A 172,647-nucleotide genomic window follows, 5' to 3' on the forward strand; every position below is an offset into this window, starting at 1 on the left:
TTGAATGGCTTGGAACGCCCATGAGGACCGGCACGCAGCAGAAATTTAAAGTACTGATCGAGGCCGAAAAGATGTGGCTCGGCGTTGCCGTTAGTAATCGCCACCAGCGGCCATTTTTCGGCGAGTTTCGCTAATGTGTCGTGCGTTTCTTGCGGCACGTCGATTTGGCTGCGCCAGTGGGCAAAATTTGCCATCGAAGCCTCCGCGCCAGCGGCAGCTTCTTGCACTGACAAGCCCACATCTAACATGGCTTGTTCAACGGCACGACGACGCCATTCGGTGACATCGTGGTAAATATCGGGTTCTGCGAGGCGCAACGCATGGCGAATGCGCAAAAAATCGGGGCGTTGCAGGCGGTTGAGTTTCGGATGGTAATTCTGCACAAAACTCATTGATTCGCGTTCGGTGCGCGTAATCACTTCGCGGTTGTCGTACAGGGTGTCGTCAAGATCGAAAGTGAGCGCGGCAATAGTCCCTAATGGGCGATAAAAATGCATTACGATTTCCCTCGTTTAGCGCGTGGATGCGCAGCATCATACACTGAGGCTAAGTGTTGGAAGTCGAGATGGGTATAGATTTGCGTCGTCGAAAGGTTGGCGTGGCCGAGTAATTCCTGCACACCGCGCAAATCCCCGCTGGACTCCAGCATATGCGTGGCAAATGAATGACGCAGTTTATGAGGGTGCACATGGCTGTTCAGCCCCTGTTTTATCCCCCACTCGCCAAAACGCTTTTGAACGTTACGCGTCGAGATACGCTTCCCCTGTTTTGAGAGAAACAGGGCGTCGTCGTCCGGGCCAAAAAGCTCGCGCAAGTCCAGCCAATGCTCAACCCAGAGGACTGCAGATTTCCCCACCGGCACGCGGCGTTCTTTGCTACCTTTACCCATCACCCAGACTTCACCGGTCGTCAGGTCGATGTGGCGACAATCCATATTAACCAGTTCGGAAAGACGCAGCCCCGCACCGTACATCACTTCCAGCATCGCGCGATCACGCACGGCGAGTGGATCATTGATATCGATATCCAACAGGCGATTAACGTCATCAACGTCGATATTTTTCGGCAGGTGGCGACCAGCTTTTGGGGTGGTGATACCTTTTGCGGGATTCGCTTTGAGTTCGCCCTGGCTGACACACCAGTCGAAGAAACTACGGAGCGCGGAAAGACGTAATGCCAGGCTTGATGGCCCAAGACCCGCCTTGCGGCTGCGAACCGTGATTGAACGAACTGATGCAGCGTCACACTGCTGCCAGGTCGCCATTTTCATCTCGCCCGCCAGGTCGATTATTGCGCTCAACTGACGGCCATAATTGAGTAACGTCAGCGGGCTTAACTGGCGCTCAACTTTCAGGTAGCGCAGGAAGCCATCTACCGAAGATTGCAGCGGGGAGGTCGTCATACGCGTTCGACCCAACGCTCCAGAAGATCGGGCAGCATCAGCGCCAGCTCGTGCAGTAATTGCGTGCCTTGCCCTTCCTGGTAATGTTGCGGGTCGCGGCTACTGAATACCAGCACACCTAAATCGGCATCATTTCCCATCAAAGAAACGGCTACTGAACCAATCGCTTTAGCTTGCGGTAAAACGACAAGCAATTCAGGCCCGTTGAGCGGCCCCAAATAATGTTGCCTGTCACCCAGACGTTGAATGCGCAACGGCTCGAAAGCCTGTCGATTCAATGCCAGATGGGTAAAATCTGAAGGTGCGCCAATACGCCAGCGATCGGCAAAAAGACGCACATTCGCGCCAGCAAGGCCCATTTCACGCGCCCAACGATGCAGGCGGTTTAGCATTTCCTGCAAACTGGTGGCTGAAGCCAGGCGGCCTTGCAGCTTCAATAATCGATAGAACAGCCCTTCGTTGGCACTCGCCTGCTCCATCAGCAGAGACATGTTTTCTTCAAGAAAATTGATGTGGTTACGGCTACGCGCCATATGCCATTCAACCAACGACACCGTACCGCGCACCGGGTGTGGCACCTGCATCTGTTCTACATGCTGGGCATTTCTAATAAAGAAATCGGGGTGGCGTAGCAGATACTCCGCCACCATACGGTCATCCAGTTCCAGTACGGCTTCTTGCTGTTCCTCGGCGTTCTTCATAGATGTATAAATCCATCATAGACATGGGCCGCCGGGCCGGTCATAAACAACGGCGTTCCCGGCCCTTTCCAGGCGATATCAAGGCGGCCGCCCGGTAGCTCAACGCGAACCTGCTCCGCCAGTATTCCCTGCAAGATGCCTACGGCAACTGCGCCACAAGCGCCACTGCCACAAGCTTGAGTTTCTCCGGCTCCACGCTCAAAAACGCGCAGACGGATGTGTTCTTTGGTCATGACCTGCATAAAGCCGATATTCGCGCGCTCAGGGAAACGCTCATGGTTTTCCATGACTGGACCCAGCGTTTCCACCGCGGCCGTAGTCACGTCATCAACCTGAATCACGCAATGAGGGTTACCCATCGACACGACGCCACACATAATGGTTTGTTCAGCGGCACGCATAATATAGGTCTTTTCCGCTTTGTTTGCGCGGAACGGCACGGCAGATGGCTCGAAATTCGGCTCACCCATATTCACGCACACCAGCTCATCTTCCGTTACGCTGAGCACCATGCGGCCATTGGCTGTGCTGACGCGGATATCACGTTTGTTGGTCAGTCCCTTCAGGCGCACAAAGCGGGCAAAACAGCGTGCGCCGTTGCCACATTGTGAAACTTCGCTGCCATCAGCATTGAAAATACGGTAATGGAAGTCGAGGTCAGGATCGTATGGTGGTTCAACCACCAGCAATTGATCAAAACCCACACCCAGATGCCTGTCGGCCAGGCGGCGGATAAGTTCAGGTGAGAAATAAACGTTTTGAGTCACCGCGTCGACGACCATAAAGTCATTGCCAAGGCCATGCATCTTCGAAAACTGCATCTTCTGCTCCATATACGCGGCTACTTATTAATAATTTGCTAGTAGACAACCTGAGTCGGTGCGTTATCAGTACCACGATTATTACGATCAGGCGTGGTTGATTGCGGCTGTGGCTTAGGAGTGACCTGAGATGTAGGCTTGGTTTTACCGTCAGCAGGCGGGAAATACAGAGGCCCTTTAAGGCCGCAACCAGAAAGGCTAAAAAGTGCCAGCATGAGAGCTAATGGGCAGAAAATTTTCTTCATTATTGAGATGCCTGTAATCCAATATTCTGCCTTCTATCATCGCAGGTGATCCCCGAAAAGCAATACTCTTTTCTATCCACGACTATTGGTATACTGCTCTTAAGACGAACAATTAGGAAAAAGACATGAACGACAGTGAATTTCATCGCTTAGCTGACGGCCTGTGGTCAACAATCGAAGAACGCCTGGATGACTGGGATGGTGATAGCGATATTGACTGCGAAATTAATGGTGGTGTACTGACCCTTAGTTTTGAGAACCGCAGCAAGATTATTATCAATCGCCAGGAGCCTCTCCATCAGGTATGGCTGGCCACCAAAAGTGGCGGTTACCATTTTAACCTGAAAGACGACAAGTGGGTTTGCGACCGCAGCGGCGTAGAGTTCTGGGCATTACTGGAAGAAGCTTGCACACAGCAAGCGGGTGAACCGGTTAGCTTTAGCTAGCTGTTGCTGTACTGCTGAAGTAGCGGCGCATTGCTATCATCATGATTAGTTGGCGTCGCTGCTGTAATAGTCTGGGTGCGGAACGGAATTACCTGTGAGCGCCCATCCACTTTCACAATTTGGTAGAACTGCGGCAAGTTGAAGTTAATGAAGCTTGAACCGTAGGTGAAACGGTCGTGCGACGACGAGTAGAAACGGCTGACATCACGCACTAAATCTTCTTTGCTGCCTTCACAGTGGTGGTACACCTCTGCGCGGTTGGTCTCATCAAGAATATAGATATTGAAACCGTGGTCTTCACTCGCTTCTTCAAAGAAGAACTGAATGATCCCTTCACTGGCAAAACCATCTACCACCGGCGGCAACTGAACCTGCTGGTTAGTTTCAACCTGCACCGACAAACCATGCAGTTTGTTATGCGAAATCGCCCCGTAGAACTCGACCGCATTTTCCAGTTTTTGCACTGAAACGCTCAGGCGTTCGAAGAACAGCCCCCACGTCTGACCAGAAATACGCAGCGCTTTAAAGCGACCAGGTTCCTGGCGCGTGCTCGACAAGCGGAAGTCGATACATTCAGAAACCAGTTGCTGAACGCGTGTACGGATAAGACCACGCAGATGCTGACTGTAACAGAACACTTCAACGCTATCAGGCGGTGCAGCATCCTGGTGCATTTTGCCCAGAATGGTTTTCAGCGCCTCAATCATCGATTGTTCGCCGTTGAAATGCAGGGTACGCACTTCATTCCAGGAGTTGCGATAAAGCAGATCAACGCTTCCCACCAGACACTGCTGTTGCTGCCCGAAACTGAATACATCCAGCTTACGGAAATCGAAATGAACGACCTGATTGCGGAATGCAGCAGTCGGGTCATATTCAAGGTTAACGATGATAGCCAGATGGCGAATTTCACATGGGCTATACAACGCTTTCGCGGTTGGCGCAGGCAAACGCAGCGGGAAGTGGTGCGAAACGTCAGCCACCATCTCCTGCAATTTCGGCAAATCACAAATCCCGTTGCCCTTAATAAACAGGCGGGTGCGCGAGGTCAGCAGGCCGTTGAAGTAGGCCCATGCCACCAGCTTATTAAGATAACGGTTATATTCCAGCGGTTGATGGCTGACAATAGATTCCATGTTTGGCGCACGGTTGTAGAGATACCAGCCTGAACGGTTGGCACGGCCCGGCGGCACATGAATGAAGGTCAGATTGGGTTCTGATAAATCAGGGGAAATCTGCGGATTAACCAGCGTGACTTTGCCCGGCAACGCTTCAAATGCGGCATACAATTTACGGGTCAACACACCGATATCTTGCGGGCTTGCACTGACGCTCAAGTTGTTACGGCGGGCGAAGCGAATCAGGTTGCGATAGCTTTGCATCATCGCATCAAGCAGTTCGTTGTGCGCATCGCGAACCTGGTCGATTTTCCAGTTAGCGCGGTTATCAAGCATCGCCAGACGTGGCTCGTCCCAACCCCAGTCTTTGACCAGTTGGCTTAAGACTTCACGACGCCAGCCTACACAGGCACGCTCACGAGAAAGTTTTTCGCACACTTTCAGATAGAAGCAGCGGCGTACTAAATCCAGACGCGCAGTGTCTTCGATCTGCGTGAGGTAGTGAGTCACACGCTCCAGCATCATGCAGTACGGATCAAGCCCAAAGGAGACTATCTCGCCATCATGCAGGCGCTGCTTAATGTCTTTTGCTAGCAAGCGAGTATTCGGATATTCCCAAGAATAGGCTTCCAACAGCAGCGTTTTGAGCACCGCCTTATAAGGCGAATCAATACTCTTATAGAGCTGCCATAGGCTGGCGCCAAAATACTCTTCTGCCGACAAGGTGCTTAAACCACCGAGATCCAACCATTCGTTTGGCGTGAGCACACCCTGCGAGTAGAGGCTCATTACGTAATCGTCGTAATGATCTTCTTCGTCGCCCGGAACCATACTCCACAGAATACGTTTACCGGCCAGGCGCACTGCGGTGCGGTAGAATTCGTCGAGCAACAAGATGTGTTGTGTTGAACCACAGTCTTCGCCGCCCAGACTGCCACTTTCGTTGTGACGGAAGCGGTTTTCGTCAATCAGGAAGAAGCTGACTTCAACACCTAAAGAGGCGGCCCAGCTTTCCAGCACACTGCATTTACGTTGCAGCAACTGGCGCTCGTCATTATCGAGCCATGACTGGTGACAAACCCAAATATCCAGGTCGGATGAACAACTCTGCCCAACGGACGATGTGCTGCCCATGGTATAGAGGCCCGTGATAGGCAATTCACCGGATTCTGTTGTCTGCGGCGGCATGCCGCGCATCAATTCGAGTTCGTTGAGATAGTGGCGTTGGGTTTCATCAGGCGTGTAGATGCAAATGCCATGTGGGACGTTACCCTCAAGGTAACCTGGCATCAGCGGGTGATGATAATGTAACAATGTTGGCAGAAGACTGTAGACCTGTTGAAAAGCAGGGCCCATTGCCGCAAGTGCGCGATCTACACGCAGTTGGTTGATGGCATCCAGTCTCTGTTTAAGAGTCTCAATATAGAGGTACAAGACATATCGCCTGATGGTTTCAGTATTACGAAAAAACCCGTTTCCCGGTTGTTGCCTCTATTATAAACGACAAGGCAAAGAATTGCTGGAAACGTGATCAATTTAACACCTTGCTGGTTGACCGTAAAGAAAGATGCGCTACGCGCCAACTTCCGCTCCGCCTACCGGCTTTATCTTCCATAATACGAAATATGTCCCTCTTTTCCGCAAACCCGTTGAAACTGACAGCCTTCCTTGAAGAGTGGTAGGATGGTCAGGGACGATAATTACGGTAACTAGCAATGTTAGACAATGTATTAAGAATTGCCACTCGCCAAAGTCCATTAGCACTCTGGCAAGCACATTATGTCAAACAACGCCTGGAAGCGTGCCATCCCCAGCTCACGGTTGAACTGGTGCCTATGGTAACGCGTGGCGACATCATTCTTGATACACCACTGGCGAAAGTTGGTGGCAAGGGATTGTTTGTCAAAGAGTTAGAACTTGCACTTCTTGAAGGCCGCGCAGATATCGCCGTGCATTCCATGAAAGATGTGCCAGTAGAATTTCCTGAAGGCTTAGGGTTGGTGACAATTTGCGAACGTGATGATCCGCGTGACGCTTTTGTTTCCAATCATTTCGCCGGTCTTGATGATTTGCCTGCAGGCAGCGTAGTAGGCACTTCGAGCCTCCGCCGTCAGTGTCAGATTGCTGAGCGCCGCCCGGACCTGGTCATTCGCTCATTGCGCGGTAACGTTGGCACCCGGTTGGGTAAACTCGACAATGGTGATTACGACGCGATTATTCTTGCGGTCGCCGGGCTAAACCGTCTTGGTTTGCAATCACGTATTCGCTACGCATTACCCGCAGAAGTGTCATTGCCCGCTGTAGGTCAGGGTGCGGTGGGAATCGAATGCCGTCTTGATGACAAGCACACTCAAGCGCTGCTTGCTTCACTGAACCATGAAGAAACTGCAATTCGCGTCCGTGCTGAACGCGCCATGAACATGCGCCTTGAGGGCGGATGCCAGGTGCCAATTGGCAGTTATGCTGAATTGAAAGAAGGTGAGTTATGGCTGCGCGCATTAGTGGGCGCACCTGACGGCTCGATTCTGGTTCGTGGTGAACGCCGTGGCAAACCGCAAGATGCCGAAGAAATGGGCGTTTCCCTTGCGGAAGAACTTCTCGATAAAGGGGCGCGCGAAATTCTGGCCGCCGTTTATGACGGAGATGCTCCGGCATGACGATACTTGTCACCCGCCCTTCCCCCGCTGGGGACGAGTTAGTGAGCAGACTGCGCGCACTGGGGCAGGTGGCGTATAGCTTCCCACTGATTGAGTTTTCCCCCGGCCGGCAACTGGACAAACTGCCTGGCATGCTGGCGAGCCTGAACGAAGGCGACCTGGTGTTCGTATTATCGCAGCACGTCATAAATTATGCCCACCCGCAATTACGCCAAAATGGCATCTCCTGGCCTTCACATCTTGCCTGGTTTGCCATTGGGCGTACGACTGCCTTAGCGTTTCACACAGTTAGCCATTTGCCGATTCGTTATCCGCAAGACAGGGAAACAACAGAAGTCTTGCTACAATTACCTGAATTACAGAATGTTGCCGGAAAACGGGCACTCATTTTGCGCGGGAACGGCGGGCGCGAACTTTTAGGTGAAAAATTGACGGAACGCGGTGCAGAAGTGACATTCTGCGAATGCTACCAAAGAAGTGCCAGAATTTATGACGGAACAGAAGAAGCCTTCCGCTGGCGCGACCGTGGGGTTTCAACGCTGGTCGTGACAAGCGGTGAAATGCTACAACAACTTTATGCGCTCATTCCGGAATGGTATCGAAAAAACTGGTTACTACACTGCCGGCTGTTAGTTGTCAGTGAGCGTTTGGCAGACCTTGCCCGGGATTTGGGCTGGCAAGATATTCGGGTTGCCGATAACGCAGACAATGACGCGCTGCTTCGCGCGTTACAATAAATCAACCCCCAAAATAATTCGAGTTGCACCAAGGCAGCTTGAAGAATGGAGGGTATACAATATGGGACGCCACAATGACGGAACAACATAATACCTCCGCCATGGTTGAAGAAACCAAACCGGCGGTGGAAAGCACGCCACTTCCAGAACAACCACCGCAAAAAAATCGTAGTGGGATTGCCGGAATTGCGCTGGGTGCTATCGCCATTGCTATTGCACTTGCGTTAGGTGGCGGTCTTTACAGTTATGGTAAGCATCAGGCAGCGGCGCAAAATGCCAACACTGATGCCCTGGCAACGCAGCTCACCGCTTTACAAAAGCAACAAGAACAGCAGCAAGCTTCTCTGGAAACTACCATCAAGCAGCAGGCAACTGCACTCCAGGAGTCGGATCGCCAGCAGGCAAATCTGGCGCGTGAGCTTGATGAAGTGCAGCAGAAAGTGGCCACTATTTCCGGTAGCGATGCAAAAACCTGGTTGTTAGCACAATCCGACTTCCTGGTGAAACTGGCCGGGCGGAAATTGTGGAGCGATCAGGATGTCACCACAGCGGCTGCACTGTTGAAAAGTGCCGATGCCAGCCTCGCAGATATGAACGATCCAAGCTTGCTAACCGTTCGCCGTGCGCTAACGGACGATATTTCTGCATTATCAGCAATTACTCAGGTCGACTACGACGGGATTATTCTCAAGCTCAATCAGCTTTCTAATCAGGTCGATAATCTACGTCTTGCGGATAACAATAGTGACGATACGCCGATGGATTCCGACGGTAGCGAGCTTTCCAGCACGGTGGCGGAATGGCGTGAAAATCTCACTAAAAGCTGGCACAACTTTATGGATAGTTTCATTACTATTCGCCGCCGCGATGAAACCGCAGTTCCTCTGTTAGCGCCAAACCAGGATGTTTATCTGCGTGAGAACATCCGTTCACGCTTGCTGGTTGCGGCACAAGCGGTTCCTCGCCACCAGGATGAAACGTATAAGCAGTCGCTGGAGAATGTTTCCACATGGGTTCGTGCTTATTACGACACCAACGACAGCGTGACAAAATCCTTCCTTGATGAACTGGACTCTCTCAGCCAGCAAAGTATCAACATGGATGTGCCGCAGACGCTGGAAAGCCAGCCTCTACTGGAAAAGCTGATGCAGACTCGGGTGCGTAATTTGCTTGCCCAACCTGCCGCGAGCGCAACTGCTCCCGCTGAACAACCTGCCGCGCCTGAACAAGCGCCTGCGCCAACTCAAGGAGAATAAGCATGATTAAAGTCTTATTGCTCTTTCTGTTGTTGATCGCCGGGATCGTGCTTGGGCCAATGCTGGCCGGACATCAGGGTTATGTGCTGATCCAAACTGATACTTACAACGTTGAAACCAGCGTCACTGGTCTGGTGATCATTTTGATCCTGACCATGGTCGTGTTATTTGCCATCGAATGGATCCTGCGCCGTGTTTTCCGTACCGGGGCTCGTACCCGTGGTTGGTTTGTTGGGCGTAAAAGCAGTCGAGCGCGCAAGCAAACTAAAGCGGCGCTGCTGAAATTAGCAGAGGGTGACTATCAGCAAGTTGAGAAGCTGATGCTGAAAAATGCCGATCATGCCGAACAGCCAGTCGTGAACTATTTACTGGCAGCAGAAGCCGCACAACAGCGTGGCGATGAAATTCGTGCCAATCAGCATCTGGAACGCGCAGCCGAACTGGCAGATAACGACCAACTGCCGGTTGAGATTACCCGTGTGCGTCTGCAATTGACTCGCAATGAAAACCACGCGGCACGTCATGGTGTAGATAAGCTGCTGGAGATTTCTCCGCGCCACCCTGAAGTGCTGCGTCTTGCGGAAATGGCATATGTCCGCACCGGAGCATGGGGATCACTGCTCGACATTTTGCCCGCCATGGACAAAGTCCAGATTGGCGATGAAGCCCACCGCCTTGCGCTTCAACAGCAGGCCTGGATTGGCCTGATGGATCAAGCGATGGCGGAACAAGGTAACGATGGGCTGAAAGCCTGGTGGAAAAATCAAAGCCGTAAGACGCGTCATGAAACCGTGCTACAGGTCGCGATGGCGGAGCATCTTATTGAGTGTGACGATCATGATGCGGCACAGGAAATCATTCTTGATGGCCTGAAACGTCAGTACGACGAGCGTTTGATATTATTGATGCCACGTCTGAAATCAGGCAACCCGGAACAGCTCGAAAAAGCCCTGCGCCAGCAGATCAAGACACAAGGCGATCGTCCATTGCTTAATAGCACACTCGGTCAGTTACTGATGAAACACGGCGAATGGCAACAAGCGAGCGATGCTTTCCGTGAAGCACTCAAACAGCGTCCTGATGCCTTTGATTATGCATGGTTGGCTGATTGCCTGGATCGTCTGCATAACCCAGAAGAGGCGGCCTTGATGCGCCGTGATGGCCTGCTATTAACCCTGCAAAACAACCCCAATTCATAACACCCCAAGGGCGATAACTGTCGCCCTTACCCATTTCCTTCACGCAAAAAAAACACCTGCCAATTGGCAGGTGTCAAAACAGGTCTTTAAGACAACTAAGTGGTGCTTCACTCAACGTTATGTCCATGGTGTTGGATGAGGTCTGAAAGACGACATCTGTCGGTGGACGATAAGCACCGTAATCGGCTCTGCGTCATTCCTGGGTTTATGAAGCCTAAGCAAACATAAGAAGTGGAATGAGCATCTACATGTATATTATTGCACGATGCATGCCAGGTTTGAATTCGTAATTACCCTTAACCTGAAATCATTTTATATTCATGATGTTATCTCAGAAGACATGTGCACCACATTGGCTATTCCAGCCCTTTCAAAAATCGACAAGAGCGTCTCCTTTTGGAGACACTTAAACCGGGAATTATCGTTATTCATTTATATCAATAAGTTAAGAGTCACCAAACGGCGACAATAAATATCATGATGTCGTGATTTAGAGACTGGGGATTGGGATACGCGGTTGTATGATGCGGATTTTCCTGGTGAGCCAGGCACAGCACCATCCTTTCCTACAAACCCATAAACTGCAGACGTAAAAAAGCCCAACCTTGCCGGTTAGGCTTTCTTGAAATTGGTCGGCGAGAGAGGATTATTCCCCTACGGGCCGTTACTAAAGCAACGTTTTCTCGCTTCGCTCGGCTCAAACCTCCTGCGGAGATTCTCATCCTCTTCAAACTACAGATGCAAAAAAGCCAACCCGAAGGTTGGCTTTTTCTAAATTTGGTCGGCGAGAGAGGATTCGAACCTCCGACCCACTGGTCCCAAACCAGTTGCGCTACCAAGCTGCGCTACTCGCCGAAATACTGCATTCACTTCTTACTGCTTTCAACTTAGAGATGGTGCGAAGAGAGGGACTTGAACCCTCACGTCCGTAAGAACACTAACACCTGAAGCTAGCGCGTCTACCAATTCCGCCACCTTCGCAATATCACTAAATTAAATGGGGTGGCTAATGGGACTCGAACCCACGACAACTGGAATCACAATCCAGGGCTCTACCAACTGAGCTATAGCCACCACTGTAAATCTTTTCGCGCGGACTATCTTCTTGCGAAGAGTACCGCCGCAGCTCTGGCCCCATTCAATCAATGGTGCGCCCGACAGGATTCGAACCTGAGACCTCTGCCTCCGGAGGGCAGCGCTCTATCCAGCTGAGCTACGGGCGCATAGCGCCGTTGCGGGGTCGGATATTACGGCCTTCATGCTCACCTGTCTAGTGCTTATTTAAATAAAATGCGCATTTGGTTATGCTTTGCACATTCTGATGATTATCCAGCCAAATTTGGCCGTAAAACTCACTTTAACGCAATACCGGACGGCGTTTTATAGGCGGCCGGTGTAGTGCCAGGCCAGATAACGCAGCAACTTTATTTGGCGTGTAATGCGGCTCGGTTGCGACAATAAGCGATACAACCACTCAAGGCCCAGGTTTTGCCAGACTTTTGGAGCGCGTTTCACGTGCCCGGTAAAGACATCGTACGTCCCACCCACGCCCATATACAGAGCATCAGGGTAAACCTTGCGGCAATCGCGCATAAAGAGCTCCTGCCGCGGCGATCCCATCGCTACAGTGACAATAGCGGCACCGCTTTCCCGAATACGCTCAAACAAAGCCTGCTGCTGCTCGGCCTTGAAGTATCCATCCTGGCTACCAACAATATTAACGTTCCACTGTTTACGCAGTTTGGCTTCGGTTTGCGCCAATATTTCAGGTTTTCCACCGATCAGGAAAACAGGAGAACCTTCTCCGCCTGCACGCTGCATTAATGCTTCCCAGAGGTCGGCTCCCGGAACGCGAGAGACAACGGCACCTGGAAATTTTTTGCGAATCGAGCGCACCACGCTAATACCGTCAGCGTATTTGTATTCTGCGTTATCGATTAACACTCGCACTTGCTGGTCACGTTCTGCGGAGAGGATTTTCTCCGCATTAATCGCTACCAGCGTACCGCTACGCAGCGAGCCCCCTGCGTAGAGATAATCCAATGCATGCTGCATATCGCGCCAACCCAGTAGGCTCAAGCCACGAATCGTATAAGAAGGGGCTGTCGTGAGTTCTGTCATGATATTCCCTGCGATACATTTTGAGAGCCAGAAACAACTTGCGGTGAACGGCGTAGGCGTTGATGTATCAGCCCTGCACTATCAAATAGCCAGTAAAGCAGCTTCGCAAACAGCAAACAGACACCAAAGATAACCATGAAAAACACCACGCGGGAGACAAAAGAGTCCAATCCCTCACGCGCCAATACAATCATGTTAAAAATCGCCCCAAAGCAGAAACTATGCAAAATGGCGGCTTTGTACTTGTTGGTTTCAAGATTACCCAGGTCATACAACCAGTCGAACCATTTAATAATCAGCCCGACTACAACTGCACCTAATGGGATAAACCACACGCCACCCATAACCACCAGTGAACCAATTAACGTTGGTGAAATTGCCAGGCCAGAGTGGTTGTTAAGAACTTCCCAAGTAAAGTAGTTCGCACTGTTCAGGACAATCCCCGGACGGCCAGGCCATAACCAGGTCGGAATAAAGACATAGAAATCACGCACAATGGGCGCCAGCCCCTGGAACTCAATTTTGTCGTAATTCTGCAGCAGTAATCCCAAATTTTCCCACGGTGAAAAGGTATCGCGAGTCAGGTACAAGAAGGTGTAAAACGCCTCCTCTCCGTTGACGTTAAGCCCATAACGCTTCAATGCCAGCCAGAACATACCTACGATGCCAAATACACCCGCAGCCGCCAGCATCCACAGCGAGATCCAGCCGCGAATAATACCGATGAACAAAAAGATGGCGAACGCGATGATAATATTGGCTCGAGTCCCACCAACAATCATGTAAGTCAGCAGACCAAACGCCACAGTGCTCACCAGGAAAAACATCCAGGCTCGACCATCTTGCTTAAGAAAATAGACCACCAGCATCGCAGGGATGAAAAAGTAGAAGAAACGTTTTAACGCCACACCCGATACTTCGCTGGAGAAGATCTGACTATATGAGTGCAACTTAAACAGTAAGAAACCGTTATGCATAAAGAAGATGCTAACACTTACCAGCGCCACCACCATCAGCATTACCCACGCCAGATGAGTTTCAACACGGTTCATAGTAAACAACTGACGCCGAACCTCTGTAGTTCGTTTCTCCTGCAGCCGTGTTTTGTAGGCGACATAGTAAATACCGTAGAAGCAGACGGCAGCGAGTTGCGCTTGCAGTAGCACATCTGCCGGTACAACCGAGACCCCGAAACGAAACACCAGCGTACAGGTGAAGGGAAAACCAAAGAAAAATGTCAGCAGAAATAGTAATGAGAAGAACACATTAAAATTGAAACGCACCCGGCGGAATTCCTGGTACGTTAAAATACCAATGAACATCACTGATAAAAACCAGACCGCAAATAAACCGCCAAACTCTAGCAAACTCATGCGGCTTCTCCTGATGCTACGTCCAGCGCCCGCTTCCAGCCGTCGATATAATTAGGGTTAAAGAAAGCAATCTGTTGCTTATCTAGTAAGCGTAGTTGACGCTGCGCTTCGCGAACGATCTGCTCGTTTAGCGTATCGCCGGCAAAAAGCACGGGAATATGCTGTTCAGTCATATCCTGCCAGAACGGATTTTTACGGCTCAGCACGCAAGGAATACCCGCCTGAATCAGCAAGCAAAGTGTGCCAATACCTTGCTGGCGGTCAAAAATGAAATAGCCCAGCGAACACTGGCGCAAAAGAGCCAGATAATCATCAAAGGCCATACTTTCCTTCAGGATATGGAGGTTTTCTTCACTAAATAGCGCACGTCCAGCCTGCTCAACTTCATTGATATAAGCGTCGTTGTTAGTTGGATAGCCCATCGGTACTACCACGCGTACCGAGTCACCAAATTGTGCATGAATCGCTTTTAATGCTGCAATATGTTGGTTGCTATGATCGCCGGAGTTACCTACCAGAAACGTCATTTTTCCAACTTTTTCTTCAGTGTTGGCAAGGGTATTTAGAGAGGGGTCCATACGCGTCGGAAAGTAAATTAACTCACCTGGAACCTTTGGGTGGCGCTCATGGAAATAATTCAGGTCACCTCGTGTAGCGAATACTCTCCCCACTTGCCCTTGCGCAATGCGCCGCAACAAATAAAACGCCCGAAACTTGAAGCTTTTTGAGGCCTCGTAAAGGTCAGCGCCCCAAATGTGCCAGTTCATCTGAGCCGGTTTCAAGCCGCCAGTTAGCAACGCAATCCACAGTGAGCTATTAAACTGGCCGTGGAAGAAAAAGCGTTGTTGGCGATTGGCACGAGCTGCTGCTACAACGGCCTGCGCCAATGCTTTTTTCGTTGGATAGAGTGTCACGGCAAGCGTCGGAAAAGAGGACAATATTGAGTCGTCCTTCGAAACCACCATAAACTGGCGCGCATGCGGATTTGAGGCAGCCAGAGCATCATTGAAGAAGCGCAGCACCGTTTGGTTATGATGCGGGATATCCGATCCCAAAATGTGAATCAGTGTTGTCATGCTCGTCTACGATAAATGAGGAAAACGCTGCAACAGAGCGTGAAATAAATAATATACGTTGCCATATAAGCCTGAGCAGCCCCTAAAGCACCGTGCGCAGGTATAAGCCAATGTGAAAAACCAGTCAACAACGCAAACTGGCTGATTTCAGTCAAAACATAGAAGCGTAGCGATGCTTTCGCTATCACCAGATAACCAAACACATATGAGCCGACTTTCAGTACATCTCCTACCAACTGCCAGGCGAAGAGATCGCGCATCGCAATAAATTTATGCGAGAAAAGCAGCCAGATGGCGAAGTCGCGCAACAGCCAGACGGTGAAACTTGCCAGAGCAACCGCGGGCAAAACGAACTTCAGGGAGCGAACAATCTCACGGCTGATGTCATGTTTGCTGGTTAAGCGCGAAAGCGTTGGCAAAAGATAAACGCTAAACGAGGCGGTGATGAATTGCAGATAAGCATCGGAAATGCTGCTCACCCCTTGCCAAATACCGACATCATCCCAGCTGTAGTGGGCCGCCAGCAAATTTCGCATCATCACGTAAGCCACCGGCAGTGTCACCGACGTGATTAGCGCCATGATGGTGAATTTGCCAAGGCTGCTGGCATACACTTTATCCCAATGCGGTTTCAGATAACTAAGCGGCACATGTTCGCGGCGAACCAGCATAATCCCCGCAGGAATGAGCACCAGTGCAGGCACTAACGCCAGGCCCAACAACGCGCCCTGATAGCCGCCGAGGCGATAGCAGAGGTAATAGGCAATGACGCCAATGATACTGCCGCCAATCAGTGCCAGCGCATTACCGGCAGCATCACGAAACCCTTTCATAATGGCTAAAGACAAGTTCGCCCAGGCGATGCCCATCTGCACTAACGCCACCAGGCGTACTAACCCTTGGTAATTTTCATGCCCGAACAGGCCCAGACTGATTGGCTTCGCGGCGACAACAAAGATGATCGCCAATAGCGTTGAGAAGCCCAATACCATGGCCGATGAAGTACCGATGACTTTGCGTAACTGCTCGGGCTGATCGTGATACTGCGCGACGTATTTGGTCACGCCGTTGAAGATTCCCGCCCCGGCAAGCACGCCTAATACGGTAACCATCTGACGGAAGTTTCCCGCCTGCCCGACTCCGCTCGGCCCATATGCCACCGCAAGCAACTTCACCACCAGCAAACCGGCAGCAATTTTTACCAGCGTGGACCCGGCGGTCCACACTGAGGCTTTAGCAAGCGACATATCAGGAGAAGAAGCTTAACAACGTATTAATGACAGTACGTTGGTTCGCAGGAGATAAGTTATAGAACAGCGGCAAGCGCAGCAGGCGCTCACTTTCTTGAGTAGTGAAACGATCTTCACCATGGAAGTAACCAAACTTCTCACCGGCTGGGCAGCCATGCAGTGGGATGTAGTGGAACACAGCCAGAATTTCCGCCTCTTTCAAATACGCAATCAGAGCGCTGCGATCTTCGATATCACGTAGTTTGATATAAAACATATGCGCATTCTGCACGCAGTCTTTTGGAACAGACGGCAGTTCGATACGCCCGGCTTTTGCCAACGGAGCCAGGGCATCATGATAGGTATGCCACAGCTTCAGACGCTGCTGGTTAATCTTTTCTGCCGCTTCCAGTTGCGCCCAAAGATAAGCAGCCTGGAGATCGGCCATCAAGTAACTTGAACCAATATCACGCCAGGTATATTTGTCCACCTGGCCACGGAAGAACTGGCTACGGTTAGTGCCCTTCTCACGAATGATTTCTGCACGCTCAATCAACGATGGGTCGTTAATCAGTGTCGCGCCACCTTCACCACCTGCCGTGTAGTTTTTGGTTTCATGAAAGCTGAAGCAACCGATATGACCAATTGAACCCAGTGCGCGGCCTTTGTAGGTCGACATCACGCCCTGTGCGGCATCTTCTACCACAAACAGATTATGTTTGTCCGCAATCGCCATGATGGTGTCCATTTCGCAGGCTACACCAGCGTAATGAACGGGCACAATCACGCGAGTCTTCTCAGTAATTGCCGCTTCAATTAGCTTTTCATCAATATTCATGGTGTCCGGGCGCACATCGACAAAGACGATTTTCGCACCACGCAACACAAAAGCATTGGCAGTAGAAACAAAGGTATAACTCGGCATAATCACTTCATCGCCGGGTTCAATATTCAACAGTAACGCGGCCATTTCCAGCGATGCAGTACAGGAAGGGGTGAGCAGTACTTTTTTGCTGCCGAAGCGATGCTCCATCCATTGCTGGCAACGACGCGTGAAGCCGCCGTCACCACAGAGTTTGCCACTGCCCATTGCAGCCTGCATGTATTCGATTTCCGTGCCTACAACTGGCGGAGCATTAAATGGAATCATTTTTTCACCTGTATAACCAGAAGGCGGTGCTTTCTATAGTGGCACCGCTTTGAATATAACGTCGTAAAGCTGCGGTATTGCTGGTTTGTGTTGCCACGCGGAGTGTTTGTAGCCCCCGCAGTTGACACCAAAAACGCGCGGCGTCCATGAGCTGAGCACCAACGCCTCGTCCCGCCAGTAAGCCAATACGCGCTTCACGTTCATTAAGTTGGCGCATGCTCACAAAGCCTTGTATCGCCCCTGCGTCTTTTAACAACAGACACTCGTGATCAAAACTACCTAGCACCGCATTCTCAACCCATTGGGCGTAAAAACGGCCGCTGTCAGCAGGTTGATACCAAGGTGCACGAAACCGACTTTGTGTGAAAATTCTAGCGGCTAAATCCCGCAATACAGGAATGTCAGCGCTTGTGGCTAACTCGACAGAAAGTGCTGCATTTTGTATGCCAGGCTGTAGAGCAAGATCAACTTCCCCTTCAACCAGCTGAAAACCAAGCTGCTGCAAACCATCAAGCCAATCGGTCCGCTGAGCAGGGATTTTCGCCTGCACGCGGGAATACGCATCAAGGCTTTGCGGGGTAAGCAAGGAGGCTGCATCGTCAAAACGAACGATAGCGCTGTTCACCGCAAAGAACTGATTCTCCCAGTTAAGAGATTCAATTCTTGCGTGAACAGGAATAGAGCAAGTCTTCATTGGCTTCACCAACCTTGGGCAGAACCTAGCGCCAGACCCCTTTGGTATCAACAATCCAGCTTTGCTGAATTTGCGAACCAGGAATGGCTTTGAAGGCATGGTGATCAACCAGCATCACCAACACATCAGCCTGTTGAAGAGCATCATCAATAGAAGCTAATTCACAACTACCGACCAATTTTTTCGGCAACTGGTGAATGTTTGGCTCAACAGCCAGCGTTTTACCATTATGCCAGGTGCTGAGAAGCTCAGCGATTTCCATAGCCGGGCTTTCACGCAGGTCATCAATATTCGGTTTAAACGCAAGGCCAAAGCAGGCAATGGTAATTTCACTGGCACGCTTGCCGGTTTCAGCAAGGCAATCAGCGACAGCAGCTTTCACCTGGTTTACTACCCAGTGTGGTTTACCATCATTAACTTCACGCGCCGTACGAATCAGCTGTGCCTGTTCAGGGTTTTGAGCAACGATGAACCACGGATCTACCGCGATACAATGCCCACCCACGCCCGGTCCTGGCTGCAAAATATTGACTCGCGGATGGCGATTAGCCAGACGAATCAACTCCCAGACGTTGATCTCTTGATCGGCACAAATCAGGGATAGCTCATTTGCGAAGGCAATATTCACATCGCGGAAGCTATTTTCCGTCAGCTTGCACATTTCAGCAGTGCGGGAATTCGTCACCACGCACTCGCCTTCAAGGAAGATTTTGTAGAGTTCGCTGGCACGAGCAGAGCAAACTGGCGTCATACCACCAATAACACGATCGTTTTTGATAAGCTCAACCATCACCTGACCCGGCAGTACGCGTTCCGGGCAGTAGGCGACATTAATATCTGCCGCTTCACCAGCCTGCTGTGGGAATGTCAGGTCAGGGCGAAGCTCTGCTAACCAACCCGCCATTTGCTCGGTAGAACCGACTGGCGAGGTGGACTCCAGAATCACCAGCGCACCTTTCTTAAGTACCGGAGCGATGGATTCCGCCGCTGCTTTGACAAAAACCATGTCGGGTTGGTGATCGCCTTTGAAGGGCGTTGGTACTGCAATTAAATAAGCATCTGCTTCAACTGGTTGGGTACTAGCGCGCAAGAACCCACCTTCCACCGCCGCTTTAACCACCTTATCCAGATCTGGCTCAACAATGTGAATTGCACCACGATTAATGGTGTCTACCGCATGCTGGTTGATATCAATACCGACGACATTTTGCTGTTTAGACGCAAATGCTGCCGCGGTTGGCAATCCGATATAACCCAGACCAATCACAGAGATGGTTGCAAAACTCATTGTTGTGTCACCTGATTTTTCTTCAATGCAGCCAAAATTTGCTCACAAGCCTTGCCATCACCATAAGGATTATGAGCACGACTCATAACTTGATATTCATCTTCGTCTTTCAACAAGCGCGTAACCTGGCGAACAATTTCTTGTGTATCCGTACCGACCAAACGAACGGTGCCTGCATCAACCGCTTCCGGGCGCTCTGTCGTATCACGCATCACCAGCACGGGTTTACCCAGTGATGGTGCTTCTTCCTGGATGCCACCAGAGTCGGTAAGAATCAGGTATGCATGATTCATCAAATAGACAAACGGTAAGTATTCTTGCGGGTCAATCAGCACCACATTTTTGACATCCCCCAGAATGCGCGTCACAGGTTCGCTGACATTCGGGTTCAGGTGCACAGGATAAACAATCTGGACATCACTGTTTTCTTTGGCAATCTGCGCCAGTGCATGGCAAATCCGCTCAAAGCCATTACCAAAACTTTCACGGCGGTGGCCAGTGACCAAAATCAGCTTTTTGCTGCTATCCAGAAACGGATAACACTGCGCCAGAGAGCTATGCAAAGCATCATCCGCAAGTACACGATCGCGAACAGAAATCAGCGCATCAATCACAGTGTTACCGGTGACGAATATCTTATTGTCACTGATATTTTCGCGTAATAAGTTTTGTCGAGAATTCTCGGTTGGGGCGAAGTGATACAGAGCCAAGTGCCCGGTCAGAGTTCTGTTTGCCTCTTCCGGCCACGGAGAATACAGATCACCAGTGCGCAAACCTGCTTCAACATGTCCTACAGGAATCCGCTGATAAAATGCGGCAAGACTAGTGGCAACTGTAGTCGTAGTATCACCATGAACCAGAACAACATCAGGCTTGAATGACTCAAGTATCGGCTTCAATCCTTCGAGAATGCGGCAGGTAATTTCCGTAAGCCCCTGCCCCGGTTTCATGATGTTTAAATCATAATCCGTCTCGATAGAAAATAAATTCAGCACCTGATCCAACATCTCGCGATGCTGCGCGGTCACGCATACTCTTGCGTCAAAAAACGCGTCTTTTGCCAACGCATCAACCAGAGGAGCCATTTTAATAGCTTCCGGGCGCGTGCCAAAAACAGTTAACACTTTCACAGCAATTCTCTTTTGTTAAAAAAGGTGAAGGCCGTCCATCGAGCCTTCACCGGGTAAGGGCGTTACAAATATTTTGGACGGCGGGCTAATGCCACACCCGCGCCAATCAGGGCCCCAACCATACCCCACATAATCATCAAGAATGCCCGGCGTGGACTATCACGCTTCACAGGTTCCTCAGGGGTACGTAAATAGCGATATGTCTGGAAACGCGCGTCAAGCGTTGGCCCCACGTTCAAAGTCGCCAGCATGGCTCGATTCTGGTCGTAGTCGATGCTGTAACTCGGACCGACAGCTTGCAGGCTTTCAAGACGAGCTTGCAGCATAGGGCGTCCTAACATGAACATTTCAGAATCAGGTAACTCGTCGGCGGGAACTTCTGTTTCACTCTTTGCAATATTTTGCTGCTGCGCAATCTTCAGCGCTTGTTCCACACTGTGCACTTTGCGGTCAAAAATTGACTGAGCCACTGCTTCCTGACGCTTAACTTGCGCTTTCATCTGAATTGTACGAGCAGCCCAGGCGCCCGTTAGTTCTTCGTTAAGATGACTCGCAGCACGCTGGCTGGCAAAAGCGACGTACTGCCGCAGCAAGTTATTCGCATCAGCAGCTGTTTCTGCAATTAGTTTCACGCTATCGCTGATATTGCGTGTGGCATCGCCAGCTGAAAATTGAATATTATCAATTAGTTCATCTAGCAATGCGGCATCAATTTTACTGTTGCCAACCTGACGCTGTTTGTAATAGTCGGTCTGTAGCCAAAAGTCACGACGAGTATCATATGCAGATAATTGCATGATGAACTCTTTATAGGCTTCATCCATCACCGAAGGCTGATCGACGGAAACCATATTAGCTTTAGTATCAAGATTACGTAGGAATTGCTGTTGCGAATAATACCCACCCATCATGTTAACTGTCGGGCGATCGGTTATCGCATTAGCACTCCACTCCTGCTTGGCAAAGAAGGTGTAGATGAATGCAATGGCCGCAAATAACACTGCCAGACCAACAATCCACAGCTTTCCTTGCCACAGTGTCCGGAATAAACCACGAATGTCCAACTCGTTGTCCACCATTCCCGGATTACTTCCTGGCACGTTTTGTTTCATCACTTCCCCGACTACTTTTAGAATTAAGAAATACTGCTGGTATTTCTACGTTGCCGACGCTTATGACGTCTTATAAAACGAGCAACTTTCCAGGCTCGTTTGATACAGTAATCATAGAGAACAAATGCAAGCAAGAATAATGCCAACATCACCCACTCTGGAATGGAGTGTATGTATTCAGCCGCAACACCAATTGACGCCAGAAGAGCTGCCGCTGCGGTGATCAGCACAAATGCCTGTCGAGAAGTAAAGCCGGCGCGCATAATCAAGTGGTGAATATGCTGGCGATCTGGGGAGAATGGGCTCATACCTTTGCGTAGCCGGCGATACATGATGGCAATCATATCCATCAATGGAATGGCAATAATCCATAATGCGGTGACAGGGCTAATAGGATGGGTTTGACCCTGCGTAGTTTCAAGCAAGATCCAGATGACGGTAAAACCAATAAGAGTACTCCCCGCATCACCCATAAAAACTTTATAGCGACGACCCAGTATCCCAAGGTTTAAAAGAATATAAGGCAGAATGGCGGCAATCATTGCGAAGCACCACATGGCCAGGCTCAATTGCCCATCGAAATAAAGGATAATCCCCATTGCCGCAAAGGAGACGCAAGAAAGTCCCCCCAGTAGACCGTCAATACCATCAACCATGTTGAAAGCATTTATTGCGGCCCAAACTGCAAACAAGGTTAAGAAATAACCAAAGGGGCCAAGAACCATTTCCCAGGAGCCAAAAATATACCCGAGACTGAGCAGGTACAATTTTCCGACCACCATCATCACAATACCGATTAAAGCTTGAATCGAAGCCCTAATTTTTACACTGATATCAAAACGGTCATCCAGTGCACCGACAAACACCAGCACACCAGCACACATCAAATAAAGCCATGCATGTGGGATATAGTAATTAGCGATAAGGAAAGTAAAGCAGATCCCGGCGTAGACAGAGATACCCCCGACTAAAGGAATCAGCCCTTGGTGGCGTTTACGGAAATTGGGTTTGTCTACCAGACCGATTTTTTTCGCCGCTTTGCGAGCAAAAAAAGAAAAATGGTGGTGAATAAAAAAATACAAACCAGGTCAGTTCCAGCGGTGATTAAATTCACAGTGCAAGCTCTCTGCAAAATAAAAGGTCAAGGACAACTTCTTTGAAGTCTACCCCGTCCAATGGTTATATACATCTAATCCTTGAACAGACTGATTATTATTCGAACAACACCTTTCAAGCATTGCTGTAAATAACATGATGGCATTCCTTGCCACAGTTAGTGCTTAACCGTGATCATTACAGCTATATCGTATATACCAGAAATGAAAAACGCCACGTCTAAGCGTGGCGTTCCCCGAGTTTTTGTTACTTACGAGCGCTTCATCATATCGAAGAAGTCTTCATTGGTTTTCGTCATCGCTAACTTATTGATGAGGAATTCCATTGCATCAATCTCACCCATTGGGTGGATGATTTTACGCAGGATCCACATTTTCTGCAGTTCTTCCTGGGTAGTAAGCAACTCTTCTTTACGTGTACCTGAACGATTGTAGTCAATAGCAGGGAACACACGCTTCTCAGCGATTTTACGCGCCAGATGCAGTTCCATGTTGCCGGTACCTTTAAATTCTTCGTAGATCACTTCATCCATTTTAGAACCGGTATCAACCAACGCTGTAGCGATGATAGTCAGACTACCACCCTCTTCTACGTTACGTGCAGCACCGAAGAAGCGTTTTGGACGATGCAGTGCGTTAGCATCCACACCACCAGTCAATACTTTACCTGATGCAGGTACAACGGTGTTGTACGCACGGGCCAGACGAGTGATGGAGTCGAGAAGAATGATAACGTCCTTCTTATGCTCAACCAGACGCTTCGCCTTCTCGATAACCATCTCGGCAACCTGAACGTGGCGGGATGCTGGCTCATCAAAGGTAGAAGCAACAACTTCACCTTTAACCAGACGTTGCATCTCAGTCACTTCTTCCGGACGTTCGTCGATAAGCAGAACCATCAACACACAATCTGGGTGGTTGTAAGCAATGCTGGTCGCGATGTTTTGCAGCAGCATAGTTTTACCGGCTTTCGGCGGAGCCACAATCAGGCCACGCTGACCGCGACCGATTGGCGATGCCAGATCCAGTACACGTGCAGTTAAGTCTTCGGTAGAACCGTTACCACGTTCCATGCGTAAACGAGAGTTAGCATGCAGCGGGGTTAAGTTTTCAAACAGGATTTTGTTACGCGCGTTTTCCGGCTTGTCATAGTTGACTTCGTTAACTTTCAGCAGTGCAAAGTAACGCTCACCTTCTTTCGGCGGGCGAATCTTACCGGAGATGGTATCCCCTGTGCGGAGGTTGAAACGGCGGATTTGGCTGGGAGAAACGTAGATATCATCAGGACCGGCGAGGTAGGAGCTGTCTGCAGAGCGGAGGAAACCAAATCCGTCCTGCAATATCTCCAGTACACCGTCACCAAAGATATCTTCACCACTCTTAGCATGTTGCTTCAGGATGGAGAAAATAATGTCCTGCTTGCGCATACGGGCTTGGTTTTCCAGCCCCATATTTTCGCCGAGAGTAATCAGCTCAGAAACCGGCGTATTCTTTAATTCGGTAAGATTCATAATGGTGGGTTCTTAAACTCGGGGTAAATCTCGAACATGTATCGTGAATGGTATGGCAGGATCATCCATGCCTGTTTAATGGCCACCACCACATGTCTTATCGCTGCCTGGTCATAGGAAAAACGCAGAACTGAAACGACACGACGGAATGGGTGATACGCCCGAAATCGATTATGCGACCGTATGTTCACTGTAAAACAGCGTCTTAGTGAAGGGAAACTGGAAGCATTGGGTATTACAAAGATTCAAACTACAAGACAAGTTCTAAATGCAGTAAAAGTAACTTAGCATGACTGACGCCGGGCGTCCAGCAGCTCACAAAAAATTGCGAACTACGCACGCACCGGCTGAGATTCCATTATGCCAGATTAGCGTCGAGGAACTCTTTTAACTGGCCTTTGGACAGCGCGCCAACTTTGGTCGCAGCCACTTCACCGTTCTTGAACAGCAACAGAGTTGGGATACCACGGATACCATATTTTGGTGCAGTGCCCGGGTTCTGATCGATATTCAGTTTAGCAACGGTCAGATTGCCCTGATATTCATCAGCGATTTCATCAAGAATCGGGGCGATCATCTTGCATGGACCACACCACTCTGCCCAGAAATCAACCAGGATCAGCCCATCAGCTTTTAGCACGTCCGTGTCGAAACTGTCGTCAGTCAGGTGAATAATTTTATCGCTCATGTTCTACTCCGCAGGATTATGTCTACCTTGTTGGTGTAGCATTAACCAACTTAAGGTTGACTTTATTTCACCGGATACGCTTTCGTAAAGCAATAGTTAGCTGATATTCTACCACACTATGAGCAAAACACATTTGACCGAACAGAAGTTTTCCGACTTCGCACTGCACCCTAAGGTGATTGAAGCCCTTGAAAATAAAGGGTTCCATAACTGCACCCCTATTCAGGCACTGGCACTACCGCTGACACTGGCGAATCGTGACGTTGCAGGGCAGGCGCAAACCGGTACTGGCAAAACGATGGCGTTTTTAACGTCAACGTTCCATTATTTACTCTCTCACCCGGTTCCAGAGAATCGCCAGGTGAACCAGCCGCGTGCCTTAATTATGGCGCCGACTCGTGAACTGGCAGTCCAAATTCACTCTGATGCAGAGCCACTAGCACAATCGACCGGCCTTAAACTCGGCCTGGCGTACGGTGGCGACGGCTACGATAAACAGCTTAAAGTGCTGGAAAGCGGTGTTGATATTCTTATCGGCACAACTGGTCGTTTGATTGATTATGCCAAGCAAAACCACATTAACTTAGGCGCAATTCAGGTTGTGGTGCTGGATGAAGCCGATCGCATGTACGATCTGGGCTTTATTAAAGATATTCGCTGGTTGTTCCGCCGTATGCCGCCAGTTACTCAACGCCTGAACATGCTGTTCTCTGCCACACTCTCTTACCGTGTGCGTGAACTGGCATTCGAGCAAATGAACAACGCGGAATACGTGGAAGTCGAGCCGGAGCAAAAAACGGGTCACCGCATCCAGGAAGAACTGTTCTACCCTTCAAACGAAGAGAAAATGCGTTTGCTGCAGACTCTCATCGAAGAAGAGTGGCCAGATCGCGCAATCATCTTTGCTAACACGAAACACCGTTGTGAAGATATCTGGGGTCACCTTGCAGCAGACGGCCACCGCGTTGGTCTGTTAACCGGCGATGTTGCTCAGAAAAAACGCCTGCGCATCCTCGAGGAATTCACCCGTGGCGATCTGGATATTCTGGTTGCAACCGATGTTGCCGCTCGCGGTCTGCATATCCCGTTAGTAACTCACGTTTTCAACTACGATCTTCCTGATGACTGCGAAGATTACGTTCACCGTATTGGCCGTACCGGTCGTGCTGGCGAAAGTGGTCATTCCATTAGTCTTGCGTGTGAAGACTATGCGTTGAACCTGTCTGCAATTGAGACTTACATTGGTCACTCAATTCCAGTCAGCAAGTACAAAACTGAAGCTCTGTTAAGCGAACTTCCTCCACCGAAGCGTCTGACTCGCGCCCGTCCGGGTAACGGTCCTCGCCGTAATGGTGGTGCTCCTCGTGGTAATCGCCGTCGCACAGGTTAAAAATTTATGCTCAGCTCCACCTCGCTGTATGCTGCAATAGATTTAGGCTCTAATAGCTTTCATATGTTGGTTGTACGTGAGGTGGCAGGGAGCATACAAACCCTTGCCAGGATTAAGCGAAAAGTACGCCTTGCTGCTGGTTTAAGCAGCGATAATACGCTTTCACGTGAAGCAATGGAGCGCGGGTGGCAATGCCTGCGCTTATTCGCTGAACGTCTTCAAGATATTCCTCAAAACCAAATTCGTGTTGTCGCAACCGCGACACTCCGTCTTGCCACCAATGCCAGCGAATTCATCCAGCAGGCTGAAAAAATCCTTGGCTGTCCGGTGCAAATTATCCATGGTGAAGAAGAAGCACGCCTGATTTATCAGGGTGTTGCCCATACAACAGGCGGTGCCGATCAACGCTTAGTGGTTGATATCGGTGGTGCTAGTACAGAACTGGTTACCGGCTCGGGGGCGCAAACCACCGCACTCTTTAGCTTATCAATGGGTTGTGTGACCTGGCTTGAGCGTTTTTTTAGTGACCGAAATCTTGCCAAAGAAAACTTCGATGCTGCCGAAAGTGCTGCAAAAGAAGTTCTCAGGCCGATTTGCGACCGGTTAAAACATCACGGTTGGAAAGTGTGTGTCGGTGCGTCAGGTACCGTGCAAGCACTGCAAGAAATCATGATGGCGCAAGGAATGGATGAGCGCATTACGCTTGCAAAACTCCAGCAGTTGAAGCAACGCGCGATTCAATGCGGGCGTCTTGAAGAATTAGAGATTGAAGGTTTAACGCTAGAAAGAGCCTTGGTATTCCCAAGCGGCCTCGCCATTTTGATTGCGATATTCGAAGAGTTATCAATTGACTGTATGACGCTCGCTGGCGGAGCTTTGCGTGAAGGACTGGTTTACGGAATGCTGCATCTGACTGTTAATCAAGAGATCAGAAGCCGTACCGTACGTAATATCCAGCGTCGCTTTATGGTGGATACCGGCCAGGCAGAACGCGTTCAACAATTAGCATTAGCCTTCACCACACAGTTAAGAGATGCATGGAGCCTAACGCCTCTCAGCATAGAAATGCTCAGCAGCGCGGCGTTACTTCATGAAGTTGGACTGAGTGTCGATTTCAAACAGGCGCCGCAACATGCTGCCTACCTGGTGAAGAACCTCGATCTTCCGGGATATACGCCAGCGCAGAAAAAGCTGCTGGCAACGCTAATGTTGAACCAGACAAACCCAGTCGATCTCTCTTCTCTCCACCAGCAAAACGCCGTACCACCTCGTATTGCGGAACATCTCTGTCGCTTGTTACGCCTGGCTATTATCTTCGCCAGCCGCCGTCGGGACGATATCTTGCCGGAAATTGCGCTAAACGTTGAAGGTGAAACCTTAAATCTCGAGCTTCCAGAAAAGTGGCTGGAATGCCACCCTCTAGGTGCTGAACTGCTTGCACAAGAAAGCCTGTGGCAAAGTTATGTCCATTGGCATTTAATAATTAAATAACTCAGCTTTTACGCGCTTTTGCCAGCATTTCACGGATGTTGGCGACATTACTCTGCCCCTTTGTCATCCGTTCTTCCGCAGAAACTACTTTGCGTTCCGTCTCCCACTGCAAATCATCTTGTGGCAATTCCAGCAAGAAACGACTCGGTTCCGGGCGGATCAATTCACCATACTGACGTCGCTCTTTGCAAAGCGTGAAGGTTAGCTCTTTCTGCGCACGAGTAATCCCCACGTAAGCCAGGCGGCGCTCTTCATCGATATTATCTTCGTCGATACTGCTCTGATGCGGCAAAATACCCTCTTCCATCCCGACTAAAAATACGTACGGGAACTCCAACCCTTTCGAGGCATGAAGGGTCATCAATTGCACCTGATCTGTATCTTCATCACTCTCGCCGCGTTCCATCATATCGCGCAGCGTAAAGCGGGTGACAACTTGGGTAAGCGTCATCGGCTCATCAATTTCTGAACCCTCCAGCATTTCCGTCATCCAGCTAAAAAGCAGGTTAACGTTCTTCATACGCATTTCGGCAGCTTTCTGACTGGGGGATGTTTCATACAACCAGCTTTCGTAGTCGATGCCGTGAATCAAATCACGTACCGCTGCGATAGGTTCGCGCTCAGCAAGTGTTGCTACATCGCGTAACCAATGAGTAAAACGCTGTAACGACTCCAGGCCACGACCATTTAGCGTTTGGCTTAAACCCATATCAAAACTTGCGCCAAATAAACCTTTATTACGCTGCGTTGCCCAGGTACCGAGTTTTTGCATCGTAACCGGGCCAATTTCACGTTTCGGTGTATTCACAATCCGCATAAATGCACTGTCATCATCTGGGTTGGTCAGCACACGCAGATAAGCCAGTAAATCTTTGATTTCAGGACGTGAAAAGAACGACGCACCACCAGAAATACGATAAGGAATGCGGTTTTGCATCAGCATTTTTTCAAACACGCGCGACTGGTGATTCCCACGATAGAGAATGGCGTAATCTTTGTAGTTGGTCTTATTGATGAAGTGATGGGCAATGAGCTCGCCAGTAACGCGCTCAGCTTCATGATCTTCACTGTTCGCGGTCAGCACTTTTAATTCGGTACCGTAACCCAGCTCCGAAAACAGCCGCTTTTCGAACACGTGAGGGTTATTGGCGATCAAAATGTTTGCCGCTTTCAGAATGCGCCCGGAAGAACGGTAATTCTGCTCAAGCTTAATGACCTGAAGCGCCGGGAAATCCTTGCTTAGCAAAACAAGGTTTTGCGGCCGTGCGCCACGCCAGGAGTAAATCGACTGGTCGTCATCGCCCACTACGGTAAACCTTGCTCGCGCGCCCACCAGCAGCTTCACCAGTTCGTACTGGCTGGTGTTGGTGTCCTGGTATTCATCCACAAGCAAATAGCGGATGCGGTTTTGCCAACGCTCGCGTACTTCTTCATTGCGCTGTAAAAGCAGCGTTGGCAGCAAAATCAGATCGTCAAAATCCAGTACGTTGCATGATTTCAGATGCGTATCGTAAAGCTCATAACAGTGGGCAAAAATTCGGTCGCGTTCTCCTTTCGCCTGCGCCGCGGCCTGCGACGGGGTCATCAGATCGTTTTTCCAGTTCGAGATCGTCGAGATCAACTGTTGCAATAACGTTTTATCGTCTTCGAGCAAACCTTCAGTCAGTTCTTTTAGCAACGCTGTCTGGTCAGTGTCATCAAACAACGAAAAGTTAGACTTCATGCCGAGAGCGGCAAACTCACGTTTGATTATCTCAAGCCCTAACGTGTGGAACGTTGAGATCAGCAGACCGCGTGATTCTTTGCGCCCAAGCGTTTGCGCCACACGTTCTTTCATCTCACGCGCCGCTTTGTTGGTAAAGGTCACGGCGGCTATATGGCGAGCCTGATAACCGCATTCGCGGATCAGATACGCCATTTTATTGGTGATAACACGCGTTTTGCCGGAACCAGCGCCCGCCAGGACCAGGCAAGGTCCTGTGACAAATTCGACGGCTTGTTGTTGGCCAGGGTTTAAACGCATAAAGGTCACTCAATGAAGTCAGGATAAAAACGAAGGTATCCCCGCAGTAACTGGAGGTACGAAGGGGAAAAACAGCGTGGTAGTATAGCGAGCGTAATCAATTTCACTCAAGGCACTATCATGGCAAAAACCGCGGCAGCATTGCATATCCTTGTTAAGGAAGAAAAACTGGCTCAGGAAATTTTGGCGCAGCTTCAAGCTGGCGGCGACTTTGAGAAACTGGCTAAAAAGCATTCCACCTGCCCATCAGGCAAAAAAGGTGGTCACTTAGGTGAATTCCGTCAGGGCCAGATGGTTCCGGCGTTCGATAAAGTGGTGTTTTCCTGCCCGCTGCTGGAGCCATATGGCCCGCTGCACACGCAGTTCGGATACCACATCATCAAAGTGTTATACCGCAACTAAAAAAAGCCCGGTAGCGTTAAGCTTACCGGGCCTGTATCAATGCTATACCGCTATGGATTTCGATTTGCAGCAAGGCGGCAAGCGAGTACTGCCCCGGGAGCATAGACAACTATGTGACTGGGGTGTACGAGCGCCGCCAACACAGCGGCGAATCGAAAGACGACGGGGTATTAACCTGCTACTGCAATACGCTTCATATCTTTCATGTAGCCACGCAGTTTCTTGCCAACGATTTCGATTTCGTGGTTACGAATCGCTTCGTTAACATCACGCAGTTGCGCGTTATCAACCGCACCGGCTGGGATTTCTTTACCCAGATCGCCTGCCTGCAGTGTTGTCATAAACTCTTTCAGCAATGGAACTGCTGCGTAAGAGAACAGGTAGTTGCCGTATTCAGCCGTGTCAGAGATAACCACGTTCATTTCGTACAGGCGCTTACGAGCGATGGTGTTCGCAATCAGCGGCAGCTCGTGCAGAGATTCGTAGTAAGCTGATTCTTCGATGATGCCCGCATCAACCATGGTTTCGAACGCCAGCTCAACGCCCGCTTTCACCATTGCGATCATCAGAACGCCTTTATCGAAGTATTCCTGCTCAGAAATCTTACCGTCAAACTGCGCCGCGGTTTCGAAGGCAGTTTTGCCGGTCTCTTCACGCCAGGTCAGCAGGTTCTTATCGTCATTTGCCCAGTCAGCCATCATGCCGGAAGAGAATTCGCCGGAGATGATGTCGTCCATGTGTTTCTGGAACAATGGAGCCATGATGGTTTTCAGTTGTTCAGACAACGCATAAGCACGCACTTTCGCCGGGTTGGACAAACGGTCCATCATCAGCGTGATGCCGCCTTGTTTCAGCGCTTCGGTGATGGTTTCCCAGCCGAACTGAATCAGTTTTTCTGCATATGTAGGGTCAGTGCCTTCTTCCACCAGCTTGTCGAAGCACAGCAGAGAACCGGCCTGCAGCATGCCACACAGAATAGTTTGTTCGCCCATCAGGTCAGATTTAACTTCTGCCACGAAGGAAGACTCCAGAACGCCCGCACGGTGGCCGCCAGTTGCCGCAGCCCAGGCTTTAGCGATGGCCATGCCTTCGCCTTTTGGATCGTTTTCCGGGTGAACCGCAATCAAAGTCGGTACACCGAAACCACGTTTGTATTCTTCACGAACTTCAGTACCCGGGCATTTTGGCGCAACCATCACCACGGTGATGTCCTTACGGATTTGCTCGCCAACTTCAACCACGTTGAAACCGTGGGAGTAACCCAATGCTGCACCGTCTTTCATCATCGGCTGAACAGCCTTAACAACCGCAGAGTGCTGTTTGTCTGGCGTCAGGTTAACAACCAGATCCGCTTGTGGGATCAGTTCTTCGTAAGTGCCAACTTTAAAACCGTTTTCTGTCGCTTTACGCCATGAAGCGCGTTTTTCAGCAATAGCTTCAGCACGCAGAGCATAAGCAACATCCAGACCAGAGTCGCGCATGTTCAGACCCTGGTTCAAGCCTTGTGCGCCACAACCGACGATGACGACTTTTTTGCCTTTGAGGTAGCTTGCTTCATCGGCGAATTCATCACGCCCCATGAAACGACATTTACCCAGTTGCGCCAACTGCTGACGCAGGTTCAAAGTATTGAAATAGTTAGCCATCGTGGTGGTACTCCATAATTGTTATGTTGTGCTTTGTAAGGTTCGCCAGCCGTGTCTTGCTTGCGATAATGAACTCACTATATGACAGGAAATGCGTTGCTGAAATTGATATATTAACAACGTGACGTTGCAATTTATGCAACGTAGAAACAAGGGCTGATGACCATGGATTTACGCGACCTGAAAATATTTATCCACCTTGCTGAAAGTCGCCATTTCGGCAGGAGCGCACGCGCGATGCATGTCAGCCCGTCGACGCTTTCGCGCCAGATCCAGCGCCTCGAAGAGGATTTAGGTCAACCCTTGTTTTTACGCGATAACCGCACCGTTACGCTAACTGAAGCCGGTGAACAGCTTAAACAGTTCGCGCAGCACACGCTTTTGCAGTATCAGCAGATGCGCCACACTATCGGCCAGGAAGGGCCATCACTGACCGGCGAACTGCATCTGTTTTGCTCAGTTACCGCCGCCTACAGCCATTTACCCCCGATTCTCGACAGATTCCGTGCGGAACATCCCAATGTGGAGATCAAACTGACCACTGGCGATGCCGCCGATGCGGTAGAGAAAGTGGATTCCGACGAAGCCGATCTTGCCATTGCCGGTAAGCCGGAGACATTGCCACCAGGCGTCGCATTCTCGATTCTGGATAACTTATCCGTGGCACTTATCGCCCCAGCGCTACCGTGTCCGGTGCGGGCGCAGGTGAACCAGCCAGATCCCGACTGGGCAAAAGTGCCGTTTATTTTGCCGGATCAAGGCCCGGTGCGCCGCCGTATTGAGCTATGGTTCCGCCGCCAGAAAATCAGCAATCCGTCGATTTATGCCACCGTCGGCGGCCATGAGGCGATGGTCTCTATGGTAGCGCTGGGATGCGGCGTGGCGCTGCTGCCGGAAATCGTGCTGGAAAATAGTCCCGAGCCGGTGCGTAACCGCGTGATGATCCTTGAACGTAGCGATGAGAAAACACCGTTTGAACTGGGTGTTTGCGTGCAGAAAAAGCGGCTGCATGAACCGTTGGTGGATGCCTTCTGGAAGATTGTTCTGGAGCGCAAAATCGCCGAATAGTGTTAACGAATTCAGCCCCCAGTCATGCCCCTGGTTCGGGAGATTAATTGGTATCAAAGGTGCCAGGTGTAAACGGGCTCCGCAGGTAAAATCGTCACTAAAGAAACAGGACCTTACGAGAGGGAGTGACGATGCAAAAACCCAAAAAGATCTTCAATAACACCGATAATATTCGTAGCGAAATCATGGAAGGGCTGGTGTACGCGGGGCGCGGTAAGATCCACGCCCTGCCGGAGTATTGCGCGGTTTATCGTACGCTAGCGCAAAACGGCCAGAGCGTTATCGTCAGCGGCGGTGGCAGCGGCCATGAACCGACGCTTGCCGGGTTCGTCGGCGAAGGCGGCATCGATGCCTGCGCGCTGGGCGAAGTCTTCACCTCCCCCTCTCCCGACCAAATCATTGAAGCCAGCCGTGCCGTTCATCAGGGCAACGGCGTGATGTTCCTCTACGGCAACTACTCCGGCGATGGCATGAACTTTGATATCGCTGCTGAAATCCTTGCTGAAGAAGGGATCGAGTGCCGCACCGTGCGCTCCACGGATGATATTGCCTCGGCACCGCCGGAAAGAATGTCCGACCGCCGCGGCGTGGGCGGGCTAGCGTTTTTGTACAAGCTGACTGGCGCCGCAGCCCAGTTTGAGCACTACGCCCTGCCAGAGTTGGAAGCGCTGGCAAAAAAAGCCAACCATAACACCCGCACCATTGGCGTCGCGCTCAGCGGTTGCGCGCTGCCGCAGGCCGATGCCTTTAACTTCACGCTGGCCGATAACGAAATCGAGCTGGGCATTGGCATCCACGGTGAACCAGGGCTGTGTCGTATTCCGATGCCACAGAGCGATGAGCTGGTCGAGATGATGATTGAACGCCTGTGCAACGACCTGCCTTTCGCGAAGGGCGACAGCGTGTGCGTGTGCGTCAACAACCTCGGTGCACTAAGCAACACCGAACTAATGGTGGTCACCCGTAAAGTCGGCATGGCGCTGACGGCGCGGGGAATCAAAACCTACGACGTGCAGGTTGGCCATTTCTGTACCTCGCTGGAAATGTCCGGTTTTTCCCTGAGCATGCTGCGGCTGGACGACGAAATGCAGCGACTGTATGACCACCCAATCCGCACCCTCGGCTGGAGAAACTAAGATGAACACCACACAATTTATCGCCTGCCTGCGGTACGTCTCTGAGGGGATGATCGCCTGTGAACCACGACTGACCGTGCTCGATCAGGTCATTGGCGATGGCGACCACGGTATCGGCATTAAACGCGGCTTTATCGCGCTTAACGCACTGCTCGCCGCACCAGAATTTACCGCCACTGATATTGGTGACGCTCTGCTGCAAAGCGGTACTCGCCTGATGACCAGCATGGGCGGCGCGTCCGGGGCCATTTTCGGTACCCTTTTCCGCGCTGGGGGTAAAGGCCTGACTGGGCGCACTGAGCTGGATGCTGCCACCCTAGCCGAGTGGTTGGCGATCGGCATGAAGGCCATCCACCAGCGCGGTGGCGCCGAGCCGGGGGATAAAACGATGGTCGATGCGTTGGCCGTCGCCGCCGAATGCGCCAAAGCGGACGTAGCGCTAGCGCTGCCGGAAGCGCTTACCCACTGCGCGCAGGCGGCAATGGCAGGCGCAGAGGGCACCAGCGCGATGGTTGCGCGCTTTGGGCGCGCCAAAAATCTGGGTGAGCGGACCATTGGCCACTGCGACCCAGGCGCGGTGTCGATGGCGTTGATCCTGCAGTTTATGGCGGAATTTGCCCATCAGAACTAACCTGCAATAGCGCTCAACGTCCACAGGGGCCATGTTTACGCATGGCCCTTTTCTGGCCTGCGGTCCGGCGTCTGACGGCTATAATCAGTGGTAGATTCAGTATTGGCGCTCCTTTTCTGTATAATGTTGCGATCCATTGTAGTGGGGGGATTGTTAACCATGTCGTTAAACAAGCCAGAACAGACGGTGTCTTTGCGTACTTGACAGCGAAAATACAAACTCAATTAGCCATCATTATGATAATCAAACCAAAAATTCGTGGATTCATCTGTACAACGACCCATCCGACTGGCTGTAAAGTCAATGTGGAAAAACAGATCGAGTACGTTAAGCAAAACGGCAAAATCGAGAACGGTCCTTCCCGCGTGCTGGTGATCGGTGCTTCCACCGGTTACGGCCTTGCTTCCAGAATTTCCGCCGCCTTTGGCAGCGGTGCCGCCACTATCGGCGTATTTTTCGAAAAACCAGGCACGGACACCAAGCCAGGTTCCGCAGGCTGGTATAACTCTGCCGCCTTCGACGAAGCGGCCAAGCGTGAAGGTCTGTATTCCAAAGCATCAACGGCGACGCGTTCTCTGACGAATGCCGCGATGAAGTGATCAAACTCATCAAAGAAGACCTGGGTCAGATTGATCTGGTGGTTTACTCACTGGCTTCCCCAGTGCGTAAAATGCCGAAAACCGGTGAAGTCGTCCGTTCTGCGTTGAAGCCAATCGGCGAGGTTTACACCTCTAAAGCGATTGATACCAACAAAGATCAGATCATGACCGCCAGCATTGAGCCGGCAACCGAAGAAGAAGTTCAGAATACCGTTACCGTTATGGGCGGCGAAGACTGGGAACTGTGGATGGGCGCGCTGAGCGAAGCTGGCGTGCTGACTGAAGGCGTGAAAACCGTGGCCTACTCCTACATCGGTACCGACCTGACCTGGCCAATCTACTGGCACGGTGCGCTGGGTAAAGCGAAAGAAGACCTCGACCGTGCGGCGGTTGAACTGCGCAACCAACTGGCTCCGCTGAACGGTTCTGCCAACGTTGCGGTACTGAAGTCCGTCATCACCCAAGCGTCTTCCGCTATTCCAGTGATGCCACTGTACATCTCTATGGTCTTCAAGCTGATGAAAGCACAGGGGATTCACGAAGGTTGTAGCGAGCAGATCAACCGTCTGATAACTACCAGCCTGTACGGCGACAAAGTGGCGCTTGATGACAACCAGCGTATCCGTATGGATGACTGGGAACTGCGTGAAGACATTCAGCAGGCATGCCGCGACCTATGGCCGCTGATCACCACTGAAAACCTGGCGCAAGAAACCGACTATGCAGGCTACAAGCAGGAATTCCTGAACCTGTTCGGTTTTGGCCTCGACGGTGTGGACTACGACGCTGACGTGAACACCGAAGTTGAATTCGACGTGATCACGTTGTAATTTTTTGATGCTGCCGTAAAAAGGGTTCATGCTTACGCATGAACCCTTTTTTATTCGGCCTGAGATGCCTGGCTAATCGAAACCAAAGCCTTCAGCGAACAGCACCTTCAACTTCGCCATCGCCTCCTGCTCGTCGCTGCCGCTGCAGATGATCTCAAGCGATCCTCGGCCTTTGATCCCGGCCCCCAGGATACTCATGATGCTTTTTCCCTTGATGGTTTTGCCATCGTAGATCATCTCGATCCGCGACTGGTACTGCGCGCACGCCTTTGCCAGTACGCCCGCCGGGCGGGCATGAATACCGTGCAGGTTGCTGATTTTCAACACTTCTTTCAACATAATTGCGGTTCCTTACTTACTGCCCGTTTGCCGGGTACATAGCCTGAACGACGTTAAAATAGCCCTGAATCAGAAGCTGGGCGACCATCGCGCCTGGGTCGAAGAACGCACGGGATCGCTCGCCGTGGATAGCCGCACGCCCGTGCTTTGCCACCATCGTGGTGGTCTGCTGCGCACCCTGCTGTGCCGCTAACAACGCTTCCCGCGCCACGTTCAGCGGGTCGCCCTGACCACGCAGCACCACCAGCGCCGGAGCCATCCCATCAAGAAAGGTTTTTTCGCCCGGCTGCGCTTTGCCGCGCTGCTGTACGCCATCAAACCAGGACTGGAAAAAGTCGCCCACGTCCGGCAGCGTCATCGTCTCTCGCCCCTTAAAGACTTTTCCCGCCTGCATCAGGCCGGAAGCCATCAGCGTACCCATCGTTGAGGGCACTGCCGAGGCCATGGCTTTACCCGCCAGATAGAAAAACCGTCCCAGATCTGGTTCATCGCTATGCTGCGCATAGTCCGACGCCGCGGCAAAACCATCACTCATGGTGAGACCCAGATCGCCGTCGCCCACCACGCTGTCCAGTTCAGTCAGTACCGTTTTGTTGCCCTGCATCACCCGCGCCCACTCGGCAAAGAGCGGGCGTAAGCTCTCGCTGTTTAACGTCATAGCGCCTCCTTAGGCGGGAAACTGCCGAAACATCGGCGTGTCGGCCTGCGCGTTCAGCAGTGCCTTAAGCTCATCGTCTACCGGCATCAAGCTGATGGACATGCCGGTCATCTCCATCGCCGTGGCGAATTCCCCCACCCATACGCGGAAGACGCGGATGTTGCTCTGCGCCAGAATCTGGTGCACGTGGCGATACATCAGGTACAGCTCTTCCAGCGGCGTCGCACCGAGGCCGTTAATCAGCACCGCCACTTCATCGCCATGCTGGCAGGGAGAGTCGGCAATCAGCCAGGACATCATCTCTTCAGCAATATTTTCAGCTCTCAGCTGCGGCCCGCGGCGGATACCGCTTTCGCCATGGATACCCATGCCGATTTCCATCTCGTTGTCGCCAATATGGAATCCCGGCTTACCGATACGCGGCACGATGCACGGCGACAGCGCCACGCCCAGTGTCCGCACGCGTTCCCCGGCCTTCTGCGCGATACGCTGGACGGTGTCGAGGTCATCCATCCTGCCGGCCGATGCGCCAGCACATTTGTAGACGAAGAAAATCCCCGCCACGCCGCGTCGTGTGGTGGCACCGCCACCCGGCACGGAACCGGCAGAATCATCGGCGGCAACGACCGTGCAGGTCCGAATGTTGCTCTCCATGTCGGCCATTTCCGCCGCCATGTCAAAATTGAAGATATCGCCGTTGTAGTTGCCGTACAGGTACAGCACACCCGCACCGCTGTCTACCGCCTGCGTGACGGCCAGAATTTGCTCCGGCGACGGTGACTGGAACACATCGCCAATGGCGCAGCCGTCCAGCATGCCCTGCCCAACGTAACCGAGGAACAGCGGCAGGTGCCCGGAGCCGCCGCCGGTGACAATCCCCACCTTACCGGGCACCGGGCGCGCCGTGGCAAGGCAGTGCAGATCCTCATTCACAAAGCGGAACTCATCGGGGTGCGCCAGATAGATACCTTCCAGCATCTCTGGGATAAAATCCTCCGCCTGATTCAGAAATTTTTTCATGCGTTCTCTCCATGAATATCCCGCCCGAACGGGCGGGCGCGTCAATTAGCGGGCAAATTTGATCTGTGACGGGTAGGCCCAGCGCTGCAGCTCTTCCGGCGCAAAGGATTCAGGCTCCTTACCGCCGTTAATCACCAGCGCGTGGTAGTAAATCTGCGCCATCTCCTCCAGGTAAGCGGATTTCAGCACCGCTTCATACGGGTCTTTATCCACGCCGATTGCGCCATGTTTTTCCATCAGGATGGCATCGGCACGCTTGATAGGTTCGATCACGCTATCGGAAAGCGCCCGGGTGCCGGGGCGGCCATACGGCGCGATCGGGATCACCCCATCCTTGAGATTGAGAATGGCGCACTCGTACACCACCGCCGGGATGGGTTTATTCAGCACGGCAAAGGAGGTCGCGTAGAGAGAGTGCGTGTGGGAAATCGCGAACACGTCGGGACGCGCTTTATAAATCTCGATATGCATCAGGCATTCGCTGGTTGGGCGCAATCCCGCTTCGCTTTCAATCACGTTGGCTTCAACGTCCATCACCACGATCTCGCGCGGCGTTAAATGCATTTTGTCGATAGTGGTTGGGGTCACCAGAATAAGCCCCGTCTCTTTATCCCGTACGCTGGAATTACCCGCTTTATGTTTACAGAGTCCCCATTGCTGAGCGGTTCTGGCCATTTCAACGACGTGTTTTTTCTGAATTTCTAACATAATATTTATCCTGTATACGGTTATAGAGGCGAGCGATGTCGCGACAATGATTGCCGGGAAATAACGTTGCAGTTTTTAAGCTGCAATGGCGTTTAATTAATAATTACGAATGACGGGCAAATTCATTTATCAGTGCATATTCATCCTGTGCGCGGCGAATAACATTGCCGCCATCATAGAATTCGAGAAATTCATTTAATTGCGCGAGCGCCTTAAGATGCTTTTGCGGATTACTCGTTGCCAGGACGATAATAATATCGGCCTGCATATAACCGGCGAAATCAATCTTAGAGGGCAGGCGTAATAACGTCATCCCCGTTTCCAGCGCGCCATCATCGACACCCGCGTGGGCGATAATTACGCCGTCAGCCAGCATGATATAGGGCTGCTCATCGGCGATTTTATTTAGCATAATTTGCAGGTAGCGCGGTTCAATCACCCCATTTTCCAGCAGCGATGCTGAAGCTTCGGTAATCGCCTGCTGCCAGTCACCGGGCAGCGAAGTAGCAAACTGAACGTGTTCGCGCTGCAGTAAGTCCGTTAGCGATGGCGTCGGCGGGTCAATGCTACCCGCCGCTCTCGCGGCGCTGTTCTCATCATAGATGTAGCTGGCGAGCGCGCGCTGTAGCCCTTTGTGATCGATGATATTGCCGAAGCGTTCGAAGATAAGCAGCAACTGCTCAATCTGAATGATGTTCGGATCTACGCCCTGTAGCGCGCTGATCACATGATTACGGAACGCGCTTTTATGAATGCTGCTGATGGACGGATTCACCACAAACACCATCTTGCTGGTGTTCAGGTGCGTGGTCGAAAAGACCACGTCGTAGTGCCCGGTATAGCGTTCAAACTCGCGCCGTGACATCACTTCAGTAAAGTGCAGCTCCGGGAAAAGCACCTGCAACGTCAGGAACAGATAGGTAGAAATCGTGGCGCTGTTTTCGCACACCACCACCGCCGTTTTCTGTAGTTTAATCTGATGGATAACCCCTTCACGGGTCAGCCAACCGCCAAAGAGCACCGTCAAAAACGCCATCTCTTCATCGGGGATTTCGCAGTGCAGCACCGTCTCGAACGGCACGGCCGCACGGCGAACCATCTCGTGCAGATGGCTGAACTCTTTCACCACCAGATCGTAAACGCTGCTGGTATTGGTCAGATGATAGCGAATACGGTAATAGGCCGGCTTCCAGTGCTGATAGATTTTTTCAATCAGCTCATTTTTCTCTTTGATAGTGACGCAGCTTATTTTCTCAAAGTTGTCGACTACCGCCACCACGCTTTCAAGCAGCAGCGTATCCAGGTGGAAATATTTATCGGCAATACTTTGAATATTGGAACTTTGGATCAGTGCCGTCAGGAAAACCAGTTCATTTTCACTATTGATATTGATTTTACTGATAACGCTCTGCATCAGGGTAAATTCTCTGCTGCTAATAATATCGGCGTAGCTACTCGGAATATTGACCAGACCTTTCCCTGAATCAATACGGTGCAGGACAAAGCAGATAAAATAAATAAGCTCCTGAAGCTGACGGTCGGTAAACTGAATTTTAAAACGCTTTTCAATTTCGCTAAAAACGTTGCCGACCTTTTCCAGATAGTCACTCATCACGTTGTTGTAGTGGGCGAGGATATTTTTTGCGACCGGAATTTCCAGCACCCGACGTAAACAGTTAAGCAGCAGGTAGCGTTTTTCCAGCTCCTCACCAAGAATATGGTAGCCGTTGCTCCGGTCGTAGCTTATCTCTAGCCCGTGCTCGATAACCTCAGCTCGTACCTTTTTCAGGTCATTGACAATCGTATTCTGGCTAACGCTCAGCGAAGAGTAGAGATGCAGCAATGACAGTCGTTCACTGCGGGTCAGCAACATAAAGATAATCATCTGCCCACGTTCTTCTTCCGAGTAGAGATAGCGATGCTCGGTTTCAGAGGTCTGATTCTGGCGAAAATGCTCAATCACATGGCGCGGGATATGCAGCTTCCCAGTTTTCAGGCGGTTGATCCGGTCGAAGTGGTTCGACTCCAGGTAGTCATTCACCTTTTTCAGCGTATAGCTCAGCTGTTTGCGCGTCAGGCAAAACTGCTCTTCAAGCTTCGTCCCCGTAATGCCGGAATCGTTCACAATGGCATCCAGCACTGCAACCACGCGTTTATCCATAGCCATGCCGACTCTCCTGCAATGTAAAGCCTGGCGGCGGCGCCTGCCGCCAGACACGAACATGAAACCCAGAATTACGCCTGCTGAACCTTTTCCTGCTGCTCGGCTTCCTGCTGTGCCAGATTGCTTTCACGACGCAGTTCGCGGGAGTAGAAGAAGTAGCCGCAGCCCCACCACAGCGCGAAGATCAGCGGGATAAAGTTGCCTTCCAGGAATTTGAACAGGAAAGAGAAGGCATAGGTGAAGACAGGCGCATCAATCGAGCTGTTCGAAATCAGCTGCCCTGCCGGGATGGTGATCGCTTTAGTGGCCAGACCGAGGTCGGTAATCATTGGCGCAAACTGAGTGCCAACGAACAGGAAAAACGGTACGCCAATAATGCTCAGGATAACCATGCGCAGCGTGTTACCGCGCGTCACCAGATAGGCCGGAACAATCAGCGCAATATTAATGATGCCAGCAAACGGCAGGATCTTATTTCCCGGCAGAATCAGCGCCCACAGCAGGGTGAACGGGATGGCAACGATAATGGCAAACCAGATCTCGCTTGCACCGCCCATAAACGGCCAGTCGATACCCACGAACAGCTTACGACCGGAGAATTTCTTATTCATATAGTCGCTGATGGCCTCAGAGATCGGCGACAGCGCCTGCATGAAGAGCTTTGAAATCATCGGGAACAGCACCAGCGCCGTTGAGGCCTGCACACCCAGCATCAGCGTTTTCGCAACGCTGTAGCCCGCAATCACCCCAAACAGGATCCCCAGAATAAAACCAATGATGTGGTTTTCAGCAAAGACCCCGACTTTAGCGCGCAGCGCGCTGGCATCCATCGGCTTATTGCAGACCGGAATTTTGCGCAGCAGCAGATCGAACGGGTAATAGATGGCACCAAAGAAAACCATACGGTGCGTACAGGTCACCCCCGGGATCCCCGTGAGCCTCTCGATACGATGCTGGTGAATATCCCCCGCGTTCAGTTCCATAATGATCTGGAAAGCGGCAACGAGGAACGCAAGTACCAGACTCCAGACCGGGCCAAACAATGGGGTGGTGACGCTCACCACGATAAACGCGGTAAAGATTTTCCCCCACACGTTCCAGAGGTCGGCGTTGAAGGTATTGGTCTTGTTCAGCATCAACATCACAATGTTTACGCCAACCTGAAGCGGGAACATGGCGAACGCATAAGGCCAGGCCCAGGAGATATTCGCCATCGTCGTCCAGCCGCCGTCGACGATACTTAGCTCAAGGCCAGTACGGTTCATCATGGTCTGCGCGGCAACACCGATGGCATCAACCATAAAGCCAATCAGCATGCTCATCCCAACGAAGGCGACGCCCAGCGTGATGGCCGCCGAGGCCGCATCGCGGAATTTCATCCGCACCACCAGCCCGGCTAATAGCATAATAAAGGGCACAAAAACCGGCGCGCCTAAATTCAGAATATAATTTATGACTACACCAAGAAAGTCCATAGCACTTCTCCACTAAAATAATTATACGGATTAAAGAGCTACAACTTATTTGCAGGCATCAATAACTTTTTGTAATTCCTGCTCCATTCCCATGCCGGTCAGAAAGGCAATCCCATTAATTACCGGGATAGGATATTGCTTATCAACTTTGGTAATGGCGATATAAGCCGCGCTGTCTTTTATATGGCTATCAAGCGATTTCAGATCGATGACTTCAACTTTGATATGCGACTGCTGACGTTCATTCAATAAGCGGGTCACTTTACTGGCAACAGTTTGTGAGGTAGCAACGCCGCTTCCACATGCAACAATGACTTTTTTCATCTTATATATCCTTATCTAATTGCAGTCTTGATGTGAGGGTACAGAGAAAGGTTTCTACATCGTCTATTTCGCGTAGGGCCTGGACAACCTCTTCATCCGCAAGGCAGTCCATGAGCTTTTGCAGCGCGGTTAGGTGGCTGCCGTGGTCAATAAAACCAAGTAAAACAATAAAATGAACGTAAAGCGTGTTGTCATCATTACCCATTTCCTGCCAGGCAATGGGGGTAGACAGCCGCGTAACGGAGATAAAGGGGCGAATAACGTGCTGAGGATCGGTATGAGGAAGCGCGATGGCCACCGGCAGCGTTGGCAGCGCGGTAGGGTACGCCTTTTCACGGGCGATGATGGCGTCAAGAAAAGAGTCCCGGACGTAGCCTTGCTCTTTAAGCAGCAAAAATATCGAAGAAAAAAGTCAGTGGAATTATTATAATGTTTATCCAGAAATGTGAGCTGAGGTGTAAAATATTCACATCCTTGCGCACTTTCATTCGGGGCATCAATTATATCCGCTCTCATCCGAATATCCTCTCTAACCGCTAAGAATTAACTAGAGATAATGTTAATTCAGGAGCAGCAAGCGGGCGACAAATATTGCCCCCAAAAGATGTACTCAGGCTGGCGCAATGCGGTGAGCATTTTATTATTAATTACGTCACATTTTTATCTTTGAGATTCGTTGACAGAGAAATAATTCGGCGGATTATGAAAAATAAAGCGGAAAAAGGAAAGCGGGAGATAACCCAGACAGGTTATCTCCCGCTTTAAGCGGCACTAACCCGCGAGGAAAAAGCGGAACGCGGGGTTATTTGTCTCGTTATGACAATCGTAGCCCAGCTCATTGAGTCGGGTTTCAAAATCCGGCTCATTGTCGCCCAGTTCGAACGCCGCCAGTACGCGGCCATAATCTGTACCGTGGCTGCGGTAATGGAACAGTGAAATATTCCAGTGCGTGCCGAGCGTTTGCAGGAATTTCAGCAAAGCACCCGGTGATTCTGGGAATTCAAAACTGTACAGCCGCTCAAGCAGTGGTTTAGACGGACGCCCGCCCACCATGTAACGCACGTGCAGTTTCGCCATTTCGTCATCAGACAAATCGACTACACCGTAACCACCTTCGTTAAGTAGCTCGATGATTTCGCGGCGTTCTTCCAAACCACGAGTCAAACGGACACCGACGAAGATGCAGGCTTCCGCCGAGCTGGAATAACGGTAATTAAACTCAGTGACCGAACGCCCACCGAGTACCTGGCAAAATTTCAGGAAGCTGCCTTGCTGCTCAGGAATGGTGACCGCCAGCAGTGCTTCACGTTGTTCGCCCAGTTCGCAGCGCTCAGAAACGTAGCGCAGGCCATGGAAGTTAACGTTCGCACCAGAAAGAACATGTGCAAGGCGCTCACCACGAATCTGGTGCTGCTGGATATATTTTTTCATCCCCGCAAGCGCCAGAGCGCCAGACGGTTCAGCGACCGCGCGAACATCTTCGAATAAATCTTTCATCGCAGCACAGATAGCATCGCTATCAACCGTGATGATGTCGTCGAGATATTCCTGACACAAACGGAATGTTTCATCGCCGATACGCTTAACCGCAACACCTTCAGCAAACAAACCGACGCGCGCCAAATCAACCGGCTTGCCCGCATCGAGTGCCGCTTTCAAACAGGCAGAATCTTCCGCTTCAACGGCGATCACTTTGATTTGCGGCATCAGCTGTTTGATAAGCACCGCCACACCCGCTGCCAGACCACCGCCACCGACCGGAACAAAAATGCGGTCGATATGCGCATCTTGCTGCAGCAGTTCCAGCGCCAGCGTGCCCTGCCCGGCAATGACTGCCGGGTGGTCGAACGGAGGCACATAGGTGAACCCCTGTTGCTGCGAAAGCTCTATTGCACGCCCTTTCGCCTCATCAAAGTTCGCGCCGTACAGCAATACTTCGCCACCAAACGCGCGGACCGCATCCACTTTGATATCCGCCGTAGTCACGGGCATGACAATCAGAGACTTGATGCCTAAACGCGTTGAAGAAAGCGCAACACCTTGAGCGTGGTTTCCCGCAGAAGCGGTAATCACACCACTGGCTTTTTGTTCGCTGTTCAGCCCGGCAATCATCGCGTATGCGCCACGCAGTTTGAAACTGTGCACGGGCTGGCGGTCTTCACGTTTTACCAGAATGACGTTATCCAGACGTGACGACAGTTTTTCCATCTTCTGCAATGGGGTCACTTGCGCGACTTCGTAAACCGGAGCACGCAGAACGGCTCTCAGATATTCCGCCCCACAAGGGGCGTCAGGTAGTGGTTGTGACTCGGCCATCATTAGCCTCCAAGCTTACTTTTATCGCGCACCGCGCCCTTATCGGCACTGGTGGCAAGCATTGCGTAAGCGCGCAGAGCGAAGGAGACCTGCCGTTCACGCGCACGTGGCGTCCAGGCTTTGTCACCGCGAGCTTCTTGCGCTTCACGACGAGCGGCCATTTCCTGATCGCTCAGTTGCAGTTGGATCCCACGGTTCGGGATATCAATCGCAATCATGTCGCCATCTTCAATCAGCGCGATATTGCCACCGCTTGCTGCTTCCGGAGAAACGTGGCCGATAGAAAGACCGGAAGTACCGCCGGAGAAGCGCCCATCGGTAACCAGGGCACACGCTTTGCCCAGACCCATAGATTTCAGGAAGGTTGTTGGGTAAAGCATTTCTTGCATGCCCGGCCCGCCTTTTGGCCCTTCGTAACGAATAACAACAACGTCGCCCGCTACCACTTTGCCACCAAGGATTGCCTCAACCGCATCATCCTGGCTTTCATAAACTTTTGCAGGCCCGCGGAACACCAGGCTTTCATCGTCTACGCCAGCCGTTTTCACGATACAGCCGTTTTCGGCGAAGTTACCGTACAGAACAGCCAAACCACCTTCCTGGCTGTATGCATGTTCCTTCGAGCGGATACAACCGTTTTGACGGTCAACATCCAGAGAATCCCAGCGGCAAGATTGTGAGAATGCTTTCGTGGTACGAATACCGGCCGGGCCTGCGGAGAACATGCTTTTCACGCTTTCGTCTTTGGTCAGCATGACATCGTACTGTTCCAGCGTTTGCGTCAGGTTCAGACCCAGAACGTTTTTCACATTACGATGCAGCAAGCCACCTCGATCCAGCTCGCCCAAAATACCGATTACGCCACCCGCACGGTGCACATCTTCCATATGGTATTTCTGGGTACTCGGTGCGACTTTACACAGCTGTGGGACTTTACGAGACAACTGGTCGATATCGGTCATGGTGAAATCGAGTTCTGCTTCCTGAGCTGCAGCGAGTAAGTGCAGAACTGTGTTTGTTGAACCGCCCATCGCAACATCCAGCGTCATGGCGTTCTCAAACGCTTCTTTGCTGGCGATGCTACGTGGCAGAGCACTTTCGTCATCCTGCTCGTAATAACGTTTGGTCAAGGCGACGATGCGTTTACCGGCATTCAGGAACAGCTCTTTGCGATCTGAGTGCGTTGCCAGCAGAGAACCGTTACCCGGCTGGGATAAGCCCAGCGCTTCGGTCAGACAGTTCATGGAGTTCGCGGTGAACATACCGGAGCAGGAGCCGCAGGTCGGGCAGGCTGAACGTTCTACCTGCTCGCTTTGCTCGTCACTCACTTTCGGGTCAGCGCCCTGAATCATCGCATCAACCAGGTCGAGTTTGATGATTTGGTCTGAGAGTTTGGTTTTCCCGGCTTCCATCGGGCCGCCGGAAACAAAAATAACCGGAATGTTCAGGCGCAAAGAGGCCATCAACATCCCTGGGGTGATTTTGTCGCAGTTGGAGATACAAACCATCGCGTCGGCGCAGTGCGCGTTCACCATGTATTCAACGGAGTCAGCGATAAGCTCGCGTGACGGCAGAGAATAAAGCATGCCGCCGTGGCCCATGGCGATACCATCATCCACCGCGATGGTGTTGAACTCTTTCGCCACACCGCCAGATGCTTCGATTTGTTCGGCAACCAGTTTACCCAAATCGCGCAGGTGAACGTGGCCTGGCACGAACTGAGTAAAGGAGTTAACTACCGCAATAATTGGCTTGCCGAAATCATCATCGGTCATCCCGGTTGCGCGCCACAATGCGCGGGCACCCGCCATATTACGGCCATGGGTGGTAGTGGCTGAACGGTACTTAGGCATGCTTATTTACTCCAGTCTGTCTGTCGAGGGGACGGTCATCACCATCCACCTGGTTATTTTTTTACTTAGGGTTGACCTGATCTAACCAGCCCCATTTGTCTTCGGTTTCGCCAGTGAACAGGCCAAAGAATGCCTGTTGAATGCGTTTAGTGATCGGGCCACAACGACCTTCACCTACCTGAATGCGGTCTACGCTACGGACTGGCGTAATTTCAGCGGCGGTACCCGACATAAATACTTCGTCCGCCAGGTAGAGTGATTCGCGAGACAACACTTGCTCACGCACTTCGATACCCAAGTCTTTAGCCAGAGTGATAATGGCATCACGGGTAATGCCCGGCAGCGCGGAAGAGGTGAACGGAGGGGTAAACAGAATGCCATCTTTCACTTCAAACAGGTTTTCGCCCGCACCTTCTGACAAGTAACCGTTCACATCCAGCGCGATACCTTCCTGATAACCGTGGCGGCGCGCTTCGCTGCCAACCAGCAAGGAAGAAAGGTAGTTACCACCGGCTTTCGCTGCTGTTGGAATGGTGTTTGGTGCCACACGGTTCCATGAGGAAACCATTGCGTCGATCCCTTGATCCAGCGCTTCTGCGCCGAGGTATGCACCCCATGGGAAGGCTGCGATGATCACATCAGTGGTGTAACCGTCTGGCGGGTTAACGCCCATACCGACGTCACCCACAAACACCAGCGGGCGGATATATGCGCTGGTCAGGTTATTTTTACGGATAACAGAACGGCAAGCTTCCATCAGCTCATCAACACTTTGTGATACAGGGAAACGATAGATTTTTGCTGAATCACGCAAACGCTGCATGTGTTCACGATGGCGGAACACCACTGGACCAATGTGAGATTCATAGCAACGGATACCTTCAAAGACCGATGTGCCGTAATGCAGCGCATGGGACATTACATGGACCTTTGCTTCGCCCCACGGCGTCATCTCACCATTGAACCAGATGTAATCAGCTTTCTTCGTCGTCATTGTTCTCTTCCTTCTGCGCTCAGGCGCGGATTTGTTGTGTTGTTTGTTGCTGGATTTCGACGCGACCAACGTCCACCAGTTTGCTTAATTGACTAAACAGTAATTCGACTGGGCGCAGACTGGCAACGGTCAATTCAATATTAATATCGTCAGTATTCCCCAGCGTGACCATGTTCATAGAACACACCTGAAAACCGCGATGGCGCACGACGCGTAACACGCGCTCCAGCGTTTCTGGACGAAAACGGGCCGTTACTGCGAGCTGATGTTGCATCATGATAATTTCTCCAGCATTTGTGAGTTACTGGCACCTGGTGGCACCAACGGCCAGACGTTTTCGTACTCATCTATCGAGACGTGAAGCATGTATGGGCCATCGCTATTGAGCATCGTGTCGATGGCGGCTTCTACCTGGTCTTTACGAGTGATGTGTTGGCCTGGGATACCGAAGGCACTGGCCAGCATGAGGAAATCGGGGTTATCGGAGAGGTTGGTTTCGCTATAACGTTCTGAGAAAAACATCTGCTGCCACTGGCGTACCATTCCTAAACGTTGGTTATCCAGTAAAACGATTTTGAGCGGTAGCTGTTTTCGTTTTACGGTGCCCAGCTCCTGAACGTTCATCATGAAGGAGCCGTCACCCGAGATACAGATAACCGTATCGTTCGGCCGGGCTACCTGTGCGCCTACAGCTGCGGGCAGACCAAAGCCCATCGTTCCCAGGCCACTGGAAGTGATAAAATTTTCCGGGCGGGTAAATGACATATGCTGGGCTGTCCACATCTGGTGCTGGCCGACATCGGTAGTCACAACACATTCCTGCGGCTTACGGTCAGAGATTTGTTTCAGCAATAACGGGGCAAAAATGGCTTCACCGGGATGATCATAGCGCCATGGGTTTGCTGCCCGTAAAGTGGCAACTTCTTGCTGCCATTCAACGATATCCAGCGGTTGTTGCAGCGCCTGTAATAATTGGGCTAAATCCCCCTGCAACCCAACATGGGCCTGACGCAATTTACCCAGCTCTGCCGGGTCGATATCCATATGAATCACTTTCGCGTGGGGGGCAAAGGTATTCAGCTTGCCGGTAACACGGTCGTCAAAACGTGCGCCAACGGCAATCAGCAAGTCGCACTCTTGCACCGCAAGGTTAGCCGCTTTTGTGCCGTGCATTCCCAACATGCCGGTATAAAACGGGTTTTCTGCCGGAACCGCGCCCAAGCCTTTCAGCGTGACAGTAGAAGGCATATTGGTGACAGCGATAAACTCACGCAATGCCGGAACCGCCTGAGCCATGCCCACTCCGCCACCGACATACAACATCGGTTTGCGGGCATTCGCTATCATTTCGCGTGCCTGTTGCAGCTCGGCGTGCGGCATTTCAAAATCATCTTCAACAGTCGATAACCACGGCTCCAGATCGCCTTGTGCTAATTGAATATCCTTAGGGATATCCACCAACACGGGACCCGGACGGCCAGAGTTTGCAATTTCAAAGGCTTCTGCAAGGACGCGAGGTAAATCATCGAATGATTCAACAAGGAAACTGTGCTTGGTACATGCGAGGGACAAACCTAAAACATCCACTTCCTGAAATGCGTCAGTGCCAATCAGCGGAGCGGCTACCTGGCCTGTGATTGCAACAACGGGAACGGAATCTAACAGCGCATCGGCAAGGCCTGTTATCAAGTTGGTTGCGCCCGGCCCGGAAGTCGCGATGCAAACGCCTGTTTTTCCTGTAGAACGAGCATAACCAATGGCTGCCATTGCTGCGCCTTGCTCATGGCGGCAGAGCAAATGTTCGACCCCTCCGTCATACAGTGCATCGTAGACTGGCATGATTGCGCCGCCCGGATAGCCGAAAACTGTCTCTACACCCTGCGCTCGCAACGCATGTACCACCCACTGTGCACCATTCATAGTTAGTTCCCCGTCGCATTATCGGAGAAACAGCATTTTATTCTGTAACGCATCATCTGTTTCTCTCCGAGTTTCTTTGCCCAACAAAAAACCCCCGGACCTTTCGGTGCGGGGGTTCTTTTCGATTCAGGCTTGATTTTTAAGCCTTTCTTTCTCCAAGTGCAGCCCCGCACGGTGGGATAATAATCACCACCACGCTAATCACGACCAGGCTAATCACTCGTAGAAGGGCTTTCATGTTTGTTTATTCTGTCTACTTGTTCGAAGTAATACCTACAGAGTTATCACAGAGTCAGTTAAAAGCACAAGAATTTTTTATATTGAAACAGAGGCTGAAAAAATTGGCTGGCAGAAAAACTATTTGTTTTCAGCAAATAACGAGATAGTGAAAATATTTCATATAGAGCGATTTCTTATCTCTATTGCCAAAAACTCTTCCAGAAATAAATCTTTTGCGAAGTTCATCGCAGCATTATTTTCAAAAAAGAAATCTCACCCGAAAGTCTGGAAGGCATTACGAAGAACATTATTTCACCTCTTTATGCACTATTAGCAAGCTGACAGGATAAAAGTTCACCCAAGAGGAAAGAGCGATGTCACTGGCAGTTGTTAATACAAGGGCAGCATTAGGCATTGCAGCCCCATTGGTCACCGTAGAGGTTCATATCAGCCAAGGGTTACCAGGTTTAACCCTTGTGGGTTTACCAGAAACCACTGTCCGTGAAGCTCGGGACAGAGTACGAAGTGCCATCATCAACAGTGGCTATACTTTCCCGGCCCGGAAAATCACGATAAATCTCGCGCCGGCAGATCTTCCTAAGGAAGGCGGCAGGTATGACCTACCTATTGCTCTCGCATTGTTGGCAGCGTCTGAGCAGCTCTCTATTGATAAGTTAAGTGAATATGAGTTCGTTGGTGAACTCGCGCTTACTGGGGCTCTACGAGGCGTCCCTGGCGCAATTTCATCTGCTATGGAGGCTTTAAAATCAGGGAAGAAAATAATCGTTGCCGATGAAAACTCCGCTGAACTTAGTTTGATAACACAAGCTGGCTGCCTTATTGCAAACCACCTCACTGAAGTCTGCGCATTCCTTGAAGGCAGAGCCGAATTATCAGCTCCAGAAAAACGACAGCAGCAACACATTGAATATCGGCAAGACCTTAATGAAATTTTTGGTCAGTCTCAGGGGAAGCGAGCACTAGAGATCACCGCGGCTGGTGGGCATAACCTATTACTCATTGGCCCCCCAGGAACGGGTAAAACCATGCTGGTCAGCCGCCTGAATACTTTACTCCCCCCTTTAAGCGACGGTGAAGCACTGGAGAGTGCAGCCATTCTAAGCCTGGTCAATCCACATTCTTTACAGCAACAGTGGCGCCAGCGCCCATTCAGAGCGCCTCATCATAGCGCTTCACTGAGTGCAATGGTTGGTGGAGGTTCAATTCCAAGACCCGGTGAAATTTCTCTGGCACATAACGGTGTGTTATTTCTCGATGAACTCCCGGAATTTGAACGCCGTGTGCTTGACGCATTACGCGAGCCTATAGAATCAGGGGAAATTCATATTTCCCGTACCCGTGCAAAAATTAGCTACCCTGCCAATTTTCAACTTCTGGCAGCTATGAACCCAAGTCCAACAGGTCACTATCAAGGTAAGCATAATCGCTGCACACCCGAACAAACGCTGCGCTACCTTAGCCGCCTTTCAGGGCCTTTTCTTGATAGATTTGATTTATCCACAGAGATCCCACTTCCGCCACCGGGAATGCTAAGTAATCCCGGTGTAAGCAGCGAAAGTAGCGCAGACGTAAGAGCAAGAGTCATCGCTACACAACAGCGACAGTATGATAGACAGCAAAAGTTAAATTCGAGACTGGATAATCATGAAATCAGAAAACATTGTGCCATTGAGCACAATGATGCCATGTGGCTTGAAGAGACATTGGCGAAGTTGGGGTTGTCGGTGCGTGCATGGCATCGATTATTAAAAGTTGCACGAACAATTGCAGATATTCAGGAACACAAACAGATACAGAGGGAACATCTTCTAGAAGCATTGAGCTATCGGGCGATTGACCGATTACTCATTCACCTACAACAGTTAACAGGATAAAAAATGGGGCTTTCGCCCCATTTTTATTAATCATCACTGTCGGTATAGTCTTCAACCGCATCCGCCTGCGGCTTGCCACCGGAGAGGGTATGGAAACGTTTAGGACGCTTAATTCGCGTCATATACTTGCTCCACACACGTTCCGCATCTGTCACCGGCTCACGTTGACCACGGCATACAGCTACAAACAGAACTTCCTCTTCAGTACCAGGCTCACGCTTGCCAAGATCCAGCTCATTGAACGCATAACCATGGCGCTCTAATAACTGGGCTTCTTTGATGGTGAAATCACCATGGCGAGCGAACCCACGCGGATAATGTTTATTATCGAAAAACCGATTAGTCGTCGTAAAGCTTTCCGCCATCCTGCACGCTCCTAATTCTCTTGGTCGAGCTATTTATGGCGCGGAGTATTAGTTACGCTTGACAGAGCGTCAAACAAAACATTTAAATCATAACGACAAATTTTTTTGGGAGAGAGTTGTGGATACTGAATTATTAAAAACGTTTCTTGAAGTGAGCCGAACGCGGCATTTTGGGCGGGCTGCAGAGGCTCTTTATCTAACGCAATCAGCAGTTAGCTTCAGAATTCGTCAATTAGAGAATCAACTCGGCGTGAATCTTTTTACTCGTCATCGTAATAATATTCGCCTGACGACAGCAGGTGAGCGTTTGTTGCCTTATGCAGAAAACCTCATGAATACCTGGCTCGCTGCCAAAAAAGAAGTTTCCAACACATCTCAGCACAATGAGCTAACGATTGGTGCTAGTTCCTCACTTTGGGAATGCATGCTTTCTGAATGGCTTGTTGCACTGTATCAACAGCACAAAGGTCTTCAATTTGAAGCCCGTATTTCCCAACGCCAGTCGCTAGTTAAACAATTGCATGAACGTCAGCTTGATCTGCTGATCACGACAGAATCGCCAAAGATGGACGAATTTTCATGCCAGTTATTAGGGCATTTTAACCTGGCACTATTTTCTTCTTCACAACAAAGCTCAAAAACAGGGTTAACGTATTTACGTCTGGAGTGGGGTCCTGATTTTCAACAGCATGAAGCGGGCCTTATCAACAATGATAGCATTCCAGTTCTAACGACTAGCTCAGCACAAATAGCCTATAAATTGTTGGCACCACTCAATGGTTGTTCATTTTTACCCATCGAATGGGCCAAAGAATGCGAAGGAATTTACCAGGTACCCGATACAAATATACTTTCGCGCCCTTTGTATGCAATCTGGCTACAAAATAGCGATAAACAAAGCACAATCAAAGAGTTATTAAAGACACCACTTATGGCGCAGTAATGCGCTTTTATAGATTTGAGGGATAATTTGAGGAATTTTAGGCAAAAAAATCCTTTGCCGAAGCAAAGGATCATTATATGGCAGGGGCGGAGAGACTCGAACTCGCGACACCCGGTTTTGGAGACCGGTGCTCTACCAACTGAGCTACGCCCCTAAATAACGCTTATTATTAAGCCCGCTGATTAAGCAGGCATAATTTTTTTATAAGTGGCGGAACGGACGGGACTCGAACCCGCGACCCCCTGCGTGACAGGCAGGTATTCTAACCGACTGAACTACCGCTCCACCGAATTTCTTTCTTATTACCACCAGATGTCACATTCTGGCTTTTACTGCTTTGAATTTAGAGCCTGGCAGTTCCCTACTCTCGCATGGGGAGACCCCACACTACCATCGGCGCTACGGCGTTTCACTTCTGAGTTCGGCATGGGGTCAGGTGGGACCACCGCGCTAGTGCCGCCAGGCATATTCTGTTTCATCAACCGTCATGCTTTCACATAACCATCGACTTAAAATCTCGGTTCAAGCTGAAAATCAAATGCTTAGTCTCTCAACCAAAACACCTTCGGTGTTGTAAGGTTAAGCCTCACGGATCATTAGTACTGGTTAGCTCAACGTATCGCTACGCTTACACACCCAGCCTATCAACGTCGTAGTCTTCAACGTTCCTTCAGGGGAATCAAGTTCCCAGGGAGAATTCATCTCGGGGCAAGTTTCGCGCTTAGATGCTTTCAGCGCTTATCTTTTCCGCATTTAGCTACCGGGCAATGCCATTGGCATGACAACCCGAACACCAGTGATGCGTCCACTCCGGTCCTCTCGTACTAGGAGCAGCCCCCCTCAATTCTCCAGCGCCCACGGCAGATAGGGACCGAACTGTCTCACGACGTTCTAAACCCAGCTCGCGTACCACTTTAAATGGCGAACAGCCATACCCTTGGGACCTACTTCAGCCCCAGGATGTGATGAGCCGACATCGAGGTGCCAAACACCGCCGTCGATATGAACTCTTGGGCGGTATCAGCCTGTTATCCCCGGAGTACCTTTTATCCGTTGAGCGATGGCCCTTCCATTCAGAACCACCGGATCACTAAGACCTGCTTTCGCACCTGCTCGAGCCGTCACTCTCGCAGTCAAGCTAGCTTATGCCTTTGCACTAACCTCACGATGTCCGACCGTGATTAGCTAACCTTCGTGCTCCTCCGTTACGCTTTAGGAGGAGACCGCCCCAGTCAAACTACCCACCAGACACTGTCCGCAACCCGGATTACGGGTCTACGTTAGAACACCAGCCATTAAAGGGTGGTATTTCAAGGTTGGCTCCACAAGAACTGGCGTCCTCGCTTCAAAGCCTCCCACCTATCCTACACATCAAGGACCAGTGTTCAGTGTCAAGCTATAGTAAAGGTTCACGGGGTCTTTCCGTCTTGCCGCGGGTACACTGCATCTTCACAGCGATTTCAATTTCACTGAGTCTCGGGTGGAGACAGCCTGGCCATCATTACGCCATTCGTGCAGGTCGGAACTTACCCGACAAGGAATTTCGCTACCTTAGGACCGTTATAGTTACGGCCGCCGTTTACCGGGGCTTCGATCAAGAGCTTCAGCTTGCGCTTAACCCCATCAATTAACCTTCCGGCACCGGGCAGGCGTCACACCGTATACGTCCACTTTCGTGTTTGCACAGTGCTGTGTTTTTAATAAACAGTTGCAGCCAGCTGGTATCTTCGACTGCCTTCAGCTCCATCCGCGAGGGACTTCACCTACCGACAGCGTGCCTTCTCCCGAAGTTACGGCACCATTTTGCCTAGTTCCTTCACCCGAGTTCTCTCAAGCGCCTTGGTATTCTCTACCTGACCACCTGTGTCGGTTTGGGGTACGATTTGATGTGACCTGATGCTTAGAGGCTTTTCCTGGAAGTGCGGCATTTGTTACTTCAGCACCGTAGTGCCTCGTCATCACACCTCAGCGTTAGATAAGAGTCCGGATTTACCTAAACTCTCCGCCTACATGCTTAAACCGGGACAACCGTCGCCCGGCTAACATAGCCCTCTCCGTCCCCCCTTCGCAGTCACACCGAGTACAGGAATATTAACCTGTTTCCCATCGACTACGCCTTTCGGCCTCGCCTTAGGGGTCGACTCACCCTGCCCCGATTAACGTTGGACAGGAACCCTTGGTCTTCCGGCGAGCGGGTTTTTCACCCGCTTTATCGTTACTTATGTCAGCATTCGCACTTCTGATACCTCCACCTACCCTCACAGGTAAGCTTCGACGGCTTACAGAACGCTCCCCTACCCAACAACGCATAAGCGTCGCTGCCGCAGCTTCGGTGCATGGTTTAGCCCCGTTACATCTTCCGCGCAGGCCGACTCGACCAGTGAGCTATTACGCTTTCTTTAAATGATGGCTGCTTCTAAGCCAACATCCTGGCTGTCTGTGCCTTCCCACATCGTTTCCCACTTAACCATGACTTTGGGACCTTAGCTGGCGGTCTGGGTTGTTTCCCTCTTCACGACGGACGTTAGCACCCGCCGTGTGTCTCCCGTGATAACATTCTTCGGTATTCGTAGTTTGCATCGGGTTGGTAAGCCGGGATGGCCCCCTAGCCGAAACAGTGCTCTACCCCCGAAGATGAGTTCACGAGGCGCTACCTAAATAGCTTTCGGGGAGAACCAGCTATCTCCCGGTTTGATTGGCCTTTCACCCCCAGCCACAAGTCATCCGCTAATTTTTCAACATTAGTCGGTTCGGTCCTCCAGTTAGTGTTACCCAACCTTCAACCTGCCCATGGCTAGATCACCGGGTTTCGGGTCTATACCCTGCAACTTAACGCCCAGTTAAGACTCGGTTTCCCTGCGGCTCCCCTATACGGTTAACCTTGCTACAGAATATAAGTCGCTGACCCATTATACAAAAGGTACGCAGTCACCCCATAAAAGAGGCTCCCACTGCTTGTACGTACACGGTTTCAGGTTCTGTTTCACTCCCCTCGCCGGGGTTCTTTTCGCCTTTCCCTCACGGTACTTGTTCGCTATCGGTCAGTCAGGAGTATTTAGCCTTGGAGGATGGTCCCCCCATATTCAGACAGGATACCACGTGTCCCGCCCTACTCTTCGAGTTCACAGCAAGTGCATTTTTGTGTACGGGAGTATCACCCTGTACCCTGCGACTTTCCAGACGCTTCCACTAATGCACAAACTGATTCAGACTCTGGGCTGTTCCCCGTTCGCTCGCCGCTACTGGGGGAATCTCGGTTGATTTCTTTTCCTCGAGGTACTTAGATGTTTCAGTTCCCTCGGTTCGCTTCGTTAAGCTATGTATTCACTTAACGATAGTGCAACGAATTGCACTGGGTTTCCCCATTCGGAAATCGTCGGTTATAACGGTTCATATCACCTTACCGACGCTTATCGCAGATTAGCACGTCCTTCATCGCCTCTGACTGCCAGGGCATCCACCGTGTACGCTTAGTCGCTTAACCTCACAACCCGAAGATGTCTCGTAAGACACACTCGTATGTTGTGAAAATTTGAGAGACTCGAACACACTTCTATTCCTTTCTTATTACGGAGAAAGGAAACAGTGTGTCGTTTCAATTTTCAGCTTGTTCCGGATTTTTAAAGAGCAAATACTTCTCAGCACACTGTTAAACAGTACACTTAGAAGTATTGGGTGAGCATGAAATGATGGTGGAGCTAAGCGGGATCGAACCGCTGACCTCCTGCGTGCAAGGCAGGCGCTCTCCCAGCTGAGCTATAGCCCCATCGATTTCGTAAAACCTTTGATTTACCGTGAATTCTTCACTGTTCAAGGCGCGACTACACGACGCATAGTTAACTATGCGAGCTGGAGTTGCAACGCAGAACAGGGGAGAATTTGGTAGGCCTGAGTGGACTTGAACCACCGACCTCACCCTTATCAGGGGTGCGCTCTAACCACCTGAGCTACAAGCCTATAAGGTTTTACTGCTCGTTTTCTATCAGACAATCTGTGTGAGCACTACGCGGGTTTGTATCTTTTAGGTAAGGAGGTGATCCAACCGCAGGTTCCCCTACGGTTACCTTGTTACGACTTCACCCCAGTCATGAATCACAAAGTGGTAAGCGCCCTCCCGAAGGTTAAGCTACCTACTTCTTTTGCAACCCACTCCCATGGTGTGACGGGCGGTGTGTACAAGGCCCGGGAACGTATTCACCGTAGCATTCTGATCTACGATTACTAGCGATTCCGACTTCACGGAGTCGAGTTGCAGACTCCGATCCGGACTACGACGCACTTTATGAGGTCCGCTTGCTCTCGCGAGGTCGCTTCTCTTTGTATGCGCCATTGTAGCACGTGTGTAGCCCTACTCGTAAGGGCCATGATGACTTGACGTCATCCCCACCTTCCTCCAGTTTATCACTGGCAGTCTCCTTTGAGTTCCCGGCCGAACCGCTGGCAACAAAGGATAAGGGTTGCGCTCGTTGCGGGACTTAACCCAACATTTCACAACACGAGCTGACGACAGCCATGCAGCACCTGTCTCACAGTTCCCGAAGGCACTAAGGCATCTCTGCCGAATTCTGTGGATGTCAAGAGTAGGTAAGGTTCTTCGCGTTGCATCGAATTAAACCACATGCTCCACCGCTTGTGCGGGCCCCCGTCAATTCATTTGAGTTTTAACCTTGCGGCCGTACTCCCCAGGCGGTCGACTTAACGCGTTAGCTCCGGAAGCCACTCCTCAAGGGAACAACCTCCAAGTCGACATCGTTTACGGCGTGGACTACCAGGGTATCTAATCCTGTTTGCTCCCCACGCTTTCGCACCTGAGCGTCAGTCTTTGTCCAGGGGGCCGCCTTCGCCACCGGTATTCCTCCAGATCTCTACGCATTTCACCGCTACACCTGGAATTCTACCCCCTCTACAAGACTCTAGCTTGCCAGTTTCGAATGCAGTTCCCAGGTTGAGCCCGGGGATTTCACATCCGACTTGACAAACCGCCTGCGTGCGCTTTACGCCCAGTAATTCCGATTAACGCTTGCACCCTCCGTATTACCGCGGCTGCTGGCACGGAGTTAGCCGGTGCTTCTTCTGCGAGTAACGTCAATCACTGTGGTTATTAACCACAATGCCTTCCTCCTCGCTGAAAGTACTTTACAACCCGAAGGCCTTCTTCATACACGCGGCATGGCTGCATCAGGCTTGCGCCCATTGTGCAATATTCCCCACTGCTGCCTCCCGTAGGAGTCTGGACCGTGTCTCAGTTCCAGTGTGGCTGGTCATCCTCTCAGACCAGCTAGGGATCGTCGCCTAGGTGAGCCATTACCTCACCTACTAGCTAATCCCATCTGGGCACATCTGATGGCAAGAGGCCCGAAGGTCCCCCTCTTTGGTCCGAAGACGTTATGCGGTATTAGCTACCGTTTCCAGTAGTTATCCCCCTCCATCAGGCAGTTTCCCAGACATTACTCACCCGTCCGCCGCTCGTCACCCAGGAGCAAGCTCCCTGTGCTACCGCTCGACTTGCATGTGTTAGGCCTGCCGCCAGCGTTCAATCTGAGCCATGATCAAACTCTTCAATTAAAAGCTTGATTTGCTTCAACTCGTGAAGCGGTGCTCAAAAATTAACTTTCGTAATAATTCAACTAAATGAATTACTGCTTGGTCACTCTTCAAGACTTGATATTTTTTTGTACCCGAAGGTACTTGAGATATCAATCCTGCGAGTGCCCACACAGATTGTCTGATAAATTGTTAAAGAGCAGTGAGTTGCGTGCTTTCGCTTGCTAACTCGAGGATGCGTATATTACGCCTTCCTCTTTCAGAGTCAAGCGTTTATTTTCGCTTTTCGTCTGGCTGACAAGCCGGTTTGTAAGCCGTTGTGCCGTGTCAGTGGAGGCGCAGTATAGGGATTTTCTGGAAGCTGACAACCCCTATTTTCAATTTTTATTTCAACCGTCGATTTTTTATTCGAAATCGCTACAAACAGCCAGTTTTTCAAGCCTTGGGAAGCCATAACGCTGCAAAACGGGTGCTAATTGTGCAATCTCAGGCGTAAGCCCCATACAGAACGCAATGTTCTCATCAGAAGATAATGCTTTCGGAGATTCATGCTCTAAAAGCCATACGGTACGGCGAGCAATCGCAGCACCTGAATCAATCAGCCTGGTGCCTTCCGGCAGGACTTGCAGTAACTCTTCTTCTAATAGAGGGAAATGAGTGCAGCCTAATACAACTGTATCAGGTGGCTCTTTCATTCTTAGCCATGGACGAAGGATCTTACGCAGTTCTTCAAGGTCGACAGCGTACCCGTGTAATTTGGCCTCTGCTAACTCCACCAGCTCTGCCGAACCGAGCATTTCGATTTTGCATTCTGACGCAAAGCGCGCAACCAGCTCGTGAGTATAAGGACGGCGAACCGTACCGCGCGTTGCAAGCAAACCGACAACACCGTTAGTCGTCAGACGCGCAGCAGGTTTAATAGCAGGGACAACGCCGGCGACGGGGAAAGCGAATTTTTCACGTAGCGCAGGAAGCGAAACGGTACTCGCCGTATTACAGGCGATGATGGCGAGCGCGAGTGGGTAACGTTCCTGAACCGCAGTAACAATTTCAACTACGCGCTCAACAATGAACTCTTCGCTTTTCTCACCGTAGGGAAATGCCACGTTATCGAAGGCATATATATAGTGCAGGTCAGGCAAAAGCTGCCGGACTTCGTCATACACAGAAAGCCCACCGACACCGGAATCGAAAACCAGTACGGTGGGACGTGTATTAGAAGGTATAGCTGCCAGTGAGGTAGTATTCCCGTCCTGGGGTTTGATAGCCATAAACCGTCTCGTAATCTTTATCGAACAGGTTGGCAATTCTACCACGAACGGTTAGCTGTGAGGTGACAGGATATGATGCGGAAACATCAACAGTGCTGTAACTCGGCAAAACCTGCTGAGTCGGGCTGTACGAAGAAGTATTGTTGTCGTAGCGTTTGCCGTAGTACTGCCACGCAACATCCATATCGACATTAAACATACTCCAGTCGAGCTGATACTTCGCCTGACGTTTGGCGCGACGAGCCAACACCTCATCAGTCTGGTCATCACGCGGGTCCATATACTGAAGCGTCACTTTATGGGTAAAGATGCCGGTATCAACGCTGCCCGTCCATTCCAGCCCTTTGATGGTCGCGGACTTGATGTTGTCGTAATTCCCTTCGAAAGATCCCGGGGCAGAATAGTAGGTAATGAGGTTTTCTATCTGGTAATGATAAGCCGACAAGCGCCAATCTACTGGCCCTGTCAATCCTTCAAGTCCGGCTTCCCATTGTTTAGACTCTTCTGGCTTCAGGTTTGGATTTGAGTCGATACCAAAACGTGTCGAACCAAACTGCTGCCCAAGCGATGGCGCGAGGAACCCGGTACCATAAGAGACCGTCGCACGATAACCTTCAACAAATTCCCAGCCAGCGGCCGTCTGCCATGTGCCGTGCCAGCCAAATTGTTCGTCATTATCTTCACGACCAGAGGCTTCCAGCGTCACATCACCAAACTGCTGCTGACCGCTGAGGTAAGCACCCGTGTTATCGCGCTTATAGGTATCAGACATCGCAGTGTCTGAAGACGTCAAGCGCTGCTGCTGCCAATCAACGCCTGCACTGACTGAGCCATTTCCTACAACAAAGTTATTACCCCACTGAATGTTACGCTGGGTCATATTATCGAGAGTGGTACCGTCGTTATAGCGGCCATTCACGCTGCTATAGTTGTAGTCTTTTACTTTTTGATAGCTAGCCAACAACTGGGAAGAGTAAAGGCCAGAATGGAAGCGCATGCCCGCATCGAATGTCTGGTTGTAAAGTTGCTCTTCATCGCCACCACCGGCATACCCATACGACCCCTGGTCGTAATCAGTATTGTTGGTATAACCGTAACCACGGAAGAAACCATCAAACTCGTCACTGAACTTATGCTCAAGCCCACCCCAGAAAGATTTGCTGCGATAGCCATCACGATCGCTATCGCCGCTATAAGGTGAGTCCGGCAAGACGTTGAAGCCTTTGGTCGTTTCATACGAACCAGCCACCGTCGCCACGGTGTCGCCAAAGCGATGACGCAAAGTACCGTCGTATTGCTGATAGCCGTTCGAGCCTACACCCGCATTGATTTGCGATTTATCTTCATCGGTTTGCGTGATGATATTCACCACACCGCCAATTGCGCCCGATCCATAAACAGCTGAGCGAGGGCCGCGAATGTATTCGACGCGTTGCACCAATGAAAGGGGGATTTGATTGATATCAGCAGTGTTAGAGATTCCTGGACGAGCGATAGGAATACCATCTACCAGCACTAACACATGGCTTGCATTGGTTCCGCGAATAAACATAGAAGAACCTTGCCCAATACCGCCGTACTGCGCGATATCCACGCCAGGCAAACGACGCATCACATCGTTAAGCGATTTTGCCTGCCATTGGTCAATGTCTTCCCGGGTAACAACATCGGTTGGAGCCAGAACAGTATTGACGGGTTGCTGAAAACGATTTGCCGTCACCACCAGGTTTTCTTCAGAATTGCTGTCTTGCGCCCAGCCAGAAAAAGCCGTTACGGACAACGCCGTAAGCAGCGAAAGTTTTTTTAACTTCATTTATATAAGCATCCGCTTTTAAATCAAGGATGCCGCAGACATAACCGATAGCACGCGATAGTTATGACAAATTGCGACGTATACCGGCAGGTCTTCGGGCTTGGATGTGTTTTATTTACGGATGATGACTTCCCACTTTTCCCGTCATACTTCAAGATGCAGATGCGTTGGCTGCGCCCGTGCACCCCAGTCGCATAGTTAGGCTATGCTCCTGCGGACTTACGGTCTGGCCGCCTTCCTGCATCTCGAATTATTTGGGGTACATATAAGCAGTGTCTGCACATGGCATTCATCCCACTATTCCTTACCGCTGCGCGTCAGCCCCAGAATTGCACTGGGTTCCCTTTTAACTCATGTAAAAAGGCCGGAAACGCTATGCTACGATTTTGTTAATAAGCTTGTCTATAAGCATCAAAATGCAACAGCGCTGGACATCACGAGCCTAATCCCTACAATCGCCGCGTAGTTTGACTTTATTAACAGGTAGCCGCTTATGACTCCAGAACATCTCCCGATAGAACTTTACGACGCGCAACTGGCCGAAAAAGTCGCCCGATTGCAAAGCATGATGGCCCCTTTTGCAGCTCCCGCGCCGGAGGTGTTCCGTTCGCCAGTCAGCCATTACCGGATGCGCGCTGAATTCCGCATCTGGCACGATGAAGACGACCTGTACCACATCATGTTTGACCAGGAAACTAAGCAACGTATTCGGGTCAATAGTTTCCCGGCAGCAAGTGAACTTATCAACGCACTAATGCCAGCAATGCTCGATGGTGTGCGCGATATTCCCGCCCTGCGTTTTAAGCTTTTCCAGATTGATTATCTGACTACCATGAGCAATCAGGCTGTGGTTTCGTTGCTTTATCATCGCAAGTTGGGTGAAGAGTGGCAGCAACACGCTGAAGCATTGCGCGATAATCTGCGTGCTCAGGGTTTCAACGTTCATTTAATTGGACGCGCGACCAAAACCAAGATCGAACTGGATCAGGATTTTATTGATGAGCGTTTAACCGTTGCCGGTAAAGAGATGATTTATCGCCAGGTTGAGAACAGCTTCACTCAGCCAAACGCGGCAATGAATATTCATATGCTGGAATGGGCACTGGATGCAACTCAGGGTTCCAGGGGCGACCTGCTGGAATTGTACTGTGGTAACGGTAACTTCTCTCTGGCGCTAGCACGTAACTTTAACCGTGTACTGGCGACTGAAATCGCCAAGCCATCTGTCGCTTCCGCGCAATACAACATTGCAGCGAATGAAATCGACAACGTGCAGATTATCCGCATGTCAGCAGAAGAGTTTACTCAGGCGATGAATGGTGTGCGTGAATTCAGGCGTCTGGAAGGGATCGACTTGAAAAGCTATCAGTGCGAAACCATTTTCGTCGATCCACCGCGCAGCGGTCTGGATGCAGACACGGTGAGGATGGTGCAGGCATACCCACGTATTCTCTATATTTCCTGCAACCCGCAGACCCTATGCGAGAATCTGGAAGTATTAAGCGAAACCCATAATGTTTCGCGCCTGGCGCTCTTCGACCAGTTCCCGTATACGCATCATATGGAATGCGGCGTGTGGCTGACACGCAAATAGCAAAACGGACGCCTCGGCGTCCGTTATTATTTCTGGCTAAGAATACTATTCAGTTACCTGCGCTTTACGGGCACGAACTTTGAAACCAATCCAGAACAGCAATGCAACTGAAAGCACCGCAGGCAAGAAGTTAGAACCAATCACCGGATACTCAGCCCGCACAACTGCGCTATATAACAAGACACCTAGCACAAAGCACGCCGCAGCAATACTTGGCAGGCCAACTGGCATCGTGCGGTTCAGGTAGCGTTGATGCAAACAGTACACCGTCAGCACCAGCGTGATCATCGGGAAAATGGAAAACGGCACAACCGAGCTAAATAACGCGGCAAACGTTCCGTTAATTGCCAGGCCTGCAATAAACGCCAGCCCGAGCGTACCTCTGTCTTGTAACTGTTTCATTGCTCTTCCTTTACTCACTCTTCAGATATTTGAGCTAATGCCACTTTTTCTTGCTCCCGGCGATACCAGTAGTACGCACCTTTTGAAATCATGCGCAGCTGGAGTACCAGGCGCTCTTCAAGCTGACGACGCTGATCGGCATCAACGTCCAGCGCTTCGGCACCAGCACTAAAGACAATCGTAACCATCGCTTCTGCCTGCGCTTCAGTAAAACTACGCGGCATGCGATTTTCGAGTTCAAGATAGTCAGCAAGTTCCGCAATAAAGTGCTGAATTTCACGGGCGACAGCGGCACGAAATGCGGCAGATGTTCCAGAACGCTCACGTAACAACAAACGAAATGCGTTGGGATTATTACCGATAAATTCCATAAATGTTGAGACAGAAGTACGAATTACGCTCCCGCCTTTGGCAATTCGCTGGCGAGCCTGGCGCATTAACTGGCGCAGCATCAGGCCGCTTTCATCAACCATCGTTAAACCCAGTTCGTCAACATCACGAAAGTGGCGATAAAACGATGTTGGCGCTATACCAGCCTCACGGGCGACTTCGCGCAAACTCAGGCTGGCAAAACTTCGTTCAGCACTTAACTGGCTAAACGCGGCTTCGACCAGAGAACGCCTGGTTCTTTCTTTTTGTTGCGCTCTTACACCCATCATATTGCCTGAATCTCTTAATCGAACTCGCACTATACCAGAGAATAACTTAACTGGTTTTATACAGGATTGTGAATGATTGTTTACGCGAGCCGCTTCGCGTAACGCAGCAAAAAGCACAAGGATAATTGGGTTATCCCGCTGTTGATGTTACCATTGTGTTGCTTTTATGTATAAGAACAGGTAAGCCTTACCATGTCACACACCTACGATTATGACGCAATAGTAATTGGTTCCGGTCCTGGCGGCGAAGGTGCCGCAATGGGGCTGGTGAAACTCGGAGCAAGGGTAGCCGTTGTTGAGCGCTACCATAACGTGGGTGGCGGTTGCACTCACTGGGGAACCATCCCCTCAAAAGCGCTGCGCCACGCAGTCAGCCGCATTATCGAATTTAACCAAAACCCTTTATACAGCGACCACACACATCTCCTCCGTTCATCCTTCGCCGATATTCTTAATCACGCTGATAGCGTCATTAACCAACAAACTCGCATGCGCCAGAGCTTTTATGAGCGTAATCGCTGCGAGATGTTGCAGGGCGACGCACGCTTTGTAGATGCACATACTATCTCGCTGGAATGTCACGATGGCTCGGTGGAGATGATCACCGCCGAGAAGTTCATTATTGCTTGCGGCTCGCGCCCTTATCGTCCGCCAGAAGTCGATTTCAGCCATCCGCGGGTGTACGACAGCGATTCCATTCTTAACCTCCACCATGAACCACGCCACGTCATTATTTATGGTGCAGGGGTGATTGGTTGCGAGTATGCGTCGATCTTCCGTGGCATGAACGTCAAGGTTGATTTGATTAATACCCGCGATCGCCTGTTGGCGTTTCTCGATCAGGAGATGTCCGACTCGCTCTCTTACCACTTCTGGAATAGCGGCGTCGTTATTCGCCACAACGAAGAGTTTGAGAATATCGAAGGCGTGGAAGATGGCGTCATTGTGTCGTTAAAGTCTGGCAAAAAAGTGAAAGCTGACTGCCTGCTTTATGCGAACGGGCGCACGGGTAATACCGATTCGCTGTCACTGGAAAATGTTGGGCTGGAAGCAGATGGCCGTGGTCTGTTGAAGGTCAACAGCATGTACCAGACTGCACAACCGCATATTTATGCCGTTGGCGATGTGATTGGTTACCCGAGCCTGGCATCTGCGGCTTACGATCAGGGCAGAATCGCGGCCCAAGCTCTGGTTAAAGGCGAAGCAACGGCGCATCTGATTGAAGATATTCCGACAGGTATTTATACCATTCCGGAAATCAGCTCCGTCGGGAAAACCGAGCAGCAGTTAACGTCGATGAAAGTGCCGTATGAAGTGGGCCGGGCGCAGTTCAAGCACCTTGCGCGCGCGCAAATCGTTGGCATGAACGTAGGCACGCTAAAAATTCTCTTCCATCGTGAGACGAAAGAGATTTTAGGGATCCACTGCTTTGGTGAGCGTGCGGCCGAAATTATTCACATCGGCCAGGCAATTATGGAGCAGAAAGGGGGTGGTAACACGATTGAGTACTTTGTTAACACCACCTTTAACTACCCGACCATGGCGGAAGCCTATCGAGTAGCGGCTTTAAACGGCTTGAACCGCTTGTTTTAACTCTGGCTCAAAATGGCCATCCATGTGCGTGCGGATGGCCTCAGCGAGTTGCTCATAGCGACCACGCAGTGGAGAACCCGGACGATAAACCAGACCGATAGTACGACGCGGCTCTGGTTTATAACATGGCAGGTAAACCACACCGTCCCGGCAGCGCTCGTTTGGAACTGCCAGCGCAGGTAACAATGTTATCCCACTTCCGGCTGCCACCATGTTACGCAGCGTTTCAAGGCTGGTTGCACGGAAATGCGTGTCTTCTTCCGCTCCCGCTTGAAAACAGAAACCTAATGCCTGATCGCGCAGGCAGTGCCCGTCTTCCAACATCAACAGCTTTTCACCTGCAAGATCCGATAATGGAACGCGATCACGGTCCGCCCACGGGTGGTCCTGGTAAATCGCCAGCATCATTGGCTCATCAAACAGCGGCACTTCAATAAAGGCTTCACTCTCTTTCACCAAAGCGAGAATCGCACAGTCGAGTTTTCCGCTATCAAGCTGCGCTAACAACTGATGGGTCTGCGCCTCGTGCAGGTACATTTCTAGTTTCGGGAAAGTTTTATGCAGCATCGGGATAATCTGCGGCAGCAGATAAGGCCCAACGGTTGGGATCAAACCGATGTGCAGCGGCCCGGACATTGCCTCGCCCTGCTGACTCGCCATCTCTTTAAGGACTTTTACTTCACGCAGCACAGTGCGAGCCTGGTCCACCAGCAACAAACCCGCCTGAGTGAACAACACTTTACGGCTAGTGCGTTCAAGCAACATCACGCCGAGTTCATCTTCAAGTTTACGAATCTGACCGCTAAGCGTTGGCTGACTGACATGGCAGGCATCCGCTGCCCGACGAAAGTGACGATGCTCAGCCAGCGCCACCAGGTATTCTAGATCACGAATATTCATTCTCTATCCTCCGTCGCCATGATAGCCCATGGCGATAGAAATCATAGCAACGAACGATTATCCCTATCAACCATTGATAATGAATAATAGTCATCAACAGCACAAACCATCCATGACCCGGTTGTGCCGTAGGGGGAAACCCCTTGTTCTCCGAACAAAAACTGAAGCCAACGTGAATTATTTAGCGGACATTATGTCCGCTCTTTTTTTATAAGCTAAAAACAAAAAAGCCCGGCACAAGGCCTGGCTCATTTTATGTGGCAAAGCTTCTACACCAGACGTTGCTTCGCGTCCGCAATCGCTCGCGCTACCTGCTGAGGAGACACGCCGCCTTTGGCTGCACGTTTATCCAGGCAAGACTGCAAAGAGAGGATCGGGTAAACATCATCACCGATTGTGGCACTGAATTTCTGCAAATCAGCAAGCGGCAATGCTTCCAGCGCTTTACCCTGGCGAATCGCTTCGACTACCGCTTCACCCACAATATGGTGCGCTTCACGGAACGGTACGCCTTTCGCTACCAGGTAATCAGCCAGTTCAGTTGCGTTGGCATAACCCTGCTCGGCAGCTTCTTTGCAGCGCGGGCGTTTAACCTGAATACCATCCAGCACCAGCACGGACATATGCAAACAATCCATCCAGGTATCGAGCGCGTCGAACAGACCTTCTTTGTCTTCCTGCATATCTTTGTTATACGCCAGCGGCAGTCCTTTCAGGGTCATCATCATGCCCGTCAATGCCCCCTGCACACGGCCACATTTACCACGGATAAGCTCCAGCGCATCCGGGTTCTTCTTTTGTGGCATCAGGGAAGAGCCAGAGGTCACGCGGTCAGACAGCTCAACAAACCCGGCTTCACCGGTGTTGAAGAAAATCAGATCTTCTGCGAAACGGGACAGATGAACCATGCCAATAGAGGCATCAGAAAGCAGTTCCAGCACGTGGTCACGATCGGAGACGCTATCCAGGCTGTTGCGCGTTGCGGATGCAAAACCTAACCAGCCCGCCAGTTGCTCGCGGTCGATTTCATAGGCTGTACCGGCCAGTGCGCCGCTGCCCAGCGGGCTAACGTCGAGGCGCTCAAGGGTACTTTGCAAACGGCTTTCATCACGCGCCAGCATTTCAACATAAGCCAGGCACCAGTGAGCAAACGTCACCGGCTGCGCACGTTGCAGGTGCGTGTAACCCGGCATCACTGCATCCTGGTTATTTTCAGCGGTTTCAACCAGCGCATGTTGCAGTTGGCGAGTCGCACCCAACAATTCACTGATTTGCATTTTGCACCACAGTTTAAGATCGGTAGCAACCTGGTCATTACGGCTACGGCCAGTGTGGAGTTTTTTACCCAACGCACCGACTTTGTCAATGAGTTTGCCTTCCACCCAGCTGTGAATATCTTCCGCATCGCTCTCAAGGATCGCCTGCGGATTGGCATGCACTTCTTCCAGCAGGAAATTCAATGCCTGCTCAAGTTCGACCTGCTCAGCAACAGTCAGAACACCCACGGTAACCAGCGCTTTGGACCAGGCGACAGAACCCACAATGTCTTGCTCCGCCAGTCGGTAATCAAAGCGTAATGAGTCATTGAACGATTTGAACCGCTGATCTGCTGCCTGAGTAAAACGTCCACCCCAAAGTGCCATAGTGATGCTCCATTGATTAAATGATTCGACTACCGTCAGGCGTTATCGTCGAAGGCAGTTTGGACACGGCCAGCGCGCAGGAACCGGAGCGTACATGAAGTACGTGAGGATTATGCGCTTCGCTTACCCCTTCGGGGCCGACCTTTGGTCGTTCAAAACACAGAGTGTTTTGTCCAAGCACTGCCCGGGTTCAAAATGACAAGTAAGATAGCCTGATTACTTCTTAAGTTCGTTTAAAGCACGAATACGTGATGACAAAGAGAACAGACGGATAAAGCCGCCCGCGTGGCTGTGGTCATACACTTCGTCTTCGCCGAACGTTGCGAACTCTTCGCTATAAAGGCTGTTCGGAGATTTTTTCTGCTTCGCAGTGACATGGCCTTTATACAGCTCAATAATCACTTCACCGTTCACTTCTTCTGCCAGCGATTCCGCTGATGCCTGCAGCGATTTACGCAGTGGTGCGAACCAACGGCCGTCATAAACTACGTAGGACATTTCCAGGCCCAGTTGTTCACGCCATTTGAAGCTATCGCGATCCAGAACCAGTTGCTCAACGCCACGCAGTGCAGCCATCATAATGGTGCCCCCTGGAGTTTCGTAGCAGCCACGGGATTTAATCCCTACCAGACGGTTTTCGACGATATCAATACGACCGATGCCGTGCTTAGAACCAATCTTGTTCAACGTTTCCAGGCACTGGAACGGCGTCATCGCTTCGCCGTTAACGGCAACGACTTTGCCTTTCTTAACCGTAACGGTAACTTCTTCAGCCTGATCTGGTGCTTCTTTAGGATCAACAGTCCAGACCCAGCAATCTTTGTTCGGTGCATTCCACGGGCTTTCCAGCACGCCGCCTTCGGTAGAGATGTGCCATGCGTTTTCGTCACGGCTGTAGATTTTCTCAAGAGAAGCGGTAGTCGGGATGTCACGCTCTTTCAGGTAATCAAGCAGTGCTTCACGGGAACGCAGGTTCCACTCACGCCATGGCGCAACCACTTTCAGATGTGGTGCCAGTGCCGCCCATGCGGATTCGAAACGTACCTGGTCGTTACCTTTACCGGTCGCACCGTGGCACAGCGCATCTGCGCCCACTTTATTTGCCACATCAACCAGCGCTTTAGCGATAAGCGGACGCGCCATAGAAGTACCCAGCAAATAGGTGCCTTCGTACAGTGCGCCGGTCTGCAATACCGGATAAACGTAATCACTGATGAACTCTTCACGCGCATCGACGACGTAGCACTCAGTTGCACCGGAGCGCAGTGCTTTTTGCTCAACGCCTTTCAGGTCTTCACGGTCCTGGCCGATATCCACCACACATGCGACCACTTCACAGCCGCCGTAGTTTTCCTTCAGCCATGGAATAATGGCTGAAGTATCAAGGCCGCCAGAGTATGCGAGAACGATTTTTTTGATGCCGTGATTTTGCATTGTCTTATCCTTCAAAAACTTATTTTAAAATTAAGCTAAGATCCGGGTGCCAATGGCTACACCGTTAAATAATGATGGTAACTGCTCCGCGTGACGCCAGGATGCGATATCCACCGGGCGACCCAGCGTGCGTGCTGCATCCAGCGCCGCGTTAACTTTCACTATCATGCCGTCGGTAATAATGCCCTGAGCGATTAACTGCTCAGCTTTCGCCGCCGTCATTTCTGCAATACGTTGCCCTTTGCCATCCAGAATGCCGCTGACATCTGACAGCAGAATCAAATCCGCACCAAGCGTTGCGGCCAAAGCGGTCGCCGCCTGGTCAGCATTCACGTTCATCAACTCACCTTCAGCAGTGACGCCAATAGAGCTGACAATCGGCAGGAAACCAGAATCTAAAAGCGTGGTAATCAGCTTAGCCGAACCCGGTTTTGCAAGCCCTACATGGCCCAGTTCTTCATCCAGTTTTGTGACCGTCACACTGTCGCCATCACCGAGACAAAGACCCACACCATTGATGCCATGCTTTTTCGCCCACGCCAACAAGGTTTTATTCGCCGTCCCAGCAAGCGCACCAGTAATGATGTCAATCTGGTCAGCAGGCGTGACACGCAGGCCGTTTTTCTTTGTCACTGGCAACGAGAGCTTTTTCATCAACTCGTCCACCAGGCAACCGCCACCGTGCACAATCACCAACGGACGTTGGTGGGATTCGCGATAGTTCACCAGCGCCGTAAATAGGCGCTCGAGCGCTTCTTCGCTATCGAGCAGTACGCCGCCTAATTTGATAATTAATGGATTCATCATGTCACCCGGCATCAATTAAATAAGAGACTGCGTTTCGGCAAAGCCAAAACGAATATTCAGGCATTGCACAGCCTGAGCTGATGCGCCTTTCAGAAGATTGTCTTCCGTGGCGACGACAATCAGATGCTCACCCTGCACCGCAAAACCGATATCGCAGAATGGCAGCCCAACCACATTTTTCAGTGCCGGCACACCTTTGTCATACAGGCGCACTAACGGTTTATTCTGGTACGCCTGATTAAAAACATCGGCGATTTGTTGCTGCGTCACACCGGCGTTCAGACGGCAGGTGATGGTTTCCAGAATCCCACGCGGGAAATTGCCCAGGTGAGGTGTGAAAATCACCGGAGTACCAAGATGCGTCGAAATTTCTGGATGATGGCGATGGTTAAAAATGCCATACGGTTGCAGGCTCACTTCGCAGAAGCTGTTGGAAATCGCGGCCTTACGCCCTGCACCACTGACCCCGCTGGTTGCGTTAATCACTGGCCATTGCGTCAAATCCAGCAACCCGGCATCAATCAGCGGTTTTAACGCCAGTTGCGCCGCCGTCGGGTAGCAACCTGGGACTGAGATCAAACTGGTTTCTTTCAGTTTGTCGCTCTGCCATTCAGCAAGCCCATACACCGCCTGCTCCAGTAGTTCCGGATGTTGATGGGTAAAACCGTAATAGCGTTGATAGAACTCAGCATCGTTAACGCGGAATGCACCAGAAAGGTCGATAACAACACAGCCTTTTGCCAGGAATTGTGGCGCCAGATCGTGACTCACTTCGTGGGCCGTGGCGAGGAACACCACATCGACGCCGTCAGTAAATTCGCTGATATCCGACATCGCCTGTAACGGCATGTCGACAATACCTTTTAATTGCGGATGCAATTCAGATATCAATTTTCCTGCGTCATTACTTTGCGCTGAAACCGTCAAAGCGGTTATGTTCATATGAGGATGGCGATTCAAATAGTTCACAAGCTCTGCGCCTGCATAACCGCTGGCACCAACAATCAGCGTATTCAACATCTCGGCTGTACACCTTCTTAGGTTGTGTCTGCTAAAGGTGTCAGCTGGTAAGCCATCACCCAACGTGCAATTACGTGGTTAAATCCACCGGAACCTGGGGTTCCCTTACGGCAGTTAATATTGTATTTTTATTCAATATAAATGCATGATTATGTATACCAACCCGAGCTAAGGCCTGTCAACAGTGAAGATGAAATTACCTCCTTTTATCGAGATTTACCGCGCGTTGATCGCGACTCCTTCCATCAGCGCCACCGACAGCGCGTTGGATCAGAGCAATGAGTCTTTAATCAATTTATTGGCTGGATGGTTCCGCGACCTGGGCTTCAATGTTGAAGTACAATCGGTTCCTGGTACGCGCAATAAATTCAATATGCTGGCGAGTACCGGAAACGGTGCCGGTGGCTTACTGCTGGCAGGGCATACCGATACGGTGCCGTTTGATGATGGCCGCTGGACACGCGACCCGTTCACGCTGACTGAGCACGAAAACAAGCTGTACGGTCTCGGCACTGCCGACATGAAAGGCTTCTTTGCCTTTATTCTTGATTCATTGCGCGATGTGGATGTGACGCAGCTTAAAAAGCCACTCTATATTCTGGCGACAGCTGATGAAGAAACGACGATGACGGGCGCTCGCTATTTCTCTGAGACCACCCATATTCGCCCGGACTGCGCAATCATTGGCGAACCGACGCCATTGCAGCCCGTCCGTGCGCATAAAGGCCATATCTCTAATGCGATTCGGATTCTTGGCCAGTCCGGTCACTCCAGCGATCCTGCTCGCGGTGTGAATGCAATCGAACTGATGCACGATGCTATCGGCCACATCATGTCGCTGAAGAACACCCTGAAAGAGCGTTATCACCATGATGCCTTCACCGTGCCGTATCCAACGCTAAACCTCGGTCATATCAGCGGTGGCGATGCCGCCAACCGTATTTGTGCTTGTTGTGAATTGCATATGGATATTCGCCCGCTGCCGGGTCTTACGTTAAACGACCTGAACGGTTTGCTTAACGAAGCACTGGAGCCGGTTAGCCAGAAATGGCCTGGCCGCCTGACGATTTCTGAGCTTCACCCGCCGATTCCGGGCTATGAATGCGCCAAAGACCACCAGTTAGTACAAGTCGTTGAGAAACTGCTGGGTGCGCAAACCGAAGTCGTGAACTACTGCACCGAAGCGCCATTTATTCAGACGCTTTGCCCAACGCTGGTTCTTGGCCCGGGTTCTATCAACCAGGCGCATCAGCCAGACGAATACATCGAAACGCGGTTTATTGAGCCAACGCGCAAACTTATTACCCAGGTTATTCATCATTTTTGTTGGCATTAAAAATAGCGATTCAGGGGGTTTTGCCCCCTTTTTACGCTGCTTTTTAGCGGATCCTCATAAGAAACGCTTATCCACGAAGTTAGTAATTAAATTTCATGAATTAGCGCAATTTATTCGTTTGCTGAAACGATTTCGTAGCAATTGACGAATGAGGACTTACGTGGCTTTATAAAGACGGTGTTGAACCTTCACGGGTGAAATTAAATTACATATCAGATTGGATAGGGTGTCTGGGGTCATATGAACGAACAGTATTCCGCTTTGCGAAGTAATGTCAGTATGCTCGGCAAGTTGCTCGGGGATACCATCAAGGATGCGTTAGGTGAAAACATTCTTGACCGCGTAGAAACAATCCGCAAATTGTCAAAGTCTTCACGGGCTGGCAATGAGGCAAACCGCCAGGAGCTGCTAACCACGTTACAGAACCTGTCTAACGATGAACTACTCCCTGTAGCCCGTGCATTCAGCCAATTCTTGAATCTGGCCAACACCGCCGAGCAATATCACAGCATTTCAGCCAATGGCGAAGCCGCCAGCAATCCCGAAGTTATCGCTAAGACACTCCAAAAATTAAAAAATCAGCCGGACCTTAGTGAAGCTGCCATTCGTGATGCTGTTGAGTCTTTGTCACTGGAATTAGTTCTGACCGCACACCCAACCGAAATCACCCGTCGCACCCTGATTCACAAACTGGTTGAAGTAAATAGCTGCCTCAAGCAACTCGACCACAGCGACATCGCCGATTACGAACGTAACCAGATTATGCGCCGTCTGCGCCAACTGGTCGCTCAGGCATGGCACACCGATGAAATCCGTAAGCACCGCCCTTCCCCTGTAGATGAAGCAAAATGGGGCTTTGCGGTAGTAGAAAACAGCCTGTGGGAAGGAGTTCCAAACTACCTGCGTGAGCTGAACGAGCAACTCGAAGACAACCTGAATTACAAACTGCCTGTCGATTTTGTTCCGGTACGTTTCACTTCATGGATGGGCGGCGACCGCGACGGCAACCCGAACGTGACTGCTGATATTACCCGTCACGTTCTGCTGCTAAGCCGCTGGAAAGCAACCGACCTGTTCTTGCGCGATATTCAGGTACTGATTTCCGAACTCTCGATGGTGGAATGCACGCCAGAGCTGAGTGAACTGGCCGGCCCAGACGCTGCACAAGAACCGTATCGCTGCATCATGAAAGGCATTCGTCAGCAATTACTGGCGACACAAGCCTGGCTGGAAGCTCGCCTGAAAGGCCAGCGCCTGCCAAAACCTGAAGGTTTGTTAACCCAAAACGAACAGCTTTGGGATCCGCTCTACGCGTGTTACCAGTCGCTGCAAGCGTGCGGAATGGGCATTATAGCCAACGGTCAGTTGCTTGATACCCTGCGCCGCGTGAAAAGCTTCGGCGTGCCATTAGTGCGCATTGATGTGCGCCAGGAAAGTACTCGTCATACCGAAGCACTCGGCGAAATGACGCGTTACCTGGGCATTGGCGATTACGAAAGCTGGTCTGAAGCCGACAAACAAGCATTCCTTATCCGCGAACTGAATTCCAAGCGCCCTCTGCTGCCACGCCAGTGGGAGCCGAGCGATGACACCCGCGAAGTGCTGGAAACCTGCAAAGTGGTTGCCGAAGCACCGCGTGGTTCTATCGCCGCGTATGTTATCTCCATGGCGAAAACACCTTCTGACGTGCTGGCCGTTCATCTGCTACTCAAAGAAGCTGGCTGCACCTTCGCTCTGCCGGTTGCGCCGCTTTTTGAAACCCTCGATGACCTGAACAACGCCGACGACGCCATGACTCAGTTGCTGAATATCGACTGGTACCGCGGCTTTATTCAGGGCAAACAGATGGTCATGATTGGCTATTCTGACTCTGCGAAAGATGCAGGCGTGATGGCGGCATCCTGGGCGCAATACCAGGCTCAGGACGCACTGATCAAAACCTGCGAGAAAGCCGGAATCACCCTGACGCTGTTCCACGGACGTGGTGGTTCTATCGGCCGTGGCGGTGCGCCTGCGCACGCAGCTCTGCTTTCTCAACCGCCGGGCAGCCTGAAAGGCGGCCTGCGTGTGACTGAACAAGGCGAGATGATTCGCTTTAAATACGGTCTGCCAGAAATCACTATCAGCAGCCTGTCGCTCTACACCAGTGCGATTCTCGAAGCCAACCTTCTTCCACCGCCAGAGCCGAAGAAAGAGTGGAAACATATCATGGAGGATCTGTCTGTAACCTCGTGTGATATGTATCGTGGATATATCCGCGAAAATGAAGACTTCGTGCCGTACTTCCGTTCGGCAACGCCTGAGCTTGAACTGGGTAAACTGCCGCTGGGCTCACGCCCTGCGAAGCGTAAACCTAACGGTGGCGTTGAGTCTCTGCGTGCTATCCCATGGATCTTCGCCTGGACGCAAAACCGCCTGATGTTGCCAGCCTGGCTGGGTGCCGGTGCTGCGCTACAAAAAGTGGTCGAAGATGGCAAACAAGACGTGCTGGAAACCATGTGCCGCGACTGGCCATTCTTCTCGACTCGCCTTGGCATGCTGGAAATGGTGTTTGCAAAAGCTGACCTGTGGCTTGCGGAATATTACGATCAGCGCCTGGTGAAACCAGAGCTGTGGGCACTTGGTAAACAACTGCGCGACCAACTGGAAGCCGACATCAAAGTGGTACTGGATATCGCCAACGATTCGCACCTGATGGCTGACCTGCCATGGATTGCCGAGTCCATCCAGCTGCGTAACATCTACACCGACCCATTGAACGTATTGCAGGCTGAATTGCTGCATCGCTCACGTCAGTTGGAAGATAAAGGTGAAGAGCCAAATGCGCAGGTAGAACAAGCATTGATGGTGACGATTGCAGGTGTTGCAGCAGGTATGCGTAACACTGGTTAAGCCTCATAAAAAAATCCCCGCATCAGCGGGGATTTTTACGTCAGATACCGCCTTACTTCAGGTCAAAGCGATCCAGATTCATCACTTTCACCCATGCCGCAACGAAGTCTTTCACAAACTTCTCTTTAGCGTCACCGCAGGCATAAACTTCCGCCAGTGCACGCAGCACAGAGTTGGAACCGAAGACCAGATCAGCGCGTGTCGCTGTCTGCTTCACTTCGCCGGTTTGACGGCAACGGCCTTCAAACAGTTCTGAAGAGTCATCAGTCGCCTTCCATTCCGTGCCCATATCCAACAGATTGATAAAGAAATCGTTACTGAGCACACCTAAACGCTCGGTGAATACGCCATGCTTGCCGCCATCAAAGTTCGCACCCAGCACACGCATACCACCAACCAAAACGGTGAGTTCAGGTGCAGTCAGCGTAAGTTGCTGTGCTTTATCAATCAGCAGGGATTCTGTTGTCGCCGCATCCACACGAGCACGGTAGTTACGGAACCCATCGGCTGTAGGCTCCATAAGGTTGAACATCTCGATATCTGTCTGATCCTGGCTGGCATCCACACGCCCAGGAATAAACGGCACGCGAACGCTGATACCAGCCGCTTCCGCCGCCTGTTCAACACCCACAACACCCGCCAGCACGATGATATCGGCCAGTGACGCTTTACCAGACGCTTTCTGAATTGCTTCTAACGCAGGCAATGCACGCGCCGCTAAAGCATTCACATCCCAGTTGCGCTGAGGTGCCAGTGCCAGGCGTGCGCCATTGGCTCCGCCACGTTTATCGCCGCCACGGAAAGTCGACGCCGACGCCCAGGCTACAGAAATCAATTCACTGACAGAAAGGCCAGAATGGGCAATTTCTGCTTTCAGGTGATCGATATCAGCAGGCGTTGGGCTGAATGTCGCTTTCGGCAACGGGTCCTGCCAAATCAGTTCTTCTTTTGGCACTTCCGGGCCGATGTAACGCGCAATTGGCCCCATATCGCGGTGGGTCAATTTGAACCATGCACGGGCAAAAGCTTCATTGAAAGCTTGTGGATCATTGAGGAAGCGACGGGAAATTTTTTCGAATTCCGGATCGAAACGCAGCGTCAGGTCGGTGACCAACATTGTCGGTTTACGTTTTTTCGATGGATCAAACGGATCAGGAATAATTTCAGGCGCATCGGCCGCTTCAAACTGAATTGCACCAGCAGGGCTACGTGTCTGGACCCATTCGAATTTGAACAAGTTCTCGAAGAAGTAGTTACTCCACTGGGTTGGTGTTTGTGACCAGACAACTTCCAGGCCAGATGTAATTGCATCTGCACCGGCACCACTGCCGTAGCTGCTCGTCCAACCTAAGCCTTGCGCTTCAATCGGTGCAGCTTCCGGGTCAACACCCACATGGGTTGCTTCTGCTGCACCGTGAGTTTTGCCCAACGTATGACCGCCAGCGATAAGCGCTACAGTCTCTTCGTCGTTCATCCCCATATTGCCGAAAGTAGCACGAATGGCAGCAGCGGCAGAGAGTGGTTCACCGCTGGCGTTTGGCCCTTCGGGGTTAACATAAATCAGCCCCATCTCGGTCGCGGCTAATGGGCGTTTAGCAAGTGCCTCCGGGTCGCGATGTTCCAACCAGGCTTTTTCATTACCCCAGTTCACATCCAGATCTGGCTCCCAAACATCTTCACGCCCGGCACCAAAACCAAAGGTGCGGAAGCCGGAGTTTTCCAGCGCGACGTTCCCCGCCAGTATAAACAGGTCGGCCCAGGATATTTTCTGGCCATATTTCTGTTTGATAGGCCACAGCAGGCGGCGAGCTTTATCAAGGCTTACGTTATCTGGCCAGGAGTTAAGTGGAGCAAAGCGTTGCTGACCACGACCTGCGCCACCACGTCCGTCCAGGGAGCGGTAAGTGCCGGCACCATGCCAGGCCATACGAATAAATAGCCCGGCATAGCTGCCCCAATCGGCAGGCCACCACGGCTGGGAATCAGTTAGTAATGCTTTTAGGTCGCCTTTCAGCGCGGAATAATCGAGTTTGCTGAATTCTTTGCGGTAATCAAAATCTTCGCCGAAGGGGTTAGAGCGGTTTGAGTGCTGATTGAGGAGATCAACACGGAGTTGTTTCGGCCACCAGTCCCGCGTGCTTGTTCCGGCTCCTGCACTCACATCATGACTGCCCTGATGAAACGGGCACTTCCCTGCTGACAACGTATTATGATCGTTTTCGTTTGTGCTCATCTTCCTGCTCCCTTCATTATTTTAATACCAGGATATACAGCTCTGCAGATAAGTTATAGATGAAAAAAACTACAGATTTGATAGTTATTTCCTGCTGGCTAATGAGCAACATAGCAAAAGTCTTTCGAAGAAACGTCGACAGCAACATAAACTTTCAAAACTTAACATTACAAATGAAATGGGTATTGTGAGGGGGAGTGGATCCAGAGGGCAAAGTCATGGCCCTTGCGGGCCATTATCAGAATTAAACTGCCGGGCGAACACCCAGAGTGTGGCAAATCGCATAGCTCATTTCGGCACGGTTAAGCGTGTAGAAATGGAAGTCTTTCACACCTTCACGGCTGAGGATTTTCACCATATCCATCGCAATATTGGCGCCGACCATTTTGCGAGTTTCTGCATCGTTATCCAGCCCTTCAAACATTTGTGCCATCCAGTGCGGAACACGCACGTTGGTCATGGTCGCAAACTTATGCGCCTGTTTGTAGTTACTCACTGGCAAAATGCCTGGCACGATTTCGACATCGATACCCGCAGCGGCGCAACGGTCACGGAAGCGCAGGTAACTTTCCACATCGAAGAAGAACTGTGTGATTGCACGGTTTGCACCAGCGTCAATCTTGCGCTTCAGGTTAATCAAATCAGCCTGTGCACTTTTCGCTTCCGGGTGAACTTCCGGGTAAGCCGCAACGGAAATATCAAAGTCACCGACATCTTTAAGCAGCGTGACCAAGTCAGAAGCATACATATCTGGCTTGCCACCACCGGGAGGTAAATCACCGCGCAGGGCGACGATATGACGGATACCGCTATTCCAGTAATCCTGCGCAATAGTACGCAACTCGTCGGGAGAGGCATCAATACAAGTCAGATGCGGTGCAGCTTCCAGACCTGTACGGTCTTTAATACCTTTGATGATGCTATGGGTACGGTCACGCTCACCGGAGTTTGCGCCGTAAGTTACGGAGACAAATTTAGGTTTCAGGCTACTCAGTCGATCAATTGAGCTCCACAGGGTCTGTTCCATTTCACTGGTGCGCGGCGGGAAAAACTCAAAGGAAACGTTAATTTGCCCGGCGACTTCGGCCAGACTCTGATTTAGTGCTTCCCGCTGGTTGGCGTGAAAAAAGCTCATACCCTTACCTCATTAATCGCATTTTATTATGTGATGTTGTGTTTTTTTGCTATCCAGACGTTTAGACGTCCAGATAGCAAGATGAAGGAAAAGCATGATTCCGTCAACTGAAAATTCAACACAAGAAATGAGGAATTCTCACCCAAATTGAATTTTCCTCATGTTCGATTGAAAAGAATAAAAAAAGGCCAGCAATCGCTGGCCTCAGTATTTTTGTGTTTCAGCGAGTTATAGCAATTGCGCCAGACGATTGAGATCCGACTGAATAGCGCCAGCTGTTACGTCACGACCAGCACCTGGCCCACGAATAACCAGCGGGTTATCGCGATACCAACGGCTTTCGATAGCAAACACGTTGTCGCACGGTAGCAGCGAAGCCAGTGGATGCTCAGTGCGCACAGCTTCCACACCGACACGCGCTTTACCATTCGCATCGAAACGCGCGACATAACGCAGAACCAATCCCATTTCCTGAGCCGCTTCAAAACGCTGAAGCATTTGGTCATTCAACTCATCACCATTTTCAAAGAAATGGTCAATTGAGCCAGTCTCACTGCCGTTTGTAACCAGCGACTCAACACGAACCTGATCCGGCTCGATGTCGTAACCTGCTTCGCGAGCCAGGATCACTAGCTTGCGCATCACGTCTTTCCCGGAGAGATCGACGCGTGGATCGGGTTCTGTTAGCCCTTGCTGCCAGGCCTGGTCCACCAGCTCGGTAAATGGCACCGTGCCATCGAATTGCAGGAACAGCCATGAAAGCGTACCGGAGAAAATACCGCTGATAGCCAGAATGAAGTCGCCGCTTTCGCGTAAATCACGAACGGTATGGTTTACCGGCAAACCAGCGCCCACGGTGGCGTTATACAGCCAGTGGCGGCCCGTCTTGGTAAAAGCGTTACGAATTTCACGGTACTTCTGGCTATTACTGGCGCCCGCAAGTTTATTGGCGCTGATAACGTGGAAACCGTGGCTGGCAAAATCGAGGTATTGATCGGCCAGTTGTTCACTCGCAGTCACATCCAGAACCACCAAATCATCATAGGGATGCGCACGCATCCATTGGAATAGTGATTCTTCATCCTGTTCTACCGCTTCGTCGTTGAAGAAAGCGAGAGCACGGCTGGCATCCAGACCTTCATAATTCAGCAAGCTGCGGCTGCTATCTACTACACCTGAAAGCACGAATTCAAAACCGGTTCGTGCAGAGATGGTTTCTTGCTCGCGGGCAAACAGCTCCAGCCAGCGTGAACCAATGTTCCCTTTGCCGAACAGAACCAGACCAATACGTTTTTCAGCACGGAACAGTGACTTATGCAGACCCTTAATGAGGTTTTCTGTTGGGCCAACACGTAGTACCGCAACCAGGCTAATACCATCTTCGGACTGCCAGATAAACTCAACAGGCTGATCTTTCAATTGCTGCCAGAAACGATGGCTGTGAAGTGGGTTACGGCAAACGCCCGCACCAACCATTGCCACCAGAGCTAAGCCTTCACGCAGACGTAATTCGCCCGGAAGAGCTGCTTCCTGAAGAGTTTGTAGTGCGCTGCCAGCAACTTCTGAGGTGTAGCAAAGCTGAAGCAGGTTACGGTCAGGATGAACGCCAATCGACAACGGGCGAATCTGAGCGCGGTTTAGCAGGGTATCTAGTTCTTTGTGCGCCAGCTTGAAATCTTGCTGTGGAGCAACCTGAAGTTCGATCAGGCAAACATCATCGTGGCTGGTAACGATTCGCGCACCAGTACCAGAAGCCAACACTCGTTCGATACGAGTTGACCCTTGTTCTGGTGAATAGCTACAACGCAGTTGCAGATCGATATCGCTACCAGAAACAGGCTGCAAAGTACGAGCGTGCAGCACTGGGGCGGCAAGACGGGCCAGTTCACTGGCTTCATCCAGACGCAGCAGCGGCAGCAAGCAAGCATCTTTCACTTTACGCGGGTCAGCACTGTAAACCCCGGCAACGTCACTCCAGATGGTCACACGGGAAACCCCAGCCAGTGCACCAATTTGAGTTGCGGAATAGTCAGAACCGTTACGGCCCAGCAGAACCGTTTCGCCCGCGTCGTTACGGCAGATAAAACCGGTAACCACGAGGCGTTTGTTCGGATGCTGCGCCATAAGCTCTTGTAGCAGCGGCCAGGATAAACCTTCATTAACTTGTGGCTGAGCTGCACGCTCTGCACGCATAAATTCGCGTGCATCCAACCATGCAGCCGGGTGACCTAACTGATTCAGCACCGCAGACATGAGGCGTGCAGACCAAATTTCACCATGGCCTACAACTTCGGAATACACTGCGTCGGTCATTTTGCCATCCAGCAAACCCGCCAGACGCTCAAGATCGTGAATAAATTGACCGATTAAAGTATCAGCAACATCAGGTGCAACAAGGCCACTAATCAGCTCGCTCTGATAACGGCGCAGTGCTTGCTGAACCTGATGGGCAGAAAGGCGATCGCTTTGGCTTAATTTTAACCAGTTAATCAACTGATTAGTGGTACTACCCGCTGCGGAAACAACCATCATGTCGCCAGGTTTTGAATACTCGGCCATGATCCCCGCAACGCGTAGATAGCACTTCACATCTGCCAGACTACTGCCACCAAATTTATGCAGCTGACGACCCGACGCCCCTGCTGGTGCTGAAACACTCATGCTTACCCCTCGGCTGCAACCCGGAACGCATTTTCCAGGTCAGCAATTAAATCTTCGCTATCTTCAATGCCAGTCGAAATACGCAACAAGGTTTCAGAGATCCCCGCTGCAGCACGCGCTTCTGGCGCCATGCCCGCGTGGGTCATCGTCGCCGCGTGTGAAATCAAACTTTCTACTCCACCCAGCGATTCCGCCAGCGTGAAGAGAGTCAGGCTACTCAGGAATCGACGCAGCGTTTGCTCGTCGCCGTTAAATTCAAAACTTAGCATCGCGCCAAAACCTTTTTGCTGACGAGCAGCAATTTCATGGCCCTGGTTTTCAGGCAGCGAAGGATGATACAGCTTTTTCACCAGCGGTTGAGTTTGCAGGAAATCAACAATCGCCTGCGCGTTGCGTTGCGCCACTTCCATACGTGGTGAAAGCGTGCGCAAACCGCGCAATAGCAAATAACTATCGAAAGCACCGCCAGTCACGCCAATGTTATTTGCCCACCAGGCAAGCTCAGTGACAGTTTCGGCATCTTTCGCAATCACTACGCCCGCAACAACATCTGAGTGACCATTCAAATATTTGGTACATGAGTGCAGAACCAAATCCGCACCCAATGCCAATGGGTTTTGCAAAGCCGGGCTCAAGAAGGTGTTATCCACCACACTGATTGCCCCAACTTCACGCGCGGCGGCGCAGATTTTCGCAATATCTACCACTCGTAACAAGGGATTACTTGGGCTTTCGACCAGCACGAGTTTTGGTTTTTCGTTAAGTGCCGCAGTTAAAGCCGCTTCATCTCCTTGATCGACAAACAAAACGCGATAGGCGCCGCGTTTTGCCAGGCTATCAAACAAACGGTAGCTGCCACCGTAACAGTCATGCGGAGCCACTAACAGGTCGCCAGGCTTAAGGTAAACGGTGGTTACCAGATGGATTGCCGACATACCGGTATTCGTCAGCACAGCGCCAGCTCCGCCTTCCAGCTCTGCCAGTGCGCGCTGAACAACATCACGCGTAGGATTGCCACGACGCGAATAGTCATGCGCGCGCGGTTCGTTAAACCCGGTGAAATTATAAGTACTGGAGAGATGGATTGGCGGTACAACGCAGCCGTATTGCTCGTCATCGTTCAAACCGCTACGTACTGCGATAGTTGCCTGTTTGCGCGTCATGGCTCTCGAATCCTTGCTGGTCGAATAAAGGTCAGGCACCAGAGTAAACACTGCCGAGTTAGACGTCAATACATCTGGACATCTAAACTTCTTTGCGTATAGATTGAGCAAACACGCAATAGCCGTTAAAATTATACGCTTTAGGGTGATAGCGTCGCAGACCGCGAATCAATAAACGCTTACACTACGACCAGATAATCGCTTCTGCCGCGCATATTACCGGTGGAAGCCTAAATACATTGATTAAGAGGATTAAGTATCTCATGGCTGAATGGAGCGGCGAATATATCAGCCCTTACGCTGAGCACGGGAAGAAGAGTGAGCAAGTAAAGAAAATTACGGTGTCCATTCCTCTGAAGGTGTTAAAAATCCTCACCGATGAGCGTACCCGTCGCCAGGTGAATAACCTGCGTCACGCAACAAACAGTGAGCTCCTGTGCGAAGCATTCCTGCATGCGTTTACCGGCCAACCACTGCCAAATGATGCAGATCTGCGCAAAGAGCGTAGTGATGAGATTCCTGAAGCGGCGAAGGTGATTATGCGCGAGTTAGGGATTGATCCAGAGACGTGGGAATACTAGCTCTAACCGTTATCCTTCAAGTTGCTGCGGCGTTGGCTGCACTCAATCGCCCCAGTCACTTACTAGTGTAAGCTCCTGGGGACTCTTTCATTTGCCGCCTTGCAGAAACTCGAATGCTAGCGGTTATAAGAAAGTGACAGATACAAAAAAGGCGCCGTTAGGCGCCTTTTTCTTACTACCGTCGGCGAAAAATTACTTCTTCGCGCCTGGAACGCTGAAACGCTTGTTGAAGCGGTCAACGCGGCCACCGGTAGCAACATCACGCTGCTTGCCAGTGTAGAACGGGTGGCATTCGCCACATACGTCCAGGTTCAGATCATGACCCACGGTAGAGCGAATCTTGATAACATTACCGCATGAGCAGTTTGCAGTAACTTCTGCGTAGTTCGGGTGAATATTCTTTTTCATGGAAAACCTCTGTATAAGGCCGCGTCGCTCTTCCAGCCCTAACGCCAGACACCACGCGAAGTTGATAAATTAGGTTTTTTGATACCAAAAACTGCGCATCAAAGGCGGCGAATCATACAGAACCCCGCCAGCGTATGCAAACTGATCCGCATTTTCTGGAGTACACAGTGTACACTATCTCGTCATTTTTATCAGTTCGGAAATATTGATGCCTGTCGCCCACGTCGCTTTGCCGGTTCCCCTTGCCCGTACTTTTGACTACTTCGTTCCTGAGGGAATGCAGGTGGAGTCAGGCTGTCGCGTCATGGTGCCGTTTGGTAAACGCCAGGCTGTCGGGATTGTCGTCACTGTTAGCGAGCACAGCGAATTGCCGATTAATGAGCTAAAGCCAGTTGCTGAAGTTCTGGATGGCGCTTCGTTGTTTCCTGTGTCTCTGTGGCGCGTTCTGCTGTGGGCGGCTGAGTATTACCACCATCCGCTTGGCGATGTCCTCTTCCACGCCCTACCAGGTTTGCTTCGCGAAGGAAAACCCGCGCACCATGCGCCGTTGTGGTACTGGTTCGCTACAGAAGAAGGCAAAGCTGTAGACCTCAATAGCCTGAAGCGCGCACCGAAGCAGCAACAAGCATTGGCGGCGGTACGGCAAAATATCATCTGGCGTCACCAGGTGAGCGAAATGGAAATCAGCGAGCCTGGATTACAAGCGCTGCGGGCCAAAGGTTTATGTGACCTGAAAAGTGCCGCCCCTGCGGCGACGGACTGGCGCGATAGCTATTCCGTTGAAGGCGAGCGCTTACGGCTGAACACCGAGCAGGCTACTGCTATCGGCGCTATCCACAGTTCTGCCGACCATTTTGCGGTCTGGTTACTTGCGGGTATTACCGGATCAGGCAAAACGGAAGTGTATCTTAGCGTGTTGGAAAACGTGCTGGCACAAGGCAAACAAGCGCTAGTTCTGGTCCCTGAAATTGGCCTGACGCCACAAACCATTGCCCGTTTCCGTGAGCGTTTTAACGCTCCGGTCGAAGTGCTGCACTCCGGGCTTAATGACAGTGAGCGTCTTGCTGTGTGGTTAAAAGCTCGTAGCGGCGAAGCAGCGATTGTGATTGGCACCCGCTCGTCCCTGTTCACACCGTTTTGCCGACTTGGCGTCATTGTTATAGATGAAGAGCACGACAGCTCTTACAAACAGCATGAAGGCTGGCGTTATCACGCTCGTGATTTAGCCGTGTACCGTGCACATGCGGAAGATATTCCCATCATCCTCGGCTCAGCGACCCCCGCCCTTGAAACATTGCACAACGTTCAATTGGGAAAATATCGCCAGTTACGCCTGACAAAACGCGCCGGTAATGCGCGCCCGGCAACACAGCAAGTGGTGGACTTAAAAGGCCAGCCACTGAAATCCGGCCTGGCGCCTGCGCTTATCAAAAAAATTGGCCAGCATCTTAAAGCTGACAACCAGGTGATCCTGTTTCTTAACCGCCGCGGGTTTGCTCCCGCTCTGCTGTGCCATGAATGCGGCTGGATAGCGGAGTGCCCGCGCTGCGATCACTACTACACCTATCATCAGGGCCAGCGTCATTTACGTTGCCACCATTGCGACAGCCAAAGAGCTATTCCTCAGCAATGCCCACATTGTGGCTCCACCAATCTGGTTCCTGTCGGTATGGGAACGGAACAGCTCGAACATAGCCTGACACCGGAATTCCCGGGCGTGCCGATTTCGCGTATTGACCGCGACACCACCAGCCGTAAAGGTGCGCTTGAGCAGCAACTGGCGGAAGTCCATCGCGGCGGTGCTCGTATTCTGATTGGTACGCAGATGCTCGCGAAAGGCCACCACTTCCCGGATGTGACTCTGGTAGCTTTACTCGATGTCGATGGCGCACTGTTTTCGGCTGACTTCCGCGCAGCGGAGCGTTTTGCACAACTTTATGTCCAGGTGTCTGGCCGCGCCGGACGCGCCGGTAAGCAAGGCGAAGTCATGCTGCAAACTCACCATCCTGAGCATCCTTTATTACAAACGCTTCTCTCCAAAGGTTATGACGACTTCGCAAACCAGGCACTGAAAGAGCGCCAGGCGGTATTCTTGCCGCCGTTTACCAGCCACATCATGTTCCGCGCAGAAGACCAAAATAACCATCAGGCGCCGCTCTTCTTGCAGCAGTTACGAAACCTGCTTGAGTCCAGCCCTTTACGAGATGATCAGCTCTGGGTTATGGGTCCGGTGCCATGCTTGCAACCCAAACGCGGTGGGCGTTTCCGTTGGCAAATTCTGCTGCAACACCCTTCGCGCGCGCGTCTGCAACGCCTGGTCAGTCATTCGTTGAAGCTGGTCAATACTTTACCGGAATCACGCAAAGTGAAGTGGACGCTGGATGTTGATCCAATAGACGGCTAGCACAAAGCCCTGTGGTTATGCGAAGCGGATCGAAAATTTCAACAACCATCACACTTTTAATGAAATAACTGTAACCAACGAACATCAATTTCTGCTAAGAATGTGGACATGGTCAGACACCACGGACGTTGTCAGCACCTGTACAGTGCACGCGAGGAGAAGAAGTTGAAGCCGAAGAATCAGGTTGCCAATGCAACCATGAAAGATGTTGCTGTTCAGGCGAAAGTCTCAACTGCAACGGTGTCCAGGGCATTAATGAACCCGGACAAAGTATCGCAGAGCACTCGTAATCGTGTGGAACAAGCGGCAATAGCCGTAGGTTATTTACCCCACTCCCTGGGGCGAAATCTAAAGCGTAATGAATCACGCACCATTCTGGTTATTGTCCCGGATATCTGCGACCCCTTCTTTAGCGAAATCATCCGCGGTATCGAAGTGACGGCTGCCGAACAGGGCTACCTGGTGCTGATTGGCGATTGCGCCCACCAAAATCAGCAGGAAAAAACCTTCATTAATCTGATTATCACCAAGCAGATTGATGGCATGCTGCTGCTCGGCTCACGCCTTCCCTTTGATGCCAGCATTGAAGAACAACGCAATTTACCGCCGATGGTAATGGCAAACGAATTTGCTCCTGAGCTGGAACTGCCTACGGTTCATATTGATAACCTTACGGCCGCATTTAATGCTGTTTATTATTTACAGCAGCTCGGCCATCAAAAAATTGCCTGTATTGCAGGCCCAGAAGAGATGCCGCTTTGCCACTATCGCTTGCAGGGGTATATCCAGGCATTGCGTCGTACGGGTGCAGTAATTGATCCGCACTACATTGCGCGTGGTAACTTTACCTATGAAGCCGGTGCCGCTGCATTGTCGCAGCTGCTGGCGCTGCCAAACCCGCCGACTGCGGTGTTCTGCCATAGCGATGTGATGGCGCTGGGCGCACTGTCTCAGGCCAAGCGAAATGGCTTACGCGTGCCGGAAGACTTATCGATTATGGGCTTTGATGACATCGCACTTTCACAGTTCTGTGACCCACCGCTCACCACCGTAGCTCAACCCCGTTTTGATATCGGGAGGGAAGCTATGCTGTTGTTATTGGATCAACTTAACGGGCACACCGTGAGTAGTGGTTCGCGTTTGCTGGACTGTGAACTCATTGAACGAGGCTCCACCAGCGCACCTGGCAGTAGAAAATGACCCGCTTTAGGACACTGGATTCTGGTCAAAGGGATATCCATTAAGTAACATGGCGGGCTGATAAACGAATAAAATATAGCGAATCAATAGTGGCACAACGAGATTATGTACGCCGCGGGCAATCGGCAGGTACGCGGCGTAAGAAAAGTAACACCCGCAGTAAGCAACGCAGCCTACCATCTGTCTCGCCGACAATGGTCGCAATTGCGGCCGCCGTTCTGGTGACCTTTATTGGTGCTCTCTACTTCATTACTCATCATAAAAAAGATGAAAGCGAAACCCTGCCTGGCCATAAAGTCACAGGAAATGGTCTGCCACCTAAACCGGAAGAGCGCTGGCGTTATATCAAAGAACTGGAAAATCGCCAGACGGGTGTGCGTGCCCCAACCGAACCATCTGCCGGTGGTGAAGTGCAGAATAAAGATCAGCTCACCAGCGAACAGCGCCAGTTACTGGAGCAGATGCAGGCCGATATGCGCCAGCAACCTACTCAGTTGAACGAAGTGCCGTGGAATGAGCAGACGCCGGAACAGCGTCAGAGCACCTTGCAGCGCCAAAAAATTATTCAGCAGCAGCAAGCCCAACAGCAACAATTCAATACTCAATCTGTTACGGCACAACCGCGGCCTGTTCAGCAATCACAGCCTGTAGCACAGCAGCCACGCCCGGTGCAGCAGCAACAACGCACCACGGCATCTCAGCAGCCGTATCAAGATTTGCTGCAAACACCGCCGCATACTCAACAGCGTGCAGCGGCGCAAACCGCTCAACCAGCAGCGCCGATTACCCGTGAAGAAGTGGTCAAACAGGCTCCGGCACCTCAGGACAAGCCGAAAGATGAGAAACGCTGGATGGTACAGTGTGGCTCCTTCAAGGGTGCCGAACAGGCAGAAACTGTCCGTGCGCAGCTTGCTTTCGAAGGTTTTGATTCACGCATTACCACCAACAATGGCTGGAACCGCGTCGTCATTGGCCCAATCAAGGGCAAAGAGAAAGCTGACGGTACAATTAGCCAGTTGAAGATGGCAGGCCACTCTAACTGTATTCGTCTTGGTGCTGGGGGTTGAAACCCCCAAAATCCCCCCATCTATAATTGCATTCAACCCCAAACACATTTTGGGGATCATATTTCTACCCTAAATAATTCGGGTTGAAGGAAGGCGGCAAAAGAAGGAGTCCCGATGAGCTTACTCAAGTAAGTGATTCGGGTGACTGAAAGCAGCCAACGCAACTGCAACTTGAATTATGACGGGTATAGCTGATGCAATAAGGGGTCTGCTCGTGACAACAATAGTAAGTGTGCGCCGTAACGGCCATGTCGTAATCGGTGGTGATGGTCAGGCCACGCTCGGCAATACTGTAATGAAAGGCAACGTTAAAAAAGTACGTCGTTTGTATAACGACAAAGTGATTGCCGGTTTTGCTGGCGGCACTGCGGATGCCTTTACCCTATTCGAACTGTTTGAGCGCAAGCTAGAAATGCACCAGGGCCACCTGGTGAAAGCTGCGGTTGAACTGGCAAAAGACTGGCGTACCGATCGCATGCTGCGCAAGCTCGAAGCGTTGCTTGCCGTCGCCGATGAAAATTCATCTCTTATCATCACCGGTAATGGTGATGTGATTCAGCCAGAAGATGATCTGATTGCAATTGGTTCAGGTGGCCCGTATGCGCAGGCAGCGGCACGTGCACTTCTTGATAACACCGAACTGGGTGCTCGTGACATCGTAGAGAAATCGCTGGGGATTGCCGGTGATATCTGTATCTACACCAACCATTTCCATACTATTGAAGAATTAGCGTCTAAGGCGTAAGGAATCCCCATGTCTGAAATGACTCCACGCGAAATTGTCAGCGAACTGAATAAACACATCATTGGCCAGGACAATGCCAAGCGTTCCGTGGCGATTGCGCTGCGCAACCGCTGGCGCCGTATGCAGCTTAATGAAGAGCTGCGCCATGAAGTTACGCCAAAAAACATTCTGATGATCGGCCCAACCGGTGTCGGTAAAACCGAAATCGCCCGTCGTCTGGCAAAACTTGCCAACGCACCGTTCATCAAAGTCGAAGCCACCAAATTCACCGAAGTGGGTTATGTTGGTAAAGAAGTTGATTCTATCATCCGCGATCTGACCGATTCTGCGATGAAAATGGTTCGCCTGCAATCCATCGAGAAAAACCGCTACCGCGCCGAAGAAATGGCCGAAGAGCGCATTCTTGATGTGCTGATCCCACCAGCTAAGAACAACTGGGGCCAAAACGAAACGGCACCTGAGCCATCTACCGCGCGCCAGTCTTTCCGTAAGAAATTGCGTGAAGGCCAGTTAGACGATAAAGAAATTGAGATCGATCTGGCTGCAGCACCGATGGGCGTTGAAATCATGGCTCCTCCTGGCATGGAAGAAATGACTAGCCAGTTGCAGTCAATGTTCCAGAACCTGGGCGGTCAGAAGCAAAAACCACGCAAGCTGAAAATCAAAGAGGCGATGAAACTTCTGATTGAAGAAGAAGCCGCGAAACTTGTGAACCCGGAAGAACTGAAGCAAGACGCCATTGATGCCGTCGAGCAACACGGTATCGTGTTTATCGATGAGATCGACAAGATCTGTAAGCGTGGTGGCAACAGCTCCGGCCCGGACGTTTCCCGTGAAGGCGTTCAGCGCGACTTACTGCCACTGGTCGAAGGCTGCACCGTTTCGACTAAACACGGAATGGTCAAAACTGACCACATCCTGTTTATCGCATCTGGCGCATTCCAGGTAGCAAGTCCGTCAGACCTGATCCCAGAATTGCAGGGTCGTCTGCCAATTCGTGTGGAATTGCAGGCACTGACTGTTGAAGATTTCGAGCGCATTCTGACTGAGCCGAACGCGTCTATCACCGTGCAGTACAAAGCATTGTTGGGCACCGAAGGCGTGAATATCGACTTCACCGAAGACGGTATTCGCCGCATTGCTCAGGCTGCATGGCAAGTGAACGAGTCCACCGAAAACATTGGTGCGCGTCGTCTGCACACTGTTCTGGAACGCCTGGTTGAAGACATCTCTTACGATGCCAGCGAGATGAACGGCCAGTCCATCCTGATTGATGGCGAATATGTCAGTAAACATCTGGATGAGTTGGTAGCAGATGAAGACTTGAGCCGTTTTATCCTATAATCGCGCTCAACGTATTTTCTTCATTTGAAATGGAGGGCTTATGCCCTCCATTTTTTTATATCTAACAGAGAGAACTATGAGCGAATCGCACTCTGTAAGCACGACTCAAGCCTGGCTTGAAAGCTTGCGCCCACGCACATTACCACTGGCATTTGCCTCTATCGTCTGTGGATCCGCGTTGGCTTTCTGGCAAGGCGTGTTCAACCCCACAATTGCATTGCTGGCACTGCTGACTGCCGGGTTACTGCAAATCCTCTCAAACCTGGCGAATGACTACGGTGATGCGGTAAAAGGGAGCGACAAAGAAGACAGAATCGGGCCATTGCGCGGAATGCAAAAAGGCGTGATTACCCAGGCGCAGATGAAAAAAGCGCTGATTATCACAGTGGTATTAATCTGTGTTTCTGGTCTGGCGCTGGTCGCGGTTGCTTGTCGTTCGCTGGCAGATTTTCTCGGTTTCCTGGTGCTGGGTTTACTGGCCATTATCGCGGCTATTACCTACACCGTCGGAACTCGTCCGTATGGTTACATGGGACTTGGGGACATTTCAGTACTGGTCTTCTTTGGTTGGTTAAGTGTGGCTGGTACCTGGTATCTTCAGGCTCATGCTCTCGCCCCGTTAGTGTTTTTACCCGCGACAGCTTGCGGATTACTGGCAACAGCTGTGCTGAACATCAATAACTTGCGTGATATCGACAGCGACCGTGAGAACGGTAAAAACACACTGGCTGTGCGCCTGGGCCCAGTACTTGCCCGTCGCTATCATGCCTGCCTGCTAATGGGTGCGCTGGCGTGCCTTGCGGTATTTAACCTGGTGTGGTTGCAAAGCCTCTGGGGATGGCTGTTTGTGCTTGCAGCACCGTTACTGATTAAGCAGGCGCGTTTTGTGTTACGCGAGAAGGAACCTGTTGCGATGCGCCCAATGCTTGAACGGACAGTAAAAGCCGCATTGCTTGCTAACGTATTGTTTGCGGTAGGAGTTGTGCTCAGCACGGTGTCGCTTTAGCTGACAAATATCAATTAACAATTGATGATTTTGCCAACAGTTGAGATTAAGCGATATACTGACAACTCATGCAGCAACAGAACCTTAATCCTATGAAATATGATACTTCCGAGCTTTGCGACATCTACCAGGAAGATGTCAACGTCGTTGAACCGCTGTTTTCCAACTTCGGTGGGCGGTCGTCCTTTGGCGGGCAAATCATCACAGTGAAATGTTTCGAGGACAACGGATTGTTGTATGATCTGCTCGAACAAAATGGCCGTGGCCGAGTGCTGGTCATCGATGGTGGCGGCTCTGTTCGCCGTGCTTTGATTGACGCAGAACTTGCCCGTCTGGCGACTCAAAATGAGTGGGAAGGCATCGTGGTATACGGTGCAGTACGCCAGGTAGATGACCTGGAAGAACTGGATATTGGTATTCAGGCAATTGCCGCTATTCCGGTAGGTTCAGCAGGCGTTGGCGTTGGTGAAAGTGATGTGCGCGTTAACTTTGGCGGCGTGACATTCTTCTCCGGCGACCATCTGTATGCGGATAACACCGGCATTATCCTTTCCGAAGATCCCCTCGATATTGAATAACCCAATCGAATAACAAAACGGGCGCCCTAAGGCGCCCGTTCTTTTTCTGGTCGAATAAATCGATACCCTAAATAATTCAAGTTGCAGGACAAAAGGCTTCAGACTTTTGAACAGCGCTTGCGCTGGCCCCACCGGGGCGAGGCTCAGCCGAGTAATGCGGCAATTGAGTGAATCCCCAGGAGCTTACTAAAGTAAGTGACTGGGGTGAACGAAAACAGCCAACGCCCCTGCTGCTTGAAGTATGACGGGTATTAGACTTCTTCCATCTTACCCAGCAGCGCATGCAGACGATCCTGCCAAACGTGCTGCTGTTCTTTCAGAGAATTATTTTCGCGCACTAATTCTTCATGGTTGCTCTGAGACTGCTGAACTTGCTGAGACAAATTGTTGTTGGTCTCTTTCAGCTCTTCAATTTCCATTTGCAGCAGGGTAATGGTATCAATCGCCTGCTGTACTTTTGCTTCCAGTTTCTCAAACACTTCAAATGACATTTCTGAACCTCTTCTGAATTGCAAGGCGTTGATGGATGTCTATACCCGTTAGCATTCGAGTTGCAGGTAGGCGGCCAGGGAGCTTATCCCGATGAGCTTACTTCAGTAAGTGATTCGGGTAACTGAGCGCAGCCAACGCCCCTGCAGCTTGAAGGATGATGGGTATAAATCCCCGTTCCGGATATTCCCCGAAGACACCTTATGAATATATGCGCTCCACGCAGCGTGTCTCGATTGTAAGTAGCGTAAGTAGCCGTGTCCAGCGAGTTCAAGCGCTCTTTGCATAACATAACGTTTTTCAGCATATGCCGAATGACCATGAGCGCTAAAATCACTATTTGTTAACGCATTGATTACTTCCATGAGCGTTTGCGTTGTCTTTTCTGGGTGATAATGCGCACACTTCAGCGCGAAATCGCTCATTTTTATGACGAACAACACAAATTTAAAGTTCGATATTTCTCGTTTATGTTCGTTAACGATAAATTAACACTATGCCTACATGGCACCTGCGCGGCAGGGAAGCCCGAACAAACAATAATCATTAATTTTGCCTTCAGGACCCTACTATGAGTCAGTCAGCTCCATCAACCTTGAAAGGTCAGTGCATCGCCGAGTTCATGGGTACCGCGTTGTTGATTTTCTTTGGTGTCGGATGTGTCGCCGCCTTAAAAGTCGCGGGCGCAAGCTTCGGGCAGTGGGAAATCAGTATCATCTGGGGTTTGGGAGTAGCTATGGCTATCTACCTGACTGCAGGAGTTTCCGGTGCACATCTTAACCCGGCGGTGACTATCGCACTTTGCCTGTTCGCATGCTTCGATAAACGCAAAGTGGTGCCGTTTATTCTTTCGCAAGTTGCAGGTGCGTTCTGTGCCGCAGCTTTGGTCTATGGCCTGTATTACAATTTATTCCTCGATTACGAGCAGACGCACCACATGGTACGCGGCAGTGTGGAAAGCCTGGATTTGGCAGGTATCTTCTCAACCTACCCTAACCCACACATCAATCTTGTGCAGGCGTTTGCCGTAGAGATGGTGATCACAGCCATTCTGATGGGCGTTATTCTGGCGCTGACTGACGATGGCAACGGCATCCCGCGTGGCCCGTTAGCACCATTGCTGATTGGCTTACTGATTGCGGTAATCGGTGCCTCAATGGGTCCGTTGACCGGATTTGCGATGAATCCAGCACGTGACTTTGGCCCGAAACTTTTCGCCTGGTTAGCTGGCTGGGGCGATGTCGCCTTCACCGGTGGCCGCGATATTCCTTACTTCCTGGTGCCTGTATTTGGCCCGATTGTAGGCGCGGCTCTAGGTGCGTTTGGTTACCGTAAACTGATTGGCCACCATTTACCTTGTGATGTTTGTGTTGAAGATGAAGAAAAATCCAGCACATCCACACAACAAAATGCTTCTTTGTAAGACTGACTGCAGGACAAAATTATGACCCACGAAAAAAAATATATTGTCGCACTCGATCAGGGCACAACCAGCTCCCGCGCCGTCGTCCTGGATCATGATGCCAACGTTGTTAGCGTGTCACAGCGCGAGTTTCAGCAAATCTATCCAAAAGCTGGATGGGTAGAGCACGACCCAATGGAGATTTGGGCAACACAAAGCTCCACGCTTGTAGAAGTGCTGGCTAAAGCGGACATCAACTCCGACCAAATCGCCGCAATAGGTATCACTAACCAGCGTGAAACCGCGATTGTCTGGGAAAAAGAGACCGGCAAACCAATTTATAACGCCATCGTCTGGCAGTGCCGTCGTACCGCAGAGATCTGCGAGCAGCTCAAACGCGACGGCCTGGAAGAGTACATCAAATCAGCAACCGGGCTGGTTGTTGACCCGTATTTCTCCGGCACCAAAGTGAAGTGGATTCTTGATCACGTTGAAGGTTCCCGCGAACGCGCGCGCCGTGGCGAATTGCTGTTTGGTACGGTCGATACCTGGCTTATCTGGAAAATGACTCAAGGGCGCGTGCACGTTACTGACTACACCAACGCCTCCCGAACCATGTTGTTTAACATCCACGATCTCACCTGGGATGACCGCATGCTCGAAGCGCTGGATATCCCACGCGAGATGCTGCCAGAAGTGCGTAAATCCTCCGAAGTTTACGGCCAGACCAACATCGGTGGTAAAGGCGGTACGCGTATTCCTATCGCCGGGATCGCCGGTGACCAGCAGGCGGCACTCTTCGGCCAGCTGTGCGTGAAGGAAGGGATGGCGAAAAACACCTACGGCACCGGCTGCTTTATGCTGATGAACACCGGAACTCAGGCGGTTAAATCGACTCACGGTTTGTTGACGACGATTGCTTGCGGCCCACGCGGTGAAGTGAACTATGCGCTGGAAGGCGCAGTATTCATGGGCGGCGCGTCTATCCAGTGGCTACGCGATGAGATGAAACTGATTAGCGACGCGACTGATTCCGAGTACTTTGCAACGAAAGTCAAAGACACCAACGGCGTATATGTCGTCCCTGCGTTTACCGGTCTGGGCGCTCCTTACTGGGACCCGTATGCCCGTGGCGCTATCTTCGGTCTGACTCGTGGCGTCAATGCAAACCATATTATCCGCGCAACACTTGAGTCCATCGCTTATCAGACGCGTGACGTACTGGAAGCGATGCAGGCTGATGCTGATATTCGCCTGCACGCTCTGCGTGTGGACGGTGGTGCGGTGGCGAACAACTTCCTGATGCAATTCCAGGCCGACATTTTAGGTACACGCGTTGAGCGCCCTGAAGTGCGTGAAGTCACGGCGTTAGGTGCTGCTTATCTTGCAGGCCTGGCCGTTGGTTTCTGGCAGAACCTGGATGAAGTCAGCGAGAAAGCGGTTATCGAAAAAGAGTTCCGCCCGGGTATCGAAACCACCGAACGTAACGTCCGTTATGCTGGCTGGAAAAAAGCAGTTAAGCGTGCGCTGGCGTGGGAAGACCACGACGAAAGTTAAGTTCTGACACCACCAACCTACTCTCTCCCTATTCCGGGGAGAGAGTAGAGGTGAGTGAGTTCTGAATCCACAGCAACACTCCGCCTTCCCCGACGATTCCTCACCTGTGCTAAAATGCGTCGCAATTAAGCTTCTTAAAATGAGTGTGCGATGAGACGAGAACTGGCGATTGAATTTTCCCGCGTAACTGAAGCCGCAGCACTGGCTGGTTATAAATGGTTGGGCCGTGGCGATAAAAATACGGCGGATGGCGCAGCCGTTCACGCCATGCGTATCATGCTTAATCAGGTCAATATTGATGGCCAGATTGTGATTGGTGAAGGAGAAATCGACGAAGCGCCGATGCTCTACATTGGCGAAAAAGTCGGGACCGGCCAGGGTGATGCAGTAGATATCGCGGTTGACCCGATTGAAGGCACACGGATGACCGCCATGGGTCAGGCCAACGCGCTGGCGGTGCTGGCTGTGGGTGACAAAGGTAGTTTCCTCAACGCCCCAGACATGTACATGGAAAAACTGATTGTTGGCCCTGGCGCTAAAGGCATTATCGACCTCAATCTGCCGCTGGCTGAAAACCTCTATAACATCGCCGTTGCGCTCAACAAGCCATTGAGCGAACTCACCGTAACTATTCTCGCCAAACCGCGCCACGACGCCACCATTGCCGAACTGCAAAAGCTTGGCGTGCGCGTTTTCGCCATTCCTGATGGTGATGTTGCGGCATCCATTCTGACCTGTATGCCTGATAGCGAAGTCGATGTGATGTACGGTATCGGCGGCGCACCTGAGGGCGTGATTTCTGCAGCAGTTATTCGCGCATTGGATGGCGACATGCAAGGCCGCTTGTTAGCTCGTCACCACGTCAAAGGCGATAGCGAAGAAAACCGTGTGATGGGTGAGAAAGAACTTGAGCGCTGCAAAGCGATGGGCATTGAAGCGGGTGTAGTATTGAAACTCGATGATATGGCGCGTAACGACAACGTGATTTTCTCCGCGACCGGTATCACCAAAGGTGATTTGCTGGATGGCATTACCCGTAAAGGGAATATGGCGACCACTGAAACATTGCTGATCCGTGGTAAATCGCGCACCATTCGCCGTATCAAATCTATTCACTATCTCGACCGCAAAGATCCAGACGTACAAACGCATATTCTGTAAGACTGCCGTTTGTCTGAATGAGCTTTCCAGCTTTAACCGGCTGGAAATCTCACAGTTTTCTGGTGAAGATAGGACAATAGACACAGAGGGGAATGAACATCATGGCGGAATGGGTCAAAGGTAAAGTCATCCAGATTGAAAACTGGACGGACGCTCTATTTAGTCTCACTGTGCATGCACCTGTCGCCCCTTTCACTGCCGGGCAATTCACCAAGCTTGGGATGGAAATTGACGGTGAACGCGTGCAGCGCGCCTATTCCTACGTCAATGCGCCGAACGATCCTAATCTTGAATTTTATCTAGTCACCGTGCCTGAGGGCAAACTCAGCCCACGCCTGCATGCTCTGCAACCCGGCGATGAAATTATGCTGGTGAGCGAAGCCGCGGGGTTCTTTGTACTGGATGAAGTCCCGGATTGCCAGACGTTATGGATGCTGGCGACAGGCACAGCATTAGGCCCCTATCTTTCGATTTTGCAGGAAGGCAAAGACCTGGATCGTTTCGAGAATATCGTTTTGCTTCATGCCGTGCGTTATGCGCAGGATTTGAGTTATTTGCCATTGATGCAAAAACTCCAGCAGCAATACGAAGGGAAATTACGGATTCAGACAGTGGTGAGCCGGGAATCAATTCCGGGTTCATTGACCGGACGCGTGCCCGCACTTATCGAGAGCGGTGAACTGGAAGCGGCTGTAGGTCTGCCGATGAATACCGAAACTAGCCATGTGATGTTGTGCGGCAACCCGCAGATGGTACGTGACACGCAGCAGTTACTGAAAGATACCCGGCAGATGACCAAACATTTGCGCCGCCGACCGGGCCATATGACAGCTGAACACTACTGGTAGTGTTAGCGGTACTTCACTTCGCTTGTATCTTTACCAAAGCGATTCTCGCCCTGGGTGCCAACAAATGCACCCAGGTCCATAATGACCATCACCAGAATCAAGGTTGGGATAAAACGCCCAAGTCCCCACTGCGCTAATGTGCCGAATGTTTCCCAATTTCCGGCAAGCAACAGCCAGGCCGGAATAAACAGTAGCGCCCACCAGCCTTTCTTATTGCGATCGTGCAGACGCTTCACAATCACAGCGGCAGTCGGAATCAAAGAACCCGATAAGAAGAAACCGGCGGTGGAATAAGGCATAATTTCAGCACCCGCTAGGGTGAAGAGAATGATCAGCGCGATTAACCAAACGCCAATCCAAATCCAGAAGTCACGGCGTCCAATACGTCCGTTAAAAGAGAACAGCCATTGCTGTATGGTCATGGTAAGGTCCATTTTATTGTTTAGCGCCGTAGTGTACCCTGGCTATGCCGGGTTTTGACAAGCCAACGGAATGCCGATTTAATCGGGAAGCAGAATTCACAGGAGAATTTGTCAATGAGACATCTGTTTGCAGCTCTGGCTTTACTGATGCTACCCGCTGCGGTGGTGTGGGCCGACCCGCCTTCAGACTCCACCTCCCCACTGCAAGCCGCTCCATATTTACTGGCCGGTGCACCAACATTTGATATGAACATTACGCAGTTTCGGGAAAAATTCACCGCGGAAAACCCGTCTTTGCCGATAAATGAATTTCGCGCTATCGACTCCAGCGCCGATGAAGTAAATCTGATGCGCGCTGCCAGCAAAATAAACGAAAATCTCTACGCTTCCACAGCGCTTGAACGCGGTACGTTGAAAATAAAGTCGATGCAGATAACGTGGTTGCCGATTCAGGGCCCAGAGCAAAAAGCGGCGCGCTCGAAAGCGTCTGAATACATGTCAGCGCTGATTCGCACCTTTACCCCGTCGCTTTCAAAACCGCAAAGCGTGGCAAAACTCACCAAATTACTTAGCGATGGAAAGAACAAACGTTATTACGCACAAACCGATGGCGCTATTCGCTATGTTGTTGCGGATAACGGTGAAAAGGGACTTACCTTCGCAGTTGAACCGATTAAGCTGACGCTATCTGAAACGCTTAACACCAATTAATATACCCGTTAGCATTCAAGTTGCAGATAGGCGGCAAGGGAGCTTACGTCGATAAGCTTACTTTAGTAAGTGATTCAGGTAAGTGAGTGCAGCCACCAACACCCCTGTGGCTTGAAGGATGATGGGTATATATGACGAAAAGCAAAGCCTTTAGGCGGTTGAGTCTCTATACTGTTTCACAGACCATGCTGCCCTGAGCGGCAGCGATTCTTTTATTAGTTTGACCTTGTGGAGAATTAAGATGCGACATCCTTTGGTGATGGGTAACTGGAAACTGAACGGCAGCAAGCACATGGTACACGAGCTGATTGCTGGCTTACGCAAAGAACTGGCTGGCGTTGCTGGCTGTGGCGTTGCTATCGCTCCTCCAACAATGTACCTGGATCTGGCTAAACACGCCGCTTCTGGCAGCCACATCATTCTTGGTGCTCAGAACGTTGACCTGAACCTGTCTGGCGCATTCACTGGCGAAGTTTCCGCAGAAATGCTGAAAGATGTTGGTGCTAAATACATCATCATCGGTCACTCAGAGCGTCGTACATACCACGCAGAGTCTGACGAACTGATCGCTAAAAAATTCGCTATCCTGAAAGAAGTTGGCCTGATCCCAGTACTGTGCATCGGTGAAACTGAAGCAGAAAACGAAGCTGGCAAAACTGAAGAAGTTTGCGCACGTCAAATCGACGCAGTTCTGAAAACTCAGGGTGCTGCGGCATTCGAAGGCGTTGTAATCGCTTACGAACCAGTATGGGCAATCGGTACTGGCAAATCTGCAACTCCTGCTCAGGCTCAGGCAGTTCACAAATTCATTCGTGACCACATTGCTAAAGCTGATGCGAAAGTTGCTGAGCAAGTGATCATCCAGTACGGCGGTTCCGTAAACGACAAAAATGCTGCAGAGCTGTTTGCTCAGCCTGACATCGACGGTGCCCTGGTTGGCGGCGCATCTCTGAAAGCTGACGCATTCGCAGTTATCGTTAAAGCTGCTGCAAAAGCGAAACAAGCGTAAGTATTCTCGCTTGAAAATATTAAGGCTCTGCTCCGGCAGGGCCTTTTTTATTTCAATATTCCGCAATCGTGATCTTGTAGCTGTTCGGCAGAAGCCAGATTCAGACGCAGTAAATTCCGCTCCGTCGCCAACGCTATCCATTCCCCACCTGGCAATTTCGCCATCGCCAGACTGTAACGGCCCATATGCTTGCGAGCTTGTGAAACCTGAGATGCCAACATAATAAACGGACCACGTTGTGAAAATTCAGCCGCGCTGACTTTTCTGGCGATGTATGCGTTTCCAGCCAGCGCCACCGGGAGTTCCTGCCATTCGGTGTTCAACGTATTCGCATATTGATCCAATTGCCCACGCACATCCTCCCGCAAGCAAGAAATATGGATGTGTAATTGATTCTGGGTACGCCCGGAGGTGGAGTTAATGGTAAGGGAAATGGCGTTATCAGGAACTTGAGTTCCCCGACGCTCGCTCATCACATTGCGTTCTTGCCAGGCAAGCCAGAAGAAGTTAGCGGTTTTTGGCTGCAATAAATCGGGGCTTTCCATGCCTTTCATTTTTACCGTCGGCATTAGCAGATATTGAAGTGGCCCGTTGATATCTTTCAGCAATACGAAACCCGATTGCAAATCCACTTTGGCGCAAGGCGCCGGGTTATGGTTGTCGCGTTGATTAGGAACACACTGCTGGCTGACGATACGCCACAAAGCATCCGGGTGATGCAGATATTGCCGGAGACTAAACCCACATACTGCGACAACAGCTAACAAAAGGATAAAGAGAATTATCGTACGACGGCGCAGCAGCATACAAAACCTCAGACACAGTGAGAGGGCTGTTCAGCGTAACGCATACTCTGGGATCTCAAAAGCAAAACGGCCCCTTTCGGGGCCGTTGTAAAACCTAACGCTGACTAATCTGGTCGAAGGTCCCGCCGTTGGCGAAGTGCTCTTTCTGGGCTTTCGCCCAACCGCCAAACTCTTCATCAATGGTGAACAATTTAAGTTTAGGGAAGACGTTTTCATACTTCTTCGCCACTTCAGCATTGCGTGGGCGATAGTAGTTTTTCGCTACAATTTCCTGACCTTGCGGGGAATAAAGGTATTTCAGGTACTCTTCAGCCACTTTCTGAGTGCCTTTCTTCTCTGTCACTTTATCTACGACTGAAACAGTAGGCTCAGCAAGAATCGACTCGCTCGGCGTGACGATTTCAAACTTGTCTTTACCCAACTCGTTGGTCGCCAGGAACGCTTCGTTTTCCCAGGCAATCAGCACGTCGCCGATACCACGCTCAACAAAAGTACTGGTTGAACCGCGAGCACCTGAATCCAGCACTTCAACGTTCTTATACAGCGCTTTCACGAAATCCTGCGCTTTAGCTTGATCGTTGTTGTTGTGATGCAGGGCGTAACCCCACGCTGCCAGATAATTCCAGCGCGCACCGCCTGAGCTTTTCGGGTTCGGGGTAATAACTGAAACGCCCGGTTTAATCAGATCGTTCCAGTCATGAATTTGTTTCGGGTTACCTTTGCGTACCAGGAAAACGATGGTTGAAGTGTAAGGCGCGGAGTTGTCTGGCAGACGTTTAATCCAGTTTTTATCGATACGACCGCGTTCAGCGATGGCATCCACGTCGTAGGCCAGAGCCAAAGTCACCACGTCAGCTTCGATACCGTTGATAACGGATGTCGCTTGTTTGCCTGAGCCGCCGTGAGACTGGCGAACCACCACGTTATCACCGGTTTGTTGTTTCCAGTGAGCACTGAACGCCTTGTTATACTCGTCATAAAGTTCGCGAGTGGGATCGTATGAGACGTTAAGTAACTGAATATCTTTTGCCAGTACGCTGGTTGACGCCAACAGTAATGTAAGTCCAACTCCCCACTTATTCATTGTTCGCTCTCTTTAATCAGATTTGATGAAAGCAGCGTGCCAGAAATTTAACCATTCATTAAAGAATAAAAAAAGATTGGCTATAACTATTGGGCATATAACAGACAACAAAAAGCCGGGTTGCCCCGGCTTCAATTATCACTGTTCATGAATTAGTAAAGTTTCTTGGCGCAATCCAGCCAGTCACCTTTGAACGGACGCTTCATGCTTTCGATAGCGTCGATGATGTCGTGGTGAACCAGTTTCTCATTCTGAATGCCTACGCAACGACCACCGTGGCCTTGCAACAGCAGTTCGATGGAGTAAGCACCCATGCGGGAAGCCAGAATGCGATCGTAAGCAACCGGCGAACCGCCACGCTGAATGTGGCCCAGGACGGTGGCGCGAGTTTCGCGTTTGGTTTCCGTCTCGATATATTGAGCCAGCTCATCGATGTCGCAGATGTGCTCGGTAATAGCGACGATTGCGTGTTTTTTACCTTTAGCGATGCCCGCTTTGATTTCTTCAACCAGGTCTTCGCGATTAAACTCAACTTCTGGCAGCACAACAAACTCACAGCCACCAGCAATTGACGCAGCTAAGGTCAAATCGCCACAGTAACGGCCCATCACTTCCACGATAGAAATACGCTGGTGGGAAGAAGAGGTATCACGCAGGCGGTCGATTGCTTCCACGACTGTTTCCAGTGCGGTGAAGAAACCGATAGTGTAATCGGTGCCTTTGATATCGTTATCAATGGTGCCTGGCAAACCGATGCATGGGAAGCCCATTTCGGTCAGGCGCATTGCACCCATATAGGAGCCATCACCGCCGATAACAACCAGCGCATCGATACCGCGTTTTTTCAAATTCTCGATAGCCACTTCACGGATTTTCTCATCACGAAACTCCGGGAAACGAGCGGAACCCAAGAAGGTACCACCGCGGTTAATCATATCAGACACGCTATAACGGTCCAGATTCACCATGCGGTCTTCATACAGACCCAGATAGCCGTCATAAACACCCACGACTTCCAGACCTTCCGACAATGCTGCACGGACAACACCACGAATCGCGGCGTTCATACCCGGCGCATCACCGCCACTCGTCAACACACCAATTTTTTTGATCATGACTACCTCTGAACTTTTGAATGCAAATTAATCCTGTTGCCGGAAACGGCCTGCGGCATGCCGAGGCGTCGACTCTGCTACAAATAGTATAACAACCGCTTCTTGCTGAATTGATTCAGGTCAGGCCATAAGTCGTACTTTATCCAAAAAACATCGACTACGTCTGACTTTTATAACGAATATTTAAAGCTCAAAATGGCCTTGCTGCTGCGTCGGAACAACCGAGCAGGGGTCCTGGTGAATAATCACATCTGACCCAGGGAAACGACGTAAAATCGCTTGTTCCACTTGTTCGGCAATCACATGCGCCTGAACCAGCGGGAGATTGTCTTCCATTTCGATATGAACTTGAATAAAGCGGGTCGGCCCTGACTGCCGCGTACGTAAATCATGCGCCCCTTTCACACCGGGCCATGCATTGATGATATCAATAATTGCCTGACGTTCGTCATCGGGTAATGCACGGTCTAGCAGAGACTGCACTGCCTCATGCCCCATACGAATCGCGTTATATAAAATATAGACGCCGATCCCTAACGCAAATATTGAATCTGCACGGTGCCAGCCATACCAGGACAGTGCCAGAGCAACCAGAATCGCTCCGTTCATCATAACATCAGACTGATAATGAAGCATATCTGCCCGGACTGCCTGGCTTTGTGTCTTCCGAACTACCCAGCGCTGGAAAGTCACAAGTATCAACGTGCTGAATAATGCAATGACCGTGACTACGACGCCAACTAAAGGTTGTTTCATCTGTGAGGGTTCAGCTAAATGCTGGAATCCAGTCAAGAACAGGAACAGCGCTGAGCCAGAAATAAACATACTTTGCGCGAGTGCTGCCAGCGATTCCGCTTTGCCATGGCCAAAGGTATGTTCTTCATCCGCCGGTTGCAGTGAGTAGCGTACGACAAGAAGGTTAGTCAGCGACGCAGCAATGTCCACCAGCGAATCCACCAATGCCGCCAGAATACTGACCGAACCGGTATACCACCAGGCGAAAATCTTGATCAAAAGTAACAATGATGCCATTACCGTTGCGGCGATGGCTGCACGGCTGACCAGTTTCCCATACTGTTGATTCATAGGGGCTCCAGCAAATGATTGCTGGCTAGTATAGCGGATTCACCTGAACCTTCAGGCAAAAAAACCCGCCGGTTAAGGCGGGGAAGACAGGGATGGTGTCTATGGCAAGGAAAACAGGGTTTGTTACTGGTTACTATGCTTACTGCTATTACTCAGTGCCTGCATCGAAGACATCTGTTGCAGGTCCGCCAGTTCACGGAATTGATCCATGCGCTGTTGGTGTTTGTCATTTAAAACGGCCTGTTGCTCAGGACTTAACAAGCGGTACATTTGGTTGCGTACTTTCGCCATTTCAACTTGGCGAGCCACTTGTTCTTGTGCCATTTTTTCAGCCTGGACACGCACTGCCGCTTCATCAAAATTATCTGCGGTGACCAGATTATGCATGGTCTCCATTTCGCTTACATTCACGGGTGGGCTATCATGCCGTGCCCGTTGCATTAGATCGCGCATTTGTTGGCGCTGTTGTTCGGTAAGGTTTATCCCATCGAACATATGGCTCTGAAGGTGATTACGCTTTACTAAACCTTCACCGCCCTGGTACCAGTTATCGCTGGCCGGTAAGTCTCTGGCCTGGCAAGCCAGGGTTACCAGAGTCAATGTAGAGGCCATGACGGCAGCGGTAACATTGCGCATCACTTGCTCCTGATATCATCTGTGCTGCGATTCAACGAGATTCAGTCTACGATTCCCGCTGCAAACTAGCGTCAGGGGGTGTAAAACAACGTAAAGTCATAGATTAGCTCGCCTTGATGACGTAATTTCTGCCTCGGAGGTAATTTAACAATGAATAAAATTCTGCTAGTTGATGATGACCGAGAGCTTACTTCCCTGTTAAAGGAACTGCTCGACATGGAAGGTTTTAACGTAATTGTTGCCCACGACGGCGAACAAGCGTTGGAGCTCCTAGATGACACCATTGACCTTTTATTGCTCGACGTGATGATGCCGAAGAAAAATGGCATTGATACGTTGAAAGAGTTGCGTCAATCACACCAGACCCCAGTCATTATGCTAACAGCGCGAGGAAGTGAGCTCGATCGCGTGCTGGGCCTTGAACTCGGTGCAGATGACTATCTGCCTAAACCATTCAACGATCGTGAACTGGTGGCCCGTATACGCGCTATTTTGCGTCGTTCACACTGGAGCGAGCAGCAACAAAACAGTGACAGTGGCTCACCGACTGTCGAAGTCGACGGTTTAAGCCTGAATCCTGGACGTCAGGAAGCAAGCTTTGATGGGCAAGCGCTGGATTTGACCGGTACCGAATTCACCCTGCTCTACTTGCTGGCACAGCATCTGGGCCAGGTGGTTTCACGCGAACATTTAAGCCAGGAAGTTCTGGGTAAACGCCTGACACCTTTTGACCGCGCAATCGACATGCATATTTCCAATTTGCGTCGTAAATTGCCGGACCGTAAAGATGGGCATCCGTGGTTTAAAACATTACGTGGCCGCGGCTACCTGATGGTGTCTGCTTCATGATAAGTAGCCTTACCGCGCGTATTTTTGCCATCTTCTGGTTGACGTTGGCGTTAGTGCTGATGCTAGTGCTGATGCTGCCTAAACTGGATTCGCGTCAAATGACCGAATTGATGGAGAATGAGCAACGTCAAGGCATCATGATTGAACAGCATGTCGAAGCGGAACTTGAAAACGATCCACCCAACGACCTGATGTGGTGGCGTCGTTTGTTCCGGGCCATTGATAAATGGGCACCACCGGGGCAGCGTTTATTACTTGTGACCAGCGAAGGGCGAGTGATTGGCGCCCAGCGCAATGAAATGCAGATCATTCGTAACTTTATCGGCCAGTCCGATAACTCAGATCATCCGCAAAAGAAAAAATATGGTCGTGTCGAATTAGTAGGGCCATTCTCTGTACGAGATGGCGAAGATAACTACCAGCTCTACCTGATTCGCCCTGCAAGTAACTCCCAATCTGATTTTATTAACCTGCTGTTTGATAGACCTTTACTGTTACTCATCGTCACAATGCTGGTCAGTTCACCGCTGCTATTATGGCTGGCGTGGAGCCTGGCAAAACCAGCGCGCAAGTTGAAAAATGCTGCGGATGAAGTAGCCCAGGGGAATTTGCGCCAGCACCCTGAACTCGAATCCGGGCCGCAAGAATTTCTCGCAGCCGGCGCCAGCTTTAACCAGATGATTACCGCGCTGGAAAGAATGATGACAAGCCAGCAACGGCTGTTGTCCGATATCTCTCACGAATTGCGTACCCCATTGACGCGCCTGCAATTAGGCACAGCATTGCTGCGACGTAAAACCGGTGAAAGCAAAGAACTGGAGCGTATCGAAACCGAAGCTCAGCGTCTGGACGGTATGATCAACGACCTGTTAGTGATGTCCCGCAATCAGCAAAAAAATGCGCTGGCGAGTGAGACAATGAAAGCCAATCAGATCTGGTCTGAAGTGCTGGATAACGCGGCTTTCGAAGCGGAGCAAATGGGTAAATCACTGGAAGTGACCTACCCGCCTGGCCCGTGGCTGATGTACGGCAACCCGAACTCACTGGAAAGTGCGCTGGAAAATATTGTCCGTAACGCATTACGTTATTCGCACACGAAAATTGCCGTTAATTTCTCCGTGGATAATCAAGGTATTACTGTCACGGTAGATGATGATGGCCCAGGCGTGAGCCCGGAAGATCGTGAACAAATATTCCGTCCTTTCTACCGCACAGATGAAGCGCGCGATCGCGAATCTGGTGGTACCGGTCTGGGGTTAGCGATTGTCGAAACTGCCGTTCAGCAACATCGTGGCTGGGTGAAAGCCGATGACAGCCCGTTGGGCGGATTGCGGTTAGTGCTTTGGCTGCCGCTTTATCATCGTTAATTTTCGCCATAAAGAACAGGTCCTTCGGGGCCTGTTTTCCTTCCTGCCATAAATTGATATTCTGCGCGCCAGGTCTTATGGGGGCAGTATGCTAAATATCGTTTTGTTTGAACCAGAAATCCCACCCAATACCGGGAATATTATTCGTCTATGCGCCAATACCGGCTTCCGGCTGCATATCATCGAGCCGACAGGCTTTGGCTGGGACGATAAGCGACTGCGCCGTGCTGGTCTGGATTATCATGAGTTTGCAGCCGTGAATCGCCATCACAACTATGACGCATTTTTAGCGGCGGAAAACCCACAACGAATTTTTGCATTAACCACAAAGGGTACGCCTGCGCACAGCGCAGTAAGCTATCAGGATGGGGATTATTTGGTGTTTGGCCCGGAAACACGCGGCCTGCCAGCAACGATTCTTGATGCTTTGCCTGCTGAGCAAAAAATCCGTATTCCGATGATGCCGGACAGCCGCAGCATGAATTTATCGAATGCAGTATCGGTGGTGGTGTATGAAGCGTGGCGCCAGCTTGGTTACCCCGGCGCCGTGCTGAGAAGCTAGATTCCGTCGCCGTATTCGAAACCATTGTTAGCACCGTTAAAGTGCTGATCCATATCAATGGCAGGCATATCGCTTTCAGGCTTGCCAACAATTCGCGCAGGAACGCCAGCCGCCGTGGTATGAGGCGGCACTGGCTGTAACACTACAGAGCCTGCGCCAATTTTTGCCCCACGCCCAATTTCAATGTTGCCGAGGATTTTCGCCCCGGCACCAATCATCACGCCTTCACGAATTTTCGGGTGGCGGTCGCCGCTGGTTTTGCCCGTACCGCCCAGGGTAACAGACTGCAAAATCGACACATCGTTTTCAACAATAGCGGTTTCACCGATCACAATGCCGGTTGCGTGATCGAGCATGATCCCACAGCCAATTTTCGCCGCCGGATGAATATCTACCTGAAATGAAACCGAAACCTGATTTTGCAGGAATATCGCCAGAGCCCTGCGTCCCTCTTTCCACAGCCAATGGCCGATACGGTAGGACTGCAAAGCATGAAAACCTTTCAGGTATAACAGCGGAGTGGAATATTTATCGACTGCCGGGTCACGGGTGCGCACGGCCTGAATATCGCAGGCAGCGGAAGCAATCATTTGTGGTTCTGCCGCGTATGCCTCTTCGACAACTTCACGAATCGCAATGGCAGGCATAATCGGGGAGGCTAGCTTATTGGCGAGCATGTAGCTCAGCGCGCTGCCGAGGTTTTCGTGCTTGAGGAGAGTTGCGTGGTAAAAACTGGCCAACATTGGTTCACAATCGGCAAGCGCTCGTGCTTCGGCTTTAATGTTGTTCCACACCAGATCCAGTTCTTCAGACGACATTGCTCTCTCCAGACAGAAAAACAGCGCCCGGCACAAAGTACCGGAACGCTTCAGTTATTGCGGTTGTGTTGTTCCATCAATTGTAGCGATACCCAAAATAATTCGAGTTGCATCGCGGCGGCAAGAGAACGAGTCCCGATGAGCTTACATAAGTAAGTGATTCGGGTGAGTTCTCGCAGCCAATAAAGATGCAGCTTGAAGTATGAAGGTATTAACTACCGCTCCGCTCATCCTTGCGAGTACGACCAAGCAAAGTCAATGCTGCCTCGCGCGCGTTTTTTCCGCAATACAATACCTGATAAATTTCCTCGGTTATTGGCATTTCAACGCCAAAACGCGCCGCCAACTCCCGAACTTCTTTGGTATTACGGTAACCTTCAACCACCTGGCCAATTTTCTGCTGCGCCGAATCCACATCCGCACCTTGCCCCAGCGCCATGCCGAAGCGACGGTTACGAGATTGGTTATCGGTACACGTCAATACCAGGTCGCCCAGGCCAGCCATTCCCATGAACGTTTCAGGGTCAGCGCCTAAAGCAGTGCCAAGACGTGTCATTTCCGCAAGGCCGCGAGTGATTAGAGCCGTACGAGCATTCGCACCGAAGCCAATACCGTCAGACATACCCGCACCAATCGCAATCACGTTCTTCACCGCACCGCCCAACTGCACGCCGATGAAATCCGGGTTGCTGTAAACACGGAAGCTTTTGCCGCAGTGCAGCAATTGCTGGAGATCCTGAGCGAAAGTTTCGTCAGTTGCCGCGAGAGCAATTGCCGTTGGTAAACCAGCTGCCAGCTCTTTGGCAAACGTAGGGCCGGAAATCACCGCCAGAGGAATATCATCCCCTAACGCTTCACGCGCCACGTCTTGCAACAGACGACCGGTTTCCGCCTCCAGACCTTTAGTCGCCCAGACGATACGAGCATCTGCACGCATCAGCGGTTTAATTTGACGCAGCACTTCGCCAAATACATGGCTCGGCACCACTACCAGAATATTACGGCTGGCCGCCAAAGCTTTCGCTAAGTCGCTTTCAAGGTGAAGAGTGTCAGGGAAAGGTACGTCAGGAAGAAATGCGGCATTACAGCGATCGGCCTGCAATACAGCAAGGTGTTTAGGGTCATGGCCCCACAGTACAACGTGGTGACCATTACGCGCCAGGGTGATGGCAAGAGCGGTGCCGTACGAGCCGGCACCGATCACAGTCATTGAAGCATTAAGGCTGTTCATCAGGCATCCTGATGGTTTTCAGCACCTTCGCCTTCGCCAGATTGCTGCTGCAGGTAGCTCATGAACAGCGCATCGAAGTTAACCGGTGCAAGGTTCAGCTGCGGGAAGGTGCCACGAGAAACCAGGCTAGTGATTGCTTCACGTGCATAAGGGAACAGAATGTTCGGGCAGTACGCACCCAGGCAATGTGCCATCTGCGGACCTTCGATCCCACCGATGGAGAAGATACCAGCCTGCTGAACTTCACACAGGAACGCAGTGTCTTCGCCCAGTGTTGCGGTCACGGTTACACGCAACACAACTTCATAAACGTCGTCTGCCAGTTGGCTTGAAGCGGTATCGAGATCCAGCTTCACTTCAGGCTGCCAGTCTTTCTGGAATACGTGCGGTGCATTTGGTGCTTCGAAAGAGATGTCCTTGGTGTAGACACGCTGAATCTGGAAAGCCATTTCTGTGTTGTTTTGTTCTGACATTGTTAAACCCTTAAAAAATTAATACGTCCTTTAAACGGCAGTAAGCGACAAAGGAACTGCACTAGCGCAGCAGAGGATCGAGTCCACCACGAGCGTCGAGTGCATACAAGTCATCGCAACCACCAATGTGCTGCGCATCAATAAAAATCTGCGGCACTGTGGTTCGCCCACTGCGTTTAATCATCTCTTCACGCTTAACAGCATCGCCATCAATCGCTAATTCCTGAAACTTGACCCCTTTGCTTTGCAGCAGGTCTTTTGCACGGTGGCAAAATGGACAGGTTGCTTTAGTGTAGATTTCAATATTCGCCATGGTTTTACCCCAGTGTGCGTAGCATTATTTACCGCGAACTAATGGCAGGTTTTCCCCGCTCCAGCCAGCAATACCTTCTTTCAGCAAAGTCACCTTTTCAAAACCAGCTTTCGTCAATAACGCTGCTGATTCCTGAGAGGAAATACCATTACCACAAACAACGATCACAGGCTGCGCTTTATGTTTTTCCAGCTCACCAAAGTTGCCACTTTTAATATCAGTGGTGAGTACATTCAATGAGTTAGCGATATGACCTTTACGGTAATCATCACGCGAACGGACGTCGACGACAACAGCGTCTTCTTTGTTGATAAGGCGTGTTGCTTCACCACGGGTGATGACCTTAACTTTAGAGGTCAAACCTTTAAAGGTCATGAAAAGTACGGCGGCCAGTAAGCCAACCCACGCCAGACTAAGTATGGGATGGCGACTCACGAATTGCATAATTTCTTGCATGGGGGGTGTAACTCCCGACTAAGTAATATGAAAAAACCAAGTGAGGAGTATACATTTGCGTTGTGCCAAATACAGCCAGTCTGCGCCAGGTAATGTAGATTCTGCGGACTGTTACGAAAAAAATTACCGCAACGACGTAAAACCGATCACAATCCAGCCTCTTTCTTTGATCTTCTGCGGCTATTTACCCCGCAGCCTGTAGTAAAATTACGCAAATTTTGTCTTTGACTTAGAGGTTGTCGCAATGTCAGTTACTAAAAAACCTATGGTTCTGGTGATTCTTGATGGTTATGGTCACCGCGAAGAGCAGCAGGATAACGCTATTCTGAATGCAAAAACCCCGGTTATGGATAGCCTGTGGGCTCAGCGTCCACATACTTTGATCAACGCATCTGGCCTGGAAGTCGGTCTGCCAGAAGGCCAAATGGGTAACTCCGAAGTTGGCCACGTAAACCTCGGCGCAGGCCGTATTGTTTACCAGGATTTGACTCGTCTGGACGTTGAAATTAAAGAACGTACTTTCTTCGCAAACCCTACGCTGAGTGCGGCAGTAGACAAAGCTGTTGCTGCTGGTAAAGCAGTACACATCATGGGTCTGGCTTCAGCCGGTGGCGTTCACAGCCACGAAGAACACATTCTGGCAATGATTGAGCTGGCTGCTGAACGAGGTGCTGAAGCAATCTACCTGCACGCATTCCTGGATGGCCGCGATACTCCGCCACGCAGCGCTGAATCCTCTCTGAAGAAGTTTGCCGACAAGTTTGCTGCACTGGGCAAAGGCCGCGTTGCGTCTCTGATTGGCCGTTACTACGCTATGGACCGCGACAACCGCTGGGATCGCGTTGAACTGGCTTACGACCTGCTAACTCTGGCTCAAGGCGAATACCAGGCAGAATCCGCTATTGCGGGTCTGGAAGCCGCATACGCTCGCGATGAGAACGATGAATTCGTTAAACCAACTGTTATTCGTGCTGAAGGCGAAGCAGACGCAGCAATGAACGATGGCGATGCGCTGATCTTCATGAACTTCCGTGCTGACCGTGCTCGTCAAATCACCCGTACTTTCGTTAACGCTGACTTCGACGGTTTTGCCCGTAAGAAAGTGGTTAACTTCGGTGATTTCGTGATGCTGACTGAATATGCAGCGGATATCAAAGCCGCTTGTGCTTACCCACCAGCTTCACTGAGCAACACCTTCGGTGAGTGGATGGCGAAGCATGACAAAACCCAGCTGCGTATTTCCGAAACTGAAAAATATGCTCACGTTACCTTCTTCTATAACGGTGGCGTTGAAGAACCATTTGCTGGCGAAGACCGCATTCTGATTAACTCCCCGAAAGTTGCTACTTACGATCTGCAACCAGAAATGAGTTCTGTAGAGCTGACCGAAAAACTGCTGGCAGCGATCAACAGCGGCAAATACGACACCATCATTTGTAACTATCCAAATGGTGATATGGTCGGGCATACCGGTGTTTACGAAGCAGCTATCGCAGCTATCGAAGCGCTGGACCAGTGTATTGCTCAGGTTGTTTCCGCCGTTGAAAACGTAGGTGGGCAGTTGCTGATCACCGCTGACCACGGTAACGCAGAGCAGATGGCTGACCCGGCTACTGGCCAGGCGCACACCGCGCATACCAGCCTGCCTGTTCCATTGATTTATGTGGGCGATCGTAGTGTGAAAGCGGTAGAAGGCGGCAAGCTTTCTGATATCGCACCGACTATGTTGAGCCTGATGGGTATGGAAATCCCGCAAGAGATGACTGGCAAGCCGCTGTTCATCGTGGAATAATCCCTCCCCATGAGGGGAAAGGCGATTTTTTCAATAACATGGGCCGTGAAAACGAAATTGTTTTCAGTCAGGCCTGTGATGTACGCCAGCGTGTTAAGCGCTGGCGTATTGTTATGCCCCATGATCAGCCATGCCGACGATCGCGCCGAGTTAAAATCTATCCAGCAGGATATTGCTACTCAAGAACGTGCGGTACGTCAGCAACAGCAACAACGTTCAACATTACTCGCCCAACTCCAGGCACAAGAAAAAGCCATTGCCGAAGCCAGCCGCAAGCTGCGCGACACGCAAAACACGCTTGCCGAACTCAACAGCCAAATCGACACCATGAATGCTTCACTCGCGAAACTGCAAAAGCAGCAGGCTTCGCAGGAACGCAACCTGGCCGCTCAGCTCGATGCTTCTTTCCGTCAGGGCCAACATACCGGTATTCAGCTGATTTTAAGCGGCGAAGAGAGCCAGCGTGGGCAACGTTTACAGGCTTACTTTGGTTACCTGAATGCTGCACGCCAGGAAACGATTGAAGGGCTGAAGCAAACCAAAGCGGAAGTGGCGACGCAAAAAGAGAGTCTGGAATCCAAGCAAACCGAACAGCAAACGTTGCTTTACGAACAACAAGCTCAGCAAACTCAGCTTGAAAGCGCGCGTAACGAGCGCAAGAAAACACTGTCGACGCTCGAATCCTCTTTGCAGCAAGATCAGCAAAAGCTGAGTGAAATGCGCCAGAACCAGTCGCGTCTCCAGGGGCAGATTGCCCGTGCGGAAGCCGCTGCGAAAGCAAGAGCAGAAAAAGAAGCGCGTGAAGCTGAGCAAGTTAAAACTCGCCAAAAGGAAGCAACCAGCAAAGGCAGCACCTACAAACCAACAGAAAGCGAACGCTCACTGATTTCGCGTACAGGTGGTCTCGGCGCTCCACGCGGCCAAGCATTCTGGCCGGTACGCGGTTCAATCCTGCATCGCTATGGCGAACAACTCCAGGGTGAGCTACGTTGGAAAGGTATTGTTATCGCCGCAGGTGAAGGCACTGAAGTTAAAGCCATCGCTGATGGGCGTGTGATCCTTGCCGACTGGTTGCAGGGTTACGGCCTCGTTGTTGTAGTTGAACACGGCAAAGGCGATATGAGTTTGTACGGTTACAACCAAAGTGCGTTGGTTAACGTTGGAACACAAGTTCGCGCCGGCCAGGCTATCGCTCTGGTGGGTAACAGTGGTGGTCAGGGCCGCCCGTCACTTTATTTCGAAATTCGTCGCCAGGGCCAGGCAGTCAATCCACAACCGTGGTTGGGAAGATAAGTTTTGCTTCAATTCCGTCGTGTGTTTTTCTCTTTCGTCAGCACACTCATGCTGGCAACCCCTGTTTACGCTGGAAAGCTGGCAATCGTTATAGATGACTTCGGTTATCGCCCCGCGCAAGAAAATCAGGTTATCGCTCTGCCCTCTAATATTTCCGTGGCTGTTTTGCCCAACGCTCCTCACGCCCGCGAAATGGCAACCAAAGCGCACAATGCCGGGCATGAAGTGCTGATCCATTTACCGATGGCTCCGCTCAGCAAGCAGCCTCTAGAAAAAGACACGCTGCGTCCGGATATGAGCAGTGGTGAAATCGAACGAATTATCCGTGAAGCCGTCAATGATGTTCCCTATGCCGTGGGGTTGAATAACCACATGGGTAGCGCGATGACATCCAGCCTGTTTGGCATGCAGAAAGTGATGCAGGCGCTGGGGCAATATAATCTCTATTTCCTCGATAGCATGACGATAGGCAATAGCCAGTCGATGCGAGCTGCCGCCGGAACGAATGTCAAAGTTATCAAGCGCAAAGTGTTCCTGGACGATACTCAGAATGAAGCTGATATTCGTTTCCAGTTTAACCGTGCTGTAGAACTTGCGCGCCGAAATGGCTCTGCGATAGCCATCGGTCACCCGCATCCAACAACCGTGCGCGTATTGCAACAGATGGTGTACAACTTACCTTCAGATATTACGTTGGTCCGCCCGAGCAGCTTGTTGAACGAACCGCAGGTTGATACCTCGAAGCCAAACAATACTCGCCCTGTAGTGCCCGGCAAACCGACGGAGCAACCGCGTAATCCATTTAAAGGCATTAGTCTGTGCAAACCGAAACAGCCTTTGCAGCCTGTCTATGCCACTACGTTCTTTACTGTGTTGAGTGAAAGCATCAGCCAGAGCCAATTAATGCAATATATGCAGCATCAATGGCAGGGTTGGGGAAAAAGCACACCCACAGTTGGAAATGTCGCGGGATAGTTATCACGTTTGATAGCCCTTATAATGCCGCGTTGAATAAAGCTACAGGAGTCGGTCTACGATGACGCAACAGCGGCATAAAATTCTCTTGCTGGATAACGGTAAAGAGTGGGGCGGCGGTACCAATAGTATGTTGGAACTGCTCAAACGTATTGACCGCCAACGGTTTGATATCACGTGCTGCTTTTACTACAACTATGCGCGCGGTGAAGGTGAAACCATTGAGAAAGTGCTGAAGAGCATTCAGATTCCTGTCATTTTTATTCCGCAACGCAAGCAACCTGGCTGGGCAAAAATCTGCAAGGAAGTGGCTCGCTCATTTTTGTTTTTCAGCAAGTCAGGGCGTAAAAAAGTAACCGCATATATTGATGAGCAATGGCGTATCAAACCTAACGCTATGGCATTGCGTGAGCGGTTGCAGAAAGATGGCTACGAAATCCTATATATGAATAACCAGCCGGGTTCTAACCTGGAAGGGTATCTGGCAGCCGAGCCGCTCAATGTTGCGGTAGTACAGCACTGCCGTATCGAACCGGTAATGAGTCAGGTGATTACAAAAATCGTCAACCGTACAGGCGACGCTATAATCGCCGTCTCTCATGGTGTGGAAAGCGTGCTGCTTAACCACGGCGTGAAAAAGTCTCTCTGCACGACTGTTCCTAACGCCATTGATATTCACCAGCCCTTACCTTCTGGCGAGGCGGTACGCCGCTCGTTGGGCATCGGCGACGATACATTTTTGTTTGGTAGTATCGGCTCGCTTATCCCAAGAAAATCCTGTCACCATACGCTGGAAGCTTTGCACCGTTTTCATCAGCAACATCCCGACGCAAAATGGAAATTTGTTCTGGTAGGCGAAGGGGCCGACCGCGAAAAACTACAGCGCCAGGCCGCTGATTACGGATTTGCCGATCGGGTTATCTTTACCGGCTTTCGTAACAACCCTCTGGATTATCTGGCCGCATTTGATGTCTTTATTCTGGCATCGAAAAGCGAAGGGTTACCGCGTGTGGTGCTCGAATCCATGCTGCTTAAAACCGTGGTGATCGGTTCGAGTGTGACGGGGACGGCAGAGTTAATCGACTCCGGACGTACCGGTCTACTTTATCCTTATGGCGATACCGTCATGCTCGCTTCGCATCTTCAGCAAGTATGGCAAGATAGCGCATTACGTGATGCCCTCACACAGGCTGCTCACCAACGCGTGATTGATAACTATGCGATCGAACACTATGTTGCCGGTGTCGAAGCCGTACTTGGCGCAGTAAAACCAACCCGGAATGAATATGTTTAAATTTCTGAACCCAAAATATCGCCATATTACGGCGCGACATAATATCCCTTATCAGGAACCTGCGGCCGGAAGTGCAGCAGTGCCAGTGACATCGATTGTCATTCCTTGCGCAGGTGCGGACTACATCGAAGAAGGCTTACTTTCTGCGCAATTCGCAGCTCGTTTCGCCCCGGATGTGGAGGAGATTGTGATTGTTTCCGATCGCCCAGCGCACGAATTTGGTGAACTTCCACCGAAAACCCGCATCGCGACTCTTGAGCTTCCACAGCGCGAAGAAGGGTACCGTTACAAGCAAATTTATCTCAGCCGTTTAATCAAATTGAATGCGCCGTTGCAGGCTCGTACAGACGGTATTTTGATGATCGATTCAGATCTCAACTTGCTGCAAATGCCGCGTTTTAAAATTGAAGAGCACCACATTTACTCCAGTTTCCGTCAGGGCAAAATGATCGCCAAACTGGATAAAGCACCAGTCGATAAAGTCCCGGCATATTATAAAGATACCGTGCGTCCGTATATTGTGGATCACGTTAACGGGGCATTCCTGGCGGCAACGCGTAAAACCTGGCGTCGAATTTGCCCGTTATGGCTCACGCTGTTCCAGGATACCTGGGAGTTGATGGATGATAGCCAGCCACCGACAGATCAGCTGCCACTAGCCGCTTTGCTGGATATGCTCGATATCAAAACCGTGAATTTAGGTGACTGGATGAACTGGCCAGTATCCAAGAAAATTGGCGGCACACCATCGGTGATTCCAAAACAAGTTGTGGGCGCGCATGGCGGTTTCCCACTTTCTGAATGGCAAAAATATCTGGTTTCGCCGGAAAGTGAATTGCTGTTTAAAGGGCAGGATTACACACGCAAAGTACGTTATCTGACGGATGCTGAAAAGCAGACGGCAAGCGAGTAAAGATGTGAGAAAGGCCGGTTTCCCGGCCTTTTTTAATTGCTCCGCGCGGTTAATCCCAGCTAAGAATGACTTTGCCAGACTGACCAGAACGCATGGCATCAAAACCTTTCTGGAAATCATCGATACCAAAACGGTGAGTGATTATTGGTGACAGATCCAGACCAGACTGAATCAGCGCCGCCATTTTGTACCAGGTTTCGAACATCTCGCGCCCGTAAATACCTTTGATGAACAAGCCCTTGAAGATGACTTTCGTCCAGTCGATAGACATATCTGACGGAGGAATACCCAGCATCGCAATACGACCACCGTGGTTCATGGTATCGAGCATGGTACGGAATGCCGGCGGAGCACCAGACATCTCAAGGCCCACATCAAAGCCTTCGGTCATGCCCAACTCTTTCATTACGTCGGTCAGGCTCTCTTTGCTGACGTTTACCGCGCGGGTCACGCCCATTTCACGCGCCAGTTCAAGACGATATTCGTTCACATCGGTGATCACAACATTACGCGCACCAACGTGTTTAGCGACAGCCGCCGCCATAATACCGATTGGGCCAGCACCTGAAACCAGCACATCTTCACCAACCAGATCGAAGGACAGCGCGGTGTGAACTGCATTGCCAAACGGGTCGAAGATAGATGCCAGATCGTCAGAAATATTGTCAGGAATTTTGAAAGCATTGAAGGCAGGCAGCACCAGATACTCTGCGAAACAGCCAGGGCGGTTTACGCCAACACCTGTGGTATTACGGCACAAGTGAGTGCGGCCAGCGCGACAGTTACGGCAGTGACCACAAGTGATATGGCCTTCACCGGATACACGGTCGCCAATTTTAAAGCCTTTAACTTCTTGGCCGATGCCAACCACTTCACCCACATATTCGTGACCGACAACCATCGGAACCGGAATAGTTTTCTGCGACCATTCGTCCCAGTTATAAATATGCACATCGGTGCCGCAGATTGCGGTTTTACGGATTTTGATCAGCAGATCGTTATGACCCATTTCAGGCGTGGGTGCATCCGTCATCCAGATGCCTTCTTCTGCTTTCAGTTTCGCTAATGCTTTCATGACCGCTCCCTCAGGCGATAACGCCCAACTGTTTACCGATACGCGTAAATGCGTCAACCGCACGTTCAATTTGCTCAGTCGTGTGAGCCGCTGACATCTGAGTACGGATGCGCGCCTGACCTTTTGGTACTACCGGGAAGAAGAACCCAGTGACATAAATGCCTTCTTTTTGCAGTTCACGCGCAAAGTTCTGTGCCACAACCGCTTCACCTAGCATCACAGGGATGATGGCGTGATCCGCCCCCGCCAGGGTAAAACCTGCTGCGGACATTTTCTCGCGGAACAAACTCGCGTTAGCCCACAGACGAGCACGAATCTCAGCGCCGGTTTCCAGCATTTCCAGAACTTTGATGGATGCCGAAACGATAGCCGGGGCCAAAGAGTTAGAGAAAAGGTATGGGCGAGAGCGCTGACGCAGCCACTCGATCACTTCTTTACGACCCGCAGTATAGCCGCCGGACGCGCCGCCGAGCGCTTTGCCCAACGTGCCGGTAATGATGTCTACACGATCCATCACATCGCAATATTCATGCGTGCCACGGCCATTTTCACCGACAAAACCGACTGCGTGAGAATCATCAACCATCACCAGCGCATCATATTCATCAGCTAAATCACAAACACCGTTCAGGTTCGCAATCACGCCATCCATAGAGAAGACACCATCGGTGGCAATCATGATGTGACGAGCCCCTGCCGCACGCGCTTCTTTCAGGCGAGCCTCAAGCTCTTGCATATCGTTGTTTGCATAGCGATAACGCTGTGCTTTACACAGACGCACACCATCAATAATGGATGCGTGGTTCAGGGCATCAGAAATAATCGCATCTTCTGGGCCAAGCAGTGTTTCAAACAGGCCGCCGTTGGCATCGAAGCAGGAAGAATAAAGAATTGCATCTTCCATTCCGAGGAAGCCAGCAAGCTTGCCCTCCAGCTCTTTATGGCTGTCTTGCGTCCCACAAATGAAACGCACAGATGCCATCCCAAAACCGTGTGTATCCATGCCCTGCTTTGCGGCATCGATCAGCTGCGGGTGGTTAGCGAGCCCAAGATAGTTATTGGCGCAGAAGTTAATAACATGACTGCCATCAGCAACAGTGATATCTGCCTGTTGGGCAGAAGTGATAATACGTTCTTCTTTAAACAACCCTTCCGCCCGTGCGGTTTCAAGTTGGGATGTTAACTGTTGGTAAAAATCTCCGCGCATTGCGATTCTCCAGGCATGGCTAATTTCGGCACATATTACCCAAACCTATACCAGGACACGAGATTACGCTTCAATGAAATTGAAATTTGCAGCATAAATCACGAGGCTGAGAAACTTCCTCATATTAGGCGGGTCCACGAATGTAATGGTATGATAAGAGCCATTAGCGCGTGAGGTATTGTGCCTTACGGCCCTCTTTTTTTAAGGTTTTCGCTTATGATTATTGTCACCGGCGGTGCTGGCCTTATTGGCAGCAACATCATTAAGTCACTGAATGATATCGGCCATACTGATATTCTGGTGGTCGACAACCTGAAGGATGGCACTAAGTTCGCCAACCTCGTAGATTTAAATATTGCCGACTACATGGATAAAGAAGACTTCTTAATCCAGATTATGGCCGGTGAAGAATTCGGCGATATCGAAGCAATTTTCCATGAAGGTGCTTGTTCTTCCACCACTGAGTGGGATGGCAAGTACATGATGGATAATAACTATCAGTACTCAAAAGAAGTTCTGCATTACTGCCTTGAGCGCGAAATTCCGTTCCTGTATGCCTCATCTGCTGCAACTTACGGCGGCCGCAACAGCGATTTTATCGAGTCTCGTGAATTCGAGCAGCCGCTGAATGTTTATGGTTACTCCAAATTCCTGTTCGACGAATACGTGCGCCAAATCCTGCCTGAAGCTAACTCCCAGATCACTGGCTTCCGTTACTTCAACGTCTATGGGCCACGCGAAGGCCATAAAGGCAGTATGGCAAGCGTTGCGTTCCATCTGAACACTCAGTTGAACAACGGCGAAAATCCAAAACTGTTTGAAGGCAGCGATAGCTTTAAGCGCGACTTCATTTACGTGGGTGACGTTGCAGCGGTTAACCTGTGGTTCTGGCAGAACGGCGTATCCGGAATTTATAACTGTGGTACTGGTCGTGCGGAATCCTTCCAGGCCGTTGCTGACGCAGCCCTGGCATTCCATAAAAAAGGCAGCATTGAGTACATTCCGTTCCCGGAAAAACTCAAAGGCCGCTATCAGGCATTTACTCAGGCCGACTTAACCAATCTGCGTGCCGCAGGTTACGACAAGCCATTCAAAACTGTTGCCGAAGGCGTAACAGAATATATGGCCTGGCTGAACCGTGACGCATAAGCAGGTAGCCTGACGCATGAAAATACTGGTGATTGGCCCATCATGGGTGGGCGACATGATGATGTCGCAAAGTCTCTATCGCACGCTCAAGGCGCGCTATCCCCAGGCAATCATTGATGTGATGGCACCGGCATGGTGCCGTCCATTGCTGTCACGTATGCCAGAAGTTAACGAAGCGTTGGCGATGCCACTTGGGCATGGCGCTCTGGAGATTGGCGAACGCCGCCGTCTTGGACACGCCCTGCGAGCTAAACGTTACGATCAAGCCTATGTGCTGCCAAACTCATTCAAATCTGCACTGGTTCCTTTCTTTGCCAATATCCCACAACGTACCGGCTGGCGAGGTGAAATGCGCTATGGGTTGCTCAACGACGCCCGCGTGCTGGATAAGCAAGCCTGGCCATTAATGGTCGAGCGTTACGTTGCGTTAGCATATGAGAAAGGGGTAATGCAGTCGGCTAAAGACCTCCCCCAGCCGTTGCTATGGCCTCAGTTGCAAGTCAATGAAAGCGAAAAGCTTCAGACGACTGCTGCATTTAGTCTTGATGCCAAACGCCCAATTATTGGTTTCTGCCCTGGTGCTGAATTTGGTCCAGCGAAACGCTGGCCGCATTATCACTACGCAACCCTTGCTGGCAAACTCATTGATGATGGCTATCAAGTTGTGTTGTTTGGTTCGGCAAAAGATAAAGAAGCCGGGAATGATATTGTCTCCGCATTAACCACACAGCAGCAGGCGCATTGCCGTAATCTTGCGGGTGATACCGCTCTTGAGCAAGCCGTTATACTCATCGCCGCTTGTCAGGCTGTGGTGAGTAACGATTCAGGTTTAATGCACGTTGCCGCAGCGCTCAATCGCCCACTTGTTGCGTTGTATGGCCCAAGCAGCCCAGACTTTACCCCACCGTTATCGCATAAGGCGCGCGTTATCCGCCTTATTAGCGGCTATCACAAAGTGCGTAAAGGCGACGCCGCAGAAGGCTACCATCAAAGTTTGATTGATATTACTCCAGAGCGAGTAATGGAAGAGCTTACAGCTCTGCTGCTAGCGGAGAACGAAGCGTAATGCGGGTATTAATCGTCAAAACATCTTCAATGGGCGATGTGCTACATACCTTGCCTGCGCTGACTGACGCAATGAATGCCATTCCTGGTATCCGCTTCGATTGGGTAGTTGAGGAAGGCTTTGCGCAAATCCCTGGCTGGCATCCAGCTATCGATAAAGTTCTTCCAGTGGCGATTCGTCGCTGGCGTAAAAGCTGGTTTTCAACCGCAGTGAAAGCCGAGCGAGCGGCATTCTACCAGGCGCTACGCGCCGAAAATTACGATCTCATCGTTGATGCCCAGGGATTAATAAAGAGCGCTGCTCTGGTGACTCGTAAAGCCCGTGGGACAAAACATGGTATGGACTGGAATAGCGCCCGTGAACCGTTAGCCAGCCTCTTCTACAATCGCCGGCATTCAATCGCGAAACAGCAGCATGCTGTGGAACGTACGCGCGAGTTATTTGCCAAAAGTATTGGTTATCAGAAACCTGAAAAACAAGGTGACTATGCAATAGCCCAGCATTTTCTGGCTACCGCGCCGTCAGATATGGGGGAATATATGATTTTCCTTCATGCCACCACACGCGATGAAAAACATTGGCCGGAATCACACTGGCGAGATCTTATTCAATTAATGCACAATACTGGCTTACGTATTAAACTCCCGTGGGGTGCAAATCACGAGCACGAACGGGCAATTCGTTTAGCTGAAGGATTTGATAATGTTGAAGTGTTGCCACGTCTGTCCCTTGAACAGGTAGCCAAACAACTTGCTGGAGCCAGAGCTGTTGTCTCCGTCGATACCGGATTAAGTCATCTGACCGCCGCATTAGGTCAGCCAAACATCACATTGTATGGCCCAACCGATCCGGGTTTAATTGGTGGCTACGGTGAAAATCAACATGAAATCAGGGGCGCAGGAAAAAGTATGGCTAACATTACCGCTGTGGATACATTTACCGCACTCCAGAAAATTAGCCACTTAAAGACAGAATAACGATTAATGAGCTATCTAATCCTCTTTATCCTCTTTCTTCCGTTCAAATTGATCGGAAAACTGTTTTATAAAAAAACAGGCCGAAACTTACTCATTCAAACGGCAAAAATAGGCGATTTCGTCAACGTAACGCCCTTGCTCGCCCATCTGAAGCACAGTGATGTTTTGATCAGTAAAACTGTTCTTCCTTTGGCTAAACATGATGAAACTATCGATACCATCTTCTTGATTGAAGAACATAAAAAGAGCCTATGGCGCAAGTTTCGCCTGGCTTTCAAATTGATGAATCGCTACGAAAATGTTTACTTGTTACATCCAAATAGTACGAATCTTTTCTTCGCGTCAGTCTGCAATGCGAAGAACAAACAGTACCTGTCGACTTACACGCGTCGCTGGTATCAAGCTCCGCTTTACTTTACGGCTACTGGTACTGTTGAACATAGCAAAGACCAATTAACTGTCGATGATTACCTTAAGCTCGCCGATCGTACTTTGACCTGGCGTAATGCTCCTAAGCATGCAACCCGGCCATTACGAAAGCCGGAATCCTACCCAATATCGCTTGATAAACAAAACGTTATCAAAATTGGCCTGAGTATATCTGCAGGAAACAAGTCAAAAACAATTCCTGCCGCAGTATGGAAAAAAGTATTTGATGCTTTAGATGACTTAAATTGTATTTACTATGTTTTCGGTCCTCAAAGCGAACAAGTATGGCTCGATGACTTGTACCGTGCAGTAGGTGAACGAGAAGATATTGTGAGTCTGATTGGCGAATTACCTTTGGAAGATGTCCCTTTTGCTATTAGTAAAATGGATTTCTATATTGCATCAGATTCTGGAAATGTTTATATAGCAGATGCAGTTGGTGTCCCTATTGTTCTCATTTATGGTCCGTGCTGCATTGAAGAGCAGCGTCCGTTAGGCAACGTTCTGTTAATTGGTCATAAAGAGTATGAAAAATCATATATCTTTGAAGCTCCTTACTATTTTGATCGCTCAAGAGAAGAGATGTTTGCGTTGAGTGATGATGATCTTGAAAGAATAAATAATTTCATCTGTAACAATATCAATGAAAACACTAGAAGATAACTCAATTCTGCTTTTTGCTATTAATGAGTAGGTATATGGCCACCCTCCCTTTTCTAAGCATTATTATTGCAGCACATAATTGTGAAAAAACCATCGATGATACATTTGATAGTCTTATCAACGCGCTAGGCCCTGCGATAAGTGAATCTGAGATAATTATCATTGACGATGGTTCAGAAGACTCCACAGCCCAAAAAATTTCTTCTTTCGCTGAAAGATTCTCCCAAGTTATTATCTCAACAGTAAATTATAAAAATATTGGGATGGTTCGCCAACATGGTGTTTCCTTGTCACAAGGTAAATACATCACAATGTTGGATAGCGATGATATTATAAAGGCCGAAACTTTAACGCCCATTTTTACTTTTTTACATGATGTCAAACCTGACATGCTTCTCACCCGTTTACATGAAATTCGTGATCTTAATAAAATAAATCACCAGTGGTCGGGTTTAAAGCCTGAAAAAATATCTCAAAATGAAGCTATAACCCGTTTTCTTATCCATAAAGACCTTCAAGCCCATCTGATTGGTCAGTTTATAAAACGTGATATTTATATAGAAAATAAAATTCCTCCTATGACGTGCTATGAGGATTTTTATATTTTCCCTAAAATGTTAACGCAAGCGACAAACATTTACTTTCAGTTTGACAGTCATTATTACTATATAAAAAGGCAAGGTAGTTTATCTACCTCACTGGATCAGGATAAAATAAAAAATCTACTCACCTGTACAATTAAAATGGAAGATGATTTACCAGTGAAATTTCGTCATCTTATATTGTGTCACTGGCTAGATATCTATCTTAAACACTATGATTCTCTGACAGAGAATGATCATCGATCTATTGTTAAAAAACATGTCGTTATGACACATTCATTAGGTTTTTTCCTAAACCGCCATGTTCGATTCAGTTATAAGAGAAAAGCTTTGAGTACATTATGGAAAAATTAAAATCTCGCATTTACGTTTCGGTTTTTATTTTTGCAGCGCTTTCGGTCGCATTCGCATTACTTAGTAACGGAAGACAAAAAGATTTTTACTACATTGCAGTCTATTTGAGTATCATTGGCATAATCATTGAGCGGAAAAATCTCTCTTTTAACAAATTTAACATTGCCTATCCGATAATGCTAATCGGTGTTGTAAAATTAATCTGGTTCTTATGGCTTGGTAAGGATGTAAATGGCTATAATACTTACAGCGATCAGTTTGGAGCAGGAAAAAAATTACTACTTGGCGGCGTGTTAGTTTTTTATCTCACTCAATTCAGCCACTATATTCGAGCGATAAATTATAAAAACGTTATGCTTGCCATAATTGGCATCGCTTTTGTTTCTGCATCTTGCTATGCATTTTGGCAATCGTGGAACGGAATTGGCCGGGCTGAAATGGCAATTAACAGAGCAACGATTTCTGCATATGTTTATTCAACTCTGAGTGTTATTTTTATTTATCTATTATATATTCAGAAAAAACCTTCATGTTATATCATAGCCGCATTAAGTATTGTTTTATCATTCACAGTTGTCATTTTAACAGGCACTCGCGCAGCAATTATTCTTCATTTGCTAATCATCGCGATGATGACGATTTATTACTTTAAAAAACTTCACTTTAAGTCAACATTAATTGTATTAGTTATCGCTCTACTAGCCAGTTTTGCTCTCTACAAAAACTACATTCACCCTAAAATACAACAAACATATAATGAAGTAACTCTATACCAGGAAGGCCAGGATAACACTTCTCTCGGTGCCCGCTTCTCTATGTGGACTGTTGGTTTAAAAAATTTTGTTAACGCCCCATTCGGGCAATCTATGCAATCTCGATTTAATTACTCAGAGCAATATGTTTCAAAGAACCCCCAATATAAATCAACAATGGAATTCATCAACGTACATCTTCATGATGAAACGATTGAAACATTATCACTGCAAGGGATATTCGGTGGGTTAGCATTGCTGTGGTTCTATATGAGTATATCCTGGGTAGCGATCCGCGACCGCAATACACCATTGTTATTTACAATGAACTGTTTAGCGGCATACGGTTTAAGTGATGTTTTACTTTTAAGCTCAGAAGCTGTTTTATTTTACATCGCTCTAATTGGGATCTGTGGAATTAAGCTTCCCGAAAAAAGCATCTAGATAGAACGAAAAAGCCGGATTTTATCCGGCTTTTTTTGCGTCATAATACTCCGCCAGCGTCATCCCCACCGTTCTTTCAGCAAGCCAGGAAAATAACGTCTCTAAATCCTGATATAACTGCTCAATATCTGCTTCATTCTTAAATGTAGGGCTACCACCCGGCATAAACTCCGAGGAATGGAGCATAAACTCTACGTAGTCACTGCCTTCAGCTAATGTTTTTTCCGCAACCGCTATCATTTGTGCGGCGTTACCACCCGATGGGCGCAACCAATTAACGGAAGGACTACGATATTTCCCACGAAGCCGGTCATAGCTTTGTTTAAAGCTATTCATTAACGGGCTGTGCTTATATTGAATGCTCATCGGGACTTCGAGCAGCGTAGAGTTACCGGGCTGGCTAATATTTTCTAGATCCATGAAATAAGCCTGGGTCGGGAAATGTTGATAATCCGTTCCGCCATTCCCTGTTGGGGCACCCTTAGCATTTCGCCAGTTAACCCTTGGGGTCACTGAACAATCCACCTTATAACCCAATTCCACCAAATGTTTGGCGTAACGGCTATCAAATGCCCAACGCCCGGCACGATGGCTGATCATTTTTGTGCCAAAAGTTTCTTCCAATAGAGTGGTCATATAAACCACCTTCTCGCGTAGGACCTCATCAGGATACTCAATCAGATAAGGCTGCCAGCGCCAGTCATCACCGGTTAAGTCATAATCAGGTGGGCTATTCCATGCATGTAAATGCATGCCAACTTCACCCTGGCCACGAGCAATTACATCCTTAGCAAATTCGATGTAATCCGGGTCGATAGCCATTTCATAATTTGTCAGCCAAACCGGTTTAAAACCATATTTCTCACATAATGCCTGGAAACGAGGTAAAAAACGGGCATTCTCAGTTTTGATTTGCCGGTGGTTTTGCCACAGATTATCGCCTTCGGTATCAATAGTAATGATGAATGCTGGTTTAGTCATTTCCGTCTCTGAGCTAACACGAGGTTTACATCATGTTACGCAGCCTGTCTGATTAGGGCAAACCGCTTACGTTCAAATTTCTGACTTCTGAGCACAAATGTAGCAACCATACTCAAGGTCTATTAGAATCACCCTCTGGTTGATCACCTAAAGATGATAATGAATAACGCCTTGAATTCTCTCGCAAGCGAGCCACCTGCTCGCATTCTACTAATAAAGTTGCGCCATCATGGTGACATGCTGCTCACCACCCCAGTGATCAACTCATTACACCAGGCATGGCCACAGGCAGAAATTGATGTACTGCTGTATGAAGAAACACGCGATATGCTGGCAGCTCATCCATTCATTCATCGTATTTATGGCATTGACCGTAAGTGGCGAAAACTCGGTACTCGCCAGCATTTATGCAAAGAATGGCAGTTACTCAAAACGCTGCGCGAGCAAAAATACACTTTGGTCATCAACCTTGCCGATCAGTGGCGTAGCGCTATTGTGACTCGTTTCACCGGCGCCCCTTCACGTATCGGTTTCGATTTCAATAAACGTCGCGGGTGGTTCTGGCGCAATTGCCATACTCAACTTGCATCGGTAGCCCACCATCAGACTCTGCATACCGTTGAACAAAATTTATCCATCCTTGCTCCGCTTGGTATCTCTGAATGTCACAGTGTGACGATGAGTTACCAGCCTGAAGACTGGCAAACCGTGCAAGCTACGCTGCAAAGCAAAGGTGTGGAAGGTTCATTTATCGTGGTGCAGCCTACATCCCGCTGGTTCTTCAAATGCTGGGATGAGAGCAAAATGGCGCAAACTATCACAGCGCTACAAAATGACGGTCATACTCTTATTTTGACTTCCGGTCCCGATAAGAATGAAAAAGCGATGATTGAGAAAATCCGCGCATTGTGCCCGCCAGAACGCATTTATTCCCTCGCAGGTGAATTAACCCTGCGACAATTAGCCGCGCTCATTGATCATGCTCGCCTGTTTATTGGCGTAGATTCAGTGCCAATGCATATGGCTGCTGCGTTAAGAACGCCCTGCATCGCATTATTTGGCCCGTCAAAATTGAGATTCTGGAGCCCGTGGGATGTCGTCGGTGACGTTATCTGGGCTGGTAACTTCGGTGAACTTCCCGATCCAGACAAGATTGATACCAATACAAAAGAACGTTATCTCGATGCCATTCCGGTTAATGTCGTTGTAGCCGCCGCAAGGAAACAGTTGTTATGAAGCACTGCCGTCTGGCAATCGTCCGCCAAAAATATCGCCCGGATGGAGGTGCCGAGCGTTTCGTTTCACGTGCGCTTGAAGCATTAAGTGCCCATGACATGGAACTCAACGTTATCACCCGGCAGTGGGAAGGCGAACGCCAGGATAACTGGCATATTCATATATGTGACCCAATGAAGCTTGGGCGAATCAGCCGTGAAAAAGGTTTTGCTGATGCGGCCAGGAAACTTTGGCAACGTGAAAATTTCGATATTGTTCAGAGTCATGAGCGCATCGCAGGGTGTGATATTTATCGGGCTGGTGATGGCGTTCATCGACGCTGGTTAATGCAGCGAGCCAGAATTTTACCGACATGGCGTGGAAAGTGGTTATTTATGGACAGATACCACCGCTATGTCATGCAAGCTGAAAGAGCTATGTACCAGGCTCCTGAGCTAAAAGCCGTAATCTGCAATGCAGAAATGGTGAAGCAAGAAATCATCGAAGATTTCTCTATACCTGCTAACAAGATACATGTCATCTATAATGCCATTGACTCCTCCCGCTTCGTTCCAGCAAATGATGAATTGAGAGCTAAGTTACGTAATGAAATGACCATCCCGCAAAATGCGGTGACGCTGGTCTTTGTAGGATCGGGATTTGAGCGCAAAGGGCTTGCCAGTGCGATAAGAGCCATTGCGAATACCGATCGCTATCTTGTCGTTGTCGGACAGGATAAAGCCGATAAACAGTACCAAGAACTGGCACAATCTTTGGGGTGCCAGAACCGAGTGCGGTTTATGGGGATGCAGAAAAACACACTGCCTTTCTATCAAGCTGTTGATGGACTATTACTGCCAACGCTATATGATCCATTCCCTAATGTGATACTTGAAGCAATGGCATGTGGTTTACCGGTTATTACTTCGCACACCTGTGGTGGTGCTGAATTTATTACAACCGGACAAAATGGATACGTTTGTGATGCACTCGATATCCCACGATTGTCAGAAGCGGTAATGGCAATACCATCGCGCTTTGTTGATGAAAGTATGGGGATATTTGCTCGTGAACGAGTCAGGGATGCGACACCGGAAAAACTTTCACAGCAGCTTATTTCGCTGTATCAAAACATACTGGATTAGATGATGCGTATCCTAATGGTTATTGATGGTTTACCTGGCGGCGGTGCTGAAAAGACCGTTCTAACCTTATCGCAAGGTTTGGTGGGCATGGGCCATCAGGTTTCCGTATTTTCTCTGCGCAGTGTCTGTGACTATGACCTCCCTGAGGGCGTTGATTATCAAGTCATTCTGGATACCTGTAGAAAACCCTGGCGCAAACTAACTGAACTATCTCGCCGTGCAGCGCTGCTCGATAGCGCAGTTGAACAAGCGCAGAAAAAAGGGAAATTTGACCTCATCTTTTCGCATCTGCATAAAACCGATCGCATTGTTGCCCACACAAAATCTATACCGCGTGAAAAGCTTTGGTATTGCGTGCATGGCATGTTCTCTTTCTCGTATCTCCAACATCGTCATGGCTTCTCCCGCTGGCTAAAACGCAAAAAAATTCAAAGTGTTTATCAGAACAGTAACGTCGTCGCCGTATCTAAAGCGGTGCTGCAAGATATTACTCAGGGTTTCGACATCACGCTTTCCCGCAGCTCCGTCATACATAACCCATTCGACATTGACGGGATTCATTTACGCGCGAAAGAGCCATGTGATATGGCGGGGCAGGATTATCTCATTCATGTTGGGCGTTTCCATGAACATAAGCGCCATGATCGACTCATCAATGCCTACGCGCTTAGTAAGATTCAGGTTCCATTAGTCTTGATGGGCAGCGGTAGTGAAGAACGCATTGCCGAGATTAAAGCGATGGCTGCTGCCGCAGGCGTTGCTGACCGCGTCATTATCAAATCATTCGTTCCTAATCCTTATCCGTGGATTGCCAATGCACGCATGCTGCTGTTGAGTTCAGATTGCGAAGGGTTTGGTAACGTATTAGTAGAAGCTCTGATTTGCCAGACACCAGCAGTCAGTACGTACTGCCCGGGTGGGCCTGCAGAAATTCTCACAGAGGGACTGGCTCGCGGTCTTTCTGGTATGACGGCTCAGGAACTTGCGAATACCATGCTGGATATTTATAACAATCCACCGATTATCGACTCCACGAAGATTGAATCTTATAGCATTGGTGCCATCTGCCAGCAGTACTTGTCGCTGGCGGCAGAAGAAAGATAACGAAATTTTCAGGTAATTTTATGCCACAAAACCTACGTCCACTTCTTAGCGTTGTCGTTGCTGTTTATAACGGCGAACTTTTCTTGGCCAAATTTTTTGCCTGCCTTGAAGCTCAGAATATCAGCAGCATGGAAGTCATTATGGTGAACGATGGTTCAACCGATGGCTCGATGGCGATAATTGAAGCATGGCGCAGCAAATTCCCCGGCATGAAAGTTCTGGAGCAGGAAAACCAAGGCGTTTCTATTGCACGTAATACAGGACTGGCAGTGGCTACTGGCCAATACCTTTCCTTCCCGGACATTGATGACGACTTTAAACCTGGCATGTACCGCCATCTTCTTGATTTAGCGCTGAAAAATAACCTGGATGTTGTCACCTGTAATGGTAATTACGTCTATGAAAATAATAAGAAACCTTCACGCCCTATTTTCCCGCAGGATAAACTTCAGTCCACCGATGTACTGAGTGGTCCACAATGGCTGAAACGCGCACTGGATTCACGCAAATTTCTGCACGTTACTTGGCTAAACCTCTATCGCCATGATTTTATTCGCGAACATGGGTTTACGTTTGAGCCAGGTTTGCGCCACCAGGACATTCCGTGGACAACAGAAGTGTTACTAGCCGCAGAACGTGTTCAATATACTGACGAACAATACTACGATTACTACATTCATTCAGCCTCGGTTTCCCACAAACCTGATACTGATGACACGCTGATCCGCTCCGCTCGCCATTACATGAAAATTCTGGAGATGCTGGATGCTATTAACCAGCGCTATCCTGAAGCCGTCAAAAACATTCCAGCCTGCAACTGGCAAATTGCAAAAGAAGGCCTTGGAATACTGCATACTTTCAACAGCATGAAAGATCCGCATAAAAAGAAGATGATCATCCAGGAGTTTTTTGATCGCGGTATCTGGCGCCTTATCTGGAAAAATGCCCGCGGCTTCCGCCTGCGCTGGCGCTTGGGTCGTCGTTATCTAAAACTGAAGAAAGCAACACGAGTACCTGGTTGAGAAACATTTCTTTTACGGGTAGTGCTTACTACCCGTCATTTTTGCAACACGACACAAACTGCTCCGAATACTAAGCAATGCCTTCGTGAAGTTACCAAAACAATAGCTTTAAGCTTCCCGAATGCTTAGAATTTGCCCGCCGATAATGAAAATACGGAAAATTCGCTTGGAATCGTTGTATACCGCCCTGTTCTACCTTATCCAGCCCCTTGTGTGGCTGCGACTATTACTCCGTAGCCGTAAAGCTCCCGCGTATCGTAAACGCTGGGCGGAACGCTACGGTTATTGCCGTGGAAAAGTGGAGCCCGATGGTATTCTTCTGCATTCAGTTTCGGTAGGTGAGACACTGGCGGCAATTCCGTTGGTGCGAGCCCTACGCCATCGTTACCCAACGATTCCGATTACCGTCACCACGATGACCCCTACCGGCTCTGAACGCGCTCAGTCGGCGTTTGGGCAAAACGTGCATCACGTCTATTTGCCTTACGATCTCCCCTGCGCCATGAAGCGCTTTTTCAACACCGTGCGCCCGAAATTGGTCATCGTGATGGAAACCGAGCTGTGGCCAAACATGATCAACGAATTACATAAGCGTAAAATCCCGTTGGTCATTGCCAATGCCCGTCTCTCTGCCCGTTCGGCAAATGGATATAAAAAACTGGGTAAATTTACGCGCCGTCTGATGAGCAAAATTACCCTCATCGCCGCGCAGAATGAAGAAGATGGCGGACGTTTCATCGAACTAGGATTGAAACGCTCGCAACTGACTGTAACCGGCAGCCTAAAATTTGATATCTCTGTGACTCCAGAGCTTGCCGCGCGCGCGATTACGTTACGCCGCCAGTGGGCCCCGCATCGCAAAGTTTGGATTGCTACCAGCACCCATGATGGCGAAGAGAGCATCATTCTTGATGCCCACCGCCAGTTGCTGGCCAAATTCCCTGATTTATTACTCATTCTTGTCCCGCGCCATCCGGAACGCTTTAAAGACGCACGGGATATGGCTCAGAAAGCTGGTTTCAGTTACATCATGCGCAGCAGCGGAGAAAAACCGTCCAACAGCACGCAAGTGGTGATTGGCGATACGATGGGCGAACTGATGATGCTGTACGGGATTGCCGATCTCGCCTTTGTTGGCGGCAGCCTGGTTGAGCGTGGAGGCCATAACCCGCTGGAACCGTCTGCTCATGCAATTCCGGTCTTAATGGGCCCGCACACCTTCAATTTCAAAGACATTTGCGCCAGATTGCAGAATGCTGATGGGCTGATTACCGTCACCGATGCCAACTCATTGGTCAATGAAATCACCACTTTGCTGACTGATGAAGATTATCGTCTTTACTACGGTCGCCATGCAGTTGAAGTGCTTCACCAGAATCAAGGCGCACTGCAGCGCTTGCTACAATTACTGCAACCGTATCTGCCGCAACGGAGCCATTAATGCCCAATCGTTTGTCCGTCGTGATGATCGCTAAAAATGCGGCAGACGTATTGCCAGAATGCCTGGCTTCAGTTTCATGGGCAGATGAGGTGGTGTTGCTGGATTCAGGAAGTACCGATTCTACCGTCGAGATAGCCCTTCAGGCAGGTGCAAAGGTTTTCATTAATGAAGACTGGCAGGGCTTTGGCAAACAACGTCAGCTCGCACAGAGCTACGCCAGCCACGATTATATTTTGATGATCGATACCGATGAGCGCGTCACACCCGAACTGGCCAGCACACTCAAAGCGGTACTAGAAAATCCTCAGCAAGATACTGTTTACAGCATTGCACGCCGCAACCTATTCCTCGGACGCTTTATGCGCCACAGCGGTTGGTATCCCGATCGTGTGACTCGCCTCTATGCCCGTTCGCGCTATAGCTATAATGACAATCAGGTTCATGAATCTCTAGAAGCACCCGGCGCAAAGGTTGTCCCACTTAAAGGGGATTTGCTCCATTTGACCTGCCGTGATTTCGCAAGCTTCCAACGCAAACAGTTAAATTATGCGACCGCTTGGGCGCAAGAGCGTCATCAACGCGGCAAACGAGTCTCTATTGCAGGTATTTTTGGTCACACCTTCGGAGCATTTTGTAAAACTCTGTTGTTGCGTGCTGGTTTTCTCGATGGGAAGCAGGGCTGGTTACTTGCGGTCGTCAATGCACAATACACGTTTAACAAGTACGCTGAACTCTGGGCACTGAATCAAAGCTACACGGAAAACAAACCTCTATGACCACCCGAGCGATTTACCCGGGCACGTTTGATCCCATTACCAATGGTCATCTGGACATCGTGACTCGCGGTGCGATGATGTTCGATACTCTGATTCTGGCGATTGCGAACAGCCCGCATAAAAAAACCCTCTTCACACTGGAAGAAAGAGTTCAGCTCGCGCAAGGCGTTACAGCACATTTGCCGAATGTTGAAGTGGTTGGGTTTAGCGATCTGATGGCGAACTTTGCGAAGACCCAGCAGGCGAATGTCCTGGTCCGTGGGCTACGCACAGCGGCAGATTTTGAATATGAGATGCAGCTGGCTCATATGAACCGCCACTTAATGCCTGAGCTTGAAAGCGTGTTTCTGATGCCGTCGAAGGACTGGTCTTTTGTCTCTTCATCGCTGGTAAAAGAAGTCGCCCGCCATCATGGTGATGTTGCACACTTCCTGCCGAAAGCAGTTTGCAAAGCGTTACTGAAAAAAATCAATCAGCCCCAATAGCATTCGAGTTGCATGATGACGGGTGATAATTAATGCTGGCAGTGGCGGCAATAAAAAGTACTGCGCTGTCCATGCTTGCTGATAATAATTGGTGCACCACAAACCCTGCATGGTTCACCTGCCCGTCCGTAAACCTGTAATTCCTGAGCGAAATAGCCTGGCTTACCATCAGACTGCAGAAAATCTTTAAGTGTCGTACCACCTTGCTCAATCGAGCGAAGCAGCACTGCTTTAATCGTCTTAACCAGTAAATCACATTCTGTTTGAGACAATGACTGCGCAGCTCTATCCGGATGGATCCCCGCAGCAAACAGCGATTCGCTGGCGTAAATATTACCCACTCCCACCACAAGCTTGTTATCCATTAGCCACGGTTTAATGGCGATTTTCTTTTTCGCTGATTTCTCGCGCAGATAATCAGCCGAAAACTCGTCGCTCAGTGGCTCTGGGCCAAGATGTGCCAGCACATTGCTACCTTCAAGCTCTTTCGCCCACAGCCACGCACCAAAGCGGCGTGGATCTGTATAGCGCAGGACTTTGCCGTTACTCATCACCAAATCGACGTGATCGTGTTTTTCAGCAGGATAATCTTCAGGAAGAATGCGCAGGCTACCCGACATGCCAAGATGGATAATAATCCAGCCATCGGGAAGTTCGAGCAGCAAGTATTTAGCGCGACGCTGCACACTTAAAACGGGTTTATCACTCAGAGCATGGATTTCATCAGAGACAGGCCAACGCAGTCGACCATTACGCACGACAGCATGCAAGATGGTTTCACCAACCAGATGTGGCTCTATACCACGTCGGCTGGTTTCTACTTCAGGTAACTCGGGCATAAATCCTCCGCACTCTAAGTCCTAAAACAAAAAAACCCCGCCGAAGCGAGGTTTTCATCAAAGACACTAAAATTATTTAATTTTAGCTTCTTTGTACAGTACGTGTTGACGGACAACTGGATCGAATTTTTTCAATTCCAATTTTTCCGGTTTAGTACGCTTGTTCTTCGTGGTGGTATAGAAGTGACCAGTACCAGCAGAAGAAACCAGCTTGATCTTCTCGCGAACACCTTTAGCCATGACTTAGTTCCTCTTAGTACTTCTCGCCACGGGTACGCATATCGGCCAAGACCGTTTCGATACCCTTCTTATCAATTACACGCATACCTTTAGCAGATACACGCAGTGTGACAAAACGCTTCTCGCTCTCAACCCAAAAACGGTGAGAGTGCAGGTTCGGCAGGAAACGGCGTTTGGTCGCGTTCATTGCGTGGGAACGGTTATTACCGGTCACCGGACGCTTGCCAGTAACTTGGCAGACTCGGGACATGTCTATTCTCCAAAAATCAAATTAGCTCGAGCTTCGTATAGGGTTATGGCGCCTCGTCAGGCCGCAAGCCTGGTCCCTGGCGGTTCAATGTGAACCACAGTTCCAGGCGCATAATGCCAAAACCCGAGATTCTCAAAGGTGGCGTAGTATACGCTGCCTAACGCATGTGCTCAAGTCCCGAACAGACAAAGATCCCCAAGGATCGCGCAATTCGTCTTAAATCCACCCACGTTCGGCAAAAGAAACGTACTCTCCACGGCCAATAACAAGGTGATCGAGCACTCGAATTTCCATAAACAGGCAAGCTTTTACGATACGTTCAGTAATAACACGATCAGCTTTACTCGGTTCTGCTCGACCAGACGGGTGATTATGCGCGAGTATTAACGCCGCTGCATTGGATTTCATCGCTTCACGCACAATTTCTCTCGGATGAACCTCAACATGGTTCAATGTTCCCGAAAACATAGGGCAATGTTTAATCACCCGATGCTGATTATCCAAAAAAATAACCATAAAGATCTCACGCTCTGCAGTGGTCAGTTGGCTTTGGATGAAATCCCTTACGGAATCAGGCCCCTTGAGCGTTAGCTCCTCAACACCTCGCGAATAGTAATAACGCCTCGCCAGCTCAGCAATGGCATTCAACTGGGTGTATTTTGCGCTCCCAATACCTTTCACATCCTTAAATTGCGAATAATCAGCCGACAGCAGCCGACTTAACGACCCAAACTGATGCAGTATGCTTTGCGCAAATACCATGACATTCATGTTTCTGCAGCCAGTGCGTAAAAAAAGTGCCAGTAATTCCACATCAGATAATGAACTAGCCCCAAATTTCAAAAGTTTTTCCCGCGGCATATCCGCTTTGTCTTGCCTCAATGATTCGTCCATCAGAACCTCCCTGCCCTTCGTTATCACTATTTAGCACAACTCGAGCAATGCACACGACTCGCAGATATTCTCCATGCGGGATGTCTCGCAAACTGCAAAAAGTCGATACCGAATGAGTGTGGTAAAATATTCAGATGACTGTGACTTCTGGTGGAAAAATCATGATTGGGCTTGCTGGCAAAAAAATTGTTCTGGGTGTGAGTGGCGGTATCGCTGCTTACAAAACGCCAGAACTGGTACGCCGTCTGCGCGAACGCGGCGCTGAGGTTCGGGTAGTAATGACTGAGGCCGCCAAAGCCTTTATTACGCCACTGAGTTTACAAGCCGTTTCAGGTTATCCCGTATCAGATAGCTTGTTAGATCCCGCAGCAGAAGCGGCTATGGGGCATATCGAATTAGGCAAATGGGCTGATTTAGTTATTCTTGCACCAGCGACAGCTGATTTAATTGCTCGCATTACCGCAGGGATGGCAAATGACCTGGTAAGCACGATTTGCCTTGCGACACCCGCACCCGTTGCCGTTTTGCCAGCCATGAACCAACAAATGTATCGGGCAACAGCAACTCAGCACAATCTTGAGGTTTTATCTACGCGCGGCCTATTGATCTGGGGGCCTGATAGCGGCAGCCAAGCCTGTGGCGATATCGGCCCTGGCCGTATGCTCGACCCATTAGCGATTGTTGAGATGGCCGCGCAACATTTTACTGTCATCAAAGATCTGCAACATCTTAATGTCATGATTACCGCAGGCCCAACTCGTGAACGCCTGGACCCGGTGCGTTACATCACCAACGATAGCTCGGGAAAAATGGGCTTCGCAATTGCGGCTGCAGCGGCAACACGTGGTGCAAATGTGACATTAATTTCTGGCCCTGTTTCTTTGCCAACCCCACCATGGGTAAAACGCATTGATGTCACCACGGCCCTCGAAATGGAAACCACGGTTCAACAACATGTCCAGGGGCAGCAAATTTTTGTTGGCTGTGCGGCTGTTGCAGACTATCGTGCCGCCGCAGTTGCTGAAGAAAAAATCAAAAAGCAAGGCGATGAAATCACAATAAAAATGATAAAAAACCCGGATATTGTCGCCGGTGTCGCAGCACTTTTAACTCATCGTCCTTATGTTGTTGGGTTTGCCGCCGAAACAAATAATGTGGAAGAATACGCCAGGCAAAAACGCGTGAGTAAAAACCTCGATCTGATTTGTGCGAACGATGTTTCACAAGAAGGTCAGGGATTTAACAGCGAAAACAATGCATTGCACCTTTTCTGGCAGGATGGAGATAAAGTCTTACCTCTTGAGCGTAAGGAACTCCTTGGCCATCTTTTACTGAACGAGATAGTTACCCGTTATGATGAAAAAAATCGACGTTAAGATTCTGGACCCACGCGTTGGCCAACAGTTCCCACTGCCGACTTATGCAACTTCTGGCTCCGCAGGTCTTGACCTACGTGCCTGTCTGGATGAGGCCGTAGAGCTTGCTCCTGGTGTAACCAAGCTTATTCCAACCGGGCTGGCTATCCATATCGCTGATCCGTCTCTGGCGGCCGTCATTCTGCCTCGTTCAGGACTTGGTCATAAGCATGGCGTAGTGTTAGGCAATCTTGTCGGGCTGATAGACTCCGATTACCAGGGTCAGTTAATGGTTTCCGTGTGGAACCGTGGACAAGACCACTTCACCATCGAACCCGGCGAACGCATTGCACAAATGGTGTTTGTGCCTGTCGTTCAAGCTGAATTCAATCTGGTTGAAGATTTCGACTCCAGTGACCGAGGCGAAGGCGGTTTCGGCCATTCTGGTCGCCAGTAACTTCGTTTATAAACGTAACCCCACAGCGTAAAAAATGTGAAAAAACCGCAAACTTTAAGTTTGCGAGCGCTGTGTGGCTACTTGCCTGACAAGTGCGTTATTTCAGGGGTATTTTAGAACATGGCAGAAAAACAAGCTGCGAAACGGAATCGTCGCGAAGAAATACTTCAGTCTCTGGCCCAAATGCTTGAATCCAGTGATGGAAGCCAACGAATTACCACCGCTAAGCTCGCGGCGACTGTTGGCGTTTCCGAAGCTGCCCTTTATCGACATTTTCCTAGCAAAACGAAGATGTTCGATAGTCTTATCGAGTTTATTGAAGACAGTCTAATTACCCGTATCAATCTCATTTTGAAAGATGAGAAAGACACACACTCTCGGTTACGTTTGATTGTTCTACTGATTCTCGGGTTTGGCGAACGCAACCCTGGCCTTACACGTATTCTCACCGGCCATGCTTTGATGTTTGAACAAGACCGCTTGCAAGGCCGCATCAACCAGCTCTTTGAGCGTATTGAAGTCCAATTGCGCCAGGTGATGCGAGAAAAGAAGATGCGTGAAGGCGAAGGGTTTGTTACCGATGAATCGCTGCTAGCAAGCCAGCTTCTGGCATTTTGCGAAGGGACGCTATCGCGTTTTGTACGTAGCGAATTCCGCTATCTACCTACCGGTGATTTTGATATCCGATGGCCACTGGTTGCCTCCCAGCTTCAGTAATTGAAAAGGGCCTTTAAAGGCCCTTTTTCTTAAACACCGTACTGAGTACGGTATTCCTGTACAGCCGCTAAATGCACAGCCATCTCAGGTTTTTCTTCCAGGTATTCAACCAAGTCTTTCAGAGTGATGATTGAAATCACTTTGCATTGGTAATCACGCTCAACTTCCTGAATCGCTGATATCTCGCCACGACCACGTTCCTGGCGGTCCAGAGAAATGAGCACGCCAGCCAGTGATGCATCATTAGCGGCAATAATTTCCATGGACTCACGAATTGCCGTACCTGCGGTGATAACATCATCCACCAGCATTACACGCCCTTGCAGCGCGCTACCAACCAGATTGCCACCTTCACCATGGTCTTTGGCTTCTTTGCGGTTAAAGCAATATGGCAGATCAAGCTCGTGATGTTCGGCCAACGCAACGGCGGTAGTCGTCGCGATTGGAATCCCTTTGTAAGCCGGCCCAAACAGCAAATCAAACTCAATCCCGGAATCCACTAACGCTGCAGCATAAAAACGGCCCAACAGTGCCAGGTCGCGCCCGGTATTGAACAGCCCGGCATTGAAGAAATAAGGACTGGTACGCCCGGATTTCAGCGTGAACTCGCCAAACTTAAGTACCTGCTTGTTAAGCGCAAACTCAATAAACTGGCGCTGATACGGTTTCATGGATTTGCTCCTTTGCATTTCATTTAGATATTTACCCAAAATAATCCGAGTGGCATCACGTCGACAAGAGAGCGAATGCAGCCAACAAAGATGCAGCTTGAAGTATGACAGGTATAAAAAAGGCGACTCTCAGAGTCGCCTAAAATTAATTTTCTAACGCCGCCTTCTGCGCCGTTACGATTGATTCAATTCCCCCTCGCGCCAACGCCAGTAGCGCCAGCAACTCTTCATGGGTGAACGGCTCGCCTTCGGCGGTGCCCTGAACCTCGATCATTCGACCATCTTCCATCATCACGACATTCATGTCGGTCTCTGCGGCAGAATCTTCAACATACTCAAGATCGCAAACAGCAGCGCCATTAACAATCCCGACGGATACTGCAGCGACCATCCCTTTCATCGGGTTGGTTTTCAGCTTACCTGCAGCAACCAGTTTGTTCAGCGCATCAGCCAGCGCAACACATGCACCGGTAATAGACGCGGTACGAGTACCGCCGTCAGCCTGCAAAACATCGCAGTCCAGCGTGATGGTGTATTCACCGAGAACTTTCAAATCTACTGCTGCGCGAAGCGAGCGAGCAATCAGGCGTTGAATCTCAAGAGTACGACCGCCTTGCTTACCTTTTGCTGCTTCACGGAAGTTACGCGTATGAGTTGCACGAGGCAACATACCGTATTCTGCAGTGATCCAACCCTGGCCCTGTCCTTTCAGAAAACGCGGAACGCCTTCTTCAACAGTGGCGGTGCAAAGCACTTTGGTATCGCCGAACTCGACCAGCACGGAGCCTTCTGCGTGTTTGGTGTAATTACGGGTCAGGGTGACTGGGCGCACTTGTTCGGCGCTACGACCTGATGGACGCATGGGGTTATCTCCGGCTAAAACGAATGTGGCTGCGCATTATACGGACTTCGCTCGCTTATTCCTATCCTGCCAGGGCAGGCATGGCTATAATCCCCACATCTATTACGCAATACGGTTACGAAATATGATCCGCAGTATGACCGCTTATGCCCGACGTGAAGTAAAAGGCGAATGGGGCAGCGCCTCCTGGGAGTTACGTTCGGTAAACCAACGTTATCTCGAGACTTACATTCGCATGCCAGAGCAGTTCCGTAGCCTCGAACCCGTGGCACGCGAGCGTATTCGCACCCGTTTAACACGCGGAAAAATCGAATGTAATCTGCGTTTTGAACCTGATGCCCGCTCCCAAAGTTCTTTGCTGCTCAATGAAAAACTGGCTAAACAGCTGGTAGAAGCGGCCAACTGGGTCAAAATGCAAAGTGATGAAGGCGAAATCAACCCGGTTGATATTTTGCGCTGGCCTGGTGTGATGTCCGCACAAGAACAAGATCTCGATGCCATCACCGCTGAAATTCTTGCCGCACTTGATGGGGCGCTGGACGACTTTATTGTTGCCCGCGAAACCGAAGGCGAAGCGCTGAAAGCAATGATTGAGCAACGCCTGCAAGGTGTGAGCGCTGAAGTCATCAATGTTCGTGCACAGATGCCTGAAGTTTTGAAATGGCAGCGCGAGCGTCTGGTTGCAAAACTGGAAGATGCCCAAGTTCAGCTTGAAAATAATCGCCTTGAGCAAGAGTTAGTGTTGATGGCGCAGCGTGTCGATGTTGCTGAAGAGCTGGATCGCCTGGAAGCGCACGTCAAAGAGACATACAACATTCTGAAGAAAAAAGAAGCTGTTGGCCGCCGCCTCGACTTTATGATGCAAGAATTCAACCGCGAGTCGAATACCCTTGCCTCAAAATCTATCAATTCAGATGTCACCAATTCAGCGATTGAACTGAAAGTGCTGATTGAACAGATGCGTGAGCAGATTCAGAACATCGAGTGATGTTCACATTGTCTTTCTAAGCCCGCACTATGCGGGCTTTGTCATTTAAACGACCTAATCCATCAATTTAAATAATCCACTTTAAATACATAAACCACAGAAAACCCCTATCTCACTGCTAAAAAACACGATTACGCATTAGTAAATGTAATCAAAACCGCTTCGCTTTAAAAAAACTCAATCGTGACATTGTTCACAAAACGTTACCCTCTCAGCGTTTCCACTGGAGGTATCAATGCTATTACACATTCTTTATTTGGTCGGGATTACCGCCGAAGCAATGACCGGCGCACTCGCTGCAGGCCGCCGCCGCATGGATACTTTCGGTGTCATCATTATTGCGACAGCTACTGCACTTGGCGGTGGGTCTGTGCGTGACATTCTGCTTGGGCACTACCCGTTAGGCTGGGTGAAACACCCTGAATACGTCGTGATTGTGGCCGTTGCCGCTGTACTCACCACCGTGTTTGCTCCTGTGATGCCTCATCTGCGCCGCCTTTTCCTGGTTCTCGACGCGCTTGGATTGGTTGTTTTCTCTATCATCGGTGCACAAATCGCCTTGGATATGGGTGAAGGCCCAATCATCGCCATTATTGCAGCCGTAGTGACCGGCGTATTTGGTGGTGTCCTGCGCGATATGTTCTGTAAACGTATCCCACTGGTTTTCCAGAAAGAGCTATATGCGGGCATCGCTTTCGCCGCAGCAGTGCTTTACATTGTTTTGCAGCACTATGTTTCGAACCAGGACGTGGTGATCATTTCCACACTTATCTTTGGATTCACTACGCGCTTACTGGCATTACGCCTGCGCCTTGGGTTGCCTGTGTTTCATTACAAACATGCCGATCACTGATCGATAAACCCCTGAATTCCTTGCTGCGCAAGGAAAGTCGCTAACGCAGCAATTTGGGGGTTATTCACAAACTCGACCAACTTTTTAGCTCTCCCAGCCCCAATTCCCGGTAGTTTTTGCCAGCTAAGCTCATCCCGCGCGACTAAATGCGACCACTGTGAATCTGGCAGTGTGCTGAATACTGCCCTTGGTAGCGGTAAACCAAATGCCATCAACCACTGGCTGAACGGTTGTTGCCGGGCCTGGGTAAATTGCTGCCATAAATGCGCTACCCGGGCCGCAGAAATACCACCTATTTGAGACAACTCCCCCTGCGTTAGCGTGAGCCACGAAAAGATGTGCGCCAGATGGAGGTGCTGTTGAAGTTGCTGCCAGGAACGCAAGCTCACGCCATTGATATTCAACACAGACGGGGAGCTCAACCAGGCAAGCCGGGCGATAAACTGCTCGCGGCACCGCTCTTCAAAATACAGGCAGCTCAATGGGGTGAGCGTTTTCTCCTCAGGAGGTTGCGGTTTATTTCTCTGGCTGACTCGCCATACCACCTCATCCATACGTGGAATTCCCTGCCCCGCGAGACTCACCAGGACTTGATCACCAGAAACAACATCCAGGTTTTGCCAACGCTTAACCGAACCGATGCTCACGCGTTTTATCTGTTTATCATCTATTTGTAAGGGAACCAGGTTAAGGACAACAGCAACCTTTCCCGTACGCCCAACCGTAAACTCAATGCTTTTCACTTCAGCAAGTTGTTGGGCTGGTGAGAACTTCCATGCAATCACCCATGTCGCACTCCCAGGAAGCCAATATTTCCCAGGGGGCTCTGCTGCTTCACGGATAACAATGCCATCTGTCACAAAGGGCAGGGGTGACATAAACCAGGACTCCCGCAGCGAGGCTATTTCGTCCACAGACTTAACGGGCTTTGACCAGCTTTTAGTCAGCGGGAAGCCCGCCTGTGCAAGCACGTCCAACTTCTGGCTCATTTCGGCAGGGCCATCTGGCCAGGCCCATATGAATACCCCCAACTCATTGAGCAATTCGGGATCGCCCTGGCGCATCATGGCACCCGCAACTTTTCCTCTGGCGTTAATTCCACCCATAACGTTCTGGACGTGGTTATCTCTTTTCCAGAAAAGCTCTCCCTGTAATACGCTATTGGCCAGCGGCCCTGACAGCGTTTTAGGGATGGCAGGAATCATTTTGGCTTTTGCTGACCAGTCTTGCCCTTTCTGACCATCGCCACGACTCAGGAATCCGGCCAGATGCCCCTGCCTGTATACCAACGTCACCGCGACGCCATCAACTTTAGGTTGTACCCAAAGATCGGTTTTACCTTTTATCCACTGCATAACGGCTGCCCGGTCGGAGAGTTTAGTCACACCAGTATGAGCAATCGGGTGCAGCGCTTTTCCCTGTGTCGAAAGTTGGGGCTGCTGCAGTTCTTCCCCCGGGGTAAAACAATGTTGCCATTCGTTGAACTGCGCGCGCAGGGCATCGTATGTCGTGTCACTGACGGTACTGACGCCTTGCTGGTAGTAAGAGCGATCCCATTGCGTAAGTTTCTCATCCAATTTCGCCATCTCCTGCCGGGCTTGAACAGACGACCAGGCCGGGCACGTCGCCGACGCCATTGCGCTGAGCATTCCCAGCAACCCTATAAGCTTTGTTACCCACCTCATAAATGCCTCCATTTCAAACGAATAGAGGTATAACGCCTGGCTGTGAGCAATACGAATGGAGATTAAAGCGCGTGCGGGACACCTTCAGAGACTTTTACTTTGTTGCAGAAACTGGGCGCATTCTTTGGAAAGCATTGCGCAAAATGGCAGAAATATTGCTGGGGAGTGCGACAAATTCTCCGTGAGTCGCAGACGACGTGTATAATAGGCTCGCATACGCTCTTCTTTTTATGCTTACCGAATAAGTTAGAACTCATGGCTCAAGGCACGCTTTATATCGTTTCCGCTCCAAGTGGCGCGGGGAAATCCAGCCTCATCCAGGCTTTGTTAAAAACACAACCGCTGTACGACACGCAGGTTTCTATCTCCCATACCACTCGTGGTATTCGCCCGGGAGAGAAACATGGTGAACACTATTTCTTTGTAGAAAAGGAAGAGTTCAGGCAGATGATTGCTGAAGACGCATTCCTGGAACACGCTGAAGTGTTTGGCAATTACTATGGCACTTCACGCCATGCCATTGAACAAGTTCTGGCTACAGGTGTGGATGTGTTTTTGGATATTGACTGGCAAGGTGCGAAGCAGATTCGTCAGAAAATGCCGCACGCCCGCAGTATTTTTATCCTGCCGCCGTCAAAAGACGAGCTTGATCGTCGCCTTCGTGGCCGTGGGCAAGACAGTGAAGAAGTTATCACTAAGCGAATGGAGCAAGCTGTTGCAGAAATGAGCCATTACGCGGAATATGACTATTTAATCGTCAACGACGATTTTGACACCGCACTGTCAGATTTAAAAATTATCATTCGTGCCGAGCGTCTACGAATGGGTCGCCAAAAAGCGCGACATGACGCTTTAATCAGCAAACTATTGGCAGACTGAGCCCAGTTTCAGTATCATGCCCAGTCATTTCTTCATCTGTGGAGCATTTTAATTATGGCACGCGTAACTGTTCAGGACGCTGTTGAGAAAATTGGTAACCGTTTTGACCTGGTTCTGGTCGCCGCACGTCGCGCTCGTCAGATGCAAACTGGTGGTAAAGATCCACTGGTCGCTGAAGAAAACGATAAAACGACTGTAATCGCACTGCGCGAAATCGAAGAAGGGTTGATTACCAACCAAATTCTCGATGTTCGTGATCGCCAGGAACAGCAAGAGCAGGAAGCCGCAGAACTGCAGGCTGTTACCGCTATTGCTGAAGGTCGTCGTTAATTAGCCTGCGGGTAGCCCTTGTATCTGTTTGAAAGTCTGAATCAACTGATTCAACAATACTTGCCCGAGGAGCAGATAAAGCGACTTCGGCAAGCATACCTTGTTGCGCGTGATGCTCACGAGGGGCAAGCACGTTCAAGTGGTGAACCCTATATCACCCATCCTGTCGCTGTAGCCTGCATTCTGGCCGAGATGAAACTCGACTATGAAACACTGATGGCTGCACTACTGCATGATGTGATCGAAGACACCCCAGCCACCTACCAGGATATGGAACAACTGTTTGGCAAAAGCGTTGCCGAACTGGTGGAAGGGGTATCTAAGCTCGACAAACTGAAATTCCGCGATAAGAAAGAAGCTCAGGCTGAAAACTTCCGCAAAATGATCATGGCGATGGTGCAAGACATCCGCGTCATTCTGATCAAACTCGCCGACCGTACGCATAACATGCGCACTCTCGGGGCTTTGCGCCCTGATAAGCGTCGACGCATTGCTCGCGAAACCCTCGAAATTTATAGCCCTCTGGCGCACCGTCTCGGTATTCATCACCTGAAAACCGAACTGGAAGAGCTGGGCTTTGAAGCGCTTTACCCGAACCGTTACCGCGTCATTAAAGAAGTGGTTAAAGCAGCGCGCGGTAACCGCAAAGAGATGATTCAAAAAATCCTCTCTGAAATCGATGGGCGTTTACAAGAAGCGGGCATTCCTTGCCGCGTCAGCGGTCGCGAAAAACACCTTTATTCCATTTACTGCAAAATGACGCTCAAAGAGCAGCGTTTCCACTCGATTATGGATATTTACGCCTTCCGCATAATTGTTCACGACATGGATACCTGTTACCGCGTTCTTGGGCAGATGCATAGCCTCTACAAACCACGTCCGGGCCGGGTTAAAGACTATATCGCCATTCCAAAAGCGAACGGATATCAGTCCCTGCATACTTCAATGATTGGCCCACACGGTGTGCCGGTTGAAGTGCAAATCCGTACCGAAGATATGGACCAGATGGCAGAAATGGGTGTTGCCGCTCACTGGGCTTATAAAGAGCAAGGTGAAAGTGGCACTACAGCGCAAATCCGTGCCCAGCGCTGGATGCAAAGCCTACTGGAACTACAGCAAAGTGCCGGTAGCTCATTTGAATTTATCGAGAGCGTAAAATCCGATCTGTTCCCGGATGAGATTTACGTTTTCACTCCGGAAGGGCGCATTGTCGAATTACCGGCTGGTGCGACACCTGTCGATTTCGCCTATGCCGTACATACCGATATCGGCCACGCATGCGTTGGTGCCCGTGTCGACAGACAACCCTATCCGCTGTCTCAGTCGCTTAGCAGCGGCCAGACAATCGAAATCATTACCGCACCGGGCGCTCGCCCGAATGCTGCCTGGCTGAACTTTGTGGTGAGCTCAAAAGCTCGCGCCAAAATCCGCCAGATGCTGAAAAACCTGAAGCGTGATGACTCTGTTAGCCTCGGACGCCGCCTGCTTAACCATGCGTTAGGTGGTAGCCGCAAGCTTGCCGAAGTTCCGCCAGAAAATATCCAACGTGAGCTTGAGCGCATGAAACTCGCCACGCTTGATGATTTGCTGGCTGAAATTGGTTTGGGTAACGCCATGAGTGTGGTTGTCGCGAAAAACCTGCAAGGAGAATCACAAGCGTCTTTGCAGGCGAATGCTCTGCCGCATAGCCATCTGCCTATCAAAGGCGCAGACGGCGTGCTGATTACTTTTGCTAAGTGTTGCCGTCCAATTCCTGGCGACCCGATAGTTGCTCACGTCAGCCCTGGTAAAGGGTTGGTTATCCACCATGAGTCTTGCCGTAATATTCGTGGCTACCAGAAAGAAGCCGAGAAGTTTATGGCGGTGGAATGGGATAAGGAAACTGAGCAAGAGTTCCTCACTGAAATCAAAGTAGATATGTTCAACCATCAGGGTGCACTGGCAAATCTGACTGCGGCTATCAACACAGCAGGCTCAAATATCCACAGCCTGAATACAGAAGAAAAAGATGGTCGCGTCTATAGCGCGTTTATCCGTATGTCTGCCCGCGATCGTGTTCATCTGGCTAATATTATGCGCAAAATCCGCGTGATGCCGGATGTCATCAAAGTTACCCGCAACCGAAACTAGTGTTATGAATCCTCAACGTTATGCGCGTATTTGCGAGATGCTCGCCAGGCGTCAGCCTGACTTGACCGTCTGCATGGAGCAAGTCCATAAACCTCATAACGTCTCGGCGATTATTCGCACCGCAGATGCAGTGGGTGTACATGAAGTTCACGCAGTCTGGCCGGGTAACCGAATGCGCACTATGGCTTCTGCTGCTGCGGGAAGTAACTCCTGGGTTGAAGTTAAAACGCACCGCGATATTGGCGATGCAGTTAGTCATCTAAAAAGCAGCGGGATGCAAATCCTCGCCACCAACCTTTCTGATAAAGCCGTCGATTTCCGCGAAATTGATTACACCCGCCCGACCTGTATTTTGATGGGGCAGGAAAAAACAGGTATCACCAGGGAAGCGTTAGCGCTGGCAGACCAGGACATCATTATTCCGATGATCGGGATGGTGCAATCGCTCAATGTGTCCGTTGCTTCCGCACTTATTCTTTATGAAGCACAGCGTCAACGCCAGAATGCCGGTATGTATCAGCGCGAAAACAGCACCCTGCCAGAGTCCGAACAACAGCGCCTGCTGTTTGAAGGCGGCTACCCTGTACTGGCGCGAGTTTCCCGCCGTAAAGGTTTGCCCTACCCACATGTGAATCAGCAAGGTGAGATAGAAGCTGATGCCGCATGGTGGGCCACAATGCAATCTGCGGAGTAGCTGTATGAAAGGCCGTTTGCTGGATGCCATACCGTTAAGCACGCTTGCCGGAGTCGGCGCCAGCCAGAGCGGTAAACTGGCCAAAATTGGCCTGTACACCATTCAGGATCTTCTTCTGCACCTGCCGCTTCGTTACGAAGACCGCACCCATCTCTACACTATCAATGACCTGCTGCCAGGCGTTTACGCCACGGTGGAAGGTGAAGTGCTGAACTGCAATATCAGTTTTGGCCGCCGCCGTATGATGACCTGCCAGATTTCTGACGGCACCGGCATCCTGACGATGCGGTTTTTCAACTTCAACGCTGCAATGAAAAACAGCCTCGCGACCGGTAAACGCGTGCTTGCCTATGGCGAAGCAAAGCGCGGCGCACATGGCGCGGAAATGATTCATCCAGAGTACCGTATTCAGGGCGACCTCAGCACACCAGAACTACAAGAAACGCTGACGCCGGTTTACCCCACAACGGAAGGTATCCGTCAGGCAACATTGCGCAAGCTGACCGATCAGGCCCTGGAATTGCTCGATACCTGCGCCATTGCTGAATTGCTCCCGGCTGATTTGAGCAAGGGAATGATGAGCTTGCCAGAAGCGTTGCGCACTCTACATCGTCCGCCTCCATCAATGCAGCTCGCCGATCTGGAGACGGGGAAACATCCGGCTCAACAGCGCTTAATTCTTGAAGAGTTGCTGGCGCATAATCTGAGCATGCTCGCGCTGCGCGCAGGTGCTCAGCGTTATCACGCGCTGCCTTTGCATGATCATGACGAATTAAAAAACCGCCTGTTGGCTGCGCTGCCGTTTAAACCAACTGGTGCGCAGGCTCGCGTTGTGGCCGAAATCGAACACGACTTAGCGCTGGATGTGCCAATGATGCGCCTGGTGCAGGGTGATGTGGGGTCAGGTAAAACCTTGGTTGCCGCCCTCGCCGCACTACGTGCTATCGCGCATGGGAAACAAGTGGGGTTGATGGCTCCAACTGAGCTACTCGCAGAACAGCACGCTAATAACTTCCGCCAGTGGTTTGCGCCGCTGGGCATTGAAGTGGGCTGGCTTGCTGGTAAGCAAAAAGGCAAAGCGCGTATCGCTCAACAGGACGCGATCGCCAGCGGTCAGGTGTCGATGGTGGTGGGAACGCACGCGATCTTCCAGGAACAGGTGCAGTTCTCGCAACTTGCACTGGTTATCATTGATGAACAACATCGCTTTGGAGTTCATCAACGCCTGGCGTTGTGGGAAAAGGGCCAGATTCAGGGCTTCCACCCGCATCAGCTCATCATGACTGCTACACCTATTCCGCGCACGCTGGCAATGACGGCCTATGCCGATTTAGACACATCTACGATCGATGAACTCCCACCTGGCCGTACTCCGGTAACAACCGTCGCTATTCCAGACTCACGCCGCAACGATATTATCGACCGCGTGCGTGGAGCTTGCAGTGATGAAGGCCGTCAGGCGTACTGGGTTTGTACGTTGATTGAAGAATCTGAGCTGCTCGAAGCCCAGGCGGCGGAAGTCACGTGGGATGAGCTAAAAATAGCCTTGCCTAATCTGAATGTCGGCTTGGTTCATGGCCGCATGAAGCCGCAGGAAAAGCAGGCTGTGATGCAGGCTTTTAAAGAAGGCTCAATTCATCTGCTGGTTGCGACAACGGTTATTGAAGTTGGTGTTGATGTACCAAATGCCAGCCTGATGATTATCGAAAACCCTGAGCGTCTGGGTCTTGCGCAGCTCCATCAGCTTCGTGGCCGTGTGGGTCGTGGTGCGGTTGCATCTCACTGTGTGTTGCTTTACAAGTCACCACTGTCGAAAACCGCACAGCTGCGTTTACAGGTACTGCGCGATAGCAACGATGGCTTCGTCATTGCTCAAAAAGATTTGGAAATTCGTGGTCCGGGGGAATTACTCGGCACGCGCCAGACGGGAAGTGCCGAGTTTAAAGTAGCAGATCTATTGCGCGACCAGGCGATGATCCCGGAAGTACAGCGCCTTGCGCGCCATATTCATGAACGCTATCCCGAGCAGGCAACCGCGCTCATTGAACGCTGGATGCCTGAAACGGAACGCTATTCAAACGCCTGATGGTTTAGCCAAAGATTGGCAGCATCAAATACATCTTGATGACCAGCGCGTTGACGATATCAATAAAGAACGCGCCGACCATCGGCACCACCAGGAATGCCATATGTGACGGGCCAAAACGCTCGGTAATCGCCTGCATATTGGCGATCGCCGTTGGCGTTGCCCCCAGGCCAAAACCACAATGCCCCGCAGCCAGAACCGCCGCATCGTAGTTTTTCCCCATCAAACGGTAAGTCACGAAAATCGCATACAACGCCATAAAGATGGTTTGTACGGTCAAAATTGCCAGCATCGGCAACGCCAGCGAAGCCAGTTCCCACAGCTTGAGGCTCATCAACGCCATGGCGAGGAACAGCGACAAACAGACGTTCCCTAACACGGAAACCGCACGTTCAAATACCCGATAGAAACCGAGCAGTGACATGGTGTTGCTGAGAATAACTCCAACAAATAACACGCAAACGAATGTCGGCAATTCAAAGCTGGTGCCTTGAATGAGATGGCCGACAAACTTACCAACCGTAAGGCAGATAGCAATCATCGCGATGGTTTCAATCAACACCATAGAGGTGATCATGCGCCCGACCGCAGGTTTCTCAAAAGCGGTTGGGTCAATGCTATCTTCAGGTGTGCCATCAGGTGTAGATGAGTGTTTGACCAGATATCGTGCCACTGGCCCGCCAATCAAACCGCCCAGCACCAGACCAAAGGTTGCGCATGCCATAGCAACTTCGGTGGCATTCTGGAAACCATAACGCTCGGTGAACAGCTTACTCCAGGCTGCACCTGTGCCATGCCCGCCCGATAACGTAATAGAACCCGCCAATAATCCCATTAACGGATCAAGACCTAACAGGCTCGCCATACCGATACCAATGGCGTTTTGCATCACCAGCAAACCCACCACCACAATCAGAAAAATACCGACAACTTTGCCACCCGCTCGCAAGCTGGACAGGTTGGCATTCAGGCCGATTGTGGCAAAGAAGGCGAGCATCAAAGGATCTTTGAGGCTCATATCAAATTCAAATTCCCAACCGACACTTTTTTTGAGTACCAGCAAGGCAAGGGCGATTAAGAGTCCACCCGCTACGGGTTCAGGGATAGTGTATTTTTTTAATAGCGGTATGGTGTGGACCATTTTTCGGCCCAGTAATAACACGAGAGTCGCAGCAACAAGGGTAGAAAGGGTGTCGAGATAAAACATAGAAGTGCTCCTGTTTGCGCATATTTCTCACAGACGCTTTTAATTTATCCTTCACTGGAATTTCAGGTTCTAGAAAAGTCAGCTGCTGGATTTTAACCAAAAAACAGTCGAAAGTTATATAAAAAGCTCGGTATATACACTTTTTATCTTAGGAAACACCCTTAGCAAACGTTTGCTTTTGGCCTTTAGTCCGCTAAAATCACCGTTTTTTCGGCAGGGGATAATTTCTAATGTCTGTTAATGCTGTTGAGTCTGAAGGTGCGCAACCGATTGCCCACACTAGTACCAGTGAGTTGATTTACCGCCTCGAGGACCGTCCACCTCTCCCACAAACGCTGTTCGCTGCTGGCCAGCATTTATTAGCAATGTTTGTTGCGGTGATCACACCTGCGATGTTGATTTGCCAGGCTCTGGGACTTCCAGCAGAAGATACCCAACACATTATCAGTATGTCCCTGTTCGCATCAGGCGTGGCATCAATTATCCAGATTAAGGCGTGGGGCCCGGTAGGCTCTGGGCTTCTGTCTATTCAAGGCACCAGTTTTAATTTTGTCGCACCGCTGATTATGGGTGGCATGGCATTAAAGAATGGCGGGGCTGATGTTCCGACCATGATGGCTGCACTTTTTGGCACCTTAATGCTCGCAAGCTGCACCGAGATGCTTTTATCACGCTTCCTTCACCTTGCTCGTCGCATTATCACGCCGCTGGTTTCTGGTGTAGTTGTGATGATTATAGGTCTGTCCTTAATTCAGGTTGGCCTGACATCTATTGGCGGTGGCTATGGTGCAATGAGTGACCATACATTTGGCGCACCGAAAAATCTGCTGCTGGCAGGTGCAGTATTAGTGGTCATCATTCTTCTGAATCGCCAGCGCAACCCGTACTTGCGCGTGGCTTCGCTGGTTATCGCCATGGCAGTAGGTTACGCGCTGGCATGGGCAATGGGCATGCTGCCTGATGTTGCGCCATCAACCAATACTGACCTGATCATGGTGCCAACACCGCTTTACTACGGCCTGGGCATTGACTGGAACCTACTGATTCCGCTGATGCTGATCTTTATGGTGACCTCCCTTGAAACCATTGGCGATATTACGGCGACATCTGACGTCTCTGAGCAACCGGTTTCTGGGCCATTGTATATGAAGCGCCTGAAAGGCGGCGTGCTGGCTAATGGCCTGAACTCTTGTGTTTCAGCCGTATTCAACACCTTCCCTAACTCTTGCTTTGGACAGAACAATGGCGTTATTCAGCTTACGGGTGTGGCCAGCCGTTATGTTGGATTTGTCGTTGCGCTGATGCTGATTTTATTGGGCCTGTTCCCGGCAGTAAGTGGGTTTGTACAACACATTCCTGAGCCAGTTTTAGGCGGCGCAACTATCGTAATGTTCGGCACGATCGCAGCATCAGGTGTGCGTATTGTCTCCCGTGAGCCACTGAATCGCCGCGCAATTATGATTATTGCACTGTCACTCGCGGTTGGTATGGGTGTCTCTCAGCAGCCACTTATTCTCCAGTTCGCCCCTGACTGGCTGAAAACCTTGCTCTCATCTGGCATTGCTGCCGGTGGTATTACCGCTATCGTTTTAAACCTGATTTTCCCACCTGAAAAAAATTGATGTACTTCACGCGCTGGTTATTTGTTAGCGCCAGCGCGTGTTATCCCTCCTGACAATCCCATCCTTGAGCTATAACGGTAAATGGGGCATAACACCCTTACCGAAACTTCATGGGATGGAAGACAATGAAATTTCTAGGAAAGCTGATCATAGCTTTATTGGTTGTCATAATAGTGGCACTTATAGCCGCTTATTTATTACTTCAAACTCGTTGGGGAGCATCCCAGATCAGTAGTTGGGTCAATGAGAAGAGTGATTACAATTTCTCTTTTGAAGTGATCGACCACAAGTGGGCATCGCCCACTCATGTCACGCTGACAAACGTCACCTTCGGACGCAAAGGCCAGCCAGCAACCCTGGTTGCGCAAAATATAGATATTGGCCTGAGCTCCCGTCAGTTTTCGGAGCCTTTGCACGTCGACACGATAGTGCTGCAAAACGGAACGCTCAATATCAGCCCTGATGCTGCCCCGCTCCCCTTCCAGTCCGATATGCTGCAATTGAGCGATATGGCAATCAACAGCCCAAATACTGGGTGGGACCTGCACGCTCAACGCGTCAACGGGGGTAATACCGTGGCAGCCACAGCAAGGTAAAGTGCTGGGTAATACTGCTGATATTCAATTTAGCGCCGGTTCCATGACACTCAACGGAGTCCCCGCTACTAACGTCTTGTTGCAAGGTGCGATTAATAACGAACAGGTGACGCTATCAACCATCGGTGCAGACATTGCTCGTGGCTCGCTCACCGGTAATGCAAACCGCCTCGCCGATGGCTCCTGGCAGATCGGCAGCTTACGGCTCAACGATATCCGCCTACAAACCAATAAATCCATTACCGATTTCCTGGCGCCTCTTGGCAGCGTCCCTTCACTGAAAATCGATAGCCTCGAGGTGACAGATGCGCGCATGGAAGGAAAAGACTGGGCAATAACCGATTTAGATCTGAGTTTGCGCAACCTGACGCTGGCAAAAGGTGGCTGGCAAAGCGATGACGGACGTTTATCGATGAATGCCAGTGATTTTATTATTGGTGCGTTGCAGCTAAATGACCCTATCGTGAATATCGATTTTAACCCGCAAACCGCTGTGATTCGTCAGTTCACTTCCCGTTGGGAAAGAGGCATGGTTCGCGCCTCAGGCGAATGGCAACGCACCGAGAAAAAACTGGCGCTGGATGAGCTGGTTTTTGCCGGGCTGGAATATACGCTGCCAGCCGACTGGAAAGCACGCTGGATAGAGCCATTGCCGCAATGGTTAAACACGGTGACGATTAAAAAACTGTCGGCAAACCGTAATTTGATCATTGATATTGATCCCGCCTTCCCGTTCCAGCTCACCGCATTAGATGGCACGGGGAGCAATCTCGAAGTGGTGCGCAATAACCAGTGGGGAATATGGAGTGGAAATGCCACGCTGAACGCCGCGGCAGCCACGTTTAACCGTGTCGATGTTCGCCGCCCATCCATTTCATTGAATGCGGCAGACAGCCAGATATCTATTACGGAACTTAGTGCTTTTGCTGGTGAAGGTATGCTGGAAGCAACTGGCGCTATCTCGCAAGCTCCGCAACGCAATGCGGCAATGAACCTGCGCGGACGCGCGGTGCCAGTAAATGTGTTGCAACAATGGGGGTGGCCAGCGTTACCGCTTGAAGGCAACGGTAATTTGCAGCTTTCAGTGACCGGCAACCTAGCAGCTCAAACAACACTTAAACCCACGGTGAACGGGACATTACAGGCCACAAGCGCTGACGGAAAACAAGTACAGCAGACCATGCAGAATGGGGAAGTACCCGGCGCATAAGCGCCGGGCGGTTACCCTTCAACTATTCTTCTTCGTTCCCGCCTTCTTCAAGCGGGCCAAAAGGTTTCGCGGGGAGAACCAGATACACACCTTCAAAAACAGCGCCAGGCGTGTCATCACCGTAAAGCTCAACTTGCAATGCAACGCGAGCCTTGCGGCCACGCGCCAGACGGTCCAGATCGCCGCTCAACGAGCCCAAGTCAGCAATCGCTCCCGGTCTTCCGGTGATCGGGCTGCTATATCGGATATGTGCATCAGCCAGAATAATCGTGCCGCCAAGGTGGCGTTCACGCAACATCAGCCAAATCAGCCCCCAGCCGGTAAGCGTTGCAAGGGAAAACAGGCTGCCTGCGAATAAGGTTTGATGCGGATTTTGATTTCCCGCTTCAGGCATCGTCGTAATAAATTTCTGCCCAGTGTATTGCAAGATACGCACGCCCATCTTCTCGCTAAGCGGAATATGTTCGTACCAGGCCTGCTGTAACTGCCCACACCAGTCTGCGCGATGGAGAATGTCATCAAGCGAGGCGACCGGTTTAATCATTAGAAAGTGGCGAATAGGCGTGGTGGAAGGCGTGGTGATTTCACCCTGGTTCTCAAAACCGAGTTTGGCAAAAAACTCGACGGCATCTTCACGTGCGCTACATACCACACGTTTAACCCCTTCCTGGCGAGCGACAGTTTCCAGCGTCATTGCCACCAGCGTACCCAAGCCTTTGTCCTGCACCGAGGGGTGAACCGCCATAAAACGGATCGCTGCTTCGTTATCAGCATTGATGTACAAACGGCCAATTGCGACCGGATTGCCTTCTTCATCCACCACCATCTGGTGATGAGCTAAGGCATCCCAGGCATCGCGCTCGGAACCTTTGGGTTGATGCAACGGCTTACGTAGCATCTCCCAGCGAAACTGGTAATAGAGCTCAAGCTCTTCTTCGGTTTGCGGTACGCGAAGGTGATACATACATGTACTCTCTCTTGTTACGCGGGACCGTAAAGGCTGCGAATTCAGACCTGTAACCAAAACGTCACCGGGCCGTCATTGGTCAGGCTGACTTTCATGTCGGCGGCAAAGCGCCCTGTTTCGGCAACAATGCCCTGCAGTCGACAGCGTTGAACAAAGTATTCATATAACTCTTCAGCAAGCTCAGGTGCTGCACCACAAGAAAAACTCGGGCGCATGCCGCGTTCGGTATCAGCGGCGAGGGTAAACTGCGACACCACCAGCACGCTGCCACCGGCTTGCTGAACGTTCAGGTTCATCTTGTCGTTTTCATCGCCAAAAATGCGGTAACCCAAAACACGTTCGCAAAGGCGATTCGCTTTCTGTTCGTTATCTTCTTTTTCGACACCCAATAACACTAAAAGTCCCGGGCCAATTTCACCCGTCACTTCACCGTCCACGGTGACGCGAGCGTGGGTGACACGCTGTATTAATGCAATCATGGTTCTTCCAATTCTTCCTGCTGGGCTTCGACACGGAGTTTGCGGTAATCACCGAGAGTGACAGTAATTTCGGCGCCGAGCAACACGATACACCAGGTCCAATAGACCCAGACAAATAAAATGGGGATCACGGCTAACACGCCGTAAATCAATTGGTAAGAGGGAAACATGGTGATGTAGAGGGCAAAACCTTTCTTACCAAGCTCAAATAAAAGAGCGGCCACCAGCGAGCCAATCAGTGCGTCTCGTACCGGGACTCGAGTGGTTGGAACGATGCTATATAACATCCAGAATGACAGCCATGAGAGCAGCAACGGGAAGATACGCAACACAATATCAATCGTGCTGTTAAAGCCCGTTACCCAGCGCAGCGAAAGCAGATACGAACTTATCACCAGACTCGCACCTGCCAGCAGCGGCCCTAGCGTCAAAATCATCCAGTAGACGGCAAACGAGTAAATTTTTGGCCTGGTGCGCGTACTGCGCCAGATAGTATTTAGTGCGCTATCCACTGCATACATCAGCAGCAATGCTGTAACGATAAGGCCACAGGCCCCCACAGCAGTCATCTTGTTGGAGTTAGCAACAAACTGTTCGATATAGCGTTGGATGATATCGCCCGTCGCGGGCAGAAAGTTTGAGAAGACAAAATGCCGCAGTTGGATACTAACGTCGGCAAACATCGGGAAAGCTGCAAATAACGCAAACACTACCGCAACCAAAGGCACCAGTGAGAGCAATGACACGTAAGCAAGGTTACCTGCAAGCGTGGTCATATTGTCCTGGTCAATCCGATGCCAGAGCAATTTACCCCAGGCGATACAGGGCCTGAGGTGCTTGCTCGTTTTGCGATGAACGTCTTTTATCATAGGCTTTTTGAGAAATAATCGGGCACCGTGTTTTTACCGGTCACCAAAATGCTGGTGATCCCCACCTGTTGAGCGCCTTTAATATTATCGCCGTTGTCGTCAAAAAAGACGGCTTCATTCGCGGAAAAACCTTCCGTTTCGAGGAGTTTTTGATAGATCTCTGCATCGGGTTTACGCATTCCCATTTCCTGAGACAGATAGATTTTATCTGCCGCCTCGGCGATTTGCGGATATTCACCGGGCCAGAAATAAGTGTGTAAACGGTTGGTGTTAGAGAGCACCACGACACGATGCCCCTGTTCACGAAGCTTGTTCATGACAGCGATAACGTCCGGACGTAAGCCAACAAAGATAGCCTGCCAGCCTGCCGAAAACTGATCAAAGCTCAACGCCATGCCCATTTCTTCGCATACCGCAGCAGCAAATTCTTCGTCGCTAATTTGCCCCCGCTCGTGGCTTTGAAACGCCTCGCCCATTACAAAGCTTTTTTGCAAATTCGCCAGCGGCACGCGGCTGTAATCACTCCATACCCCCATCACGCGGTTGAAGTCGATATCAACAATGACGTTGCCTAAATCAAAGATATACAACATAAGCCTCTCCTTTGCGTATGGAGAAATAACTGTAGCGGTAATAGAAGAAGGTGGATAGTGCGTGTTACAACAACAGCTCAACGAATGCGAGCCAGATCGTTAATCAGCAAAAAATGGCAATTTAGTGCTGCTACGCGGCATGATTTCAAAACCGACATCCACCACTTCGCCCACATAGCTTTCATCGCGGCTCATTTTCAGCATCATTTCGGCGGTCTGGGCGGCAATTGCGTCGGCATTGAGGTTTACGCTGGACAGTGAAACCGGCGACATCCACGCGCTGGATGGGAAATCCCCGAAGCCTAAGATACTGAGTTGCTCAGGAATTTTGATTCCGCGGTCGCACGCTTCCATTAATAACGCACTGGCAATAGCGTCGCTGGTGCAAAAAATCCCGTCGATGCCGCGTTCTTTAATCAGCGTTTTCATCAGTATTTCACGGCTGGCCTGGTAGATATTTTCTGTGCGCGGAATATCAACGAGCGTGGCAGTTAACCCACGCTCGGCAAGGGCGGCACAAAAGCCTTCATAACGTTTGCGGGCGCGAATATCTTCGGCAAAACGCGTCGTAAAATAGCCCAATTTTTTGCAACCTGAATCGAGCAAAAACCTGGCGGCTTCGTAACCGATATCAACGTGGTTGTTGCCTACTTGCGCCATCAACTCGCTGCCATCAACCTGCCACATCTGCACCACCGGCACGCCGCTGTTTTCCAGCATTTTCAAGGTTTCAGGCTTATGGTCCGCACCTGCGATAGCAATCACCGCGGGCGACCATTGCAAAATAGCGCGAATTTGTTCTTCTTCTTTATCCAGGCTGTGGTCATGTGAAGCAATAGAAAGCTGGTAACCTTCAGCACTTACCGCTCGCTCGATTTGCTGAATCACGCGGCTAAAAATAATGTTTGCCAGCGAAGGTAGTACCACGGCCATACTGCTGCTGCGGCCACCGGTAAATTGGCTGGCAATTTTGTTATGAACGTAACCCAGTTCATTGATAGCACGTTGAATTTTGCTGCCAGTACGACCGGAAACTTTTTCAGGATAGCGAATATAGAGCGACACCGTAGAAGGCGAAACACCCGCCTGCAGGGCTACGTCATCAAGTTTTACGATTTGTCGTTTTCTTTGGCGCATGGGTATCGTCAGTGCTCTCATCAGTCGCCATCATGTCGAAACGGGCAATGTTCGATGATGGCGTCGTTTCATCCAAAAACTTAGCATCAACGCAATCCCCCAAACGAGAGCCACCAAAACAGGATAACAGTCCGGAATTCCGTCTGGATTCGCTATTCCCAGGGGAGACAACGTTATGTAAATGCTGATTAACGCGGCGATCATCATAACACTGGCCTGATGCGCATACTTCCATTTTTCCATGGGAATAGGGAAGGCTTTAACCTGTTTCGGTTGCCAGGTTGCGGGTTTTAGCATGCCCAATAACAGCATCATACTCACCTCTACAATGAACAAAATCCCCATCACATGAATAAAATGAAGCGACAGTAATTTATTCAAACCGGTGAAGGTATAAAGGCCATAAGCCACGATATGGAACAACAAGGTAAATTTTGCGGCACTTGCCGGAACGCGGTGCGTCAGGAATCCAACCAGCACAATAGCGATGATCGGCACACTATAAAATCCGGTAAAACGGCGCATCAAATCAAAAATCCCATTCGGGGAATGTAGCAATAACGGTGCTATCACAATGGAAACCATTGAAAAAATAATTGATGCCCGCTTACCCGCACGCACCAGTTTCTTTTCATCTTTGCAGCCGCTGATTGGGCCATAGAGGTCAATCACGAACAGTGTCGCACTGGAGTTAATAATCGAGTTGAAGTGGCTGGTCACGGTGCCAAATATTGCAGCAGCAAACATCCCCGTCAGCCACCATGGCAGCACCGCTTTGACTAGTGCGGGGTAGGCAAAATCGGCATTGCTAAGCGAATGCCCAAAAAGATTAAAGGCGATGATTCCTGGCAGTACCATCACCAGTGGTACCAGTAATTTTATCGAACCCGCCAGCAATACCCCTTTCTGGCTTTCCGCCAGTGAACGCGCGCCCAACGCCCGCTGAATAATCATCTGATTGGTGCACCAGTAAAATAAGTTGGCGCACAGCATCCCGGTAAAAATCGTGCTGAATGGAACCGTGGATTGCGCCCCGCCGATGGCATTAAGTTGCTCAGGATTATTAGTCAGTAACTTATGCGCACCGCTCAAAAATGAACCGTCACCCATCACAATCAACCCCAGAATCGGGATCAACAAGGCGGCGATGAGCAAGATAATTCCGCTGATGGTGTCAGAAATCGCGACCGCTTTCAGGCCACCCGCCGTAGCATAAATCCCACCTGTAACGCCCATGACTAAAGACAAAATAGCAATGGTACTGGTAGCTGAAAAATGTGTAGCCTGCTGAAAACCAAAAATTTCATCCATGGTAATCGCCCCTAAATACAGGCTGCAGGGATTTGCCATGACTGCGTATCCCACCAGCAACATCACACTCACCATGCGCCGGGTAGTGATATCAAAACGCTCCTCAAGAAATTGCGGCAATGTCGTTAACCCACGCTTCAGGAAGCGAGGTAAGAAAAAAAGTGCCATGGCAATGGTGGCGATCGCCGCAGTGCTTTCCCAGGCCATCCCGCTGATATCAAACCGATAAGCGTTACCGTTCAGGCCGACCAATTGTTCGGCTGAGAGATTCGAAAGCAGTAGCGACCCCGCAATGAAATAACCCGATAACCCTCTTCCTGCGAGAAAGAAGCCTTCAACGCCAGACTCTGAAATCCCACGAGTCTTATAAAAAGAATATAGCGCTACGATTACTAAAAAGAGCACAAATGTTACGAGGGTTATGATGATGGTCATCTTAGGTGCACTCTCAATAATTTAGATATCAGGACTATTACACAGCCACTAATGGGCAACAACGTAGATTTATGATGAATTTTGATACAGATTAAAAATTACCCTTTCTTTAAGATAATTGTGTCTGGTCGATCACAAAAACGAATAACTCCACCTTGATAATCGTAGCGCTACGATATTACCGTAGAGGCAACTTAAGACATGAAGGCTCTCACACGATGTTCAATCAAAAGCACGCTAAGCGCCGGGATATTTCAGAGCTACGCAGCCAACGCTGGTATGCGCCAGAAACCATTCGCGCCTTCGCTCATCGCCAACGTAGCCAACAAATGGGTTATCGCCGCGAAGAATTCCTCGGCAAACCGGTTATCGGCATCATCAATACCTGGAGCGATATGAGCCCCTGCCATTCCCATCTGCGGGAACGTGCCGAAGCGGTAAAACGTGGGATCTGGGCAGCAGGCGGCTTTCCGGTAGAACTCCCGGCACTGTCGATGGGCGAGGTGATGGTGAAACCCACCACCATGCTGTATCGCAATTTTTTGGCGATGGAAACCGAAGAGCTGTTGCGCCAGCATCCTATCGACGGTGTTGTGTTATTGGGCGGATGCGACAAATCTACCCCTGCGCTGCTGATGGGTGCCATCTCGATGGATATTCCAGCCATTTTCTGCCCGGCAGGCCCGATGTCATCAGGAAAATGGCGCGGTCAAGTCACTGGCGCAGGGACGCATACCAAAAAATACTGGGATCAATTACGTCTGGGTGCCATTACCCAACACGACTGGGTTGAGCTGGAAGGCGCAATGACTCGCTCTATCGGTACCTGCAATACCATGGGCACCGCTTCGACAATGACCTCAATTGCTGACGCTATGGGCTTCTCTCTGCCAGGCGCCAGCTCTATTCCCGCCGCGGATTCCCGTCATCCACAAATGGCTTCTCTGTGTGGCAAAACCATTGTTGATATGGTGTGGCACGACCACAAACCTTCTCATTGGCTGAAGCGCGAAAACTTTCTCAATGGCATCGTCGCCTATATGGCGCTCGGTGGCTCCACCAATGCGGCAATTCACCTGATTGCGATGGCAAATCGCGCCTCGATTTCATTAACGCTGGAAGATATGGAAGCGATCGCCCGCAAGGTACCGGTGCTGGCGAATCTGTTCCCGTCAGGCGAACAGTTGATGGAGGAGTTTTGGTTTGCCGGTGGGCTGATGGCGCAACTGCGCAAAGTGTCGACATTCCTGCATCAAGATGCGATAGGCGTACTGAATACGCCAACCAGCCAGTGGATTGAACAGGCTAAATGCTACGACGACAACACCATTCGCGGCCTCGACAACCCAATTATTCCACTTTCCCAGGGATGTGCGCTGGCAGTATTGCGCGGCAATCTTTGCCCGGATGGTGCAGTAATGAAATCGTCTGCCGCCAGCCCCGTATTACGGAAACACCGCGGCCCGGCACTGGTTTTTGACAACCACCAGACGCTCTCCGATACCATCGACAACCCGGATCTGGATATCACCAAAGACACGGTGATTATTCTGCGCAATGCCGGGCCGGTTGGCGCACCAGGCATGCCGGAATGGGGCAATCTGCCCATCCCGAAAAAACTACTCAAGCAAGGCGTGACTGACATGGTGCGCATCTCCGATTGCCGCATGTCCGGCACTCATTACGGCACCTGTATTTTGCACGTCGCACCAGAAGCCGCCATCGGTGGCCCGCTGGGTCTGGTGAAAACTGGCGACATTATCGAACTCGATATCCCCGCAGGAACACTCAATATGCTGGTCGATGACGCAGAACTTGCACGCCGACGGGCAAATTTTGCCCCCAGCCATACCGTGTTTAAGCGCTCGTGGGCAGCGCTGTATCAACAACATGTCACCCAAGCCAACCAGGGCTGTGATTTCGACTTCCTGCTCGCCGGGAGTGATATTCCCGAACCGCCAATTTTCTGAGGATAATCATGAATATTTTCAAACAAGCCATAACCCATGGTCCGGTACAACTCGGTACATGGATGATGACCGGTAGCGATACCGTCGCTGAAGCGATGGCCACCGTGGGCTTTAACTTTTTGGTTTTGGATCAGGAACATGTAGCGGTAGATACGCTGGATGCCATTCGTATCGACCGCGCAGTCCGCTCGGTTAATCCAGCCATCACGCCGCTTTATCGCCTAGCAGGCAACGATGTGGTGCTGATCAAACGCGCCCTGGATGGCGGCGCAATGTCACTGATGATCCCGTTTATTAATACCGTTGAAGAGGCACGTAAAGCGGTGGAGTCGGCCTATTACCCACCGTATGGCAAACGCGGTTTTGCAGCCATGCACCGCGCTTCTGGTTGGGGCAATAACCCGGATTTCGTCAGCCAGGCGCATGATGAGCTTTGCCTGATCCTGCAAATGGAAACACCAGAAGCTATCGGCAACATTGAAAAAATTGCCGCGCTGGATGGTGTTACTGGCTTCTTTATCGGCCCAGGCGATCTCTCTGCTGCGATGGGTTATCCAGGTAACCCTTCCCATCCGGAGGTGCAGGCGATGATCAAAAAAGGAGTCGATATCTGCGTTCGTCTTGGCAAGCCGTGCGGCATCGTGGGCGGCAACCCGGAACTGGCAAATAAATATCAGGGCATGGGCTTCCGGTTTGTAGCACTGGCTTCAGACATGAGTTTTATGTTGGCTCGCGCACGTGAACAACTGGCAGCCATTCAGGGTAAAACGCTGCACCTCGCCGGCGGTGAGGTGTACTAATGACCAGGCTTATCGAAAAGTCTTGCGGCCATCTTCAACTCAGCGTCGCCCCGAGTCTGGGCGGCGCCATTGCTGCACTTAACTGGCGTGGTTTTCCTATTCTGCGCCCGCTATCACCCACAGCTCAATTGCGTGCGAATCAGTGTGGCAGCTATCCGTTGATCCCCTGGTCTAACCGTATTGCTCAGGGTGAATTTAGTTTTGCAGGCCAGATTTTGCAGGTAAAGAAGAATTTCGGCGACAGCCCTCACGCTATTCATGGCAGTGGCTGGTTAAATGCCTGGCACGTTGGTGAAGAATCCGACAATGGTCTGACACTTGAGCTGGAACAACCTGCAAACGAGTCCTGGCCCTGGCCATGGCGCGGCACACAAGTTTTTGAACTTGAAGTAAACCTGCTGCGCGTCACGTTGAGCTACCACAACACCAGCGATGTTCCTGTGCCAGTAGGTTTAGGTTTTCATCCTTTTTTTGCCGATGCCGATCAAAGCGAGATTTACTTTAAAGCCACAGGCGTCTGGCTTAATGATGATGATTCTCTCCCGTTCAAGGAGATTGAAGTTCCGGAACGCTGGAATTACCCCGCATTCCGTAAGCCACAGTTTGGTTCGGTTGATAACTGTTTCACTGGCTGGAACGGCTGCGCAAAAGTGCACTGGCCAGCACGGAAAATCACTGCTGTGCTGTCATCTGCGGCCACCAATGCGGTGTTGTTTATTCCCGAAAAGGTTCGCAACGTTGTCGCCATCGAACCCGTCACGCACATTAATAACGCCATTAATTTGCTGCCGTCTAATAGCAGCAACCAGGCGATGAAGCTGGTTTCTCCTGGCGAATGCTTGTGCCTTTCTATGGAAATAAGGATTAGCGATGATGCGTGAAGCCAACATTCTGTTTGATTACAAGGGGCATTTACCGGAATGCCCGAGCTGGGATGTACAGACACAATCTCTGTTCTGGACCGATATTCTGGAAAAAGAGATCCACGGCTATCAACCCTCCACCAATAAGCATCAGATTTTTAAGTTCTCAGAGGAAGTCGGCTGTTTCGCACTGCGTGAAAACGGCGGATTTATTGCCGCGATGCGCAGTGGAATTTACCTGACAGACACGGATGGCACCGTGACGAAAAAGGTTTGCGATAACCCCAACAATCCGGTGCTGGCGCGTTTTAACGATGGCGGAACCGACCCGCAAGGGCGTTTTTACGCTGGAACTTACTGGAGCCCGCGCGACTATAACGGCGCGCTGCTTTGCCGGGTAGATGCCGACCTGAAAACTACCGTTTTGCAGTGCGACATTCTGGGTGCCAATGGCCTGGCTTTTTCAGCCGATGGACGCCTGATGTTCACCAGTGACACACCTAACCATGTCATTTATCGCACACCTCTGGATGAAAACGGCAACCCTGCCGAACGCCGCGTTTGGAAGTCGTTCCCCCGTGGTAACGGGCGGCCTGATGGCGCAGCCATGGATGAAGAAGGGTGTTACTGGAGCGCATTGTTTGATGGCTACCGTATCGCTCGCTTTTCTCCTCAGGGTGAATTACTTGAGGAGCACCGGCTGCCGGTACGCTGCCCGACAATGCTCTGCTTCGGTGGGCCAGAGATGAAAACGTTGTTTATCACCACTACTCGCGAAAACATGTCCGACGAAGAAGTGCGCGAAAGACCTCTTTCGGGCGCAATTTTTACTCTGGAAGCTTCCGTTGCCGGGCTAATCAAACCGAAATTTAAAGAGAGCTAATATGAATACGATTGGATTTATCGGCCTTGGGCTGATGGGCGAAGCTATGTCTAAAAACATCGTGGAAAAGTTTTCCGGTGACGTGCTGGTTTATGACATCAACGCTGAATCCGTGGCAAGAATTGTGGCTCAAGGGGCAAAAGCCGCCACTTCTGCTGCTGAAATTGCCCGCAAAGCTGATGTGATTATCAGTATGGTGCCGCGCTCTGAACATGTGGTGGCGGTGTATCAGGAAATGATGCCGCATCTGCACGCCGGGCAAATCACCATTGATATGTCGACTATTGAGCCTTCCGTTTCTGAGTCAGTCGCTCAGGAAGTGGCGAAAACGGGCGCCATCATGTTAGACGCGCCAGTCGTGAAATCAGTACCTGCTGCCGTGAAAGCGGAGCTGGGGATTTATATCGGCGGCGACAAAACTGCCTGGGAAAAAATCCAGCCAGTTCTCGCCATGATGGGCTGCAATCAGATTCATATGGGGCCAAACGGACGTGGCCTGGTGATGAAAATGATCCATAACCTTATGGTGGCAGGCATTCAGAATAGCGTGAATGAAATGCTCACTGCCGCGCAACATTTTGATATTGCCTGGCCGGATATGCACGAAGCCATTTCTTACGGCGGTGCCACCAATTTCTACCTCAATAGCAAAATCGACAGCCTGATCGCTGGCAATTTCGCCCCTGCGTTTTCCCTCCAGAACATGGCAAAAGACGTCAACATCATGAAATCCATGATGCTCGAAGCGGGTCTGAATTTACCTGGTGTGGACGTTATCAAAAGCGTCTACGACAAAGGATTGGATAGCGGCATCGGTGGTGAAGATTTTTGCGCCACACTCAAAGTGGTGTCCTCTCAGGCGCAAGGCAAATAAGGAAAACACAAATGAACTATCAAGAAAACGTTCGTTACCAGTCGCTGAATAACAAAGTCGTGGCGATTACTGGCGGTGCCAGTGGTATCGGTGAAGAACTGGTGCGCGCTTATGTCAGCCAGGGCGCGCGCGTGGCCTTCCTGGACTTCAATCAGCAAGCCGGTGAAAAACTGGCGCAAGAGTTGGGTTGCCTGTTTTTGTTCTGCGATGTCACCAACATCGAGCAGTTAAAAAGCTGTTTTGCGCAGATTGCCGCAAAACTGGGTGACGTAGATATTCTCATCAACAACGCAGGCAGCGACGACCACCACAAAATTGATGATTTAACCGAAGATTATTTTAACAACCGCATCAACGTAAACCTACGCCACCAGCTTTTCGCTATTCAGGCAGTTATTCCTGGCATGGAGAAAAAAGGTGCGGGCAGCATTATCAATATGGGTTCTATTAACTGGATGCGTGGACGCCCTGGACGGGTGTGTTATTCCCTGTCAAAAGCCGCAATTCATGGGTTTACCCGCACGTTATCGCAGGAGTTAGGCGCACGAGGAATTCGTGTTAATAGCCTGGTGCCTGGCGCTATTCGTACGCCAAAGCAAGATGCGATGTGGGCGAAACTTGACCCATCAGCAGTGAATCAATTTATCGATTTGCAGGCATTAAAAATCCGCCTCGATGGCACACACTGCGCGCGCCTTGCGTTATTCCTCGGCTCGGAAGAGTCCTGTGGCTGCACCGGACAGGACTTTATCGTCGATGCCGGATTGTCGGTAAACTAAGGGGTTAGATATGGATTTCTTCAACTTATTTACACCAGACGGCGTGGAACTGGAAACCGCTTCGATACTTATCGTCGTCGGTGTGATGTTCCTTTATACCTTCGTGGGGATTTGCGCAGGATTCGGCGGCGGGCTGACGTCAATGCCACTAATTACCATGGTTTTACCGTTGAAAATGGCTGCACCAATGTCAGTTATTGTTGGCACAGGTACCGCGTTATACGCCACCTGGCTTTCACGCAAAGAGACTGACTGGAAATCCGCCGGGGTGCTTATCGCGTTTTCGCTGTTAGGTATCCCGGTGGGACTATATGCCCTTTCTTATGTCCCTGATCACATTATGAAACTGGGATTGGGCGGGTTCATTATTCTCTATTCGTTCTACAGTTTGTTTATTCCACGCTTACCGGTGTATGACAAGCGCTGGATTGCCGCCCCAATGGGTGCGGTTGCCGGTGCATTAGGGGCAGCGTTTTCCACTAATGGCCCGCCAGTTGTCATGTATGGGATGTTAAGAAATCTGGGGCCAGCGGCTTTTCGCGGCACATTGAACGCATTCTTTACCGCCAACAACATCGCCATTATTGGCGGCCTAGCAACCAGCGGCATTCTGACTATCTCAACCCTGAAACTGGTGATGTTGTGCATTCCAACCATGATTCTGGGTTCGATTGTTGGCCAGTATGTCCATAAACGTATTTCGGTTAAGGTATTCAGAATAATGGTGTTTTTACTGCTGATTGCCTCCGGTGCGATGCTGATAAAAGGCGCTACTGGCATTCCAGCGCTGGCAGCACTGTTACCGGTCTTCTCGGTGTTGCTGATTACGCACCTGGTATTCGGTAAAAAAGTGGCGGCGATTCGTGCTGCTGATGAAGCAGCAAAATCAGCCTCCTGATAACACAAAGACGGCTGATTTCTGGAAAAGCAAAAAAAGCCCCGCCTAAACAGGCAGGGCTTCAATGCTTTGCAGGAAAGAAACTTACGCTTCTTTGCTACCACGACCCGCACGTTTGCGGTCGTTTTCAGTCAGGTGACGCTTACGAATACGTACGGAAGTCGGAGTAACTTCTACCAGTTCGTCATCATCGATGAATTCCAGAGCTTGCTCCAGAGACATCTTCAATGCAGGAACCAGAGTTGTTGCTTCGTCAGTACCGGACGCACGCATGTTGGTCAGTTTCTTACCGGTCAGGCAGTTTACAGTCAGGTCGTTAGAACGACTGTGAATACCGATGATCTGGCCTTCGTAAACTTCTGCACCGTGACCCAGGAACAGCTTACCGCGGTCCTGCAGGCTGAACAGCGCAAACGCGACTGCTTTACCCTGGCCGTTAGAGATCAGCACGCCGTTCTGGCGCTGGCCGATTTCGCCTGGTTTCACGTCGTCGTAATGGCTGAATGTGGAGTACAGCAGACCAGTACCAGAAGTCATGGTCATGAACTCAGTACGGAAGCCGATCAGGCCACGTGCTGGGATCAGGTAATCCAGACGGATACGGCCTTTGCCGTCAGGGATCATGTCTTTGACATCGCCCTTACGCTCGCCCATCGCCTGCATTACAGAACCCTGGTGCTGTTCTTCGATATCCAGAGTCACGTTTTCGAACGGCTCTTGCATACGACCATCGATCATACGGTTGATTACTTTCGGACGGGACACAGCCAGTTCGAAGCCTTCACGACGCATGTTTTCGATCAACACAGACAGGTGCAGTTCGCCACGACCGGATACACGGAATGCATCCGCATCTTCGGTTTCTTCAACACGCAGTGCAACGTTGTGCACCAGCTCTTTGTTCAGGCGGTCAAGGATCTGACGAGAGGTAACAAATTTACCTTCTTTGCCACAGAACGGAGAGGTGTTGACGTTGAAGAACATGGTAACAGTTGGTTCATCAACAGACAGTGCTGGCAGCGCTTCAACATTTTGCGTATCGCAAAGAGTGTCGGAGATGTTCAGCTCGCCCAGACCGGTAATCGCGATGATGTCACCGGCTTCAGCTTCGGTGGATTCAATACGCTCCAGACCGAGGTGAGTCAGTACTTTACCGACTTTACCGTTACGAGTTTTACCTTCGCTGTCGATGATAGTGATTTGCTGGTTAGGCTTCACTTTACCGCGTTTGATGCGACCGATGCCGATTACGCCAACGTAGTTGTTGTAATCAAGCTGGGAGATTTGCATCTGGAACGGACCATCAGAGTCAACGGATGGCGCTTTAACGTGGTCAACAATCGCCTGGTACAGCGGGGTCATGTCTTCCGCCATCTCATTGTGATCGTTACCCGCGATACCCATCAATGCTGATGCATAGATGATTGGGAAATCGAGCTGCTCGTCAGTCGCATCAAGGTTAACGAACAGGTCAAATACCTGATCAACAACCCAGTCAGGACGCGCGCCAGGACGGTCAACTTTGTTGATTACAACAATTGGCTTCAAACCGTGGGCAAATGCCTTTTTGGTTACGAAGCGCGTCTGCGGCATTGGGCCATCCATTGCGTCAACGACCAGCAGAACGGAGTCTACCATGGACATTACACGTTCAACTTCGCCACCGAAGTCGGCGTGCCCAGGGGTATCAACGATGTTGATACGGTAGTCATTCCATTTGATAGCGGTGTTTTTAGCGAGGATGGTAATCCCACGCTCTTTCTCCAAATCGTTGGAGTCCATCACGCGTTCGGTGGCTTCAGCACGTTCGTTACTGAAAGTACCAGATTGCTGCAGCAGCTTATCAACCAGGGTAGTTTTACCATGGTCAACGTGCGCGATGATGGCGATATTACGCAGATTTTCGATCACAACTTTGCCTCAGGCATTAGAAATAGCGCGTTATTGTACACGTATTAATCGAAGGACATAACAGGATCACAAAGAACTTTTACAAACAATGTAAAAAGTAATGGTTTGTGATCGCTTTCACGGAGCAAAAAAGGGAGCCACAACGAAAATTGCACCAATATGGTGCTCAAATCTCAGACTGAAGCACTACATTGGTGCAAACTATCCATCGTGGTGCAGCCCTTTTGCACTATAGTGCGCATGATAGCGCCTTTTTGGGGTAATTTAAAAGTTGGCACAGATTTCGCTTTAATCATTTCAGGGCAACAAGCCAATTCAATGACCAAATCCGGGAGAGTTAAGTATGTCCGCTGAACACGTTTTGACGATGCTGAATGAACACGAAGTGAAGTTTGTTGATCTGCGCTTCACTGACACCAAAGGTAAAGAACAGCACGTCACTATCCCTGCTCATCAGGTTACTGCTGACTTCTTCGAAGAAGGCAAAATGTTTGATGGCTCTTCAATTGGTGGCTGGAAAGGCATCAATGAATCCGACATGGTTCTGATGCCAGATGCGTCTACTGCTGTCATCGACCCGTTCTTCGCTGATTCTACGCTGATCATTCGTTGCGACATTCTTGAGCCAGGCACCATGCAAGGTTATGACCGCGACCCGCGTTCCATTTCCAAGCGTGCTGAAGACTACCTGCGTTCTACTGGTATCGCTGATACCGTACTGTTCGGGCCAGAGCCAGAGTTCTTCCTGTTCGACGACGTTCGTTTCGGTAGCTCTATCTCCGGTTCTCACGTTGCTATCGATGATATCGAAGGCGCTTGGAACAGCGGCACCAAATACGAAGGCGGCAACAAAGGCCACCGTCCTGCTGTTAAAGGCGGTTACTTCCCAGTTCCACCAGTTGACTCCGCACAAGACCTGCGTTCTGCAATGTGTCTGACTATGGAGCAAATGGGCCTGGTTGTTGAAGCTCACCACCATGAAGTAGCAACTGCTGGTCAGAACGAAGTGGCTACCCGCTTCAACACCATGACCAAAAAAGCAGATGAAATTCAGATCTACAAATATGTGGTTCACAACGTTGCTCATGCTTACGGCAAAACAGCGACCTTTATGCCAAAACCAATGTTTGGCGATAACGGTTCTGGTATGCACTGCCATATGTCCCTGGCTAAGAACGGCGTAAACCTGTTCGCTGGTGACAAATATGCTGGCCTGTCTGAGCAAGCGCTGTACTACATCGGCGGTGTTATCAAACACGCTAAAGCCATCAACGCCCTGGCTAACCCAACCACCAACTCCTACAAGCGTCTGGTCCCGGGTTACGAAGCTCCAGTAATGCTGGCTTACTCTGCCGCTAACCGTTCTGCTTCAATCCGTATCCCAGTAGTTGCGTCTCCGAAAGCACGTCGTATCGAAGTGCGTTTCCCAGACCCAGCGGCTAACCCGTACCTGTGCTTCGCAGCACTGCTGATGGCTGGTCTTGATGGTATCAAGAACAAAATCCATCCGGGTGAAGCAATGGACAAAAACCTGTATGACCTGCCGCCAGAAGAAGCTAAAGAGATCCCACAAGTTGCGGGTTCTCTGGAAGAAGCACTGAGCTGCCTGAACGAAGACCGCGAGTTCCTGACTGCGGGCGGCGTGTTCACTGATGAAGCTATCGATGCTTACATCGCTCTGCGTATCGAAGAAAACGACCGTGTGCGCATGACTCCACACCCAGTTGAGTTTGAGCTGTACTACAGCGTTTAATGAGTTAGTCATGTCAAACTTAAGCCCATCGTTGATGGGCTTTTTTATCCACAAATAACCTGTTGCAGCAACGTTTATTGCCGCCAGGAAACTATAATGCACCATCACAGTGCAAATTATCGGAGACTGCTGTATGGCAACCGGCACACTGCCCGATGCTGGGCAGATCCTGAATTCTTTAATCAACAGTATTTTACTGGTCGATGACGAACTGGCGGTTCATTACGCCAACCCGGCGGCACAGCAACTTTTGGCGCAGAGTTCGCGCAAGCTGTACGGCACACCGCTACCAGAACTGTTGAGTTACTTTTCGCTAAATGTTGGCTTGATGCAGGAAAGCCTGACGGCAGGCCAGGGCTTTACCGATAACGAAGTCACACTGGTTATTGATAGCCGCTCCCATATTCTTTCCCTGACTGCACAACGTTTACCAGAAGGTTTCATCCTGATGGAAATGGCGCCGATGGATAACCAACGCCGTTTAAGTCAGGAACAGTTACAGCAGGCGCAGCAAATTGCCGCTCGTGACTTAGTCCGTGGGCTGGCTCACGAGATTAAAAACCCCTTGGGCGGGTTACGCGGTGCAGCGCAATTGCTGGCTAAAGCCTTACCGGACCCTTCGCTCACTGAATACACCAAGGTGATTATTGAGCAAGCCGACCGCTTACGTAACCTGGTCGACAGGCTGTTAGGCCCGCAACAACCCGGCATGCACGTCACAGAAAGTATTCACAAAGTCACCGAACGGGTTATGAAACTGGTGTCGATGGAGTTGCCAGCGAATGTCACGCTGATAAGAGATTACGACCCAAGTTTGCCTGAACTGGCACACGACCCGGATCAAATTGAACAGATTTTACTGAATATTGTGCGTAACGCGCTTCAGGCGCTGGGCAGTGATGGTGGCGAAATAGTGTTACGTACGCGTACAGCTTTTCAGCTTACTCTGCACGGCACTCGCTATCGCCTGGCTGCACGTATTGATATTGAAGACAACGGTCCGGGTATTCCGGCCCATCTGCAGGACACACTATTCTACCCAATGGTGAGCGGACGTGAGGGAGGGACAGGTTTAGGTCTTTCTATTGCACGCAACTTGA

150 protein-coding genes, 8 tRNA genes, 3 rRNA genes, 1 other RNA gene, 3 pseudogenes and 1 riboswitch (1 of these 166 running past the window's edge) are annotated in these 172,647 nt (G+C 50.4%); of the genes and pseudogenes, 74 read left to right on the forward strand and 91 right to left on the reverse strand.

The genetic code is table 11. The features are described 5' to 3' along the window. The 5 genes in view from yigB to lptM are tightly spaced (at most 38 nt apart) and all read right to left on the reverse strand, a layout consistent with a single transcriptional unit that may run on beyond the window. Positions 1–497, reverse strand: the 5' portion of a protein-coding gene (yigB, locus tag AC0IXI_RS22595) for a 5-amino-6-(5-phospho-D-ribitylamino)uracil phosphatase YigB (protein ID WP_471683141.1). It extends 220 nt beyond the left edge of the window; only the first 497 of its 717 coding nucleotides appear in the window; the start codon lies at positions 495–497; its stop codon lies off the left edge, out of view. Continuing rightward, complete coding sequence (xerC, locus tag AC0IXI_RS22600; RefSeq protein ID WP_134187768.1) at positions 497–1,402, reverse strand: tyrosine recombinase XerC; 906 nt, start codon at positions 1,400–1,402, stop codon at positions 497–499. The genes yigB and xerC overlap by 1 nt, the downstream gene beginning before the upstream one ends. Next, entirely contained in the window at positions 1,399–2,103 is a 705-nt protein-coding gene (locus AC0IXI_RS22605; protein ID WP_134187770.1) for a DUF484 domain-containing protein, read from the reverse strand. Before AC0IXI_RS22605 ends, xerC begins: the two co-directional genes overlap by 4 nt. Then, a complete protein-coding gene (gene dapF, locus AC0IXI_RS22610) occupies positions 2,100–2,924 on the reverse strand; it encodes a diaminopimelate epimerase (RefSeq protein WP_134187772.1) in 825 nt (274 codons plus the stop codon). Before dapF ends, AC0IXI_RS22605 begins: the two co-directional genes overlap by 4 nt. A 38-nt stretch (positions 2,925–2,962) precedes the next feature. Further along, a complete protein-coding gene (gene lptM, locus AC0IXI_RS22615) occupies positions 2,963–3,169 on the reverse strand; it encodes an LPS translocon maturation chaperone LptM (RefSeq protein ID WP_064515191.1) in 207 nt (68 codons plus the stop codon). A gap of 125 nt (positions 3,170–3,294) precedes the next feature. Between lptM and cyaY the strand changes: the two genes are divergently transcribed. Continuing rightward, positions 3,295–3,615, forward strand: a complete 321-nt coding sequence (cyaY, locus tag AC0IXI_RS22620) for an iron donor protein CyaY (RefSeq protein ID WP_471683142.1) — start codon at positions 3,295–3,297, stop codon at positions 3,613–3,615. On the opposite strand, the gene cyaA is transcribed toward cyaY, so the two are convergent. Next, positions 3,612–6,167: a class I adenylate cyclase gene (gene cyaA, locus AC0IXI_RS22625; RefSeq protein ID WP_134187775.1), complete on the reverse strand. Its 2,556-nt coding sequence runs from the start codon at positions 6,165–6,167 to the stop codon at positions 3,612–3,614. The two genes, cyaY and cyaA, sit on opposite strands and share 4 nt — an antisense overlap. 281 nt (positions 6,168–6,448) lie before the next feature. Between cyaA and hemC the strand changes: the two genes are divergently transcribed. The 4 genes from hemC to hemY all read left to right on the forward strand — a co-directional run bounded on the left by hemC (position 6,449) and on the right by hemY (position 10,582). Next, positions 6,449–7,390 (forward strand): hydroxymethylbilane synthase, encoded by a 942-nt coding sequence (gene hemC / locus AC0IXI_RS22630; RefSeq protein ID WP_424221734.1) that lies wholly within the window; start codon positions 6,449–6,451, stop codon positions 7,388–7,390. Further along, a complete protein-coding gene (hemD, locus tag AC0IXI_RS22635) occupies positions 7,387–8,127 on the forward strand; it encodes a uroporphyrinogen-III synthase (RefSeq protein ID WP_471683143.1) in 741 nt (246 codons plus the stop codon). The genes hemC and hemD overlap by 4 nt, the downstream gene beginning before the upstream one ends. Before the next feature lie 74 nt (positions 8,128–8,201). Beyond that, complete coding sequence (hemX, locus tag AC0IXI_RS22640; protein ID WP_064515180.1) at positions 8,202–9,383, forward strand: uroporphyrinogen-III C-methyltransferase; 1,182 nt, start codon at positions 8,202–8,204, stop codon at positions 9,381–9,383. 2 nt (positions 9,384–9,385) lie between these two features. Then, a complete protein-coding gene (hemY, locus tag AC0IXI_RS22645) occupies positions 9,386–10,582 on the forward strand; it encodes a protoheme IX biogenesis protein HemY (RefSeq protein WP_471683144.1) in 1,197 nt (398 codons plus the stop codon). Between the two features lie 629 nt (positions 10,583–11,211). Here hemY and AC0IXI_RS22650 read toward each other — a convergent pair. The 17 genes and pseudogenes from AC0IXI_RS22650 to trxA form a co-directional block, all read right to left on the reverse strand. Then, a non-coding RNA gene (locus AC0IXI_RS22650) (RtT sRNA) lies at positions 11,212–11,325 on the reverse strand. 35 nt (positions 11,326–11,360) lie between these two features. Further along, a tRNA-Pro gene (locus tag AC0IXI_RS22655) sits at positions 11,361–11,437 on the reverse strand. A gap of 39 nt (positions 11,438–11,476) precedes the next feature. Next, positions 11,477–11,563: transfer RNA gene (locus AC0IXI_RS22660), tRNA-Leu, on the reverse strand. Between the two features lie 17 nt (positions 11,564–11,580). Then, a tRNA-His gene (locus AC0IXI_RS22665) sits at positions 11,581–11,656 on the reverse strand. Positions 11,657–11,728: 72 nt separating this feature from the next. Then, positions 11,729–11,805, reverse strand: a tRNA-Arg gene (locus tag AC0IXI_RS22670). 157 nt (positions 11,806–11,962) lie between these two features. After that, positions 11,963–12,703, reverse strand: a complete 741-nt coding sequence (gene wecG / locus AC0IXI_RS22675) for a lipopolysaccharide N-acetylmannosaminouronosyltransferase (RefSeq protein WP_064515176.1) — start codon at positions 12,701–12,703, stop codon at positions 11,963–11,965. Further along, positions 12,700–14,076, reverse strand: coding sequence for an ECA oligosaccharide polymerase (wzyE, locus tag AC0IXI_RS22680; RefSeq protein ID WP_471683145.1), 1,377 nt, complete (start codon positions 14,074–14,076; stop codon positions 12,700–12,702). Before wzyE ends, wecG begins: the two co-directional genes overlap by 4 nt. Further along, complete coding sequence (locus AC0IXI_RS22685; protein ID WP_471683146.1) at positions 14,073–15,152, reverse strand: TDP-N-acetylfucosamine:lipid II N-acetylfucosaminyltransferase; 1,080 nt, start codon at positions 15,150–15,152, stop codon at positions 14,073–14,075. The genes wzyE and AC0IXI_RS22685 overlap by 4 nt, the downstream gene beginning before the upstream one ends. Further along, positions 15,149–16,399 (reverse strand): lipid III flippase WzxE, encoded by a 1,251-nt coding sequence (gene wzxE, locus AC0IXI_RS22690; RefSeq protein ID WP_064515171.1) that lies wholly within the window; start codon positions 16,397–16,399, stop codon positions 15,149–15,151. Before wzxE ends, AC0IXI_RS22685 begins: the two co-directional genes overlap by 4 nt. A 1-nt stretch (position 16,400) precedes the next feature. Beyond that, complete coding sequence (gene rffA, locus AC0IXI_RS22695; protein ID WP_064515169.1) at positions 16,401–17,531, reverse strand: dTDP-4-amino-4,6-dideoxygalactose transaminase; 1,131 nt, start codon at positions 17,529–17,531, stop codon at positions 16,401–16,403. Positions 17,532–17,535: 4 nt separating this feature from the next. After that, entirely contained in the window at positions 17,536–18,210 is a 675-nt protein-coding gene (gene rffC / locus AC0IXI_RS22700; RefSeq protein WP_064515262.1) for a dTDP-4-amino-4,6-dideoxy-D-galactose acyltransferase, read from the reverse strand. A 40-nt stretch (positions 18,211–18,250) separates the two neighbouring features. Further along, complete coding sequence (wecC, locus tag AC0IXI_RS22705) at positions 18,251–19,513, reverse strand: UDP-N-acetyl-D-mannosamine dehydrogenase (RefSeq protein ID WP_413499681.1); 1,263 nt, start codon at positions 19,511–19,513, stop codon at positions 18,251–18,253. Further along, entirely contained in the window at positions 19,510–20,643 is a 1,134-nt protein-coding gene (wecB, locus tag AC0IXI_RS22710; protein ID WP_064515164.1) for a non-hydrolyzing UDP-N-acetylglucosamine 2-epimerase, read from the reverse strand. Before wecB ends, wecC begins: the two co-directional genes overlap by 4 nt. A gap of 62 nt (positions 20,644–20,705) precedes the next feature. Beyond that, positions 20,706–21,755: an ECA polysaccharide chain length modulation protein gene (gene wzzE / locus AC0IXI_RS22715; protein ID WP_471683147.1), complete on the reverse strand. Its 1,050-nt coding sequence runs from the start codon at positions 21,753–21,755 to the stop codon at positions 20,706–20,708. A 23-nt stretch (positions 21,756–21,778) separates the two neighbouring features. Beyond that, a pseudogene (gene wecA, locus AC0IXI_RS22720) lies at positions 21,779–22,869 on the reverse strand (UDP-N-acetylglucosamine--undecaprenyl-phosphate N-acetylglucosaminephosphotransferase). Between the two features lie 252 nt (positions 22,870–23,121). Next, a complete protein-coding gene (gene rho / locus AC0IXI_RS22725; protein WP_064515157.1) occupies positions 23,122–24,381 on the reverse strand; it encodes a transcription termination factor Rho in 1,260 nt (419 codons plus the stop codon). Between the two features lie 358 nt (positions 24,382–24,739). Beyond that, complete coding sequence (gene trxA, locus AC0IXI_RS22730) at positions 24,740–25,069, reverse strand: thioredoxin TrxA (RefSeq protein ID WP_034461718.1); 330 nt, start codon at positions 25,067–25,069, stop codon at positions 24,740–24,742. Positions 25,070–25,187: 118 nt separating this feature from the next. Between trxA and rhlB the strand changes: the two genes are divergently transcribed. Next, positions 25,188–26,459, forward strand: coding sequence for an ATP-dependent RNA helicase RhlB (gene rhlB, locus AC0IXI_RS22735; protein WP_034461719.1), 1,272 nt, complete (start codon positions 25,188–25,190; stop codon positions 26,457–26,459). Positions 26,460–26,465: 6 nt separating this feature from the next. Then, positions 26,466–27,950 (forward strand): guanosine-5'-triphosphate,3'-diphosphate diphosphatase, encoded by a 1,485-nt coding sequence (gene gppA, locus AC0IXI_RS22740; protein ID WP_064515155.1) that lies wholly within the window; start codon positions 26,466–26,468, stop codon positions 27,948–27,950. Position 27,951: 1 nt separating this feature from the next. On the opposite strand, the gene rep is transcribed toward gppA, so the two are convergent. Next, positions 27,952–29,973, reverse strand: a complete 2,022-nt coding sequence (rep, locus tag AC0IXI_RS22745; RefSeq protein ID WP_064515153.1) for a DNA helicase Rep — start codon at positions 29,971–29,973, stop codon at positions 27,952–27,954. 120 nt (positions 29,974–30,093) lie between these two features. On the opposite strand from rep, the gene ppiC reads away from it, so the two are divergent. Beyond that, positions 30,094–30,375: a peptidylprolyl isomerase PpiC gene (ppiC, locus tag AC0IXI_RS22750; RefSeq protein WP_064515151.1), complete on the forward strand. Its 282-nt coding sequence runs from the start codon at positions 30,094–30,096 to the stop codon at positions 30,373–30,375. Positions 30,376–30,545: 170 nt separating this feature from the next. Here the strand turns inward: ppiC and ilvC are convergent, their stop codons facing one another. After that, a complete protein-coding gene (gene ilvC, locus AC0IXI_RS22755) occupies positions 30,546–32,021 on the reverse strand; it encodes a ketol-acid reductoisomerase (protein ID WP_422569764.1) in 1,476 nt (491 codons plus the stop codon). A gap of 165 nt (positions 32,022–32,186) precedes the next feature. On the opposite strand from ilvC, the gene ilvY reads away from it, so the two are divergent. The 4 genes and pseudogenes from ilvY to fabV all read left to right on the forward strand — a co-directional run bounded on the left by ilvY (position 32,187) and on the right by fabV (position 36,285). Then, complete coding sequence (ilvY, locus tag AC0IXI_RS22760; protein WP_471683148.1) at positions 32,187–33,089, forward strand: HTH-type transcriptional activator IlvY; 903 nt, start codon at positions 32,187–32,189, stop codon at positions 33,087–33,089. A gap of 131 nt (positions 33,090–33,220) precedes the next feature. After that, entirely contained in the window at positions 33,221–34,225 is a 1,005-nt protein-coding gene (locus AC0IXI_RS22765; protein ID WP_471683149.1) for a dihydroxyacetone kinase subunit DhaK, read from the forward strand. A 1-nt stretch (position 34,226) separates the two neighbouring features. Then, on the forward strand, positions 34,227–34,856 hold the full coding sequence (dhaL, locus tag AC0IXI_RS22770; RefSeq protein ID WP_422569761.1) for a dihydroxyacetone kinase subunit DhaL: 630 nt from the start codon (positions 34,227–34,229) through the stop codon (positions 34,854–34,856). Between the two features lie 236 nt (positions 34,857–35,092). Beyond that, positions 35,093–36,285: pseudogene (fabV, locus tag AC0IXI_RS22775) on the forward strand (enoyl-ACP reductase FabV). Positions 36,286–36,357: 72 nt separating this feature from the next. On the opposite strand, the gene AC0IXI_RS22780 reads toward fabV, so the two are convergent. The 14 genes from AC0IXI_RS22780 to ilvL all read right to left on the reverse strand — a co-directional run bounded on the left by AC0IXI_RS22780 (position 36,358) and on the right by ilvL (position 50,294). Beyond that, positions 36,358–36,624 carry an HPr family phosphocarrier protein gene (locus tag AC0IXI_RS22780; RefSeq protein ID WP_471683150.1) on the reverse strand — a complete coding sequence of 89 codons (267 nt, stop codon included), beginning with the start codon at positions 36,622–36,624 and terminating at the stop codon, positions 36,358–36,360. A gap of 16 nt (positions 36,625–36,640) precedes the next feature. Continuing rightward, on the reverse strand, positions 36,641–37,282 hold the full coding sequence (locus tag AC0IXI_RS22785; protein WP_471683151.1) for a dihydroxyacetone kinase family protein: 642 nt from the start codon (positions 37,280–37,282) through the stop codon (positions 36,641–36,643). Positions 37,283–37,291: 9 nt separating this feature from the next. Next, positions 37,292–38,302 (reverse strand): dihydroxyacetone kinase subunit DhaK, encoded by a 1,011-nt coding sequence (locus AC0IXI_RS22790; protein WP_471683152.1) that lies wholly within the window; start codon positions 38,300–38,302, stop codon positions 37,292–37,294. Between the two features lie 45 nt (positions 38,303–38,347). Beyond that, complete coding sequence (locus AC0IXI_RS22795) at positions 38,348–39,010, reverse strand: class II aldolase/adducin family protein (protein WP_471683153.1); 663 nt, start codon at positions 39,008–39,010, stop codon at positions 38,348–38,350. Positions 39,011–39,113: 103 nt separating this feature from the next. Further along, positions 39,114–41,177 carry a BglG family transcription antiterminator gene (locus AC0IXI_RS22800; RefSeq protein WP_471683154.1) on the reverse strand — a complete coding sequence of 688 codons (2,064 nt, stop codon included), beginning with the start codon at positions 41,175–41,177 and terminating at the stop codon, positions 39,114–39,116. A 68-nt stretch (positions 41,178–41,245) separates the two neighbouring features. After that, positions 41,246–42,649, reverse strand: coding sequence for a PTS galactitol transporter subunit IIC (locus AC0IXI_RS22805; protein WP_422569756.1), 1,404 nt, complete (start codon positions 42,647–42,649; stop codon positions 41,246–41,248). Positions 42,650–42,694: 45 nt separating this feature from the next. After that, complete coding sequence (locus tag AC0IXI_RS22810) at positions 42,695–42,973, reverse strand: PTS sugar transporter subunit IIB (RefSeq protein ID WP_035896401.1); 279 nt, start codon at positions 42,971–42,973, stop codon at positions 42,695–42,697. A 1-nt stretch (position 42,974) separates the two neighbouring features. Continuing rightward, positions 42,975–43,367, reverse strand: a complete 393-nt coding sequence (locus tag AC0IXI_RS22815) for a PTS sugar transporter subunit IIA (RefSeq protein ID WP_471683155.1) — start codon at positions 43,365–43,367, stop codon at positions 42,975–42,977. 377 nt (positions 43,368–43,744) lie between these two features. Continuing rightward, positions 43,745–45,289, reverse strand: a complete 1,545-nt coding sequence (gene ilvA, locus AC0IXI_RS22820) for a threonine ammonia-lyase, biosynthetic (RefSeq protein WP_471683156.1) — start codon at positions 45,287–45,289, stop codon at positions 43,745–43,747. Between the two features lie 2 nt (positions 45,290–45,291). After that, the gene (ilvD, locus tag AC0IXI_RS22825; RefSeq protein WP_064561582.1) at positions 45,292–47,142 is read right to left on the reverse strand and encodes a dihydroxy-acid dehydratase; all 1,851 of its coding nucleotides are present in this window, start codon (positions 47,140–47,142) and stop codon (positions 45,292–45,294) included. 61 nt (positions 47,143–47,203) lie between these two features. Continuing rightward, entirely contained in the window at positions 47,204–48,136 is a 933-nt protein-coding gene (locus AC0IXI_RS22830) for a branched-chain amino acid transaminase (RefSeq protein WP_064515144.1), read from the reverse strand. Between the two features lie 19 nt (positions 48,137–48,155). Beyond that, positions 48,156–48,413: an acetolactate synthase 2 small subunit gene (gene ilvM / locus AC0IXI_RS22835; RefSeq protein WP_034492255.1), complete on the reverse strand. Its 258-nt coding sequence runs from the start codon at positions 48,411–48,413 to the stop codon at positions 48,156–48,158. Then, positions 48,410–50,056 (reverse strand): acetolactate synthase 2 catalytic subunit, encoded by a 1,647-nt coding sequence (gene ilvG, locus AC0IXI_RS22840; protein WP_064515140.1) that lies wholly within the window; start codon positions 50,054–50,056, stop codon positions 48,410–48,412. Before ilvG ends, ilvM begins: the two co-directional genes overlap by 4 nt. Before the next feature lie 139 nt (positions 50,057–50,195). Continuing rightward, entirely contained in the window at positions 50,196–50,294 is a 99-nt protein-coding gene (ilvL, locus tag AC0IXI_RS22845) for an ilv operon leader peptide (protein WP_072279198.1), read from the reverse strand. A gap of 355 nt (positions 50,295–50,649) precedes the next feature. Between ilvL and AC0IXI_RS22850 the strand changes: the two genes are divergently transcribed. Next, on the forward strand, positions 50,650–52,170 hold the full coding sequence (locus tag AC0IXI_RS22850) for a YifB family Mg chelatase-like AAA ATPase (RefSeq protein WP_471683157.1): 1,521 nt from the start codon (positions 50,650–50,652) through the stop codon (positions 52,168–52,170). A gap of 26 nt (positions 52,171–52,196) precedes the next feature. Here AC0IXI_RS22850 and AC0IXI_RS22855 read toward each other — a convergent pair whose 3' ends face one another. Next, positions 52,197–52,535, reverse strand: a complete 339-nt coding sequence (locus AC0IXI_RS22855) for a MaoP family protein (RefSeq protein WP_064515136.1) — start codon at positions 52,533–52,535, stop codon at positions 52,197–52,199. A gap of 58 nt (positions 52,536–52,593) precedes the next feature. Here AC0IXI_RS22855 and hdfR point away from each other — a divergent pair, with 58 nt between their 5' ends. After that, positions 52,594–53,478, forward strand: a complete 885-nt coding sequence (gene hdfR, locus AC0IXI_RS22860) for an HTH-type transcriptional regulator HdfR (protein ID WP_471683158.1) — start codon at positions 52,594–52,596, stop codon at positions 53,476–53,478. A gap of 78 nt (positions 53,479–53,556) precedes the next feature. On the opposite strand, the gene AC0IXI_RS22865 is transcribed toward hdfR, so the two are convergent. The 9 genes from AC0IXI_RS22865 to btuB all read right to left on the reverse strand — a co-directional run bounded on the left by AC0IXI_RS22865 (position 53,557) and on the right by btuB (position 62,106). Next, a tRNA-Trp gene (locus AC0IXI_RS22865) sits at positions 53,557–53,632 on the reverse strand. A 54-nt stretch (positions 53,633–53,686) separates the two neighbouring features. Beyond that, positions 53,687–53,763: transfer RNA gene (locus AC0IXI_RS22870), tRNA-Asp, on the reverse strand. A gap of 63 nt (positions 53,764–53,826) precedes the next feature. Next, positions 53,827–53,942: ribosomal RNA gene (gene rrf / locus AC0IXI_RS22875) — 5S ribosomal RNA — on the reverse strand. Positions 53,943–54,053: 111 nt separating this feature from the next. Continuing rightward, a 23S ribosomal RNA gene (locus AC0IXI_RS22880) occupies positions 54,054–56,962 on the reverse strand. Positions 56,963–57,168: 206 nt separating this feature from the next. Continuing rightward, a tRNA-Ala gene (locus AC0IXI_RS22885) sits at positions 57,169–57,244 on the reverse strand. Between the two features lie 114 nt (positions 57,245–57,358). After that, a tRNA-Ile gene (locus AC0IXI_RS22890) sits at positions 57,359–57,435 on the reverse strand. A 69-nt stretch (positions 57,436–57,504) separates the two neighbouring features. Continuing rightward, a 16S ribosomal RNA gene (locus AC0IXI_RS22895) occupies positions 57,505–59,043 on the reverse strand. Together the 16S, 23S and 5S rRNA genes with 4 tRNA genes alongside form the textbook arrangement of a ribosomal RNA operon. A 383-nt stretch (positions 59,044–59,426) precedes the next feature. Then, the gene (murI, locus tag AC0IXI_RS22900; RefSeq protein ID WP_471683159.1) at positions 59,427–60,293 is read right to left on the reverse strand and encodes a glutamate racemase; all 867 of its coding nucleotides are present in this window, start codon (positions 60,291–60,293) and stop codon (positions 59,427–59,429) included. Continuing rightward, complete coding sequence (btuB, locus tag AC0IXI_RS22905) at positions 60,238–62,106, reverse strand: TonB-dependent vitamin B12 receptor BtuB (RefSeq protein WP_134187619.1); 1,869 nt, start codon at positions 62,104–62,106, stop codon at positions 60,238–60,240. Before btuB ends, murI begins: the two co-directional genes overlap by 56 nt. Positions 62,107–62,174: 68 nt before the next feature. Continuing rightward, a riboswitch (cobalamin riboswitch) is annotated at positions 62,175–62,490 on the reverse strand. Positions 62,491–62,599: 109 nt separating this feature from the next. On the opposite strand from btuB, the gene trmA reads away from it, so the two are divergent. Beyond that, a complete protein-coding gene (gene trmA / locus AC0IXI_RS22910) occupies positions 62,600–63,700 on the forward strand; it encodes a tRNA (uridine(54)-C5)-methyltransferase TrmA (RefSeq protein ID WP_471683160.1) in 1,101 nt (366 codons plus the stop codon). A 45-nt stretch (positions 63,701–63,745) separates the two neighbouring features. Here the strand turns inward: trmA and AC0IXI_RS22915 are convergent, their stop codons facing one another. Together AC0IXI_RS22915 and fabR are read right to left on the reverse strand one after the other, a co-directional pair. Next, the gene (locus AC0IXI_RS22915) at positions 63,746–64,102 is read right to left on the reverse strand and encodes a YijD family membrane protein (RefSeq protein WP_424221622.1); all 357 of its coding nucleotides are present in this window, start codon (positions 64,100–64,102) and stop codon (positions 63,746–63,748) included. A gap of 14 nt (positions 64,103–64,116) precedes the next feature. Continuing rightward, a complete protein-coding gene (fabR, locus tag AC0IXI_RS22920; RefSeq protein WP_115631628.1) occupies positions 64,117–64,761 on the reverse strand; it encodes an HTH-type transcriptional repressor FabR in 645 nt (214 codons plus the stop codon). Positions 64,762–64,953: 192 nt separating this feature from the next. Between fabR and sthA the strand changes: the two genes are divergently transcribed. Further along, positions 64,954–66,354 carry a Si-specific NAD(P)(+) transhydrogenase gene (gene sthA / locus AC0IXI_RS22925; RefSeq protein WP_034461384.1) on the forward strand — a complete coding sequence of 467 codons (1,401 nt, stop codon included), beginning with the start codon at positions 64,954–64,956 and terminating at the stop codon, positions 66,352–66,354. Here the strand turns inward: sthA and oxyR are convergent. From oxyR to argC, 5 genes are all read right to left on the reverse strand, one after another. Beyond that, entirely contained in the window at positions 66,328–67,254 is a 927-nt protein-coding gene (oxyR, locus tag AC0IXI_RS22930) for a DNA-binding transcriptional regulator OxyR (protein WP_064515114.1), read from the reverse strand. The genes sthA and oxyR overlap by 27 nt on opposite strands. Positions 67,255–67,523: 269 nt before the next feature. Next, positions 67,524–68,897, reverse strand: coding sequence for an argininosuccinate lyase (gene argH / locus AC0IXI_RS22935; protein ID WP_134187621.1), 1,374 nt, complete (start codon positions 68,895–68,897; stop codon positions 67,524–67,526). 216 nt (positions 68,898–69,113) lie between these two features. Next, entirely contained in the window at positions 69,114–70,331 is a 1,218-nt protein-coding gene (locus AC0IXI_RS22940; RefSeq protein ID WP_064515111.1) for an argininosuccinate synthase, read from the reverse strand. 30 nt (positions 70,332–70,361) lie between these two features. Next, on the reverse strand, positions 70,362–71,138 hold the full coding sequence (gene argB, locus AC0IXI_RS22945; protein ID WP_120066756.1) for an acetylglutamate kinase: 777 nt from the start codon (positions 71,136–71,138) through the stop codon (positions 70,362–70,364). Between the two features lie 15 nt (positions 71,139–71,153). Beyond that, on the reverse strand, positions 71,154–72,158 hold the full coding sequence (gene argC / locus AC0IXI_RS22950; protein WP_232866031.1) for an N-acetyl-gamma-glutamyl-phosphate reductase: 1,005 nt from the start codon (positions 72,156–72,158) through the stop codon (positions 71,154–71,156). Positions 72,159–72,342: 184 nt separating this feature from the next. Between argC and argE the strand changes: the two genes are divergently transcribed. Both argE and ppc read left to right on the forward strand, forming a co-directional pair. Then, a complete protein-coding gene (gene argE, locus AC0IXI_RS22955; protein ID WP_471683161.1) occupies positions 72,343–73,494 on the forward strand; it encodes an acetylornithine deacetylase in 1,152 nt (383 codons plus the stop codon). A 240-nt stretch (positions 73,495–73,734) separates the two neighbouring features. Further along, positions 73,735–76,386: a phosphoenolpyruvate carboxylase gene (ppc, locus tag AC0IXI_RS22960; protein WP_471683162.1), complete on the forward strand. Its 2,652-nt coding sequence runs from the start codon at positions 73,735–73,737 to the stop codon at positions 76,384–76,386. A 52-nt stretch (positions 76,387–76,438) separates the two neighbouring features. Here the strand turns inward: ppc and katG are convergent, their stop codons facing one another. The 4 genes from katG to metB all read right to left on the reverse strand — a co-directional run bounded on the left by katG (position 76,439) and on the right by metB (position 83,578). Beyond that, positions 76,439–78,619 carry a catalase/peroxidase HPI gene (gene katG, locus AC0IXI_RS22965; RefSeq protein ID WP_471683163.1) on the reverse strand — a complete coding sequence of 727 codons (2,181 nt, stop codon included), beginning with the start codon at positions 78,617–78,619 and terminating at the stop codon, positions 76,439–76,441. Between the two features lie 244 nt (positions 78,620–78,863). Further along, positions 78,864–79,754 carry a methylenetetrahydrofolate reductase gene (metF, locus tag AC0IXI_RS22970; protein WP_064515096.1) on the reverse strand — a complete coding sequence of 297 codons (891 nt, stop codon included), beginning with the start codon at positions 79,752–79,754 and terminating at the stop codon, positions 78,864–78,866. 228 nt (positions 79,755–79,982) lie between these two features. Continuing rightward, positions 79,983–82,415, reverse strand: a complete 2,433-nt coding sequence (locus AC0IXI_RS22975; protein WP_471683164.1) for a bifunctional aspartate kinase/homoserine dehydrogenase II — start codon at positions 82,413–82,415, stop codon at positions 79,983–79,985. Between the two features lie 2 nt (positions 82,416–82,417). Then, entirely contained in the window at positions 82,418–83,578 is a 1,161-nt protein-coding gene (metB, locus tag AC0IXI_RS22980) for a cystathionine gamma-synthase (RefSeq protein ID WP_134187637.1), read from the reverse strand. Between the two features lie 263 nt (positions 83,579–83,841). Between metB and metJ the strand changes: the two genes are divergently transcribed. Further along, the gene (gene metJ, locus AC0IXI_RS22985; RefSeq protein WP_034461414.1) at positions 83,842–84,159 is read left to right on the forward strand and encodes a met regulon transcriptional regulator MetJ; all 318 of its coding nucleotides are present in this window, start codon (positions 83,842–83,844) and stop codon (positions 84,157–84,159) included. Between the two features lie 192 nt (positions 84,160–84,351). Here the strand turns inward: metJ and rpmE are convergent, their stop codons facing one another. Then, complete coding sequence (rpmE, locus tag AC0IXI_RS22990; RefSeq protein ID WP_034461415.1) at positions 84,352–84,567, reverse strand: 50S ribosomal protein L31; 216 nt, start codon at positions 84,565–84,567, stop codon at positions 84,352–84,354. 208 nt (positions 84,568–84,775) lie between these two features. Here rpmE and priA point away from each other — a divergent pair, with 208 nt between their 5' ends. The 7 genes from priA (at position 84,776) to rraA (ending at position 92,911) form a co-directional block, all read left to right on the forward strand. Beyond that, positions 84,776–86,971, forward strand: a complete 2,196-nt coding sequence (priA, locus tag AC0IXI_RS22995; protein WP_471683165.1) for a primosomal protein N' — start codon at positions 84,776–84,778, stop codon at positions 86,969–86,971. A gap of 165 nt (positions 86,972–87,136) precedes the next feature. After that, complete coding sequence (gene cytR / locus AC0IXI_RS23000) at positions 87,137–88,171, forward strand: DNA-binding transcriptional regulator CytR (protein WP_134187639.1); 1,035 nt, start codon at positions 87,137–87,139, stop codon at positions 88,169–88,171. A gap of 89 nt (positions 88,172–88,260) precedes the next feature. Further along, positions 88,261–89,238 (forward strand): cell division protein FtsN, encoded by a 978-nt coding sequence (gene ftsN / locus AC0IXI_RS23005; RefSeq protein WP_064515083.1) that lies wholly within the window; start codon positions 88,261–88,263, stop codon positions 89,236–89,238. A 214-nt stretch (positions 89,239–89,452) separates the two neighbouring features. After that, positions 89,453–89,983, forward strand: a complete 531-nt coding sequence (gene hslV / locus AC0IXI_RS23010; protein ID WP_064515081.1) for an ATP-dependent protease subunit HslV — start codon at positions 89,453–89,455, stop codon at positions 89,981–89,983. Positions 89,984–89,992: 9 nt separating this feature from the next. Beyond that, the gene (gene hslU / locus AC0IXI_RS23015; RefSeq protein ID WP_064515079.1) at positions 89,993–91,327 is read left to right on the forward strand and encodes an HslU--HslV peptidase ATPase subunit; all 1,335 of its coding nucleotides are present in this window, start codon (positions 89,993–89,995) and stop codon (positions 91,325–91,327) included. A 76-nt stretch (positions 91,328–91,403) separates the two neighbouring features. Then, positions 91,404–92,333, forward strand: a complete 930-nt coding sequence (gene menA, locus AC0IXI_RS23020; RefSeq protein ID WP_424222780.1) for a 1,4-dihydroxy-2-naphthoate polyprenyltransferase — start codon at positions 91,404–91,406, stop codon at positions 92,331–92,333. A 92-nt stretch (positions 92,334–92,425) separates the two neighbouring features. Continuing rightward, the gene (gene rraA, locus AC0IXI_RS23025) at positions 92,426–92,911 is read left to right on the forward strand and encodes a ribonuclease E activity regulator RraA (RefSeq protein ID WP_034500052.1); all 486 of its coding nucleotides are present in this window, start codon (positions 92,426–92,428) and stop codon (positions 92,909–92,911) included. 251 nt (positions 92,912–93,162) lie between these two features. On the opposite strand, the gene zapB is transcribed toward rraA, so the two are convergent. After that, on the reverse strand, positions 93,163–93,402 hold the full coding sequence (gene zapB, locus AC0IXI_RS23030) for a septal ring assembly protein ZapB (RefSeq protein ID WP_034461423.1): 240 nt from the start codon (positions 93,400–93,402) through the stop codon (positions 93,163–93,165). A 569-nt stretch (positions 93,403–93,971) separates the two neighbouring features. Here zapB and AC0IXI_RS23035 point away from each other — a divergent pair. From AC0IXI_RS23035 to fpr, 4 genes are all read left to right on the forward strand, one after another. Next, positions 93,972–94,823 (forward strand): MIP/aquaporin family protein, encoded by an 852-nt coding sequence (locus AC0IXI_RS23035; RefSeq protein WP_134187643.1) that lies wholly within the window; start codon positions 93,972–93,974, stop codon positions 94,821–94,823. A 21-nt stretch (positions 94,824–94,844) separates the two neighbouring features. After that, positions 94,845–96,359, forward strand: coding sequence for a glycerol kinase GlpK (glpK, locus tag AC0IXI_RS23040; protein WP_064515068.1), 1,515 nt, complete (start codon positions 94,845–94,847; stop codon positions 96,357–96,359). Positions 96,360–96,509: 150 nt separating this feature from the next. After that, entirely contained in the window at positions 96,510–97,520 is a 1,011-nt protein-coding gene (gene glpX, locus AC0IXI_RS23045) for a class II fructose-bisphosphatase (protein WP_064515066.1), read from the forward strand. Positions 97,521–97,621: 101 nt separating this feature from the next. Further along, positions 97,622–98,368 (forward strand): ferredoxin--NADP(+) reductase, encoded by a 747-nt coding sequence (fpr, locus tag AC0IXI_RS23050; protein WP_134187645.1) that lies wholly within the window; start codon positions 97,622–97,624, stop codon positions 98,366–98,368. Between the two features lie 2 nt (positions 98,369–98,370). Here fpr and AC0IXI_RS23055 read toward each other — a convergent pair whose 3' ends face one another. Continuing rightward, the gene (locus AC0IXI_RS23055; protein WP_034500043.1) at positions 98,371–98,790 is read right to left on the reverse strand and encodes a DUF805 domain-containing protein; all 420 of its coding nucleotides are present in this window, start codon (positions 98,788–98,790) and stop codon (positions 98,371–98,373) included. 147 nt (positions 98,791–98,937) lie between these two features. Between AC0IXI_RS23055 and AC0IXI_RS23060 the strand changes: the two genes are divergently transcribed. Together AC0IXI_RS23060 and tpiA are read left to right on the forward strand one after the other, a co-directional pair. Then, on the forward strand, positions 98,938–99,501 hold the full coding sequence (locus AC0IXI_RS23060; protein ID WP_413499631.1) for a DUF1454 family protein: 564 nt from the start codon (positions 98,938–98,940) through the stop codon (positions 99,499–99,501). A 241-nt stretch (positions 99,502–99,742) separates the two neighbouring features. Beyond that, on the forward strand, positions 99,743–100,510 hold the full coding sequence (tpiA, locus tag AC0IXI_RS23065; protein WP_064515060.1) for a triose-phosphate isomerase: 768 nt from the start codon (positions 99,743–99,745) through the stop codon (positions 100,508–100,510). Between the two features lie 47 nt (positions 100,511–100,557). On the opposite strand, the gene AC0IXI_RS23070 is transcribed toward tpiA, so the two are convergent. The 5 genes from AC0IXI_RS23070 to cpxP all read right to left on the reverse strand — a co-directional run bounded on the left by AC0IXI_RS23070 (position 100,558) and on the right by cpxP (position 105,237). Then, positions 100,558–101,316, reverse strand: coding sequence for a CDP-diacylglycerol diphosphatase (locus tag AC0IXI_RS23070; protein WP_134187647.1), 759 nt, complete (start codon positions 101,314–101,316; stop codon positions 100,558–100,560). 94 nt (positions 101,317–101,410) lie between these two features. Beyond that, positions 101,411–102,400: a sulfate ABC transporter substrate-binding protein gene (locus AC0IXI_RS23075; RefSeq protein WP_064515056.1), complete on the reverse strand. Its 990-nt coding sequence runs from the start codon at positions 102,398–102,400 to the stop codon at positions 101,411–101,413. 152 nt (positions 102,401–102,552) lie between these two features. After that, complete coding sequence (pfkA, locus tag AC0IXI_RS23080; RefSeq protein WP_064515054.1) at positions 102,553–103,515, reverse strand: 6-phosphofructokinase; 963 nt, start codon at positions 103,513–103,515, stop codon at positions 102,553–102,555. Between the two features lie 183 nt (positions 103,516–103,698). After that, positions 103,699–104,601 (reverse strand): CDF family cation-efflux transporter FieF, encoded by a 903-nt coding sequence (fieF, locus tag AC0IXI_RS23085; protein WP_064561521.1) that lies wholly within the window; start codon positions 104,599–104,601, stop codon positions 103,699–103,701. A gap of 123 nt (positions 104,602–104,724) precedes the next feature. Next, entirely contained in the window at positions 104,725–105,237 is a 513-nt protein-coding gene (gene cpxP, locus AC0IXI_RS23090) for a cell-envelope stress modulator CpxP (protein WP_471683166.1), read from the reverse strand. 150 nt (positions 105,238–105,387) lie between these two features. On the opposite strand from cpxP, the gene cpxR reads away from it, so the two are divergent. From cpxR to trmL, 3 genes are all read left to right on the forward strand, one after another. Beyond that, positions 105,388–106,086: an envelope stress response regulator transcription factor CpxR gene (cpxR, locus tag AC0IXI_RS23095; RefSeq protein ID WP_034461436.1), complete on the forward strand. Its 699-nt coding sequence runs from the start codon at positions 105,388–105,390 to the stop codon at positions 106,084–106,086. Then, entirely contained in the window at positions 106,083–107,453 is a 1,371-nt protein-coding gene (gene cpxA / locus AC0IXI_RS23100; protein ID WP_064515048.1) for an envelope stress sensor histidine kinase CpxA, read from the forward strand. The genes cpxR and cpxA overlap by 4 nt, the downstream gene beginning before the upstream one ends. An 88-nt stretch (positions 107,454–107,541) precedes the next feature. Continuing rightward, positions 107,542–108,015, forward strand: a complete 474-nt coding sequence (trmL, locus tag AC0IXI_RS23105) for a tRNA (uridine(34)/cytosine(34)/5-carboxymethylaminomethyluridine(34)-2'-O)-methyltransferase TrmL (RefSeq protein ID WP_064515046.1) — start codon at positions 107,542–107,544, stop codon at positions 108,013–108,015. Here the strand turns inward: trmL and cysE are convergent. The 5 genes from cysE to AC0IXI_RS23130 all read right to left on the reverse strand — a co-directional run bounded on the left by cysE (position 108,012) and on the right by AC0IXI_RS23130 (position 111,306). Further along, complete coding sequence (gene cysE, locus AC0IXI_RS23110; protein WP_034500031.1) at positions 108,012–108,833, reverse strand: serine O-acetyltransferase; 822 nt, start codon at positions 108,831–108,833, stop codon at positions 108,012–108,014. The genes trmL and cysE overlap by 4 nt on opposite strands. A gap of 211 nt (positions 108,834–109,044) precedes the next feature. After that, a complete protein-coding gene (gene gpsA, locus AC0IXI_RS23115) occupies positions 109,045–110,064 on the reverse strand; it encodes an NAD(P)H-dependent glycerol-3-phosphate dehydrogenase (protein WP_064515044.1) in 1,020 nt (339 codons plus the stop codon). Beyond that, complete coding sequence (gene secB / locus AC0IXI_RS23120; RefSeq protein ID WP_034461441.1) at positions 110,064–110,537, reverse strand: protein-export chaperone SecB; 474 nt, start codon at positions 110,535–110,537, stop codon at positions 110,064–110,066. Before secB ends, gpsA begins: the two co-directional genes overlap by 1 nt. Positions 110,538–110,598: 61 nt before the next feature. Continuing rightward, positions 110,599–110,850 carry a glutaredoxin 3 gene (gene grxC, locus AC0IXI_RS23125; RefSeq protein ID WP_064515041.1) on the reverse strand — a complete coding sequence of 84 codons (252 nt, stop codon included), beginning with the start codon at positions 110,848–110,850 and terminating at the stop codon, positions 110,599–110,601. Between the two features lie 24 nt (positions 110,851–110,874). Further along, complete coding sequence (locus tag AC0IXI_RS23130) at positions 110,875–111,306, reverse strand: rhodanese-like domain-containing protein (RefSeq protein WP_134187649.1); 432 nt, start codon at positions 111,304–111,306, stop codon at positions 110,875–110,877. Between the two features lie 244 nt (positions 111,307–111,550). Between AC0IXI_RS23130 and gpmM the strand changes: the two genes are divergently transcribed. The 5 genes from gpmM (at position 111,551) to AC0IXI_RS23155 (ending at position 117,573) form a co-directional block, all read left to right on the forward strand. Beyond that, positions 111,551–113,098, forward strand: coding sequence for a 2,3-bisphosphoglycerate-independent phosphoglycerate mutase (gene gpmM / locus AC0IXI_RS23135; RefSeq protein WP_471683167.1), 1,548 nt, complete (start codon positions 111,551–111,553; stop codon positions 113,096–113,098). A 9-nt stretch (positions 113,099–113,107) separates the two neighbouring features. After that, positions 113,108–114,391, forward strand: coding sequence for a murein hydrolase activator EnvC (envC, locus tag AC0IXI_RS23140; protein WP_134187653.1), 1,284 nt, complete (start codon positions 113,108–113,110; stop codon positions 114,389–114,391). Positions 114,392–114,394: 3 nt separating this feature from the next. Then, positions 114,395–115,366 (forward strand): divergent polysaccharide deacetylase family protein, encoded by a 972-nt coding sequence (locus AC0IXI_RS23145; protein ID WP_413499621.1) that lies wholly within the window; start codon positions 114,395–114,397, stop codon positions 115,364–115,366. Positions 115,367–115,427: 61 nt separating this feature from the next. Next, positions 115,428–116,660 carry a glycosyltransferase gene (locus tag AC0IXI_RS23150; RefSeq protein ID WP_471683168.1) on the forward strand — a complete coding sequence of 411 codons (1,233 nt, stop codon included), beginning with the start codon at positions 115,428–115,430 and terminating at the stop codon, positions 116,658–116,660. Further along, positions 116,653–117,573, forward strand: coding sequence for a hypothetical protein (locus AC0IXI_RS23155; protein ID WP_134187659.1), 921 nt, complete (start codon positions 116,653–116,655; stop codon positions 117,571–117,573). Before AC0IXI_RS23150 ends, AC0IXI_RS23155 begins: the two co-directional genes overlap by 8 nt. A 49-nt stretch (positions 117,574–117,622) precedes the next feature. On the opposite strand, the gene tdh is transcribed toward AC0IXI_RS23155, so the two are convergent. Beyond that, positions 117,623–118,648, reverse strand: coding sequence for an L-threonine 3-dehydrogenase (gene tdh, locus AC0IXI_RS23160; protein WP_064515031.1), 1,026 nt, complete (start codon positions 118,646–118,648; stop codon positions 117,623–117,625). A gap of 10 nt (positions 118,649–118,658) precedes the next feature. Next, entirely contained in the window at positions 118,659–119,855 is a 1,197-nt protein-coding gene (gene kbl, locus AC0IXI_RS23165; protein WP_064515029.1) for a glycine C-acetyltransferase, read from the reverse strand. Between the two features lie 216 nt (positions 119,856–120,071). On the opposite strand from kbl, the gene rfaD reads away from it, so the two are divergent. The 6 genes from rfaD to AC0IXI_RS23195 are packed head-to-tail and all read left to right on the forward strand — an operon-like array spanning position 120,072 to position 126,291. After that, positions 120,072–121,004, forward strand: coding sequence for an ADP-glyceromanno-heptose 6-epimerase (rfaD, locus tag AC0IXI_RS23170; protein WP_064515027.1), 933 nt, complete (start codon positions 120,072–120,074; stop codon positions 121,002–121,004). Positions 121,005–121,020: 16 nt separating this feature from the next. After that, complete coding sequence (gene rfaF / locus AC0IXI_RS23175; RefSeq protein WP_134187661.1) at positions 121,021–122,070, forward strand: ADP-heptose--LPS heptosyltransferase RfaF; 1,050 nt, start codon at positions 121,021–121,023, stop codon at positions 122,068–122,070. Further along, positions 122,070–123,047: a lipopolysaccharide heptosyltransferase RfaC gene (rfaC, locus tag AC0IXI_RS23180; RefSeq protein ID WP_134187663.1), complete on the forward strand. Its 978-nt coding sequence runs from the start codon at positions 122,070–122,072 to the stop codon at positions 123,045–123,047. Before rfaF ends, rfaC begins: the two co-directional genes overlap by 1 nt. Before the next feature lie 6 nt (positions 123,048–123,053). Next, a complete protein-coding gene (locus AC0IXI_RS23185; RefSeq protein WP_471683169.1) occupies positions 123,054–124,139 on the forward strand; it encodes a glycosyltransferase family 9 protein in 1,086 nt (361 codons plus the stop codon). A gap of 35 nt (positions 124,140–124,174) precedes the next feature. Continuing rightward, complete coding sequence (locus AC0IXI_RS23190) at positions 124,175–125,095, forward strand: glycosyltransferase family 2 protein (protein ID WP_413499616.1); 921 nt, start codon at positions 124,175–124,177, stop codon at positions 125,093–125,095. Further along, positions 125,083–126,291 (forward strand): O-antigen ligase family protein, encoded by a 1,209-nt coding sequence (locus tag AC0IXI_RS23195; RefSeq protein ID WP_471683170.1) that lies wholly within the window; start codon positions 125,083–125,085, stop codon positions 126,289–126,291. The genes AC0IXI_RS23190 and AC0IXI_RS23195 overlap by 13 nt, the downstream gene beginning before the upstream one ends. Positions 126,292–126,312: 21 nt before the next feature. On the opposite strand, the gene AC0IXI_RS23200 is transcribed toward AC0IXI_RS23195, so the two are convergent. Next, the gene (locus tag AC0IXI_RS23200) at positions 126,313–127,272 is read right to left on the reverse strand and encodes a polysaccharide deacetylase family protein (RefSeq protein WP_471683171.1); all 960 of its coding nucleotides are present in this window, start codon (positions 127,270–127,272) and stop codon (positions 126,313–126,315) included. A 159-nt stretch (positions 127,273–127,431) separates the two neighbouring features. Between AC0IXI_RS23200 and rfaQ the strand changes: the two genes are divergently transcribed. From rfaQ to coaD, 7 genes are all read left to right on the forward strand, one after another. Continuing rightward, complete coding sequence (gene rfaQ / locus AC0IXI_RS23205; protein WP_471683172.1) at positions 127,432–128,508, forward strand: putative lipopolysaccharide heptosyltransferase III; 1,077 nt, start codon at positions 127,432–127,434, stop codon at positions 128,506–128,508. Beyond that, positions 128,505–129,632 carry a glycosyltransferase family 4 protein gene (locus AC0IXI_RS23210; protein ID WP_134187675.1) on the forward strand — a complete coding sequence of 376 codons (1,128 nt, stop codon included), beginning with the start codon at positions 128,505–128,507 and terminating at the stop codon, positions 129,630–129,632. Before rfaQ ends, AC0IXI_RS23210 begins: the two co-directional genes overlap by 4 nt. Before the next feature lie 3 nt (positions 129,633–129,635). Then, positions 129,636–130,736, forward strand: a complete 1,101-nt coding sequence (locus AC0IXI_RS23215; protein WP_471683173.1) for a glycosyltransferase — start codon at positions 129,636–129,638, stop codon at positions 130,734–130,736. A gap of 20 nt (positions 130,737–130,756) precedes the next feature. After that, positions 130,757–131,758, forward strand: a complete 1,002-nt coding sequence (locus AC0IXI_RS23220; protein WP_134187677.1) for a glycosyltransferase — start codon at positions 130,757–130,759, stop codon at positions 131,756–131,758. A gap of 166 nt (positions 131,759–131,924) precedes the next feature. Further along, positions 131,925–133,199: a lipid IV(A) 3-deoxy-D-manno-octulosonic acid transferase gene (gene waaA, locus AC0IXI_RS23225; RefSeq protein WP_064515010.1), complete on the forward strand. Its 1,275-nt coding sequence runs from the start codon at positions 131,925–131,927 to the stop codon at positions 133,197–133,199. Continuing rightward, complete coding sequence (locus AC0IXI_RS23230; protein ID WP_134187679.1) at positions 133,199–133,975, forward strand: glycosyltransferase family 2 protein; 777 nt, start codon at positions 133,199–133,201, stop codon at positions 133,973–133,975. Before waaA ends, AC0IXI_RS23230 begins: the two co-directional genes overlap by 1 nt. After that, positions 133,972–134,460, forward strand: coding sequence for a pantetheine-phosphate adenylyltransferase (coaD, locus tag AC0IXI_RS23235; protein ID WP_064515006.1), 489 nt, complete (start codon positions 133,972–133,974; stop codon positions 134,458–134,460). Before AC0IXI_RS23230 ends, coaD begins: the two co-directional genes overlap by 4 nt. A 29-nt stretch (positions 134,461–134,489) precedes the next feature. Here the strand turns inward: coaD and mutM are convergent, their stop codons facing one another. From mutM to radC, 4 genes are all read right to left on the reverse strand, one after another. Further along, a complete protein-coding gene (gene mutM / locus AC0IXI_RS23240; RefSeq protein WP_064515004.1) occupies positions 134,490–135,299 on the reverse strand; it encodes a bifunctional DNA-formamidopyrimidine glycosylase/DNA-(apurinic or apyrimidinic site) lyase in 810 nt (269 codons plus the stop codon). A gap of 72 nt (positions 135,300–135,371) precedes the next feature. Beyond that, positions 135,372–135,539, reverse strand: a complete 168-nt coding sequence (rpmG, locus tag AC0IXI_RS23245) for a 50S ribosomal protein L33 (RefSeq protein ID WP_002208990.1) — start codon at positions 135,537–135,539, stop codon at positions 135,372–135,374. A 13-nt stretch (positions 135,540–135,552) separates the two neighbouring features. Next, positions 135,553–135,789, reverse strand: coding sequence for a 50S ribosomal protein L28 (gene rpmB, locus AC0IXI_RS23250; protein ID WP_034461465.1), 237 nt, complete (start codon positions 135,787–135,789; stop codon positions 135,553–135,555). A 216-nt stretch (positions 135,790–136,005) separates the two neighbouring features. Next, complete coding sequence (radC, locus tag AC0IXI_RS23255; RefSeq protein WP_208326171.1) at positions 136,006–136,683, reverse strand: RadC family protein; 678 nt, start codon at positions 136,681–136,683, stop codon at positions 136,006–136,008. Between the two features lie 164 nt (positions 136,684–136,847). Between radC and coaBC the strand changes: the two genes are divergently transcribed. The 3 genes from coaBC (at position 136,848) to slmA (ending at position 139,212) form a co-directional block, all read left to right on the forward strand. Continuing rightward, complete coding sequence (gene coaBC, locus AC0IXI_RS23260) at positions 136,848–138,059, forward strand: bifunctional phosphopantothenoylcysteine decarboxylase/phosphopantothenate--cysteine ligase CoaBC (RefSeq protein WP_413499629.1); 1,212 nt, start codon at positions 136,848–136,850, stop codon at positions 138,057–138,059. After that, entirely contained in the window at positions 138,037–138,495 is a 459-nt protein-coding gene (gene dut / locus AC0IXI_RS23265; protein WP_064514998.1) for a dUTP diphosphatase, read from the forward strand. Before coaBC ends, dut begins: the two co-directional genes overlap by 23 nt. 120 nt (positions 138,496–138,615) lie before the next feature. Further along, complete coding sequence (gene slmA / locus AC0IXI_RS23270; RefSeq protein WP_064514996.1) at positions 138,616–139,212, forward strand: nucleoid occlusion factor SlmA; 597 nt, start codon at positions 138,616–138,618, stop codon at positions 139,210–139,212. Positions 139,213–139,241: 29 nt separating this feature from the next. Here slmA and pyrE read toward each other — a convergent pair whose 3' ends face one another. Both pyrE and rph read right to left on the reverse strand, forming a co-directional pair. Then, positions 139,242–139,883, reverse strand: a complete 642-nt coding sequence (pyrE, locus tag AC0IXI_RS23275) for an orotate phosphoribosyltransferase (RefSeq protein WP_064514994.1) — start codon at positions 139,881–139,883, stop codon at positions 139,242–139,244. 145 nt (positions 139,884–140,028) lie between these two features. Further along, positions 140,029–140,745, reverse strand: a complete 717-nt coding sequence (gene rph, locus AC0IXI_RS23280; RefSeq protein ID WP_034461471.1) for a ribonuclease PH — start codon at positions 140,743–140,745, stop codon at positions 140,029–140,031. Positions 140,746–140,869: 124 nt separating this feature from the next. Between rph and AC0IXI_RS23285 the strand changes: the two genes are divergently transcribed. Then, the gene (locus AC0IXI_RS23285; protein ID WP_064561494.1) at positions 140,870–141,733 is read left to right on the forward strand and encodes a YicC/YloC family endoribonuclease; all 864 of its coding nucleotides are present in this window, start codon (positions 140,870–140,872) and stop codon (positions 141,731–141,733) included. A gap of 235 nt (positions 141,734–141,968) precedes the next feature. Continuing rightward, positions 141,969–142,586 (forward strand): trimeric intracellular cation channel family protein, encoded by a 618-nt coding sequence (locus AC0IXI_RS23290; RefSeq protein ID WP_064561493.1) that lies wholly within the window; start codon positions 141,969–141,971, stop codon positions 142,584–142,586. Here AC0IXI_RS23290 and ligB read toward each other — a convergent pair. Then, positions 142,580–144,271, reverse strand: coding sequence for an NAD-dependent DNA ligase LigB (gene ligB, locus AC0IXI_RS23295; RefSeq protein ID WP_471683174.1), 1,692 nt, complete (start codon positions 144,269–144,271; stop codon positions 142,580–142,582). The two genes, AC0IXI_RS23290 and ligB, sit on opposite strands and share 7 nt — an antisense overlap. Positions 144,272–144,526: 255 nt before the next feature. On the opposite strand from ligB, the gene gmk reads away from it, so the two are divergent. Genes gmk through recG form a run of 5 tightly spaced genes read left to right on the forward strand, consistent with a single transcriptional unit; the run spans position 144,527 to position 150,390 of the window. Continuing rightward, a complete protein-coding gene (gmk, locus tag AC0IXI_RS23300; protein WP_064561491.1) occupies positions 144,527–145,150 on the forward strand; it encodes a guanylate kinase in 624 nt (207 codons plus the stop codon). 54 nt (positions 145,151–145,204) lie between these two features. Continuing rightward, positions 145,205–145,480 (forward strand): DNA-directed RNA polymerase subunit omega, encoded by a 276-nt coding sequence (gene rpoZ / locus AC0IXI_RS23305; protein WP_034499980.1) that lies wholly within the window; start codon positions 145,205–145,207, stop codon positions 145,478–145,480. Between the two features lie 18 nt (positions 145,481–145,498). Further along, a complete protein-coding gene (gene spoT, locus AC0IXI_RS23310) occupies positions 145,499–147,610 on the forward strand; it encodes a bifunctional GTP diphosphokinase/guanosine-3',5'-bis pyrophosphate 3'-pyrophosphohydrolase (protein WP_471683175.1) in 2,112 nt (703 codons plus the stop codon). A gap of 4 nt (positions 147,611–147,614) precedes the next feature. Further along, positions 147,615–148,304, forward strand: coding sequence for a tRNA (guanosine(18)-2'-O)-methyltransferase TrmH (gene trmH / locus AC0IXI_RS23315; protein WP_064514980.1), 690 nt, complete (start codon positions 147,615–147,617; stop codon positions 148,302–148,304). Between the two features lie 4 nt (positions 148,305–148,308). Continuing rightward, complete coding sequence (gene recG / locus AC0IXI_RS23320; protein ID WP_064514979.1) at positions 148,309–150,390, forward strand: ATP-dependent DNA helicase RecG; 2,082 nt, start codon at positions 148,309–148,311, stop codon at positions 150,388–150,390. Between the two features lie 4 nt (positions 150,391–150,394). Here recG and gltS read toward each other — a convergent pair whose 3' ends face one another. Further along, complete coding sequence (gltS, locus tag AC0IXI_RS23325) at positions 150,395–151,597, reverse strand: sodium/glutamate symporter (RefSeq protein ID WP_064514977.1); 1,203 nt, start codon at positions 151,595–151,597, stop codon at positions 150,395–150,397. 230 nt (positions 151,598–151,827) lie between these two features. On the opposite strand from gltS, the gene AC0IXI_RS23330 reads away from it, so the two are divergent. After that, a complete protein-coding gene (locus tag AC0IXI_RS23330) occupies positions 151,828–153,219 on the forward strand; it encodes a nucleobase:cation symporter-2 family protein (protein WP_134187703.1) in 1,392 nt (463 codons plus the stop codon). Positions 153,220–153,344: 125 nt separating this feature from the next. Then, positions 153,345–155,025, forward strand: a pseudogene (locus tag AC0IXI_RS23335) (AsmA family protein). A 22-nt stretch (positions 155,026–155,047) separates the two neighbouring features. Here AC0IXI_RS23335 and fabY read toward each other — a convergent pair. The 6 genes from fabY to AC0IXI_RS23365 all read right to left on the reverse strand — a co-directional run bounded on the left by fabY (position 155,048) and on the right by AC0IXI_RS23365 (position 160,816). Then, the gene (fabY, locus tag AC0IXI_RS23340; protein ID WP_064514971.1) at positions 155,048–155,989 is read right to left on the reverse strand and encodes a fatty acid biosynthesis protein FabY; all 942 of its coding nucleotides are present in this window, start codon (positions 155,987–155,989) and stop codon (positions 155,048–155,050) included. Positions 155,990–156,033: 44 nt separating this feature from the next. After that, the gene (gene dtd, locus AC0IXI_RS23345; RefSeq protein ID WP_471683176.1) at positions 156,034–156,471 is read right to left on the reverse strand and encodes a D-aminoacyl-tRNA deacylase; all 438 of its coding nucleotides are present in this window, start codon (positions 156,469–156,471) and stop codon (positions 156,034–156,036) included. Continuing rightward, a complete protein-coding gene (locus tag AC0IXI_RS23350) occupies positions 156,468–157,340 on the reverse strand; it encodes a virulence factor BrkB family protein (protein ID WP_064514966.1) in 873 nt (290 codons plus the stop codon). The genes dtd and AC0IXI_RS23350 overlap by 4 nt, the downstream gene beginning before the upstream one ends. Next, entirely contained in the window at positions 157,337–157,933 is a 597-nt protein-coding gene (gene yihX, locus AC0IXI_RS23355; RefSeq protein WP_471683177.1) for a glucose-1-phosphatase, read from the reverse strand. The genes AC0IXI_RS23350 and yihX overlap by 4 nt, the downstream gene beginning before the upstream one ends. Positions 157,934–158,032: 99 nt before the next feature. Beyond that, positions 158,033–159,070 (reverse strand): LacI family DNA-binding transcriptional regulator, encoded by a 1,038-nt coding sequence (locus AC0IXI_RS23360; RefSeq protein WP_471683178.1) that lies wholly within the window; start codon positions 159,068–159,070, stop codon positions 158,033–158,035. 30 nt (positions 159,071–159,100) lie between these two features. Next, a complete protein-coding gene (locus AC0IXI_RS23365; protein WP_471683179.1) occupies positions 159,101–160,816 on the reverse strand; it encodes a solute:sodium symporter family transporter in 1,716 nt (571 codons plus the stop codon). Positions 160,817–161,034: 218 nt separating this feature from the next. On the opposite strand from AC0IXI_RS23365, the gene araD reads away from it, so the two are divergent. The 7 genes from araD to AC0IXI_RS23400 are packed head-to-tail and all read left to right on the forward strand — an operon-like array spanning position 161,035 to position 167,883. Further along, positions 161,035–162,786, forward strand: coding sequence for an L-arabinonate dehydratase (gene araD / locus AC0IXI_RS23370; protein WP_471683180.1), 1,752 nt, complete (start codon positions 161,035–161,037; stop codon positions 162,784–162,786). A gap of 8 nt (positions 162,787–162,794) precedes the next feature. After that, entirely contained in the window at positions 162,795–163,586 is a 792-nt protein-coding gene (locus tag AC0IXI_RS23375; protein ID WP_471683181.1) for an HpcH/HpaI aldolase family protein, read from the forward strand. After that, positions 163,586–164,467: an aldose 1-epimerase gene (locus tag AC0IXI_RS23380; protein WP_471683182.1), complete on the forward strand. Its 882-nt coding sequence runs from the start codon at positions 163,586–163,588 to the stop codon at positions 164,465–164,467. The genes AC0IXI_RS23375 and AC0IXI_RS23380 overlap by 1 nt, the downstream gene beginning before the upstream one ends. Beyond that, positions 164,460–165,332, forward strand: a complete 873-nt coding sequence (locus AC0IXI_RS23385) for an SMP-30/gluconolactonase/LRE family protein (protein ID WP_471683265.1) — start codon at positions 164,460–164,462, stop codon at positions 165,330–165,332. The genes AC0IXI_RS23380 and AC0IXI_RS23385 overlap by 8 nt, the downstream gene beginning before the upstream one ends. A 1-nt stretch (position 165,333) precedes the next feature. After that, on the forward strand, positions 165,334–166,206 hold the full coding sequence (locus AC0IXI_RS23390; protein WP_422569496.1) for an NAD(P)-dependent oxidoreductase: 873 nt from the start codon (positions 165,334–165,336) through the stop codon (positions 166,204–166,206). An 11-nt stretch (positions 166,207–166,217) separates the two neighbouring features. After that, entirely contained in the window at positions 166,218–166,985 is a 768-nt protein-coding gene (locus tag AC0IXI_RS23395; protein ID WP_471683183.1) for an SDR family NAD(P)-dependent oxidoreductase, read from the forward strand. A gap of 10 nt (positions 166,986–166,995) precedes the next feature. Continuing rightward, the gene (locus AC0IXI_RS23400; protein ID WP_422569494.1) at positions 166,996–167,883 is read left to right on the forward strand and encodes a sulfite exporter TauE/SafE family protein; all 888 of its coding nucleotides are present in this window, start codon (positions 166,996–166,998) and stop codon (positions 167,881–167,883) included. 84 nt (positions 167,884–167,967) lie between these two features. Here the strand turns inward: AC0IXI_RS23400 and typA are convergent, their stop codons facing one another. Further along, positions 167,968–169,794, reverse strand: a complete 1,827-nt coding sequence (gene typA / locus AC0IXI_RS23405; protein ID WP_064514962.1) for a ribosome-dependent GTPase TypA — start codon at positions 169,792–169,794, stop codon at positions 167,968–167,970. Positions 169,795–170,137: 343 nt separating this feature from the next. Between typA and glnA the strand changes: the two genes are divergently transcribed. Both glnA and glnL read left to right on the forward strand, forming a co-directional pair. Next, a complete protein-coding gene (gene glnA / locus AC0IXI_RS23410) occupies positions 170,138–171,547 on the forward strand; it encodes a glutamate--ammonia ligase (RefSeq protein ID WP_064514959.1) in 1,410 nt (469 codons plus the stop codon). Positions 171,548–171,680: 133 nt separating this feature from the next. After that, the coding region (gene glnL, locus AC0IXI_RS23415; protein ID WP_471683184.1) for a nitrogen regulation protein NR(II) at positions 171,681–172,647 on the forward strand (967 nt) is incomplete at its 3' end.

The organism is Buttiauxella sp. AC038, assembly GCF_979253565.1.

What these genes read in the sequence shown, in the direction of transcription:
- AC0IXI_RS22605 (WP_134187770.1), bottom strand. Translation starts at nt 2,103, where the DNA reads ATGAAGAACGCCGAGGAACAGCAAGAAGCCGTACTGGAACTGGATGAC.
- AC0IXI_RS23075 (WP_064515056.1), bottom strand. Translation starts at nt 102,400, where the DNA reads ATGAATAAGTGGGGAGTTGGACTTACATTACTGTTGGCGTCAACCAGC.
- ppiC (WP_064515151.1), top strand. Translation starts at nt 30,094, where the DNA reads ATGGCAAAAACCGCGGCAGCATTGCATATCCTTGTTAAGGAAGAAAAA.
- slmA (WP_064514996.1), top strand. Translation starts at nt 138,616, where the DNA reads ATGGCAGAAAAACAAGCTGCGAAACGGAATCGTCGCGAAGAAATACTT.
- AC0IXI_RS23185 (WP_471683169.1), top strand. Translation starts at nt 123,054, where the DNA reads ATGAGCTATCTAATCCTCTTTATCCTCTTTCTTCCGTTCAAATTGATC.
- ilvL (WP_072279198.1), bottom strand. Translation starts at nt 50,294, where the DNA reads ATGAAAGCCCTTCTACGAGTGATTAGCCTGGTCGTGATTAGCGTGGTG.
- AC0IXI_RS23060 (WP_413499631.1), top strand. Translation starts at nt 98,938, where the DNA reads ATGCTACCCGCTGCGGTGGTGTGGGCCGACCCGCCTTCAGACTCCACC.
- ilvD (WP_064561582.1), bottom strand. Translation starts at nt 47,142, where the DNA reads ATGCCTAAGTACCGTTCAGCCACTACCACCCATGGCCGTAATATGGCG.
- AC0IXI_RS23360 (WP_471683178.1), bottom strand. Translation starts at nt 159,070, where the DNA reads ATGCGCCAAAGAAAACGACAAATCGTAAAACTTGATGACGTAGCCCTG.
- cpxP (WP_471683166.1), bottom strand. Translation starts at nt 105,237, where the DNA reads ATGCGCAATGTTACCGCTGCCGTCATGGCCTCTACATTGACTCTGGTA.
- grxC (WP_064515041.1), bottom strand. Translation starts at nt 110,850, where the DNA reads ATGGCGAATATTGAAATCTACACTAAAGCAACCTGTCCATTTTGCCAC.
- coaD (WP_064515006.1), top strand. Translation starts at nt 133,972, where the DNA reads ATGACCACCCGAGCGATTTACCCGGGCACGTTTGATCCCATTACCAAT.
- rph (WP_034461471.1), bottom strand. Translation starts at nt 140,745, where the DNA reads ATGCGTCCATCAGGTCGTAGCGCCGAACAAGTGCGCCCAGTCACCCTG.
- pyrE (WP_064514994.1), bottom strand. Translation starts at nt 139,883, where the DNA reads ATGAAACCGTATCAGCGCCAGTTTATTGAGTTTGCGCTTAACAAGCAG.
- yihX (WP_471683177.1), bottom strand. Translation starts at nt 157,933, where the DNA reads ATGTTGTATATCTTTGATTTAGGCAACGTCATTGTTGATATCGACTTC.
- trmA (WP_471683160.1), top strand. Translation starts at nt 62,600, where the DNA reads ATGACTCCAGAACATCTCCCGATAGAACTTTACGACGCGCAACTGGCC.
- AC0IXI_RS23195 (WP_471683170.1), top strand. Translation starts at nt 125,083, where the DNA reads ATGGAAAAATTAAAATCTCGCATTTACGTTTCGGTTTTTATTTTTGCA.
- AC0IXI_RS23350 (WP_064514966.1), bottom strand. Translation starts at nt 157,340, where the DNA reads ATGATAAAAGACGTTCATCGCAAAACGAGCAAGCACCTCAGGCCCTGT.
- AC0IXI_RS22830 (WP_064515144.1), bottom strand. Translation starts at nt 48,136, where the DNA reads ATGACGACGAAGAAAGCTGATTACATCTGGTTCAATGGTGAGATGACG.
- wzxE (WP_064515171.1), bottom strand. Translation starts at nt 16,399, where the DNA reads ATGTCGCTTGCTAAAGCCTCAGTGTGGACCGCCGGGTCCACGCTGGTA.
- wzyE (WP_471683145.1), bottom strand. Translation starts at nt 14,076, where the DNA reads ATGAGTTTGCTAGAGTTTGGCGGTTTATTTGCGGTCTGGTTTTTATCA.
- hemX (WP_064515180.1), top strand. Translation starts at nt 8,202, where the DNA reads ATGACGGAACAACATAATACCTCCGCCATGGTTGAAGAAACCAAACCG.
- katG (WP_471683163.1), bottom strand. Translation starts at nt 78,619, where the DNA reads ATGAGCACAAACGAAAACGATCATAATACGTTGTCAGCAGGGAAGTGC.
- dapF (WP_134187772.1), bottom strand. Translation starts at nt 2,924, where the DNA reads ATGCAGTTTTCGAAGATGCATGGCCTTGGCAATGACTTTATGGTCGTC.
- AC0IXI_RS22975 (WP_471683164.1), bottom strand. Translation starts at nt 82,415, where the DNA reads ATGAGTGTTTCAGCACCAGCAGGGGCGTCGGGTCGTCAGCTGCATAAA.
- mutM (WP_064515004.1), bottom strand. Translation starts at nt 135,299, where the DNA reads ATGCCCGAGTTACCTGAAGTAGAAACCAGCCGACGTGGTATAGAGCCA.
- rhlB (WP_034461719.1), top strand. Translation starts at nt 25,188, where the DNA reads ATGAGCAAAACACATTTGACCGAACAGAAGTTTTCCGACTTCGCACTG.
- rho (WP_064515157.1), bottom strand. Translation starts at nt 24,381, where the DNA reads ATGAATCTTACCGAATTAAAGAATACGCCGGTTTCTGAGCTGATTACT.
- AC0IXI_RS23365 (WP_471683179.1), bottom strand. Translation starts at nt 160,816, where the DNA reads ATGACCATCATCATAACCCTCGTAACATTTGTGCTCTTTTTAGTAATC.
- ilvC (WP_422569764.1), bottom strand. Translation starts at nt 32,021, where the DNA reads ATGGCTAACTATTTCAATACTTTGAACCTGCGTCAGCAGTTGGCGCAA.
- AC0IXI_RS22940 (WP_064515111.1), bottom strand. Translation starts at nt 70,331, where the DNA reads ATGCAAAATCACGGCATCAAAAAAATCGTTCTCGCATACTCTGGCGGC.
- glpX (WP_064515066.1), top strand. Translation starts at nt 96,510, where the DNA reads ATGAGACGAGAACTGGCGATTGAATTTTCCCGCGTAACTGAAGCCGCA.
- araD (WP_471683180.1), top strand. Translation starts at nt 161,035, where the DNA reads ATGTTCAATCAAAAGCACGCTAAGCGCCGGGATATTTCAGAGCTACGC.
- tpiA (WP_064515060.1), top strand. Translation starts at nt 99,743, where the DNA reads ATGCGACATCCTTTGGTGATGGGTAACTGGAAACTGAACGGCAGCAAG.
- rfaD (WP_064515027.1), top strand. Translation starts at nt 120,072, where the DNA reads ATGATTATTGTCACCGGCGGTGCTGGCCTTATTGGCAGCAACATCATT.
- rep (WP_064515153.1), bottom strand. Translation starts at nt 29,973, where the DNA reads ATGCGTTTAAACCCTGGCCAACAACAAGCCGTCGAATTTGTCACAGGA.
- AC0IXI_RS22800 (WP_471683154.1), bottom strand. Translation starts at nt 41,177, where the DNA reads ATGGCTATGGATAAACGCGTGGTTGCAGTGCTGGATGCCATTGTGAAC.
- AC0IXI_RS23190 (WP_413499616.1), top strand. Translation starts at nt 124,175, where the DNA reads ATGGCCACCCTCCCTTTTCTAAGCATTATTATTGCAGCACATAATTGT.
- AC0IXI_RS23395 (WP_471683183.1), top strand. Translation starts at nt 166,218, where the DNA reads ATGAACTATCAAGAAAACGTTCGTTACCAGTCGCTGAATAACAAAGTC.
- rpmG (WP_002208990.1), bottom strand. Translation starts at nt 135,539, where the DNA reads ATGGCTAAAGGTGTTCGCGAGAAGATCAAGCTGGTTTCTTCTGCTGGT.
- gltS (WP_064514977.1), bottom strand. Translation starts at nt 151,597, where the DNA reads ATGTTTTATCTCGACACCCTTTCTACCCTTGTTGCTGCGACTCTCGTG.
- rfaQ (WP_471683172.1), top strand. Translation starts at nt 127,432, where the DNA reads ATGAATAACGCCTTGAATTCTCTCGCAAGCGAGCCACCTGCTCGCATT.
- rpoZ (WP_034499980.1), top strand. Translation starts at nt 145,205, where the DNA reads ATGGCACGCGTAACTGTTCAGGACGCTGTTGAGAAAATTGGTAACCGT.
- gmk (WP_064561491.1), top strand. Translation starts at nt 144,527, where the DNA reads ATGGCTCAAGGCACGCTTTATATCGTTTCCGCTCCAAGTGGCGCGGGG.
- argH (WP_134187621.1), bottom strand. Translation starts at nt 68,897, where the DNA reads ATGGCACTTTGGGGTGGACGTTTTACTCAGGCAGCAGATCAGCGGTTC.
- hslU (WP_064515079.1), top strand. Translation starts at nt 89,993, where the DNA reads ATGTCTGAAATGACTCCACGCGAAATTGTCAGCGAACTGAATAAACAC.
- argB (WP_120066756.1), bottom strand. Translation starts at nt 71,138, where the DNA reads ATGATGAATCCATTAATTATCAAATTAGGCGGCGTACTGCTCGATAGC.
- trmL (WP_064515046.1), top strand. Translation starts at nt 107,542, where the DNA reads ATGCTAAATATCGTTTTGTTTGAACCAGAAATCCCACCCAATACCGGG.
- hemC (WP_424221734.1), top strand. Translation starts at nt 6,449, where the DNA reads ATGTTAGACAATGTATTAAGAATTGCCACTCGCCAAAGTCCATTAGCA.
- AC0IXI_RS22795 (WP_471683153.1), bottom strand. Translation starts at nt 39,010, where the DNA reads ATGTTAGAAATTCAGAAAAAACACGTCGTTGAAATGGCCAGAACCGCT.
- AC0IXI_RS23210 (WP_134187675.1), top strand. Translation starts at nt 128,505, where the DNA reads ATGAAGCACTGCCGTCTGGCAATCGTCCGCCAAAAATATCGCCCGGAT.
- rfaC (WP_134187663.1), top strand. Translation starts at nt 122,070, where the DNA reads ATGCGGGTATTAATCGTCAAAACATCTTCAATGGGCGATGTGCTACAT.
- dtd (WP_471683176.1), bottom strand. Translation starts at nt 156,471, where the DNA reads ATGATTGCATTAATACAGCGTGTCACCCACGCTCGCGTCACCGTGGAC.
- fabY (WP_064514971.1), bottom strand. Translation starts at nt 155,989, where the DNA reads ATGTATCACCTTCGCGTACCGCAAACCGAAGAAGAGCTTGAGCTCTAT.
- trxA (WP_034461718.1), bottom strand. Translation starts at nt 25,069, where the DNA reads ATGAGCGATAAAATTATTCACCTGACTGACGACAGTTTCGACACGGAC.
- wzzE (WP_471683147.1), bottom strand. Translation starts at nt 21,755, where the DNA reads ATGAAACAAAACGTGCCAGGAAGTAATCCGGGAATGGTGGACAACGAG.
- AC0IXI_RS22780 (WP_471683150.1), bottom strand. Translation starts at nt 36,624, where the DNA reads ATGTTGAAAGAAGTGTTGAAAATCAGCAACCTGCACGGTATTCATGCC.
- zapB (WP_034461423.1), bottom strand. Translation starts at nt 93,402, where the DNA reads ATGTCATTTGAAGTGTTTGAGAAACTGGAAGCAAAAGTACAGCAGGCG.
- AC0IXI_RS22805 (WP_422569756.1), bottom strand. Translation starts at nt 42,649, where the DNA reads ATGGACTTTCTTGGTGTAGTCATAAATTATATTCTGAATTTAGGCGCG.
- AC0IXI_RS23380 (WP_471683182.1), top strand. Translation starts at nt 163,586, where the DNA reads ATGACCAGGCTTATCGAAAAGTCTTGCGGCCATCTTCAACTCAGCGTC.
- glnA (WP_064514959.1), top strand. Translation starts at nt 170,138, where the DNA reads ATGTCCGCTGAACACGTTTTGACGATGCTGAATGAACACGAAGTGAAG.
- gpmM (WP_471683167.1), top strand. Translation starts at nt 111,551, where the DNA reads ATGTCAGTTACTAAAAAACCTATGGTTCTGGTGATTCTTGATGGTTAT.
- dhaL (WP_422569761.1), top strand. Translation starts at nt 34,227, where the DNA reads ATGAACACCACACAATTTATCGCCTGCCTGCGGTACGTCTCTGAGGGG.
- murI (WP_471683159.1), bottom strand. Translation starts at nt 60,293, where the DNA reads ATGGCTATCAAACCCCAGGACGGGAATACTACCTCACTGGCAGCTATA.
- AC0IXI_RS23330 (WP_134187703.1), top strand. Translation starts at nt 151,828, where the DNA reads ATGTCTGTTAATGCTGTTGAGTCTGAAGGTGCGCAACCGATTGCCCAC.
- AC0IXI_RS22785 (WP_471683151.1), bottom strand. Translation starts at nt 37,282, where the DNA reads ATGACGTTAAACAGCGAGAGCTTACGCCCGCTCTTTGCCGAGTGGGCG.
- gpsA (WP_064515044.1), bottom strand. Translation starts at nt 110,064, where the DNA reads ATGAACAGCCTTAATGCTTCAATGACTGTGATCGGTGCCGGCTCGTAC.
- AC0IXI_RS23375 (WP_471683181.1), top strand. Translation starts at nt 162,795, where the DNA reads ATGAATATTTTCAAACAAGCCATAACCCATGGTCCGGTACAACTCGGT.
- metJ (WP_034461414.1), top strand. Translation starts at nt 83,842, where the DNA reads ATGGCTGAATGGAGCGGCGAATATATCAGCCCTTACGCTGAGCACGGG.
- AC0IXI_RS23285 (WP_064561494.1), top strand. Translation starts at nt 140,870, where the DNA reads ATGATCCGCAGTATGACCGCTTATGCCCGACGTGAAGTAAAAGGCGAA.
- sthA (WP_034461384.1), top strand. Translation starts at nt 64,954, where the DNA reads ATGTCACACACCTACGATTATGACGCAATAGTAATTGGTTCCGGTCCT.
- cyaY (WP_471683142.1), top strand. Translation starts at nt 3,295, where the DNA reads ATGAACGACAGTGAATTTCATCGCTTAGCTGACGGCCTGTGGTCAACA.
- hemY (WP_471683144.1), top strand. Translation starts at nt 9,386, where the DNA reads ATGATTAAAGTCTTATTGCTCTTTCTGTTGTTGATCGCCGGGATCGTG.
- AC0IXI_RS23035 (WP_134187643.1), top strand. Translation starts at nt 93,972, where the DNA reads ATGAGTCAGTCAGCTCCATCAACCTTGAAAGGTCAGTGCATCGCCGAG.
- gppA (WP_064515155.1), top strand. Translation starts at nt 26,466, where the DNA reads ATGCTCAGCTCCACCTCGCTGTATGCTGCAATAGATTTAGGCTCTAAT.
- AC0IXI_RS22685 (WP_471683146.1), bottom strand. Translation starts at nt 15,152, where the DNA reads ATGACAACACTGATTCACATTTTGGGATCGGATATCCCGCATCATAAC.
- tdh (WP_064515031.1), bottom strand. Translation starts at nt 118,648, where the DNA reads ATGAAAGCATTAGCGAAACTGAAAGCAGAAGAAGGCATCTGGATGACG.
- ilvA (WP_471683156.1), bottom strand. Translation starts at nt 45,289, where the DNA reads ATGGCCGAGTCACAACCACTACCTGACGCCCCTTGTGGGGCGGAATAT.
- metF (WP_064515096.1), bottom strand. Translation starts at nt 79,754, where the DNA reads ATGAGCTTTTTTCACGCCAACCAGCGGGAAGCACTAAATCAGAGTCTG.
- AC0IXI_RS22855 (WP_064515136.1), bottom strand. Translation starts at nt 52,535, where the DNA reads ATGGCGGAAAGCTTTACGACGACTAATCGGTTTTTCGATAATAAACAT.
- recG (WP_064514979.1), top strand. Translation starts at nt 148,309, where the DNA reads ATGAAAGGCCGTTTGCTGGATGCCATACCGTTAAGCACGCTTGCCGGA.
- AC0IXI_RS23070 (WP_134187647.1), bottom strand. Translation starts at nt 101,316, where the DNA reads ATGCTGCTGCGCCGTCGTACGATAATTCTCTTTATCCTTTTGTTAGCT.
- argC (WP_232866031.1), bottom strand. Translation starts at nt 72,158, where the DNA reads ATGTTGAATACGCTGATTGTTGGTGCCAGCGGTTATGCAGGCGCAGAG.
- fpr (WP_134187645.1), top strand. Translation starts at nt 97,622, where the DNA reads ATGGCGGAATGGGTCAAAGGTAAAGTCATCCAGATTGAAAACTGGACG.
- oxyR (WP_064515114.1), bottom strand. Translation starts at nt 67,254, where the DNA reads ATGAATATTCGTGATCTAGAATACCTGGTGGCGCTGGCTGAGCATCGT.
- metB (WP_134187637.1), bottom strand. Translation starts at nt 83,578, where the DNA reads ATGACGCGCAAACAGGCAACTATCGCAGTACGTAGCGGTTTGAACGAT.
- AC0IXI_RS23155 (WP_134187659.1), top strand. Translation starts at nt 116,653, where the DNA reads ATGTTTAAATTTCTGAACCCAAAATATCGCCATATTACGGCGCGACAT.
- dut (WP_064514998.1), top strand. Translation starts at nt 138,037, where the DNA reads ATGATGAAAAAAATCGACGTTAAGATTCTGGACCCACGCGTTGGCCAA.
- AC0IXI_RS23130 (WP_134187649.1), bottom strand. Translation starts at nt 111,306, where the DNA reads ATGCAAGAAATTATGCAATTCGTGAGTCGCCATCCCATACTTAGTCTG.
- AC0IXI_RS23215 (WP_471683173.1), top strand. Translation starts at nt 129,636, where the DNA reads ATGCGTATCCTAATGGTTATTGATGGTTTACCTGGCGGCGGTGCTGAA.
- AC0IXI_RS23385 (WP_471683265.1), top strand. Translation starts at nt 164,460, where the DNA reads ATGCGTGAAGCCAACATTCTGTTTGATTACAAGGGGCATTTACCGGAA.
- cpxA (WP_064515048.1), top strand. Translation starts at nt 106,083, where the DNA reads ATGATAAGTAGCCTTACCGCGCGTATTTTTGCCATCTTCTGGTTGACG.
- cysE (WP_034500031.1), bottom strand. Translation starts at nt 108,833, where the DNA reads ATGTCGTCTGAAGAACTGGATCTGGTGTGGAACAACATTAAAGCCGAA.
- ilvG (WP_064515140.1), bottom strand. Translation starts at nt 50,056, where the DNA reads ATGAATGGTGCACAGTGGGTGGTACATGCGTTGCGAGCGCAGGGTGTA.
- lptM (WP_064515191.1), bottom strand. Translation starts at nt 3,169, where the DNA reads ATGAAGAAAATTTTCTGCCCATTAGCTCTCATGCTGGCACTTTTTAGC.
- AC0IXI_RS23150 (WP_471683168.1), top strand. Translation starts at nt 115,428, where the DNA reads ATGACGCAACAGCGGCATAAAATTCTCTTGCTGGATAACGGTAAAGAG.
- trmH (WP_064514980.1), top strand. Translation starts at nt 147,615, where the DNA reads ATGAATCCTCAACGTTATGCGCGTATTTGCGAGATGCTCGCCAGGCGT.
- AC0IXI_RS22810 (WP_035896401.1), bottom strand. Translation starts at nt 42,973, where the DNA reads ATGAAAAAAGTCATTGTTGCATGTGGAAGCGGCGTTGCTACCTCACAA.
- pfkA (WP_064515054.1), bottom strand. Translation starts at nt 103,515, where the DNA reads ATGATCAAAAAAATTGGTGTGTTGACGAGTGGCGGTGATGCGCCGGGT.
- radC (WP_208326171.1), bottom strand. Translation starts at nt 136,683, where the DNA reads ATGGACGAATCATTGAGGCAAGACAAAGCGGATATGCCGCGGGAAAAA.
- ilvY (WP_471683148.1), top strand. Translation starts at nt 32,187, where the DNA reads ATGGATTTACGCGACCTGAAAATATTTATCCACCTTGCTGAAAGTCGC.
- rraA (WP_034500052.1), top strand. Translation starts at nt 92,426, where the DNA reads ATGAAATATGATACTTCCGAGCTTTGCGACATCTACCAGGAAGATGTC.
- xerC (WP_134187768.1), bottom strand. Translation starts at nt 1,402, where the DNA reads ATGACGACCTCCCCGCTGCAATCTTCGGTAGATGGCTTCCTGCGCTAC.
- AC0IXI_RS23055 (WP_034500043.1), bottom strand. Translation starts at nt 98,790, where the DNA reads ATGACCATACAGCAATGGCTGTTCTCTTTTAACGGACGTATTGGACGC.
- rpmB (WP_034461465.1), bottom strand. Translation starts at nt 135,789, where the DNA reads ATGTCCCGAGTCTGCCAAGTTACTGGCAAGCGTCCGGTGACCGGTAAT.
- AC0IXI_RS23220 (WP_134187677.1), top strand. Translation starts at nt 130,757, where the DNA reads ATGCCACAAAACCTACGTCCACTTCTTAGCGTTGTCGTTGCTGTTTAT.
- AC0IXI_RS23400 (WP_422569494.1), top strand. Translation starts at nt 166,996, where the DNA reads ATGGATTTCTTCAACTTATTTACACCAGACGGCGTGGAACTGGAAACC.
- AC0IXI_RS23230 (WP_134187679.1), top strand. Translation starts at nt 133,199, where the DNA reads ATGCCCAATCGTTTGTCCGTCGTGATGATCGCTAAAAATGCGGCAGAC.
- ilvM (WP_034492255.1), bottom strand. Translation starts at nt 48,413, where the DNA reads ATGATGCAACATCAGCTCGCAGTAACGGCCCGTTTTCGTCCAGAAACG.
- AC0IXI_RS22790 (WP_471683152.1), bottom strand. Translation starts at nt 38,302, where the DNA reads ATGAAAAAATTTCTGAATCAGGCGGAGGATTTTATCCCAGAGATGCTG.
- glpK (WP_064515068.1), top strand. Translation starts at nt 94,845, where the DNA reads ATGACCCACGAAAAAAAATATATTGTCGCACTCGATCAGGGCACAACC.
- hemD (WP_471683143.1), top strand. Translation starts at nt 7,387, where the DNA reads ATGACGATACTTGTCACCCGCCCTTCCCCCGCTGGGGACGAGTTAGTG.
- cpxR (WP_034461436.1), top strand. Translation starts at nt 105,388, where the DNA reads ATGAATAAAATTCTGCTAGTTGATGATGACCGAGAGCTTACTTCCCTG.
- rffA (WP_064515169.1), bottom strand. Translation starts at nt 17,531, where the DNA reads ATGATTCCATTTAATGCTCCGCCAGTTGTAGGCACGGAAATCGAATAC.
- AC0IXI_RS22915 (WP_424221622.1), bottom strand. Translation starts at nt 64,102, where the DNA reads ATGAAACAGTTACAAGACAGAGGTACGCTCGGGCTGGCGTTTATTGCA.
- AC0IXI_RS22850 (WP_471683157.1), top strand. Translation starts at nt 50,650, where the DNA reads ATGTCACTGGCAGTTGTTAATACAAGGGCAGCATTAGGCATTGCAGCC.
- wecG (WP_064515176.1), bottom strand. Translation starts at nt 12,703, where the DNA reads ATGACAGAACTCACGACAGCCCCTTCTTATACGATTCGTGGCTTGAGC.
- AC0IXI_RS23290 (WP_064561493.1), top strand. Translation starts at nt 141,969, where the DNA reads ATGCTATTACACATTCTTTATTTGGTCGGGATTACCGCCGAAGCAATG.
- rfaF (WP_134187661.1), top strand. Translation starts at nt 121,021, where the DNA reads ATGAAAATACTGGTGATTGGCCCATCATGGGTGGGCGACATGATGATG.
- ppc (WP_471683162.1), top strand. Translation starts at nt 73,735, where the DNA reads ATGAACGAACAGTATTCCGCTTTGCGAAGTAATGTCAGTATGCTCGGC.
- menA (WP_424222780.1), top strand. Translation starts at nt 91,404, where the DNA reads ATGAGCGAATCGCACTCTGTAAGCACGACTCAAGCCTGGCTTGAAAGC.
- AC0IXI_RS22765 (WP_471683149.1), top strand. Translation starts at nt 33,221, where the DNA reads ATGCAAAAACCCAAAAAGATCTTCAATAACACCGATAATATTCGTAGC.
- secB (WP_034461441.1), bottom strand. Translation starts at nt 110,537, where the DNA reads ATGTCAGAACAAAACAACACAGAAATGGCTTTCCAGATTCAGCGTGTC.
- btuB (WP_134187619.1), bottom strand. Translation starts at nt 62,106, where the DNA reads ATGAAGTTAAAAAAACTTTCGCTGCTTACGGCGTTGTCCGTAACGGCT.
- kbl (WP_064515029.1), bottom strand. Translation starts at nt 119,855, where the DNA reads ATGCGCGGAGATTTTTACCAACAGTTAACATCCCAACTTGAAACCGCA.
- rpmE (WP_034461415.1), bottom strand. Translation starts at nt 84,567, where the DNA reads ATGAAAAAGAATATTCACCCGAACTACGCAGAAGTTACTGCAAACTGC.
- fabR (WP_115631628.1), bottom strand. Translation starts at nt 64,761, where the DNA reads ATGATGGGTGTAAGAGCGCAACAAAAAGAAAGAACCAGGCGTTCTCTG.
- ligB (WP_471683174.1), bottom strand. Translation starts at nt 144,271, where the DNA reads ATGAGGTGGGTAACAAAGCTTATAGGGTTGCTGGGAATGCTCAGCGCA.
- fieF (WP_064561521.1), bottom strand. Translation starts at nt 104,601, where the DNA reads ATGAATCAACAGTATGGGAAACTGGTCAGCCGTGCAGCCATCGCCGCA.
- AC0IXI_RS23390 (WP_422569496.1), top strand. Translation starts at nt 165,334, where the DNA reads ATGAATACGATTGGATTTATCGGCCTTGGGCTGATGGGCGAAGCTATG.
- priA (WP_471683165.1), top strand. Translation starts at nt 84,776, where the DNA reads ATGCCTGTCGCCCACGTCGCTTTGCCGGTTCCCCTTGCCCGTACTTTT.
- AC0IXI_RS23200 (WP_471683171.1), bottom strand. Translation starts at nt 127,272, where the DNA reads ATGACTAAACCAGCATTCATCATTACTATTGATACCGAAGGCGATAAT.
- envC (WP_134187653.1), top strand. Translation starts at nt 113,108, where the DNA reads ATGAGGGGAAAGGCGATTTTTTCAATAACATGGGCCGTGAAAACGAAA.
- wecC (WP_413499681.1), bottom strand. Translation starts at nt 19,513, where the DNA reads ATGAGTTTTGCAACCATCTCTGTGATTGGTCTGGGTTATATCGGATTG.